Here is a 230,686-nt window from a genome sequence, read left to right as displayed (position 1 = left end):
GGGCGGATCGCGGTGGACGACAAGGTCACGAAAGCCGATCTGACGATCCTGGTTGATCCGCTGGGTAAACCGCTGCCGTTCAGCGAAGTGTCCGGCCAAAAGCCGCAGGGCAAAGATGCGGCGAAAGCGGCAGACTATGTTTTCGGCCTGAAAGTGAATGGCCGCTACAACGGCCAGCCGGTGGAGGGCAGCGGTAAAATTGGCGGTATGCTGGCGCTGCGTAGCGAAAGCGACAGCGCATTCCCGGTACAGGCCGATGTGCGTTCGGGTACGTCGCGTGTGGCCTTCGCTGGCACCGTTAACGATCCGATGAAAATGGGTGGCGTCGATCTCCGGCTCAAATTTTCCGGGGATTCTCTCGGCAATCTTTACGCGTTGACCGGCGTGCTGCTGCCGGATACGCCCCCGTTTGAAACGGACGGCCACCTGCTGGCAAAAATCGACACGGAGAAAGGCTCCGTCTTCCGCTATCAGGATTTTAATGGGCGCATTGGCGACAGCGATATTCACGGTTCCCTGACCTACAGCCAGGGTAAACCACGGCCTAAACTCGAGGGAGACTTAGTCTCTAAACAGCTGCGGCTGGCCGATTTAGGGCCGCTGATTGGTGTTGACTCAGGGAAGGGCGCAGAGAAGACGAAAAAAGCTAAACAGCAACGCGGTGACACGACGGTACAGCCCGCCGACAAAGTGCTGCCTTACGATCGCTTTGAGACGGATAAATGGAACGTGATGGACGCCGATGTGCGCTTTAAAGGACAGCGCATTGAGCACAGCGGCACGCTGCCGCTGAGCGACCTGACCACCCACGTAATTCTGAAGAACGCTGATCTTCGCCTGCAGCCGCTGAAATTCGGCATGGCGGGCGGCTCCATCAATGCCAACATCCACCTTGAGGGCGATAAAAAGCCGATGCAGGGGAAAGCGGATATCCAGGCGCGCCGTCTGCAGCTGAAGCAGCTTATGCCGAAGGTTGAGTCGATGCAGAAAACGCTCGGCGAACTGAACGGTGACGCTAATCTGAGCGGGCGGGGTAACTCGGTTGCTGCGCTGCTGGGTACCAGTAACGGTAGTTTGAAGCTATTGATGAATGACGGGCTTATCAGCCGTAACCTGATGGAAATCGTCGGCCTCAACGTGGGCAACTACATTGTCGGCAAGATTTTTGGCGATGATGAGGTGCGGATCAACTGTGCCGCCGCGAACTTGGATTTGCGCAACGGGATCGCGACGCCGAGAATTTTTGCCTTTGATACTGAAAACGCGCTGATTAACGTTACCGGCAGCACCAACTTCGCCAGCGAGCGCCTGGATTTGACCATCGATCCGGAGAGCAAAGGTATTCGTATTATTACGCTGCGTTCCCCGCTCTATGTGCGCGGTACGTTCAAGAGTCCGGATGCGGGCGTGAAGCCGGGACCATTGATTATCCGTGGCGCAGTGGCCGCAGCGCTTGCAACGCTGGTCACCCCGGCGGCGGCTCTGGCTGCGTTGATATCGCCTTCTGAAGGGAGCGAAAATCAGTGCCGGACGATTTTGGGGCAGATGAAGAAGTGAGGCTTCCCTTCACCCCGGCCCTCTCCCCGAAGGGGAGAGGGGGAAAGAAAAGACCCGCGGTCAGCTGAGAAGCTAAAACTGACTTTTAGCCGGGTTTCTCCTCTCGTCCCCTCTCCCTTTTAGGGAGAGGGTTAGGGTGAGGGTAAAAATTACAGCGACTGGTGGCGGGTCTCTTTACTCAGCAGCAGCGCAATCAGCGTCAGTGCAGACATCGCCGCCAGATAAACGCCGACATAGAACAGGCCGTAATTAGCCTGCAGCCAGGTGGCGATATAGGGTGCGACAGACGCGCCAAGAATGGATGCGACGTTGTAAGAGAATGATGCGCCGGTATAGCGTACTTCCGTCGGGAACATCTCCGGCAGCAGCGCGCCCATTGGGCCAAAGGTCAGCCCCATCAGGCTCAGGCCAATCAGCAGGTAGGCCATCACCAGCGCCTGGTTGCCGGAGCCCAGCAGCGGTGGGAAGACGAACAGCGCAAACAGGATCATCAGGCTGGTTATTACAATCATGCTCTTACGGCGGCCAAAAGCATCCGCCAGATAACCTGCAATCGGCACCATCACGCCAAAGCCAATCACCGCCATCATTAGCATCCACAGCACTTCATTGCGCGAGAAGCCGAGGCCCGCCGGTACTGGCGCGGTGCTGAAGGTCATGGAATAGACCGTCATGATATAGAACAGCGTATAGGTCGCCAGCATGATGAAGGTGCCGAGAATTGTCGCCTTCAGGTGTTTGGTCAGCAGCGTGCCCAGCGGGACTTTGACCTGCTTCCCGGCTTTGGCAATCTTCGCGAAAACAGGCGTTTCATGCAGCGAAACGCGGACATAAAGCCCGATAATGACCAGCACCGCAGAGAGAATGAACGGTACACGCCAGCCCCAGGACATGAATTGCTCGTCGGTCAGCAGCCACGAAAGCAGCAGGAAAGTACCGTTGGCAAAGAAGAAGCCGATCGGCGCGCCGAGCTGCGGGAACGAGCCGTACAGCGCGCGTTTGCGCGGTGGCGCGTTCTCAGTGGCCAGCAACGCCGCACCTCCCCATTCGCCGCCCAGGCCAAGACCCTGGCCAAAACGGGCCAGCGCCAGCAGCAGCGGGGCGAAGATACCGATACTGGCATAGCCCGGCAGCAGGCCGATGACGACGGTGGAAATCCCCATTGTGAGCAGGGAAGCCACCAGCGTCACTTTGCGGCCAACGCGGTCGCCGAAGTGGCCGAATAGCGCCGAACCAATCGGGCGAGCCACAAAGGCGATGGCGAAAGTGGCGAGAGACTGTAGCGTGGCAGCCGTCGGATCACCCTGCGGGAAGAAGATGTGCGGGAAGACAATCACCGCTGCGGTGGCATAGATATAAAAGTCGAAGAATTCGATGGCCGTACCGACCAGCGAAGCAACAACGACTTTTCCGCGTGAGTTTACGGGCGTAGCGTCAGCCCCGGTATCGAGAGTTGTGGCAACGGATGCTTGCATAGATTTTTCTTATTTATGGCGAACGAAAGTCCATTTACGCATAGCAAAAGAAGCATTTCAACGCGCCGCGCCGGGCGAAATGGCTCAAAAAACGCGCATTAAGTGGATAATTTTTAAGCCTGACCGTAATCTTCTATGAAATGCTTCACAAAATTTTCAAAATAGAGAATAAAACTGGTTTTAGGTTAAATAAAAGTTACCAGTTAGATTTATCTGCTGAGTCAGTGGGGTGATCCCAGCGAGCGCAAAAACTCGCTATCTCCCCGGACTGAAATTCCGGCAGGTGGGTCATTAACTTCTCCAGCGGCCAGTCCCACCAGGCAATGCGCCGCAGGCTTTCAACGACCTCCTGCGGGAAGCGGTTGCGGATGGGTTTCGCCGGCACGCCGCCTACGATGGTATACGGCGGCACATCTTTGCTGACCACCGCGCCCGCGGCAAGTACAGCGCCGTCCCCAACGGTGACGCCGGGCAGGACGATAACGCCGTGGCCAATCCACACGTCGTGACCAATCACCACCCTGTCCTCCCGGCGATGCGCAAAGAATGAGGTATCCCGGCCAACATCGGTGGCGTAGTACTCAGGGCAGTAGGTAAAGCGGTGCTGTGAGGGGCGATCCATCGGGTGATTGGGGGCGCCCAGCCGGACATGGTTGGCAATGGCGGTGAACTTGCCGATCTCGCTGTCGGCCACGCAGCAGTGTTCCCCGAGGTAGGAGAAGTCGCCCAGGGTGCTGTATTCCAGCACGCTGTTGGCGAGTATTTCACACTGTTCACCGACGTGTGTTTCGCGCAGGCGAACGCTGGGGTCAATAACCGTTTTCTGGAGTTTGGGAGCGGAGGCTGTTGTCATAGCATGGTCTCTGGTCGGAGGTTTAGACAAGTGGGCCTGCTAACCTGAAGGTCGGCAGGCCACCTATCCTGACCGGAAATCATGACAGGATTATTTATGCGTTTTCCCGGGCATCCTCGGGTCGTCTTTGTATTCTGCGGTGGCAATCCAGGCCGCGCAGAACAGCGTCAGGCGGGCAAAGAAATAGAAGAAGGCCATCAGCCCCAGCACCGAACCAAAAGCAGCCCCGGAAGGCGAGCTGACCAGCTTCGGTAGGCTGTAGGTCATGATGATTTTAATCACCTCAAAGCCGATAGCCGCAATCAGCGTGCCGCGAATGAGCGCCTTGCGGCGCGGGCGGTGGCGCGGCAGACGCCAGAAGATCCAGAAGAACAACAGGTAGTTGGCAAAAATCGAAATGGCCAGGCCCACCATGTGCCAGGCCGGTTTGAGCCACTCGATGTCGCCAAGGTGCAGCAACCCTATCAGTAGCGCCTGGGCTGAACCGGAAATAGAGGTGATCGACAGCGTCACGATCAGCGCAACCAGCAGGCCAATCAATGAAATAAAGTCTCGCAGGTATTTTACCCAGAATTTTTCCTGATCCTGCGGGCTGCGTTCCCACTTATCCCGTGACTGGGCACGCACCGCTTCACGCAGGTTGCCCATCCAGTTAATACCGGAGTAGAGGGCAATCAGCAGCCCCACCAGGCCAACGGTGGTGCGCTGCTGAACCGCGGTATTGATGGTGTTTTTAAGCGTGGCGGCAAGCGTCGGGTCGCTGACGTTCTCAAGGATTTTGGCAAAAATGTCTTCGAGCAGCGTTGGATGGGAGGCAAGCACATAGCCACCTGCCGCGAAGGCCACCATCATGATGGGGATCAGCGACAAAAACGAGAAGTAGGTAATGGCGGCGCCAAACTGGTTCCCCAGCCGGTCATTAAAACGTTCGGCGGCGCGGAGCAGGTGGGCAATTATCGGCTGCCTGACCGTTTTGTTGACAGCGGAAATGGTGCTGTTCACTGCGGCATTGCTGGTTTTAAGCTTCACCAGCGGTTCGTTCTCCGCGGGTTGGCTCTGAGCTTGTTCCTGCTGAGTCTCAAGAGCGACAACAGGCTCGTACTCGAGCTCGTTGGTAGGGCGTTTTTCACGGTTATCCGGCGTTGTCATCGGGTCAATTTTCCTTTTGCTGTGGCAGGATCTTAAGGAAATTATAGCCATAACGCTAATCGACATAGGCTTTGAGTACGCCGCTTAGCCATTCCATAAACAAATGTACCCGCCGGGAGAGGTTGCGACGATGCGGATAAAGCAGCGAAATCGGCATCGGTTCGGCGCGGTACTGAGGAAGAATTTCGACAAGGCTGCCTTCCTTTAGCTGGGCTTTCACGCCCACGCGGGGGACCTGGATAATACCCAGTCCGGCGGCGCAGGCGGCCTGGTAGGTTTCCGTGCTGTTGACGGTGATCAGGCCGCCGGTTTTCACCCACTGCGTTGTTTTATCCAGCCAGACTTCAAAGCCCTGCGGGCGAGTACCGAGGTTTTGGGCGTAATGCACCAGCGCGTGCGAAGCCAGATCGTCCAGGCTTTCAGGATAGCCAAAGCGGCTCAGGTAGTCCGGACTGGCGCAGTTGATCATGGTGAATTTCCCCAGCGGCCTGGCCACCAGGCCCGAGTCTTTGAGGTGGCCCACGCGCACCACGCAGTCAAATCCTTCCCGGACAACATCCACCATTCTGTCGCTGCTGCTAAGCTCTAGCTCTATGCCCGGGTACTGTTGCAGGAACCCAGGCAGTTTCGGAATGATCAAGCCGCGAGCCAGCGTAACGGGCATATCGACCCTGATTCGCCCACTGACGCTGGCGGGATCGGTCTGGAACAGACCGTCGAGTTCATCGAGGTTAGTTAACAGATCGCGGCAGCGCTCGTAATAGACCATGCCGTCCTGGGTGAGCTGCACCCGGCGAGTGGTGCGGTGCAGCAGGCGCGTACCGAGCGAGGTTTCCAGCGCCTGAACCTGGCGCGAAACGCTGCCCTTTGGCAGCCCCAGCGTGTCTGCGGCGCGGGTAAAACTCTCCAGCTCCGCAACGCGCACGAAAAGCTGCATTGCGTGTATTTTATCCATCTTATCACCACATTGTTGCTTTCAATGAAACAGTGAGGCGCATCTGGCCGTATTTATTGATTTTGTATCAGCTAATAAGCTGTATCTCAATTACCTGACAGCCAAATAAGGGGTTTATCATGAGTCAACGCATTGCTTTAGTCACCGGCGGCAGCCGCGGATTAGGGAAAAACGCAGCGCTGAAGCTGGCCGCACGCGGAATCGGTATCCTGCTGACCTATAATAGCCAGCGTCAGGAAGCCGAAGATGTGGTACGCGAAATTGAGCAAAAAGGCGTGAAAGCTGCAGCAATTCAGCTTAACGTCGGCGATTCATCAACCTTTGCCGGATTTGTTGAACAGGTGAAAGAAACGCTGCGCAATGTCTGGCAGAGAGATAGGTTTGATTATTTACTGAACAACGCAGGGATCGGTCTTGAAGCGTCGTTTGCCGAGACCACCGAAGCGCAGTTCGATGAGATTATGAATATTCATCTGAAAGGGCCATTTTTCCTGACTCAGCGCCTGCTGCCGCTGATTAAAGACGGCGGCCGCATTCTGAATGTCTCCACCGGCCTGACCCGCTTCTCACTGCCGGGTAAAGCCGCCTACGCCACGATGAAAGGGGCGATGGAAGTGTTGACCAAATATCAGGCCAAAGAGCTTGGCTCGCGTGGGATTGCGGTGAATATCATTGCGCCAGGCGCTATCGCCACCGATTTTAGCGGTGGGATTGTGCGCGACAACGAGCATGTTTCTAAGGCCATTGCGGCACAAACCGCGCTGGGGCGTGTAGGCCAGCCGGATGATATTGGCGATGCGATTGCGGCTATTCTCAGCGATGAGACCGGCTGGATGAACGCACAGCGGATTGAAGTGTCCGGCGGGATGTTCCTTTAGTTTTTTGGCCGCTCACCGGCAGCTGACTCTCACCCTCTCCCTAAAAGGGAGAGGGGCGACCCCTACGCCGTAATTTCCCAGCCCCGCGCTTTCCACAAGCCCGGCAACTCTGCCAAATCGGTAAACGTCGTCACCTTTGGGTGATCGATTGGTTTGTTATGCGGATCGGCACAGAAATAAAATACCTCCATCCCGGCCGCAATCCCCGACTGCGCTCCCGCCATAGAATCGTCCACCAGAATGCAGCGCTCTACGTCCATGTTCATCTGTTCCGCCGCGTGGAACATCAGGGCCGGATCCGGCTTCCAGCGTTGAATGTCGTACCCGCTGTACAGGGCACCCGGGAAGTAGTCGAGCATCCCGGTTTTTCCGAGAGAGTGCTGCATTTTGCTCACCGGGCCGTTAGACACCACGCACATCGGCTTGTTGATTTGCGCCAGTAGCGTGTTTGCCCCGGCGATTTCCTGAAGTTCGCTGTCAAACAGGCGGGCAACTTCGGCGCGGTAAATAACTTCCAGTTCGAGCTTAGGCAGGCTGGTGCCGTACTCAGCGTTGATTGTGTCGATAATTTCGTAGAGTTTGACGCCTTTGAAGGTTTTGAAAACATCATCCAGCGCAAGTTGAATGCCGTATTGCGCAAACATATGTACGTAGGCTTTGGAGCAGATGACCTCGCTGTCGACCAGCGTTCCATCGCAGTCAAAAAACACCGCTTCTATCCGGGACATGCCATTTCCTTTCTCTCAGGTTTAACGTTTACTCTATGCTTTTTGCGCAACGCAATCGATCCCGTTGCGGTAATTTCAGCGAAAAAAGTAGATGATTTGCGTTATCCCCCGCCAATTTTGGTATAGGATAGCGGCGTATTTTTTCCTCTTTTAGTTCGGAAACCGATAATGAGCCAACCACAGTCCACTCCGGAAACAACCCCGGGGCTGCTCGAACGCGCGTTCAAATTACGCGAACACGGTACTAACGCCCGCACCGAGGTGATCGCCGGGTTCACCACCTTCCTGACGATGGTGTACATCGTTTTTGTTAACCCACAAATCCTCGGCGCTGCCGGGATGGATACCCAGGCGGTATTCGTCACGACCTGCCTGATTGCCGCCTTTGGCAGCATTCTTATGGGGATTTTCGCCAATCTGCCGGTGGCGCTGGCGCCGGCGATGGGTCTGAACGCCTTCTTCGCCTTCGTGGTTGTTGGCGCGATGGGCTTGTCCTGGCAAGTCGGCATGGGCGCTATTTTCTGGGGCGCAGTGGGCCTGCTGCTGCTGACCATTTTCCGCGTTCGCTACTGGATGATAGCGAATATCCCGCTTGGTCTGCGCGTCGGCATCACCAGCGGTATCGGCCTGTTTATCGGCATGATGGGGCTGAAAAATGCCGGGATCATCGTAGCCAATAAAGAGACGCTGGTTAGCATCGGGAACCTGACCTCCCACAGCGTACTGCTGGGGGCGCTGGGCTTCTTTATCATTGCGATTCTCGCTTCTCGTAATATTCACGCGGCGGTGCTGGTTTCTATCGTGGTGACCACGCTGCTGGGCTGGCTGCTGGGCGACGTGCAGTATCACGGTATCGTCTCTGCGCCACCGAGCGTGAGCAGCGTTGTCGGGCAGGTGGATTTAGCCGGTTCGCTAAATCTGGGTCTCGCAGGCGTGATTTTCTCCTTCATGCTGGTGAACCTGTTTGACTCCTCCGGCACCCTGATTGGCGTGACGGATAAAGCCGGGTTAACCGACGAAAAGGGCAAATTCCCGCGCATGAAGCAGGCGCTGTTCGTGGACAGTATCTCTTCCGTGACCGGCTCGTTCTTCGGTACTTCTTCGGTTACCGCCTACATCGAAAGCTCTTCCGGTGTTTCCGTCGGGGGCCGCACCGGCCTGACGGCTATCGTGGTTGGTCTGCTGTTCCTGCTGGTTATATTCCTGTCGCCGCTGGCGGGCATGGTGCCGGCATACGCGGCCGCAGGGGCGCTGATTTACGTTGGCGTGCTGATGACCTCAAGCCTGGCTCGCGTGAAGTGGGATGACCTCACCGAAGCGGTACCGGCGTTTATCACCGCCGTGATGATGCCGTTCAGCTTCTCCATTACCGAAGGCATCGCGCTGGGCTTTATTTCCTACTGCATCATGAAGCTTGGGACTGGCCGCTGGCGCGAACTGAGCCCGTGCGTCCTCATCGTGGCGCTGCTGTTTGTGCTCAAAATTGTGTTTGTTGACTAAAGCCAGACGCTAAAAACAACAACGCCAGTCGAATGACTGGCGGTATATCGATGACAAACAGCCGAAAACGTGATTTTCGGCTGTTTGGGGCAAACCAGAGAACACAATTCATTGTGTTTGTTAGACCCGGGTTCAGTCTTTTAAAGACAATGAATTCTGCAAGTAAGCCTCGCGCCAGTCGAATGACTGGCGTTTTTTTTGGCCTGGACTCAGGCTTTGACGCGCTTGATGTAATCGCCAAAGGCGGTGAGCTGCCCGGTCAGATGGTCGAGCGTGCTTTGATCGACCACTTCGCCGCTCTGCGGGTCAACTTTGTTCTGAATCACGCCGCCCATAAACTCAGGCTTGTTCATCACCATCGCATCCAGGAATACGAGGATCTGGCGCAGGTGATACTGGCAGCGTGCACCGCCGATAGCGCCCATGGAGCTGGTTTGAATCAGCACTGGCTTGCCGGCGAGCGGCTGTTCAGGCAGACGAGAAAGCCAGTCGATGGCATTTTTCAGGCCACCCGGCACGGAATAGTTATATTCAGGCGTCACAATCACCACGCCATCAGCCTGGCGGATTTGCTCGGCAATGGCTTCCACGCTCTGGGGGAAACCTTCTTCCTGCTGGATGTCTGCATCGTACAGCGGGATATCGCCGATGGATGGCAGGGCGTCTATCTGCATGCCTGCCGGAGCGATGTTCGGCAGCGTACGGGCGACCATCGCGTTAAATGAACCCTTACGCAGGCTCCCCAGTAAAGTCACTATCTTCAACGAATCAGACATTGGTACTCCTTTAAGTGTCAGGACGTTCGGGAAAATGTGTTATGCGGCGTGGCTATCTCTGATGATATACCCGTCAGGCGGATGATGCGCGCCTGAGCGCTTCGGCTTCGGGCTTCGGCATCCGGCAGAGCGTTCCAGCCCTGCTGGCCATCGAATTCCCACAGCTTCAGGCGCTCTACGCCTGGCGCAACGGTACAGCCCCAGATAAGGATGTCTTCCGCATCGCTGATAGCTTCAATATGCGGCTCGTTTATGACGCGTAGGCGACCTGAGCCCGGCAATAATTGTAGCGTGCTCAGGCTGGTCTGGGGGTTGTCGGTCAGTTTCAGGATGCTACGGCGCAGGGTGTGCAACTGGGTGCGGGCTTCATTAGGATCGTTTTGGTTGTTGATCCAGGTGATTTCGCTGCTGCTGGACTGAGACGGCGGCACAACCGGGGAGGGTGCCTGGAAACTGCGGCGGAGCTCCATGTCCAGCCCGCAGCGGCCTTCAGTCGCCAGCAGCACGCCCACCATGTTACCGGCATAGGCGATACTAAAATCAGGCAGCGCCGCGTCGGCAAAGCGTGGGCGTCCTGCGGTAGAAGTAATGATTTGCGGCAGGCGTTGGGTGCCGTAAAGCATAAACATCATCTCTGCGACCAGCGTACGCGACGCGAGATAGCGCGTGCGGCGATGTTCTGGCATCAGGCTGGCAGCGTTAAGGACTTCGTCGCTCAGCCGGGGTGAGGTGAGGTTGGGAGGGTTCAGAGCCCATCTTGCAAAATGCGTTGCCATTTGTCGCTCCGTGATAATGGTCAATAGATACGGTTGTTATTCCAGCTTGCCGTGCCTGCGTGGTATTGAAGATAATAAAAGCGATCAACAGGTTACATAGTAATCTCTGTTTGAATGGTCTGTCATTGATACCACTCCCACAAATAACCTATTTTTTGTTCGATATATTATATATGCGAAAAAAATATCTATCCCGAAATGTTTTTCTTAAAGAGAGGGTAAAGTTCCAGAAATTTTAATATCTCATTGAAAATAATATTTTATTTCAGGAATTGATGATTTCCTGCTTGTCGTTGCCAGCCTAGGGCAGTGGCGAGTGCTACAGAAAGGAAAAGAGATAGTCTGGCGGTCTTTTTAGCGCATAAAGTTGGGACTGAAAAGAAACACCAAGGCGGTTGCCTTGGTGTTTTCGGTTTTGTGAATCAGATGTGCAAGTGGGACTAGCGGCATTCTGGTACCGGTGTCGGCAGCGGGCGCCCAGCGAAACAGGCATCTACGTTATCGACCACCAATTGGGTCATTGCCCGGCGTGTGGACCAGGTGGCGCTGCCCATGTGTGGGGTCAGTACGACATTGTCTCTTTCCAGTAGACCACCTGACACATGAGGCTCATTTTCGTAAACGTCCAGTGCCGCCCCGCCTAGCGTTCCTGCCTCCAGCGCCTGAATCAGCGCCTGCTCGTCTACCACAGACCCGCGGGAGATATTGATTAGAATGCCTTCGGCACCCAACGCATCCATTACCCCGCGATCGACCAGATGACGGTTACCTGCTCCGCCCGGTGTACAAACCACCAGATAGTCGCTATCCGCCGCCAGCTTTGCCAGGCTGTCATGCCAGGTGAAAGGCACGCCCTCCTGACGCTGACGGTCGGTATAAGCTATGTGCATATCGAATGCCGCAGCGCGTTTGGCGATAGCGTGACCGATGCGCCCCAGGCCGAATATCCCCAGGCGTGAACCTGAAACGCGGCGGGTCCAGGGATACAGATTATTTTGCCAGCCACCCCTTTCAATAAAGCGCTGCGCACCCGGGATCTGGCGCGAAGCGGAAATCATTAACCCCATCGCCAAATCGGCTACGTCGTCGGTCAGTACGTCGGGGGTATGCGTAACCTTCACGCCCAGCTCTCTGGCCGCCAATGCGTCCACGCCGTCATAGCCTACGCCAAACACCGCCAGCAGTGTCAGATTTGGCAGCGACCGGAAGAACTCCCGGGTGACTGTTGCCTCGCCGCTACTGAGCGCAACACGAAATTCCGGTGCCAGGGCGGTAAATTCCTCAGGCGTAAGACTGTCATAACGATAGATGTCGTAGCGCTGATTTAGCTGCTCAAGCAGCATCTCCGGTACGTCAAATTGCTGCAATATTTTTTGTTTCATCGGCTATATCTCGGTGGATGTGGGTTTATGCGGTGTAGTGCGCGGCGGACGTGAAACGATGATGCCAATGATGCCGCCAACGATCAGCGCGACGGCGATCAGTAGCAGCCCGGAGTGATAGCTGTTGGTAGCGTCTTTGATTTTCCCCAAAATCGGTGGCAGGCCCAGGCCGGCGAAGTTGGCGATGGAATTGATAAAGGCGATGGAGGCGGCGGCGGCGACGCCAGCCAGTTTCTCGGTGGTGACCGCCCAAAACACCGGCAGTAGGGCGAAATTGAAGCCCACGCTGAGTATCAGTAGCACGTAGGCCACGAGCATGTTGCTACAGAATATCGCCGCTGCCAGTAGCAGCCCTGAGATAATCAGCGGCAGCCCCAGGTGCAGAGGCCGCTCGCGGGTGATATCTGAATGGCGGCCGTTAAAGTACATAAACAGGCAGGCGAAGATGAAAGGCACGGCGGCGAGGACACTAATCACGAAGTTGCTCTGATCCACCACCATACTTTTCAGGATTAACGGCAGGAAAAGGGTAATACCGATGGAGCCGAAGGCCTGCAGGAACCATACCAGGCTAAGGAGCAGCACGATTTTATTTCGCAGGGCGGATACCCAGCTGTGCTGGTGGCCGACGATGGCGCTGGCGTTATCCCGCGTAACCTGGTTGACCAGCCAGGTTTTTTGCTCGGGTGTCAGCCATTTGGCGTGATTCGGGGTGTCGGGCAACTTCCAGAGCACCATACAGCCCATAATAATCGCCGGTATCCCCTCGATGGCAAACAGCCAGCGCCAGCCGACAATGCCGCCCAGCCCGTCCATGTTCAGCAGCAGCCCGGAGATAGGCAGGCCAATAACCGAGGCCGCCACCGAGCCCATATAGAAGAAGGACATGGCGCGGGCGCGGTTACTCTTTGGGAACCAGCAGGCGATGTAGTAGATGATACCGGGGGTAAAGCCCGCCTCCGCCATACCCAGCAGGAAGCGCATCACATACAGCTGGTTGGCGCTTTGGATAAACGCCATCCCGGTGCTGGCAATGCCCCATGTCACCATGATGCGGGCTATCCACAGCCGTGCTCCGACTTTGGTCATCAGAATATTACTGGGGAGCTCAAAAATGATGTAGGAGACATAGAATATGCCGACGCCCAGCCCGTACATGCTGGCCGTTAACCCTAAATCAGCGTTCATTTGCAAGGCGGCGATAGAGATGTTGGTCTTATCCAGATTCGCAATGAAGTAACAAAGCACAACGAACGGAATAATTTTTGCGTTAATTTTAGTGAGCGTAGAGCTATGTAATTGATCGTTCATAAGCAATCCTTTCAAAAATTGCCGCAGGGATGTCCGGACGGCAAAAAAATGAAAGGACAGTTTAATATTTGCTCAATTCTTGTATTACAAGATTGGTCACATAAATAGTGTTTGTATTACAAGATGGGCATAAAAAGAACAAAACGGCATCGGAAGATGCCGTCTGTGAGATGTTGGTATCGTGGGCGTGTGCGCTTATTTCCCGATACAGAAGCTCGAGAAGATACGCCCTAACAGATCGTCAGAGCTGAATTCACCGGTGATTTCACTTAAGTTCTGCTGGGCCAGACGCAGCTCTTCCGCCAGCAATTCTCCGGCCCAGGCACCCAGCAACTGGGCTTTGCCCTGCTGCAAATGGGTTGCGGCCTGCTCTAGCGCCTGCAGGTGGCGGCGACGGGCGAGGAAGCCACCTTCCATGTTTGTTTCGAAGCCCATACTCTCTTTCAGATGGGCGCGCAGCACTTCGACACCTTCGCCGGTACGGGCGGAGAGCCTGACAAGTGAGTGACCACTTACTTCTGAAAGGCCCAGCGTTTCGCCAGTAACGTCCGCTTTATTACGCACCACGGTAATCGGTAAACGTTCCGGCAGACGAGCGATGAAATCTGGCCAGATAGCCGCCGGATCAACGGCGTCGGTGGTGGTGCCGTCCACCATGAACAACACGCGATCCGCCTGCTCAATCTCTTTCCAGGCACGCTCAATCCCGATTCGTTCCACTTCATCGCTGGCTTCGCGCAGGCCCGCGGTATCGATGATATGCAGCGGCATTCCGTCGATATGAATATGTTCGCGCAGCACATCACGCGTGGTGCCCGCAATATCAGTGACGATGGCGGCTTCACGCCCGGCCAGCGCGTTTAGCAGGCTGGATTTACCGGCGTTAGGGCGCCCGGCAATAACCACCTTCATCCCTTCACGCAGCAGGCTGCCCTGACGAGCTTCGGCGCGCACCGCATCGAGGTCGCCAATGACCCGGTGCAGCTGGGCTTCGATTTTACCGTCAGAGAGGAAGTCGATCTCTTCGTCCGGGAAGTCGATAGCCGCTTCCACGTAAATGCGCAGGTGAGTCAGCGCTTCTACCAGATGGTTAATTCGTGCGGAGAAAGCGCCCTGAAGCGAGTTGAGCGCCGAGCGAGCGGCCTGCTCGGAACTGGCGTCGATCAGGTCGGCAATTGCTTCTGCCTGCGCCAGGTCGAGCTTATCGTTCAGGAATGCACGCTCGGAAAACTCGCCGGGGTTGGCGATGCGCAGGCCTGGCAGCGTCAGAATGCGTTTTAACAGCAGGTCGAGGATAACCGGGCCGCCGTGTCCCTGCAGCTCAAGTACGTCTTCACCGGTGAAGGAGTTCGGGCCAGGGAACCATAGCGCAATGCCCTGATCCAGCGCGCTGCCGTCGGCATCGCGGAACGGGAGGTAGTCCGCGTAGCGCGGCTTGGGCAGTTTGCCAAGGACCGCTTCTGCGACCTCGCGCGCCTGACGGCCGGAAATACGCAGGATACCTACGCCACCGCGCCCCGGCGGCGTCGCCTGGGCAATGATAGTGTCATGATTGCTCATCGTTTATCTCTGACCTTGAATCAAAAAGAAAAAGGCGGTCAGTGACCGCCTTTCATGTACATAACGCTAAATATTATCAGGTCTTTTTCTTGTCGCGGCTATGCAGGCCACGCTTTTCCAGACCGCGATAAATCAGCTGTTGCTGAAGGATGGTCACCAGGTTGCTGACGATATAGTACAGCACCAGACCTGACGGGAACCACAGGAAGAACACGGTGAAGATGACCGGCATAAAGGTCATGATCTTCTGCTGCATCGGGTCGGTTACGGTGGTCGGCGACATCTTCTGGATGAAGAACATCGTGGCGCCCATCAGAATCGGCAGGATGTAGTACGGGTCCTGTGCAGACAGGTCATGGATCCACAGTGCAAACGGCGCGTGGCGCAGTTCAACGGAGCCCATCAGCATGTAGTACAGCGCCAGGAAGATTGGCATCTGGATGATCAGCGGGAAGCAGCCGCCCAGCGGGTTAACCTTCTCAGCTTTGTACAGCGCCATCATTTCCTGGCTCATACGCTGCTTGTCGTCACCGATACGCTCACGCATGGCCGCCAGTTTTGGCTGCAGCATACGCATTTTGGCCATCGAGGTGTACTGCGCTTTGGTCAGCGGGTACATGATGCCACGAACGATAAAGGTGATAACGATAATGGAGAAGCCCCAGTTACCGATGAAGCTGTGGATAAATTTCAGCAGCTTAAACAGTGGCTGAGAGATGAACCACAGCCAGCCGTAATCCACGGTCAGGTCAAGGTGTGGCGCAACGGCAGCCATTTTGTCCTGAATTTCCGGACCTACCCACAGGGTGCTGCCCATCTGAGCCGTCTGGCCAGGCTGAACGATCTGCGAGGCAGACTTATAGCCAATTGCCGCAACGTCGTTGTTCAGCTTGGTGGTGTAGAAGTTGTTTGCGCCCTGAGTATGCGGCACCCATGCGGTAGCAAAGTACTGCTGCAGCATCGCCACCCAACCGCTGTTGGCATTGACGTTCAGGTTTTCACCGTCGGCAATGTTGTCGAACTTAACTTTTTCGTATTTCGCGTCCGGGGTGGAGTAGGCCGCACCACGGAAGGTGTGCAGCGCAAAGTTGCTGCTGCCGGTATCGCGATGAGAAGGTAGGTTGATGGACTGCTTCAGCTGACCAAAGGTCGCCAGCTCCAGCGGTTTCTCGCCCACGTTCTTCACGTTGTAGTCCACGCCCACAGAGAATTCACCGCGTTTCAGGGTGAAGGTCTTGGTGAAGGTGTTGCCTGCCGCGTCGGTAAACGTCATCGGCACAACCAGTTCGTTCTGGCCATCCGCCAGCGCAAAGGTGTCAGCAGTGACGTTATACAGTGGACGGTCGCCGTTCGCCGGGTTATCCGGGCCATCACGACCGGTCAGGCCGCTCTGCGCCTGGTAGATAAATTCAGGCGTGGTTTCCAGCAGCTGGAAAGGCTCTGCGGATTTCAACTCTTTCGGGTAGGTTGGCAACAGCGCTTGTTCCACATCACCACCGCGGGTGTTGATGGTCAGTTCAAGAACGTCAGTTTTAACCGTAATGAGTTTTCCCTGGCCACTGGCCGGCACACCCTGGTTAGCGGCGTTACCCTGGCTGTTCGTGGTCTGCGTGGTCTGCTGCACCTGAGGTTGAGGAGCGTGGTCCTGCTCCCAGGCTTGCCAGATCATGAAAGACACGAACAACAAAGCGATGAGAAAAAGATTGCGTTGCGAATCCATCGTTAGTGTTCTCTGGTATCAAAAGGTCCGGGCGGAACGGGATCGTCTCCACCAGGGTTCAAAGGGTGGCATTTTAGTACGCGTTTCATCGTTAACCAACTGCCTTTTAACACTCCAAACCTGCGCAATGCCTCAATTCCGTAGTGAGAACAGGTTGGGGTGAAACGGCAATGTGGCCCGAGAAGCGGACTAATCAGGCGTTGATAGACCCTGATTAGGGCTATCAGGACCCGCGAGCCTGGCGACAATGGCGGCGCCATAACTTTTCCAATGCTTCCGATAAAGCCTGGTTATCCAGATCGGCAACCCCTTTTTTCGCTACTACCACGAAATCCATTGGTGGCAGTTCGTGCTGACGCAGACGGAAGCTTTCACGCGTCAGACGTTTAATCCGATTGCGTTCATGGGCGCGTTTTACGTTTTTCTTAGCGACTGTGAGACCGATGCGGGGATGCCCCAGCGAATTAAGGCGGCCGAGAATAGTGATTTGCGGCGTGCCAGCCCGTTGTGGCTGCTGGAAGACGAATGTGAAATGATTGGGAGTTAACAAACGTAACTCCCTGGGAAAAGCTAGCTTAACCACTCAGGGGTTAGCTTTTATTACTTAGAAACGGTCAGACGAGCGCGGCCTTTAGCACGACGACGTGCCAGAACCTGACGACCATTTTTAGTAGCCATACGAGCACGGAAGCCGTGAGAACGGTTGCGCTTCAGTACAGACGGTTGAAAAGTGCGTTTCATGGCGATTTCTACCTAAACTATTAAATTTCACTGGATTTGCGTAACGCCCTACAGGGTCTGCGAACGACTTACGCTTCAGTGTGGCTGATTAAAGAGGCCGGATTGTAATAATTGTACACTCCGGAGTCAATTCAATTCCCTTACTGCTGCGCCCTTTTTGACCCCGCAAAGAGGCCCGGATCTCCGCTGAGTGACAGCGGCATTACGCGACGGGTGGAGAATTATACGGGCTTACCGTGAAAGCGCAAGGATCCGCGAGGATCTTCATCAGATCTCTTTAGCGATATTTGTACGCTAGTCATTAAATTTTCCAATATGAGACGGTTGTACGCTGCACCTGTGCCAGGATCGATTACACTTAACCCGCTCAAAACTTCCCTGTGGATAATTCGTGAAGAATCTGTGAGAAACAGAAGATCTCTGCCGCACTTTAGGCTATGATCCGCGGTCCCGGTCGTGATCCAGCCTTCACCGGGGAAACCGCAAATAGCGGTTCGCGCGCCTCCCACAGCCTGAGAGCGCGTGTCAACAATCATGAATGTATAACTTTCAGTCTTCGTCTTTTTATCGACTTTGTTCGAGTGGAGTCCGCCGTGTCACTTTCGCTTTGGCAGCAGTGTCTTGCCCGATTGCAGGATGAGTTACCAGCCACAGAATTCAGTATGTGGATACGCCCCCTACAGGCGGAACTGAGCGATAACACGCTGGCTTTGTACGCGCCTAACCGTTTTGTGCTCGATTGGGTGAGAGACAAGTACCTTAATAATATCAATGGCCTGCTCAACGACTTCTGCGGCACCGACGCGCCTTTGCTGCGCTTCGAAGTCGGCAGTAAGCCCGTGACGCAGCCCGTTGCTGAACTGGCAACCACTGCGGCACCTGCTCAGGTTGCGCGCGCTGCGGCGCCGATGCGCCCAAGCTGGGACAACATGCCTGCGCCTGCTGAGCCGTCCTACCGTTCCAACGTAAACCTGAAACACACCTTTGATAACTTCGTTGAAGGTAAATCGAACCAGCTGGCCCGCGCGGCGGCACGCCAGGTGGCTGATAACCCGGGCGGCGCGTATAACCCACTCTTCCTTTATGGCGGCACGGGTTTAGGTAAAACGCACCTTTTACATGCGGTGGGTAACGGCATCATGGCGCGCAAGCCAAATGCCAAAGTGGTGTACATGCACTCTGAGCGCTTTGTGCAGGACATGGTTAAAGCGCTGCAGAACAACGCCATCGAAGAGTTCAAACGCTACTACCGCTCGGTGGATGCGCTGCTTATCGATGACATCCAGTTTTTTGCCAATAAAGAGCGCTCGCAGGAAGAGTTTTTCCACACCTTTAATGCCCTGCTGGAAGGGAATCAACAGATCATTCTGACGTCGGATCGCTATCCAAAAGAGATCAATGGCGTGGAGGATCGTTTGAAATCCCGGTTTGGCTGGGGGCTGACGGTGGCGATCGAACCACCGGAGCTTGAAACCCGTGTGGCGATCCTGATGAAAAAGGCCGACGAGAATGATATCCGTCTGCCGGGCGAGGTGGCCTTCTTTATTGCCAAGCGACTGCGCTCTAACGTCCGCGAGCTGGAAGGGGCGCTGAACCGTGTGATTGCCAATGCCAACTTTACTGGCCGGGCGATTACCATCGACTTCGTGCGTGAAGCGCTGCGCGATCTGCTTGCGCTTCAGGAGAAGCTGGTCACCATCGATAATATTCAGAAAACGGTGGCCGAGTATTATAAAATTAAGGTCGCTGACTTGCTGTCAAAGCGTCGCTCCCGGTCCGTTGCCCGCCCGCGCCAGATGGCGATGGCGCTGGCAAAAGAGCTGACCAACCATAGCTTGCCGGAAATTGGCGATGCTTTTGGTGGACGCGACCACACCACGGTTTTACATGCCTGCCGCAAGATTGAGCAGTTGCGTGAAGAAAGCCACGATATCAAAGAAGATTTCTCCAATTTAATCAGAACATTATCTTCGTGACGCTATGAAATTTACCGTTGAACGTGAACATTTATTAAAACCGCTGCAGCAGGTAAGTGGCCCCCTCGGAGGCCGCCCGACTCTGCCTATCCTGGGTAACCTGCTGCTGCAGGTGGCTGAAGGTGCACTCTCTTTAACCGGTACCGATCTGGAAATGGAGATGGTGGCGCGCGTGGCGCTGGTACAGCCTCATGAACCTGGGGCTACGACCGTACCGGCACGTAAATTCTTCGATATCTGTCGTGGTCTGCCGGAAGGGGCTGAAATTGCGGTACAGCTGGAGGGCGACCGCATGCTGGTGCGCTCCGGGCGTAGCCGCTTCTCGCTTTCCACTCTGCCGGCGGCGGACTTCCCTAACCTGGACGACTGGCAGAGCGAGGTAGAATTTACCCTGCCGCAGGCGACCATGAAGCGCCTGATCGAAGCCACGCAGTTCTCTATGGCGCATCAGGACGTTCGTTATTACCTGAACGGCATGCTGTTCGAAACCGAAGGCGAAGATCTGCGTACCGTTGCAACGGACGGCCACCGCCTGGCGGTCTGTTCAATGCCGGTTGGCCAGCCTTTGCCAAATCATTCGGTTATCGTGCCGCGTAAGGGCGTGATTGAGCTGATGCGTATGCTCGACGGCGGTGAAACTCCGCTGCGCGTGCAAATCGGCAGCAACAACATTCGCGCTCACGTCGGTGACTTCATCTTTACCTCCAAGCTGGTGGATGGCCGCTTCCCGGACTACCGTCGCGTGCTGCCGAAAAACCCGGATAAACACCTGGATGCGGGCTGTGACCTGCTGAAGCAGGCGTTTGCCCGCGCGGCTATCTTGTCGAACGAGAAATTCCGCGGCGTGCGCCTGTTCGTCAGCGAAAATCAGCTGAAAATCACGGCAAACAACCCGGAGCAGGAAGAGGCAGAAGAGATTCTGGACGTTTCCTACGACGGTACCGAGATGGAAATCGGCTTCAACGTCAGCTACGTGCTGGACGTGCTGAACGCCCTGAAGTGCGAGAACGTCCGCATTCTGCTGACCGACTCCGTTTCTAGCGTGCAGATTGAAGACGCGGCGAGTCAGGCGGCGGCCTATGTTGTTATGCCGATGCGTTTATAGCGCTTGAAAAGGGGCTGGTTTACTTGCCATTTCGTCTCCCGGCAGTGCTCGAAATGCTCACGTACTTCGTGTACGCTCCGCTTTCTGTGCGCTGGCGATAAACGAACTGGCTGCGACACCTACGCCCCTGAAAAGATGCTCTGATATATGTCACTGACGCGCCTACTGATTAAAGACTTTCGCAACATCGAAAACGCGGATCTCGCTCTTTCTCCTGGCTTTAATTTTCTGGTTGGTGCTAACGGTAGCGGCAAAACCAGCGTGCTTGAGGCGATTTATACCCTCGGGCACGGTCGCGCTTTTCGCAGCCTGAAAATTGAACGCGTGATCCGTCATGAGCAGGACGCTTTTGTCTTGCACGGGCGGCTTCAGGACGGTGAAAGGGAAACCGCTATCGGCCTGACCAAAGACCGTACCGGCGACAGCAAAGTGCGTATTGACGGCAGCGACGGCCACAAAATCGCCGAACTGGCGATGATGATGCCGATGCAGCTGATTACCCCGGAGGGGTTTACTTTGCTGGGCGGCGGCCCCAAATACCGTAGAGCTTTCCTTGATTGGGGCTGCTTTCACAATGAACCCGGCTTTTTTGTGGCCTGGAGTAACCTCAAACGCCTGCTGAAGCAACGTAACGCCGCGTTGCGCCAGGTGACACGCTACGCGCAGCTGCGCCCGTGGGATCAGGAGCTGATTCCGCTGGCAGAGCAAATCAGCCGCTGGCGCGCCGATTACAGCGCCGCCATTGCGGAAGATATGGCGGATACCTGCGCACAGTTTTTACCGGAATTTGCCCTTAGCTTCTCCTTCCAGCGCGGCTGGGAGAAAGAGAGCGACTATAGCGAAGTGCTGGAGCGCAATTTCGAACGCGACCGGATGCTGACCTATACTGCGCACGGCCCGCATAAAGCGGATTTTCGTATCCGTGCCGACGGGGCGCCGGTCGAAGACACGCTCTCGCGCGGGCAGCTTAAATTACTGATGTGCGCCTTACGACTGGCGCAGGGTGAGTTTCTCACCCGGCAGAACGGGCGGCGTTGCCTGTATCTGATTGATGATTTTGCCTCTGAACTGGATGATGCCAGGCGCGGCCTGTTGGCCAGCCGGTTAAAGGCCACGGAGTCACAAGTTTTTGTTAGCGCGATCAGCGCCGAACATGTGATGGATATGGCGGACAAAAATTCAAAGATGTTCGCCGTGGATCAGGGTAAAATAGCGGATTAACCCAAGATTAAATGAGCGAGAAACGTTGATGTCGAATTCTTATGACTCCTCCAGTATCAAAGTCCTTAAGGGGCTGGATGCGGTACGTAAGCGCCCGGGCATGTATATCGGCGATACGGATGACGGCACCGGTCTGCACCACATGGTATTTGAGGTCGTGGATAACGCTATCGACGAAGCGCTCGCGGGCCACTGTAAAGACATCGTGGTCACTATCCACGCGGATAACTCCGTCTCGGTAACCGATGATGGCCGCGGCATCCCGACCGGTATTCACCCGGAAGAGGGGGTCTCTGCGGCGCAGGTTATCATGACCGTACTGCACGCCGGCGGGAAGTTCGATGATAACTCCTACAAGGTGTCCGGCGGCCTGCACGGCGTAGGCGTCTCGGTGGTTAACGCCCTGTCTCAGAAGCTGGAGCTGGTGATTCGCCGCGAAGGTAAAGTGCACCAGCAAACCTACATCCACGGTGAGCCGCAGGCCCCGCTGGCTGTGACCGGTGATGCCGATGTCACCGGGACTCAGGTTCGCTTCTGGCCGAGCCATGAAACCTTTACCAACGTCACCGAATTCGAATACGAAATCCTGGCTAAGCGCCTGCGCGAGCTGTCGTTCCTGAACTCCGGCGTGTCTATCCGCCTGGTCGACAAGCGCGACGGCAAACAGGACCACTTCCACTACGAAGGTGGTATCAAGGCGTTTGTTGAATACCTCAACAAGAACAAAACCCCGATTCACCCGAACGTGTTCTATTTCAGCACTGAAAAAGACGGCATCGGCGTGGAAGTGGCGCTGCAGTGGAACGACGGTTTCCAGGAAAACATCTACTGCTTCACCAACAACATTCCTCAGCGCGATGGCGGTACTCACCTTGCGGGCTTCCGTGCGGCGATGACCCGTACCCTGAACGCCTACATGGACAAAGAAGGCTACAGCAAAAAAGCCAAAGTCAGCGCCACCGGTGACGATGCGCGTGAAGGCCTGATTGCCGTAGTGTCCGTGAAAGTGCCGGATCCGAAGTTCTCTTCTCAGACCAAAGACAAACTGGTTTCTTCGGAAGTGAAATCCGCGGTTGAGCAGCAGATGAACGAACTGCTGGCCGAATACCTGCTGGAAAACCCGTCTGACGCGAAAATCGTCGTGGGCAAAATTATTGATGCGGCGCGTGCGCGTGAAGCTGCACGTCGTGCGCGTGAAATGACCCGCCGTAAAGGTGCGTTGGATCTGGCTGGCCTGCCGGGCAAGCTGGCGGACTGCCAGGAACGCGACCCGGCGCTGTCTGAACTGTACCTTGTGGAAGGGGACTCTGCGGGCGGCTCTGCAAAACAGGGGCGTAACCGTAAGAACCAGGCGATCCTGCCGTTGAAGGGGAAAATCCTCAACGTTGAGAAGGCGCGCTTCGACAAGATGCTTTCCTCTCAGGAAGTGGCAACGCTTATTACCGCGCTGGGCTGCGGCATTGGCCGTGACGAATACAACCCGGACAAGCTGCGCTACCACAGCATCATCATCATGACCGATGCGGACGTCGACGGCTCCCACATTCGTACGCTGCTGTTGACCTTCTTCTACCGTCAGATGCCGGAAATCGTTGAACGTGGCCACGTCTACATTGCACAGCCCCCGCTGTACAAAGTGAAGAAAGGCAAACAGGAACAGTACATCAAAGACGATGAAGCGATGGATCAGTACCAGATCTCTATCGCTCTTGAAGGTGCGACCCTGCACGCCAATGCCAGTGCGCCTGCTCTGGCCGGTGAGCCGCTTGAGAAGCTGGTGGCGGAATACAACGCCGCGCAGAAAATGATTGGCCGCATGGAGCGCCGTTACCCGCGCAACCTGCTGAACAACCTGGTGTATCACCCAACGCTGCAGGCGTCCGACCTGGCCGATGAAGCGAAAGTGACGCAGTGGATTTCTGCGCTGACCGCGACGCTGAACGAAAAAGAGCAGCACGGCAGCACCTGGAAATACGATATTCACCACAACAGCGAGCTGAACGTGTTTGAGCCGATTGTACGCGTGCGTACTCACGGCGTGGACACCGACTACGTGCTGGAAAAAGAGTTTGTTGAAGGGGGCGAATATGGCCGTCTTTGCACACTGGGTGAGAAGCTGCGTGGCCTGATTGAGGAAGATGCGTTTATCGAACGCGGCGAGCGCCGTCAGCCGGTAACCAGCTTCGAACAGGCGCTGGAGTGGCTGCAGAAAGAGTCCCGTCGTGGCCTGGCTATCCAGCGTTATAAAGGTCTGGGCGAGATGAACCCGGAGCAGCTGTGGGAAACCACCATGGATCCGGACAGCCGCCGCATGCTGCGCGTTACCGTTAAAGACGCGATTGCTGCCGACCAGCTGTTTACCACCCTGATGGGCGACGCGGTTGAACCACGTCGTGCATTTATCGAAGAGAACGCCCTGAAAGCGGCGAACATCGATATCTAAGGCAAGCCCAGCCAGACTGAAGAGCCGTGCTTTTAGCACGGCTTTTTCCTTCTTTGTGGTTAGCACTCGAAAATCAATAAATTGATTTTCCTGGTTTATTTTTTGATGCTCTCTGGTATCGCATCAATATGTTTGTATCACCATCGTGATGGAGCCGTGCTTTTAGCACGGCTTTTTTTATGGGCGCTATACTTTGCGTTGTCGAATTTCTACATCACAGAGGGAAACCCCATGGGACTTTTTGATCAGGTTGCGGGCTCGCTGCTGAACGGCGACGCCGGTAAATATCAGGCCATTCTAAGTTGGGTTGAGCAGCAGGGCGGGATTCAGGCGCTGTTGGACAAGCTGCGTCAGGGCGGCTTAAGCGAAATTGTTTCCTCGTGGCTCAGCAGCAATAGTACAAACCAGTCCCTGAGCGGCGACCAGATAACCCAGGCATTGGGTTCGCCGTCCGTTGCGGCGCTGGGGGAAAAGCTGGGCGTGGACACCGGCTCGGCTTCCGCTTTACTGGCGGAATATCTGCCGAAGGTGATAGACGCGCTGTCGCCAAACGGCGAAGTGACGCCGGAAGCCCATAATGACCTGCTAAGCGCGGGTGTTAACTTGCTGAAAGGTAAGCTTTTCAGCTAATTTTCTGTACTGGCCCCGGCAATGGTGCCGGGGCGTTCCTCCTCGCTGAAAAGAGGAGTTTGCCCGTCGACTCTAATCCCCCTTTTCCCCGCCGTTTGCTGCTGTTTTTTGAGCGGAATCGCGTTAGCATGGGATAAATCCATTACCTCTGAAGATCCCATGGCCATAAAACTGATTGCAATTGATATGGATGGCACGCTGCTGCTGCCAGACCACACCATTTCCCAGGCGGTAAAGCAGGCCGTTGCGGCGGCACGCGAGCGCGGCGTGAACGTCGTTATCTGTACCGGCCGTCCGTTTGCTGGCGTTGAAAGCTACCTGCGTGAGTTGCATATGGATAAGCCCGGCGACTACTGCATCACCTATAACGGGGCGCTGGTGCAGAAGGCGAGCGACGGCAGCACGGTTGCCCAGACGGCACTGAGCTATGACGACTATCGCTACCTGGAAAACCTGTCCCGGGAAGTGGGCTCGCACTTCCACGCGCTCGATCGCCACACCCTGTACACAGCCAACCGCGATATCAGCTATTACACGGTGCATGAATCCTTTATCGCCAGCATTCCGCTGATGTTCTGCGAAGCGGAAAACATGGATAAAAACGGCGAGTTCCTGAAGGTCATGATGATTGACGAGCCAGCTATTCTCGACAAGGCCATCGCCAAAATTCCTGCTGAAGTTTTTGAGCGCTACACGCTGCTGAAAAGCTCGCCTTATTTCCTGGAAATTCTCGACAAGCGCGTTAACAAAGGCACCGGCGTGAAGTCGCTGGCGGAAAAGCTGGGCATTAAGCCTGAAGAAGTGATGACCATTGGCGATCAGGAAAACGACATTGCGATGCTGGAATATGCGGGCATGGGTGTGGCAATGGACAACGCTATCGACAAAGTGAAAGAAGTCAGCAACTTTGTCACCAAATCCAACCTGGAGGACGGCGTCGCCTACGCTATCGAGAAGTTTGTGCTGAACTAACCTCTTGCACTCTCTCCTGCTGCCCTGGCTCTGCCGGGGCTTTTTTTTATCCTTTTGCTCATCAGTTGCCTAATATGTGATCCATATTGTAGTACAACATGAATATATTGTACTACATTGGGCGCAATGAAACGGCAGCTGGTCTCACATTTGTACTTCAAAAATGCGGTGAAATTCAGCGGGAGCGGTAAAGTAGCGGGTAAGACTTTGTGAACAAGGAACCCGTCATGACCCTCAATAAAACCGACCGCATCATCGTCACGCTGGGCCAGCAAATCGTGAGTGGTAAATACGCGCCGGGGGCGGCATTACCGGCAGAAGCCGATCTGTGCGAAGAGTTTGAAACTTCGCGCAACATCATCCGGGAAGTGTTTCGCTCGCTCATGGCGAAGCGGCTCATTGAAATGAAACGCTATCGCGGCGCGTTCGTTCAGCCCCGTAACCAGTGGAACTATCTCGATACAGAGGTACTGCAGTGGGTGCTGGCGAACGATTACGACCCGCGGCTCATCGCCGCGATGAGTGAAGTGCGAAATCTGGTTGAACCCGCCATTGCCCGCTGGGCTGCGGAGCGCGCTACGTCGAATGACCTGGCCCGAATAGAAGGCGCTCTGAACGATATGGTGGCGAATAACCAGAACCGCGATGCGTTTAACGAGGCGGATATCCGTTATCACGAAGCGGTGCTGGAGTCCGTGCATAACCCGGTGCTGCAGCAGCTGAGCATTGCTATCAGTTCCCTGCAGCGGGCCGTTTTTGAGCGAACCTGGATGGGCGATGAGGCCAATATGCCGAGAACCCTTCAGGAACATAAAGCGCTGTATGACGCGATCCGTCATCAGGACAGCGCGGCAGCGGAGCAGGCGGCGCTCACCATGATCGCCAGCTCCACTAAACGACTAAAGGACATTACATGACATCTCGCTACATCGCCATTGACTGGGGATCGACCAACCTTCGCGCCTGGCTCTACCAGGATGAAGTGTGCATCGACAGCCGCAAAAGTACTTCAGGCGTTACGCGCCTGGGCGGCAGGTCTCCGGCGGCGGTGTTTAGTGAGATTGTTGCCGGCTGGCGAGAAACGCCAACGCCGGTGCTGATGGCCGGGATGGTCGGCAGTAACGCCGGCTGGAAAATTGCCCCGTACCTGCCTTGCCCCGCTCGTTTTTCCACTTTCAGCGAGCAGATGACCGCCGTGGCTGAGCAGGTGTGGATCATCCCTGGCCTGTGCGTTCAGCGCGAAGACAACCAAAACGTGATGCGCGGCGAAGAGACCCAGCTGCTGGGTGCCCGCTCGCTGCAGCCTGCTCCGCTTTATATTATGCCCGGGACCCACTGCAAATGGGTGCGGACGGATGAAGAGTCGGTGCTTGATTTCCGCACCGTATTGACCGGTGAACTGCATCACCTGCTGCTTCAACACTCTCTGATTGGTACCGGTCTGCCGGAACAACAGGCCTGCCCTGAGGCGTTTAACGCCGGGCTCGATCGCGGGATCAATGCCGGCGACCTGCTGCCGCAATTATTTGAGGTGCGTGCCGCTCACGTACTGGGCCAGCTACCGCGAGAGCAGGTCAGCGATTTCCTTTCCGGGCTGTTGATTGGCAGTGAAGTGGCGACGATGACGCGCCGCTTTGCCTGTCCGGTCGGGCAGCCTGTCACCATTGTTGCCAACCCGGCGCTTAGTGCTCGCTATCAAGCGGCTTTATCCCAGCTTGGCTTTAGCAGCCAGGCGGTCGATGGCGACAATGCTTTCCAGGCAGGAATAAGGAGTATTGCAAATGCAGTGGCAAACTAAGCTTCCGCTGATCGCGATTTTACGCGGCATCACCCCGCAGGAGGTTCAGGCGCATGTGAGCGCGCTGCTGGACGCCGGGTTTGATGCGGTGGAAATTCCCCTCAACTCACCGCAGTGGCAGCAAAGCATTGCCTCAATGGTGGTGGCCTTTGGCGATAAAGCGCTGATCGGGGCGGGTACGGTGCTCAAGACGGAGCAGGTGGATGAGCTGGCGGCGATGGGCAGCAAACTGATGGTCACGCCAAACACACAGCCGGACGTGATCCGTCGCGCCGTCGCAAGCGGCATGACGGTTTGTGCGGGCTGTGCGACGGCCTCTGAAGCCTTTTCCGCTCTGGATGCGGGCGCCCAGACGCTGAAAATTTTCCCTTCTTCTGCCTTCGGGCCGGACTACATCAAGGCGCTGAAAGCCGTGCTTCCACCGGAGGTGCCGGTGTTTGCCGTCGGCGGCGTCACGCCGGAAAACCTGCACATCTGGCTGCAGGCTGGCTGCGCCGGCGCCGGGTTGGGCAGCGATTTGTACCGTGCCGGGCAGCCGGTGAGCCGCACCAGCGAAAGGGCAAAAGCATTTGTTAAAGCGTATCAAGAGGCCGTGCAATGAAAATTACTAAACTGACGACGTACCGTTTACCGCCCCGCTGGATGTTCCTGAAAATTGAGACAGACGAAGGCGTAGTCGGCTGGGGCGAGCCGGTCATCGAAGGCCGCGCCCGCAGCGTTGAGGCGGCGGTTCATGAACTAGGCGAGTACCTGATTGGACAGGATCCGGCCCGCATTAACGACCTGTGGCAGGTGATGTATCGCGGTGGCTTCTACCGCGGCGGCCCGATTCTGATGAGTGCGATTGCCGGGATCGATCAGGCACTGTGGGATATTAAAGGTAAGGTGCTCAACGCGCCGGTGTGGCAGCTGATGGGTGGCCTGGTGCGGGATAAAATTAAAGCCTACAGCTGGGTTGGCGGCGATCGTCCGGCGGAGGTGATCGACGGGATTAAATCCTTACGCAATATTGGTTTCGATACTTTTAAATTAAACGGCTGCGAAGAAATGGGCATTATTGATAATTCCCGTGCCGTTGATGCAGCCGTCAATACGGTCGCGCAAATTCGTGAAGCCTTCGGGAATGAAATTGAATTTGGTCTTGATTTCCACGGACGGGTTAGCGCCCCAATGGCGAAAGTATTAATTAAAGAGCTGGAGCCATATCGTCCCCTGTTTATTGAAGAGCCGGTTCTGGCAGAGCAGGCGGAATATTATCCGCGGCTGGCGGCACAAACGCATATTCCTATTGCGGCGGGTGAGCGCATGTTTTCTCGTTTTGAATTTAAGCGCGTACTGGAAGGGGGCGGGATTGCCATTCTGCAGCCGGATCTCTCGCATGCCGGCGGTATCACTGAATGCTACAAAATTGCCGGTATGGCAGAGGCTTACGATGTGTCTCTGGCACCTCATTGCCCGCTGGGGCCGATTGCGCTGTCAGCCTGTTTGCACATCGACTTTGTTTCCCGTAATGCGGTATTCCAGGAGCAAAGCATGGGCATTCACTATAACAAAGGTGCAGAGCTGCTCGACTTCGTGAAAAACAAAGAAGACTTCAAAATGGATGGCGGTTATTTCCTGCCGCTGATGAAGCCCGGCCTTGGGGTTGAAATTGACGAAGAGCAGGTGATTGCCCGCAGTAAAAACGTTACCGACTGGCGAAATCCTTTATGGCGTCACGCCGACGGTTCCGTGGCTGAATGGTAAAAAATAACGCCAGAAGTCAGCAGTAAAAAATAAAACATTATAAACACCCTCTGTATAACAGGGCATGGTGAGTAGCTTCGCCATGCCAAATTTTGGAGATGAAATATCATGGATATTTCTGCAACTGTGGTGAAACCTACGCGCCGCCGTTATTTAACGCTGGTGATGATCTTTATTACGGTGGTGATTTGCTACGTTGACCGCGCCAACCTGGCGGTTGCGTCGGCTCATATTCAGGAAGAGTTTGGTATTACCAAAACGGAGATGGGCTACATCTTCTCGGCTTTTGCCTGGCTTTATACGCTGTGCCAGATCCCGGGCGGCTGGTTCCTGGATCGCGTGGGATCTCGCCTGACCTATTTTATTGCCATTATGGGCTGGTCCGTCGCCACGCTGTTCCAGGGGTTTGCGACCGGCCTGATGTCGCTGATTGGCCTGCGTGCTATCACCGGTATTTTTGAAGCGCCTGCTTTCCCGACTAACAACCGCATGGTGACGAGCTGGTTCCCTGAGCACGAACGTGCTTCTGCGGTGGGCTTTTACACCTCCGGGCAGTTTGTTGGTCTGGCGTTTCTGACGCCGCTGCTTATCTGGATCCAAGAAATTTCAAGCTGGCACTGGGTGTTTATCGTGACCGGCGGAATCGGCATCATCTGGTCGATTATCTGGTTTAAGGTTTATCAGCCGCCGCGTAAGAGCAAGGGCATTAACTCCGCCGAGCTGGACTATATTCGCGAGGGGGGTGGCCTGGTTGATGGCGATGCGCCGGTCGAAAAGAAAGCGCGCAAGCCGTTAAGCCTGGCCGACTGGAAACTGGTGTTCCACCGTAAGCTGGTGGGCGTTTATCTGGGGCAGTTCGCGGTAGCGTCGACGCTGTGGTTCTTCCTGACCTGGTTCCCGAACTATCTGACCCAGGAAAAAGGCATTACCGCGCTGAAGGCCGGTTTTATGACGACGGTGCCGTTCCTGGCGGCCTTCTTCGGGGTGTTGCTGTCCGGCTGGGTTGCCGACCGCCTGGTGCGCAAAGGCTATTCGCTGGGAATTGCACGTAAAACGCCAATCATCTGCGGTTTGCTGCTCTCCACCTGCATTATGGGCGCCAACTACACTGAAGATCCGGTGTGGATTATGACCCTGATGGCGATTGCCTTCTTCGGCAACGGCTTCGCCTCCATCACCTGGTCCCTGGTGTCCTCCCTTGCACCAATGCGACTGATTGGCCTGACGGGGGGCGTATTTAACTTTGTCGGTGGCCTCGGCGGTATTACCGTACCGCTGGTGATCGGCTATCTTGCCCAAAGCCACGGTTTTGCTCCGGCGCTGGTGTATATCGCGGCGGTCGCTCTGCTTGGCGCGCTTTCCTACATCCTGCTGGTGGGGAAAGTGGAAAGGGTTGGCTGAGAATGAGAAAGGGAGCGCGAGGTGCGCTCCCGGCTGTTATTTCACTGCGGGTAACTGATTCGTCACGCAGTGAATTCCCCCGCCACCGGCGGCAATCGCGTCGATGTTAAGCTGCACGACCTCCCGCTCAGGGTATAGCGTCGACAGCAGGCGAAACGCCGCTTCATCCGTTTCTTCATCGCCAAACTCCGGGGCGATAATCGCGCCGTTTATCACGAAGTAGTTGATGTACCCGGCGGCAAAATCCGGGTTATCTTCGCTAAAACGGCTCTCGCGTGGTTCCTGCGGCGGCGTGACGCTGTGCACCTGCAGCGGTCGGCCATCGGCATCGGTTGCCTGTCTGAGAATATCCAGGTGTCTCTGCGTCACCTTGTGATCCCAGGAGTCCGGGTCGGGATCGAGATTGGCGATGACCACGCCTGGCTTAACAAAGCGGGCATAAAAATCGACGTGGGCGTCGGTGATGTCTTTCCCTTTAATACCCGGCAGCCAGATGATTTTTCTCAGGCCAAGCTGCGTTTTCAGCTCTTGTTCAACCCGATCGCGGCTCCAGCCGGGATTGCGGTTGTCGTTGACCCAGCTGCTTTCGGTCATGATGCCGGTACCGTTTCCATCCACCTCAATACCGCCGCCTTCGCCCGTCAGCGCGCTGCGGATGAACGGCGCTGCATCGTATTTTTCGGCCATAAACGCCGCCAGCTTCGTGTCTTTGCTGTGCCGCTGCTTATTGCCCCAGCCGTTGAAGTTAAAGCCCACTGCGCCGAGCTTTCCTTCTGGCGAAGTGACAAAGCACGCGCCGGTGTCCCGCATCCAGATGTCGTCCAGCTCGGTCGTCACGTAAGTCACGTTGTGGCTGCCACATTTTTCCTCCGCCAGCGTGCGTTCCTGTTCACGGCAAAAGACCGTCAGCGGCTGGTAACCGGCGATAGCGCGGGCGATGCGCCCCAAAGCGGCCTGTACGTCGGGGGTAAAATCTTTCCATATCGCGCGCTGTGCGCCAAACGCGATAAATGCGCGCTGCTGCTGTTCCCCTTCGTCCGGCATACGCCAGCCGGCGTTCGCCGCCGCGAGAGCGGATAACGGCAGCCCCAGAGAGCCTGCCATACCCATCCCGGCCAGTACCGAGGCACATTTAATAAATTCACGACGCGTTGACATACCGGACTCCCGTGTAGGTATTTAGACTTAAGAAATTCTGCTCAGTGCTACAGGTGAATATTTCATCACTGGCTGAATTCGGCTTCCAACGATATATTTAGCGGACATCTGATTAGCCTGGCTTATTGAAATGCTAAAACACTGGCCACCGTTAAATGCCCTGCGAGGGTTTGAGGCCGCCGCGCGCCTGGGAAGCTTTCATCAGGCCGCCGCAGAACTCCACCTGACCCAGTCGGCTATCAGTCAGCAGATCCGCAGCCTGGAGGCTTACCTCGAACAGCCGCTGTTTTTTCGCAGCGGGAGAAGCGTCAGCCTGACTGACGCCGGCCAGGATCTTTACAGCACCGCACAGGTCATGCTGCAACAGCTGGCCGTCGGTATTCGTCGGCTCGATCAGTACCGCAAGCCGAACCAGCTTATCGTGAACACCACGCCGGCTTTCGCCAGGCACTGGCTGTTGCCCAATCTGGCGGACTTTACACGCCAGTACCCGGAGACCGATCTTTGGCTGTTCACCAGTTTTGACCCGCCGGACATGGCCAGCGAAACCATCGATGTGGCTATTCGGGATGATGTCAGCCAGCAGGCGGAGTGCATTTTTGAGGTGTTGTACAAGGATAGACTTTATCCGGCCTGCCACCCCAGTTTGCAGGCTATGCCGGTAGAGCAGCGAACAACGCTTCACGGCGAGCGCGAGATGAGCTGGGAGCACTGGAGCGTGGCTGGCGGTGTGGATGTCGGCCAGCAAAGCCAGGGGATGAATTTCTCCGATCCTGGGTTGTTGCTTGACGCCGCTGCCGACGGGCTGGGTATTGCGCTTGTCAGCCAACTGCTGGCAGACAGAAAAAGGACAAATGAGCAGCTTATCCCGCTGGTGGAGCAAACCGTGCGCGGCGCGGACTGGGCGTGGCTCATCCACCGGGAAAGTGAAAATGACCCGTTAACCCGCCAGTTTTGTGCGTGGCTGCGGGGCAAAGTGGAAAGGCCGGACTAATTCTTTTACCCTGAGGCGTACTCAGCGCTTCAGGGCAAAACCGTGATCAAACAACTCACCTTCGCACCGCGTAATCATCAGCTTACTAACATCAACACCTGGACGCCGGACGGCCAGTGGCTGGCCTTTGACGTGCGGCCATCGGGTGCCTCCTTCACTGGCGCCACCATTGAGCGAGTTAATACCCGGAATGGCGACGTCGAGGTGGTCTATCGCGCTCCCGAAGGCGCTCACGTTGGCGTGGTGACCGTCAACCCACAGCAGCCGGAGCGCTACGTCTTTATTCACGGCCCGGAGAACCCGGACGCCGACTGGCACTATGACTTTCACCACCGTCGCGGCGTGGTCGTGGAGCAGGGGGAGGCCAGCAACCTTGATGCGATGGACATTACCTCGCCCTATACCCCAGGCGCGCTGCGCGGCGGCAGCCATGTTCATGTCTGGAGCCCGGACGGCAGCCGCCTGAGCTTTACCTACAACGACCATGTCATGCGCGAGCTTGATGCGTATCTCGATCTGCGCAACGTCGGCGTTGCGCTGCCTTTTGGCCCCGTCACGCCGCCAAAACAGCATCCGCGAGAATACGACGGCAGCCATTATTGCGTGCTGGTGAGCCGCACAACGCCTGAGCCACAGCCCGGCAGCGATGAGATTAACCGCGCCTACGAAGAAGGCTGGGTAGGCGAGCACGGTTACCGGAAGCCAGACGGAAGCGTTCAGCGCTGGGCGCTGGCGTTTATCGGCGATACCCGGTCGGCAAGCGGCGAAAAAGTGCCAGAGCTGTTTATCGTGGACCTGCCTGACGAAGCGCAGGCTTATCAGCTGGCCGGCAGCGAACCGCTGTGCGGCACCGACACCACGCTGCCAGCGCCGCCACGAGGCGTGCTACAACGTCGGTTAACCTTTACCCATCAGCGCCGTTATCCGGGCCTGGTAAATCAGCCCCGGCACTGGATACGCAGTAGCCCGGACGGGAGCCAGCTTGCCTTCCTGATGCGGGACGACAGCGGCGTGGTGCAGCTTTGGATGCTTTCCCCGAACGGCGGCGAGCCCCGGCAGGTAACCTGGGGTGAGCATGGCATTCAGTCGGCCTTTAACTGGCATCCTGCCGGAAACGTGCTGGGATTTGTGCAGCAGGGGCGCGTGGTGCTGTGTGACGCGCAAAGTGGGGTAATTACGCCATTAAGTGCCGCGGAGGGCGAAGATCCTTCCGGCGAGGCTATCGTCTTCTCCCCGGACGGCAAGCAGATTGCCTGGATGCAGGACATCGACGGCTTCCGCCAGCTGTGGAGTGCGGAAACCGGGCTTTAAGGTGCTTAGTGAGGAAGTTCTGCCGGTGGGATAACGGAGTTAGTCGCCAGATTCTGTTTCTCGCTGGCTTCCACGCGCGATCTCACAGAGTTATCTTTACGGAATATATCCCACGGCAGGAGCACGGTATCGAGCACCGCAGTGAAGGGCAGATCCAGCGCAACCAGAGGCTTGATTGCCCAACTGGTGTCGTCGTCGCCAAGCGTTGCCGCACTGGCTCGGGTACCCGGGTACACGCCCTCTTTGCCGCCGCTGTGTGACATCATACTGGAGCAGCCGGTCAGCAATAACAGCCCGCTGCTAATCACCAGAGTTGGAAACCAGTTTCTCATTATCATTTTGCTGTCATCTTCAATGGCTGGCGGAGTACCAGCACCTGCGGAGTTATAGCATCCGCCCATGGTATAAAAATGCCCGTCATTCCGCTCTGTGGCGGCTATCGCATATTTTTAACCTTTTATGCTGTTTTCCAGTCTATGTAAGGAAACCTCAGGACGCAAAAAATTTGCAGCAAAGTGCCTTGAAAAATTTTAAGCGAGCCACATTTTAGTAGGGTAACCAAAACGAGTACGCCGATTGGGTGCTCAGGTTCATGGCCTGTCCGACTGGAAGGCTTTTACAACTTACTCGCTGATTTCAGGAGCTTTTTATTATGCGTAACTTCGATCTTTCTCCGTTGTACCGTTCCGCCATCGGTTTCGACCGTCTGTTTAATCTGTTAGAAAGCAACCAGAGCCAAAGCAACGGCGGCTACCCTCCGTACAACGTTGAATTAGTGGATGAAAACCACTATCGCATCGCCATTGCCGTCGCGGGCTTCGCAGAAAGCGAACTGGATATCACCGCTCAGGACAACCTGCTTATTGTCAAAGGCGCGCACGCCGACGAGCAGCAAGAGCGCACATACCTCTACCAGGGCATTGCCGAGCGCAACTTCGAGCGCAAATTCCAGCTGGCGGAAAACATCCACGTCCGCGGAGCAAACCTGGTCAACGGCCTGCTGTACATCAATCTGGAGCGTGAAATTCCAGAGTCGATGAAGCCTCGCCGCATCGAAATCAACTAATTCATGGGGTCGCGCCGTGCGCGACCTGTCATCAAGCTGGCTTGCCGTCAGGGAGCCAATGCCCGTTCGCATGCGGGCAGGTTATTTCTTGCTTCAAAGAAGGAGAAAACACTATGCGTAACTACGATTTATCCCCACTGCTGCGTCAATGGATCGGCTTCGATAAACTGGCTAGCGCGCTGCAGTCCAGCGGTGAAAGCCAGGGCTTCCCGCCGTACAACATCGAAAAAAGTGACGATAACCATTATCGCATCACGCTGGCGCTGGCCGGTTTCCGCCAGGAAGATCTCGATATCGAGCTGGAAGGCACCCGCCTGAGCGTGAAAGGCACCCCGGTTAAACCGGAAAAAGAGATCAACTGGCTGCATCAGGGGCTGGTGACTCAGCCGTTCAGCCTGAGCTTTACCCTGGCCGAGCATATGCAGGTCTCCGGGGCAACGTTCACTAACGGTTTGCTGCACATTGACCTGGTGCGTGAAATCCCGGAAGAGGTTGCTCCGCAGCGGATCGCCATTAGCGAACGCCCCGCGCTGAATAGCTAATTAAGTTTCTCTTTTGAGTATTAAGGCCCCGGAAAATGGGGCCTTTTTTGTGCTCCACGCCCCATTATCCTCCCCGTAGCTCTGCCAGAATCCTTAGTAACAATAATGTTATTCACAGGGATGATATATGAGTGGAATAGCGTTAACCGTCAGCATGCTGGCGCTGGTCGCCGTCGTGGGATTGTGGATCGGCAATATCAAGATCCGCGGGGTGGGATTCGGTATCGGGGGCGTGCTGTTTGGCGGCATCATTGTCGGCCACTTTGTGAATCAGGCCGGGATTGGCCTGAACGGCGACATGCTGCACTTTATCCAGGAATTTGGGTTGATCCTGTTTGTTTACACGATAGGCATCCAGGTCGGCCCCGGTTTCTTCTCTTCGCTCCGGGTTTCCGGCCTGCGGCTTAATCTGTTCGCCATTCTCATCGTTGGGCTGGGCGCGCTGGTCACTACCGCTGTCTACATGCTGTTTGATGTTCCGCTGCCGGTGGTGCTGGGGATCTTCTCCGGCGCCGTTACCAATACGCCGGCACTGGGGGCAGGGCAGCAGATCCTCACCGATCTCGGCACGCCCGGACAATTGGTTGACCAAATGGGGATGAGCTACGCGATGGCTTACCCGTTTGGGATTTGCGGCATTCTGCTGACCATGTGGCTGCTGCGCATAGTGTTTCGGGTCAGCCTCGACAAAGAAGCGCAGCAGTTTGAAGCCAGCAGCGGGCAAAATCACGCTCAGCTGCACACCATCAATATTTGCGTTGCCAACCCAAATCTGAACGGCCTGGCGATTCAGGACATCCCTATCCTTAACGGGGACGAGATTATCTGCTCCCGGCTCAAACGCGGGGAGCTGCTGATGGTGCCTTCCCCGGGCACTCTCGTCCAGACCGGCGATCTGCTGCACCTGGTCGGGGCGGAAAAGGATCTGCACAAAGCGCGGTTGGTGATCGGTAACGAAGTGGATACCTCGCTTTCAACGCGAGGCACGGATCTGCGGGTTGAACGCGTGGTGGTGACCAACGAGAAGGTTTTAGGCAAGAAGATCCGCGATCTGCATCTGAAGCAGAAATACGACGTGGTGATTTCGCGCCTTAACCGCGCCGGGGTCGAGCTGGTGGCCAGCAGCAGCGCCAGCCTGCAGTTCGGCGATATCCTCAACCTGGTCGGACGCCCGCAGTCGATAGATGCGGTAGCGGCTGAAGTGGGCAACGCGCAGCACAAGCTGCAGCAGGTGCAAATGCTGCCGGTGTTTATCGGCATCGGGCTTGGCGTATTGCTGGGCTCCATTCCGCTGTTTATCCCCGGCTTCCCGGCGGCGCTGCGTCTTGGGCTGGCTGGCGGGCCGCTGATTATGGCGCTGATCCTCGGGCGCATCGGCAGCATCGGGAAGCTTTACTGGTTTATGCCGCCGAGCGCGAACCTGGCACTGCGCGAGCTGGGCATCGTCCTGTTTCTGGCGGTAGTCGGGCTCAAGTCAGGTGGTGACTTCATCGACACGCTGCTGGTGGGCGACGGGGTGAGCTGGATTGGCTACGGTATTCTGATCACGGCCGTGCCGCTGATTACCGTCGGCCTGCTTGCTCGCCTGCTGGCGAAGATGAACTACCTGACGCTGTGCGGCATGCTGGCGGGCTCGATGACTGACCCCCCCGCGCTGGCCTTCGCCAACGGGCTGCATGCGACCAGCGGAGCCGCAGCGCTTTCTTACGCCACGGTTTACCCGCTGGTGATGTTCCTGCGCATCATCACTCCTCAGCTGCTGGCGCTGCTGTTCTGGGGGCTATAGCTCACTGCCGCCCGGCTGCCCGGGCGGCACTCTCGAATGATCCCGACGCAGGTGATAATCCACCTGATATTCGCTGGCATTTCTGAACATTACCGAATAGTTAAGAAACTCGCCTTTATCGCTGTAAGAGAGCGACGTGATGCGCAGAATAGGCGTCGCCTCTGCGATGTTCAGCAACTTCGCCGTTTTGCTATCGGCGAGCACCGGGGTCAGTGTTTCATAGTTGCCGCTGATGACTATCTGGCATTCATCTTCGATATAGCTGAATTTTGACCCCTCAAGGTGGGCAAGGGACAGATTACGAAAGAGTTTGACCGGCATATAGCTGTCTTCCACCATCAGCGGCTTGCCGCCCACGGCACGCACGCGTCGCGAGTAATAAATTTTTTCGTCGATCTTAATGCGCAGCAGGCTGGCAATCGCCGGGGGCGCGGGCATTACGTTAAACTCCAGTACCTCACTCAGCACCTCTTTCCCCTGGCTGCGCATCACCTCCACAAAACCGGTGAGGTTAGTGGTTTCGTGGTGAACATCTTTCTTGGTGACCCAGGTGCCGCTGCCCTGACGGCGATTAACCAGCCCCCAGCCCACAAGCAAATCCACCGCTTTACGGATGGTCATTCTTGAGACGCCAAACTCTTCAGCAAGCTTCTTTTCCCCAGGCAATGGGCTGCCGATGGTGTAGTCCGCAGAGTTAAGCCGTAGCCGAAGCCGGTCGGCAATGGATTTGTAGATCATATGTGGACATCTCCAGGCTTTATCCCGCCGTTATATGTCGATTAATTGTCTAGTTTTTACTTTAAAAGTAGACAACTTTGGCCAAATAAAAACCATGAATGCGATCACGAATCGCCGCGCCTGAAGCGGCGAGCCACCACCCGCCCTCATATCCTCAGCTTCAGGCCAGACTAAAAAAATAAGGCTGCCTCTTCCCCTACGAAGTTGTTACATGAGGATTTAAAAATGCTCAGTCAAATACAACGTTTTGGTGGTGCAATGTTTACCCCGGTTTTGTTGTTCCCCTTTGCCGGGATCGTGGTCGGGCTTGCCATTATGCTTCGCAACCCGCTGTTTGTCGGTGAAGCGCTCACCGCACCTGACACCCTGTTTGCTCAAATTGTTCATATCATCGAGGAAGGTGGCTGGACGGTGTTCCGTAATATGCCGCTGATTTTTGCCGTTGGTTTGCCCATTGGCCTGGCGAAACAGGCTCAGGGGCGTGCATGCCTGGCGGTGCTGGTGAGTTTTTTAACCTGGAACTACTTCATCAACGCGATGGGGATGACGTGGGGGCACTACTTCGGCGTCGATTTTAGCCTCGAACCTACGGCAGGCAGCGGCCTGACTATGATGGCCGGGATTAAAACGCTCGACACCAGCATCATCGGCGCGATTGTTATCTCCGGCATTGTGACCGCGATTCACAACCGCTATTTCGATAAGCCGCTGCCAGTGTTCCTCGGCATTTTCCAGGGCAGCTCTTTTGTGGTGATTGTGGCCTTCCTGGTGATGATCCCCTGTGCCTGGCTGACGCTGCTCGGCTGGCCAAAAGTTCAGCTCGGCATCGAGTCGCTGCAGGCATTTTTACGCAGCGCCGGGGCGCTTGGCGTCTGGGTATACACCTTCCTCGAGCGCATCCTGATCCCAACCGGGCTGCACCACTTTGTCTATGGCCCGTTCATTTTTGGCCCGGCGGCGGTTGAAGGCGGCATTCAGGTGTACTGGGCGCAGCATCTGCAAGAGTTCAGCCAGAGCACCGCGTCGCTCAAATCCCTGTTCCCTGAAGGCGGTTTCGCCCTGCACGGCAACTCGAAAGTGTTCGGCTCGGTGGGCATCGCGCTGGCGCTTTACTACACCGCCTCGCCGCAAAACCGAGTGAAGGTGGCCGGGCTGCTGATCCCCGCGACGCTGACCGCCATGTTAGTTGGCATCACCGAACCGCTGGAATTCACCTTCCTGTTTATCTCTCCGCTGCTGTTTGCCGTTCACGCCTTCCTGGCCGCCTCAATGGCAACGGTGATGTACATGGCAGGCGTGGTGGGCAACATGGGCGGCGGCCTGCTTGACCAGTTCCTGCCGCAAAACTGGATCCCCATGTTCCATAACCACGCCGCAATGGTCTTTACCCAGATAGGTATCGGCATCGCCTTTACCGGCGTCTACTTCGTGGTCTTCCGCGCTCTGATTCTGCGCTTCAACCTGAAAACGCCGGGCCGGGAAGACAGCGAGATCAAACTCTATAGCAAGGCCGACTATCAGGCGGCACGGCAGCAAACCAGCGCGGCGGTTAGCCAGGATGCAAAACACGGCCAGGCCCATGGCTTCCTCCAGGCGCTCGGCGGTGCGGCGAACATCGCCAGCCTGAACAACTGTGCGACTCGTCTGCGTATCACGCTTGCCGACATGGCTTTGACCGAAGCCGATGACGTGTTTAAAGCCCTTGGCGCTCACGGCGTGGTGCGCAGCGGCAACGGCATTCAGGTGATTGTCGGGCTGCATGTGCCACAAATTCGCGACCAGATTGAAACCCTTATCAAAGAGCAAACTTCAAACGAACACCCATCCATGACGGAGGCAGTATCATGAAAAAATTCTCGGTAGTTGTAGCAGGTGGCGGCAGTACTTTTACTCCAGGCATTGTGCTGATGCTGCTGGCGAATCAGAACCGTTTCCCGCTGCGGGCGCTGAAGTTCTACGATAACGACGGGTCGCGTCAGGAAACTATCGCCGAAGCCTGCAAAATCATCCTGAAAGAGCAGGCGCCGGATATCGACTTCAGCTACACCACCGATCCGAAGGAAGCGTTTACCGACGTGGATTTTGTGATGGCGCACATCCGCGTGGGCAAATATCCGATGCGCGAAAAAGACGAGAAAATTCCGCTGCGCCACGGCGTGCTGGGGCAGGAAACATGCGGCCCGGGTGGGATAGCCTACGGCATGCGCTCAATCGGCGGCGTGCTGGAGCTGGTGGATTACATGGAAAAATACTCGCCAAACGCCTGGATGCTCAACTACTCCAACCCGGCGGCTATTGTAGCGGAGGCGACCCGTCGCCTGCGCCCGAACTCAAAAATCCTCAATATCTGCGATATGCCTATCGGCATTGAAAGCCGTATGGCGCAGATTGTGGGCCTGAAGGATCGCAAAGAGATGAAGGTGCGTTACTACGGCCTGAACCACTTTGGCTGGTGGACCCATGTTGAAGATAAAGATGGTAATGATTTGATGCCAAAAATCCGCGAACATGTCGCCAAATATGGCTATGTTCCACCCAAGGACGAGCATGGCACTGAAGCAAGCTGGAATGATACTTTTGCCAAAGCAAAAGACGTCTGGGCGCTCGACCCCGATACGCTGCCGAACACCTACCTGAAATACTACCTCTATCCTGACTATGTGGTGCAGCACTCCAACCCACAGCGCACCCGGGCGAATGAGGTGATGGATCACCGCGAGAAGCATGTGTTTGGCTCCTGTAACGCGATTATTAGCGCCGGAAAATCCTCCGCGGGCGAGCTGGAAATTGACGAACACGCCTCTTACATCGTTGATCTGGCGACGGCGATTGCCTTTAACACCCAGGAGCGGATGCTGCTGATTGTGCCGAACAACGGGGCTATTAATAACTTTGACCCGGAAGCGATGGTTGAAATCCCTTGTCTGGTGGGCAAAGACGGACCGGAGCCGCTGGTGGTGGGCAACATCCCTCAGTTCCAGAAAGGGCTGATGAGCCAGCAGGTCGCCGTTGAAAAACTGGTGGTGGATGCCTGGGAGCATCGTTCTTATCAGAAACTGTGGCAGGCGATCACCCTGTCGAAGACCGTGCCGAGCGCCTCCGTCGCCAAAGCGATTCTGGACGACCTGGTTGAGGCGAACAAAGACTACTGGCCTGAATTGAAATAAGAATTCTTCACGTATTAGGAAGCGCGGCGGAGACGTCGCGCTTTTTTTATCGAGCCTCTTCCCAGAGTGTCTTCTCCGAACTGGACATTTTTTATACTGCCCGATACAGTGGGGGAGTGTTATTAAGGTTATTTGGGTTAGAAAGGTTATTTTAGGGGGCGGAATGTTACCCAGACAAGCCGGGCGTATTGAGAAGAAAAAAGACCGGGTGCTGTTTGACAGCGAGCGCGTGAAGCTCACGCTCGCAAAAGGCGTTCGCGAGCAAAACAACAGGCGCGAAGCAGGGCTAACTCTGCAATTAGCGCTCCGGGGGGGCGTCTCCGGGCTTGAGGAACTGCACGCCCAGCTTTCCCATCTCCTGCAGGCGACCGAAGAGCTACAAACCCAGCAGCAGGCGCTGGAGCTTAATAATGGCTACGAAAAGCTGGTGGAACTTTACGGTGAGAAGCTGATCGGCGATGGCACGCTGGCGGCCCATGAACCAGCCGCAAGTTACAATGCGGATCCGGCAAGACTACACGCGACACAAAGCGGTTTGCTTCCGCCGGCTCAGCAGCGTGAGGTGGTGAACCAGGCTCGTCTGGCGCAGGCGCGGGACAGGTTAACGGACGAAGGCTGGCTGACCACGCATGATATCGCTTTGCTGGGCGGTTACTCGGCAAAGAATGTCTCTGCCCAGCCCACGCGCTGGAAGGCGGCCGGGAAAATCTTCTCGGTGATCAAACGTGGGGTGGGGAACGTTTACCCGCGCTATGGCCTCGATGAAAACTATCGCCCTCTGCCGGTAATGAAAGCCATTCTGGACACCTTCGCCCGGCACAAAACCGCCTGGGGCCTGGCCGAGTGGTTCGCAACGTCTAACGGCCTGCTGGCGGGCAAAACGCCAGCCGAAATGGTGTCTACTTATCCGGCTAATGTGCTTCAGGCTGCTGAATACGAGGTCAGGAGGCTGCAGGATGGCGCAGAGTGATGAGGCCAATACGAGCTCCGTTTTTGGTGAACCTGCTGCGCTTACCCCCGCTCTCCCTGAGCCTGGCGATGCTATTTCGATTTTTAAAGAGACCTTGCCAGCGGGCAAGGTGCTTTACCGCTGCCATGCCATGAGTTGGCCGGGAAACAGCTTTAATCCCGGGCGTGAATTGAGCAGCAACGATTACGGTGCAAGGTTCAGCCCTTTTAAAGATATGCGGGGGCGGTTGGTGCCGAGCCTGTATGCGGCGGACAGTGTGGCTGGCGCGCTGGCTGAAACGCTTTTTCACGATCTGATTGGCGGTGAGCGGCGAGGGTTTCTATCCATCAGGCCCTGGATTAAATGGGGCATGAGCCAGCTGGTGCTCAGGCGAGAGCTGACGTTAGTCACGCTGAAAACGGCAGACCTTTACCGGATGGGGTTATCAAAGCAGCTTTTTCTTCTCAGCGATCGGCCGATCTACCCGCAAACCCAGCGCTGGGCCCGCGCGATCCACCATCAGAACCCTGCTATTGACGGTATGGTGTGGAAATCCCGGCAGCACGATGACAGCAGCGCTTTTCTTTTCTATGGTGACAGAGTATTGCCCACGGATTTGGTGCTTCATCGTGAAGCCCGCGGGATATTTTCTGCGCCAGACGTCGTCAACGAGATAATGCAGATGGCGGACAGACTCGGCGTTGTGCTCAGCGACGAGTGATTCCTGCGGGGCGCGCTTCACACTCGGCATCACCATTCATTTTTTATTGCAATCCTCACTCCCCGCAAACGGTAAAAGCATGCTAAATATTAGTTTTCCTTCGCTAAGTAACGTGCCGCCGATGTTAAAGCCGACTCTTATTCTGGTTGCCCTCTCTTTCTGTGCCAGTTCGTTTGCTGCGCCGCAGGACGTTTTGCCGCCCACCTGGACCAGCCAGCTTGGGGTGGGGATGAACGTTGACTGGGCGTTAACAGAGCGAGGGATCCGCGAGTTTGACCCTCTGACGGTGCGTGACTTTCAGCAGCGCGGCTTTGGCCATGTCCGCATTCGCGTTGCAGGGCCGATAACTCATCAGAAACTGGTGCATTTACGGCGTATCGTTGATGCCTGCGAGCAGTACCATATCGTGCCGGTGATCAGCTACCGGGCAGCGGAGCTGAAAGCAAAGCCGACCGCTGAAAATGCGGAGGATATCGTAGAGTGGTGGACGACCGTTGCGCGTTTTTTTGCCAAAAATGATAATTCGCTGGTGTTCGACATCATCGGGCAGCCGGAAGAGAAACTCAGCGCCAACCCTCAGTTGCTTAACCAGATTTACGATAAAACCGTGAAGGCGATTCATAAAATCAGCCCTCAGCGCCATATCTTTGTTGCGCCACGCAATCACGCCTCTCCGGAAGCGCTGGCGACGCTTAAAATTCCTGAATCTCGCCACGGACTGGTAATGGCAGACTGGCACCTGATGCCGGGCGGCCCCAAAAACTGGAACGGTAAAACCTGGAACGGAAAAAACCAGTGGACGACGGGGACGGATGCGGAAAAAGCGGCTATTCATGCCCGCATCGAAACGGCCGTGCACTGGCAGCAAAAAACCGGCCACCTTTCATGGGTAGGTAACTGGTCTACTGGCAGTAAACTGCCGGTCGATCAGCAGGTTGCGATGGCGACATTTGTCGCCTGTGAGTTGCAAAAAGCGCAGATTCCGTATGCAGTCAACGGGGATGAAAAATTCTACGATGGGGAAGAGGGCGCCTGGCGGCCCGATATGGCGCCGCTGCTGGACGCTATTCTGAAGCCTCAGTGCCAGTAATTATCACTCAGCGTGAATTATCTGTTGCTGCATTTCGGGTAATTATGTATTTTTATGCACATTAACTGCATAAAAACATCATATATCCAGGGGCTTCTATGTTAACTAAAGCGATGAAATCAGTAGTGGCTGGCGGGTGTTTGCTCGCGGCATTGTTCAGTTCTGCCCAGGCGCTGGCACAAACCTACGTCGTGGGTTCCGGTGGCACCTACCGTCCGTTTGAATACGAAAACAGCCAGAAACAGCTGGAAGGTTTCGATATCGACATCATCAAAGCCATCGCCAAAGCTGAAGGGTTTGATATCAAGCTGGTTAACACGCCGTGGGAGGGTATCTTCGCCACGCTGAATTCCGGCGATCGCGACATCATCATTTCTGGCATCACCATTACCGACAAGCGTAAAGCGATGGTCGATTTCTCTACGCCGTATTTCCCGGCCGAGCAGTCCATCGTGGTGCCGACCGACTCTAAAGTCGATTCCGTTACCTCCCTGAAAGGCAAGAAAGTCGGCGTGGTTAACTCCAGCACCGGCGACATCGTGGTGTCCGACGTGTTGGGTAAAAACAGCACCGACATCAAGCGCTTTGACAACACCCCGCTGATGCTGCAGGAACTGACCGAAGATGGCATCGACGCCGCCGTGGGCGACGTGGGCGTGGTGAAGTACTACATCAAATCCCACCCGGAAAAACCGCTGAAGCTGGTGCCGGACAGCAAGTTTGAGCGCCAGTACTTCGGCATCGCGGTCGCCAAAGGCAACACCGAGCTGAAAGGCAAAATCGACGCCGGCCTGAAGAAAATCATCGCCGACGGCACCTACGCTAAAATTTACGCCACCTGGTTCGACAACAACGTTCCAACCCTCCCGGCAGAGTAATTATCAATCGGGGCCGCTCCGGCCCCAAAAAGGACAGGTATGACCGGATTTCGCTGGGAGATAATCTCAGAATACGCGCCGTTGTTTATGCAGGGCGCGCTGATGACCATCAAGTGCACCATTATCTGTGTGATTTTAGGCACAACCTGGGGGCTGCTGCTGGGGCTTGGCCGTATGGCTCACGCCGATGACGGCCCGTGGAGGCATGTGCTGCGTTATGCAGTACAGTGGCCGGTGCGCGTGTACGTCAGCGCATTTCGCGGCACGCCTCTGTTTGTGCAGATCATGGTGGTTCACTTTGCGCTGGTGCCGCTGTTTATTAACCCGCGCGACGGGATCATGATCACCAGCGGGATGATGTCTGTGGACTTTGCCCGCGATCTTCGCTCCGAATACGGGGCGTTTCTCTCCTGCGTGGTGGCTATCACCCTTAACGCCGGGGCCTATGTGTCCGAGATTTTCCGCGCCGGCATTCAGTCCATCGACAAAGGGCAGATGGAAGCGTCGCGCGCGCTGGGCATGGGCTGGGGCAAAACGATGCGCAAGGTTATCCTGCCGCAGGCGTTCCGCCGCATTCTGCCGCCGCTGGGCAACAACGCTATTGCCATTGTGAAAGACTCGTCGCTGGCGTCCGCCATCGGCCTCGCCGACCTGGCCTACGCGGCACGTACCGTTTCCGGCGCTTACGCGACCTACTGGGAACCGTACCTGACCATTTCCGTGGTGTACTGGGTGCTGACGTTCCTGCTTTCGCTGCTGGTGCAACATATGGAAAAGAGGTTTGGCAAAAGTGATTCACGTTAAGGATTTACAGAAACAGTTTGGCAAAACCCACGTACTGCGCGGCATCTCCTGTGATATCGCGCCTCAGGAAGTGGTTTGCGTGATCGGCCCTTCCGGCTCCGGTAAAAGTACGTTTCTGCGCTGCCTGAACGCGCTGGAAAAACCGGACGGCGGCGAAGTGATTGTGAATGGTTTCGCAGTTCATGACCCTAAAACCAACCTCAACACGCTGCGCGAAGGCGTGGGCATGGTGTTCCAGCGCTTTAACCTGTTCCCGCACATGACGGTGTTGGAAAACCTGATCATGGCACCCATGTCGCTGAAAGGGCTGTCAAAAGCGGAAGCGGTAAACCGGGCTGAAAAGCTGCTGCAAAAGGTGGGGCTGCTGGACAAAATCGACGCCTGGCCTTCGAGCCTTTCCGGCGGCCAACAGCAGCGCGTGGCGATTGCCCGTGCGCTGGCGATGGAGCCGTCGATAATCCTGTTCGACGAGCCAACCTCGGCGCTGGATCCTGAGCTTGTCGGTGAAGTGCTGGCGGTGATGAAACAGCTGGCGCAGGAAGGGATGACGATGATTATCGTGACCCACGAAATGGGCTTTGCCCGAGAAGTGGCGGACAGGGTTATCTTTATTGACCAGGGCGTGATTCAGGAACAAGGCGTGCCCGCGCAGATCTTTAGCGCGCCGCAAAACCCGCGAACTCAGGCTTTTCTCAGCAAGGTTCTGTAAAAAAAGGCGCGAAAGCGCCTTTTTTATTCATGCGAACTGGCGGATATTGCGGTCAATAAGCTGCAGCAGCTTCTGGTTATCCACGGTTTGCAGCAGCTTAACCGGTTTGCCCCGCGGAGCGTCAACGTTCACCGCCAGCCGCAAATGTTCCGGGCCATAGCGGAGGGTTCTGCCGCGGCTCAGCCCGCTCAGCGACACATCCACATAATCCTCCGTCCAGCTCACCAGTGCCGGCTCAAGCAGCCAGGCGACGGTCAGTACGTCGTGGATCCAGCAGCCTGGTAACTGGCGGGTCTGCATGGAAAAATCCATCCACGGGCGAATGGTGTCCACGAGAAAACGACTCAGGCGATTATCGCTGGTGGCCAGTGCATCCAGATCGCGGTGGGTCATCATGGTTTGGGTGGTGACGTCCATCGGCACCAGAACAATGTTGGCACCGCTGGTTAGCACGGCGTGGGCGGCCTCCGGGTCGACGCCAAAATTGGTGTCTTTCAGGTAACCGTCAACGTGAAAGACGCCGCCCATAATCACAATCTCTTCTACTGCGCTCGCCATCTGCGGGTAAAGCTGCAAAGCCAGCGCCACGTTGGTCAACGGGCCGATGGCGATCAGCGTGATTTTGCCAGGATTCGCACAGATAAGTTCGCCCATCTTATGCACCGCCAGCGGGGCCACTTCGGCCAGCATTTGCGGGGCAGTAACGTCCTTCCACAGGTGCCGGAGGCCCACTTTATCGACTTTATGATCCAGGTGCTCACGCCACGGTGCCGCAGGCTCAATCAGCGCTCGTGAAGCTCCCCGGGCGACCTCAACGGACATGCCCAGGCGCGCGACTAAATCAGACGCGACGGCGTAGCCCACCTCGCTTGGCGTATTGCCGGACACGGTAGTAATCAGTTCCAGAGAAATCTCCGGGGCCGCCAGCGCCAGGGCAAGGGCCAGGCCATCATCTACGTTAGCCCCCGCAACGCCGTTACCCGGATCGCAATCGATAATTAAACGCTTCATGTTACCTGTGACTTCCTGCTTGTGGTGAGGGAGCGGCAGCCGCAGGACTCGCCTATCTCCAGCTCAAAATCGAATTCATATTTATGCGGCTGCCCGTCCCACTTTTTCAGCATCTCGATGGCTTTCTTCGCCATCTGCGTAACGGGCTGGCGAACCGTCGTTAAAGAGGGAACGTTGAAGGCCGATTCCAGGGTGCCGTTAAAGCACACCAGGGCCAGGTCTTTTGGCGCGGAAAGCCCGTGTTCAGACAGCGCTCTCAGGCAGCCAAAGGCCTGCTGTTCATTGGTAGCAAACAGCGCCCGAGGTAATTCGCTGGCCAGCATTCGCTGTGTTGCATCGTACCCGCCCTGGCGGGTGTAATCCGTTGAAAAAATCCATTCAGGGCGCACGGCGAGGCCCGCTTCTTCCAGCGCCAGCCGCCAGCCGCTGATACGATCCTGAGTGTTCAGCATCTCCTGCGGCCCGCAAATAATGGCGATGTCACGATAGCCGTGCTCAATCAGATGACGGGTTGCGCGCCGGGCGGCGTGCTGCTCGTTAACCTGAATCGAGCAAACGTTCAGCTCAGGCTCAACTCTGTCCAGCATCACGCACGGCGTGCCGCTGGCCTGGATAAGATCGATGTAAGGATGCCTGTCGACGCTGGTATAAATCAGCCCGTCAACCTGGCGATGCAGCAGGTTATTGATAAGCTCCAGCTCACGGGCGCGGTCATCACCGGAATCGCCCAGCAACAGCACCCGGCCATCGGCAAACGCCTCCTGCTGAAGTGCATGCGCCATGGACGAGATAAACGGGTTGGCAATATTGGGAACGACTAAACCGTAGGTGCGCGTGGTGCCGCTGGCTAAAGCCCTGGCAATGCCGTTCGGGCGGTAGCCGGTTTTCTTGATGGCGGCGAGCACGCGCTCACGCGTAGCCTGCGCCACCGGGCGCGGGCCGTTGTTAATCACATAGCTGACGACCGCCACGGAAGTCCCTGCTTCTTTGGCGACTTCAGCGCGGGTAACGCGGTGTACTTGAGGCTTAGTCACTGAATACCTGCTTTATTTGGCTGGCGGGCGATAAACGGAGCCACAGCATAAAGCTTTGCTCCGTAAAAATCGCCGTCAACTCTGTGACAAATCAAATAGCGTCTTCCGGCAGATTGAGGTCGCGCCCTCGGGTCTCCGGGGCAAAGAAAGTGGTTACCAGCCCAATGCCCGCCATCACCGCGAAGTAGAGTGCGATTGGCCACCAGTGCCCGGTCCAGGAGAGCAGCGCGGCGGCAATCAGCGGCGCAGTTCCGCCGGAAAGCATTGACCCGAGCTCTTTTGCAAACGCCATCTTGGTATAGCGGTTCGTCACGCCGAAAAGCTCCACGCCCCAGGCGGCCTGGACGCCAAAAATCCCCAGCGAAGCCAGCCCCATCCCGACAACGATGGTTGGAATGACGATGGCGGGTTCACGCGAGTCCAGCAGCATAAAGGCCGGGAAAGCGTAGATAATCAGTAACAGGCAGAACCAGCGGTAAACGATACGGCGGCCAAAGCGGTCGGAGAGCCAGCCGGCGAAAGGAATAATGGCGAAGCCCAGCACCGAGGCGATAAGCACCGCCAGCGTCGGGACGGATTTATCCACCGCCAGCACCTTGGCAACGTAGCCGATAATAAAACCCTGGGCGAGATAAGAAGGGCCGTTTTCACCAATGCGTAGCCCGACCATGGTCCAGAAAGCGCGAGTGCGGCGCCAGAAGCCGCGCGGGTCTGCCTGCTGCTCGGCCAGCCCTTTTTCCCGTACCTGTTTACGCTGGGCTTCCAGTAGCGCTTTTTGACGCTCAAACACCGGGGTTTCGCGCAGATGCTGGCGAATAATCAAGGCGACAGCGGCAATCAACATGCTGCACAGGAACGGAATACGCCAGCCCCAGGCAAGCAGCGTCTCTTTATCCATCTGCAGCACCAGCAGCCAGGTCAGAGAAGCCAGCAGCGTGCCGCTGTTGGAGCCCAGCCCGATAATGGATGACACCAGACCGCGGCGTTTCACCGGCGCATATTCACCCAGCATCACGGTGCCGCCGGACAGCTCCGCGCCCGCGCCCAGCCCCTGGGCAAAACGCAGGATAACCAGACAGGTCGGCGCCCAGACGCCAATTTGTGCGTAGCTCGGGATCAGGCCAATGAGCGTGGTGGAGCAGCCCATTAACGCAATGGTAATGACCATCACCATTTTTCGACCGTAGCGGTCGCCCAGCCAGCCAAACAGCAGGGCACCTATTGGTCGGGCAACGAACCCAACGGAGTAAGCGGCAAAGCTGGAGAGCAGCGCCATGACAGGCGTGGCATCCGGGAAGAACACATCGCCAAAGATTATCCCGGCCGCCAGGCCATATAGCGCGAAGTCCGCGTATTCCATCGTGGTGCCAAGCCAGCAGGAGAAAGTGGCGCGAATAAAATCACGTTTGCCTTCCGGCGTGGCCAGGCGTTCTTCTGCCGCGTGTGGCGTATCAGCCGGAGGAGGGGAAAAAGTGCTTGTCGTCATTAGAATTCTCACAGAGAGCGAACGTTATCTGTCGGCGAAGATGCCATTTTTAATCATTTCTCGCAGTGTATCTACGCGCGTAGATTGATCAAATAATTAAACCGGAAGTGAGAGTAAGGTAACTAAATGACAAAAATATGACGGAAGGAATGCCCCTCACCCTAACCCTCTCCCCGGAAGGGAGAGGGGACAAAACGGTGGCCAGGGCAAGGCGTGAGTTTTCTCCCTCGCCCCTTTGGGGAGAGGACCGGGGTGAGGGGAAATATCAGCGAGCCTTCGCTAAATACTGCGCCATCTCGGCCTCAGGCACCATACCGCCCCCGGTGGCCCAGACCAAATGCGTCGCGTTATTAAGCTGCTGGGCGCTAAAGCCCTGCATCTCGTGGTAAGAGGCCGTGGCACAAACCCGCTGCGGCCCGGCCATGCCTGCCAGGGCCGAAGGCTCCAGGCGAATATTTTCTTCTTCTGCCAGCCCGCCAAGCATGTTGTACAACGTTTGATCGTCCACTGTATAGAAGCCGTCCAGCAGCCTTTGCATTGCTCTGCCGACAAAGCCGGAAGCCCGTCCTACGGCCAGGCCGTCGGCGGCGGTCAGGTTATCTATTCCGATATCCTGCACGGAAAGCGCATCATGCAGGCCGGTGTAAACGCCTAACAGCATGCAGGGGGAGTGAGTGGGCTCGGCAAAAATACAGTGAACGTGATCGCCGAAGGCCAGCTTCAGCCCAAATGCTACGCCACCGGGGCCGCCGCCGACGCCGCAGGGCAGATAGACGAACAAAGGATGCTGCTCATCAACGGCAATCGCCTGCCGTGAGAATTGGTCTTTCAGTCGTTGCCCGGCGACGGCGTAACCCAGGAACAGCGTGCGGGAGTTTTCATCATCGATAAAGAAACAGTTGGCGTCCGCCTCGGCGGCTTTTCGCCCCTGCTCAACGGCGACGCCGTAATCTTCGGCGTATTCAACCACCTCAACGCCATGGCTGCGCAGTTTGGCTTTTTTCCATTCGCGGGCGTCGGCGGACATATGCACCGTGACGCGGAAGCCAATCCGGGCGCTGATGATGCCAATCGACAGACCCAGGTTGCCGGTAGAGCCCACGGCGATGCTGTAGCGGCTGAAAAACTCGCGTAATTCAGGGGACAGCAGCCGGCTGTAGTCATCTTCAAGGCTAAGTAACCCGGCCTCGATGGCCAGTTTTTCCGCGTGAGTCAGGACTTCATAAATGCCCCCGCGAGCCTTAATCGAGCCGGAAATAGGCAGATGGCTGTCTTTTTTCAGCCACAGATTGCCGCAGAGTTTCTTCCCATTTTCTTTTTCCAGCCGCTTTTGCATCGCCGGAATGGCGGCCAGCTCTGACTCGATAATACCGCCGGTTGCTGCGGTTTCCGGGAAGGCTTTCGCCAGATAAGGCGCAAAGCGAGCCAGCCGGGCGTGCGCTTCTTTCACGTCCTGCCCGGTCAGGCCAACATGCGGTAAGCCTTCGGCAAGAGTGGTCGTTCCTGGGTTAAACCAGGTCGTTTCGTTCAGGGCGGTAAGCTCGCTGAGCAGCGGGAATTTTTCGGTTAACGTGTGTAATTCTGTCGATTTCATAACGAGCCTCCTGGCGCTCAGATGATAAAGGAAAGCAGGAATGTGCCAGCCAGTGCAACTAAAGAAGCGATGAATGTCGCCGTGGTGTAGTACTTAAAGGTTTCATGGAGCGTGGCGCCGCAGTATTGCTTCACCAGCCAGAACAGCGAGTCGGTCACAATGGTGCAGCCGATAGCGCCGGAGCCAATGGCGAGCGTAACAATCTCGGGGCTGACGTTGGGATAGAGCGGCAGCAGCGGGGCAACGATAGCCGTGGCGCCCATCATCGCCACGGTGGCGGAGCCGACGGCGGCGTGAAGAATAAGCGCAACCAGCCAGGCGAGCAGGATCGGGTGCAGATGCAGGCTGGAAAGGCTCAGCGCGAGGCTGTCGGCCATGCCGCTGGCCTTGAGGATGGCGTTAAACGCGCCGCCGGCCCCGATAATCATCAGGATATTCGCAATGGAGCCAAAGCCATTTTCGGTGTGGCTCAGCAGCGTAGCGATACTCATGTGCTGGCGCAGGCCCAGCAGATAATAGGCCACGAAAACGGCGATAAACATGGCGGTAATCGGGTTGCCGATGAACTCCAGCGCGGTATATGTCGTGCTGCCCGGCGTCATGTTTAGTTCCGCGAGCGTTTTCGCCAGCATCAGGAAAATAGGCAGCAGCACGGTAAACAGCGTGGCGCTCAAAGACGGCAGAGAAGCCGCGTCTCGCGTTTGCAGATCCGAAAATTCAGCGGGAACGGATTTAAACGGCAGGCGATTGCCCAGGCACTTCAGGAAGAGCGGGCCACCTACCAGAGACGCCAGCAGGCCAACTGCTAAGCCATACACAATCACGGTGCCTACGTCAGCGCCGAGTTTGTTGGTCACGAACAGCGCCGCCGGGTGGGGGGGCACCACGCAGTGAACCGCCATCAGCGCGGTACACAGCGGGATCGCCAGTTTCAGCAAAGAAATGTGGGTCTTTTTGGCGATGGAAAAGGCCAGCGGGATCAGTAGCACCACGCCAACCTCAACGAACAGCGTAATGCCGCAAATCAGCCCGACCAGCACCATAATCACGTCGGCGGAGAGCCAGCGGCAGCGCTGCAGCGCCAGGCCAATACGCTCAGCGGCACCGGAGACTTCCATCATTTTTCCCAAAATGGTGCCCAGCCCGATGACCGCGGCTAAAAAGCCCAGCGTGCCGCCGATGCCGCTTTCCACCGCGTTGACCATCTCTAGCGGGCCCATGCCCATCATTACGCCGACGAAAAAGCTCGCCAGCAGCAGCGCGAGGAAAGGATGAAGCTTCAGTTTTACGATGGTCAGCACGATTAAAATTATGCTGGCAAGCAGCGTACCCACCACCCAGATTTGCGATCCCATTAGTTATCCTCCAGTGCATCATTGCGGGCTATTGGATAAAAATGCGCCTGGGCTGACAAACGATAAAACTGGCCTTTCACATGAACTAAATTGAACCAACAGGGTGATTTGCGTCGGAATAAGGCGATGAATTGTGTTTCAGGTTCGGTTTTCTTCAACTAAATGCTGCTGGTTAGTCGTGGATTTTTTAAACTTGGCTGCTGGAATTGAGAAGGAGGTCACGATGGAAACGTCACGCGAAGGGCGCAATCGGTTATTAAACGGCTGGCAGCTGTCGAAGCTGTACACCTTTGAGGTGGCGGCGCGCCATCAATCTTTTGCGCTGGCGGCGGATGAACTGTCGCTGAGCCCTAGCGCCGTTAGCCACCGAATAAACCAGCTGGAAGAGGAGCTGGGGATCCAGCTTTTTGTTCGCTCGCACCGTAAAGTGGAGCTGACGCATGAAGGCAAGCGGGTGTTCTGGGCGCTGAAATCGTCTCTGGATACGTTGAATCAGGAGATTCTGGATATCAAAAACCAGGAACTCTCCGGCACGCTGACCCTGTACTCAAGGCCGTCGATTGCCCAGTGCTGGCTGGTGCCTGCGCTGGAGGATTTTACCCAGCGCTACCCCTCTATTTCGTTAACCATTCTGACCGGGAACGACAACCTGAATTTACAGCGCGCAGGCATCGATCTGGCGCTCTATTTTGACGATGCACCGTCCTCGCAGCTGAGCCACCATTTCCTGATGGATGAGGCGATTTTGCCGGTTTGCAGCCCGGAGTATGCCCGCCGCTTTGAGCTTCATTCCCGGCCTTCTCAGCTCCGCCACTGCACTTTGCTGCACGACCGGCAGGCGTGGAGCAATGATTCCGGCACCGACGAGTGGTACAGCTGGGCGCAGCAGTTTGGCATTGAGCTACCCACCTCGACGGGCATAGGCTTCGATCGCTCTGACCTGGCGGTGATTGCCGCGATGAACCACGTTGGCGTGGCGATGGGGCGAAAAAGGCTGGTGCAGAAGCGGCTGGAGCGGGGCGAACTCATCGCCCCTTTTGGGGATAAAACGTTGAAATGCCATCAGCATTACTACATTTCGACCCTTGCTGGCCGACAATGGCCGAAGATTGACGCTTTTATCAACTGGCTTAAAGCCCTGGCCGAAGAGGCAAAATAACTTACACCGCCTCGCCGTGATGCTGGAAACGCTGCGCCAGCGGCAGCCAGCAGCACAGGATCAGCACGCCCATCGCCGTCATCAGCATCCCGATGCTGTATTGCCCGGTTTGCGGCATCAGGGCGGAGAACCAGGCCATCACGCCGGAGCCGATGTTTTGCAGGCCGCCAACCAGCGCGCCCGCGGTACCGGCGAGGAACGGGAACGGCTCCATCGCGCCGCTGGTCGCCAGCGGGAACAACATGCCTGCGCCGAAGAAGAACAGTGCCGCAGGTACCAATAAAGTCCAGATATTCATGATGCCGAACCAGCCGGGGATCCACATCAAAATACCGGCGAACAGGCAGCTTAATACCGCCTGCCACATCAGACTGGAGAAACGCACGTTCTGGCGGCCCGCATACCAGGAGCCAAAAAACGCCGCCGGAATTGGCAGAATAAACAGGATGCTCACCACTACGCCGTTCAGGCCGAGTACGCCGCCCATCAGCACGCCGGAGCAGGCTTCAAACACCGCCACGCCCGCCAGGCCACCGACCAGCATCAGTAGATAGCAGTTAAAGGAGATATTGGCGAGCAGCATTTTGTAGCTGCGCATCAGGCGCGGCGGCGCGGCATCTGCCGGGCGGGTTTCCGGCAGCCAACGCCACATGGAAAACGCCACAATGGCGCACAGCAGCAGCAGGAAGCCGTAGCAGGCGCGCCAGCCCCAGACGCTGTCCAGCATCCCGCCAATAACCGGTGCCAGCAGCGGGCTAACCAGAATCCCCATGTTCAGCAGGCTGTTGGCCTGGCGTAAATCGCCGCCTTCGTAAAGGTCGCGCGGCATGGTTCTTGCCATCACTCCGGCCACCCCGGTGCCCATGCCCTGCAGGGCGCTCGCCAGCACCAGAATATGCAAATTAGTGGTAAACAGCGCGCCGAGCGTGGCCAGCATGAAAATCACCATGCCGGCGAGGATCACCGGGCGGCGGCCAATGCGGTCGGAAAGCGGGCCATAAAACAGCTGCGACACGCCGTAGGTAAACAAATAGGCCGCCATCACGCGCTGAATTGCGCCGCTGCGCACGCCCATTTCATGAGCCATATCGGGAATAGAAGGAATATAAATCGTCTGTGTCATCTGCCCGACAGCAACCAGCAGAATCAACATCATCAGCAGGTGGATATTGGCTAACTTTCTCATGGCGTCCGATCGTTTACCTGAAAAAAGAGAGAGGCTTCGCAGCGTATTTTGCTGTGTATGTTTTGAAAACGAGAGGAATCTATCACAACCTTGGCAATAATCCAGATGATGAGGCTGTTTTAACAACAGATTTACGTGTTCGTTTGTAAAGCGAAAGCGGCAATTTTTATTGCCACCAAATGCCCTTTTTTGCCCCGCAACGGTGCAATTCTCGTTAACCCTTGGGGAATTACATTTGTTTACAGGTTAAATACAAATACGTATATTTCTCATCCGCATTTAATGATGCGCGTCTTTATAAAAATCAAAGAAGTGCCGGCCACGGAAAACGCCGCTGCACTGCAAAAAATGAGGGTTTAACATGGCATTTGTTAACTTCTCCAGGGAACGGTTCACGTTACGGGCAGGCGGCCCATCACTGCTGGCGGCGGCCATTGCGCTGGCGCTGCTTCCTTCTTCGCAGGCAGAAGACACCATCACGGTGAATAGCCAGGCGGATAATCCGCTGGCAGGGCAAGAACAGGATTACAGCGTCAAAACCACCACCACCGGCACCAAACTGCTGTTGGTTCCACGCGATATTCCGCAATCCGTCAGCGTCATCAGCCAGCAGCGTATACAGGATCAGAATCTGCAAACCATTGGTGAGGTGCTGGATAACACCACCGGTATCAGCACCAAACTGGTGGACAGCAGCCGTGCCACTTATTTTGCGCGCGGCTTCTTTATCAGCAACTACGCCTACGACGACATGCCCACTCAGGTTAGCGACGTCTGGGACTTCGGCGATACTGGTTCGGATACCGCCGTGTTTGAAAATATTGAAGTGGTGCGCGGCGCGGCGGGGCTGATGAGCGGCAGCGGAAACCCTTCGGCGTACATCAATATGGTGCGCAAGCACGCCGACAGTCGCGAATTTAAAGGCAACGTGTCCGCCAGCTACGGCAGCTGGGACAAGCAACGCTATGTGGCGGATCTCTCCGCGCCGCTCAGCGAGTCCGGGAATGTGCGGGGCCGCGTGGTTACCGGCTACCAGGACAACGACACCTGGCTGGACAAAAGCCATTCCCGCAAGAAATTCATCTACGGCGTGGTGGATGCTGATGTGACAGACTCCACTACGCTCTCCGTTGGCTACGACTATCAGGAAAGTAACGACGACAGCCCGACCTGGGGCGGCCTGCCCACCTGGTATGCCGACGGCAGCCGGACGCACTTCAGCCGCAGCGCCACCACCTCACCGGACTGGGCTTATTCCAACAAAGACGCCACCAAAGTGTTTGCCAACCTGGTCCAGCGCTTTGATAACGGCTGGGAAGCGCGCATTAATACTCTGCACGCTGAAACCAATTTCGATTCGAAGCTGATGTACGTCACCGGCTTCCCGGATAAAGTGACCGGCGCGGGTACCAGCGCGTACGGTGGCTGGAACCGGGGCGAGCGTAAACAGGATTCGGTTGATGCGTTTGTACGCGGTGGCTTTGACCTGTTTGGTCGCCAGCACGAGTTGATGTTCGGGGGCAGCTACAGCCGCCAGCGCAATCACTATGACAATGCCATGCCGAACACCGGATTGCCTTACGGCGGTATCGCGATGGACAGCTTCTACAGCAACGTCGCGGACCCGAGCTGGTCTGCCTTCTCGCTTTACAGCAAAGACGTGGTACGCCAGCAGGCCGCCTACACCGCAGCGCGTTTCTCGCTGGCCGACCCGCTGCACCTGATTGTGGGGGCCCGCTATACCGAATGGGATGCAGACTACAGCCCGTCAACCGCCCCGCAAACCAGCCTGAACAGCAAAAAGCATGACGTGACGCCGTATGCGGGCCTGGTTTACGACATCAATGACACCTGGTCGGCCTACACCAGCTACACTTCCATCTTCCAGCCGACCGACAAGCGCGACGTTAACGGCGATTATCTCGACCCCACCACCGGGAAGAGCTATGAAGCGGGCGTGAAAGCAGACTGGTTTAATACGCGCCTGACCACCTCCCTGGCGGTATTCCGCATCGAACAGGATAAAGTTGCCCAGTCCCTTGGCACGCCGGTTAACGGCAATCCGGGCGAAACGGCGTATAAATCCGTGGACGGCACCGTGAGCCGCGGCGTGGAGTTCGAGCTGAACGGCGCGCTGACCGATAACTGGCAGCTCACCTTCGGGGCTTCTCGCTACGTGGCGGATGACAATACCGGTGAGGCGGTGAACTCTGACCAGCCGCGTACCACCCTGAAGCTGTTTACCCGCTACCAGCTGCCGATGTTGCCGGAAGTGACCGTGGGCGGCGGCGTGAACTGGCAGGGTAAAACCTGGCAGGATGCCTACGGCCCGAACGGCAACACCCGCATCAAACAGGGCAGCTTCGCGCGGGTGGACCTCTTCACCCGCTACCAGGTGACGAAAAACTTCGCCGTACAGGGCAACATCAACAACCTGTTCGACAAAGAATATGAATCCTGGCTCTCCGACTATGTGGTTTATGGCGCCCCGCGCAGCTTCTCGCTGACGGCAAACTATAGCTTCTAAGCCAGTATGCTGAATAAAACGACTTTACATTCTTGAGGGCGGACAAAGAGGGGAAACGTAGTTTTCCCCTCTTTCTGACGATGCGGCTTTTCTTGTGTAGGTTAAATAGTCTGAAGAGCGTCTGGCAGCGACTGGTAGTAGGCCGACTTCAGTAACGCCTGCGCGAGGTCCCTTTTGTTTTGAGAATCGAAATAGCCGTAATTAATTTTGCTCGCCAGCGGCAGGCCGGTATTTCGCATCATGAAGTAATCCATATTGCCAGACCCCAGTTTTGGCGCACGGTAGTTATCCAGCAGTCCTTGCCCCTGTAAATCGAAATTCTCCGTTACCTGAAATGCTTTTTGATAAATAGCCTGAAGCAGGATACCGAGATGGAAATTATTCGGGTGACTTACGGTCGTGAAGCAATCAACGTTATTGCTCAACTGCTCGAAATAAACCTCCGAATAGTCGAAGAAAAGTTTTCCTGTCTGGTAGAGGGTGCGGTATTTCTGTGCATCCTCCCTGAGCATCTCCAGCTGCTTGTCCCTGGAGGATATGGTGTCATGGTAATGATAAACAGCATGTTTCTGCGGAATACCCGACAAATAAAGATGTAAAAAGCGGTAGTCGACGTACACCATGAGATCCGGCAACGGCCGATCGAAATAGCCCAGTTGCGGCGTTGAAACGCGGGACTCGAGCGTAGGGACAAGGCTAAGGTCAAAATACTTGCTCAGCGTGGCGGTAGAAAATGCGCCCCACTTTTCTGTGTGGTATTGCATAAAAATTAAATCACAGCTTTCCAGCTCATGATAAAAATTAATAACGTTTTCTTTTTCCTGAAGTTTATAAATTGGTGTGTTAAAAATGTAGTCGATTCTGTCACGGTGCAGACTTTCAATACTTTTAATCAGATCGCCCAGAATCTCTAGCTGACAGTTACCAATTAAAGCGAGTCTCATTGTTATTCCTTATCAGGGAGCTTTGAGGCTTATCATGCATGAGGGCAGGCTGGTTCAATCAGACAAAAAGCCACCTACAATTGCAGAATAAGCGTTATGAATTCGCTGCTCTTTCCCGCGCCAGCGCCAGGAAAGCGGCCAGCCCGGCAGAGGGGTGCCGCCTGCCGGAATAGTAAAGGCAAAGCCCCGGGAAGGGCTGCGTCCACGCTTCCAGCAGGCGAACCAGCTTGCCGGAGTGGATTTCGTCGGCGACGTTTTGCTCCATAAAAAAGCCAATCCCGATACCTTCCAACACCGCCTCCCGCGCCAGGGAGGCTTCGTCCAGCGTCAGCGGGCCGCGCACATCAATGGGTGCGACTTCGCCGCATTTTTCCAGATGCCAGCGGTAGAGAGAGCCGTCCGGCAGTCGGACGCGAATACAGGGGTGATTCAGCAGGTCGCCCGGCGTTAGCGGCGTGCCGTGCTCCGCCAGATAAGCTGGAGACGCGACAACGGCGAAGCGCTGTGGCTGCCCAAGCGAGAGAGCAATCATATCGGCAGGCACCAGCCCGGCCACGCGCACGCCAAGATCGAAACCTTCGGCAACGATATCAACCAGCTTTCCTTCAGTAACTATATCGATCTGCATCTCCGGATAGCGGCGTAAAAACTCAAAAACCAGCGAAGAAAGCACCTGACGAGCGGCAAACGGCGGGGCATTGATACGCAGCACACCGGACGGGGTATCGCGGTGCGCCCGCACGCTCTCAAGGGCGTCGTTCAGCCCCTGAAGAGACGGCCCAACTCTCTCGATAAAGAGTCTCCCGGCCTCCGTCAGCGATACGCTGCGGGTGGTGCGGTTGAACAGGCGCACGCCAAGCTCGGCCTCAAATTTTGCCAGCGTATGGCTGAGCGCCGTGGTTGAAACGCCCAGATCGATAGCCGCCGCGCGGAAAGATCCCCGGCGGGCGATGGTCTGCACGGCTTCGATATCGCCGAGGGCTATACGCGCCATTGTCCCGATTCCTTCATCATTTCATCCCAATTTGTCCCAATTGTTTAAATTATACCGCGTTCTTAGAGTAGTGATACGGCAGGTAAATCGACTTTCTGGAGAACGTAACATGACTGACTTTTTGACGCTGAAAGGCAAGAGAGCGCTGGTCACGTCCGGCACGAAGGGCGCCGGTGCGGCGACCGTAGCGCTGTTCCGCGAGCTGGGCGCGCAGGTGATGACCGTGGCTCGCCATGCCCCTGAAAATGCTAGAGACGACGAGTTCGTGGCGGCAGATCTCGCCACGCGTGAGGGCTGCGAACAGCTGGTAAAAGCCGTGCAGGCGCGGTTTGGCGGCGTGGATATCATTGTGCATATGCTCGGCGGCTCATCGTCCCCGGCCGGAGGCTATGCGGCACTTGACGAAGAGCAGTGGCAGCGCGAACTGGCGCTTAACCTTTTCCCGGCGGTGCGGCTGGACAGGGCGCTGTTACCGGGCATGACGGCGCAGGGTTCAGGCGTGATTGTCCATGTCTCTTCCATTCAGCGAATTTTACCGTTGCCGGAGGCAACCACGGCCTATGCTGCGGCCAAGGCGGCGCTTTCCGCCTACAGTAAAAGCTTGTCGAAAGAGGTTTCTCCGCAGGGTGTGCGGGTGCTGCGCGTGGCGCCGGGCTGGATTGAAACCGAGGCCTCTGTCCGCCTGGCTGAGCGGCTGGCGCTGCAGGCGGGCACGGATTATGAAGGTGGCAAGCAAATCATTATGGATTCACTGGGCGGGATCCCGCTTGGCCGCCCGGCGAAGCCTGCTGAAGTGGCTAATCTGATAGCCTTCCTGGCCTCAGAGCGTGCCGCCGCGATTACCGGCACGGAATACATTATTGACGGCGGGACGGTGCCAACCGTTTAGAAGTGCACCGGCTGGCCGAAGCCGTCACCGCTGTCGGTGCTGTTATCCCTGCGCCCTCTGGCTTCCAGCTGGTCGGCGCGGATGCGGTCGCGGATGTCCTGGCGCTGTTCCGGCGTCAGGTAGCGGCTGTTGTAGTAGGGATCGGGCCACGGGGAGCGCATAAAGCTGTCGTCCAGCCGCTGCCTGTCCTGGCGGTCCATCCCTGAATTGTCCGATGAGGAACAGGCCGCGAGCAGCAGCGAAGCCAGCAGAACAAGTGCATATTTAGAGGCCATTTTTCTTCCTGAAGCGGCAAGCAATGAAAGTGAGGCAGTATCGCGCATCAACCTGGTGATGGGCGTTATCTGTCGCCAATATTGCGCAGCTTATCACGAAATAGTCAGCCGCTCAGAATGCCGACAGCGCCCGCGAACAAGCCATGCCGTGTTGGTACAGCTCTTCCGCGTAAAAATCAGGCACCGGGCTGTCTTTAATCGCCTGAGCTACGGCGGCGACGTCATAATTTACCGTCTGCACAGCCAGTTTTAGCTTCCCGTGATGGTAATGCCCCATCAGCCAGGTGGCCTGCGGCTCGCCGGGTTTTATTCTCCCCACCGCGCCGGTGTTGGCGATGGTCAGCCTGCGGCCATCGCTGCGCACCAGCTCTCGAATGTCCGCATAATGGGTATGCCCCGAGACCATCACGTCGAACTGATGTGCGGTTTGCCACTTCATTAGCTGACTGCATGAAAACTGGCGATGCACGTATTCGGACAGCGAGTCCGGGCTGGCGTGAACCAACAGAATTCTGAGCGGCCCGGCGTGAAACGCTCTCGACCGTGGCAGGGCGCTGAGCCAGCGGCGGTTCTCCTCCGTCAGCGTGCGTTTGCTCAAGGCGATGGCCTGTTCACGGGCTTGTTGCTCTGCAGCGGAGTGTTTTGCCAGCGGCGTAACCGGCTCGTCCATTGCCACCCGGCGGTCGTGGTTGCCCATCACCACCGGAATGCTGCGGCTGCGAATCAGGTTTATCACTTCATTCGGCCACGGCGCGAAATCAACCACATCGCCCAGGCACCAGATTTGGTTGATGTGGTGGCGGTCAATATCCTGTAAAACGGCCTCAAGTGCCGGTAAGTTGGCGTGAACATCGCTGAAAAGTGCAAAGCGGAAATCAACATCTTTAGCGTTCATTGGGCTGACTCCCGGTGGGTTCACGTAGCGTGAAAATGACGACCAGCGCAACGAAGAAAGCGAACAGCGCGGCGCAAGCCAGCATCAGCGAGAAGCCGCTGGCATAGCTGTGGCGGATCAGCGTGCTTAGCGTCAGAGCCTGTTGATCCGGCCACAGCGCAAGGGCGCGTGGCACATCGCCGGCCACGACCTGGCTGATAAAATCGTCCCTTACCGGGAGATGACTGGCCTGCATCGCTAAGATCAGCGTATGGCGCGTGTGCCCGGCCAGAATCGCCCCCAGCAGCGCAAAACCTTGCAGAATGCCGGAGAAGCGCGCCGTGGTGCTGATGCCCGAAGCCATGCCCGCTCTTTCGTGAGGCACGGTGCCCATAATCGCTTTCTGCGTTTCACCGTTAAGAATGCCGCCGCCGCTGCCCAGCACGGCCATACCGGCGATGACCAGCCATGGCCACTGCGCCAGTACGCCGCTGGCGATAATCAGGTTACCGACGCCAACCAACGCCAATCCAGCGGCTAAGATCCAGCGGGCGGCCATGCGGTGTGCCATCCAGCGGGCCACCATCGGGAATAGCAGCATGGCGAGCGCGAACGGCAGCATGCCGACCCCGGACGCCAGCGCGGTTTTTCCCTCCACGTTTTGCAGCATCAGCGGCAGCAGGGAGGTCATCACCTGCGCGGTGGCCGCATAGGTGAACATGGCCAGCACTGCGCCAATAAACGGCAGCGAACGGAAGAGGCGGAGATCCAGCATCGGCTGGGCTTTGTAACGTTCGACCAGCGCAAAAAACAGAAAGAACCAGGCGGCGGCGATAAAGCGGCCCATCACTTCGACGCTATCCCAGCCGCGCTCCGGGGCAAGGATCAGCGCCCAGGTCAGGGAGAACATGGCGGCGATAAACAGCGAAATGCCGTGTACGTCCGGCTTACCGGCGGCCGGATTGCGGGACTCGTCAATGGTGCGCAGGACCACCATCGCCAGCAGCAGGCAAATGGGGATGTTGATGTAGAACGCCCAGCGCCAGCCGAGATACGCGCTGATGATGCCCCCCGCCAGCGGGGCGAGCACCATGGTGATGCCCATCATGCCGCCCCAGATGGCCCAGGCGCGGCCTCTGGCCTGCGGTTCCCGGAAGGTGTGGCCGATGATAGCCAGCGCCGGAGCCAGCAAAAACGCCGAGCCGACGCCCTGCAGCGCCCGGGCAACGTTCAGCATCAGAATGGTACTTGCCGCCCCGCAGGCCAGAGAGGCGAGGGCAAACAGGGCGATGCCGAATAAAAAGATCCGCCGCCTGCCGAAGCGGTCCGCCAGAGAACCAGCGGGCAGCAGCAGGGAAGAGAAGCAAAGCACGTACGCGCCAATCACCCACTCCATATCGGCGAAGTTGGCGTCCAGCCCGCGGGCGATGGTCGGCAACACCACGCCAACAATGTTCGTGTCGATGACCGTCATCGCGCAGCCCATGGAGGCAACCAGCAGCACGGTGGTGTCGTTTTTGGCCACGGGCGCGGCCAGCACAGTAGACATAAAAGCTCCGAAAACGCGGGAAGAACACGCCTTAAGCTTCGCGATCCGGGGCGCGGTATTCAATTTCCATGTTCGGCATTATTATTAGTTAATAGCTAATAATCAGGAGTAAGAATGGAGCTTCGCCACCTGCGTTATTTCCTTGAAGTCGCCCGAACGCTCCATTTTGGCGCGGCGGCGGAAACGCTGAATATCTCCACGCCGACGCTTTCGGTACAAATCGGTCAGCTGGAGCGAGAGTTTGGCACGCCGCTATTTTTACGCACCAAAAGGCGGGTACAGCTTACCCAGGCCGGGGAGATTTTCCGCGAAGAAGCGGAGGTCACGCTGCGCCAGGCTGAACTCACGCGCGAGCGGGTACTGAGCGCCGCCCGCGGAGAGCAGGGCTATATTCGCGTCGGCTACGTGGCGTCTGCACTTTGGTCGGGCACGCTTAGCGCGGTGATGGGGGCGTTTCGGGCGCAATACCCGGATGTCTCGCTTGGGGCGCGTGAGGTGCTGATGGACGGCATGGCGGCGGCGCTGGTGGAGGGCAAAATCGACGTTGGTTTTGTCCGTGCGCCGGTGGCGCTGCCGTCTGAGGTTGGACACCTGCTGGTACAGAACGACTGTTTTTGCCTGGCGCTGCCTGCCTCCCACCGCCTGGCTGCCAGCCCGGAAGCTATCGACCCTGCCGCGCTAGGCGGGGAAACTTTTATTTTACCCGAGCAAACTTCCGGCTCGCACGAAGTCGCCCGCCGCGGCGGATTTGTACTCAACGATGCCATCCGCTCCAGCACGCTGACCGAAGTGCTGGCGCATATCGCCCTGGGCAACGGTATCGCGGTTATCCCGGAGATTATGGCGAAAACCATCGGCGTGCCGGACGTGGTCTACCGCCCGATTGCCGGGGCGGAAATTTCTTCGGCTATCTGGATGCTGTACCGCAAGCGGGAACGCACGCCGCTGATTAAACGCCTTATCCGCTTCGCAAAAGAGCACGTTTCGGGTAGTTCAGGAAACGTTTGAACACACTCTTTAACCCCCGGGATTAATTTGGCGGTTACGCTTGATCCAGAGCAGTCCTTAACCTGACCTGATTCTGGAGAAAGCATGATCAAGCCCCGTTTGTTTATCCCGGCCTTAAGCCTCCTGCTGCTGAGCGTTGGCGCGGCGGCGGCGGACAATGTCATCACCCCGGTGCGCGGCACCATTGACGCGGTCAATGATTCCTCGCTGCAAATCACCACCCGGCAGGGCGAAAAGCTCTCCGTTGGCCTGACGGATAAAACCCGAATCAACGGCGTGAGCGAGGCGAAGATGAGCGACATCAAGCCCGACAGTTTTATCGGCACCGCCGCCGTGCCACAGGCGGACGGCACGCTCAAGGCGCTGGAAGTTCACGTTTTTGCGCCGAGCCTGCGCGGCTCCGGGGAAGGGTTCAATCCGTTTGAGTCCGCCAACGGCCAGGTGAACACCATGACCAACGGCACCGTCGGCACCCTGGTGAACAGCCACGGGCGCACCATGACGGTGAAATTCCACGGCCAGCAGAAAACCGTGCAGGTGCCGGACGACGTGCCGGTGGTGCTGATCAGCCCCGCCGACAAATCCGTGCTGAAGCCGGGCGCAAAAGTGGTGCTGTTCGCCACCAAGGACGATAAAGGCCAGGCCGTCGCGCGCGGGATTTCCGCCGGGGTTAACGGGCTGACGCCGCCGATGTAGCCGTTAGATTTTGCGTGGGCCGGTTTTTTCGTTGATGTGAGATGCGTTTGAGTTTTGAGCAATACAGGTTTAGGCGCAGGTGCCGAAATCCTACATGCTGATTCTCTGAAGATACTTTGCTTCCTGAGTGAGGCAAAAGATAGATGCGAGAGCAATCAATCAGGTGGAAGCTGACGTTTCATTGCATCGAACCATTGATAGTCTTCAAAAGAGAGAATAACGGCCACAGCAGACCCCGCCTGACTAATCTGAGCGGGGGCTTTTTGCACCTGCTCTAATATTTCTTCAAAGTTGGTTCTGGCTTCTTCGGCTGTAAATGTCTGCATGATTTGAACCGTATTTTCCCCTCTCCCTTTTAGGGAGAGGGCAGGGTGAGGGTCTAGTGAAGATTATTTCCGGCCTGGCTATCGATCATTGCCAGACCTGAATCTGTGCGTACAAAGCGGGGCGATTTTAAATCCTCTGCCAGCGCATTAATCATCTCGAATAACAGGCCGGTAATTGTTTTCTGTTGCTCTGCGGATTCTTGCTGATTCAGCAGCACGAGCGTCAGGGCGCTGCAATATTCCCGCATCAGGTCTGACTCTGGTGTAAGCGGGCAGGCATGAACCTCAATATCGCTATTTTCAGCGGTGAGAGATTCAATCAGATGTTCCGGCAGCGGTTTATCCAGCACGACTTTCAACACTTCCAGCCCGGCATACAGGCGGCCACACAGCGCCATACGCTCGACGATATCTTTATTCTCAATCAGGACTTCAGCGTATCGCTCGCAAATATCCAGCACCTGAAAGAGATCGTTCGAGGTACCGAGCGGGGTTTTTAAGAGCGCCGAGATCTCAGATTGGGTAACTGGTTGAAAGCCCAGGCTTTGGGGATTAGCGGTTGTGGTACTATCGTGGTTAGCCATGGCGTTGTTCCTTAACAGTGAACGTTGTGGTTAGACGCTCCGGTATGTGTTGCTGCACTGCCGGGGCGTTGCTCTGATAAAAGGCCTCATGATATTGTGGCCTCCTATAAGAACAAAAACTATACAATAGGTGGCCTCATGTCAATCATATCGCGTGAAAAAAAACCAAAAGGTGGAGGTAAGTCACCTCAGTTTAAGATGCGTATTGACCCGGCATTAAAGGAACAGCTAGATGCAGTTGCTGCTGAAGAAGGGACAAGCCTCGCTAACTGGTTAAAGAACCTGGCTAGAGAGGCCTTGAAGGCAAGAGGGATTGAGCCGAAGGGTTAATGTATAAACTATATGGTAATATTATGAGCTCCAGTTTTATCCCTTGGCTTTGTAATATCCCCATCAAAATTAATTTCACACAAATGTATCCCTGAGCGATCAAGCACTTCAAATCTACCATGAGTTACATCTGTTGAGAGATATATATCTTTTTGATCGCAATAGAAAATATCTCTTATTGCTCCACCATTACGATTTTTTTGTGATGTCGATGCATCAAAATTATAGTTATTTAGCTCAGCAATAAACTTGGCCATTCTCCGAATAACTTCAATTTTTATCTGTGGGTTCGTAATACTACTCTTATAAAGTTCATAAATACACTCTGGAATTATTTTTTTCAATGAAACAGCGTAAGCTAAATATCCATTTTCTACCTCCTGTTTGCGGATTATGTATGTTATTATTTTTTCCCACTTATCTACGGTTTTGGTAAAGTCAATAAGCCTATGGGTGGGGATGTTATAGTGTTTAGATATATTTTGATTATTTAGTAGAGTTATTTCATCATCCTCCCAATGATCAGCACTATGGAGGGATAAAATTATTTCAAATTTGGGTTGATATGCTCGATAAGTTTCATATGCAGGAAATGGCTGATTGCTAATTGATTCAACATATCCAGCAGGAACTTCACCTAAATAAAGAGTACTCTCTGTTAGAATTGTGGTTAGCAATGATTTTAATTCTATATCATTTACCCTTCCTATCAAATCTTTAAAGGATGAGCCACCACTCATATTTAGATCAGGGCCATTTGATGGTAAACAAAGTAAGAATTTATCCTCTGAATTGTTTAAAAAAATTAAAGATTTACGTAATGAGTCAAAACAGCTGTTCTCGTCTTGAATAGGAGACATGGATAATGGGTTGAAATATATCATAATAATTTAAATAATGAGTTTTGCCATTCATCAAAGAAGCCAACGGGAGCATTTTTTATTTTTCCGTTATCATATAGATCTACTTTGTAAAATTCCGTTACCAATGACTGTGTTGATTTCTCTCCCTGCATTTTCTTGTCAAAATAATAACCATTTATTTCATCATTTTTAATTATTCTATCTTTTAAAGCTAGTCGAATACCATTGAAAAAATGATCGCTATGTGTTTCTATTATTAACTGTACTCCAGATGTAGCAGCTAAAGCACTCAAATATCCAAGGCGAGTTTGTCCTGTGGGATGAATATGTGCTTCGGGGTTTTCAATTAGTAATATATCTCCATTTTTAGACGATAGTAATAATGCTAAAAGGGGAAGGCAATAGCTAATTCCAAAGCCAAAGTTTTTGGGTGTGACATTTCCTATTAGAGATGCACTGTAGTAACTTGCAGACATACTTGCAGTTCTTAGTTTTTGGTTTGCCTCAAAATCAAGGTTTATTCCTGGTGATATTTCTTTCATCCATTCATTGATGTTAGTTATTAAGGAACTTTTTCTTCCTCCTGACTCGTTGGCCTTTGGATGAATTAACTCTTTGCGTACCTTAAAATCCTTATTTTCCTCAATAAAAGATACCGTCTGTTCACTTTTAATTCCGATGCCAAAATTACTTTTACTAATATCATAAACAAACTCTGCCCCCATCCTTTCTGCCGATAGATATTTTATTCTTCTTTTCAATGAGGGTATTATTTTGTGATTATCTGTAGTCGAAGTTGTAATCGAGCCTTTTGTTAAAAATTGATCTGGATTGTTTATAATAATACTAGCTGATTCATTTTTTATAGAGTTATATGTAATTCTTATTTCATTATCTTCATAGAATTGATTTAAGATATCTCCTATCGTACCTAATTCAGCATAATCGCCATTCAGGTTGAGTTTGTTATCTTTTTTTGTAAATTGTTTTAGCAACAATATAGTTTGCAATAAAGATGATTTTCCAGAGCTATTTACGCCTGTGATAATGTTAATATTGGTAAGTGGTACTGTGATTTCTCTTATAGATTTAAAATTTTTAATATGAATATTTCTTAACATGTTATACTTCCTCGATAAAAATTTTCTCAGCTTGCTCTAGTCTATATATAACATTGTCTTGCCTGCTTGTTGCATTACTTATTGATTTTATAAATCGTTCATCCTGAAAACAGTTGTTATATTTCTTTATTGCTTTTTTAGGCGATTTTCTTATCTTTCTTTTTTCTCTATCGTTTAACTTTGATGATGCATATATTAAACAATCAAATAATCCTTTGTTGAAAACACTTCGTCCATTTGTTTTATTTTTAAAACAATCAATTCCTAATACATCTATACAAAAATGGAAGTTTTCATAAAAAGAGTCATATATACCACATAGCTCATTTTTAGTTAACTTGCTTAATGCTTTGATTGCATTATCTAAAAAAAGTTTAAGGTTGCTTTTGGATGGATATCTACTGTGCCCGAAACAAGTGAAGGATATGGCTCTTAACACCGTTTCTTGTGCATCCATACGACCATCGTTAATGTTTACATTGTTTTCTATCAATATTTCACTGACGGCTTTTTTTAGAAGTTCAATTATTTCACCTTGATAAAGCGCATGACGAACCTCTTGATCTTTTAACATTAAATTTGTTGTGTTTATTCGTTCGAATATTCTGTATTTTATTTCTATTGGGGTGTTGGGATAAACAAGATGTAGCTGCAGTTGGCTTGCTTTGAAATTTCTGATTAAATGACGTGGTATATCCTCATAATACTTCCCATTTAATTCAGTGAAAAAATCTAAGTCTATTAGCTTAAGTTTTTTACTCTGTGAATCACCAAAACAGAACTTTCTTAAAGCAGATAATCGTTGTAGCCCATCAATTACTTCCCAATGTATTTTATCTGAATTATCATTAAGGTAAACTATGTTGAAATAAAATGGAGGAATAGGAAGTTTTAGCATCAACGATTCGATAAATTTGCTCATCTTTTCATCGCTCCAAAGGTCTGATGATCTTTGAAAGTCAGTGTTAAGATTGATTTCATCATATTTTAACATTTCTAATATTTGGTCACAGCTATAATTTTCTTGCTTAACATTAATATCAGCCGGATTGAATGTTAAAAGAGACTCATCTTCAGCCAAATCATAAAGTTTTAAATAGTCCATATGTTATTCCTGAAAGATATTTTTGCTACATCTTAGCAGTAACATAGCCTCTGAACAAATCTGATAGAATTAGGTTTTTTAGAAAAATTTTACTAATAGATATTTAATGATCAGTTGTGATTTGGCGGAAAGTCACAGGAGTCGAACCTGCCCGGCGCCGCTGGCGGCACCAACTGGAGTTGAAGTCCAGCCGCCTCACCGGAGACGACGACCTTCCGCGCCTGCATTGCTACATGGAGGCGGGGCGCAGTATACCGGGTTTCCTGCTGCTACCCAATGGGTCAGTAAGAATATATCCTGCGCCTAAAGTGAAATTCTTTACTAAATCAGTCTAACGGCTCTTAAGCTGCTTTTCCCGGCAGGGTTTACCGGGCTCATTCTGCTCACCTTACATCCTAAATCCGCCCGCAAAAATCTAAACGGGCCCCTGGGTTCAGCCAAAAAAGAACCACGCCGTTTTTATCAATCCGTTTTCTACTTCGAAAACAGCCATGCTTTCAATGGGTTCATCGCTCAGGCCGTGGATCTTCTCGTGGTCGAACACTTTGTTACCCAGTGCGGTGCGGGAGATGATTTCTGCGCGCAGGGCTGGGTTATTGAAGCGGTGCTCTTTATAGAAGGCATAAAGGGCATCGCGTCCTTCCAAAGAAGGCGTAGTGGCTGGCGGGCGGTAAGCGGTGAAGTCTTCGCTAAAGCAGGCGGCGAAAGCCTCGAGGTCGTGGGCGTTGTACGCCTCGAACTGGCGGATGACGGGTTCAGTGACTGACATAAAGAATATCCTGATAAGAGAAAGTGTTGGGCTGCCAAAGTGTGGTTGTTGTGTGCCGGGACAGAGTCTCTTGCCGGATGGAAAATGTCTAATGAAAGGATAGGGCAGATTGTGCGGTGGCCCGGTCTGCGGCTGAAACACTAATCACTGTTGCAAAGTTGCTTCGCTGTATCTCGTAAATATTCCTTCTTACTCAATGCGTTAATTCCTTTTTTATTATCAAAGTGTATTCTTTGTGAGCACCAATTGATCTTATTATGCTCAATCATGATATACAAGGATGATATATGGCTACCGTTATTGGAGAAGGTATGGGACGCATTCTTCTGGATCTCTCGGATGAGGCGATCAGACAGCTTGATGGCCTAAAGCAAAAGCGCAATTTGCCCAGAGCCGAGCTTCTCAGAGAGGCTGTTGATCAATATCTGGCGCGGCAGCAGTCCGATATCAATGATGCATTTGGGCTTTGGGGAGAGAGTACCCCCGATGGGCTGGAGTATGAGAGAAAGCTGCGTGAGGAGTGGTAATGGAAAAGCAATCTTCTGTCTTTGATACCAATGTATTAATTGATTTTCTGAGTGGCCGACCTGAGGCTCAAGAAATGATGGAGAAGTACAACGTCGGACGTTCAATAAGCGTTGTTACGTGGATGGAGGTGTTGGTTGGGGTGAGGGATAGTCGGCAGGAAGCCCAGACTCGACAGTTTCTCTCTCATTTTGATGTATTGCCTGTCACTCAATCTGTTTCGGAAAGAGCGGTTGAACTCAGAAGGCAATATAAGATGAAACTTCCTGACGCGATCATTCTGGCCTCTACTCATGTTGCTCAAAAAACACTGCTTACTCGTAATACTAAGGACTTTAAAGATATTCCAGGCGTGATTGTGCCTTACTCACTCTCATAGCGTACTTCTGCCAGCCCCCAGTCTCCCTTCGCAATACACATTAACACCCGGTTGCATTTCATCCAGCTACAATCCGGCGTCTAAAACAATAAAGGGTTGGCAAAAGTGAAAAAACTGTTCGGGATGATGTTGGTGGGCGTTGTTGCGCTGTCGGCGGTGGCCTGCTCCAGCAGCTACGTGATGTCGACTAAGACGGGCGAAATGATCGTGACCAAAGGCAAGCCGGAGCTGGATAAGCAGACGGGGCTGACGCGCTATTACGACGCCCAGGGCGTGGAGCATCAGATCCAAAACGATCAGGTGGTGCAGATGATTAAGCGCGGCTGATCGAGATAGAAAAGCGCCGATCGACTGGCGCTTTAACTTTTAGCCGCGGCCGCTATTCTTCCAGCGCAATCAGGTGGATCCCGGCGTTGCGCCAGGCTTCGGCGTTGTCTGGCAGACGGTCAATCACCAGCGTATCAATGCGTGCCGCAGGGGTAAATTGCGCGAGCGAGGTGTTATCCAGCTTGCTGTGGTCACAGACGACAATCACCTGACTGGCATGCTCTATCATGCCGCGCTTTGTCTCGGCCAGCATCACGTCGGCCACGCAGGCACCCTGTTTTAGCGACAGCGAATTCACCCCCATAAACGCTTTATCCACGTTCAGGGTATCCAGCAGCGAGCGGCCGTTAATCGCCACCACGCAGTGATAGCCTTTCTTCACGATACCGCCCAGCAGGATGGTCTGGATAGACGGGCTGGCTTCGAGTTCGCGGGCAATCTGGTAGTCGTTAGTCACCACGGTCACGTTCTTGCGGTCGCGGATGTGGCGGGCGATGTGCAGCGTGGTGGTACCGGTATCCAGCACGATGATGTCGCCATCTTCTACCAGCTGCGCCGCGCGCTGGCCGATGCGCTCTTTTGCGCTTAGGTTCACCACTTCACGGTCGTCCGATGCCTGCTCAAAGCTGGCGCGGGTGCGCAACATGGCGCCGCCGTGGGTGCGGGTCAACATGCCCGTTTCTTCCAGCTGGCGGAGGTCGGCCCTGATCGTTGCCCCGGAGACGTTGAAAACCTCGCACATCTCGGACACCGCAACTTTCCGTTTTTCCCTGAGGATACTCAGTAATTTTTCCTGACGCTCTTCTGCAAACATTCGACCTCTCTTGTTCCCGCTCTCTGCGGAGCATCACGCCTTATTTTCCCCTGGCCTAAAGCCGCGGCGACCCGCTATCGGTCGCTGGCCCTTCGCTGAGCCCATCCAGCCGGTCATACAGCGGCGCAGCCTGTTGGTAAAGTGTATCAAACACCTCAAAGCACGCCGCATAGTAGTCTCGAAGCCGTGAGTCAGGGAGAATTTCCTTTAAAAAATGAACGGCCTGACGCACGCCGGCGGAAAAATCGGTATACAGACCCACGCCGGTGCCCGCGATAATACCGCATCCTGTTATGCCATTCTCCTGGTTACGTGTACTTAAAATAGGCAGGTTATAGGCCGAGGCTTTAATTTTTAGCCACAGTTCGCTGCGCGCGCCGCCGCCGGAGGCAATCATCCGTTCCGGGTGCTGACCGCACTGGCGCAGCTGGTTGAGATTACGCGTAGAGGCAAAGGCGACCCCTTCCAGCACCGCACGGAAGAGGTGGCCGCGGTGGTGCTTGCGCTGCAGGCCAAAGAATTGCGCCCTTGAGTTGGTGTGGTCGGCCAGGCGTTCTCCCGTCAGGTAAGGCAGGAACAACAGGCCTTCGGCACCGGGCTTAACCGTTGCCGCCTCGGCCAGCAGATCGGCGTGTGAAAGCTGGTTCTGCGCGATCGCCTGTCTGGCCCACCGCACGGCATCCCCGCCCGCATCCAGAATGGTAAAACCGCCCCAGGCCGGATTGGCCAGGTGCAGATTATTGATGCGGGTGTGAAGCAGCGGCTGTCTGGCAACGACCGTTAACAATGTTGAGGTGCCGGTGGAATCCGAGGCTGTTCCCGGCTGGTAAACACCGGAGCCCAGCAGCGTGGCGGCCATGTCCGAGGTACCGGCAACGACAGGTATGCCAGCAGGTAAGCCGGTAAGCGCCGCCGCCTGAGGGCTAACCTCGCCAATCACGTCGCTGGACAGGTAAAGCGGTGGCAGCTGGTCAGCCTTCAGCCCGAAGCGTTCCAGCGCTTGCGAGGACCAACTGAGGGTGGCGCTGTCCATCAGGTAATAACAGGAGGCTTCGCTGTAGTCGGTGGCATAAACGCCGGTTAGCATGAAGTTTATGTAATCTTTCGGCATCAGCACCATGGCCACCCGCGCCCAGCTTTCCGGGCAGTTTTCCCGCCACCAGGCCAGTTTGAAAGCGGGCCAGGCCGCGGTGGGCGGGTTGTTTAGCCGGGTGAGCCATTTCTCTTCCCCTTCACGGGCGATAAAAGCGTCCACCTGCGGCTGGCTGCGCTTGTCGTTCCAGAGCAGGGCTTTATCCGCGACCAGTTCGCCGTCGGCATCCAGTAATACCGTGCCGTGCATCTGGCCGCAGACGCCGATAGCGGCGATACGTGAACGCTGATCCGCGAAGCGATGCAACACCTCGTGGAGGCATTCACATGCTGAACGCCACCACAGCGACGGGGCCTGTTCCGACCAGCCAGCCTGCGGGGTGGTCTGGTCATATTCACGCTGAGCAAAGCCAATCAGCTCGCCGGTCTGAGCTAGCAGGGCGGCCCTGGCGCTGCCTGTGCCGACGTCAATCGTCAGTATTCTGTCTTTCATATTGGGCTCCGTGAACGGGAGAAGGCGGGCTTCCCGCCCGCGATTTTTTAGTTATCGTTTAATTCCGGGAACAGGCCTGGATCCTGTTCAAGCTGGGCCAGGACTTTGCTGACCGCGCTCTGGCTCATGCCGAAGCGGCGTACGCCCAGGCGATAAAGCGCGCGGACGGTGTCCAGGTCGCGTATGCCGCCTGCGCCTTTTATCTCAATGCGGCCTTTGAGCTGGTCCGCAATGATGCTGACTTTTTCAGGCGTAGCGCCGGTGGGGGCCCAGCCAGTGGAGGTTTTCACCCACTTCATGCCGACTTCCACCGCGATGTCACACACTTTGCGGATTTGCTCTTCGTTCAGGTAATGGGTCTCAAGGATCACTTTCGCCGGGATCGGGGCGGCGGCTTCCACCACGCGGCGCAGATCTTCGCGAACATAATCGAAGTCCCCGGACAGCACTTTGCCGATGTTCACCACCATGTCGACTTCCCTCGCGCCGTCGGTAATTAGCTGGCGAACTTCCTGCACTTTGATGTCGGTTGCGTGGCCGCCACCGGGGAAGCCAACGGGGCCGCCAATCATCACTTCACCGCGTCCTTGTTCGGGCAGCAGGGTGCTAAGAAAACGCGTCCAGCACGGCAAAACATGTACCGAAATAATGTTGTAGCGGCTGGCCAGCTCCGCACAGGCGCGAACGTCTGCTTCTGTGTTGGTTGCCTGCACGGCGCTCAGGTCGATCAGGCGGGCAAAACGGCGGGTTGTCTCATTCATCTCTCAATCCTGTTTTTGCTTTCAATTGGTTTCATATCTCACGATTTATTGCGCTTAATAGATTAAAAAGGCTATTAAGTGAAAATAATGTGATCAATTGAACATTATTTTATTTTCATTTGTTTTTAATTATCAGCGGGCGAAAAACGCGGGATAAGGCCGCCTCGGGCGTAAACGGTCACAAGCGGGCAAGAAAGGTCAATGGCATTTATTTCCGTTTGTTTTTGTTTTTGACCGAATGGGCGATTGAGCGAAGGGAGAGTCGGGTCGGCTGGCTTAAAAATGCGAGCCCGGGCACATTTTTATCGAGGCAATATGCCGCTATTAGTCGACAGACCCTGGCTCGCAATCGGCGATGCCGGAAACCAGTAATCTGATTTTGCACTTCAGGAGGCACCTATGTTACCGCTGGAACGTCACCGTTTAATCCTGCAACTGCTCGGGCAGCAAGGCGTGATGCGGGTGAATGACATCGCTGCCGCATCCGGCGTTTCCCGTGAAACGGTGCGCCGTGACCTCAGCGAACTGCAGCGCAGAGGGATGCTCAGCCGCAGTCATGGCGGCGCGCTGGTAGCCGAGAATGCCCTGCCGATAAGCATTCTGGCCCCGCAGGGCGTGCCGGTTCAGGATGCGCAGGGCAGCTTCCGTCAGCGAACGCTGCTGAACAGCGAAGCCAAGATGCGCATTGCCCGTAAGGCGCTGCGTCTGCTGCAGCCGGGAGACACCATTTTGCTCGACGGCAGCAGCAGTAGCTGGTTCCTTGCGCGTCAGCTGCCGGAGATGGCGCTAACCGTCATTACCCCGTCAGTGAGCATTGTGCAGACGTTAATGAGCCGCCGCTCTCTGCGCGTGGTGGGGTTGGGCGGGGAGTTGTCGGCGAGCGAAGAGGCTTTTTTTGGCGAAACAACGGCCAGAATGTTGCTCGAGCATCCCATCGAGACGCTGTTTTTCTCGTGCCAGGGGCTGGAGCGCGATAGCGGACTGTATGCCGGCAGCGAGGCGCACGCAGCGCTGCTCAAGCAGATGATTATTCAGGCTCGCAAGGTGGTCGCGTTGATGGACGGCAGCAAGCTCGGACGTTTAGGCGTGGCCCGCGTCGGAGGGCTGGGGGATCTGGACTGGCTGATTACCGAGCCCTTCAACGATCCGCTGCTGGAAAAGGAGATGACCTGGCATAACGTCGGGGTGCAGATCGCCTGAGTGCCCGTCATGTCGTGACGGATAAAAACCGCACTGTCATTCACACCGCCCGTTCGGTGGGGCCTGACTTTGCCTGAAATCCGACTATTTTCCAGGAGAAGCGCTATGAAGTATTACATTTCCCCGTCACTGATGTGCATGGACATTATGAAAACGGCCGAGCAGCTGCAGGTTCTGAACCAAAAGGCTGACATGCTGCATGTGGACGTGATGGACGGGCACTATGTTAAAAACCTGGCGCTTTCCGCCGCCTTCGTCGCCCAAATTCGCCCCTACACGACGTTGCCTGTCGACGTCCATTTGATGGTAGAAAACCCGGCCGATTTTATTGGGCCGCTGATCGAAGCCGGGGCGGACTCGTTCTCCGTGCATGCCGAAGTCATCAGCCGTGAAGCGTTTCGAATCATTCATACCCTCCGCGATGCCGGGAAAAAGGTGGGGGTCGTGCTCAACCCGGCCACGCCCGTTGAGGCGCTGAATCATTACCTCCACTTGCTCGACAAAGTCACCGTGATGACCGTCGATCCTGGCTACGCAGGGCAGCCGTTTATCCCCGAGATGGTGGAGAAAATTGCTCAGCTGCACCGCCTGAAACAACAGCGCCAGCTTGATTTTCTTATTGAGGTGGACGGCTCCTGTAATCGCAATACCTACCGCCAACTGCTGACCGCCGGGGCTCAGGTACTGATCCTGGGCAGCAGCGGCCTGTTCCGCCCGGGTGTGGCGCTGGAGCAGGCCTGGCAGAACATGACCCGCGATATTGAAGCTGCACTCAGCCCGGCACACGCCTGAGGAGAAACGTCATGACAGGAAAAGTTTGTGTATTTGGCTCGTTCAATTTCGACATGGTCGCAAGGGTGGATCGTTTTCCTGTGCCTGGAGAATCGCTGGTTGCTACCGGCAGCATGACCAGCGCCGGCGGGAAGGGAGCAAACCAGGCCACGGCGGCGCTGAAGGCGGGGGCTAACGTGCATTACATCGGCAAAATTGGGGAGGACACTTTCGGCCAGTTCGCCCGCCGTCACCTGAAAACCGTCGGCTTTAACGCCATCACGCTGCTGACCACCGATGACGTGCCCACCGGCAACGCCCTGATCTATGTCGCCGGCAACGAAGCGGAAAACATGATTGCCGTCGATCCCGGTGCGAATATGACCGTAACCGACGAAGAAATTGCCCAGTGTATTCCGGCGATTAGCTGCGCCGATGTGGTACTGGTGCAGTTGGAGAATAACCTTTCAGCGATTCAGCAGGTGATTAGCGCAGGCCGCGAGCATGGCGCATTTGTGGTGCTGAACCCCGCGCCTTATCAGCCCGTTGACGACGCGCTGCTGGCGAGTGTGGATCTGCTCACGCCAAACGCCACCGAAGCCTGGCTGTTAACGGGCTGCCGGGTGACCGATGCCGACAGCGCGAAGCTTGCCGCCGATGCGCTTCATGCCAAAGGTGTGGCAAGAGTCATTATCACTCTGGGTGCCGTCGGCGCCCTGCTAAGCGAGGGGGGACAACAAAGCGTGATCCCTTGCTTCCCATCTCACCCCCGCGATACCACCGGCGCCGGGGATGCCTTCAACGGCGCGCTTTGCGCACGTCTGGCCTGCGGAGAGTCTCTCCCTCAGGCCGCCAGATTCGCGGCAGCCTATGCCGCGGTCAGCGTTGAGAAACAGGGCGCTTCTGCTTTACCAGAGTATCAGGAAGCGCTGGAACGTCTTGCCCTGGCTACCCCGCACCATGAGGTAGCGTAAAAACCTTACCGATAAAATAACCGATTACGGGGACTTCACATGAGTACTCTGATTAACGATAAAGTGAGCGACAACGTTCACACTGAAAAGCTGGACACCAGCGCCTATCTCGCCCATACGCCCTGGCTGCAGTTTTTGCTGGTTTGCTGCCTGTTTGCGCTGTGGGGGATGGCCGGAAACCTGAACGATATCCTGATTGCCCAGTTTAAAAAGGGGTTCGATCTGTCGGATACCCAAACTGCGCTGGTGCAATCTATCTTCTTCCTTGGCTACTTCTTCGTGGCGCTCCCGGCCGCCGCGCTGATAAAACGCTACTCCTACAAAGCCGCGATTATTACCGGGCTTTGCCTTTACGCGCTGGGCTGCTTCCTGTTTATCCCTGCCGCAGAGGTGATGACCTACGGTGCGTTCCTTGCCTGTCTGGGCGTCATCGCCTGCGGGCTCTCTTTCCTGGAAACGTCGGCCAACACTTACTCAAGCCTGCTCGGGCCGATTAAAACGTCCACCCAGCGCATTAACTTCTCGCAGATTTTTAACTCGCTGGGGGTCATTTCCGGGGTGTTAATCGGCCAGATCATGGTGTTTGGCAAAGATGATCCGAGCCATGAAGAACTACTGCAGATGCCTGCTGCTGCGGCAGATGCGGCTCGTCACCAGATGGTGGGTCAGGTCGTCGGGCCATACCTGATTATCGGTTCTGTGCTGGTGGTGCTGGCGCTGATCTTTGTCTTCGTGAAGTTCCCTTCCTGCAAAGGTGACGCGCCAAAGCAGCAGGTTTCTTCCGAGGGAATGGGCAGCGCGCTGCGTCGTTTATTCGCGATCCCTCGTTTCCGCCTCGGCGTGCTGTCACAGTTCCTTTATGTGGGGGCGCAGGTTGGGGTGTGGAGCTTCACCATTCGTTTCGTGCAGCTGGTTCAGCACGGCACCAGCGAACACTCGGCAACCTACTGGTTACTGGCCTCGCTGGTGATTTACGCGGTGGGTAAAGGCGTTGCGACCTGGCTAATGAACCGTTTGAATCCTGCGCTGCTGCTCGGCGTGTTTGCCTCTGTCGCCACGCTGTTGCTGCTGATTGCCGTGGCCAGCCACAGCATGCTGGCCGTTTATGCGCTGATTCTGGTGAGCTTCTGCATGGCGCCGTGCTGGCCAACTAACTTTGGCCTGGTGATCAAAGGCATGGGGAAAGACACCCAGACCGCGGGCTCAATTGTGGTGATGTCGATTATCGGTGGGGCGGTGATCCCGCTGGTGATGGGCGTCATCTCTGACATTAACCACGGCAACATGCAGATTGCCTTCCTGGTGCCGCTGCTGTGCTTTGTGTATGTGGGTTTCTACGGCTTCTGGTGCGTAAGGAAGGGGGTTTAACATGCGCGAACTGGTGAAACATTTGGCCCATATCGGCTATCAGGTAAGCAATCTTGAGCGTTCGCTGGCCTTTTATCTCCCGCTGGGTTTTGAGGTGAAAAGTCGCTACAGCAAAACCGCGTCGATTGGCGAAATTGAAGTGGCCTTTATCGAACTGGGCGGCGTGTTGCTTGAGCTGTACCAACTGCCTCAGGCCGAGGGCTTCGATGTGCCACGCTGCGGTATCGACCATATTGCGCTTGAGGTGAGTGACCTTCAGGCCGTTGCTGCGCGTCTGGAAACGCTGGGCTATAAGCTGGATGAAGGGCCGGTAACGGAATCGTCGCCAATGAATAAGGTGAGTTTTTTACTGATTCGCGGGCCAGATGGCGAAAGGCTGGAGTTTGATCAGACTGCTGCCTGATGCGGAAGGGAATAGGCGTGTTTTAAAAGAAAACGGCATTCAAATTTGAATGCCGTTTGTCGTTTTATTCCCCTTCGCCAGGGAATAAGAACGGGTTGATGCTGCTGCGGGCGAAGCCTTCCTGCTCCATGCGGGCGTCAAGCACCAGCGAGGCCAGGTCGTCGGCGACGGCTTCTACTTTCGGGTCCTTCTCCTGGTAAAGAATTTTCAGGTAGGTGCCGCAGTCGCCGCAGCTTTCGGCTTTAATTGCCGCCTGTTCGCTGTCCAGCGACCAGTAGTTTAAGTCGCGGGTCTGCTCGCAGTTGCTGCACTTCACGCGCACCACATGCCACTCGGTTTCACACAGATTGCAGTGCAGATAACGCAGGCCGTTGGTGGTGCCGATGTGCACCATGCTGGAAACCGGAATCGAGCCGCAAACCGGGCAGAACTGGCGCTGTTCGCCGTATTCGGCTTTGGCCTTGCCTGGGATAAGCGTCGCCATTTGCGCCCAGTAGAGCGACAGCGCGGCCCAGATAAACGGCGCTTTGTCGCTGCTGACTAAGGCGAAGTCGGCGTTAAACAGCGCGGTGGCCATCTCTTCCAGCTCCTGCGAAGAAGCCTTTTCAAGATTTTCAATCACGGCTAACGCCGGGCCGTCCATTTCAGGCTTCAGCTCGGCAATCAGCGACTGCAGCAGGCGCTGCCAGTGCGGGTCGCGCGGCAGGACGTGAATGTCCAGCGGCGGCTTGCCGGTTTTGGCGGCCTCGGCAATCAGGGCGGTTAAATCCATCTCCAGCGGGTGGTCGTACAGCACCACTTCCTGAGCGTGGGCAATCAGTGCGGCAAAGCGCAGGTAGTCGCCCAGCGGGTTGCTGGCAGCCAGCTCGCGCAGGCGTTCAGCGCGGCGGTTGTAGAGATTTTTGAGCCTGGGGAATAATAACGGCGGAATTACTTCCGCCGTGCGTTTCTCGCTCTTCTCCAGCTGATCTTGCGGGATTATGCGAATACTCATTCAGATGACTTTTCCTGTTTCTGGCGGACTTCGCGGTACCATTTCGGGTGATGTTTCTTCGCCCACGTCGTGGTAACCCAGCCCTCCACCATCGCGGTGATGGTGCCTTTTACCCAAAGGGCGGCGTAAATATGCACCATGATAACCACAATTAACGCTACCGCGGCAAATGAATGCAGCATTAACGCAAATCGAATAACCGGAATAGAGAAGGCTGGCGCAAAGTAAGGACGCCAGATAATCACGCCGCTCACCAGCAGCAGCACCAGGAAAATAATCGCCGCCCAGAACACGCATTTCTGGCCGAAGTTATAGCGCCCGGTGTCTCCCACTTCCTCGTTGACGACGATCTTACGAATATTCTTCGCCCAAAAGATATCATCCCGATTGATTAGGTTGTGGTGCCAGTAACGGAAAAACATGATTATGAAGGAGGCGAACATCACCACCCCAACGAAGGGGTGGAGGATGCGCGCCAGCTGCGGCGTGCCGAGAATGCCCATCAGCCAGTTGAAGGACGGGAAGAAAAAGCCCAGTCCGCTCACCGCCGCCAGCACGAAGCAGAAGGCGGTGATCCAGTGGTTGATGCGTTCCGGCGCGCTGTAGCGCTGAATGGTCTGTTGCTTTTTCATTTACGCACCTCGTCGTCGTCATGGTGCAGATTATCGTCCTCTTCATCGGCACGGTTCGGGCCGACCCCAACGTAGTGGAAGACGCTGGCGGCGAAGGTGGCCGCAAAGCCGATCGCGGCCAGCGGTTTCCAGACGCCTTTCCAGAACTTCACGGTTGGGCTGATGGACGGGTTCTCCGGCAGGCCGTGATACAGCGTCGGCTTGTCCGCATGGTGCAGCACGTACATGACGTGCGTCCCGCCAACGCCTGCCGGATCGTACAAACCTGCGTTGTCGTAGCCGCGGGTTTTCAGTTCCGCCACGCGCTCACCGGCGAGGGTTTTCATATCCTCTTTCGAGCCGAAATGAATCGCCCCGGTCGGGCAAGTTTTCACGCATGCTGGCTCCTGGCCCACGGTGACGCGGTCTACGCACAGGGTGCATTTGTAGACGCGGTTGTCCTCGGGGTTCAGGCGCGGCACGTCAAACGGGCAGCCCGCGATGCAGTAGCCGCAGCCGATGCACTGCTCTGACTGGAAGTCGACGATGCCGTTGGCATACTGAATAATAGCCCCTTCCGACGGACACGCCTTCAGGCAGCCCGGATCCGCGCAGTGCATGCAGCCGTCTTTGCGGATCAGCCATTCCAGTTTGTCGTTCTGCTCCACTTCCGAGAAGCGCATCACCGTCCAGGATTTGGCGGTCAGGTCCGCCGGGTTGTCGTACATCCCGACGTTGTGCCCCACTTCATCACGGATGTCGTTCCACTCCGAGCACGCCACCTGGCAGGCCTTACAGCCGATGCAGGTGGTGACGTCGATAAGCTTGGCGACCTCTTGCTGGTGATCCCGCGCCTGTGGCGCGGGCGTGAAGCCGTTAGTGGCGGAACGACGGATAATGTCCTGAGATTGATAAGCCATAATTCGTCTCCGTTACACCTTTTCCACGTTGACCAGGAACGCCTTAAACTCCGGCGTTTGCGTGTTGGCATCCCCGACAAACGGCGTCAGGGTGTTGGCGATAAAGCCTTTCTTCGCCACGCCTTCGTAACCCCAGTGAATCGGGATCCCGATGGTGTCCACCTTCTGACCGTGAACGTCCAGCGTGCGGATACGCTTGGTCACCACCGCTTTGGCCTTGATGTAGCCGCGGTTGGAGGAGACCTTCACCGTGTCGCCGTGGGCGATGCCGAGCTTGTTAGCCAGCTTCTCGCCAATCTCGACAAACTGCTCCGGCTGCGCGATAGCGTTCAACAGCGCGTGCTTGGTCCAGTAGTGGAAATGCTCCGTCAGACGATAGGTGGTGCCGACATACGGGAACTTGTCATGCTTGCCCATGGCTTCCAGATCGTCTTTAAACACGCGGGCTGCCGGGTTGGAGACCACGTTCGGGTGCAGCGGGTTGGTGCCCAGCGGCGTTTCAAACGGCTCGTAGTGTTCCGGGAACGGCCCTTCTGCCATCTTGTCGAGGGCAAACAGGCGACCCAGCCCTTCCGGCTGCATGATAAACGGCCCGACGCCGCTGTCCGGCGCGGCGGTGCTGTAGTCCGGCACGTCGATGCCGCCCCATTTCGCGCCATCCCAGGAGATCAGGCGGCGTTTTTCATCCCACGGTTTACCCGATGGGTCGGCGGAGGCACGGTTATACAGAATTCGGCGGTTAAGCGGCCACGCCCATGCCCAGCCGAGCGTGTTGCCCAGGCCTGACGGGTCGGCGTTGTCGCGGCGTGCCATCTGGTTGCCGTCCGGCGTCCAACTGCCGGCAAAGATCCAGCAGCCGCTGGAGGTTGTACCGTCGTCGCGCAGCTGCGCAAAGGAGCTGAGCTGCTGCCCTTTTTTCACCAGCACCGCGCCGGTGGCCGGGTCAATCAGGTCTGCCAGCGCTTTACCGTTGCTTTCCATGGCCACTTCTTCCGGCGCCGGGTTGTCCGGCGTCAGGTACTTCCAGGTCATGTTCAGCACCTGCTCAGGCACTTTGCCGCCGTCGCGCTCGTACATATTGCGCAGGCGGGTGAAGATGCCGGAGAGGATTTCGCCGTCGTTCAGCGCTTCCCCTGGCGCATCCGCCCCCTTCCAGTGCCACTGCAGCCAGCGCCCGGAGTTCACGATGGAGCCGTTCTCTTCCGCAAAGCAGGTGGACGGCAGACGGAACACCTCGGTCTGGATTTGCGACGGATCAACGTCGTTCATTTCGCCGTGGTTTTGCCAGAAGTTGGACGTTTCGGTGTTCAGCGGGTCGATAGTGACCAGGAACTTCAGCTTCGAAAGCGAGGCCACAACCTTGTTCTTGTTAGGGAACGAGGCCACCGGGTTAAAGCCCTGGCACAGATAGCCGTTGACCTTGCCCTGGCTCATCATCTCGAAGTACTGCAGCACGTCGTAGCTCTTATCCCACTTCGGCAGCCAGTCGTAGCCCCAGCTGTTCTCCTTCGTCGCTTTGTCGCCAAAGAAGGCTTTCATCATCGAGACGAAGAATTTCGGGTAGTTGCCCCAGTAGTTCACCTGGCCTTTCAGCAGCGGTTTAGGCGTGTTGGCCGCCAGATAGCTGTCGATATCCACCTGTTTTTCGCTTGGCAGGTTCATGTAACCCGGCAGGCTGGTGGAGAGCAGGCCGAGGTCGGTCAGACCCTGAATGTTGGAGTGGCCGCGCAGGGCGTTGACGCCGCCGCCTGCCATCCCCATGTTGCCGAGCAGCAGCTGGATCATCGCCATGGTGCGGATGTTCTGCGCGCCGATGGAGTGCTGAGTCCAGCCCAGGGCGTACAGGAACGACGCGGTTTTGTCCGCCACGCTGGTTTCGGCGATGTACTCGCACACTTTCAGGAAGTCTTCTTTCGGCGTACCGCAGATGCTGGTGACCACGTCCGGCGTGTAGCGGGAAATATGCTCTTTCAGCAGATTCCACACGCAGCGCGGGTGTTGAAGCGTCAGGTCGCGTTTGGCGAAGCCTTCTTCATCCAGCTCGTAGTTCCAGGTGGTTTTATCGTATTTGCGGTTTGCCGCGTCATAGCCGGTGAACAGGCCGTCGTCGAAGCCGAAGTCCTCACGCACAATCAGGTTGGCGTTGGTGTAAGACTCGACGTACTCGCGGTTGAATTTGTTGTTGTTAATCAGGTACAGCAGGACGCCCGACAGGAAAGCAATGTCGGTCCCGGAACGGATAGGCGTGTAGAAATCCGCCACCGAAGCGGTTCGCGTAAATCGAGGATCGATCACAATCAGCTTCGCGCCGTTGTGAATTTTGGCTTCCATCGCCCAGCGGAATCCCACCGGATGCGCTTCTGCCGCATTCCCACCCATCACCACGATGAGGTTGGCGTTTTTGATATCAACCCAGTGGTTGGTCATCGCACCGCGACCAAATGTTGGAGCAAGACTTGCTACCGTTGGTCCGTGTCAGACACGCGCCTGGTTATCCACGGCAAGCATGCCGAGGGCGCGGGAAAATTTCTGGGTTAAATAGCCGGTTTCGTTGCTGGACGCGGAGGCGCAAAGCATCCCCGTGGAGAGCCAGCGGTTGACCGTGGTGCCCTGTTCGTTCTTTTCGATGAAGTTGGCGTCACGGTCTTCTTTCATCAGCTTCGCGATGCGGTCAAAGGCATCGTCCCAGCTGATTTGCTGCCATTTATCGGAGCCTGGCGCGCGGTAAGAAGGCGTTTTCAGGCGGCTTTCGGAATGGATGAAGTCCACCAGACCGGCCCCTTTCGGGCACAGCGCGCCGCGGTTTACCGGGTGGTCCGGGTCACCTTCGATATGGAAAATTGAGGCTTTTGCGTTTTTTGCGCCGTCGCCGAGGCTATACATCAATAGCCCACAGCCGACGGAGCAGTATGTGCAGGTGTTACGGGTTTCACGGGTGCGTAGCAGCTTGTACTGCCGGGTTTCCGCGAGCGCAGCGCCGGGGGCAAAACCCAGTGCTGCTGCCGTGGTGCCTGCCATACCGCCAGCGCAGATCTTAAAGAACTGCCTTCTGCTGACCTGCATGGATCGCTCCTTACATTTCGACATTTCACATTGCTTAGGATTTATTTTGCGGGGTCAACCGCAAAGGTTCACAATTAGAACCAGTATAGATTTTGATGGCTTACTTCCCTTCATCCGGAAGGGGTATTAAGTAGAATACCACAATGGTACTGAGGGTGTTCTCGAATGGTTAAAACAAAGTGAACAAACTTCACCACTCTGAAAAAAATATAATGGAACAGGTTACCGGCGCACGCACGATCGAGCTTTGGCACCGGGGCAATCTCACCGCGGCTGAAACCGACTGGCTGGCGGAAGAAGTCCCTGTCGCGCTGGTTTACAACGGCATTTCACATGTTGTGATGATGGCTTCGCCCAAAGACCTTGAAGCGTTTGCGCTCGGGTTTTCCCTGTCCGAAGGCATCATTGAAAGTCCGGCGGATATTTACGGGATGGATGTGTTGCCAACTTGTAACGGCATTGAAGTGCAGGTCGAGCTGTCCAGCCGCCGCTTTGCGGGCCTGAAAGAGCGCCGGCGAGCGCTGGCCGGGCGAACGGGCTGCGGCGTTTGCGGCGTCGAGCAGTTAAACGATATTGGCCGCCCGGTGCCGCCGCTGCCGTTTACCCAGACGTTTGTCCTGGAAAACCTGGACGGGGCGTTGAGAAGAATGCGTGACTACCAGCCCGTCGGCGAGCTAACTGGCTGTACTCATGCGGCGTTATGGCTAGATCCAGAGGGCCAGATCCTCGACGGAAGGGAAGATATCGGCCGCCATGTGGCGCTGGATAAAATGCTCGGTGTTCGCAGCCGTAATCCGTGGCACAACGGGGCCGCGCTGGTGTCGAGCCGTGCAAGCTATGAAATGGTACAGAAGGCCGCGATGTGCGGCATTGAAATCCTGTTCGCGGTGTCTGCGGCGACCTCATTAGCGGTGGAGGTTGCACAGCGTACTCATCTGACGCTGGTGGGTTTTAACCGGCCAGGACGTGCCACGGTTTATACGCACCCGGAGCGGCTGCGCTAGATTTTCCCCTCACCCCGGCCCTCTCCCCAAGGGGAGAGGGGGAAACAAGTATTGGATAGTTTGTGTCCCCTCTCCCTGCCAGGGAGAGGGTTAGGGTGAGGGTCAATCCTCAGAACAGGCCCAGCGGCTTATCGGAATAGCTCACCAGCAGGCACTTGGTCTGCTGATAATGCTCCAGCATCATCTTATGGGTCTCTCGCCCGATCCCGGACTGCTTATAGCCGCCGAATGCCGCGTGTGCCGGGTAGGCGTGGTAACAGTTAGTCCACACGCGCCCGGCCTGAATGCCGCGCCCCATTTTGTACGCCAGGCTGCCGTTGCGGCTCCATACGCCCGCGCCGAGGCCATATTCGGTATCGTTCGCCAGCTCCAGCGCCTCTTCCACGGTTTTAAAGGTGGTGACGGCGAGCACCGGGCCGAAGATTTCCTCCTGGAACACACGCATGTTGTTTTTACCGAACAGGATGGTTGGTTCGAGGTAGTAGCCTGCCTGCAGATCGCCCGCCAGCGCTTTTCTGCGCCCGCCGGTAAGGACGTCCGCGCCTTCTTTCTTGCCGATGTCGATGTAGTTGAGGATGGTTTCCATCTGCCCCTGAGACACCTGGGCGCCCATCTGGGTACGGCTGTCCAGCGGGTTGCCGCTGCGGATGGCTTCTACCCGGCGAATGGCCCGCTCGATAAAGCGCTCGTAGATGGATTCCTGCACCAGCGCGCGGCTTGGGCAGGTACAGACCTCGCCCTGGTTGAAAGCGAACAGCGCAAAGCCTTCCAGCGCTTTGTCGAAGAAGGCGTCTTCCTCTTCCATCACGTCGGCAAAGAAGATGTTCGGAGATTTACCGCCCAGCTCCAGCGTGACCGGGATAATGTTCTGGGTGGCGTACTGCATGATCTGCTGACCGACTTCGGTGGAGCCGGTAAACGCCACTTTAGCGATGCGTTTTGACGTCGCCAGGTATTCGCCAATCTCGCCGCCCGCGCCGTTCACTACGTTCACCACGCCCGGCGGCAGCAGATCGCCAACCAGTTCCATCAGCAGCAGCACGGAAAGCGGGGTCAGCCGTGCGGGTTTAAGTACGATGCAGTTGCCCGCCGCCAACGCTGGCGCCATCTTCCAGCTCGCCATCAGCAGCGGGAAGTTCCACGGGATAATCTGCGCGACCACGCCAAGTGGTTCGTGGAAGTGATAGGCCACGGTGTCTTTGTCCACCTCACTGATGCCGCCTTCCTGGGCACGAATGCAGGAGGCGAAGTAGCGGAAGTGGTCGATAGCCAGCGGCACGTCGGCGGCGCTGGTTTCACGGATCGGTTTGCCGTTGTCCCAGGTTTCTGCCGTGGCCAGCAGCTCAATATTTTGCTCCATGCGGTCGGCAATTTTCAGCAGGATGGTGGCGCGCTCCTGAACGGACATCTGCCCCCAGCCCTTTTTGGCTGCGTGGGCGGCATCCAGCGCGAGGTCTATGTCGGCCTTGCCGGAGCTGGCGATTTCGCACAGCGGCTGGCCGGTTACCGGGGTGAGGTTTTCATAGTACTGGCCGCCGACCGGGGCAATCCACTGGCCGCCGATGTAGTTGTCGTAACGGGGTTTAAGTTTGAGCGGGAAACCATACTCGCCGGGGATAATACGGGTATCGGGAGGATTGTTTGTCATAGCCGTCTCCTTGTGATGGTTCACTCACAAGGGTAGTCCGGGCTGCCTGTTTCTTCGCCATTTCCCGTCTGCTTTACGACACGCCTCACGGATTCCCTTCCGGGAAGAGGCACAGCCTCTTCTCGCGGGAAGGAATATTACGCCTTGGCGAACAGCGCTTTATCGCGCAGCAAATGGTCGTTGCCGCGCCGGCGGGTGAAGCCAATTTTGTCGAAATACTCCAGGATCTGAATTGCCAGCTTACGGCCCACGCCCAATCTGTCGCGGAAGTCGGCTGCGTTGGCGGCGCCTTGAGTTTGATCCAGGTCGCGGATCAGATCGGCAAAGGCCTGCAGGCGATCGTTGCGGTAGTAACGATCTTTCAGAATCGCGGTGACCAGCCCCTGCTGAGCGGCGGATCTTAGCAGCTGGCGCATGGCCTGCTCTTCTTCGCCGGTTGCTTTGGCCAGGTCGCGAACCCACCAAGGCTCGTCGCCAAACAGGGCATCGACTTTGTCCCATACGGCCCGTTGTGCAGCGGAAAATCCTGGCTCATGTCCCGGCAGATGCAGCCAGCCATGGCGGCTCATTAGCAGGCCTTCACCGCGCATTTTTTCGATGAGCGATAGCACTAGGCCCTCGTCCTCTGCGGGTAATGCCATGCGGCGCAGGCGCTCTCGCCCCGGCCCCGGCTGATCGTCATGCTGCTGGTGATAGCGTGCCAGCGCGTCGAGCAGTTTTTGCTGCCAGCGGGTGGCCACCTCCGGGCTTAGCAACGCATTGCCCGCCTGCAAATAGCCCGGCTTTGCAAGCAGGTTCTGAAGCCCTTGCGCCGTTAATTGACGCGCCCAGCTAAATTCGTTGAGCAAGACGGCCCCGCGCGCCAGGTGCGCTTCCAGCACCTGTTGGTCATCGGCGGCTTCAGTCAGTTCACCCAGCCAGCTCAGGAACGCGGGCTGGCGTTTGCCGCGGCGCGGCGCGTGAAGCAGCACCGCGCGAGCCCCGGCGAGCGTGGTGCGGGCGCTGATATCGCGTAGCACCAGGCGGTCGTTATCTGCCAGCCACAGCGGCGCATCCAGCACCAGCTCGGCCAGATGGCCTTCAAGCAGGGAAACTCGCCCGGTCACATGGCGTGCAGAATGGTGAATATGCAGCGGCTGCCACTGTTGCAGCGGCTGGAGCGCTTGCAGCTCGACGATGACGCGCTCAACCGGCTGCAGCGGTTTTTCACTCAGCAGCCAGTCGCCCCGGCTGATGTCGGTTTTTTCCGCGTCCCCGCTGATGTTCAGCGCAATACGCTGCCCGGCCATCGCGCCGGAAACCGGCTGGTTTTGGGCGTGAAGGCCGCGTACGCGCATCGGTTTTTCTGCGCCTGTCAGCCAGAGTGAATCGCCGATGTTAACTTCGCCGCTCAGCGCCGTGCCGGTCACCACCAGCCCTGCGCCCTTAACCGTAAAGGCGCGGTCGATAGCGAGGCGAAAGCGATGCGAAGTGGCATGAGGGCGTTCGCCCAACCCTTTGAGATGCCGTTGTAGCGCCTCAACGCCGTCCCCGCTGGGGGCGGCGGTAGTAAAAATGGCGGCCTGGATATCACCCAGCAGCGCGGCGACTTCTGCCCGAACTTCTGCAAGGCGGCTGTCGCTTACGCGGTCGGCTTTGGTCAGCGCGACGGTAATTTGTGGGTTGCCCGTCAGCTGTAAAATCGCCAGATGCTCACGGGTTTGCGCCATCACGCCGTCGTCGCAGGCGATGACCAGCAGGGCATGATCGATGCCGCCGACGCCCGCCAGCATGTTGGCCAGAAACTTTTCGTGCCCGGGCACGTCAATAAAGCCAATCACCCGGCCATCCGGCTGCGGCCAGTAGGCGTAGCCGAGGTCGATGGTCATGCCGCGTTTCTTTTCTTCCGGCAGCCGATCCGCATTCACGCCGGTCAGCGCCTGTAGCAGGGTGGTTTTGCCGTGGTCGACGTGCCCGGCGGTGGCGATAATCACTGGGCAATCCCCTCCAGCAGCAGCGCTTCGTTTTCCAGACAGCGTAAATCCAGCCACAGGCGGCCCTCGGCCACGCGGCCAATCACCGGCCTTTCCAGCTCACGCAGGGTTTGCGTCAGCGAGGCGAGCGTTGCGCCTCGTCCGTCTTTCGGCGTAAAGGTCAGGGCGGCGCCTGGCAGGCGGTCAACGGGCAAAGAGCCGCTGCCAATTTGCGACAGGCACGCCTCAACGCGCACGTCGAATTGCTCACCAAAGCGTTGCTCAAATGCGGGCCGCAGGCGGCTGGCCTGCAGATGGATATCTTCGGCGCTGCGGGTCAGCAGGCGCAGGGTTGGCAGGCGCTCAACCAACGTTTCCGGGTGCTGGTACAGCCGCAGTGTGGCTTCCAGCGCCGCCAGCGTCATTTTGTCGGCCCGCAGCGCGCGCTTCAGCGGGTGGCTTTGAATGCGCTCTATCAGCGCCTTTTTGCCGACGATGATCCCGGCCTGCGGGCCACCCAGCAGCTTGTCGCCGGAGAAGCTGACCAGGCTCACGCCGTCGGCAATCAGTTGCTGTGGCATCGGCTCCGGCGGCAGTCCCCACTGGCTTAAATCCACCAGCGAGCCGCTGCCGAGGTCGGTGAGTACCGGCAGGCCGAGTTCGTTGCCCAGCGCGACCAGCTCGGCCTCGCTGACCGCTTTGGTGAAGCCTGCTATGTGGTAGTTGCTGGTGTGCACCTTCATCAACAGCGAGGTGCTGTCACCTGCGGCTGCACGATAGTCTTTCAGGTGAGTGCGGTTGGTGGTGCCGACTTCAACCAGCGTGCAGCCTGCCTGCCGCATAACGTCGGGAATGCGAAACGCGCCGCCAATTTCCACCAGTTCGCCGCGCGAAACTACCACTTCACCACCGTTTGCGCAGGCTGCCAGCATCAACAGAACCGCCGCCGCATTGTTATTGACGATGCAGGCGTCTTCCGCCCCGGTCAGCTCGCAAAGCAGGTCGGCAATGGCGCGATCCCGGTGGCCGCGCCCGGCGTCGTCCAGGGAATATTCCAGCGTGACGGCGGAGCGCATGGCTTCGCTGACTGCATCAATGGCTTCTTCAGCCTGCAGTGCCCGGCCAAGATTGGTGTGCAATACGGTGCCGGTCAGGTTGAAAACGGGCTGGAGCGCGCTGCGCTGGCTGGCCTCGAGCACGTTACGCGTTTTCTTCGCCCAGTCCTCGCTCCAGTCCGGCAGCTTGCTCGCCGCGCGGATGTGCTCGCGCGCTTCGTTTTGCAGCGTTCTCAGCGTGGTGACCACGCGTGTATGGCCGAACTCCGCAAGGAGGGCGGTAAAGGCGGCATCGCGCAGCAGGCGGTCGGTCGCCGGAAGATGGCTAAAAAGTGTTTGAGCTGTCGTCATGGCAGGGGCTGAATTAAGAAATTTGTGAGCGATATTACAGGGGACAACGTCCCCTGTCCTGGCCGCAGATCATGCCGCGGGCGGTTCGGTACGGGCAAAACTCTCGCGCTGAAACAACTGTTCCACCAGCTTGACCAGGTGAGGGCGGTTCACGCACCAGCCCGGCGAAACGCGACGGAAGTTGAGGTAGCCCACGGCGCAGGCTGCAGAAATACTGGCCAGGTTGAGTGGCTCTGCGGTCAGCATGCCGTCGGCGGCGTACTGTTCCAGCGAGTCGAGAGCGCGGCCAATTTTCTCGCGCTGGCGCACCAGGACTTCTTCAGACTGCTGTTCCGCCGGGCGTAGTTTCTCACGTACCGAGGTCAACGCTGCGTCCAGAATGCCGTCGGAAAGCGCCTCAAGCTGGCGTACCTGCAGCGCCGCTTTCGGGTCGAGCGGAATCAACTCTGGCGCGATGTTCAGCAGCTCCAGGTATTGGGCGATAATCGGCGAATCAAACCAGCGTTCGCCCTCATCGGTGATAAGCGTCGGCACTTTGCCGAGCGGGTTGTACTGCGGGGCCGGGCTGTCGCCAACCCACGGGTTGACGTTAACAAATTCAAAGCTAAGGCCTTTTTCCAGCAGGATGACCGAGATCTTTCGCACATAGGGGCTGGTGTAATTACCAATCAGTTTCATGACATTATCCGTTTTTGCCAACTTGAGGTAAGTATGAAACAGATACCCAACATTGGTGAAAAAGTCTACGGCCTGGGTGTTTTTATATAATCGACAAAGGCGCGTAGCGCGCTGGGCATGTACTGCCGGCCTGGGTAATAGAACTGGAACGGCGGAAGATCCGGCAGCCAGTCTTCAAGCATCGAAATCAGCCTGCCGCTCGCCAGGTGTTCTTCTACCTGCTGCTGGTAGAGGTAGCCGATGCCCGCGCCGCACAGCACCGCTTCCAGCTCGGAGTCGAGATCGTCCACGACGATGTTGCCGCACGGCGTCACCTCCAGCTTGCCTTCCTGCCCGTAAAACTCCCAGTAGTAAGGGCGGCCGCTTGGATAGCGGAAAATAACGCTACAGTGATTGACCAGCTCACCGGGATGAGCCGGCGCCGGGGCGTTCGCAAGATATTCCGGCGTGGCGACGACGCAAATCTTTGCCTTCGGGCCAATTGGCACGGCAATCATGTCTTTTTCTACGGTGGTTATCAGGCGGATCCCGGCATCGTATTCCTGCTTCACGATATCCACCAGCCTGTCATCGGTAGTGACCTCCACTTTGATGTCGGGATAGCGGCGAACAAACCCGGCCACCAGCGGCATTAAAACCGTGCGCGAGGCCAGCCGCGAGCTATTGATTTTGAGGGTGCCCATCGGCGTGTCGCGAAACGAGTTTACCTCGTCGAGGATGGTATGAATTTCGTCACAGGCAGGACGCAGGCGCTCGTAGAGGTTATAGCCAGCCTCAGTGAGAGAAACGCTGCGGGTGGTGCGGTTGAACAGCCGGATTTTCAGGCGCTGCTCGAGCTGTTTGATGCCGTGGCTGATTGCCGAAGGAGAAAGCCCCAGCTCATCGCCGGCAGCGCGAAAACTTTTGTGCCGTGCCACGGCGATAAAGGTCGCGAAGTCGGAAAAATTCAGCGCCATTAGTGAAAATCCTTCATTAACTCATCTCAAATACTACGTTTTACAGAATTATCCAGCGGTCGTAAAGTGAACGCACATTCCCACTTGCTGAGATAACTCCATGAAATCAGAGAATATGTATATTGTTTGGGCGCACCCACGCAGTGCATCGTTAACCGCGCAGGTGGTGCAGGAAATTCAGGGCGAGGCGGCGGAGCGGGGCATTAACGTCTCGTCCCTCGATCTTTACCGCAGCGGTTTTAACCCGGTGCTTGAGGTGGACGACGAACCGGACTGGAGCAATCCGCAGAAGCAGTATTCCCCGGAGGTTCATCGCCTGTTTGGCGAACTGGAAGATAAAGACACCGTGGTCGTGGTGTTCCCGGTGTGGTGGTACAGCTTCCCGGCCATGCTAAAAGGCTACCTGGACCGCGTGTGGAACTACGGCCTGGGCTACGGGCCGGGCGGCGCGCTGGGGAATAAGAAAATCCGCTGGGTGGCGCTGGTCGGCGGCTCGCAGGAAGGCTTCGTGAAGTACGGCTGGGAAAAGAACATGACCGATTTTATCAGCGGGTCGATGGGCTACCTGGGCGTTGAGGACGCAAAAATCGATTTTCTCTATAACACCATCGGGGTGGAAGAGGGGATTGGCGACAGCGACGCGCATTACCAGCAGCTGTTTGCTCAGGCGCGTGGCATTGTCGCGGATTTAAATAAATAAGCTTTCATTCCAGCGCGGCATTTTCGCCGCGCTTTCTGCCAGCCGCTTCGCTGTAATTTACTTTCATCCCTTTCTTGCCCCTCGTTTGTTGTCAACGCCCAGATTTTAACTGGATCACATTAGGATTAATCTCCCTCAAAATACTTTGTGAGTTAGATCACAAATAAATAACAAAGGCGTCATAACTAAATGTGATGTTAGTCACATTAAAAGGTCAATCAGGGTTAAAAATTCCACGGTGTACTTTTTTTACACTGCAATTATGTGATCACCATCACTCAATGTGGCTGGGTGATCCCTGAATATTAGTGATATAAATCACATAATTGGGCGGTTGCTGGACAGCTTCACGATTCAGTGCCAGATTCGCGTCACTTTACTGCATAAGGCCGGCGACCCTGCCGCTACGTTAACAATAAACCTCGGGCTGCTTTTCAGCGCGGAACACCAACAAGGGGTATGTGTATGTCATCCGATATCAAGATCAAAGTGCAAAGCTTTGGTCGTTTCCTCAGCAATATGGTTATGCCAAATATCGGGGCGTTTATCGCCTGGGGTATTATCACGGCCTTATTTATTCCTACCGGATGGTTGCCAAACGAAACGCTGGCGAAGCTGGTAGGCCCGATGATCACTTACCTGCTGCCGCTGCTGATCGGCTTTACCGGTGGCCGCCTGATTGGCGGTGACCGCGGCGGCGTGGTGGGTGCTATTACTACCATGGGCGTTATCGTCGGGGCTGACATGCCGATGTTCCTCGGCGCAATGATTGCGGGGCCTCTGGGCGGCTGGGCAATCAAGCACTTCGACAAATGGGTCGACGGCAAAATCAAATCCGGCTTTGAAATGCTGGTGAACAACTTCTCTGCCGGTATCATCGGGATGATCCTGGCGATTCTGGCGTTCCTCGGCATCGGCCCTGCGGTTGAAGTCCTGTCCAAAGTTCTGGCGGCAGGCGTTAACTTCATGGTTGTGCACGAGATGCTGCCGCTGGCGTCTATCTTTGTAGAACCAGCCAAAATCCTGTTCCTGAACAACGCCATCAACCACGGTATCTTCTCTCCGCTGGGGATTCAGCAGTCCCACGAGCTGGGCAAATCCATCTTCTTCCTGATTGAAGCGAACCCGGGTCCGGGTATGGGTGTTCTGCTGGCGTACATGTTCTTTGGGCGCGGTAACGCTAAGCAGTCCGCTGGCGGCGCGGCTATCATCCACTTCCTGGGCGGTATCCACGAGATTTACTTCCCGTATGTGCTGATGAACCCACGTCTGATCCTCGCCGTTATCCTCGGCGGTATGACCGGCGTGTTCACCCTGACCGTGCTGAACGGCGGCCTGGTGTCTCCTGCTTCCCCGGGTTCCATCCTGGCGGTACTGGCGATGACCCCGAAAGGCGCTTACTTCGCTAACATCGCGGCTATCTGTGCGGCAATGATTGTTTCCTTCGTGGTTTCCGCCATCCTGCTGAAAACCAGCAAAGTGAAAGAAGAAGACGACATCGAAGCTGCGGCTCGCCGTATGCAGGAAATGAAAGCTGAATCCAAAGGTGGCGCAGCGCCGCTGGCGGTTGGGGCGGGCCTGTCTAACGACCTGAGCCACGTGCGTAAAATCATCGTAGCCTGCGACGCAGGGATGGGTTCCAGCGCCATGGGTGCCGGCGTTCTGCGTAAGAAAGTGAACGATGCTGGCCTGAAAAATATCTCCGTGACCAACTGTGCTATCAACAGTCTGCCGGAAGATGTTGACCTGGTGATTACCCACCGCGACCTGACCGAGCGTGCGATGCGCCAGGTGCCGCAGGCGCAGCATATTTCCCTGACCAACTTCCTCGACAGCAGCCTGTACGCCAACCTGGTTGAGCGCCTGCTCGCTTCTCAGAACCTGAGCGAGAAAGAAGAAAAAGTGATGCACAGCCTGGAAGACAGTTTTGTTTCCAGCGAGGACGCAGTGTTCAAACTAGGCGCGGGTAACGTGTTCTTGGGCCTGAAAGCCAGCAACAAAGAAGAAGCCATTCGCTTTGCAGGTGAGCAGTTGGTGAACGGCGGCTACGTGCAGCCGGAATACGTGGACGCGATGTTTGAACGCGAAAAACTGACTCCAACCTACCTGGGCGAAGGCATCGCTGTACCTCACGGCACCGTGGAAGCAAAAGACCGCGTGCTGAAAACCGGCGTTGTGTTCTGCCAGTACCCGGAAGGCGTTCACTTCGGTGAAGAGCCGGAAGACGTGGCTCGCCTGGTGATTGGTATTGCTGCCCGCAATAACGAACACATCCAGGTGATCACCAGCCTGACTAACGCGCTGGATGATGAGTCGGTGATTGAGCGCCTGGCGCACACCACCAGCGTCCAGGAAGTGCTGGATTTGCTGGCCGGTAAGAAATAAGGGCTTGCCCTCACCCCGACCCTCTCTTTGGAGGGGCAAGGGGGGAAAGAGAGGTAGTTCTGGATGTTCCCTCTCCCCATTGGGGAGAGGGCTAGGGTGAGGGGATTCGCATACAGTATCCTTACCCCAGCCCTAACGGGTGAAATAATCAGGAAGGTTAACGCAATGAAAGCATTACATTTTGGTGCAGGTAATATCGGTCGTGGCTTTATCGGTAAACTGTTGGCGGACGCCGGTCTGCAGCTGACTTTTGCCGACGTAAACCAGGTGGTTCTGGATGCCCTGAACGCGCGTCATAGCTACCAGGTTCACGTAGTAGGCGAGCAGCAGCAGATTGATACCGTCTCCAACGTGAATGCCGTCAGCAGCATCGGCGACGACGTTGTGGCCCTTATCGCTCAGGTTGACCTGGTAACCACCGCCGTCGGCCCTGTTGTGCTGGAGCGCATCGCGCCAACGCTCGCCAAAGGCCTGGAACTGCGCCGTGCGAACGGCAACGAAACTCCGCTGAACATCATCGCTTGTGAAAACATGGTGCGCGGCACCAGCCAACTTAAAGAGCACGTGAAGAAAGCCCTGTCTGCTGAAGCCTGGGCTTGGGTGGAGCAGCACGTTGGCTTTGTGGACTCTGCGGTTGACCGCATCGTTCCGCCGTCTGAGTCCGCCACCAACGATCCGCTGGAAGTGACCGTTGAGACCTTTAGCGAGTGGATTGTCGATAAAACTCAGTTTAAAGGTGAGCTACCGAACATTCCTGGCATGGAACTTACTGATAATCTTATGGCGTTTGTCGAGCGCAAGCTCTTCACGCTGAATACCGGGCATGCTATAACCGCGTACCTCGGTCAGCTGGCCGGGCACCAGACTATCCGCGATGCCATTCTTGATGAGAAAGTGCGCGCCGTAGTGAAAGGGGCGATGGAAGAGAGCGGCGCGGTGCTGATTAAGCGCTACGGCTTTGAAGCAGACAAGCATGCCGCATACATCAAGAAAATCCTTGGCCGTTTCGAAAACCCGTATCTGAAGGATGACGTGGAACGCGTTGGCCGCCAGCCGCTGCGTAAACTGAGCGCGGGTGACCGCCTGGTTAAGCCGCTGCTGGGGACGATTGAGTACGGTTTACCTCACGTCAACCTGATTAAAGGGATTGCGGCGGCAATGCACTACCACAGCGAGCAGGATCCGCAGGCGCAAGAGCTGAAGCAGCTTCTGGCCTCAAAAGGCCCGCAGGTGGCGCTGGCGGAAGTGTCCGGTCTGGATGCGAACAGCGAAGCCGTGACTGAGGCAGTAAAGGCGTATAACGCCATAGCGTAACCCTATACAGGCGCGGTGGATGCCGCGCCTGAAACATGTTTAGTGATGCAGGCAAAAATGGAAGAAACCCAGGCCTTTGAAAACCGCGTGCTTGAGCGACTGAATGCCGGCAAAACCGTAAGAAGCCTGCTGATTGCTGCCGTCGAGCTGTTAACCGAAGCGGTAAATATCCTGGTGCTGCAGGTGTTCCGCAAGGACGACTACGCGGTGAAATATGCGGTTGAGCCGCTGCTGGACGGCGACGGCCCGCTGGGCGATCTCTCGGTACGCCTGAAGCTTATCTACGGTTTGGGCGTGCTGAACCGCGCCGAGTACGAGGACTGCGAGCTTCTTATGGCGCTCCGTGAAGAGCTGAACCACGACGGCAACGAATACAGCTTCACCGATGACGAAATGCTTGGCCCATTCGGCGAGCTGCACTGCGTCGCGGCGCTACCGCCGACGCCGACCTTCGTTGACGGCAGCGATCCCGAGCTGCTGGCGATGCAGCGTCAGCGCTATATGCAAATCGTTCGCTCTACGATGGTACTTTCCCTGACCGAGCTGATCTCCCGGATCAGCTTAAAAAAAGCCTTCCAGAAATAGCCGCTTTTCGCCCTGTCCCTCAGGATCGTGTATCCTTGCCAGCAAGCCATCTTTATTCACGGTAAGTCAAAATGAAAGAAATCGAAAAAGCAGAAATTAAACGCCTCAGCGACCGTCTGGACGCTATCCGCCACGAAATGCCAGGCTTGCACCTGATCAACGAAGCGGAAAAATATGCCGAGCTGGAAAAAGAGCGGCAAAAGCTGGAAATTGAAATCGCTCGCCTGCAGGCGGTACGTAACCAGAAGCTGAGCAAAGAAGCGCAGAAGCTGATGGCACTGCCGTACAAGCGTGCGATTACCAAAAAAGAGCAGGCTGATATGGGCAAGCTCAAGAAAACCGTCCGTGGCCTGGTGATTGTTCACCCGATGACCGCCCTGGGGCGCGAAATGGAACTGACCGAGATGACCGGCTTCTCCCGCACTGAATTCTGACCGCGCTCTCTTTTCGGTGAAATAAACCGATAAAACCCGCCTCATCAGCCTGTTAAATCTCCATCCGGCTCTATAGTTAAGTGCCGGGTGTGGATTTCTCCTGCCCCAAATCTTCCACTGGATAACTTGCCCGTATCGCTACGAGGCCGCAGGGAACGCCAATCCTTTGTTTATCTTTCTTGCAGTGAGAGTAAACATGAAAAACAAGGCTTTGACTCTGGTTCCCGTCTGTCTGGCCGGTTTTGCCGGCGTTATTCCTTTTTCTGCCTCTGCCGGCTGTTCGTCGCAAACGCCGAACACCGGGGACACCGTGACCTGTAGCGGCTCGGCCGTTCCCCCCGTGGTGGCCACCGCGGGCAGCAGCAACGTCACGATTAACCTCGACTCAACCACGACAGGAAACTACTCGCTGACCACCCAGGCGACGCCATTCTCCGTGGATAGCAACAGTGCGATTAACAACGGCGGAGCGCTGACGCTCTCTGACAACGGCACGGGCGTGGCGAACCGCGGGGCGCTGCTGCTGGGCGTGAACAACGGCAATACGCTGACTAACGGCGCGACGGGCACGCTGACCACTACCGGCGCCTACAACGACGGTATGGCTGCCAACGGCAATAACAACACGCTGATCAATAACGGTACCATTACTACCAGCGGCAACAATTCTTATGGCATGACCGCAGCCTGGGGGCAGAGTAACCCTGGCGCTGCGGGGAATACCATCACGAATACCGGGACGATTTCTACGTCGGGGAATAACGCCAGGGCCATTTCGCTGCTGGGCGGCAGCGGCACGGTGAACAACAGCGGGACGCTAACCACTTCCGGGCGGGATGCACCGACGGTATTTTTGCAGGGCAACAACGCCACGCTAAATAACAGCGGGCTGATTCAGGCCAAAGGCACGGCGTCCTCCAGCGGCAGCGTGGACGGGGTGGTGGCGAACACGCTCGGCAGCAGCTTTAACACCACGATCAATAACCTGGCCGGCGGGCAAATCATCAGCAACAACGGCATCGGTATTCGCTCCACCAACGGCAATATCACCATTACCAATGCCGGTCTGATTCAGGGCGGCAGCGGCACGGCAATTCTGAGCGGCAACGGCAGCATTTCGCTGATCCTCCAGACCGGTTCTCAGATTGTTGGCCTGGCCGATGGCGGGCAGGGAAACAACAGCGTGACGTTACAGGGCTCGGGCACGGCTTCTAACGCCTTTACCAACTTCCAGACGTTGACCATGACGGGCAGCGACTGGACATGGGCGGGTAGCGGCGCGTTCACCACGGCGTTGGTGCAAAGCGGCACGCTGGATCTCACCGGCACGCTCGGCACCAGTACCGCTTCAGTGACGGCCTCGGTAAGCAATGGCGCGACGCTGCAGGCAAACTCAGGCAACCTGCCACTTTCGGTCACTAATGACGGGCTGGTGCGTTTCCTGCAAAACAACCAGGGCGAGTATCTGGGCACAATAAGCGGCAGCGGGGCGGTAGAAAAAGCAGGGGCAGGGACGTTGCTTTTTAACAGCATGGGCCGCTACACCGGGGGAACCGCCGTCAATGGCGGGGCGCTCATCGTCGGCGATAGCTCACACGCTTCGGCTTCCCTTGCCAGCGGCGCTACCGTCGCCGCCGGAGCGACGCTGGGCGGCTACGGCACGGTCAACGGCGACGTGACTAACCGCGGAACGCTGGGGGCGGCCAATACTCTGTCGTCACTTTCTGCTGGGCCGCAGGGCAATTTCCAGATTAACGGTAACCTGACCAATGCCGGACTTGTGCAACTGGGGGGCAGCGGCGTAGGGAACAGCCTGACCGTAGCCGGGAACTATAGCGGTCAAAACGGCGTGATTGCGCTGAATACGGTCCTGGCGAGTGATGAGGCCGCGTCTGACAAGCTGATTGTGAGCGGAGGCAGCGCTGCCGGCAGCAGCACCCTGAAAGTCACCAACGTCGGCGGTACCGGGGCGCAAACTGTGGCAGACGGTATTCAGGTGGTGCAGACCACCAACGGTGCGACCAGTGCGGCGAATGCTTTTAAGCTGTCAGGGGGCACCGTTAGCGCCGGAGCATATGCCTACTATCTCGCCAAAGGCGGCGTGTCAGGCGGTAGCGAAGAGAACTGGTATCTGCGTAACGCCATCGTGCCGGATGCGACAACGTCAGTTACCCCGGCGGAAGAAACGCCGCAGTCCATCGTGGATGCTTCTCACGGCAATCAGATGTTGCCCGTCTACCGGCCAGAAGTCGCGCTGTATGCCGAAGCGCCCTCGGTTGCCCGCCAGCTCAATTTGCAGCAAATCGACACCTTTCACGACCGCCAGGGGGAGCAAAGTCTGCTGCGCGGAGATAACAAAGCTCCTGCTTTCTGGGCCCGAAGCTGGGGAAGCCATGCGGATATTCACCAAAGCGGGGATGTTAACCCTGCCTTTAACGGCACGCTGTGGGGGCTGCAGCTGGGACAGGATTTGTATACCGCGACTGAGGATAGCGGAGCAACGCATCACCTCGGGGTGCTGTTCGGCTTCTCCAGAGCGACCGGGGATGTCGACGGCTTTGCACTGGCGAAGCAGGGCATGCGCGTCGGCAAATTACAGTTGAATAACTATAACTACGGCGCTTACTGGACAAGGGTAGCGGCTTCCGGCTGGTATACGGACGCGGTGTTAATGGGCAGCGCGCTGCGGCTGAATACGGATTCGGTGAACGGCGTGAATGCCTCTTCCAGCGGCAATGCGGTTACAGGTTCCGTTGAAACGGGGCTGCCTGTTTCCCTCGGGGAGGGGGTAACGCTTGAGCCTCAGGCGCAGCTGGTCTGGCAGAGAACCTCGCTGGATTCGCTGCATGACGGCGTCTCCGACGTTCGCTGGAACAACGGCAATACGTGGCAAGGGCGGGTGGGGGCTCGTTTGCAGTGGGCGTTTGAGGCGAGCGGCGTGAACTGGAAGCCCTATCTGCGCGCCAACGTGCTGCGTTCGTTCGGGCAGGATGATGACACGTCTTTCGATGGCAGCACGACAATCGCCAGCAATGTCGGGCAAACGGCCGGGCAAATCGGCGCGGGGCTGGTGGCGCAGGTGAGCCAGAACGGCAGCCTGTACGCGACGACCGGCTACCTGGCCAATCTCGGCGGCGAGCGCCAGCGGGTAGTAACCGGCAATGTCGGCGTGCGCTGGAACTGGTAATCGCCCTGCGGCTCCGGGCTTTGCCGGAGTCGCTTTTATTATGGTTACTTGGTGTTCAGTTTTTTTGAAGGAGATAAGCGAATTGTTCCGCTAACAAACAAAGCTGTGCAGCGCTATTCTTATCTCATCGAAGGCAGTCAGCCTTCCAATTAAACAAAGTGCAAAGGTAACCATCATGAAAAGCATCAAATATTTTGCCGTAGTTATGACTCTCGCCGCTTCCTTCTCCGGTTTTGCAGCGGAAACTCAGTCAGTTGCCAGCCAGACAATGGGCACCGTATCGGTCAGCGGCGCGTCTAACCTGGACAGCCTGCAGCACCAGTTGCAGCAAAAAGCCGAGCAGGCCGGGGCGAAATCCATCCGCATCATCTCTGCCGGTGGCGATAACAAAATGTACGGCGTGGCTGAAATCTACAACTAAGCACTGAATCACGCAGTATGGGCCGCCTCGAGCGGCCCGTGTTTTATCTGAACTCTCGCGCCAACAGGCCAAAAATCCAGTCATCCTGCCAGCGTTCATTCAGCCAGTAGTTTTCCCGCAGCGTGCCTTCCTGCTGAAACCCCACTTTCTCCAGCACTTTCTTTGACGGAATATTTCCGGCGGTGACCGTGGCCACAAGCTTGCGGATACCGGCCTCAGCAAAAGCAAAGTCACAAACCTCCAGCAGCGATTCGTAGCCGTAGCCCTGGCCGTGAAACGACGGATCGAGTAAAAAGCCCACTTCCGCTATGTCGTCCTCGCGCAGGATAAAACCGGTGACGCCGATCGGCACGCCGGTTTTCAGATGCCGCATCACCATACAGAGCCAGTGCCTGCTGCCCGGCTGCCATTCGGGGAGGCGGGCGTCAAAGGTGCGACGAATCTCTTCTTCCGAACGATTTTCGTCGACGTAGCGCATCACCTCCGGCTGCTGCTGCAGGTAGCGAAAGAGCGGCCAGTCGGCTTCGGTGATTTGCTCGAGTGCCAGGCGTGGGGTCAAAAGCGTCTGCATGGCGTTAATCCACAATAAACAGGACGGCACCTGATTCCGTTGAGGAGCGGTGAGGCTCCGCACCATCGGCCACCTGATAGCTCATACCCGGGGTCAACGTAAACTGGCGGCCATCTTCCAGCTCCGTTTGCAGCTCGCCCTTCAGGCACAGCAAAACGTGCCCTTTTTGGCACCAGTGATCGGCCAGATAGCCTGCGGTGTATTCCACCATGCGCACGCGGATCGGCCCAAACTGCTGGGTGCGCCAAAATGCTTTGCCGGTAATCCCTGGGTGTTCGGTGGGGGTCAGGGTTGCCCAGTCGGTCGTGTTAAAAGGTAGGTCGGTGATGTTCATGCGTCTCCTGATTATCGTTGTTGTTGTCTTGCCCCTCTTTTGATAGCAGTAAATAAAAAACGGTGCCAGCGTGTGGCACCGTACAGGGGCTATTCCCTGCGGGATAAATCATCCCTCGTCAGTCCCATATCCCTTAGTTGTTCCGGACTAAGCTCTCGCAGCGCCCGTAAAGTCTGGCGGCGTTGCCGGCTGCGGCGAAAATACTGGTAGAGCATGACCAAGCCATAAAACGGTCTGCGGGGGTGGTTCTCTTCAAAGCCCATGATGTGATTCCTCGCTGTTTTCCTGAGTTCATCATGGGGCCAGCAAGTAAAAGCAGACAGATTCAAAAATTACTTTTCTTTAACATACAGAAGGGCTAAAACATGAGCTGAATGGCATTTATTGCGCCATTCTGTATCGGTTTTTCCTTCTGTATGGTTTCCGGTGAGGATACAGCATGACGCGTTACCAACATCTCGCCACGCTGCTGGCGGAGCGTATTGAGCAAGGGCTATACCAAAGCGGGGAGCGTTTGCCCTCGGTTCGTAGCCTGAGCAGCGAGCACGGCGTCAGCATCAGCACGGTGCAGCAGGCGTATCACGTCCTGGAAGACCAGCAACTGATCTCCCCCCAGCCGCGCTCCGGCTACTTCGTGTCGCCGCGCAAAGCCGTTCCGCCTGTGCCTCGTTTAACGCGGCCCGTACAGCGCCCGGTGGAAGTGACGCAGTGGGATGCGGTGCTGGAATTGGTGAACTCCCGGCAGGACTGCGAAGTGATCGCATTTGGCAGCGGATCGCCGGATCTCACTCAATCGACCATGAAACCGCTGTGGCGGGAAATGGGGCGGCTCACGCAGTATCAGGAACCGGAGCTGCTGGGTTACGACGGTATGTTTGGTGTGAAAGCGCTGCGCGAGCAAATTGCCCGGCTGATGCTGGACAGCAACTGTGTGGTGAATGCTGATGAGATAGTCGTGACCAACGGCTGCCATGAAGCGCTGTCGATTGCTATTCGCGCGGTGTGTGAGCCGGGGGACATTGTGGCGGTTGAGTCGCCGTCATTCCACGGCACCATGCAGATGTTGCGTGGATACGGCGTAAAAGTGGTTGAAATTCCAACGGATTCCGTCACCGGTATTAGCCTGGAGGCGCTGGAGCTGGCGCTGGAGCAGTGGCCCATCAAAGCCGTGATACTAGTGCCTAACTGCAATAATCCACTTGGATTTATCATGCCGGACGCGCGTAAAAAAGCGGTGATGAACCTTGCCCAGCGTTTTGATATCGCCATCATCGAGGATGATGTTTACGGCGAGCTGGCTTATGAATATCCCCGCCCGATGACCATTAAATCTCTGGATGTGGATGGCCGCGTCCTGCTGTGCAGTTCGTTCTCAAAAACGCTGGCGCCGGGGCTGCGTGTGGGCTGGATTGTGCCGGGGCGCTACCTCGACCGTACGCTGCACACCAAGTATATCGGCACCGGCAGCAGCGCGACCTTTACCCAACAGGCGGTGGCGGCTTTTATCCGTAACGGGCATTACCACCGCCATCTCCGGCGTATGCGGCAGCACTACCAGCGTAATCTGGACGTGTTTACCTGTCGCGTGCGGCAATATTTCCCCTGTGGGATCTGCGTCAGCCGGCCTCAGGGGGGCTTTCTGATGTGGATTGAACTCCCGGAAGAAGTCGATGCGGTGAGGCTGGGCAGCGCCTTGAAAGAGGCAAAAATCCATATTGCGATCGGCTCGCTGTTTTCGGCTTCTGGAAAATACCGCCATTGCCTGCGGTTGAACTATTCTTTGCCGTTCAACGCCGTTACCGAGGCGGCACTCAAAAGGTTGGGCGAAATCGTGGAGTGCGCGATTTGAAAATGCCCGGCTAAATCGCTCTTTTTATCGCCATTGATTCCCGTCTGGCTGTTTTACACTCGGTTGCAATGGCGAAGTATGGCCTTGGCATTAATAACCATAAAAAATAGCCGCCTGGGGCGGAAAAATGCAGTTTTTTCTGCGTTCGGCAGCGTGAGGCCGGACATCGACAAAGGACTATCATGAGCAGCGCAACATTGCAGATGCGGGAGCACTTTGAGACGTGTCTGGGGATTATTCGGCAGGCTTCGCTACAGATTCTGCCGTTACTGAATATTCGAGCCGCCGAAGGCAAAGATCCGCAATGGTTTTTCCAGCAACTGGAACAGGCCCGCATGGCGCTTGGCAGCTGGGGGGCGGTGGCAAAGCGGCTGAATCTTAACGATGCCGAAATCTCCCAATTCACGCTGCTGCTGCGCCATCTGCAGCAGCTGGTGCCTCAGTATGAAAGCGGGCAGGAGGTTAGCCAGAACCAGCTCCTCGCCGCCCTGCGGTTTACCAGCTACCTTGAACATGTGCGTTTCAAGCAGCCATTGCTTGGCTATTCCACCGAACTTTCCTCCGACGTTGACGGGCTACAAAAAGGCGCCCAGCAGCAGATGCGTGCCATTGAACTGATGCTGAAAGGGTTGGTCAATCAGGCCTGGGGAAGTCAGGCGGAGCTGGTCAATCAGCTAAAAAGCCAGTTTGGGGCTGACAAAGTTCGCCGCTGGCTGAAGCGCGGTGAACGGGGCGACGTGCTAAGCGGGATGAAATTTAGCGAGCTGGCGCTGATGGTGGTGGATAAAAAAGAGTTTGCGCACCACTACGCAAAAATTTACCAAAACTCGTCGCAGCTGGGGTTTCTTATCGACCAGCGTAAAACCCTGCAAATCTTCCTCGATGGCGTCAGGCAGATCCGCAATGACCTGATGCACAAGCAGCCGCTGACGACCGTGCAGGTTGCTCTGCTCGGCAACTATTTTGCCGAAGTAAGCGCTTCGGTGCAGAAAGCGTTTAGCGAAGGGCGCACCACCGTTAATCCATCGGCGCTGCTGGAAACGGATGATGCGACGCTGCAACACTACCTCGACCTGGCCCGGAAAAATCATGCGGCGCAGGGCGGCGACCCGGAAGAAATCAGAGAGTCTATTGAGCGCTATGACCCGCGCTCAGCCAAAAAACAGCAGGATACCACCGGGATTATCTCCACCGCGCTTTGGGCTTCGGTTGGCATTATGGTGGTTGCAGTCGCTGTGGTGGGGCTCTATTTGCTGAGCGACCTCTCTTCCAGACCAGAACTGGCGGCCCCGCAGCCGGTTGTCAGCGCGCCCGTGCAGCAAAAAGAGCGGCCGGAACCCAACAGCCCGCGGGATATGCTCGCCAATATGGGTATCACCTGGGATGAAAATAACCTGCGGGCGGCGATAAACCGTAACGACACCCGTATTGTGCGCCTGTTCATGCAGGGCGGTATGCACTGGAAAGTCTATTTTGCTGAGCAGGCGCTGGCGGCGGATGACCGCGATGTGCTGACTATTTTGCTGCAATACCGCCCGCAAATGGATGAGGCCCGGCCTTGCCGCAGGCTGATTGGCTCCACCGAGTTAGGCATGAAAAAGGGGCAAAAGCTGACTTCGCTGAGAAAGCAATTCCTCGCCAGCTTCTGCAGCTCCGATGCCGCCGTGCAGCGGCAGAAAGAGGAAGTTGAGCGCGCCCAGATGCGCCTGGCGGCGCAGAAACAGCGCTATGAAGATGCCACCGCGCAGGGGCTTGAGACAGAGCCGGTCGATGAGCAGACCGTCAAAATTCAGCAGGCGATATACAACGCGATGCGCTAACCGTGTCGGCGGCCTGCGGGCCGCTCAGCGCCTTAAAGCAGCCCCTTATCACGGAACGTCGCGGCGGTGGCTTCGTTAAGGTCGTAGCTCGCCAGATCCTGCGGGCTCACCCACGCATACTGCTCAAACTCTTCGTTAATGGTTATCTCGCGGTTTTCGCTGATGCAGTCGAACATCAGGTAAATCATATACACTTGCTCTTTGCTGCCGTCGGCGTAGGTTTTCACCCGCACATCATCGCGGAAGGTCCAGGGCTCGATATGCGAGATAATCAGCGCTTCGCCCAGCTCTTCGCGAATCTCGCGCCGTAGCCCTTCTGCCATGGTTTCGCCCGGCTCAATACCGCCCCCGGACAGCGCCCACTGGCCGGGAAAAACGCCTCGATCCTGTGGCATTTTACACAGTAAATATTGGCCCTGATTCTGGATAATCGGGCAGGCAATCACTCTTTGTCGCATGGTCATCTCCCTGAAAATAAGCCGTTGAGTTATAGCACAAATAAGAAAAAGGGTCTGCGCGCTGGCAGACCCCCTGGTGAATAAGAACGATTTAGTACCGGATTGTCAGAAGCGATACTGAATGCCGACGCCGTAGGTGTAGCTGTCGTTACTCAGGCCTGCGGCACCGCTGCCCTGAGACCAGGTTTCCCCGGTGTTATTATCGCGGGTTTTGGTTGAGGCTTTTGCTTCGGCAAAACGTGTCCACGTTAATTCCGTGTACAGCCGGGTATTTGGCGTCACGTAATAACCGGCCGAGACGGTTGCGGCGTAATAATTGGAATTATTACTTTTTTCGCTAAAACTCAGCTGACGCATATAGTGCTCGTCATTATCCTGGGCATTTACCCACGGGCTGAATTTAAATTGCCCTGCAATATCAAAGTCCTGATAGCGATAGCTTCCGGTTAGCCCAATGTACGGCACGCTGAATTTCTGGCTATAACCAATTCCCGGTTTCCCGGCAGGAAATTCGCCCACAAGTGCGCCGTTGAAATAATTGTATGAGCCGCCTCTGGCCGTCCAGCTATAGCGTGTTTCCTGGTAGCCGGTCACCACGCCAACGTTATAAGCGGGCTCCTTCAGCAGCCAGCCGGTGAGGTTAAGGTCGAACTGGTTGGCGTAATTCAGGCTGGTATCAGGGTGAGTGGATCTGTCGCTCCAGTGGCTCTGGCCTGGCGTTTGCCAGTCATAATCGGACATATGCGAGCCGCGAGAGGCGAAGGTTGTCCAGCCATTAGCATTGAGGGTGATGTAGCGCTGTGCGTCCCAGCTAATACCGCCTTTAATAATAGGTGTATTTTTGATTTTCCATTTCAGTTCACTTAATTTACTGCCATCGCCTTGATTATAAACGAGCTCTTTAGATTCTCCGTTTAAAATGCTGGTGGAAATATTTGTGGTGACTGCATCGGGTGAAAAATTAAAGCTGGTTGAAGCTAGCAGCGCCGGGCTAAACAGCAATGCGGCGGCTACAGGCAGGTATTTTTGCTTGTGCATGATGTATCGTTCTGTTTTCTATAACATTGGTTTGGTGTTGCAAAAAATAAACCTGTACGGACAGGTTAAAGGCCGTAAAGGATTATTGTTGCGCGATAAATTATGTTGTTGAAAATTATTATTGGTTTGTCTTGCCAGGCAAAACGGAACGTATTTTATGGATTGTTCCTTGACAGGGGAAAGATTATTTTCTACTGGTGAATATTTGAACTGTGAATCGTTTGATTTTAAAGAAAATTAAAATTGTAGCTTTTTGTTACAAGGATATATCATAACTATTCATATGTATTTACTACAAAAATTTCTGTTATAAACACGCCCGGCTGACCGAACGTGTTTCACTTTGTGGCAACGCTGTAAGAAGTCTTTCAAATACGCTAGTGCCCTAATTTAACTCTCTTTTTTTACCGGGCTGGCGGCAACCGGGACCGGGAGAATTATTTCAGCCGCAATCTTCCAGGCATTATTTACCTTCAGCCAGTTAATCATCATCAAGAAGGGTTTTGGCGTGCCGCTTTGCCCCGCATAAGAGACGGTAATATTCATCGGCAGGTAAGACTGCGCGACGTCCTGAGTAAGCCCAACTACTTTTAACTTATTGAAGTCAGGCGTTAAAACCACCGGGCCTGAAGCCGCTATGTCATGAATTTTGCGATCTATCGCTTCATTTCCCCAATACCCGGCCCAATTTCCGTCAGCCGGCACGGCGCTTTTCGCCACAATGAGCGCGGAAGGCGACTGCCAGAACATGGCGTGGATAGCGTTAACGTCGTGACGGTTTGCCAGCGTAATCAGCTCGCTAAAGTTCTGCTTGATTTGCGTGAGTTCCGACGGAGTTAGCGGGTCGCCGGCTGGAGAAGCCTGCACGTAACCTGCGGCAGACAGCAAACTGCCAAGCAGGACTAACTGAGACAATTTCATGATTTCACCTGTTGAGTAGGGGGCTCGGCCCGGATTGACAGCGGGAGTGATGCGGGTTAAAAATAAAATATGACCAGTCGTCTTGAATTGTCAATACAGCGAAAAAGGTAAAAATGAAAACTGCTGAAGGGGCTCGCCGGGGGCCTAAACCGAACGCCGGAACCCGCACTAATCTGCTGCAGGCGGGACTGGATGTTTTGCATGCTGAGGGGTACGCGGCTTCAAGTATTCAGCTCATCGTCGAGGCGGCCGATGTTCCTAAAGGCTCGTTTTACAATCATTTTTCCAGCAAAGAAGTCTTTGCCACAGAGCTTATCGATCTCTATTTTCAGCGGGCTGAGCAGCGTCTGGACAAGGCATTTTCGCGCCACGAGCTTGCGCCGCTTGTCAGGCTCGCCGCCTATTTCGACGAGCTGATGGCCGTTTTTCGCCAGCAGCAGTTTGCCCGGGGCTGCTTGCTGGGGAATCTGAGCGGCGAAGTCGCTGACCATAGCGAGATTATCAGACTGAAATTACAGGATAAACTTAACCGCTGGAGCGAGGTTATTGAGGACTGCCTGAAGGAAGCGCAACAGTTGAATCAGCTGGATTCTGCTTTGCCCGCAGAGGCCCTGAGCCGCTTTATCCTGAATGCATGGGAAGGCGCCTTGCTGCGTATGCGGGTTGAAAAAGACGCGACGGCATTGCAGGAGTTTCGCTTGTTCGTTTTTGAGCATCTTTTGGCGGGGCGCTGAGCATCGGGGGCGACATCTACAAAAGTGAAGTCTGGTAGGCTGGCTGCCGATATGTTCACGTACTAACAATCAATCAGGAACCGTTATGGAGCCGTTACTGACCACTCCGCGCCTGACGCTACGCAGGTTTACTCGTGCGGATTTGCCCGTTTTTATTGAATACCGTAACCAGCCGGAAGTCGCTCGCTACCAGAGCTGGGATGGCTATAGCGAGGCCGATGCCGAGGCGTTTTATGCCCAGCAAGAGCCGCTGGACTTTAACACCGATGAAAGCTGGTTCCAGATTGCGGTGGTGCGCAGCGAAGATCGGCGTTTATTGGGTGACGTTGCCGTTCACTTTTTTGATGAAGGCCAGCAGGCAGAGCTGGGCATGACCTTTGACGAACGCCATCAGCGGCAGGGGTTTGCTTTTGAATCTCTGCGTGGGGCGATTGAGCTGCTGTTCACCACATTCAACAAACATCGCCTGGTCGCGACGGTTGATGCGAGGAACGAGGCTGCGGCTGGCCTGCTGGAGAAGCTGGGGTTTCGTCGCGAAGCACATTTCCGCCAGAATATTTTTTTCAAAGGCGAATGGGGGGATGAATATGTCTACGCGCTCCTGCGCAGTGAATGGAAATAAGAATAATGGCCTGCTTAAACAGGCCGTTATTTTTTCTGTTATTAAACAAAAATACCGCGGGCGAAAATATTAGTTTGTGAGCGCAATACTCACTGAACGTTATTTTATGATTTTGTGCGTTTTAATTTATCGCTAAATGCGATGTTGAGGTTTTGTTTAACCTTTAATTTACATTCTTACTATACTCGCTCCAATCCCTTTCAGGTATGTATTCGCTGTCTTCCGGCGGCGTCATTCTGTTCGTCTTTCTAAAAATAAAATGTTCCGGAATTTCATCTGTTAAAGGCATTGTCCGGAGCCGTGGCAAGGACATCGATATGTCAGATTTAAACATCACTCTTGATACCGCGACCCTGACGCACCCGCTTTCCCAGTGGGGGAGCGCAGCCGCAGAATCCGTTGTTGGCGAGCTGGAGCAGGGCAAAGTTGTTTTTCTGCCACAGCTGGCGTTCACGCTGAGCGAACAGGAAACCGCACTGCTCAACCCGGCGGTAGTGGATCCGAAACGTAAAAACATCAGCTATCAGCCCCTGAAGGATAAACTAACCGGTGTGGCCGTTGCTGAGCAGGAGCCAGAGGTACGTGCGCTATTGAAACGCCATTACGAATCCTGCCTGCAGCTGATTGCCACTCTTCTGCCGGAATACCAGCAGGTGCTGCATACGCCGACCAACAGTCTGCGCCTGCATCCCGTTAAGCAGTGGACGCAAAACACATCGTGGCGTAAGGACGACAGCCGCCTGCACGTAGATGCGTTCCCGTCCCGGCCTAACTATGGTGAGCGTATTCTACGTATTTTCACCAACATCAATCCGGCCGGTGAAAGCCGTAGCTGGCGCGTAGGGGAAGCTTTCCCTACGCTGGCCGAGCGCTTCCTGCCGCGCCTGAAAAGCTATTCCCCGGCGAGCAGCTGGCTGCAGAACGCCGTCGGCATCACCAAAACTCGCCGCAGCCACTACGACCATCTGATGCTGCAAATGCACGACGCCATGAAAGCCGATGCGGGCTACCAGAAGCAGGGGCCGCAGGTGGCCATCGACTTTCCACCGGGCAGCAGCTGGATTTGTTTCTCCGATCAGACGCCGCATGCCGCAATGGGCGGGCAGTTTATGCTGGAGCAGACGTTCCTGTTGCCGGTGAATTCGATGCAAAACCCGCAGCATTCCCCGCTGAAAGTGCTGGAAGGGCTGCTGCGTAAGCCGCTGATTTAGTCATAATGAGTGAGTGAAAAAAGCCGCTGATGCGGCTTTTTTATTGGTGATCCGTAGAGGCAAAACTGCGCTATTTATTTTCTGAAGTAAGTCATAATTTTTTGCAGAAATGACGGGGGAGCTTCTTTGTTTGCCCATGATGGATTAAGTAAATCATCGGGCGACAGATATATGCGATCGTCATCATCCAGTACTTTCGCGTTAAACGAGGCTGCGATATCAAGCATTTTGCAATACAACCCCTGAGCAGGCGATTTGGTTGAAATATTTCCTGCATGCCAGTCCAGCCAGTTAATTTCATCCCCTAGCCAGATGACATGATATTGTCCATTCACGGGAGAAAAGCTGAGTTCAGGATCGTTATTTACATACTGAATCCATTCTTCTGCGAGAATAGGGGCGCTCTCCCCATCCCATGCCTGTTCCGCCCTGGTGATATGCATTTCCCAGCCCATAATATTCCCCCCGCTTTGTTGATTATTTTTGATATCGGTTTATGCCGAGATCAATATCACGGCTGAGTGTTTTACCATAGCTATAAAAAAGGCCAGAGTTACCTCTGGCCTTTTGTGTCTACCCCGAGAGGGATTAACGCATGGTGACAAACTCTTCCGCTGCGGTTGGGTGAATCGCCACGGTGTTGTCGAAGTCTTTCTTGGTCGCGCCCATTTTCAGCGCCACGGCGAAGCCCTGCAGGATTTCATCCATGCCGAAGCCGATGCCGTGAATCCCGACGATTTTCTCTTCTGGGCCAGCGCAGACCAGCTTCATGCGGCACGGCTGACGGTGAGAGGTCACTGCGGTGTACATGGCGGTGAAGGAGGATTTGTAGACCTTCACGTTGTCGTCGCCGTACTGCTCGCGGGCCTGTGGTTCGGTCAGGCCAACGGTGCCGATTGGCGGGTGACTGAACACCACGGTCGGCACGTTGCTGTAGTCCAGATGCTCGTCCGGCTTGTTGTTAAACAGGCGTTCGGACAGGCGACGGCCGGCGGCAACCGCAACCGGGGTCAGCTCAACCGCACCGGTGTTATCGCCCACGGCATAAATTCCTGGCACGTTGGTGTTCTGGAACTTATCAACCTTGATGTAGCCTTTTGCATCCAGCTCAACGCCGGTCACCTGCAGGTTGAAGTTGTCGTTAGCCGGTTCGCGACCAATCGCCCAAATCAGGGTATCGACGGTTTCTGCCCGGCCATCTTCCAGCTCAAGCGTCAGGCTGCCGTCTGCGTTTTTCACGACTGCTTTTGGAATCGCGTTGGTGTGCAGGGTCGGGCCTTCTGCTGCAATCACTTCCAGCAGCGTTTCGACAATCAGCGGGTCGAAGGTGCGCAGCGGCGCGTGTTTACGCACGAACAGGTGGGTTTCTGAGCCCAGCGCGTTAATGACGCCCGCGATTTCCACCGCGATGTAGCCCGCGCCAACAACCGCCACGCGTTTTGGCAGGCCCGGCAGCTCAAAGAAGCCGTCGGAGTCGATGCCGTACTCGGCGCCAGGGATGTTTGGGTGACTTGGGCGGCCGCCGGTGGCGATCAGAATATGGTCTGCGGTGATGGTTTCGCCGTTTACTTCCACGGTATGGGCGTCAACGAACTTCGCAAAGCCGCGGATCACGTCAACTTTATTCTTGCCCAATACATTGTCGTAAGAGGTATGAATGCGGTCGATATAGGCGGTACGGCTGGCAATCAGTTTGTCCCAGTCGAAGTGATTCAGCGTGGTGTCAAAGCCGTAGTCCGGGCCGTAGTTGTGAATCGCTTCGGCTATCTGCGCCGCATGCCACATCACTTTTTTAGGCACACAGCCGACGTTAACGCAGGTACCGCCCAGATCTTTCGCCTCAATCAGTGCGCATTTCTGCCCATACATTGCCGCACGGTTAATCGAGGCGATACCGCCGCTGCCGCCGCCAATGGCGAGGTAGTCATAATGTTTGGTCATGATGTTTCCCATTTGAGTCGAAATTTAGGCGCGATTGTAGCGCGCCGGGATAAAGGTTCTACCGATTGTTGCGATAGCCACGCCATACTTCAAGCTACAGCGGCGTTGGCTGCAGCTCGAATTATCCTGCGGCGAGCTTTCTTATTCAGGCACAATCCAGCTCAACGTGGTGGAGCCGGTACCCGTTGGCACCAGCTTTTTGTGCAGCCATGGCAGGACGTTTGCCATCTGCTGTTCCAGCTTCCACGGCGGGTTAATCACGATCATGCCGGAAGCCGTCATGCCGCGCTGATCGCTGTCCGGGCGAACCGCCAGCTCGATTTGCAGGATGCGGCGAATGCCGGTCTCTTCCAGGTCGCGGATCATGCGTTTGATTTGCTGACGCAGCACCACCGGGTACCACAGCGCGTAGGTGCCCGTCGCAAAACGCTTATAGCCCTCAGCGATGCCTTTCACCACGTCCTGATAGTCGGTTTTGATCTCATACGGTGGGTCGATGAGGATCAGCCCACGGCGGGAAACCGGCGGCAGCTTCGCTTTCAGTTGCTGGTAGCCGTCGGCGCGCTCAACGCGGGCGCGGTTGTCTTTCTGGAACTCCGAGCGCAGCAGCGGGAAGTCGGACGGATGCAGCTCGGTCAACTGCAGGCTGTCCTGCTCACGCAACAGGTGGCGGGCAATCAGCGGGGAGCCCGGGTAATAACGCAGGTTGCCGCTGCGGTTCAGATGCTGTACCGCGCCAATATAGGCTTCCAGCTCAGCTGGCAAATCGTCCTGCTGCCAGATGCGCGCGATACCTTCCAGATACTCGCCGGTGCGCTCCGCATGTTCGCTGCTCAGCTGGTAACGACCGGCGCCTGCGTGAGTGTCGAGATAGAGAAACGGCTTCTCCTTCTCTTTTAGCGATTCAATAATCAGGCTTTGAACGGTGTGTTTTAGTACGTCGGCATGGTTACCGGCGTGAAAGCTGTGGCGATAGCTGAGCATGAGGGATGGTGTTCCACGAATAAGAAAACAAATTTCCCACAGTTTACCGCAGATTGCGGCGGATTACCGCCCGGGCGCGGCGCTGTTTCAGTCGGGGAGAAAGCGTTTCAAAACATAACGGTGTCATAAAAACGTCAAATTACCAGGATAGCGTCGCTGCCAGGCAAGGTAATCGTTTGAATAAAAGGAAAAATAATGAAACTTCGTATTTCTATGCTGGCCGCCGCGTTAGCCGTCACTCTGCCCGCCCTGGCGAAGGATGTGTCTCTCCCTCAGGCCGCGGCGATAGCCAATAGCGTGACCCCGGCAAACAGCAGCCAGGCGTTTGATGATCTTGAAACGCAGTCCCTGGCGGCGCTGCGCACTGCCCTGAAAGGCGATGCGGATAAACTGACCCGCGACCAGTTGGATAAAGCGAAGCAAGGCAAAAAGCTGGCGGATACCGCCTGGCTGAAGGCGAGCGGCTATGACTTCCAGACTAAAGCCAACCAGAAGGCGGGCATTGAGCTGCTTTCCGCGTTCAGCCGACTGCCGGAATCTGTGATTAAGCAGAACCTTGAAACGGTCACCAACATCAACCTGAATGCCGTGCAGACTTCGCGTCATCAGGCGCTGGCGGATGCCGAGGGCATCAACCACCTTTACTTCCTGAGTGACGCCATGGGGCCACGCCTGGGGAAAGCTTTCCTGGCCGCTTACGATAAAGGCGAGCTGAGCAAAGCCGCGGCGCTGATTAAAGCCTCCGAAGTCAGCACCAGCGCCGCGAAGAAGCATTTCAATAACCCGCGTCCGTTCCTGATCCAGGGCAACACCATTCACCTCGTGCCGGACGATGTGGTGATTAAAGATAACAAACCCTATACCGCGGACGGTGGCTCCTTCCCAAGCGGCCATACCAACACCGGCTACACCGACGCGCTGCTGATGGCTGAGATGGTGCCTGAGCGCTTTGAAGCCCTGGTTGAGCGCGGCGCGCGCTACGGTTACTCGCGCATTGTGCTGGGCGTGCATTACCCGCTGGACGTGATGGGCTCCCGCATGGTGGCGCAGCGTAATGTCGCTAACTACCTGAACGACCCGAAATACCGCACATTGTTTAACGAAGCTCGCGATCAGCTGCGTACCGCGCTGGAAAAAGAGTGCGGGACCACTTTGGCTGAATGTGCGAAATCTTCCGCAAAAGACGATCCGTACCGCGCCCCGGCGATGAAAGAACTGTACCGCTTCACCATGACCTACGACCTGCCGCAGCAGAAGGGCGAGAAGCAAGCCCTGAAAGTGCCGCAAGGGGCGGAAGTCCTGCTGGAAGCGGCGCTGCCTAAGCTGTCCACCGCCCAGCGCCGCGACTTGATGGTGAAAACCGCGCTGCCTGCGGGTTATCCTCTGTCCGGTACGACGGCAGACCAGCAGTTCTGGCAGCGCCTGAACCTGCCTGCAGCCTACGCCATGGCGCAGAAATCCCACTGATTTCCCTTTCGGGGCAGCGCCTGCTGCCCCTTTTCCTGGCAAGCCCAGCGCAACGCCCGGGATTGAAATTCGCTACACTTAACCCCATGCTAGACTCCATGCACAAAGCGCCGCTTGAGCGCTTCTCTCTCCCTTTTAATCAGGAACGCGCTTATGACCAATCCTTTACTGACCTCTTTTGAGCTGCCGCCGTTTTCCGCCATCAAACCTGAACATGTTGTTCCGGCCGTGACTCAAGCGCTGGACGACTGCCGTGCGGCGGTGGAAAGCGTGGTTGCGCAGGGCGCGCCTTACAGCTGGCAGAACCTGGTTCAGCCGCTGGCGGAAGTGGACGATCGCCTGGGTCGCCTGTTTTCCCCGGTCAGCCACCTGAACTCGGTACAAAACAGCCCTGAGCTGCGCGAAGCCTATGAGCAAACGCTGCCGCTGCTGTCCGAATACAGCACCTGGGTTGGCCAGCACGAAGGGTTGTATAACGCTTACCGCGACCTGCGTGACGGTGCGAACTACGCCAGCCTGAGCATCGCCGAGAAGAAAGCGGTGGATAACGCCCTGCGTGACTTCGAGCTGTCCGGGATTGGTCTGCCAAAAGACAAACAGCAGCGCTACGGTGAGATCTCCGCTCGCCTGTCCGAGCTGGGGTCTACCTACAGCAACAACGTGCTCGATGCCACCATGGGCTGGAGCAAGCTGATTACCGATGAAGCCGAGCTTGCCGGGATGCCGGAAAGCGCCTTAGCCGCAGCGCGCGCTCAGGCGGAAGCCAAAGAGCAGGCCGGCTGGCTGCTGACGCTGGATATTCCAAGCTATCTGCCGGTGCTGACCTACTGTGACAACCGCGCCCTGCGCGAAGAAATGTACCGCGCGTATTCAACGCGTGCTTCTGACCAGGGGCCGAACGCCGGGAAGTGGGATAACACCCCGGTGATGGAAGAGATTCTGGCGCTGCGCCACGAGCTGGCTCAGCTGCTGGGCTTTGGCAACTATGCGGAAAAATCCCTCGCTACCAAAATGGCGGAAAACCCACAGCAGGTGCTGGAGTTCCTGTCCGACCTGGCCAAACGTGCTCGCCCGCAGGGTGAAGCCGAGCTGGCCCAGCTGCGCGCCTATGCAAAAGAGCATTACGGCGTGGAAGAGCTGGAGCCGTGGGACATCACCTGGTACAGCGAAAAACAGAAACAGCATCTCTACAGCATCAGCGACGAGCAACTGCGCCCGTACTTCCCGGAAGAGCGGGCGGTGAACGGCCTGTTTGAAGTCGTGAAACGCATCTACGGCATTACCGCCAAAGAGCGGAAAGATATCGACGTCTGGCACCCGGACGTGCGCTTCTTCGAGCTGTATGACGATCAGGGTGAGCTGCGCGGCAGCTTCTACCTCGATCTATACGCTCGCGAGCATAAACGCGGCGGGGCGTGGATGGATGACTGCGTGGGCAAAATGCGCCGTGCCGACGGTTCGCTGCAAAAGCCGGTGGCCTATCTGACCTGTAACTTCAACCGTCCGGTGAACGGCAAACCAGCGCTGTTTACCCATGACGAAGTGATCACCCTGTTCCATGAGTTCGGCCACGGTCTGCACCATATGCTGACCAAAATCGAAACCGCGGGCGTGTCCGGCATCAACGGCGTGCCCTGGGATGCGGTCGAGCTACCGAGCCAGTTTATGGAAAACTGGTGCTGGGAGCCGGAAGCGCTGGCGTTTATCTCCGGCCACTATGAAACCGGTGAATCTCTGCCCGTTGAGCTGCTGGAAAAAATGCTGGCGGCGAAAAACTACCAGGCGGCGTTGTTTATCCTTCGCCAGCTGGAGTTCGGCCTGTTCGACTTCCGCCTGCACGCGGAATTCAACCCTGAGCAGGGGGCGAAAGTGCTGCAAACGCTGGCTGACATTAAGAAGCAGGTTGCCGTGGTGCCAGGGCCGAGCTGGGGCCGGTTCCCACACGCTTTCAGCCACATTTTTGCCGGCGGCTATGCGGCGGGCTACTACAGTTACCTGTGGGCCGACGTGCTGGCGGCAGATGCGTTCTCTCGCTTCGAAGAAGAGGGCATTTTCAACCGTGAAACTGGCCAGTCTTTCCTCGACAATATCCTGACCCGTGGTGGTTCGGAAGAGCCGATGGAGCTGTTCAAACGCTTCCGCGGGCGCGAGCCGCAGCTGGACGCGATGCTGGATCATTACGGTATTCAGGGCTAAGCCACGACGTGAAAATCTGTTTACTGACTGAAGCAGGCGCCGACTCCGGCGCCTTATCTGTTTTGAGCAGCCGCTGGCAGCTTGAACATGATGCAGAGGCGCTGATGGCGCTGGTATTAACCCCTGAAAGGCTGGAGCTGCGCAAACGCGACGAGCCCAAATTGGGCGGCATCTTCGTGGATTTTGTCTCCGGCGCGATGGCGCACCGCCGTAAGTTTGGCGGCGGACGTGGTGAAGCGGTGGCGAAAGCTGTGGGCGTTAAAGGCAGCTATCTCCCGGACGTTGTCGACGCGACGGCCGGGCTGGGGCGGGACGCCTTCGTGCTGGCCTCCGTAGGCTGCCGCGTGCGGATGCTGGAGCGCAATCCGGTGGTTGCCGCGTTACTTGATGACGGCCTGCGCCGTGGCTACGAAGATCCGGAAATCGGCGGCTGGCTGCAGGAGCGATTACAGCTCATTCATGCCTCAAGCCTGACGGCGCTCAGCGATATTACGCCGAGGCCGGATGTGGTGTATCTCGATCCGATGTTCCCCCATAAGCAGAAGAGCGCGCTGGTGAAGAAAGAGATGCGTGTCTTCCAGTCTTTGGTGGGGCCGGATGAAGATGCGGACGGATTATTGGCTCCGGCCAGAGCGCTGGCTAAGAAAAGGGTGGTAGTGAAGCGCCCGGATTATGCTCCCCCGCTGGCCGAAGTCGCCACGCAGAATGCGGTGGTGACCAAGGGGCATCGGTTTGATATTTACGCCGGGACGCCGGAATAGCCGCTACTCCGACTGCGCTCCCCGGGAAGACGTTGCCTCTTCGTCAAAAATATCCACGATTATGCTGGGCGGGCTAATATTCCGTTCACTTCCAGCCCAGAGTCATATGTTATCCCCGAACAGGTGAACGGCTCGGGGGAGTCACCGTCACTCCCCCGAGACCCCGGACTCCCGGCGAAATAAATCGACCGCTGAAGCGGCAGACCTCCGTTTTATCTCCCAGTCCTGGGTCGGCTGAGATGCGTTCCCGACGCTCTCAGCCTCCGGCCGTTCCCAACGTCCGGACCCTGGCCAGTCGGAGAGAAAACGGAGGCGATTTAAGCCGGAGCCGTGCCTGGCTTTAAATCCACAGCCACGCTGAACGCCACAGGCGCTGCAAGTCTCACCGCCACGTTCACCGTACTGGAAACTTATATGGAAAACAGATTTACGGGTGAGCAGAACGGTTAAGGGCTAAAGAGTTCTCCCGGAAGGCTTTGAAACTAAAATGTGATTAAGAGACACCAGAGAGAAAGGGCCAATATCAATCGCTATCCAGTCCCCTCTCCCCTATGGGGAGAGGGTTAGGGTGAGGGGAAAATCTTACTCGTCTTCTTCATCACGCAGCGGAACAATCAGCATATCCACATGCACGGTATTGATCAGCTGGCGTGCAGAGGACATCAGCTTGCTCCAGAAATCCTGGTGATGCCCACAAACCACTAAATCCATATCGTATTTTTTAATCGCGTCTACCAGCACCTGGCCCAGGTCGCCGCTGCCGCTCAGCGTTTCGGTGATAGGATAACCCGCGCCGGTGGACAGCTCGGTGAGCGCGTGGTGAGTTTCTTCGGAAATGCGTTTCTGCATATCGCCCAGATTGACGTCAATCAGCCCGGTATACAGATCGGAGTAATTCACATCGACATGAATCAGGGAAACTTTCGCGTTGTAAGGTCGAGCCATGGAGACGGCTTTTTCTACCAGGACTTTACTCTCAGGGGAGAGGTCAACTGCGATCAGAATGTGTTTGTAAGCCATAATGTTACTCCTTCCATAAGTTATCGATGACTCTCGCCGTCATCTTTTAAACCGCAGCGGCATGAGCTACGGTCACCCGATCTAAAGACTTAAATTGTAGATGGTATTTCTATCTTATAACGAGCTATTCAGCCCGACAATGCGCTATCCCTCAAACTCATTCAAGCGAAAAATGAATCAGACCACTTTGATAAAGATTAACGTGGTGGTAAAAAAATTAAGGGATCTCCTACACTATTAAATGAGCCGGGCGGGAAGAATGCTGTGACCTGTATCGGTTATTCGTTGCAGGATTGTCTGACAGGGTTTTCGGGGAGAGCGGTTGTCCCGAAGCAAAGGCTTCGAGGGCTTCGCCGGGAGGGGTACATGATCAGCACCGTCGCGCTGTTCTGGGCGCTTTGTGTAGTTTGTGTCGTGAATATGGCGCGCTATTACTCTTCATTGCGCGCGTTACTGGTGGTGCTGCGCGGGTGCGATCCACTGCTGTATCAATACGTTGATGGCGGCGGTTTTTTCACCTCACATGGTCAACCCAGCAAGCAGGTCAGGCTGGTGCGTTACATCTACGGCCAGCGCTATGTCGATCATCACGATGAGGAGTTTATTCGCCGCTGTGAGCGCCTGCGTCGGCAGTTTATTCTGACGAGTTCGCTGTGTGGTCTGGTGGTGATTAGCCTGATTGGATTAATTATCTGGCACTAGTTTGTAGGGCTGCATTATGGACAAGTATAAAAAAAGCGGGCCAGTTTCCTGACCCGCTTTTTCTTTGGCTGCCGCTTACACGAAGCGCAGCGCAATCCAGTACAGCCCGCCGGAGAGCAGAATCGAAGCCGGTAGGGTGAATATCCATGCCATCAGGATATTGGTTACCGTCTTACGCTGCAGGCCACCGCCGTCCACGATCATTGTCCCTGCCACGGAGGAAGAGAGTACGTGGGTGGTGGAAACCGGCATCCCGGTGTAGCTTGCCAGACCGATAGAAACAGCGGCGGTCATCTGCGCGGACATCCCTTGCGCATAAGTCATGCCTTTCTTACCGATTTTCTCACCGATGGTGGTCGCCACGCGGCGCCAGCCGATCATTGTCCCGATACCCAGGGCCAGTGCAACGGCCAGAATAATCCAGACAGGCGCGTACTCGATGGTGCTAAGCATATCGCCTTTCAGTTTCTTCAGCAGGCGCTGGTCATCCGCGTTCACTTCCGGCAGCTTCGCCACTTTATCGGTAGTGTCGGAAATGCACAGCATGATGCGACGCAGCTGGCTACGCTGCTCGATGCTGAGCTTGTCGTAGCTTTCGATGTCGGTCAGCATCAGCTTCGCGCGGTCCAGAGCGGTGATCGCGTTAGCCGGGTGGCAGTGGAACTGAGCCGGTTCAGTCGCGCCCGCTTCCGGAGAAGGGATTAACTGTTCGGATCCGGTCGCTTTCTGCAGCAGGTCGGGATGCTGCTGGAAGTAAGTTTCGACGTTGTTCACTGCGTCACGGGTACGGGTGATTTCGTAGCCGGAGGCATTCATGTTCACCACGAAGCCTGCCGGTGCGACGCCAATCAGTACCAGCATAATCAGACCGATGCCTTTCTGACCGTCGTTAGCACCGTGAGAGAAGCTCACGCCGATAGCGGACAGAATCAGCGCGATACGCGTCCAGAAAGGCGGCTTTTTCTTGCCGTCTTGCTTTTCACGTTCCGCAGGCGTCAGGTGAATACGCTGCTTTTTCTTGGTGTTGCTCCAGTAACGGCGCAGCAGGAAAATCAACCCACCGGCAATCACCAGCCCGACAATCGGGGACAGAATTAAGGAAGCGAAGATCCCCATCACTTTCGGGATATTCAGCGCGTCGACAACCGAGGTGCCGGTCAGCAGCGCGTTGGTCAAACCGATACCGATGATGGCACCGATAAGCGTATGGGAGCTGGAGGCCGGCAGACCAAAATACCAGGTGCCGAGGTTCCAGATAATAGCGGCCAGTAACATAGAGAACACCATGGCGAGACCATGAGAAGACCCTACGTTTAACAGCAGATCTGTAGGCAGCATATGCACAATGGCATAGGCTACGCTCAGCCCACCGAGCAGAACGCCGAAGAAGTTAAATAACGCAGCCATTGCCACCGCAAGTTGCGATCGCATAGCGCGGGTATAAATTACCGTTGCTACTGCGTTAGCCGTATCGTGGAAACCATTAATGGCTTCGTAGAACAGCACAAATGCCAGAGCAAGCAAAAGTAAAAGCCCGGTGTGAAGATCCAGGCCGGCAAACAAATGTAGCATAGACGTTACGCCATTTTGAGGACATGAACGCGGCGCATTATGTAAGACAACCTCCACCGCGGCAAAGTGAAATCTGGACTTTTTTTGATTTTAGTCGCCATCTGGCGCTCAGGTGGAATGATTTACATTTTGTTTATCAATCACCTGCATTTGTTATTCACCTTAAAGCTGGTGCGACCAGCCTCAGGTCTTTACAATCCGTTGCCTTAAGCATAGTCGGGAGTCGGTCGTGGAAAAGTTTGATGCCATTATTATAGGTGCGGGTGCAGCGGGAATGTTTTGTGCGGCGGTAGCCGGGCAGGCGGGCAGCCGCGTATTGCTGATTGATAATGGGAAAAAACCGGGCCGTAAAATCCTGATGTCCGGCGGTGGGCGCTGCAACTTTACCAACCTTTATGTCGAACCCGCCGCGTATCTGAGCCAGAACCCACATTTCTGCAAATCTGCGCTGGCACGCTACACCCAGTGGGACTTTATCGACATGGTGGGCAAGCACGGCATCGCCTGGCACGAGAAAACCCTGGGCCAGCTGTTCTGCGACGACTCCGCCCAGCAAATTGTCGATATGCTGGTGGCGGAATGCGAAAAGGGCCGCGTGACGATGCGCCTGCGCAGCGAAGTGTTGAGCATTGCGCGTGACGAGCAAGGTTATACCCTGCAGCTAAACGGCGGCAGCGTGCAGGGGGCGAAACTGGTTATCGCCAGCGGCGGCCTGTCGATGCCGGGGCTGGGTGCAACACCGTTTGGCTATAAAGTCGCCGAACAGTTTGGCCTGAAGGTGCTGCCGACCCGCGCAGGCCTGGTGCCGTTTACGCTGCATAAACCTTTGCTCGAACAGCTCCAGGTGCTGTCCGGCGTGTCGGTGCCGTCCGTCATCACCGCAGAAAACGGCGTTAGTTTCCGGGAAAGCCTGCTGTTTACCCATCGTGGCCTTTCCGGCCCTGCCGTTCTGCAGCTCTCCAGCTACTGGCAGCCGGGCGAATTCGTCAGCGTCAACCTGCTGCCCGACACCGATCTGGACGGCTTTATCCACGAGCAGCGTAACGCGCACCCGAATCAGAGCCTGAAAAACACGCTGGCCATGGTGCTGCCCAAACGTCTGGTCGAATGCCTGCAACAGCTGCAGCAGATCCCGGACGTCACGCTGAAGCAGCTTAACAGCCGTCAGCAAAGTGAGCTGGTTGAAACCCTGCAATCCTGGCGGGTTCAGCCTAACGGCACCGAAGGTTATCGTACGGCGGAAGTGACCCTCGGCGGCGTGGACACCAACGAGCTTTCCTCCCGCAGTATGGAAACCAAAAAAGCCCCGGGCCTCTATTTTATCGGCGAAGTGATGGACGTCAGCGGCTGGCTGGGCGGCTATAACTTCCAGTGGGCCTGGAGTTCAGCCTGGGCGTGCGCGCAGGCGCTGGTTGAAGCCTGACGTACCGCCTTGCGGCTGCGATGATAGATTGTGATATGTTATGCACTATTGCAGCTATTTGAGGGCCGGACGTGACTGATTATGATGCATTGCCTGAACAGCGACAGGCGATGATCCACCAAATCCTGACCGAAACGGGCCGGGTGATTGGGGCCGATGTGGCGCGGAAACTCGGCGTGTCCGAGCACACCATCCGCCGGGATCTGCAGGAACTGGCGCGTCGCGGCCTGTGTAAAAAAGTTTATGGCGGCGCTATCAGTCAGTTCCAGCAGTCCGCCAGCTTTGAAACCCGCGTGGCGCAGGATGTGGTTGAGAAATCGCAGGTGGCGCGGAAGTGCGCCGGGATGATCACCGCCAATACCTGCGTGTTTCTGGACGCCGGTTCGACCTATCTAGCGATGGTGGAATTTATTCCCGAAGAGCTGGATCTCACCATTGTTACCAATTCCCCGCAGATTGCTGCCGCGCTGAGCGGGCGTACGCGCGGCGAGCTGATTCTGTTGGGCGGCAAAGTGAACCCGCTGACCGGCAGCACCCTGGGTTCCGACACGGTAAATCAGCTACGCGGCATGGTTTTCGACCAGACCTTTATCGGCGTGTGCGGGCTGGATCCGCAGGCTGGCCTCAGCGCGGTTTATTACGAAGATGCCTGCTTCAAGCGAGAAGTGCTGAGTCAGAGCAACGAGGTGATCGCCGCCGTGACGGCCAATAAGATGTCCCAGGTGGCTCGCTACAAAGTGGCTCCCTGCGAAGACATTGATATTGCTGTGGTGAGTGCTGAAACCAAAATTGCCGATTTCAGTGGGGTTAACCTGCAGATTGAAATCGCGGGCTAGCGAAACGGGCGGCGCAGATGCCGCCCTGCGTCAGCCTTAGCTTTGCAGCGCCAGCAGGCTTTTTATCGTGTGTTGTACCGCGCTTTCATCATTGCTGCCGGTAATAAATCGGGCTGCGGCCTTCGTCTCCTCGAACGCATTACGCATCGCGAAGCTGTATTCCGCCTGAGCCAGCAGCTCCAGGTCGTTATACCCGTCACCAAACGCGAGCGTTTCCGCCGGGCTGACGTTCAGTAACTGCTGGAGCCTTTGCACCGTTGTCCCTTTGTGAACGCCATAATCGGCAATGTCGATCCACGCCGCTTCGGACACCACGATATACACCTCCTGCTCAAAAGGCTTGAGCGCCGGGCGAGTTTGCGGGCAGTTTCCGGCTTCGTCATAGACGCTTATCTTCACGAAATCACCATCGAGTTCGGCAAAAGAGTCCACCTGCGCCAGGCTGGCGTAGGACTGTCGCATTTTGTCTTTCAGCCGCTGCGGCACGTCCCGGCGAATGAACGCGCTTTCGCTGCCGCAGGCAATAATGATGTGGCTGTCGCTGGCGGCTTCCAGGGTACTGATAATCCTTAATCCCAGCGCATTATTGATAAGCGATTCGTAGACATATTCGCCGTTTCTTTTAATACGCGTCGCGCTGTCGCCGATGATCCATACATCCTCCCGGTAATCGGCGAACAGCTCTTCTACCCGCTGGCACTGCTTGCCGGTACAGGCGGCGAAGTGGACGCCTTGCGCCGCCATTAGGCGATGCGTTTGGGCAAATAATTCACGGTCATAGTCGCCATGGGCGTTGAGAAAAGTGCCGTCGAGGTCAGTAATAATTAGCTTTATCATTCTGTTATCCCATCGGTAAGTGTTCTGTAGGCGTTTATATTTTTAGTTTTGAAACGAAGGGCAGGTTGCGGTACTTGTTTTGCCACGGCATGCCGTAGCCAATGAGTAGATCGTCGTTGTCCATGATGTAGGCATAACATTGCTCGACGGGGATCTCTACGCGGCCTGGCTTCACAAATAAAGTGGCGATGGAGAGAGATTTCGGGGCGTAGTTTTCGATTAAATACTCAACCAGGCGCTTCATGGTGCCGCCGGACTCGATGGCGTCATCCACCAGGATAACGTCTTTTCCCCTGATGCCAATATTGTCGTGGTAAACGATGGTTGAGCTGTTATTTCTGTCGCCAGGCGTGTGCGGGCAGGAAATATAGTCCATTGAGATATCGAAAGTTAGCTGCCTCACCAGGTCGGCGGTAAACAGGATCCCACCGGGTACGACCGTGATCACCACCGCTTCGTGATATCGACTATTAAGCTGCCTGGCGACTTTGGTGACGCCATCGGCAATCGTCGATTCATTCATCACGATGTGTCCTACATGATTGTTTCTCACTGCTGCATCCTCGCTAAAGTGTCATTGCTCGTTGTTGCTCGATTAAAATAAGATCTAATGCTCGATTGTGCAATATTAGCGTTAAGACGGATGGTTTTTTGTGATCCGAAGCGATCAAGCAAGAATGTTATGCTCAATGCTGCATTACCGAGCATTGAGCCAGGGAATTTACTGTCGGAGATCGAAACGGATCGGCAGGGTGAGGGTAATTTGCGGCTGGCCTGGAGCGATATCGTCCGTGGGGGCGGGCAGCGGTGCCGCGCGAGCTGGCAGGGCAAGCGCTTCCCGATCCAGCGTCGGCGTGCCGCTACTTTTTTCCAGCGTCACGCTGAGGACCTGGCCCTCTCTGTTCAGCGTCAGGCTCAGGTAAACCACGCCCCTGGCCTGCTGGCGCAAAGCCTGAGCCGGGTAACGTTTGAAGCGGTCGAGCCGCTGGCGCAGCAGGCCGACCCAGTTCACCTCGCCAGGGCTGGGAGCACTCACCGCGCTGCTTCCTGCCCTGCCGGCGCTTTGCTGCGGATGGCTGGCGGGGGCGTGGGTTTCAGGCGCATGTGGTGCAGGGGCCGGGGGCACTTCCGCGTCGTGTGGCTTAACCGGCTGAGGCCTGGTGATGGCCTTATGGTGCACTTTTTTGGCCACAACGATCTCCGGGTTCGGTGCCTCCACGCTTTTCACCTCTTCTTTCGACTCGGCCTTTTCCTGAGACGCTGCCGACTTGATCTGTTTGATCTTATCGGGCTGCTTTTCCGGCGTGGCGACAGACGCCGGATCGTCTGCCGGGAGGATCATCAGCGCAATGGGCGGCGGCGCGGTGGCCGGTTGTTGCTGGGTTGGCCGGTGAGTTAGCCACAGGAAAACGCCCGCGTGCAGCAAAAGCGCCAACAGTAGCCCGACGCTGCGACGTGAGGGAGGCAGGCCGTCGGACCACGCAGGAAAGGGCTGGCTTATCGGCAGGGAAGAGGGCATAACAAATACTCCGCAGCCGGGCTAAGGGCTGTTGTTGCAGTGGGGATAAGAAAGAGGACACGCGAGGCGCCTGAACGGGCAGCTTCCCGTGAATAACGAGACAACTGGCATGGATTACTCTGTCACGAAGCATTATTCACTGCGAGAAAGGCTGACCCAATAACGCGACAGCGTATTTATTCTGACGGGCAGGACGCGGGGTAACGCAGTCAGAATACTGTCGGTATCCGCCAGCGGGAAAACGCCGGACAGCCGCAGGGCCGCAATATCTTCGTCGCAGCGCAGGACGCCGGGGCGGTAGCGGTTAACCTCCCGCAGGAAATCGCCCAGCGGCATATTGTCGGCCAGGAGTTTGCCGTGCACCCAGCCAGGTTCTTTTTCACCGGTATGCAGGCCGCCGGACCCTTCACCGCTCAGCCATGCGCCCTGGCCCGCCGCAAGCTGAAGCCCGGCGAGGCCTGAGCCGTGGGGATAAAGCCTTACAACTCCCTGGTAAACCGCCACGCGGGTGAGTCCCGGCTCCAGCTTTACCCGGAACCGGGTGCCCAGCGCGAGCACTTTGCCCTGAGGCGTAGTCACGCTAAAAGGCCGGGGCCATGCCGCCAGCTTTTCCTTCTGTCCGGTAGTAATCAGCAGGTCACCGCTGAGCAGCTCAATCTGGCGCCGTTGTCCGGTAAAACGTACATTTAGCGCGGTTTGGGTGTCGAGCAGTAGCCGGCTACCTTCGCTTAGCTCAACCTGACGCTGCTCGCCCGTCCCGGAGCGGTAATCGGCAGTCAACGCTTCCCAGCCGTGCTGGCGTCGCCCCCATTCCAGCGAGCCCCCGACCAGCAGCAGAGCGCCTAATCCTTTTAACGCGCGACGCCTGCCGCTGTTTTGTAGCGCAGAGAGACTTTGCCGCGCCAGTTTGCCGTCAACCTGCCGGAAACTGGCGCATACCGCTTCGACGTGCTGCCAGGCACGCTGGTTTTCAGCACTTGCTGCCAGCCATTTTTGCCAGTCGATTTTATCCTGCTCACTAACGTCGTCCGACATCATCAGCGTCAGCCATGAGGCGGCGGCGTAGGCACTCTCCCGGTTGATCGTCTGCCCGTTTTGGTCGATGAAGGGATGGGAGGTCATTAGCTTAGGGCGAAGAAACAGTGCAGGTTGGCGCGCTGGAGGTACTGCTTGACGGAGCTGCTGGAGACGCGCAGGCGCTCTGCGATATCGCAATAGCGCATCCCCTGCAGATGAGCCAGCAAAAAAGCTTCCCTCACCTGCGGCGGCAGGCCGTCCAGCGCCGCATCTATCTGTTCCAGCACTTCCAGAATCAGCAGCCTGGTTTCAGGGGAAGGGTGTTCCATCTCCGGCTGGGCGGCCAGCGCATCCAGCCAGGCTTCTTCGATTTTCTTGCGGCGATAATGGTTGGCAATCAGCCTTCTGGCAACCGTGGCAAGAAAAGGACGCGGCTGGCGAATGGAGGCCAGATCGGGACTGACCAGAATATTGATGAAGGTGTCCTGAGTCAGGTCTTGTGCCTGTTCCGGGCAGCCGACTTTATTGCGAAGCCAGTGGTAAAGCCAGCGCTGATGATCGCAGTAAAGCTGATGTGCAACCTGTTGGGAACGGGACATGATGTGACTCACCATTGATTGGTATCAGGGCGTGATAATTATTGAAATGATAATCATTATTATTTTCATTTCTCTATTTTTATGTCAAGAGATTGCGAAGTATTAATCTATTTTTGCCCGGGAAGCGGACGCTGAAAAAGCAGCGCCAGGGGCGGCGCTTAGGTTGCTGACAAAGAGGGAAAAAGCGTGGTTTTTCCCTCTTTGTGGTTATCAGTAGAAAATCAATACATTGATTTTACTGTTTATTTTTCTGGCGACACATTGCGGAATTTTTATCCGCATTAAGTTTGTCATCAGTTTCAGCGCCATGGCTGGCGCTGCGGGTGAGGCATTAGAATTTCTGCGAAATACTTAGCTTGATGTTGCGGCCGATACCGGAGACGGATTCGCCCAGGTACGGGTAGTAGTCGGTGTTAAACAGGTTATCGACGGCAATACGGGCCTCCATGCCTTTCACCTGCTCCGGCTGCCAGGAAGCAAACAGCCCCTGCAGCGCGTAGCCACTGGTTTTTGGCAGCGCCCAGATGCCTGCTAACGGGTCACCATCCTTCGGCGAGCGATCCTGCTTACGCACCATGTCCATGGTCCAGCCAAACGTCATGTTCCACTCCGGGGCTTTGACGCCCAGCGTCGTGTGGGCGGTGACTGGCGGAATTTCTGCGAGCCAGGTTTGGTTGCCCCACGGGTCGCGTGGTGAAGCGTCACGCTGTCCACGGATAGTGGAGAACGAGAAGCTGCCAAAGATACGGCGGCTGTCGTAAAACGACTCAATTTCCAGCCCCTGGATGGTGTAGCCCGGCAGGTTACGGTAGTTCGACAGCGGCGATCCGCATTTGGCATTGCTGTTCACTGACTGCGCCTCGCACAGCACGCCCCGACGGTAGAATATTTCGTCTTTGCCGCGGTTGCGGAATAGCGTGGTGCGAATTTGTACGCTGTCGTCGTCCGCCAGCAAATTATTGAAGTTCAGGATCATGCCGCCGCGAACGCTGTTGATGGTTTCCACTTTCAGATCGCGGCTGGAGCCGGACACGTTAGACAGCGCGTACTGCACGGTGTACTGCTCATCAATGGTCGGCGCCCGCCATGTGCGGGTGACATCGGCAAACAGCGACACATTCGGCGTGGCCTTCCAGACCAGACCAAGCGCAGGCGTAAAGCCGTGGTAACTTTTGCTGCTGTAGTCGTGGCCGACTTTAGGATCGCTGCTGTTGTACATCCGGGCGATGTTCGGCTCCCCGGTGTTGGTGACGCTGTCGTAGCGCACGCCCGGCGTCACGGTGACGCTGCCGAGCGTCATGCTGTCCTGCAGATACAGGCCGCGCGTTTGCTGCTCCCCGGCGGGCATGTAGTATGGCTGGAAGTAGCCGTAGTTGTAGGCGGCGTTCTTCTTATAGCCCGGGTAATACATCAGCGCATTACGTTGATTCTTATGCCAGCTTGCGCCGATTTCCAGCAGGTGATCTACCGGCCCGGTGCTGAAGCGGCTCTTGTTACTCACCTCCACCAGGTTGTCTTTGTAATCCACCCAGCTCTCATTACCGAGCGAGCCCAGGAAGCTGGAGGCTCCGGCGGAGTCGGGGCGGGTATCATGCTGTTTGGTTTTGGAGTAAGCGTAGCTCAGCGTCAGATCCAGCCACGGCTGGTCTGCGGGCGCCAGGTTCCACTTCACGGCGTAGTTTTCATCGGTCTGGTTGCGGTACACCAGTTTCCTGCGCCAGGCTTCGTCTAACCCGTATTTATCGACTTCAGCCTGGCTGGGAGAGGCAATGTCGTCACGTTTGGCGGCGAAGGGCTGCCAGCCGGTTGAGTCCGAGCGCATGGCAGAAAGCGTCAGCGTCTGCGCGTCGGTCAGGTAGAGGTTGGTTTTTGCCAGCCAGGTGCCCTGGCGGTTGGCGGAATAGTCGAAACGGGTGCCGTCCGGACGGGTAATATTGCCGCCGTCGCGTTTGCTGGCGTAGAGCATGCCGTCGGCAAAGCCCTCCGGCGTTCTGCCGTACAGCGCGCCGCTGTAGATATTTTGGTTGTCGTTGGTGTGGAAGCCGTACTTCAGCATGCCGCCAAAGTTTTCACCGGGCTGCAAGAGGTCGGCCGCATCTTTGGTGACGATTTTAATGCTGCCGCCGAAACCACCGTTGCCGTTGGCAAGGTTAAACGGGCCCTTATCGACGTCGATCTGCTTGATAAGCTCCGGTTCGATAAACACCGACCCCTGGCGGTATTTCTCAAATCCTTTAGGCGCCCCGTCCAGGGTCACTTTAATATCTTCCATACCGCCCATACCCCAGATATTCAGGCTCTGCCCGCCCGGACGCGGTGAGCCGGCGGAAGAGACACCCGGCAGTTTATCCAGCAGGGCGGCGACGTTATCGGCCTGAATACGTTCGATATTTTCTTTTTTAAGCGTTGAGCGCCCGGCAACAACGCTGTCATCCAGGCCGCTGAGCACGGAAAGCTCCGGCACAATAATCGGTGCGGCTTCACCGGCGGCTGCCGGCAGGGAGACAAGCCGATAGCTGTTGCCGTCGCGAACGGCTTGCAGGCCGCTGCCCGCCAGCAGGCGATCAAACGCGCTTTGTACGGAATAAGTCCCCTTGAGGCCAGAGGTCGTTTTGTTTGACGTTTGGTCCGGGGTGAAGACCAGCATCACGTTGGCGTCATTCGCCAGCGTTTGCAGGGCGCCGCTCAGAGGCCCGGCAGGCACGGAAAACGCCTGACTGGTGGCTGAGGAGGTTTCTGCCGCCGAGGAAAACGTTGGCAAACCGGTTGCCAGCGCCAGCAGGCCGGATAAAGCAATGCCGGACGCAAGCGGGGCGCGAGGGAGCTGTGCAGGTTGGCTCGCGTCGGAAATGGCCGTAGCCTTTCCGTTATTTTTTATCATCATGATGTATCCCTGAAGGTGAGTCACAAGAAGTACTGCTTCAGAGAGGTCACGCGAGACTGAAAATCAGGCAGAAAAATTTTTAATTAAAAACGGCCGGCGGGTTATCCATCGTCAGCACCAGGCGAAATCGCGCCTTGCCCGACTTCATTTTTTGCCATGCTTCGTTGGCCTGCTCCAGCGGGAATATTTCCGTCATCGGTTGCACGTTGTTCCGCAGGCTAAAACGCAGGGCGCTTTCCGTTTCGTAAGGCGTGCCGGTCAGCGAGCCTTCGACGGACAACTCACGGCCAACCAGCATCCCCGGTGAAAGCATCAGCGGTTGCTGACCAACCCCGAGCACCATCAGTTTGCCTTTTGGTTGCAGGGCGGGCAGCAGAGAGGACGCGATAGCACTGTCCGTCGCCGTGGTGAGGATCGTTTTTACGCCGCCGATTTTTTTCAGCGCTTCAGCAGGCTTGGCTATGGTGCTATCGAGATAATCACTGGCGCCCAACGCCAGCGTAGCTTGCGCTTTATCGCTTCCGCGCCCGATGGCGATTACCCGAAACCCCATTCTGGCTGCGTATTGCACGGCAAGGTGCCCTAAGCCGCCAATGCCGAGAATGGCGATGCTGTCACCGGGCTGAGCGCCTGACTTACGCACGGCGTTAAAGGTGGCTATTCCGGCGCAGAGCAGCGGTGCGGCGGTAACTGCGCTTAGCTCATCCGGGATAGCCACAAGGCCGGTCGCCTTCGCCAGCATCATTTCGGCATAGCCGCCGTCTTGTGAACTGCCGACGATCGGCTGATGGCTGCAAAGCGTGAACTCGCCGCGACGGCAGGCGTCGCATGCGTTACAGTGCCCGCCCAGCCTGCCGACCCCAACCCGCTGGCCGATGCGCAGGCCGGACGGCACGCCGCCGCCGAGTTTAAGCAAGGTGCCGACAACTTCATGCCCGGGTATGCGCGGGTAAACCACATTCTTTTCCCCGCCGTCGATAACGCCGCCGTCAGCGCCACAGATGCCGCAGGCTTCGATTTTTATCAGCACTTCGCCGGTACCCGGCTGAGGCACAGGGCGTTCGACAAGTGTCAGACTGCCGTTGCCGCTGGCCTGCATCGCTTTGTAGGTCATTGAGTTTCTCCGGTGAAAAAAACGGCACCCTCAGGAAGGGTGCCGTTTAGGCTCAGGCTTTTGGCAAGGCGTCGAATGCATCCAGGGCGTGAGCGGTGTAGGTTAGCGCCGCCCCGGTGTTCAGCGAAATGGCGACCGCCAGCGCTTCGGCAATCTCTTCCCGGGTTGCGCCGTGTTTCGCTGCGGCTTTAACGTGCACTGACAGGCAGCCGTCACAGCGGGTGGTGATCGCCACCGCCAGCGCAATCAGCTCATGGGTTTTGGCATCCAGGTGGCCCATCGCGGAAGCGCCTGCATCCATCTTCATCAACCCCTTCATAAACTCCGGTTGCAGCTTCGCGTAATCGCCAACCACACCCAACAATTCTTCACGATGTTCATTCCAGTTCAGCAACATATAAACCTCTTCAGTTAATCTCAGGCCACGCTATAAATGCGGATTTCCGGGGCGGCGTTCAGGAAGGGTGTCAGCGCCTCAACCACGTCCCGGGTAAACAGGTCAGAACTCAGATAGGCTTCGGCCTGGGCGGCGGTGTTAAAGCCGTGCAGTACCTGGACGTCCTGCTCGCGGACCAGCAATTCTTTAGTGGTCGCGCCGTCGATGGTGGCCAGGAAAGTCGCTTTGTACTGCTGGTAAACACCCGCCGCGGCGGCGCGATTTTGTGTGCTGATATCAAGGGTGATTTGCAAATAAGCCATGATGGACTGCCTCTTGTTGTGTGGCTCATGCCGTTGCACGAGCGGAGATAAGGGAGAGGCGGGCGGCAAAGCGAAGAAGAAAAAGGCTGCCGATTGCCTCTCCGTGTTGGCGCATTATGTGAATCGAAACGAGGGTTAACAAATGACTTAATCTTGACTGGCGAGATAGATTTTCTTCTTTGTCAGGCAGGAATTATGGTGGTCTGGTGATTCTGGTTCATTGTGGATCTGTCTGCCGGGCGGCATTCGCGCAGAATGGAAAGCCAATCTGAATGCCTGGAGCCGCTATGCATACCAAAAGCACGCTGTCGCTAAGCCAGCCGACAACCCACCCACAAACCCGAGGCTGGATCAGCGGCTTTCTGGGGATGTTAATTTTCAGCGGTTCGCTGCCGGCAACGCGTGTTGCCGTGCTGGAGCTTGATCCCATTTTTCTGACGGCGATACGAGCCACGCTGGCTGCGCTGATGGCGGCCGGAACGCTGCTGATTTTACGGCAGCCCCGTCCGCAGCGGCAGGACTGGCTGGCACTTTGCCTGGTGGCAGTCGGCGTAGTGCTGGGTTTCCCGCTGCTGACGGCGTTGGCGTTGCAGCACACCACTTCCGCGCATTCGCTGGTTTATATCGGCCTGTTGCCGCTGGCGACCGCCTGTTTTGGCGTGTTGCGTGGAGGAGAAAGGCCAAAAGCGATTTTCTGGCTGTTTTCTCTGGCGGGTGCTGCGCTGGTGGCGGGCTTTGCTTTGAGCCATGGGACGGCGAGTACCTGGCAGGGCGATGCCTTGATGCTGGGGGCCATTGCGCTGTGCGGGCTGGGCTACGCTGAAGGCGCGGTGCTGACCCGGCGGTTAGGAGACTGGCAGGTAATTTCGTGGGCTTTGGTTATTTCCCTGCCTCTTAGTGCCGTGGCCGCAGCTTTTACCGTCCCGGTGGCGGGAGCCGCTATCAGCGTTCAGGCATGGATATCGCTGGGTTATGTGTCGCTGTTCAGTATGTGGATAGGGTTTATTTTCTGGTATCGCGGGCTTGCGCTGGGGGGAATTGCCGCCGTCGGACAGCTTCAATTGCTGCAGCCATTCTTTGGCCTGTTGCTTGCCGGACTGGTGCTTCATGAAGAAGTGCATGCGTCGATGATCGCGGTGATGCTGGGCGTGCTGGTTTGCGTTTTCGGCGCGAAGCGTTTTTCTCGCTAAAAGCAAAACCGCCGGTGAAGGCGGTTGTTCAGGGATTAGTCGATATTCAGTTCGGAGAAGCTGCTAATGACTTTGCCGACAATGCCATAGTCGATAGCTTCTTTCGGCGACATCCAGTAGTTACGGTCGGTGTCCTGTTTCACCTTCTCCAGCGGCTGGCCGGTAGCCTCGGCAATCATCTTATTCACGCGCTCGTGCATGCGAATAATTTCTCTGGCTTCTATCTCAATGTCCGTTGCCTGGCCGCGCACGCCGCCCAGCGGCTGGTGGATCATAAAACGCGTATTTGGCAGCGAATAGCGGTGCTTTTTGTCCGCCGCGAGGAAGATGGTGATCCCGGCGCTGGCAACCCAGCCGGTGCCGATGATATGCACTTCCGGCTTGATGAATTTGATCACGTCATGAATGGTATCCGCCGCCTCAACGTGGCCGCCCTGGCTGTTGAGGTACAGTTTGATAGGCTTGTCGTTAATGCTCTGCAGCAGCAAAAGCTGAGAGACCACCTCTTTGGTGATCGCCTGAGTGATTTCACCGGAGATAATAATCGAGCGGGAATCCAGCATTTTTTGCTGCATCAGCCCTGATGCATTGGCGGGGGTAGCGCTTTCTTCAGGTTCATCTTTTTCTAAATAGGTAAGCATAATCAGGCTCCTGCCAGTTTTATGGCGTAATCAGGGTTGCACTAGAGCATAGCACTTCATTCAGGCGCTGCACGGCACGAACGATCTCTTCGTCGCTGTAGCCGCCGAGCCCCAGCAGAATGCCGGACTTCTGCCTCTCTGGCGTAAACATGTGCGACACCGCGCGAACGGCAATCCCGGCCCGCATCGCCTGTTCCACAACCAGATGATCGTCCAGGCCCTGGCGCAGCCAAAGTACCATGTGCATGCCCTGGTCGCAGGGCTGAAGCCAGGCCACGTCCGGGGAAATGTACTGGTCTACCGCCGCCATCAGCACGCGGCGTTTTTCGGCATAAACACTACGCATTTTACGCAGATGACGATCGAGATGACCCTCTGAAATAAAGCTCGCCAGGACGTGCTGGTCGGCACCGGGTGGCTGTCTGTCCATCAAAATGCGCGCCCCGCAGAAGGCGGAAACCAGCTGCTCTGGCACCACGGCGTAGCCGAGGCGCAGCGACGGGAAGAGGATTTTGCTGAAGGTGCCGAGGTAGATAACGTTTTCCGGCCCCAGGCCCTGCAGCGCCGGGAACGGATGGCCCGCGTAGCGCATCTCGCTGTCGTAATCGTCTTCAATAATCCAGGCCTGGTTGGCCTGTGCCCACTCAAGCAAGGCCGCACGGCGGGACATGCTGAGCGGCATGCCTAACGGGTACTGGTGCGAGGGGGTGACAAATGCAGCGCGGGCGTTGGGGGCCAGCCTTTTGCCTAGCTCCACGTCCAGCCCTTCGTCGTCAACGGCCACTCTGACCATTTTTCGGTCGCGGAACATCGTCTCAAACAGCGAGGTCGCGCCTGGGTAACCCGGCTCTTCCATCCAGACGGTATCGCCCGCCTCCAGCAGGATTTGCAGCGTCAGGTACAGACCGTGCTGGTTGCCGGAGGTGATGATGACCTGTGCCGGGGTACAGCGCACCGAGCGCGACTTTCTCACATATTCACAGATGGCTTCGCGCAGCACCAGGACGCCCTGCGGGTCGGCATAGCCCGACGGGGCACCGGCCCCCCGCGCCCGAATGCGGTTGCCGAGCCTGCGCCACACGTCGTCCGGGGCCGTGTCCCCGACCGGAACAGAAACGGCAAACGGCTTCGGCGCCAGCGTTTTGAGCTGTTCGCCGACTCTGGCAAAGGCCTGTGCCTGGGCGGAAAGCGGGATAGCGGCTGCTGAATGAGCCGCTGGCATGGGCTGCGGGCTTTCCGGGGCGTAGGCCACGCGGGTACCGGAACCGTGTTTTGACTCCAGAAATCCTTCCGCTACCAGCTGCTCAAACGCCTCCAGCACGGTGCCGCGTGCCACGCTGAGTGCGCCCGACAACACGCGGGTGGAGGGCAGCAGGTCGCCGCTTTTCAGCTCGCCTTTATGAATGGCCTTTTTCAGCGCTTTGGCTAACTGCAAACTAAGCTGTCCGCTGCGGCGATCAAGCTCGCCAATGGCGGGAATATCTACGGCTCGGGCTTTACGTGACATGAATTGTGGCTCGGTCATATTGCTGTAATCTGGCTCTTAATCATAAACCACTTTGGGCATATGCTGGGCAAAATTACCGCGAATGAAGGTCCGCCAATGTATATTCCTCGCCATTTTCAGGAGCACGATATTGATGTGCTGCAGGGGCTTATTCAGGCCAATCCGCTGGGCCTGCTGATCGCACAGATCGAAGGCGTGATAGAAGCTTTTGATATCCCCTTTGAACTTTGCCCTGAGCAAAGTGAATTCGGCACGCTTTGCGCGCATATTGCTCGCGCGAACCCTTTGTGGCGTGGCCTTCAGCCAGAGCAGGAGGTGCTGGTAGTATTCCGTGGCGCAGAAGGTTATATCTCCCCAGGCTGGTATCCGGGTAAGCAGGAGCACCATAAGGAAGTCCCCACCTGGAACTACCAGACCGTGCAGGCGCGAGGGAGGGTAGCCGTCCGGTACGATGCCGATTTTGTACTGCGGCAAATAACCCGCCTGACGCGACAGCAGGAAGCGCAAATGGATCTCCCGTGGCAGGTGAGCGATGCTCCCCCGGCGTTTATCGACTCCATGCTCAAAGCGATTGTCGGGATAGAAATCCCTCTGACTTCACTTATCGGCAAGACCAAGCTCGGGCAGAACAAGAAGCGTGAGGACCAGGCCGGGGCCGCACAGGGGCTGATGGCAAAAGGTGAAGTGGCTATTGGCGAGGCGATGTTACGCAGCCTCGCCGGGCGTGATAAAACGTAACCGGTATTATCCCGGCAGGCGTTTTTTCGGTCTGCCGGGGCCCATCAGGATCGCCAGTTTGGCGCCGCCCTGGGTGGATTCCATGAGGATCTTACAGACGCTGGTCAGCGGCACCGAGAGCAGCATCCCCACCGGGCCGAGCAGCCAGCCCCAGAAGAGCAGGGAGAGAAATACCACGAAGGTCGACATCCCCAGGCCGCGCCCCATCATACGGGGCTCCAGAATATTCCCCAGCACCATGTGCACCACCAGGAACAGTGCCCCGACCATCAGCATCTCATAGGTGCCGTTAAGCAATAAGGCCTGAATCATCGGCGGAACGGCGGAGATCACCGACCCAATGTTGGGAATATAGTTGAGCAAAAAGCCCAGCACGCCCCACATCAGCGCAAACTGCACGCCCAGCAGTTTTAGCCCCAGCCAGATAACGATGCCGGTCAGTAAACTGATAAAGGTTTTCAGCGCCAGATAGTGGGTGACGCCTTTCAGTGCGCGGTGCATCCCGGCGATGTGAAGCTTCGGGTTTGCCAGTGCAAAACGCAGCTTATAGGGTACATGGCGCACTTCAAACAACATGAAAATCACCGTCATCGCCAGCAGCAGAACGCTGGCCATCGCCCCGGAAAGCCCGGTCATCAGCGTTGTGGCAAAGGTCATCAGCTTGTCGGAGTCCAGCTTTTGCAGCAGGCGTTCCGGCGACAGCGGCAGATGCAAAAACGGCATAGCGTGCTCGATTTCACGCACTTTCTGCGTCAGCAGTTTGTTGAACTGTGGCATCTGCTCCATGAAGTCATTCATCGACGTTGCCAGCACGCCGACCAGTAAAGTGAGCATCACCAGCATGACCAGGACTACGATCGCAATGGCCAGCGGGCGGCTAAGGCCGCGGCGCATAAACCAGGTCACCAGAGGATTGAGAACAATGGCGAAAAATACGGCCAGCAGCAGCTGAACGATGATGTCGGCAGCAGCGTGAATACCGGCGAGAATAATCACCAGGGCTGCGAGCTTGAGCAAAATATGCAGGCCGGTCTTATCAAGTTGTGGGGCTGTCATGAAGACGTCCGATCGGGAAAAGGTGCTTTTAGTGTAGTGCTTCCTGGAAGAGCGACGGCGGCAGTCTGTCTGAAAATGAAGGAAAAAAATGGCCCCGCGAAGAGCGGAGCCAGGAATTTATTGCTCAGGGCTTATTTGATGACGATGGTGTTGATGATGTTTTCCGCGCTGGTTTGCGCTAACTGCTGGTTATCCGCAGGCAGCGTGATCTGCATGGTCAGCAATTTATCGTCTACTTTGCCAATGATGATGGAGGAGTACGCGGTCTGCCCTTTGGCGGAGATCACGCTGTCCAGCTGCTGCAGCGTGTGGCCTTTAATCTCAATGGATTTGTTGGTCACAACCTGAAGCTGCGGATCGCGCGCGCGCTGCTGTTCTTCCAGACGTTTTGCCAGCGCGGCAAGGTCGTCAGTGGTGTTGTCGCCGACAATCACGATCACCGCTTTCTGGCCGGTCGCGTCAGAATAAACGTGCATGTTGTTGGACTGGGTGCCCACTTTGCCGCTCTGATCGCTCATGTCCGTCGGCAGAGCGAAGCTTAGCTTGCCGTCCAGCAGTTCGACAGGCTGGCCGCTGGCGCTGCTGGCTGCCGGCGCACCGGTGGTCGCGGTTTTGCTGTCGTTATTGTCACAGGCGGCAAGCCCCACTACCAGCAGGCTAATACCGACATATTTTACCAGTTTGCGCATCGCGTTATTCCTTTCCGTTAGCAAGCCAAAAGGCTAATCCTTGCATCTTAACACAAGATATTCAGCCCGCGTTTAACCAGGCTGCAGCGCGGAGATTTCAGATTTATCTGCGAGGCGTTTCAACAGCATATTCAGCAGAACGCCGTACATCGGCAGGAAGAAAATCAGGCTGATAAGAACTTTAAAGCAGTAATCGACCACGGCGATTTCTACCCAGTGCTGAGCCATAAAGGCGTCCGGGCTGCGCCAGAAGGCAATAAAGAAGAACGACAGCGTATCGCTCACGTTACCAAATAGCGTGGATACCGTAGGGGCCAGCCACCAGCAGTGATTTTGGCGCAGACGGTTAAATACGTGCACGTCCAGAATCTGGCCGAGCGCGTAAGCCATGAAACTGGCGACCGCGATACGGGCAACGAACAGGTTGAAGTGGGTTAACGCTTCAAAGCCCTGCCAGCTTCCCATATAAAACAGGGCCGAGATGCCGTAGGAAATCACCAGCGCCGGGATCATCACCGCGAAAATAATCCGTCGGGCCAGCGGAGCGCCAAAAATACGCACCGTCAGGTCAGTGGCGAGGAAGATAAACGGGAAGCTGAAGGCGCCCCAGGTGGTATGAAACCCGAAGACGGAGACCGGAAGCTGAACCAGATAGTTGCTGGAGGTGATCACCAGCAAATGAAAAAGCGATAGCCAAAACAGCGCATTAGTGCGCTGGCGAGTGCTGAACTGCATCATGTTGTAGCCTTTTTAGTAGTGGGGTGAGGGAACCCAGTCAAAAATGTAAAGCGCGGGGATGATACTGCTTTGGTTTCTCAATGCAATGGTTAATTTTAACGCAATCGTTCACGCGGCTTGCGCCAGATTTTCCCCGGCGTAAACTAGCGCGGTTTTTGACGACCTGAGAGTGCTATGACCGATTTGTTCGCAACCCCTGACCACACGCTGGATGCCCTTGGCCTGCGCTGCCCGGAGCCGGTGATGATGGTGCGCAAAACCGTGCGCAATATGTCCGTCGGCGAAACGCTGCTGGTGATAGCCGACGACCCGGCCACCACGCGCGATATCCCCGGTTTCTGCCGCTTTATGGAGCACGAGCTGGTCGCCAGCGAAACCGACGCGCTGCCTTACCGCTATTTACTGCGCAAGAGTCATTAATCCCCTCCCCAGGCTAATCCGCTGCTCAGAAAAAGAGAGCGGGTGATATGCCAAATCGCCGGGACAGTTTGCGGATGTGGTCGGTGGTTAGCTGGCGTTCACCGCTGAGAATGCGGGAGACCATCGACTTGCTGCCAATCTCTTGTTGAAAATCGCTCTGTTTTAGATGGTGATGCTCCATCAGGGTTTTCAGTATGGCTATCCCGGCAGGTATGGCCTGCATTTCCTCGCGGAACGCCTGCACGTCCGGCTGCGCGTTTTCCCAGGCCTGGATCTTACTACTGAGAATCTCAACCAGCGGACTTTCTGGATCATTGATGAGCAGATATTCGACCAGCTCCAGTGCAGCCAGATAATCTTTTTCGCAGGTGCTGCCTGCCAGCAGCGGAACCGCTGTTTTTAATGCTTCGGCGGCCTTCAGTGCATCCGCAATCATCGCTTCTTTCCCCGGTGTTTTTCAGTAAATCGCATGTATTCGCTGTGCGTCATGACGTGGCGGATGTAGAACTTCTGGCTGGTAAAAAAGATAAGTGCAATCAGCCTGAGTTCATTTCCGGCTATGTTGATGACGTAATGTTTATCGAGATATTTAAAGTTATCCAGCGTGGGATAAACCCGCTTAAGTGAGTCCGGTGTTGGGAAGAAGCCTTTTTCCAGCACTTTGCCAAGGATTTGCAGTTCCTGCTTATGTCTGGGAAATTTTTGACCGGCTTCCACAAGCGCCTTAAGCGTAATCAGATGCATCACTTCATCCTGAAGTTGACTGATTGGCAATTAATATGCCCATAAGTTGCCAATCAGTCAGCTTATGGGCGGGGATTCATTTTTACGCAGAAGCATCCTTGCCCCTGCTTGTGGAGTCAAAAACCGGAAGTTGCCTCGAAAACTATTTCTTCCGCAGCAGTCGAATGGCGTTCGCCGTGACCAGGGCGGTAGCGCCTGAGTCTGCCAGCACCGCCAGCCAAAGGCCGGTCAGGCCGAGCAGGGTGGTTACCAGGAAAATCCCCTTCAGCCCCAGCGCAATCGTCACGTTCTGGCGAATGTTGTTATGGGTGGCTCTGGCGAGCCGCACCATGCCGGCCAGCTCGATCAGCCGATTGTGGGTCAGGGCGGCATCTGCCGTTTCCAGCGCGACGTCGGTGCCGCTGCCCATGGCAATACCGATGGTCGCCGCTTTCATCGCCGGGGCATCGTTGATGCCGTCGCCGACCATCGCCAGCGGCGCGGTGGCGTTCAGTTTGTTCACCGCCGCCACTTTGTCTGCCGGGAGCAGGCTGGCACGGTAATCAATGCCCAGTTCATTGGCTATTGCCGCCGCCGCGCGCGGGTTGTCTCCCGTCAGCATCACGCCCTGAATGCCCAACTGATGGAGCGCGGTAACCGCTTCGCGGGCATCGCTGCGCAGGGTATCGCGCATGGCGATGGTGCCCAGCAGCAGGCCTGAGCGCAGCACCACGATAACCGTCTGCCCCTCTTCTTCCTGCTTCGCGATACGTCTTTGCCAGGTTTCGGAGAGTACCTGGCCGTCAAGTTTGGACGGTGAGCTGAGCAGCAGTGTTTCTCCCTGAATGCTCGCTTCTACGCCAACCCCGGCGAGTGCGCGGTGATTTTCTGCGACGACAGGAGGCAGGTTACGCTGCTGCGCGGCATTGACGATCGCCTGCGCCAGCGGGTGAGTGGAGCCTTGTTCAACCGCGGCGGCGAGCGCCAGAAGCTGGTCTTCCTCTGTCCCTTCCTCTACCGCAATCGCCGTAACCTGAGGTTTACCCGCCGTCAGGGTGCCGGTTTTATCGAACGCAACCTGCTGGATTTGACCCAGGCGTTCCAGCGCGGCTCCGCCTTTAATCAGGGCGCCACGGCGAGCGGCGGCGGCAAGGCCGGAGGTAATGGCCGCTGGCGTCGAGATCACCAGTGCGCATGGGCAGCCGATGAGCAGCAGCGTCAGGCCTTTATAGATCCACGGTTCCCAGCCCTGGCCGAAGAAGAGCGGTGGGATTACGGCGCTCAGCAGCGCGAGCAGCATGATGATCGGCGTGTAAATCCGGCTAAAACGATCGATAAAGCGTTCGATAGGCGCGCGGCGCTCCTCGGCCTCTTCAATCAGCCGCAAAATGCGGTCAATTGCGCTGTCGCCGGGCTCGGAAATCACCTCCAGCTGAACAAGGCGATCCACGCTGGTGCTGCCCGCCGCAACTTTTTCACCCTGCTGGCGCTCTACCGGCACGGATTCCCCGGTTAAGGCGCTTTCGTCAAAGCTTGCAAAGCCACTGAGCAGACGACCATCGGCGGGCAGGCGGCCCCCGGCGGCGACTTCAATCACATCGCCAGGGCGAAGATCGGCCTGAGCGACGGTTTCGCGCTCGCCGGCCCGGAGGCGAATAGCGACGTCCGGCTTTAGCGCCATCAAGGCACTTACCCCGCGGCGTGCACGGCTTGCGGCATAGGATTCGAGGCGTTCGCCGATGAGGAAAAGCAGTAGGACCATCGCCGCCTCGGCGGTGGCGCCGATGAACAGCGCGCCGATTGCCGCGACGCTCATCAGCGTTTCAATGGCGAACCAGTTACCGCTGCGGATCAGGCGCACGGCCTGGCGGGCTATCGGCCACAGGCCAACCAGCGTGGTGGCGATAAACGCCAGGTTGCCGAGCGGATGGTTGAATTGCTCGAGTCCCCAGCTAATCACCATCAGGGCGATGAGCAGGATCAGCGGCAGGTTTTCCTGCAGGCCGCTGCTTTTTTCTTGTTTCGGTGCGCTGCCGTCGTTTAGCGTGTAGCCCGCGGCCTTAACCGCTTTTTCAACGTCACTGCGAACGTCGCGGGGCGAGCTGACCAGCAGCTTTTCTGTGGCAAACACGACCTGCACCTGCTGGACATCGCTCACCTGTTTCACCGCATTTTCCACTTTGCGTGCGCAGGCCGCGCAGTCCATCCCGGCTACGTGCCAGCTGTAGCGGTTGCCGTTGTCGACGATCTCTGGCTCTGGTTTTTGTGCGGAGCAGGTGTCATCGGCGCAGCAGGAGGGGCCTTCCGCCTGCAGCGGGCTAAGTTTGGCAAATGCAAACTGCGGTGGTTTTTTGCCGTCTTGAGGTGTGTTGAGCATGGCGCCCTCCGGTAATGATAATTTTCTCATTACCGATGTTACTCTCTGGAGTTGACTCCAGAGTCAAGCGTCTTTTTTATCGTCTGGCGTTTCTGGCTGACTGTCGGCAGTTTTCAGGATTGGCCTTTGCTTCCCCGAGGCGCTTCCCCTAGTATTATCCGCAGGTCGGGCTGAGAATGAATCGATGAAAAAACCACTGACAATCAAGGATATTGCGGAGCTGGCGCAGGTGTCTATCGCCACCGTCTCCCGGGTGCTGAACAAAAACAGTTGGGTGGCGGACAAAACGCGTAGCCGGGTCGAAAAAGTGATTCAGGAGCATAACTTCAGCCCGAATTTACTGGCGCGGGGTATGATCTCTAAGAAAACCCAGACGCTGGCAATCGTCGTTTCAGATATCAGTAACCCTTACTTTGTGATGCTGGTGGCGCAAATTGAGCACGAAAGTTTGCGGCTGGGCTACAAGGTCACGCTGTATGACACTCAATCGGCGAACAAAGCCTCCCGCGAAGCACCAGTGGTGCCCGAAGAACATATTTTTAATTCCATTACCGACAGCCAGATAGACGGCGTGATCATTCTTGGCGGCAACATCGACTACAACGATATTTCCGCGACCTATCTGCAGGAGTTGAAAAAGCTGATTGCTACCGTGCCGGTCGTGGTGGTAGGGCGCCAGCTTGCAGGCGTGGAGTATGCCTGCGTTGAGCGGGATCAGGCGGGGTGCGTGCGCTTAGCCACTCGCCATCTGATTGAAAAAGGCTACCGCCGCATTGGGTTTATCGGCGGGTCGAAGAATGTGTATATTACTCGCGATCGCGAAGCAATATTTCGCGCAGAACTGGAATCTGCGAAATTGCCGGTAATCAATAGCTTTATCGTGCTGAATAACTTTTATTTGCAACATGGCTATGAGGCGATTGATACACTTATTTCATCGAATGAAGGCCTGCCGGATGCCATTGTGGCAATTAACGATCATGTTGCCAAAGGCGCGATCCGTGCGCTAAAAGATCATCACTTATCCGTGCCTGAAAATATCGCCATAGTGAGCTGTGAATATTTCCCGGGTAGCGAGTATTTTATTCCCCGTATTACTACCGTTGACCACCAGAATGCTTTGATTGGCAAAGAAGTCATGGTCAGGTTAATGGCTATATTGAATGAAAATGCTGCCGGTATCGCGGGGGAAAAAATACCTCTGATGCTGCTGAACGGCGAATCCTGTTAGTTTTCAACGGCGGATTCCTTTTCCCTGGTATCCGCCCGCCACTTCCCCTCACGTTATTTTTTGATCCCGCTAACAGTTGCGCGATCTGGCGTTGACAAGCCTTGTCAGACTCCTCTAGCCTAAAACCTGAAAACGTTTTCAGGTTTTGATTACAGGAGAGCCGATGAAACCGACAATGATGACTTACATCCACGAAGAGCAGGCGACGTTAAGCGCCATGTTGTCTCGCTATCCGTCCGATCTTCCGGTGCTCGGTGGGCAGAAAGAGTGGCTGGTGCTGGCCACGGGCTCCAGCATTAATGCGATTAAAAGTGCGAAGTACTACGTGGAAAAACTGGCGGACGTCCGTATCGCCGTCGAAGAGCCGTTCCACTTCCAGCACTACGAAAAATTCAGTGAGGCCACCGATTTGGTGATTGGTGTTTCCCAGAGCGGGGAGAGTACGTCCACCCTCAACGCTATCCAGAATATTCGCCAGTCACATCCGGTAAAAACGCTGGGCATGACCAGCAAAACCGGCAGCGAGCTTGCCCGAGCCGTTGACCACGTTATTGATATTGAAATCGGCGAGGAACGCGTGGGCTATGTGACCAAAGGGTACGTTGCCACCATCCTGAAATTCATGCTGCTCGGCGTGTTTGTGGCTCGCCGCAGCGGGAAGATCGACGCCGAACAGGAAGCGGCCGAGTTGACGAAACTGGACGCGGCGGTGAAAGCTATTCCGGGCATTATCGCCGACACCGAAGTCTTCTTCACCAAATGGCAGGCCGAACTGGCCGCTTCCCCGCGGTTTACCTCGATTGGCTACGGGCCGAGCGTCGGCGTTATCAAAGAGATGGAAACCAAGTTTGCCGAGACGATTCGCGTGCCGTCGCAGGGCGTTGAGCTGGAAGCTTTTATGCATGGGCCTTATTTCGAAGTGAACGGCAACCACCGGATGTTCTTTATTGATACGCCGGGCGTGGCTCGCGAGCGCTTATTACTGCTGAAAGCTTATGAGCAAAAATATACCGACTACGTGTACACCATCAAATTAGGCGAGGACAACGATCCGCGTACGCTGGCGGTGAAAGCCAATATTGATGAGTTTATTGCCCCACTGATTTTGGTGATCCCGTTCCAGATATTGGCTCACCATATTGCCGAGGCAAAGGGGAATAATCTGCCGCAGCGTATCTTTACCGATTTTGGCGTGGCCGTAAAAAGTAAAACAAAACCGGGCGATTACGCCTGAAACACCGTCTGCCCTACACAATAATAACGTCCCTACCTTGCTACTGAGGAATGATTATGGCTACCTTCAGTCAACTTGCCCGACAGATAATTCAGCACGTCGGCGAGGCAGAAAATATAGAGCATCTTACCCACTGCGCAACCCGTTTGCGTTTTACTATCAAAGATAAAAGTAAGATTAATAAAGACGAGCTTTATAAGTTGCCGGAGGTAGTCAAACTGGTTGAAAACCCGGGGCAATTCCAGATTGTGATCGGGCCAAAGGTCGAGAAAGTCTTTCAGGCTATCACGGCACAGATGGGTGAGCCTTGTGCAGAGGAAGCATCGGTGCCGCAGGGCTCGATGATTAACCGTCTGCTGGCCACGCTTTCCGCTATCTTCACGCCTTACATAGGCGTGCTGGCGGGTGTGGGGGTGGTGAAAGGTATTGTGGTTCTTCTGCAGACGATGAATCTGGTGGATACCCATTCGTATGTGTTCACCGTGTTCAATGCGCTCTCCAGCGGCGTTTTTGTCATGCTGCCGCTGTTTATCGCGGTGACGGCAGCGGAGCGCTTTAAGGCCAATAAATTTAGCGCCCTGGCGCTGACGGCGGCGATGATTTTCCCGCTGACGGATGCCAGCGTGCCCGGCGCCTTCCACGTTATGGGCCTGGCTCTTAATGTGAAAATCTACGGCGGGGCGGTGATCCCTGCGGTGTTTGCCGTTCTCTTCCTGAGCCACGTTGAACGCTGGCTGAAAAAAGTGATTCCTGAGATTGCGGCGCTGGTGTTTGTGCCTTGCCTGTCGCTGATTATCAGCGGCTTTGTGGTGTTTACCGTGATTGGCCCGGTTGCCGATTATGTCGGGGTTGGCATCGCTAATGGTTATGCGTGGCTGTACAACCTTAGCCCGGTGATTTCCGGTGCGCTGTTGGCGGGGATCGGGCAGCTGTTTGTGGTGTTTGGCGTACACTGGGGCATTATTCCGCTGGCGCTGATTAACATTCAGGTCAACGGGTATGACACCATTATGGCCATGTTTATGTCGGCGGTGATGGGGCAGTTTGGGGCGGTGTTCGGCGCAATCTTTATCGCCCGTAATCTGAAAGACAAGCAGATTGCGATTTCCGCTTCGCTCTCCGCCTTCTTCGGCATTACTGAACCGGCGCTGTATGGCGTGAACCTGAAATACCGCATGCTGTTCGTCTTTGGCTGCATCGGCGCGGCGCTGGGTGGGGCTATTACCGGTCTGCTGGGGGTGAAAACCTACAGTTTCCTGCCGGTGCTGAACGTGTTCGAACTGGGGCTGTTTAGCGGGCCGGAATCGAAGATGATTTATGAGGTGATTGCTATCGCGGTGGCATTTACGGTGCCTGCGGTATTGACCATTATCTACGGCAAAACCCGCAGGCTGGAACCTGCCTCCCTGGCGGAAGACAGGCGTTAACCTCAGATATACAGGGCGCGAACAATCATAAAGTGCCCGGCAAAGTAGCAGGCGGCGGCAATCGCGCTGTCGCCTTTGAAACGTTGACGATAGTGGCTGACCAGCCAGACAATATTGCCCAGCAGCAGCAGGCTGGCGCCGACAAATCCGGAGAAGCTGGGGTCCGTCGGGCGGAAGAAGTAAAGCTCGGCGGCCAGCCAGACCATCACCAGCGTCATACCGATGAACGTCAGGATAGGCACGCGCAGTGCTTCCAGTCGGGTCCAGATAGTCGCCACCAGCAGCGCGCCAATAATCAGCAGAGCCAGCGGCAGAGGCCAGAATATGGCTAAACTCATCTGGCTGGCAAAATAGATGGTGTACAACAGGTGTGAAAGGAAGAAGGCTCCCACGGCGTACAGCAGGCGCTGAGTGGGCAGCAACGTGAGTGCATCACCTACCAGCGTCGCCAAAAGACCCGCCACAATCAAGTAGCCCGTCGCTTCAAACATTGGCGCTTGCCAGGCCAGCAGCAGCAGCAGCAGCAGGGTGAGCGGCTTAAAAAGCCAGCGCTGCCAGGTGGAGCCGCGCCAGGACGCATCAATGTAAATCCAGGCCGATAACGCAACAGCAATAAATGACCAAAGCATGGCATATCCTTATTTTAATTGTTGGCGTAACTCCGTTCAGTCTAGTGGCTAAGCGGCGCAGATGACAACGGCGCGGTGCCAGGGTTATGCTGAAAAGTGTCTGACAATTCGAGAAAAAGCCATGAGTAAGCCCCCTGTTTTTATTATCGCCATCGTTGTGGTCATCGTGGTGGCCGCCTCTTTTCGCTACTTTCAGCAGCGCCGCGAGAATATGGAAAACGATGCGGCGCCGCTCAGCGTGAAAAAAGTGGTGGTGGCGACCAAGCGTGAAAAACCGTCCAATGACAGACGCACGCGCCAGCGGGAAGTGACGCCGCCGGAGGACTCCATCCGCTATGAGATTTGGTTTGCGCCCCAGAGCGGCGGCATGGACATGAAAATGCGAGTAGAAGCGGCGGAATACAATGCGGTAACGGTGGGGGATAAAGGCACCCTGAGCTATAAGGGGACGCGCTTTGTCAGCTTCGTCCCCGAAGGCACTCACTTGCCCTGACGCAGCTTTTTCTGCCAGACCAGCAGCTCAAACACGCCAAACACAAAGATCTTAATCTGCTCAGCGCGACCAAGCGCAGGGCCGTCTTTGGGCTGGGTGGCTTTCAGCAGGCTCAGCTGCAGGCCATGCATAATCACCATGAAGATCAGCGCGACGTTAACAAAAATGTTCAACGGGCGCGGATAAGGGTGAATCAGGTTAAAGATCAGAAAGCCCCAGACGCAAAGCATCAACAGGCGGCCAAAGTTAATCAGAATCGGCATTATGCGGCTCCTTGAGCTTCACGAATAAACAGGCGGTAAGCCACCTGACCGGCGACTTTTTCACGGTGCAGCGCCCAACTGGCGGGCACCGCAGGCAGACCATTTTCCACTTCACTTTCTACGTAGATTAGCGCCTCATCCGCGAGCCAGCCGTTTTTCTCCAGCAGGCTGAGCGTTTCATCCAGCAATCCTTTACGGAACGGCGGATCGACAAACACCACGTTATGCGGCGTACCCGGCTGGGCGAGAACGTTGAGCGTGTTGGCGTTGAGGACTTTGCCATGGCTGGCCTTTAGCGTCGTGAGGTTCTTTTGTAGCTGTTGGGAAACCGCGCGATCCATCTCAATCAGCGTGGCGCTGGCGGCGTAGCGAGAGAGCGCCTCCAGCCCGAGCGCGCCGCTCCCGGCGAAACAGTCGAGGCAATGGGCATCCACCATTGACGGGGCCAGCCAGTTAAAAAGCGTTTCACGCACGCGGTCGGTTGTCGGGCGCAGGCCGGGGCTGTCGGGCACCGGAAGTTTTCGGCCGCGCCATTGGCCGCCGATAATGCGGATCTGGCCGGAACCAGAGGATTGGGGTTTCTTCATTGCTCTCACTGCGATGCTAAATTTTACGGTTATTCTAGCGGCGCTCGCCCGGCCAGGAAACCTTAATCCACTGGCGTGATGCCGCGCCGGGAAAGTGATAGACTAACGCACTATTTTTTATGCCCGTGGCAAGCAGAATCGGGTCTGTGCCATGAATTAACAGCGAGGAGTGTAGTCGCAAATGGCGAAAGAGAAAAAACGTGGCTTTTTTTCCTGGCTGGGATTTGGTCAGAAAGAGCAGCAGCCGGACGTCGAAGCAGAACAAAAAGTAATAGAAGAACAACCGGTTACTGAACAGGCTCCCGCACAGGATGAACCTCAACGGCCTCAGGCTGCTGAGCAGGAACAGCAGAGTTCAGTTAGTGAGCACTCACTGGAGGAGTCCGAAAAGTTTGCTGAGCAGGTCGAGGAAGTTAACGCCCGGCTCGTAAAAGACGCGGAAGAAAAAGCGCCTGTTGCCGAGCCGGAAATTATTCCTGAGCCGGAAGTCACCGTTGAGCCCGAAGTCGGGGCTGAACCTGAACCCGTTGCGGTTATCGGGCATGAAGCTGTCGTTGAGCCAGAGCCTGCTGCGGTTATCGAACCAGAACCGGTTATCGAACCAGAACCGGTTGTCGAACCCGTTGCCGGGACAGAGGTGATTGAACCTGCTGTTGTCGTTGAAGAGCCGGCAGTCACCGAGCAGCCTGTCGCGGCCGTAGAGCACGAAACGCTGCCGTTGCCGGAAGAGGTGGCCGAAAACGTAGAGCAGCCTGACGAATGGCAGGCCGAGCAGGACGAGATCGTCAACGAAGAAGTTGCTGAGGCCGAAGCGCTGTTCGCACACGAAGCCTTCGTTGAAGATGAAGCCGTTGCTGAAGAAGCGCTTGATGAGGAGCCGGCTGAAGAGGCTGTCGAAGAGACTGCCCCGGTTGCCGTGCAGCAAGAGCAGGACAAGCCAACTAAAGAAGGCTTCTTCGCTCGCCTGAAGCGTAGCCTCGTCAAAACCAAACAAAACCTCGGTTCCGGATTTATCAGTCTGTTCCGCGGCAAGAAAATCGATGATGATCTGTTTGAAGAGCTGGAAGAGCAGCTTTTGATTGCCGACGTTGGGGTTGAGACAACCCGGAAAATCATCACCAACCTGACCGAAGGTGCGAGCCGCAAACAGCTTCGTGATGCGGAAGCGTTGTATGGCCTGCTGAAAGAAGAGATGAGCGAAATCCTCGCCAAAGTGGACGAGCCGCTTAGCGTGGAAGGTAAAACGCCGTTTGTTATCCTGATGGTAGGCGTGAACGGTGTGGGTAAAACCACCACTATCGGCAAGCTTGCGCGTCAGTTTGAGCAGCAGGGCAAATCCGTGATGCTGGCGGCGGGCGATACCTTCCGTGCGGCGGCGGTTGAGCAACTGCAGGTTTGGGGCCAGCGCAACAATATTCCTGTTGTGGCCCAGCATACCGGCGCGGACTCCGCCTCGGTTATCTTCGATGCTATTCAGGCGGCGAAGGCACGTAATATCGACGTGTTAATTGCCGATACTGCAGGGCGTTTGCAGAATAAGTCGCACCTGATGGAAGAGTTGAAGAAAATTGTCAGGGTTATGAAAAAGCTGGACGAAGATGCCCCGCATGAGGTTATGCTCACCATCGACGCCAGCACCGGTCAGAATGCCATAAGCCAGGCTAAACTGTTCCACGAAGCGGTGGGGCTGACGGGCATCACCCTGACCAAACTGGATGGTACCGCCAAGGGTGGCGTAATCTTCTCTGTGGCAGACCAGTTCGGCATTCCGATTCGCTACATTGGCGTCGGCGAACAAATTTCTGATTTACGACCGTTTAATGCGGGCGACTTTATAGAGGCACTTTTTGCCCGAGAGGATTAACAATGATTCGCTTTGAACACGTCAGTAAAGCCTATCTCGGTGGGAGACAAGCGTTGCAGGGAGTCACCTTCCATATGCAACCGGGCGAGATGGCCTTTCTGACCGGCCATTCTGGCGCAGGGAAGAGTACTCTGCTCAAGCTTATCTGCGGTATCGAACGGCCCAGCGATGGGAAGATCTTTTTCAGCGGGCATGACATTAGTCGCCTGAAGAGCCGTGAAGTACCGTTCCTGCGTCGTCAGATAGGGATGATCTTCCAGGATCACCACCTGTTGATGGACAGAACCGTGTACGACAACGTGGCCATTCCGCTGATCATCGCGGGTGCCAGCGGCGAAGATATTCGCCGCCGCGTGTCTGCGGCATTAGATAAGGTCGGCCTGCTGGACAAAGCGAAGAACTTTCCTATCCAACTCTCCGGTGGTGAACAGCAGCGCGTGGGCATTGCTCGCGCCGTGGTGAATAAGCCCGCTGTGCTGTTGGCGGATGAACCGACCGGTAACCTTGATGATGCACTATCGGAAGGTATTCTGCGCCTGTTCGAAGAGTTTAACCGCGTGGGCGTGACGGTGCTGATGGCTACCCATGACATGGGGCTTATCTCGCGTCGCAATTACCGTATGTTGACCCTCAGCGACGGCCATTTGCATGGAGGCCTGGCAGGTGAATAAACACAGTGCGCTCAACCATATCAAGCGCTTCAGCAACAAGCTGGATAAAATCAACCAACTGAACAAGTTAGGTGACCTTGGCCGCTCGGTGAAAAAACGTGGTAAAGGGCCGCAGTCCAAAAGTAAGGCTCTGAAAGGCGGCGTGAATGAGCAGTTCCGCTACGCCTGGGAAGGTGCGCTTCAGGATCTGAAGAGCAAGCCGCTGGCGACCTTCCTGACGGTGATGGTGATTGCCATTTCCCTGACGTTGCCTAGCGTCTGCTACATGGTTTACAAGAACGTGAACCAGGCGGCGACCCAATACTATCCGTCGCCTCAAATCACCGTTTACCTCGATAAGGCGCTGGACGATAACGCCGCGCAGCAGGTGGTGGGTGCCATCCAGGCGGAGGAGGGTGTTGATAAAGTTAACTACCTCTCCCGTGAGGAAGCGCTGGGCGAGTTTCGTAACTGGTCGGGCTTTGGCGGCGCGCTGGACATGCTGGAAGAAAACCCGCTTCCCGCGGTGGCCGTTGTGAATCCTAAACTGGATTTCCAGAGCACGGATCACCTGAATACGCTGCGTGACCGCGTGGCGAAGATTCATGGCGTTGATGAAGTGCGCATGGATGACAGCTGGTTTGCCCGCCTCGCGGCGTTGACCGGGCTGGTCGGGCGCGTGGCGGCGATGATCGGTATTTTAATGGTTGCCGCGGTGTTCCTGGTCATCGGCAACTCGGTGCGTCTGAGCATCTTTGCCCGCCGCGACACCATCAACGTGCAGAAGCTTATTGGGGCGACCGACGGCTTTATTCTGCGTCCGTTCCTGTATGGGGGGGCGCTGCTGGGGTTCAGCGGTGCGTTCCTGTCGCTGATCCTGTCTGAGATTCTGGTGATGCGTCTGTCTTCGGCGGTGACGGAAGTGGCGCAGGTGTTCGGGACTAAGTTTGATATCAGTGGCCTGGGTTTTGACGAGTGCCTGCTGCTATTGCTGGTTTCTTCGATGATCGGCTGGCTGGCAGCCTGGCTTGCCACTGTTCAACATTTACGCCGCTTTACGCCGGAGTAAAAAGTTTTTGATATACTCATTCCCTGCTACGATAACGTCGTCAGCAGGGAGTGCGTTTTACACCGCGGTGCCCCCTGCCATGCTGCAATAACCGTCACACTTTGTGTGCAATCTATTCACAGCTTTACATTGAACTTGTGGATAACATCACTGTCTGAGAGTACAGTGAATGGTACGGTCTGGCCCCTGACGTGTTGTCGGTGCGCCCTAGCCACCTGAATGGCAAACCGTACGTAGTCTCTAAGAGAGGGTTTGAATGACCAAAGAAATGCAAAATTTAGCTTTAGCCCCTGTTGGTAACCTGGAGTCGTATATCCGGGCTGCGAACGCCTGGCCGATGTTAACGGCTGAGGAAGAGAAGGAGCTGGCTGAAAAGCTGCATTACCAGGGCGATCTGGAAGCAGCGAAAAAGCTGATCCTGTCTCACCTGCGCTTTGTTGTTCATGTTGCGCGTAACTATTCCGGCTACGGCCTGCCGCAGGCAGACCTTATCCAGGAAGGCAACATCGGCCTGATGAAAGCAGTACGCCGTTTTAACCCGGAAGTGGGTGTTCGTCTGGTCTCCTTTGCGGTGCACTGGATCAAGGCTGAAATTCATGAATACGTGCTGCGTAACTGGCGTATTGTGAAAGTCGCCACCACGAAAGCACAGCGTAAGCTGTTCTTTAACCTGCGTAAAACCAAGCAGCGTTTGGGCTGGTTTAACCAGGACGAGGTCGAAATGGTGGCCAACGAGCTTGGCGTGTCCAGCAAAGACGTGCTTGAGATGGAATCACGCATGGCGGCGCAGGATATGACCTTCGACATGTCGAGTGATGACGACGCCGATGGCCAGCCAATGGCGCCGGTGCTCTTCCTGCAGGATAAGTCCTCCAACTTTGCCGACGGCATTGAGGACGATAACTGGGAATCTCACGCCGCAGACAAACTGAGCGATGCGATGCAGGGCCTGGATGAGCGCAGCCAGCAGATTATTCGCGCGCGCTGGTTAGATGAAGACAACAAGAGCACGCTGCAGGAGCTTGCCGACCGCTATGGCGTTTCCGCCGAGCGCGTTCGTCAGCTTGAAAAGAACGCGATGAAAAAACTGCGCGCCGCTATCGAAGCTTAACGCGCCGATACGTACGCCGCACGAAGAACGCCCCACTTTATGCTGGGGCGCTCAGACGGATAATCAGCCAGGGTATTAGCAGACATACCTGTAGGCACTTGAAAATAAACCAGGAAAATCAATTTATTGATTTTCGGCTGCTTAACACAAAGAGGGAAAACCACGCTTTTCCTTCTTTGTCAGAAACGTTAACGCCCCACTTTATGCTGGGGCGTTTTGCTTTTTAGGCTCCGGCATACACTCCAGCAGTATGGCAAACGCCGCTTCCATTTCGCTTTCCGGCAGACTGGCAAAGCCCATTAATAATCCTTTCTTGCGCTGTTCGGTCAGGTAATAGCGCGACAATGGCCGAACCAGAATATTGCGGGCGTTGGCACGCCGGGCAATCGCCACGTCATCGGCCCCATCCGGCAGGTTCAAAATCAGATGCAGCCCGGCGTTATCGCTGAAATCTGACAGCGCCTGTGGCCCGCAGTGGCGGGAGATAAGCTCAGTCAGGAAAGCACGGCGCCGGCCGTAGAGCAGGCGCATTCGGCGTATATGGGCCGAGTAATGCCCCGCGGTAATAAACTCCGCCAGCGCCTGCTGGATTAGGGAGTGGCCGCCCCGGTACAGCTCTGCATGCGCCGTTTTCAGGTCATTTACCAGCGGGCGAGGCAGCACGACATAGCCGAGCCTTAGCCCCGGATAAAGCGTTTTACTGAATGTCCCGATGTAAACCACCGGTGCTTCGGCGACCAGCCCCTGCAGAGCGGGTATCGGCTGGCCGGAAAAGCGAAATTCACTGTCATAGTCATCTTCAATAATCCAACTGCCATGCTGACGGGCAAGCGACAGCAGACGCTGGCGGCGCTCCAGACTCATCACCGCCCCCAGCGGGTACTGGTGAGACGGCGTCACAAAGATCAATCGCGGGGCTTCGGTGACTTTCTCCGGCGGGCAGAGGCCGTTGGCGTCTACGGTGAGCGGCGTGACCCGCACGTCATTCATCGTCAGTACGTGGCGAATACCCCAGTAAGAAGGCTCTTCGATCCACGCCAGGTCGCCTCTGTCGCACAGCATCCGAGTGACCAGATCGATAGCCTGATGGATCCCTTCGGTGATCAGGATTTGGTCGACCTGGCAGTTTACTCCCCGCGAGACACGCAGATAGTCGACAAGGGCATGTTGTAGCTCAGGCGTGCCGCCGTTGCAGCTATAGCTCAGGCGCTCTGGTTTAGGGCGGCGGCTGATACGCGCCTGGATCTTGCTGAATAGCGGATGAGGGAAGGCGTTTACGTCCGGCACGCCGGGAATAAAAGCCCCCCATTGGCGCGGGCTGGCGCTCACCTGCGAAAGGAGATGCTGGCCGCGGCGGGAAATCGCCACTTCAGGGGCAGGGGCCGCGCCGCCTTCGCCAATGCTGCCCGTGAAGGTGAAGCGATCCGGCAGCGTTTTTTCAACAAAAGTTCCGCTGCCCTGGCGGGATGAAACGTAGCCCTCGGTCATAAGCTGCTCATAAACTGTTAATACAGTGTTACGAGAAATGCTGAGCTCGCTGGCTAGATCGCGGGAAGCCGGCAGCCGGCTGTGGGGCGGCAATGAGCCATCCAGAATTGAGCGCCGTAGCGCGTTATAAAGGCGCTTATGCAGCAGAATGTCGGTCTCTTCCTGCAGCCTGACCAGCATCAGGTCACCCACTAAAGCTCGCAATTGGATCCCTCAGATAATCTGAATTGGTACTCGATTATAGGGCCAATACCTGTGTAAATAAACGACATTGTTTCTGATTTGTTGCGATAAAGTGACTGACCTAACAGGAGAGACCAAGGTGAAAAGTGCAGAGCTGAATCAGCGTCGTTTACAGGCCACGCCGCGCGGCGTGGGCGTGATGTGTAGTTACTTTGCAGAGAAGGCGGAGAACGCCACCCTGTGGGATGTGGAAGGCAATGAAGTGATCGACTTCGCCGCCGGGATCGCGGTGCTGAATACCGGCCATCGTCACCCGAAGGTGATTGCTGCCGTGGAAAAACAGCTGCAGGCCTTTACCCACACGGCCTATCAAATTGTCCCTTATGAAAGCTATGTTTCGCTGGCAGAGCGCATTAACGCGCTGGCGCCGATTGATGGCCCGGCGAAAACCGCATTCTTCACTACCGGTGCAGAAGCGGTTGAGAATGCCGTGAAAATTGCGCGTGCCTATACCAAACGCCCCGGTCTGATCACCTTCGGGGGCGGTTTCCACGGTCGTACCTTTATGACCATGGCGCTGACCGGCAAGGTCGCGCCGTACAAAATTGGTTTTGGCCCGTTCCCCGGCTCTGTCTACCACGCGGTTTACCCGAATGCCGCGCACGGTGTGACGACTGAGGATGCGCTGAAAAGCCTGGACCGCATCTTTAAAGCCGATATCGCCGCGGACCAGGTGGCGGCCATCATACTGGAGCCGATTCAGGGTGAAGGCGGTTTCAACGTGGCACCACCTGAATTTATGCAGGCGCTGCGTAAGCTGTGCGACACCCACGGCATTCTGCTGATTGCCGATGAGGTGCAGACCGGCTTCGCGCGTACCGGCAAACTGTTTGCGATGGACTATTACGACGTTAAAGCCGACCTGATGACGATGGCGAAAAGCCTGGCCGGTGGCTTCCCGCTGTCCGGCGTGGTGGGGCGTGCCGAAGTCATGGATGCACCTGCGCCTGGCGGCCTGGGCGGTACTTATGCGGGCAACCCGTTGGCGGTTGCGGCGGCTCACGCAGTGCTGGATGTGATCAAAGAAGAGCAGCTGTGCAAGCGTGCCACCCAGCTTGGTGAGCACCTGAAAGAAGTCCTGAATCAGGCGCGCCAAAGCTGCCCGGCGATTGTTGATGTGCGTGGGCAAGGCTCGATGGTGGCGGTGGAATTTAACGATCCGCAGACCGGGAAACCTTCGCCAGAATTTACCCGCGAAGTTCAGCTCAAAGCTCAGGAACAAGGGCTGTTGCTGCTGAGCTGCGGCGTCTACGGCAACGTTATCCGCTTCCTTTATCCGCTGACCATTCCTGATGCTCAGTTCACCAAAGCGCTGGCTATTCTGTCCCAGGTGCTTAAGGGCTAATCCCCGTCGTTTGCGGCGGCAGGGAAGCCCGCCATAACACAAGGCGGCCGCAGCGCTTTTTTGCCCAGCGTGAAGTGGTTTATCACCCTGATATCCCCTGTTTTCCGGCGGGCGTTGCCGCCGGAGTAATACGGAAAATATTATGTCTGAAAACTCCACCTTCTCTCCCGCCGTCGCGCGCGGGGAGCGGACAGCTGTCCCCGGTAAATCCCTGAGTTTCGTTGAAGGCGTGTCGATGATCGTCGGCACTAACATTGGCGCGGGCGTGCTCTCTATCGCCTATGCATCAAGTAAGGCGGGCTTCTGGCCGCTGCTGTTCTGGCTGGTGCTGGTGGGCAGCCTGACCACCGTGACGATGCTTTACGTCGCCGAATCTACCTTGCGTACCCGCCAGCATTTGCAGCTCAGCGGGCTATCGCTGCGCTACGTCGGGCGCTTTGGCGCACTGATGATGTTCCTTTCCGTTTGCGTAAATAGCGTAGGAGCACTGACCGCCTATATGACCGGCAGCGGTAAGCTGCTGCACTCTTTGTTTGGTATCTCCCCGGCATTGGGCAGCGTACTGTTTTTCATTCCGGCTGCGGGCGTGCTGTACATGGGCCTGAAAGCGATCGGGCGCGGGGAAAAGTTTATTAGCGTTGGCATGGTGGTGATGATAGCGGTGCTGGTTATTGCGACGTTGCTGAAAGAGACGAGTAGCGTGGGCTATCTGCTGGAAGGCAACTGGCTTTATATGGTGCCGGTGTTCAACGTGGTGGTGTTCTGCTTCTCGGCGCAGTACATCGTGCCGGAAATGGCTCGCGGTTTTGCCGATAAGCCCGAAAAGCTGCCAAAAGCGATCATCGTTGGCATGGTTGTGACCTTTGCGTTGCTTGCCCTGGTGCCAATGTCGGTCATCATGCTTAACGGGCTGGACGATATCTCTGAGGTGGCCACCATTTCCTGGGGGAAAGCGCTGGGAGAGTGGGCATTCTTCTCGGCTAACCTGTTTGCTCTTTGCGCCATGTTGACCTCGTACTGGGGACTGGGTGGCAGTTTTCTGACCAATATCTTTGACCGCTTCCGCCTGGGCAGCGACGAGCCTTCCGTGAAGCGTTTTCTGGTGCTGCTGGTGGTGGCGATTCCCCCGTTTGTGCTGGCCTACAGCGGGCTGGTGTCGTTTGTGAATGCGCTCTATTTTGCCGGCGTGTTCAGCGGCGTGATTTTATCGATTATGCCGATCCTGATGATTAAAGGTGCCCGCCGCAGCGGCGATGTCACGCCTGGCTGGACCTGCCCGGCATTTATGACCCATCCGCTGATCCAGATTTTCATCGTGTTGCTCTACCTCTGCAGTGCCGTTTATGCGGTTGCTTCCGCTCTGGGATATTTGCCGGCGGGTTGGTGATTCCGAGGCTTGCTCCCCCGCGCCAGGAGGCGTTCCGGCGCGGTTATTTTTTTGTCACATTCTCGTTATCTAACCTTCAAATATGTCTTTCCAAATTATCGCAAATGGCGCTATGTTTAGCATAGTGTGCTGCCGTAGCGCCGGCCGTCGCCCTTAAGTTAGCTATCATATGCTTTTCTTATACCTACAAACAGAATAATGCGCTAACAAACAACAACACAACAAATTCAATAACCATAACAATGGGGACTCTCAGGATGAAAATGACGGGTAAAGCCTTACTGGCAGGATGCATTGCACTGGCAATGAGCCACGCGGCGATGGCAAAAGATATTAAGGTCGCGGTAGTAGGGGCCATGTCTGGACCGGTCGCGCAGTACGGCGATCAGGAATTTACCGGTGCCGAGCAGGCGGTGGCCGACATTAACGCCAAAGGCGGGATCAAAGGCGACAAACTGGTTATCACCAAATATGACGATGCCTGTGACCCGAAACAAGCGGTCGCGGTGGCCAACAAAGTGGTGAACGACGGCATCAAGTACGTTATCGGTCACCTGTGCTCTTCTTCCACTCAGCCAGCGTCTGATATCTACGAAGATGAAGGCATTCTGATGATCACCCCGGCGGCTACTGCTCCGGAGCTGACCGCGCGTGGTTATAAGCTGACTCTGCGCACCACCGGGCTGGACTCCGATCAGGGCCCAACCGCCGCGAAATACATTCTGGAACACGTGAAGCCTAAGCGCATTGCGGTTATCCACGATAAGCAGCAGTACGGTGAAGGCCTGGCGCGTTCCGTGCAGGACGGCCTGAAAAAAGGCGGCGCTAATGTGGTGTTCTTCGACGGGATCACCGCCGGTGAAAAAGACTTCTCTACGTTGGTTGCTCGCCTGAAGAAAGAAAACATCGACTTCGTTTACTACGGTGGCTACCACCCGGAAATGGGGCAGATCCTGCGTCAGTCCCGCGCCGCCGGCCTGAAAACCCAGTTCATGGGCCCTGAAGGCGTAGCAAACGTCTCACTGTCTAACATTGCCGGGGATTCTGCGGAAGGCCTGCTGGTAACTAAGCCGAAGAACTACGATCAGGTTCCGGCCAACAAACCGATTGTGGACGCGATTAAAGCGAAGAAACAGGATCCAAGCGGGGCATTCGTCTGGACGACCTATGCCGCCCTGCAGTCACTGGCTGCTGGCCTGAACCAGAGTGCCGATCCGGCTGCAATCTCTAAATACCTGAAAGGGGCGACCGTGGATACCGTGATGGGGCCGCTGTCCTGGGATGAGAAAGGTGACCTGAAAGGCTTTGAGTTCGGCGTGTTCACCTGGCATGCCAACGGCACAGCCACTGACGCCAAATAAACAGCAAACGGCAACCCTGGGTTGCCGTTTTAGTGTTTACTCCCTCTCCTTTTGGGAGAGGGCCGGGGTGAGGGCAGTTTATTTCCCCCAGCCGCCGCTCTGCTCGTGAAATCCGGAAGCCTGCATAAACGCCGTCATCACGGCATGATCCTCCACGCCAACATCCGCCAGCCACCAGTGGGCGATCGCCGGGTTATCCCGCATAACCTCTTCCAGCAAATACTGCCCCACGCCCCTGCGGCGGGTAATTTCGCGGACCCTCAGTGAATCCAGCGCCCCGGCATCCCCGGTGAGCGTTACGCGCACCGCGCCGAGCAGGCGATCGTTAAATTTCGCGGCGTAGATCCTTTCATTGTCGCTAAGCGTCAGTGAACCGCTGGAGTATTCCGGCCAGATCTTGCCGAGGTCAATTTTATCCTGAGCGCTAAACTCAAACAGACGAATGATTGTGAGTTTCATAAGTGACCTAACCAAAAAGCGGGAAAACCCCGAGTGTAACCAATTTATTTGCCCCAGACGCTTTATCTTTTTTATGCCGTTCAGCAGTTGATTACTTTTTAGCGCAAAGGTAAGCCAGCCTTTAAAGCGGTAGATTGAAACATGACCAGGATAAAGCACTAAAATCCAGTGAATTGTTCGGCTCTTTGTACCGCTATTTTATGCTGATTCTGGTGCTTTTTTTTGTTTAACTATGGCGAAATACAGAATATTATCTCTACTTAATCGCCTGAAAAATAGAGAGTTTAATCTGGTAAATTGTAAATTTTACCGCTAACTCCTTAAAGGCACTGATAAAAATGGTCATTGATTATAAAAGGTACTGAGTGCTTTTTAACCAATTTATGGGGATGGAACGAATGAAGATGAACGCGAAGACATTACTTGCCGGGCTGGTGGCGTTGGCTGTGTCTCACGCGGCAACCGCGGGTGATATTAAAGTAGCTGTTGTCGGGGCAATGTCAGGCCCGGTCGCGCAGTGGGGCGATATGGAATTTAACGGCGCTCGCCAGGCTATCAAAGACATCAACGCCAAAGGCGGGATCAAAGGCGACAAGCTGGTTGGCGTTGAATACGACGACGCCTGCGATCCAAAACAGGCCGTGGCGGTTGCCAACAAAATCGTCAACGACGGCGTGAAGTACGTTATTGGCCACCTGTGCTCTTCTTCCACCCAGCCGGCTTCCGACATCTATGAAGATGAAGGCATCCTGATGATCACCCCGGGCGCGACCAACCCTGAGCTGACCCAGCGCGGCTACGGCATGATCATGCGTACCGCTGGCCTCGATTCCTCCCAGGGGCCAACGGCGTCTAAATATATTCTGGAGCACGTTAAGCCGCAGCGCATCGCTATCATCCATGACAAACAGCAGTACGGCGAAGGCCTGGCACGTTCCGTCCAGGACGGGCTGAAAAAAGGCGGCGCTAATATCGTGTTCTTCGATGGGATCACCGCTGGCGACAAAGATTTCTCCACCCTGGTGGCGCGTCTGCAGAAAGAAAATATCGACTTCGTTTACTACGGCGGTTACTACCCGGAAATGGGGCAGATCCTGCGCCAGGCGCGTGCCGTTGGCCTGAAAACCCAGTTTATGGGGCCGGAAGGCGTGGGTAACGCTTCTCTGTCTAACATCGCGGGCCCTGCGGGCGAAGGGATGCTGGTCACCATGCCTAAGCGCTATGACCAGGATCCTGCCAACAAAGCTATCGTTGACGAACTGAAAGCGGCGAAGAAAGACCCGAGCGGCCCGTACGTGTGGATCACCTACGCGGCAGTTCAGTCTCTGGCAACCGCCATGGACCGCACCGGCAGCAAAGATCCTGCTGCGCTGGTGAAAGATTTAAAAGCACACGGTGCGAGCACCGTTATTGGGCCGCTGAACTGGGATGAGAAAGGCGATTTGAAAGGATTTGAATTCGGTGTCTTCCAGTGGCACGCCGATGGGTCGTCCTCCGTGGCGAAGTAAGGCGAAGGCTGCACAGTCATCCCACCCCCAGCCTATGCTGGGGGTTTTTAAAAGGTTAAGTTATGTCCGAGCAGTTTCTCTACTTCCTGCAGCAGATGTTTAACGGCGTCACGCTGGGCAGTACCTACGCGCTGATCGCCATCGGTTACACGATGGTGTACGGCATTATTGGCATGATCAACTTCGCCCACGGCGAAGTGTATATGATAGGCAGCTACGTCTCTTTCATGATCATCGCCGCACTGATGATGCTCGGTATCGATGTGGGCTGGATGCTGGTGGGCGCAGGTTTTATCGGGGCCATTATCATCGCCAGCGCCTACGGCTGGAGTATTGAGCGCGTCGCCTACAAACCGGTGCGTAATTCTAAGCGCCTGATCGCGCTGATTTCCGCCATCGGGATGTCCATCTTCCTGCAAAACTACGTCAGCCTGACGGAAGGTTCACGCGATATCGCGCTGCCAAGCCTGTTTAACGGCCAGTGGATTGTGGGGGCGAGTGATAACTTCACCGCCACCATTACCACCATGCAGCTGGTTATCTGGGTTGTGACTTTCCTGGCTATGCTGGCGCTGACGCTGTTCATCCGCTATTCCCGCATGGGCCGTGCCTGCCGCGCCTGTGCTGAAGACCTGAAAATGGCCAGCCTGCTTGGCATTAACACCGATCGCGTCATCTCTCTGACCTTTGTGATTGGTGCCGCGATGGCGGCGGTAGCCGGCGTGTTGCTGGGCCAGTTCTACGGCGTCATCAACCCGTACATCGGCTTTATGGCGGGGATGAAAGCCTTTACCGCCGCGGTACTTGGCGGCATAGGCAGTATTCCGGGCGCAATGATTGGCGGCCTGATCCTCGGCGTGGCCGAAGCGCTGACTTCCGCTTATTTGAGCACGGAATATAAAGACGTCGTCTCCTTCGCGCTGCTGATTGTGGTGCTGCTGGTGATGCCTACCGGGATCCTGGGTCGTCCGGAGGTTGAGAAAGTATGAAACCGATGCATATTGTCTTTTCGCTGCTCTCCGCGGCCATGTTCTTTGTCTTAGCATCGGTGTTTATGGGTGTTCAGCTGAGTCTGGACGGCACCAAACTGGTGGTAAACAGCGCGCCTTCCGTGCGCTGGGAATGGGTTTTCATCGGCACCGCTGCGGTGCTGGTGTTCCAGTTACTGCGCCCGCTGTTCCAGAAGGGCATGAAGAAAGTGTCCGGGCCGAAGTTTGTGCTGCCGGCGCTGGATGGCTCTACGGTTAAGCAGAAGCTGTTCCTGGTGGCGCTGCTGATTGCGGCCGTTGCGTGGCCATTCCTGGTTTCACGCGGCACCGTAGACATTGCTACGTTAACCATGATTTACATCATCCTCGGACTGGGGCTGAACGTAGTCGTAGGGCTCTCCGGCCTGCTGGTGCTGGGGTACGGCGGCTTTTACGCTATCGGGGCTTATACCTTTGCGTTGCTGAACCATTATTACGGGCTGGGCTTCTGGACCTGTCTGCCGCTGGCGGGTCTGGTGGCTGCCGCGGCGGGCTTCCTGCTCGGCTTCCCGGTGCTGCGCCTGCGCGGTGACTACCTGGCGATTGTGACGCTGGGCTTCGGCGAAATCGTCCGTATTCTGCTGCTGAACAATACCGATATTACCGGCGGTCCGAACGGCATCAGCCAGATCCCAAAACCGACCTTCTTTGGCCTGGAGTTTAGCCGTACCGCCCGCGAAGGCGGCTGGGATACTTTCAGTAACTTCTTCAACGTGGCCTACGACCCGAGCGACAGGGTTGTTTTCCTTTACCTGGTGGCGCTGCTGCTGGTTGTGCTGTCGCTGTTCGTGATTAACCGCCTGCTGCGTATGCCGCTGGGTCGCGCCTGGGAAGCGCTGCGCGAAGATGAGATTGCCTGCCGTTCGCTGGGCCTGAACCCAACCCGCATTAAGCTGACAGCGTTCACCATCAGCGCCGCCTTTGCGGGCTTTGCCGGGACGCTGTTTGCCGCACGCCAGGGCTTTGTCAGCCCGGAATCCTTCACCTTCGCCGAGTCGGCGTTTGTGCTGGCGATTGTGGTCCTGGGTGGGATGGGCTCGCAGTTCGCGGTTATTTTGGCCGCTATTCTGCTGGTTGTTTCCCGCGAGCTGATGCGTGACCTGAACGAGTACAGCATGCTGGTGCTCGGTGGCCTGATGGTGCTGATGATGATTTGGCGTCCACAAGGGTTGCTGCCGATGACGCGTCCGCATCTGAAGCTGAAAAAAGAGCAAGTGAAAGGGGAGCAGGCATGAGTCAGCCATTGTTATCCGTAAGCGGTCTGATGATGCGTTTCGGCGGCCTGCTGGCCGTCAACAATGTCTCGCTTGAGCTGCATCCACAGGAAATTGTTTCGCTTATCGGGCCGAACGGTGCCGGTAAAACCACGGTGTTTAACTGCCTGACCGGCTTCTATAAGCCAACCGGCGGCACCATTTTGCTGCGCGACCAGCATCTGGAAGGCTTACCGGGCCAGCAGATTGCGCGTATGGGCGTGGTGCGCACCTTCCAGCATGTGCGTCTGTTCCGTGAAATGACGGTGATTGAGAACCTGCTGGTGGCGCAACATCAGCAGTTGAAAACCGGTATTTTCTCTGGATTGCTGAAAACCCCTGGCTTCCGTCGTGCCCAGAGCGAAGCGCTGGACAGAGCGGCAACCTGGCTCGAACGTATCGGGCTGCTGGAGCACGCTAACCGCCAGGCAAGCAACCTGGCCTATGGCGATCAGCGTCGCCTTGAAATTGCTCGCTGCATGGTAACCCAGCCGGAGATCCTGATGCTGGACGAGCCAGCCGCTGGCCTTAACCCGAAAGAAACCCATGAGCTGGATGAACTGATTATGGAACTGCGTAATCACCACAACACCACGGTGTTGTTGATTGAGCATGACATGAAGCTGGTCATGGGCATTTCCGATCGTATCTACGTGGTGAATCAGGGAACGCCGTTAGCCAACGGCACGCCGGAGCAAATCCGCAACAACCCCGACGTCATTCGCGCCTATCTGGGTGAGGCTTAAGATGGAAAATGTAATGCTGTCGTTTGACAAGGTGAGCGCCCACTACGGCAAAATCCAGGCGCTGCACGACGTCAGTCTGCATATTAAACAAGGCGAAATTGTTACGCTCATCGGCGCTAACGGCGCGGGGAAAACAACGCTGCTTGGCACGCTTTGCGGCGACCCGCGAGCGACCAGCGGCCGCATCGTGTTTGATGGCAAAGATATTACAGACTGGCATACCGCACGCATCATGCGTGAGGCGGTGGCGATTGTGCCGGAAGGGCGCCGCGTTTTCTCCCGCATGACGGTGGAAGAGAACCTGGCGATGGGCGGCTTTTTTGCCGAGCGCGATCAGTTCCAGTCGCGCATCAAGCGCGTCTACGATCTGTTCCCGCGCCTGCATGAGCGCCGTATCCAGCGGGCGGGCACCATGTCCGGCGGCGAGCAGCAGATGCTGGCGATTGGCCGGGCGCTGATGAGCCAGCCGCGTCTGTTACTGTTAGATGAACCCTCGCTGGGCCTGGCGCCGATCATCATCCAGCAAATCTTCGACACCATTGAACAGCTCCGCAGCGAAGGGATGACCATCTTCCTCGTGGAGCAGAACGCCAACCAGGCGCTGAAACTGGCCGATCGGGGCTACGTGCTGGAAAACGGCCACGTCGTGCTGGAAGACACCGGCGATGCGCTGCTGGCGAATGAAGCGGTGCGGAGTGCCTACTTAGGCGGGTAATAAAAGCAAAACGGCAACTTCGGTTGCCGTTTTTTTTTGTTGGCACCCTCTCCCTGTGGGAGAGGGCCGGGGTGAGGGCAGCAGGCCACTCAGTTTTGTTGGCACCCTCTCCCTGTGGGAGAGGGCCGGGGTGAGGGCAGCAGGTCACACAGTTTTGTTGGCACCCTCTCCCTGTGGGAGAGGGCCGGGGTGAGGGCAGCAGGTCACACAGTTTTGTTGGCACCCTCTCCCTGTGGGAGAGGGCCGGGGTAAGGGCAGCAGGCCACACAGTTTTGTTGGCACCCTCTCCCCAAAGGGGGCAAGGAAAATATATCCCTGGTTAATAAAGAAATATTTCATTCACTTCGCTGTAACCATTCTGTCATCCGTCCGTTATTTTTCTGTCATTCGAGCGTGTCATGTTACCTCGCGAGCATAAAACGCGTGATTTCGCGCATCCGGCACAACAAGAGAGATAACCGAATGACATCGTTACGACACACAGCTTTAGCCCTGACGCTGGGTATGGCATTTGCCTCCCAGGCGATGGCCGTTACCACCATCCCTTTCTGGCATTCAATGGACGGGGAACTGGGTAAAGAAGTGGATTCTCTGGCAAACCGTTTCAATGAAACGCACCCTGATTACAAAATTGTGCCGGTTTATAAAGGCAACTACGATCAAAGCCTGGCGGCGGGTATCGCGGCATACCGTTCCGGTAACGCCCCGGCCATCCTGCAGGTATATGAAGTCGGCACCGCGACCATGATGGCTTCCAAAGCGATCAAGCCGGTCTACGAAGTATTTAAAGATGCCGGTATCAACTTCGACGAATCTCAGTTCGTACCGACCGTGGCCGGTTACTACACCGACTCTAAAACGGGCCACCTGCTGTCTCAGCCTTTCAACAGCTCCACCCCGGTGCTGTATTACAACAAAGACGCTTTCAAGAAAGCCGGTCTGAACCCGGATGAGCCACCAAAAACCTGGCAGGACGTGGCGGCATACAGCGCCAAACTGCGCGCAGCGGGCATGAAGTGCGGCTACGCCAGCGGCTGGCAGGGCTGGATCCAGCTGGAGAACTTCAGCGCCTGGCACGGCCTGCCGTTCGCGACCAAAAACAACGGTTTTGACGGTACGGATGCAGTGCTTGAGTTCAACAAACCTGAGCAGGTGAAACATATCGCGCTGCTGGAAGAGATGAACAAGAAGGGCGACTTCACCTACTTCGGTCGTAAAGACGAGTCCACCGAGAAGTTCTACAACGGTGACTGCGCGATTACTACCGCCTCTTCCGGCTCCCTGGCTGACATCCGCCAGTACGCGAAATTCAACTACGGCGTAGGCATGATGCCTTACGACGCAGACGTGAAAGGCGCGCCACAGAACGCCATCATCGGCGGGGCAAGCCTGTGGGTTATGCAGGGTAAAGACAAGCCAACCTACACCGGCGTGGCTGAGTTCATGCAGTTCCTGGCTAAGCCAGAAATCGCCGCTGAATGGCACCAGAAAACCGGCTACCTGCCGATCACTACCGCGGCTTACGAACTGACTCGTAAAGAAGGCTTCTACGACAAGAACCCGGGTGCGGATACCGCCACTCGCCAGATGCTGAACAAGCCACCATTGCCGTTCACCAAAGGTCTGCGTCTGGGCAACATGCCTCAGATCCGTACCGTGGTTGACGAAGAGCTGGAGTCCGTCTGGACCGGTAAGAAAACGCCACAGCAGGCGCTGGATGCTTCCGTTGAGCGTGGTAACCAGCTGCTGCGCCGCTTCGAGCAATCTACCAAGTCTTAAGTTCTACCCTCGCCCTCTCCCGTAAGGGAGGGGCAGAGTACGGCGCTCTCTGTGAAAGGAGAGCGTTGTGCTGAGGGGCAAAGCATCGCCTGTTCTAACATTAACCGAGTAACCCTATGTCATCATCTCGCCCGGTGTTCCGTTCAAGTTGGCTACCCTATGCGCTGGTTCTGCCACAGCTGATCATCACCGTCATTTTCTTTATCTGGCCGGCGGGCGAAGCCCTCTGGTACTCGCTGCAAAATCTTGACCCGTTTGGTCTGTCCAGCCATTTCGTTGGCCTGGATAACTTCGTGCAGCTCTTCCACGATAGCTACTATCTGGACTCTTTCTACACCACCATGATCTTCAGTGGCCTGGTGGCGGGCTGCGGGCTTCTGGCTTCGCTGTTCTTCGCCGCGCTGGTGGATTATGTGGTGCGCGGCAGCCGTTTTTATCAAACGCTAATGCTGCTGCCCTATGCCGTCGCACCCGCCATTGCCGCGGTGCTGTGGATTTTCCTGTTTAACCCAGGGCGTGGGCTGATTACCCACGTACTGGAAGAGTTCGGCTACAACTGGAACCACGCGCAGAACAGCGGCCAGGCCATGTTCCTGGTGGTATTCGCGTCCGTGTGGAAACAGATTAGCTACAACTTCCTGTTCTTCTTTGCCGCTCTGCAGTCGATTCCGCGTTCGCTGGTGGAAGCCGCAGCCATTGACGGAGCCGGCCCCGTACGCCGCTTCTTCTTTATCTCGCTGCCGCTTATCGCCCCGGTGAGCTTCTTCCTGCTGGTGGTGAACCTGGTATATGCCTTCTTCGACACCTTCCCGGTAATTGATGCGGCAACCGGCGGTGGCCCGGTGCAGGCGACCACCACGCTTATCTACAAGATTTATCGCGAAGGGTTTACCGGGCTGGATCTCTCTTCCTCGGCGGCGCAATCGGTGGTGCTGATGCTGCTGGTGATCGTCCTGACGGTGGTTCAGTTCCGCTTCGTTGAACGTAAGGTGCGCTACCAATGATTGAGAACCGTCGCGGGCTGACTATCTTCAGCCATACCATGCTGATTCTGGGCATCATCGTCATTCTGTTCCCGCTGTACGTGGCGTTTGTTGCCGCGACGCTGGACAACAAAGCCGTATTCGATACGCCGATGACGCTGATCCCCGGCACTCACCTGTGGGAAAACATCCACTACATCTGGACCAACGGCGTGGCGGTCAACAGCGCCCCGTTCGGGCGTATGCTGTTCAACAGCACGGTGATGGCGCTGGTGATCACCATCGGCAAAATCGCCGTGTCGATGCTGTCGGCCTTCGCCATCGTCTGGTTCCGTTTCCCGCTGCGTAACCTGTTCTTCTGGATGATTTTCATCACCCTGATGCTGCCGGTCGAAGTGCGTATTTTCCCGACGGTTGAGGTTATCTCTAACCTGAAAATGCTCGACAGCTACACCGGTCTGACGCTGCCGCTGATGGCGTCGGCCACGGCCACGTTCCTGTTTCGCCAGTTTTTCATGACGCTGCCAGACGAGCTGATGGAAGCGGCACGCATCGACGGCGCCTCGCCGATGCGCTTTTTCTTTGACATCGTGCTGCCGCTGTCCAAAACCAACCTGGCGGCGCTGTTCGTGATCACCTTTATCTATGGCTGGAACCAGTATCTCTGGCCTCTGCTGATTATCACCGATGCTGACCTGGGCACCGCCGTGGCGGGCATCAAGAGCATGATTGCCAGCGGTGATGGCGTAACGCAGTGGAACCAGGTCATGGCAGCGATGCTGCTGACGCTTGTCCCACCGGTTGTTATTGTTTTAGTTATGCAGCGCGCCTTTGTGCGTGGTCTGGTTGATAGTGAGAAGTAGGAACCTTTCATGGCTGGTTTAAAATTACAGGCAGTAACTAAGAGCTGGGACGGTAAAACCCAGGTGATTCAGCCGCTGACCGTGGACGTAGCGGACGGCGAATTCATCGTGATGGTCGGGCCTTCTGGCTGCGGTAAATCTACGCTGCTGCGTATGGTGGCCGGGCTGGAGCAGGTGACCAGCGGGGATATCTGGATTGACAGCCAGCGCGTCACCGACATGGAACCCAAAGAGCGCGGGATCGCGATGGTGTTCCAGAACTATGCGCTCTATCCGCACATGACGGTGGAAGAGAACATGGCCTGGGGCCTGAAAATTCGCGGCATGGGCAAAGAACAGATCCGCCAGAAGGTGCTGGAAGCCGCCCGTATTCTGGAGCTGGATGCGTTGCTGACCCGTCGCCCGCGTGAGCTCTCCGGCGGCCAGCGCCAGCGTGTTGCCATGGGCCGCGCCATTGTGCGCGATCCGGCGGTATTCCTGTTCGACGAACCGCTGTCTAACCTTGATGCCAAGCTGCGTGTACAGATGCGCCTTGAACTGCAACAGCTTCATCGCCGCCTGAAAACGACCAGCCTGTACGTGACGCACGACCAGGTTGAGGCCATGACGCTCGCCCAGCGCGTAATGGTGATGAACAAAGGCGTGGCGGAGCAGATTGGTACGCCTGTAGAGGTTTACGAGCGCCCGGCCAGCCGCTTTGTGGCAAGTTTTATTGGCTCTCCGGCGATGAACCTGCTGGATGGCAACATCAGCATCGACGGTTCACGCTTTGAGCTGGACGGCGGCGATGTGCTGCCGATTGGTAGCCAGCGCCTGCAGTGGGTTGGCCGCCCGATGACGCTAGGTATCCGCCCGGAACATATTGCGCTAAGCTCACAGGCTGCAGGTGGCATCCCGATTGTAGTGGAAACCCTTGAAATGCTGGGGGCTGATAATCTGGTCCATGGCCGCTGGGGCGGACAAAAAGTCGTGATCCGCCTTGGGCATCAGGAACGCCCGCAGCCGGGAACCACGCTTTGGGTTCACCTGCCGGAAGAACATTTGCACTTCTTTGATGGCAAAAACGGACAACGTTTATGAGCAACTGGCCTTACCCAAAAATCGTCGCCCACCGTGGCGGCGGTAAACTTGCCCCGGAAAACACCCTCGCGGCAATCGACGTCGGGGCGCGTTACGGCCATACCATGATTGAGTTTGACGCCAAGCTCTCTCGCGACGGGCAAATCTTTCTGCTCCATGACGACACGCTTGAGCGAACCAGCAATGGCTGGGGAATCGCCGGCGAGCTGACCTGGGACAATCTGCTGAAAGTTGACGCAGGAAGCTGGTTCAGTCGTGAATATGCGGGTGAGCCGCTGCCGCTGCTTTCTCAGGTGGCTGAACGCTGTAAACAGCACGGCATGATGGCCAACATCGAGATCAAGCCAACCACCGGTCTGGAAACCGAAACCGGCAAAGTGGTTGCGCTGGCTGCCCGTGAACTGTGGGCCGGGCAAACGGCACCGCTACTTTCTTCCTTCGAGATTGAGGCCCTGGAAGCCGCACAGCTTGCGGCACCTGAACTGCCTCGAGGTCTGCTGCTGGATGAATGGCGTGATGACTGGCAGGAACTGACCACCCGGTTACAGTGTGTGTCTATTCACCTGAACCATCAGTTGCTGGATGAAGCCCGGGTGAAAGCGCTAAAAGCCGCTGGACTGTATATTCTGGTTTATACCGTGAACGTTCCTCACCGCGCGGCCGTGCTGCTGCAGTGGGGCGTCGATGCAATCTGTACCGACCGCATCGACGAGATAGGCCCTAACTTCTCCGCATAACGCCTTACGGCGTGACTGGCGGCAGCGTTGAACTGTTTGGCTTCAACATGCCGCCGTTATTTCCTTTTAGCATCCCACCATTGGTGTTCGGCAACGGCTGCGGGTTTATACCGGGCTGCGACTGCAGGACGCGCTGCTGATTGTTGTTCAACTGCGTTTGAAGCTGCTGTTGCTGAAGCTGATTTTGCGACTGAATCTGCTGCCTGAGCATCCCTTGCTGCTGGGATTGTTGCGTTTGCATCTGCGTCAGCATCCGCTGCTGGCTCGGGTTCTGATAGCCCGGCTGGTTAGGGTTATTGGTGTTGTTGAGCGGCTGTGCGAGCGCGGTTAGCGGCAGCAAGGCTGCCAGAAGCCATATCTTTTTCATCGTTGTCTCCTCCCGTCAGGGGTGCCTTAAGTTTACTCCGTTTCCTTTATCACGGTGATTATTTCGGATTTGTGAACCAGGATTAAGCGGGGACTTTCCCCGGGTAAATGAGGATATAACGATGATAAAGCAGTGGAAAACGTTGCGCTGGGTCGCCATTCCGGCCCTGACAATCGGGCTGTGTTTGACGGTGATTGCCGCTCCTCCGCCGGTCTCTTACGGAGTGGAAATGGACATTTACCATCCGGTGCGCGCGGAGCACGGTATGGTGGCTTCGGTGGATGCGGCCGCGACTCAGGTTGGTGTCGATATTCTGAAGCAGGGCGGTAACGCGGTGGATGCCGCAGTCGCCGTGGGTTATGCCCTTGCGGTCACGCACCCGCAGGCGGGCAATATCGGCGGCGGCGGTTTTATGATGCTGCGTACCAAAGACGGCAAAACAACCGCGATAGACTTCCGGGAAATGGCGCCGGAAAAAGCCAGCCGGGATATGTTCCTCGATGATAAAGGCAATGCGGACAGCAAAAAGTCGCTGACCTCGCATCTCGCCTCAGGCACGCCGGGCACGGTGGCTGGGTTTAGCCTGGCGCTGGAAAAGTACGGCACCATGCCGCTGAATAAAGTGGTACAGCCAGCTATCAAACTGGCGCGGGACGGCATTATTGTGAACGACGCGTTGGCGGACGACCTGAAGCAGTACGGGGCGGAAGTTATCCCTCATCACGCCAACAGCAAGGCTATCTTCTGGAGGGCGGACGGAGAACCACTGCAGAAAGGCGACAAGCTGGTTCAGGCCAATCTGGCGAAAAGCCTGGAGATGATTGCCGAGCAGGGGCCGGACGCCTTCTACAAAGGGGCGATTGCCGACCAAATTAGCGAAGAGATGGCGAAGAACGGTGGGCTGATAAGCAAAGCCGATTTGGCCAATTACAAAGCGATTGAGCGCCAGCCCGTCAGCGGCGAATACCGGGGCTACGAAGTCTATTCCATGCCGCCGCCGTCTTCCGGTGGGATCCACATCGTGCAAATCCTCAATATTCTTGAAAACTTCGATCTGGCGAAATACGGCTTCGGCAGCGCGGACACCCTGCAAATCATGGCTGAGGCGGAAAAATATGCCTACGCTGACCGCTCGGAATACCTCGGCGATCCGGATTTTGTGAAAGTGCCCTGGCAAGCGCTGACCAGCAAGGCTTATGCAAAATCACTGGCGGAGAAAATTGATATTAACAAGGCCCGCCCGTCGAGCGAAATCAAGCCGGGTAATCTGGCCCCGTACGAAAGTAACCAGACCACGCATTTCTCCGTCGTGGATAAAGACGGTAACGCGGTGGCGGTGACTTATACGCTGAATACCACCTTCGGCACCGGGATAGTGGCGGGCAATACGGGCATCCTGATGAATAACCAGATGGATGACTTCTCCGCCAAACCAGGCGTGCCGAACGTGTACGGGCTGGTGGGCGGGGAGGCCAACGCCGTGGGGCCGCACAAGCGTCCGTTATCTTCTATGTCGCCAACCATCGTGGTGAAGGACGGAAAAACCTGGCTGGTCACCGGGAGCCCTGGCGGGAGCCGAATTATCACCACTGTGCTGCAAATGGTGGTAAACAGCATCGATTTTGGAATGAACGTGGCAGAAGCGACCAATGCGCCACGCTTCCATCATCAGTGGCTGCCGGACGAACTGCGGGTGGAGAAGGGCTTTAGCCCGGATACGCTTCGGTTGCTGAAAGAGAAGGGGCAAAATGTCGCCGTGAAGGCCGCGATGGGCAGCACGCAGAGCATTATGATTGCGCCGGACGGGAAGCTTTATGGCGCGTCCGACCCGCGTTCGGTGGATGATTTAACCGCGGGGTATTGATTTCCCCTCACCCTAACCCTCTCCCCGTGGGGGGAGAGGTGATAAACAATGTTTCCCGTCGTATTTTCCCCCACTCCCACTGGGAGTGGGCTGGGGTGAGGGCAAAAATCACTCCGGTTTAAAGCGTGCCATAAAATACGCATCCACATACTCGCCGTCGCGCAGCGCAAAACGCTTCCCGGTACCTTCCACCTCGAAGCCAAACTTGCGGTACACCGCCAGCGCAGCAGCGTTATCGGTATACACCGTCAGCTCAATACGCTCGACACGCAGCCATTTATCGCACAGATCAATCATTTCTTTAAGCAAAGCCGAAGCGATGCCTTTCCCCTGATGATTGTAATGTACGCCCATGCCGAAAGTGGCGACGTGGCTGCGGCGCGGGGATTGCTCCACCGTGAGCGTTAGCTGCCCCACAATCTCATCGTCGATACATGCCACCAAATGTCGGCTCCCCGGTCTGGGGTCGGTAATTCGGTCATGCCAGGCTTTTAGAGGAGGATGAGGTAGCTGGAGCGTGTCGCGGTAAAGCGCCGGATGAGCGTACATGTTTTGTAAAGCTTCCGCATCGCCGGGTTCGGCGTGACGCACAACAACTGATTTCATCCTTTTCTCCTCAATGAGTTATATAAAACCTTTTGAACATCATTGACTTTGAGCAACAAGTCAATGCTATTTTTTTCAAAAAACGCTTTACAAGTGCGAATGATAATGATTATTATTGCCATGCGTTCAGGGGAGACCCCTACGGAGACATCCTGAAAGCACGACATTGCTCACATTGCTTCCAGTATTACTTTAGCCAGCCGGGTGCTGGCTTTTTTTTTGCCCTTCTTATTTGAAGCTGCAGCTGCGTTGGCTGCACTCAGTTACCCGAATCACTTACCTGAGTAAGCTCATCGGGATGCCTTCCCTTGCCGCCTGGCTGCAACTCCAACTACTTTGGGCAAACCTTTGTCTTTCTTATTTGAAGCTGGAGCTGCGTTGGCTGCACTCAGTTACCCGAATCACTTACCTGAGTAAGCTCATCGGGATGCCTTCCCTTGCCGCCTGGCTGCAACTCCAACTACTTTGGGCAAACCTCTGTCTTTCTTATTTGAAGCTGCAGCTGCGTTGGCTGCACTCAGTTACCCGAATCACTTACCTGAGTAAGCTCATCGGAATGCCTTCCCTTACCGCCTTGCTACAGTTCCAGCTAATTTGGGCAAAACCTGGTGCCCTTCTTATTTGAAGCCGTAGCCGTGTTGGTTACGCCCGACCTTTAAAATTAAAGATGGTTTGAAGTCTACGGCTATAACGTGTCGCGGCTTTGCAGTAAGGTACAGGCAGCTCAAATCAAAAAGGACAATGAAATGACTCTGCACTGTGCCTTCATCGGCTTTGGTAAAAGCACCACCCGCTATCACCTTCCGTTCGTTCTGGTTCGTAAAGACAAACTCAACGTTGCCCACATTTTCCGCCGCAGCGAAAAACCGGAGCTGGAACAGCAGCCACAGTACGCGGGGATCCACTTCACCAGCCAGCTCGATGATGTTCTCAATGACCCGCTGGTCAAACTGGTGGTGATTTGTACCCACGTTGACAGCCATTTTGAGTACGCCAAAAAAGCGCTCGAAGCGGGTAAGAACGTGCTGGTAGAAAAACCGTTTACCCCGACGCTTGCTGAAGCCCGCGAACTGCTGACGCTGGCAAAAGAGAAGGGCCTGGTCGTTACGCCTTACCAAAACCGTCGCTTTGACGCCTGCTTCCTGACGATGAAAAAAGCCATCGAGAGCGGCAAGCTCGGCAAGATTGTGGAAATTGAAAGCCACTTCGATATGTACCGCCCCGATGCACCTGCCAACCCTGGTCAGCCGGCGGACGGCGCCTTCTATGGCCTGGGCGTGCATACCATGGACCAAATCATCTCCCTGTTTGGCCGCCCGGACCACGTTGCCTATGATATTCGCAGCCTGCGTAACAAAGCCAACCCGGACGATACCTTTGAAGCCCAGCTGTTTTACGGCGACCTGAAGGCGATCGTGAAAACCAGCCACCTGGTGAAAATCGACTACCCGAAATTTATCGTGCACGGTACCAAAGGTTCGTTTGTGAAGTACGGCATCGACCAGCAGGAAACCAGCCTCAAGGCGTACATCATGCCCGGTGAGCCAGGCTTTGGGGCCGACAGCAGCGTGGCGACGCTGGAGTACGTTAACGAAGCCGGTGAAACGGTGCGCGAGGAGTGGAAGCCGGAAGTGGGCGACTATGGACGCGTCTATGATGCGCTGTACGACACGCTGATCGGCGGTAAGCCTAATTACGTCAGAGAAATTGAAGTTCTCACCAACCTGGAAATCCTGGAGCGTGGTTTCGAGCAGCCTTCTCCTGCGACAATAAGCCTCGCCTGATAGCATTTTGACTCCTCTAACTCGTTCACTTTTTTTGAACAGAGGAGTCAATTTTCACCCTCTATGATCCTCCGCGAAATGGGTCCACACTTATCCCATCAAACGAATTGCGGAGGACATACCATGATCTACTTAAGAAAAGCACAGGACCGCGGCCATGCGAACCACGGTTGGCTGGACAGCTGGCATACCTTCTCTTTTGCCGACTATTATGACGCCAACTTTATGGGCTTCTCGGCGCTGCGGGTCATTAACGAAGACGTTATCGATGCGGGCCAGGGTTTTGGGACCCATCCGCACAAAGACATGGAAATCCTGACTTATGTTCTGGAAGGCGCGGTTGAGCACCAGGACAGCATGGGCAATAAAGAACGTGTGCCTGCGGGTGAGTTCCAGATTATGAGCGCCGGGACCGGGATCCGTCACTCTGAGTACAACGCCAGCCAGACCGAACCGCTGCGCCTGTACCAGATTTGGATTATTCCAGAAAAAACCGGGATCGCGCCGCGCTACGATCAGCGCCGTTTTGATGCTCCTCAGGGGCGCCAACTGGTGCTTTCTCCGGATGCACGCGACGGTTCACTGAAGGTTTATCAGGATATGGAACTGTCCCGCTGGGCTCTGGCAAAAGATGAGCAGTCGGTGTATCAGATCCCGGCCGACCGCCGCGTCTGGATCCAGGTCGTAAAAGGCGATGTGTCCATTAACGGTACCCAGGCAAAAACCAGCGACGCGATCGCGGTCTGGGATGAACAAGCGATTTCCGTTCACGCCAACGAAGCGAGCGAGATCCTGCTGTTCGATCTGCCTCCGGTATAAACGTTACCCGTCACAACCCGCCCCTGAAAAAGGGGCGGGTTTTCTTTTGTCCGTGCTAAACTCGGCTGTCGAAACTTCACAAGTCGCGCAGGACAATGAAAAAGAAAAGACCGGTACTACAGGATGTTGCAGATCGCGTTGGGGTGACCAAAATGACGGTCAGCCGTTTTTTACGCAACCCGGATCAGGTGTCTGCCGCGCTGCAGGTTAAAATTGCCGCCGCGTTAGATGAACTGGGCTATATCCCGAATCGTGCGCCGGATATCCTTTCTAATTCAACCAGCCGGGCCATTGGTGTCCTGCTGCCTTCCCTGACCAATCAGGTGTTCGCTGAAGTGCTGCGCGGCATTGAAAACGTCATTGATGCCCACGGTTACCAGACCATGCTCGCCCACTACGGCTATAAGCCGGAGCTGGAGCAGGAGCGTCTGGAATCCATGCTGTCCTGGAATATTGACGGCCTGATCCTGACCGAGCGCAACCACACGCCCAGAACGCTGAAAATGATTGAAGTCGCCGGGATCCCGGTGGTGGAGCTGATGGACAGTGTCTCTCCTTGTCTGGATATTGCCGTGGGGTTTGATAACTTCGAGGCGGCTCGGCAAATGACGGCCAGTATTATCGCCCGTGGCCATAAACACGTTGCCTATCTGGGCGCCCGCCTCGACGAACGTACCCTCATCAAGCAAAAAGGCTACGAGCAGGCGATGCTCGACGCCGGACTGACGCCGTACAGCGTGATGATTGAAAACTCCTCGTCTTATTCCACCGGTATTGAGCTGTTGCGCCAGGCAAAACGTGAATATCCACAGCTCGACAGCATCTTCTGCACTAACGATGACTTAGCGATTGGTGCGGCGTTTGAATGCCAGCGTCAGGGGCTGCGTATTCCGGAAGATATGGCGATTGCCGGTTTCCACGGCCACGATATCGGGCAGGTGATGGAGCCGCGGCTGGCGAGCGTGCTGACCCCGCGAGAGCGCATGGGGCGTATCGGCGCGGAGCGTCTGCTGGCTCGTATTCGTGGTGAAATCATTACCCCGAAAATGCTGGATTTAGGCTTTACGCTGTCGCCTGGGGGCTCGATCTAGGCCAAAACTTTTATTTGATGCAGCTCACACTTATACACTTTGCAAGCTAATGGTTATTGCTTAATGGTCAGCCAGGCAGGAAAATGTTATCGGTAACAGTTACCCGTAACAAAACCAGGCGCATTGCTTTGTGTCAGAGTCGGAGCCATCATGAGCACTACTAACCACGACCACCACATTTACGTCCTGATGGGCGTCTCCGGCAGCGGTAAATCCGCCGTTGCCAGTGAAGTTGCCCATCGGCTGAACGCCGCGTTTCTTGACGGCGACTTCCTGCATCCCCGCAGCAACATCCTGAAAATGGCCTCCGGCGAGCCGCTGAACGACGACGACCGTACCCCGTGGCTGAAAGCGTTGAACGACGCCGCGTTTGCGATGCAGCGCACCAACAAGGTTTCGCTGATCGTCTGCTCGGCGCTGAAAAAGCACTATCGCGACCTGCTGCGTGACGGTAACCCGAACCTCTCCTTCATCTACATGAAAGGCGATTTCGAAGTGATCGAAAACCGCCTGAAGGCGCGTAAAGGCCACTTCTTTAAAACCCAGATGCTGGTTACCCAATTCGAAACCCTGCAAGAACCGCAGGCGGATGAAAAAGACGTGTTGATCGTGGATATCGATCAGCCGCTGGACGGCGTTGTCGCCAGCACCCTCGCATTAATCAACAAAGGCAGCGCAGAGTGAGTACATTAACGCTTGTTTTAACCGCGGTCGGCTCCGTGCTGCTCCTGCTGTTTTTAGTAATGAAGGCGCGTATGCACGCCTTCGTGGCTTTGATGGTGGTTTCTATTGGTGCCGGGCTTTTCTCCGGCATGCCGCTCGACAAAATCGCCGACACCATGCAGAAAGGCATGGGCGGTACGCTGGGCTTTCTGGCGATTGTGGTCGCCCTCGGTGCGATGTTCGGTAAAATTTTGCATGAAACCGGCGCGGTGGATCAGATTGCCGTCAAAATGCTGAAGTCCTTCGGCCACAGCCGCGCGCACTACGCGATTGGCCTGGCGGGCCTGATTTGCGCGCTGCCCCTGTTCTTTGAAGTGGCTATCGTGCTGCTGATTAGCGTCGCGTTTTCGATGGCGCGTCATACCGGGACAAACCTGGTGAAACTGGTGATCCCTTTGTTTGCCGGCGTCGCTGCCGCTGCGGCGTTCCTGCTGCCTGGGCCCGCGCCGATGCTGCTGGCCTCCCAGATGCACGCTGACTTTGGCTGGATGATCCTGATTGGCCTGTGCGCCGCGATCCCGGGCATGATTATCGCCGGGCCGCTGTTCGGGAACTTCATCAGCAAGTTTGTTGAGCTGAAAATTCCGGATGACATCTCCGAGCCGCACCTGGGGGAAGGCAAGCTGCCGTCCTTTGGCTTCAGCCTGTCGCTGATTCTGCTGCCGCTGGTGCTGGTTGGCCTGAAAACGATTGCCGCTCGCTTTACCGCGCCAGGCTCTTCGCTGTACGAATGGCTGGAGTTCATTGGCCACCCGTTCACCGCGATTCTGGTGGCTTGCCTGGTGGCTATTTATGGCCTGGCCTATCGTCAGGGCATGGATAAAGAAAAAGTGATGGCGGTATGCGGCCAGGCGCTGCAGCCGGCGGGCATTATCCTGCTGGTTATCGGTGCCGGTGGCGTGTTCAAACAGGTGCTGGTGGACTCCGGCGTGGGCCCGGCATTGGGCGAAGCGCTGACCGGTATGGGCCTGCCTATCGCGATTACCTGCTTCGTGCTGGCGGCGGCGGTACGTATTATTCAGGGCTCCGCAACCGTGGCCTGTCTGACGGCGGTTGGTCTGGTGATGCCGGTTATCGAGCAACTGAATTATAACGGCGCTCAAATGGCAGCCCTGTCGATTTGTATCGCCGGTGGCTCTATCGTGGTGAGTCACGTAAATGACGCCGGCTTCTGGCTGTTCGGCAAGTTTACCGGCGCGTCTGAAGCACAAACGCTGAAGACCTGGACGATGATGGAAACCATCCTCGGCACCACCGGGGCGATTGTCGGGATGATTGCGTTCAGCCTGCTGTCCTAATCTCTCGTCTGAACCTGCTAAAAACACCCGGCAATTGCCGGGTGTTTTGCTTTTACGGGTTAAGCTTCGCTCTTCCCGTGACGCTTTTACTCCCTGGTAAATAAGGGAGCACCGCATGAAAAAATTACTCTTCTTACTGTTATTGCCGCTGTTAACCGGCTGCGCGACGCTGGCTAGCAATAATGACGCCACGGTGTATATCGACAGTACGCCAAAGAGCGCCGCCTTTACGATTTTTGATGGCAAGGGAGAGATTGCCGTGCAGGGCATCACCCCACAGTCCGTGACGCTTAAAAAGACGGACGGCAGCTACTTTGGGAAGAAAAACTACACGTTGATGCTAAAACATGAAGGGTATTACTCCCTGTCGCTACCGCTGGAAACCCGTTTTAGCAACTGGTATCTCTTCGGCAACATTATCTTCTTCGGCGTGCCGGGATGGCTGATTGTCGATCCATTCTTTGGCGGCATGTATACGCTGAAGCAGGAAAATCTTCATCTCTTGCTGCGTGCATGCCAGCCGGGGCCGTATCGGTATATGTGTTCGTGAGGGGGAAATAGGGGGTTAGGAGCAGGACTCGATTCGTCCCCTCTCCCTTTTAGGGAGAGGGTTAGGGTGAGGGGTGGTCTTACCCCCGCATCCACGTTCTGATCCCATCCAGGAACATCTGGGTGGAAATCATAATCAGCACCAGCCCCATCAGACGCTCCAGAGCGTTCACCCCTTTCTCACCCAACAGGCGCAGGAACAGGGAAGACTGCAGCAAAATCGCCACGGTACCGCCCCAGGCCAGCATCAGCGCGGCGACTAAATGCCCCATCTGGTTTGGATACTGGTGCGATAGCAGCATCAGCGTCGCCAGCAGAGAAGGGCCGGCAACCAGCGGAATCGCCAGAGGGACGATAAACGGTTCCTCGCCCGCAGGCAGGCCGGATGAACTGCCTTCCTGGCCCGGGAAAATCATCTTGATGGCGATAAGGAACAGAATGATGCCGCCTGAAATCGACACGGTTTCAGCGCGCAAATTCAGGAAACCGAGAATTTTTTCGCCGGCAAACAGGAAGATAAGCATCAGCAGCAGAGCAATAAGCAGTTCGCGGATCATAATGGCCCGGCGACGCTTTGGCTCCGTGTGTTTTAGGACCGACATAAAGATCGGCAAGTTACCCAGCGGGTCCATAATCAGGATCAGGAGTACCGCGGCGGATATGATTTCAGTCATCTGTTTTCCCCAAAAACTGGCAAGTTGTTTCTATTAATAAGCTTTGTTTCTGACACGGTGGATATCATTGATTAATTTCACTTGCGACTTTGGCTGCATTTTGTAAGGTGGAGTGATGTTCTGGCCCACGGCCAGCGCTTACACACGCAATCATCTCTGCAGGATTAAGTCGCTATGAAAAATGTTGGTTTTATTGGCTGGCGCGGTATGGTCGGCTCTGTACTCATGCAACGCATGGTGGAAGAGCGCGATTTTGACGCCATTCGTCCGGTTTTCTTCTCCACTTCCCAGCTTGGGCAGGCAGCCCCTACGTTTGCCGGCACCACCGGCGGTACACTGCAGGACGCATTTGATCTGGAAGCGCTGAAGGCGCTGGATATCATCGTGACCTGCCAGGGCGGCGATTATACCAACGAAATCTATCCAAAGCTCCGTGAAAGCGGCTGGCAGGGTTACTGGATCGACGCAGCTTCTTCTCTACGCATGAAAGATGACGCGATTATTATCCTCGACCCGGTGAACCAGCACGTTATTCAGGAAGGCCTGAACAACGGCGTGAAAACCTTCGTCGGCGGCAACTGTACCGTCAGCCTGATGCTGATGTCCCTGGGCGGCCTGTTTGCCAATGACCTCGTTGACTGGGTTTCTGTGGCAACTTACCAGGCGGCGTCCGGCGGCGGCGCGCGTCACATGCGCGAACTGCTGAACCAAATGGGCCAGCTGTACGGTGAAGTTTCCTCCGAACTGGCAAATCCGGCTTCCGCCATTCTTGATATCGAACGTAAAGTCACCGAGCTTGGCCGTAGCGGCAAACTGCCGGTGGATAACTTCGGCGTGCCGCTGGCCGGCAGTCTGATCCCGTGGATCGACAAGCAGCTCGACAACGGCCAGAGCCGTGAAGAGTGGAAAGGTCAGGCCGAAACCAACAAAATTCTTGCGACCTCTTCCGTTATCCCGGTTGACGGTTTGTGCGTGCGCGTAGGCGCGCTGCGCTGCCATAGCCAGGCGTTCACCATCAAGCTGAAGAAAGACGTTTCTATTCCGACCGTGGAAGAACTGCTGGCCGCGCACAACCCGTGGGCGAAAGTGGTGCCAAACGACCGCGAAATTACCATGCGTGAGCTGACGCCTGCCGCGGTAACCGGCACGCTGTCTACGCCAGTTGGCCGCCTGCGCAAGCTGAACATGGGGCCGGAGTACCTTTCCGCCTTCACCGTTGGTGACCAGTTGCTGTGGGGCGCCGCTGAACCGCTGCGCAGAATGCTGCGGTCACTTGCATAATTACACTTTTTTACCAGAGGGGCCTTGTGGCCCCTCTTTTTTTGCCCGCAATTTAAGGTACAACGAAAGTCATTAATTAATTTCACGAGGAGTCGAGAAAGCGTTGGCTATGCTTAAGTCATCACGCGCAAGCGTTTTGGTGAGTATTGGGCGAACTGGCTTACAGGAGTTGCGCGCCGTTCGTCAGGGTCAATGATAAGTGTCGTATCCGCACGCAGGCGTAGGGCGGGTCATCGGTGACACATAAAAAAGGAAAATGCCATGTCTGTTCTGCCGGAAAAAGACGTGATTAATGCGCTAATTGCGGGTCATTTTGCCGATCCGTTTTCCCTGCTGGGGATGCACCAAACCGACGCCGGACTTGAAGTCCGGGCGCTGCTGCCTGACGCCACCGAAGTGTGGGTGATAGAGCCTAAGACCGGACGCAAAGTTGCCCAGCTCGACTGCCTCGATTTCCGCGGCTTTTTCTGTGGGCTGATTCCTCGCCGTAAAAACACTTTTCGCTACCAGCTTGCCGTTGTCTGGCATGGTCAGGAAAACCTGATCGACGATCCTTACCGTTTTGGCCCTCTGATTCAGGAGCTGGATAGCTGGCTGCTCTCAGAAGGGACTCATTTGCGCCCTTACGAAACGCTGGGCGCGCATGCCGAGACAATGGACGGCGTGACCGGAACGCGTTTCTCGCTTTGGGCACCTAACGCCCGGCGTGTCTCCGTCGTGGGGCAGTTTAACTATTGGGATGGCCGCCGCCACCCAATGCGGCTGCGGCGAGAAAGCGGTATTTGGGAACTGTTTATTCCAGGGGCGCACAGCGGCCAGCTCTATAAGTTCGAGCTGCTGGATGCCGAAGGGCAGCTGCGTATTAAAGCCGATCCTTACGCTTTTGAAGCGCAAATGCGCCCCGAAACGGCCTCGCTGATTTGTGGCCTGCCGGAGAAAACCACGCTCAGCCCCGAGCGGCAAAAAGCTAACGGCTTTGATCAACCCATCTCAATTTATGAGGTGCACCTCGGCTCGTGGCGCCGCCACACCGACAATAACTTCTGGCTCAGCTACCGAGAACTGGCGGATCAGCTCATTCCGTACGTCAAAGAGATGGGCTTTACCCATCTTGAACTGCTGCCGGTTAACGAACATCCGTTTGACGGCAGCTGGGGCTACCAGCCGCAGGGGCTTTACGCCCCGACGCGCCGTTTTGGCACACGCGACGACTTTCTTTATCTGATAGGCGCGGCCCACGAAGCCGGGCTTAACGTTCTGCTGGACTGGGTGCCGGGCCATTTTCCGACGGACGATGCCGGGCTGGCGAAGTTTGACGGCACTGCGCTGTATGAGCACGGCGATCCGCGCGAGGGCTATCACCAGGACTGGAACACGCTGATTTACAACTATGGTCGCCGGGAAGTCAGCAACTATCTGGTGGGCAACGCGCTCTACTGGATTGAGCGGTTTGGCATTGACGGCCTGCGCGTGGATGCCGTGGCCTCGATGATTTATCGCGACTATAGCCGGGAAAGCGGAAAATGGGTTCCGAATGAGTACGGCGGGCGTGAGAACCTTGAAGCCATTGAGTTTCTGCGTAGCACTAACCGAATCATCGGCGAGCAAACGCCGGGCGCGGTGACCATGGCGGAAGAATCCACCGATTTTGCCGGCGTTTCTCGCCCACCGAGCATGGGCGGGCTAGGGTTCTGGTTTAAGTGGAATCTGGGCTGGATGCACGACACGCTCGATTACATGAAGCTCGACCCGGTATACCGGCAGCACCACCACGACAAAATGACCTTCGGCATGCTGTATAACGGCACCGAAAATTTCGTGCTGCCGCTGTCGCACGATGAAGTCGTGCACGGCAAGAAATCGATTCTCGACCGTATGCCGGGGGACGCCTGGCAGAAGTTCGCCAATCTTCGCGCGTACTACGGCTGGATGTGGGCATTTCCGGGCAAAAAGCTGCTGTTTATGGGCAACGAATTTGCCCAGGGGCGAGAGTGGAACCACGACAGCAGCCTCGACTGGCACCTGCTGCAGGGGGGCGATAACTGGCACCACGGCGTGCAGCGTCTGGTGCGCGACCTGAATCATACTTATCGACGTCACGCGGCATTGCATCAGTTGGATTTCGACGGCTACGGTTTTGAATGGCTGGTGGTGGAAGATAAGGCTAATTCAGTCTTTGTTTTCGTGCGGCGAGATGCCGAAGGCAATGAAGTGATTGTCGCCAGCAATTTTACGCCGGTGCCGCGTTACCATTATCGCTTCGGGGTTAATCAGCCAGGGCGCTGGCGCGAAGAGCTGAATACCGACTCCATGCACTACCATGGCAGCAACGCCGGCAATAGCGGGACGGTGCGCAGTGAAGCGGTGCCGAGCCACGGCCGCGACCATTCTCTGTGCATTACGCTACCGCCGCTGTCCACGCTCTGGTTGATCCGTGAGGGGGACGCATGACGCAGCTTACCCAAGGCAGCCCGGCCCCTTTCGGGGCGTATTTCGACGGTAAAGGCGTTAACTTCACGCTCTATTCTGTCCATGCGGAAAAGGTCGAGCTGTGCCTGTTCGACGAGCACGGCCACGAGCGCCGCTATGACATGCCTTCGCGCTCCGGGGATATCTGGCACGGCTATTTGCCGGATGGCAAGCCGGGGCTGCTTTATGGCTATCGGGTTCATGGGCCCTGGGAGCCGGAACAGGGCCACCGCTTCAACCCCGCGAAGCTGCTGCTCGATCCCTGCGCCCGCGTGGTCGTGGGCGGGGCCGAAGATCATCCGCATTTTCACTGCGGCTACGATGAGCCCAACCTTGAAGACAGTGCCCCGCACATGGCGAAGTGCGTAGTGGTCAGAGAGAAATTTGACTGGGAAGACGACCAGCCGCTCCGAACGCCGTGGGGCAACACGGTTATCTACGAGGCTCACGTTCGCGGGCTGACGCTGCTCCACCCCGGTATCCCGGAAGAGTTGCGTGGCACCTATGCGGCACTGGGGCACCCGGTGATGATCGACTACTTCAGGCGCCTGGGCATTACGGCACTTGAGCTGCTGCCCGTGGCGCATTTTGTTACCGAACCCCGCATTTCGCAGCTTGGGCTGAGTAACTATTGGGGCTACAACCCCCGCGCTTTCTATGCCGTTGAAAGCTACTACGCGATAGACCAGAACCCCCATAACGCGGCCAATGAGCTGCGAGGCGCTATCAAGGCGCTGCATCAGGCCGGCATTGAAGTGATCCTCGACATTGTGCTGAACCACAGCGCAGAGCTGGACAAAGATGGCCCAACCCTGTCGCTGAGCGGAATCGACAACCGTAGCTATTATTGGTTAATGGACAACGGCGATTACCAGAACTGGACCGGCTGCGGGAACACTCTGAATCTCAGCACGCCGGGCGTGGTTGCCCAGATGATCGACTGCCTGCGCTACTGGGTAGACAGTTTTCATGTGGATGGTTTCCGTTTCGATCTGGCTTCGGTGATGGGACGCACGCCGGAATTTCATCAGGATGCCCCGCTGTTTGAGGCGATCAAAAACGATCCTCACCTGTCGCGGGTGAAGCTGATTGCCGAGCCCTGGGACATCGGCCAGGGGGGTTATCAGGTCGGTAATTTTCCACCGCTGTTTGCCGAATGGAACGATCATTTCAGGGACGGGATGCGTCGCTTCTGGCTCCAGCAGGATCTCTCTTTAGGCGGCTTCGCCTGCCGCTTTGCCGGCTCGAGCGACGTTTATCGGCACGGCGAAAGGCTGCCCTCCACCAGCATTAATTTAATCACCGCTCATGATGGTTTTACGCTGCGGGATTGCGTAAGTTTTAATCAGAAGCATAACGAAGCCAACGGCGAAGATAACCGCGACGGCACCAACAGCAACTTTAGTAATAACTATGGGTTTGAAGGGCTTGAAGCCAGCCTGATTACCAAGGAACGGCGTCGTGACAGCGTGCATGCGTTGCTCACCACGCTGCTGCTCTCACAGGGAACGCCGATGCTGCTGGCTGGGGATGAACACGGCCACAGCCAGCACGGCAACAACAATGCCTACTGCCAGGACAATGTTCTGACCTGGCTTGACTGGGAGCAGGGAAACGACGGTTTGACCACCTTTACCGCGGCGCTCCTTCAGCTACGGCAGGTTATCCCGGCGCTGACCGCCAATCGCTGGTGGGAAGAGGGAGATGACAACGTTCGCTGGCTGAACAAAGAGGCGCAGCCCCTGAGCGCCGATGAGTGGCAAAACGGCGTACACCGCCTGCAAATCCAGCTGTCCGACCGCTGGCTTATCGCAATTAACGCGACCGAAGAAGTTGCGGACATCGTTCTACCTGAGGGGGAATGGCGCGCCGTTCCTCCGTTTGCCGGAGAGGACAACCCGGTCGTGATGGTTGTATGGCATGGTCCCGCGCACGGAGTTTGCGTGTTCCACAAGTCATGAAAAAGGAGTTCGTTATGGTCAGGTTTGAGAAAAACGATCCGCTGATGCTGGCCCGCCAGTTGCCCATCAAATCCGTTGCGTTAATTCTGGCCGGTGGCCGCGGGACTCGGCTGAAGGATCTCACGTCGACGCGCGCCAAGCCTGCGGTCCATTTTGGCGGCAAGTTCCGCATTATTGATTTTGCGTTGTCCAACTGCATTAATTCCGGTATTCGCCGCATTGGGGTGATAACTCAGTATCAATCGCACACCCTGGTGCAGCATATCCAGCGCGGCTGGTCTTTTTTTAGCGAAGAGATGAACGAGTTTGTGGATTTGCTCCCCGCCCAGCAGCGTGTGCACGGTGAGAACTGGTATCGCGGGACGGCGGATGCCGTAACCCAGAACCTCGACATTATTCGCCGCTACGACGCCGAATATGTAGTGATCCTGGCCGGGGACCACATCTACAAGCAGGACTATTCGCGCATGCTTATCGATCACGTCGAGAAGGGCGCGCGCTGCACCGTTGCCTGCATGCCGGTGCCGGTGCAGGAAGCGTCGGCGTTTGGCGTTATGGCGGTGGACGCTGACGAAAAAATTATCGATTTCGTGGAGAAGCCGGAAAACCCACCCACGATGCCCAACGACAGCAGTAAGTCTCTTGCCAGCATGGGCATTTACATTTTTGATGCGGATTACCTGTTCAGGCTTCTGGAAGAAGATGACCAGGATGAAAACTCCAGCCACGACTTTGGCAAAGACATTATCCCGAAAATTACCCGCGCGGGAGAAGCCTACGCCCACCCGTTCCCGCTCTCCTGCGTACAGTCCGATCCTAACGCCGAACCTTACTGGCGCGATGTGGGTACGCTGGAGGCCTACTGGAAAGCGAACCTTGACCTGGCCTCGGTGATGCCGGAACTGGATATGTATGACCAGGCCTGGCCGATCCGCACCCATATGGAGCCGCTACCGCCCGCTAAATTCGTCCAGGATCGCTCCGGCAGCCACGGTATGACGCTGAATTCGCTGGTGTCCGGCGGCTGCATTATTTCCGGCTCGGTGGTCGTGCAGTCGGTGCTGTTTCCTCGGGTGCGTATCAACTCGTTCTGCAACATCGATTCTTCCGTCCTGCTGCCAGACGTCATTGTTGGGCGTTCCTGTCGATTACGACGCTGCATTATCGACCGCGCCTGCGTGATCCCTGAGGGGATGGTGGTTGGCGAAAATGCCGAAGAGGACGCCCGCCGTTTTTATCGCTCTGAAGAGGGCATTGTACTGGTCACGCGTGAGATGCTGGCGAAGCTGCAGGGCTGAAGCGCGTAGAAGATTGGCCTGCGCACGGTGATGCCGTGCGCGGTTATTTTATCGTTCGGCGTTGCCTGATGATTAAGACACAGCGCCGCGACTTTCCACATGGGAGCGATAATGCAGGTCTTACATGTCTGTTCCGAGATGTTTCCTTTACTGAAGACAGGCGGTCTGGCGGATGTCCTGGGCGCTTTGCCAGCGGCACAGATTGCCGGGGGCGTCGATACGCGCGTCCTGCTGCCCGCTTTTCCGGATGTGCGCCGAGGAATCGAAGATATCCAGGTGGTTGCCCACCGACAGACGTTCGCGGGTGCCATGCGCCTGCTCTACGGCCACTACAACGGCGTTGGCGTTTACCTGATTGACGCCCCCCATCTTTATGAACGCCCGGGAAGCCCATACCACGACACCAACCAGTTTGCTTATCAGGACAACGTGCTGCGCTTTGCGCTGCTTGGCTGGGTTGGGGCGGAAATGGCCTGTGGCCTGGATCCTTTCTGGCATCCGGATGTGGTGCATGCTCACGACTGGCACGCCGGGCTGGCTCCGGCCTACCTCGAAGTACGCGGACGGCCAGCGAAGTCAGTATTTACCGTACATAACCTCGCCTATCAGGGAATGTTCTATGCCCATCACTTAAGTGAAATCGATTTGCCGTGGTGGGTCTACGACATGAACGGGCTGGAATTCCACGGGCAGATTTCGTACCTGAAGGCCGGCCTTTACTATGCCGACCACATCACCGCCGTCAGCCCAACCTATGCGCGGGAGATTACCGATCCGCACTTTGCCTATGGCATGGAAGGGCTGCTGCGCCAGCGCCAGCGTGAAGGGCGTCTGTCGGGCATTTTAAACGGCGTGGACGATAAGATTTGGAACCCGGAAAGCGATCTGCTGCTGGCCTCACGGTATAACCGCGATTCACTGGAGGAGAAAGCTGAAAACAAACGCCAGCTGCAGGTGGCTATGGGGCTGAAGGTCAACGATAAAGTTCCGCTGTTCGCGGTGGTCAGTCGGTTAACCAACCAAAAAGGGCTGGATCTGGTGCTTGAGGCACTGCCTGGATTGCTGGAGCAGGGCGGCCAGCTGGCGCTGCTGGGCGCCGGGGATTCCGTGCTGCAGGAAGGCTTCCTGGCGGCGGCGGCTGAACATCCCGGCCAGGTCGGCGTCCAGATTGGCTATCACGAGGCATTCTCTCACCGCATCATGGGCGGTGCCGACGTGATTTTAGTCCCGAGCCGCTTTGAGCCCTGCGGCTTAACGCAGCTCTACGGCCTGAAATATGGCACGTTGCCGCTGGTGCGGCGAACCGGTGGCCTTGCCGATACCGTGTCTGATACTTCTCTTGAGAATCTGGCTGACGGTGTGGCAACCGGTTTTGTATTTGAAGACAGTAATGCCTGGTCGCTGCTCCGTGCGATCCGGCGTGCTTTCGTGCTGTGGTCCCGCCCGTCGCTGTGGCGTTTTGTGCAGCGGCAGGCAATGAATATGGATTTTAGCTGGCAGGTAGCGGCGCAGTCATACCGCGACCTTTATCAACGCTTGATGTAATTACCCATACACCAGGAATCACTGATATGAACGCACCCTTTTCCTATGCATCACCCACGCTGAGCGTCGAGGCGCTTAAACACTCGATTGCCTATAAGCTGATGTTTACGGTGGGGAAAGACCCTGCCATCGCCAATAAACACGAGTGGCTTAACGCCACGCTCTTTGCCGTGCGCGACAGGCTGGTGGAGCGCTGGCTGCGTTCCAACCGCGCCCAGCTCTCGCAGGAAGTCCGTCAGGTTTACTACCTGTCGATGGAGTTTCTTATCGGGCGCACGTTGTCGAACGCGCTGCTTTCCCTCGGCATTTATGAAGATGTGAAGAACGCCCTCGAAGAGATGGGGCTGGACCTGGAAGAGTTGATTGATGAGGAGAACGACCCCGGCCTTGGCAACGGTGGTCTGGGGCGCCTCGCCGCCTGTTTCCTCGATTCGCTGGCCACTCTGGGGCTGCCGGGGCGTGGCTACGGCATTCGCTACGACTACGGGATGTTCAAGCAGAATATCGTCGATGGCCGCCAAAAAGAGTCGCCGGATTACTGGCTCGAATACGGTAACCCGTGGGAGTTTAAGCGCCACAATACGCGCTATAAGGTGCGTTTCGGTGGGCGTATACAGCAGGAAGGAAAAAAGGCTCGCTGGGTCGAAACCGAAGAGATCCTCGCGGTAGCCTATGACCAGATTATTCCGGGCTACGACACCGATGCGACTAACACGTTAAGGCTGTGGAACGCTCAGGCGAGCAGCGAGATCAACCTCGGTAAGTTTAACCAGGGCGATTACTTCGCGGCGGTGGAAGATAAAAACCACTCTGAAAACGTGTCCCGCGTGCTTTATCCCGATGACTCCACCTATTCGGGGCGCGAGCTTCGCCTGCGTCAGGAGTATTTCCTGGTCTCGTCCACCATGCAGGACATCCTGAGCCGCCACTATCAGCTGCATAAAACCTACGCCAACCTTGCGGATAAAATTGCGATTCACCTGAATGACACTCACCCGGTACTGTCGATTCCGGAGCTGATGCGGCTGCTGATTGACGAGCATAAGTTTGAATGGGAAGAGGCGTTCGAGGTGACCTGTCAGGTCTTCTCATACACCAACCACACGCTGATGAGCGAGGCGCTGGAAACCTGGCCGGTAGACATGCTCGGCAAGATCCTGCCGCGCCATCTGCAGATAATCTTTGAGATTAACGACTACTTCCTGAAAACCCTGCAGGAGCAGTACCCGAACGATACCGGGCTGCTGGGCAGGGCATCTATTATCGATGAATCCAACGGCAGGCGCGTGCGTATGGCCTGGCTCGCGGTGGTGGTCAGCCACAAGGTGAATGGCGTGTCGGAACTGCACTCCAACCTGATGGTGCAATCCCTGTTTGCCGACTACGCCAGTATCTTCCCGATGCGTTTTAGTAACAAAACGAACGGCGTAACGCCGCGTCGCTGGCTCGCGCTGGCGAACCCTGCGTTGTCTGAAGTACTGGATGAGAATATCGGGCAGACCTGGCGGACCGACTTAAGCCAGCTGAACGACCTGAAGCAGCATATCGACTACCCGACGGTGCATCAGGCGGTGCGCAAGGCCAAGCTCGCCAATAAAAAACGGCTGGCGACGTATATCGGGCAGCAGCTCAACGTGGTGGTGAACCCGGATGCTTTGTTCGACGTGCAGATTAAGCGCATTCACGAATATAAGCGCCAGCTTATGAACGTACTGCATGTGATCGCCCGCTATAACCGCATCAAGGCCGATCCGGAGGCGGAGTGGGTGCCCCGCGTGAATATTTTTGCCGGTAAAGCGGCGTCGGCCTACTACATGGCGAAGCATATTATTCATCTCATCAACGACGTCGCGGAGGTGATCAACAACGATCCGCTGGTCAAAGATAAGCTGAAAGTAGTGTTTATCCCTAACTACAGCGTCAGTCTCGCCCAGCTGATTATCCCGGCAGCCGATCTCTCGGAGCAAATATCGCTGGCGGGAACCGAGGCTTCCGGCACCAGTAACATGAAGTTTGCCCTGAACGGGGCGCTGACTATCGGCACGCTGGATGGCGCCAACGTTGAAATGCTCGATCACGTCGGCAAGGACAACATCTTTATTTTTGGCAATACCGCAGAAGAGGTGGAGGCGCTCCGCAGTAAGGGCTACAACCCTCGGGAGTATTACGAGAAGGATGAAGAGCTACGCCAGGTGCTGACGCAAATCGCGACGGGGGCATTCAGCCCCGGAGAGCCGGGGCGTTATCGGGACTTAGTCGATTCGCTAATTAATTTTGGCGATCACTATCAGGTGCTGGCGGATTACCGCAGTTATGTGGACTGCCAGGACAAGGTGGATGAGGTTTACCGGCAGCCGGAGGAGTGGACCATCCGCACCATGCATAATATCGCTAACATGGGCTATTTCTCGTCCGACAGGACGATTCAGGAGTACGCCGACGAGATTTGGCATATTAAGCCAGTGAGATTGTAGTTTGCCCCTCACCCTAACCCTCTCCCCACGGGGGAGAGGGGATCAGAACGGCAGTATACCTTTCCCCCCTCTCCCTTTTAGGGAGAGGGCCGGGGTGAGGGTAAAACTCAGCACAGCTCCAGCTGCACGTTATTCTCTTTGATCACCTGCATTACACCCGCCGGCGGTACCACGTCGGTGTACACGGTATCCACCAGGCTAATACTGCCCAGATTCACCATCGCATTGCGGCCAAATTTCGAATGGTCTACTACCAACAGCACGCTGCGAGAGTTTTCGATAATCGCGCGTTTGGTGCGAACCTCGTGATAGTCGAACTCAAGCAGCGAGCCATCGCTGTCGATGCCGCTGATACCGAGAATGCCAAAATCGAGGCGGAACTGGGAAATAAAGTCCAGCGTGGCCTCTCCGATAATGCCGCCATCGCGGCTGCGCAGCTTACCGCCGGCCAGGATGATACGGAAATCTTCTTTCGCCATCAGCGTGTTCGCCACGTTGAGATTGTTGGTCACAATGCGCAGATTGCTGTGATTAAGCAGCGCATGTGCCACTGCCTCTGGCGTAGTGCCGATGTCGATAAACAGCGTAGCGCCGTTCGGTATTTGGCTGGCAACCTTCTGCGCAATACGCTCTTTTTCCGCGGTTTGCGTTGCTTTTCGGTCGTGCCACGGGGTGTTAACCGAGCTGGAAGGCAGGGCCGCCCCGCCGTGGTGGCGCAGAATCATGTTCTGATCGGCCAGGTCATTTAAATCCCGGCGGATGGTTTGCGGGCTGACGGCAAACTGTTCCACCAACTCTTCGGTACTGACGTATCCCTGCTGCTTAACCAGCTCAATAATCGCGTCATGACGTTGTGTCTGCTTCACAAGCTACTCCAGCATTGTTATGTTCGTTTTCGCGCATTCAGGGTATCTACCAGCGCCATCGCCAGCCCGACCAGCATGCCGGTCAAGTGTGCTGGAATGACAGATGACTGAGTAAATACCTCAATAACTAACCAAATCACCGCAAACGCCAGGAGCCCGCGCTGCATCTGAATGCCGCTTTCGGGATCGCGCTCTCCGCGCAGCCAGACATAACCCATCAGCGCAAAGACCGTGCCTGACAGGCCGCCAAACAGCGGGCCGGTAAATTTCGCCTGCATAAAACCGCTCAACAGGGTGGAAATAAGCGTCAGCGTCAGCAGTTTGCCGGTGCCGAGGCGTTTTTCCAGCGCGCCGCCTAAATACCACCACCATAGTAGGTTAAAGAGGATATGCAGCAAGGAGAAATGCAGTAATCCGTGCGTGAAATAACGCCAAAACTCAAAGCGCTGCTCGGGCACAAGTGGCCAGCCGAGCACGGAGATCACCGGGCCGAAACCCGCGATATTGAGCAGGACAAACAGCGCGATGCACACGCCGATGACGATAAGCGTCAGCGGGCCGGCGCGCTCTTTGATGGTGGCGAAAAACGGATAGCGTTTATAGCTGAAACCCACGCCGCTGTGGCCGGTACTCCAGCTGGCGGCCTGGTAGCGCGGGTCGTCAGGGTTCGCGACGAACTTTTCCAGCTCGGCGCGAACATATTGCACCTGGCTTTCATCGGCCAGCCAGACATCGCTTTGCGTATGCTGCTGAACGGTAAGAACAACGCCCTGAGTTGCCATGTAGTCGACAAAAGCCTGCGCCACGCGCGGGTTGGCGAAAGAGGTAATCATGATCATGAAAGTTTAACCAACTTCGTCTATTTACCCGTCATACTTCGAGCCGGAGGAGCATCGTCTTCCTGCGACTCAAATTATTCAGGGTAAAGCTTTTATTAAGGCAGCAGTATACCTGCAGGGAGCAATAAGGGCTGAACTTTACGCGTCGTGAGCGACTTCAGCCGGGAAATGGCGGTGCCAGGCGTCAAAACCGCCATCGATGCTGTAAACCTGGTCATAGCCTTGCTGTAGCAAATATTGGGCAGCGCCTTTGCTGCTATTGCCGTGGTAGCACATCACCATCACCGGCGTGTCGAAGTCGGTTTGTTGCATAAAGTTCACCAGCGTGTCGTTGGTGAGGTGGTAAGCCCCCGGCGTGTGTCCCATGGCAAAGCTCTGCGGATCGCGAATATCCACCAATACCGCCTGCTGTTGCTGGAGTTTCTGGTGTGCTTCTTCCACACCAATACATTCAAATTGATCCATGGTTTTACTCGTCGAGAAAGAAAGGAAACAAGGGGCATGTTAAGGCATCGCGCCCCGCTGGCGCTGATATTAACGCCAATATGTTATCCATATCACGTAGAAATGTTTTTATTTCGTTACCAAAGCGGACGAACACTTGCTATCATGAGCGATATCGAACATTTTTGAGCTTTAACGAAAGTGCGTGAGGGCAACATGGAAACCAAAGATCTGATTGTTATTGGCGGTGGAATCAACGGCGCCGGTATTGCGGCGGATGCCGCTGGCCGCGGGTTATCCGTGTTGATGCTGGAGGGGCAGGATCTGGCCTGTGCTACCTCTTCCGCCAGCTCTAAGCTGATTCACGGCGGCCTGCGCTACCTGGAACATTATGAATTTCGCCTGGTGAGTGAGGCGCTGGCTGAACGTGAAGTGCTGTTGAAAATGGCACCGCACATTGCTTTCCCGATGCGTTTTCGTTTGCCGCACCGGCCGCACCTTCGCCCGGCATGGATGATTCGAACTGGCTTGTTTATGTACGATCATCTGGGGAAACGCACCAGTTTGCCGGCCTCTACCGGTTTGCGTTTTGGCGCAGACTCAGTGCTGAAGCCTGAGATCGTGCGCGGTTTCGAATATTCTGACTGCTGGGTGGATGATGCTCGCCTGGTGCTGGCCAACGCCCAAATGGTGACCCGCAAGGGCGGAGAAGTGAAAACCCGCACTCGCGCCACTAAAGCCACGCGTGAAAACGGGCTGTGGATCGTCGAAGCACAGGATATTGATACCGGCGAAACCTTTACCTGGCGCGCGAAAGGCCTGGTGAACGCCACCGGCCCGTGGGTGAAAACCTTCTTTGACGAAGGGCTGCACCTGCCGTCGCCTTACGGTATCCGCCTGATCAAAGGTAGCCACATTGTGGTGCCTCGCGTACATACCCAGAAGCAGGCCTACATTCTGCAAAACGAAGATAAGCGTATTGTGTTCGTGATCCCGTGGATGGATGAGTTCTCCATCATCGGTACCACAGACGTGGAATACCACGGCGACCCGAAAGCGGTGCAGATCGACGACAAAGAAGTCAGCTATCTGCTGAACGTTTACAACGCACATTTCAAAAAGACGCTGACCAAAGACGATATCGTCTGGACCTATTCAGGTGTGCGTCCGCTGTGTGACGACGAGTCTGACTCTCCGCAGGCAGTGACCCGCGATTACACCCTGGATATTCATGACGAAAATGGCCAGGCACCTCTGCTGTCGGTCTTCGGCGGTAAGCTGACGACCTACCGTAAGCTGGCCGAACATGCGCTGGATAAGCTGGAGCGTTACTACCCGAACATCGGCCCGGCATGGACCAAAGAGTGTCGTCTGCCCGGCGGTGATATCGGTGGCGATCGCGATGATTATGCGGCCAAACTGCGCCGTCGTTACGGTTTCCTGACCGAAAGTCTTGCCCGCCACCTGGCGCGTACCTACGGCAGCAACAGCGAGCTGGTGCTGGGGGAGGCCAAAAGCCTGAGCGATCTAGGGGAAGATTTTGGCCATGAGTTCTATGAAGCCGAGCTTCGCTACCTGGTTGAGCATGAGTGGGTCAGATGCGCGGAAGATGCGCTGTGGCGCCGCACCAAGCTGGGCATGTGGCTGGATGAAGAGCAGCAGGCGCGGGTGGCGCAGTGGCTGGTAAAGCAGGCGGCTAAAGCGGGATTGTCGCTGGCTTCTTAAATTACCTTGAACGCATTTGTTGATATAGGTTTGCCGGCTTGATTTATCCTCACCCTCTCCCTTCCTGGGAGAGGGAAGAAACCATATTCCCCATCGGCCGTTCCTCCCTCGCCCCCTGTGGGGAGAGGGTGCCTGGGCAGCTAAACCCCATACCCCATCATCTTCAGTAATTTCTGCGCATGCTGTACCGCGTCCTGACGGTGCGCCACGCCCAGTTTCTGGTAAAGATTGCGGATATGCGTTTTGATGGTGGTGGCGGCGACGTCCAGCTCACCAGCGATCTGCTCATTGCTGTAGCCGGAATAAATCAGCCCCAACACCTGCCATTCTCGCTGCGTCAGCGGGCTGGTGCGGATAAGCTCCGGCACTTCCGGATGATTGAGCAGACGGTTCACAAAGCTTTCGTCAAAGTGCGCAAACTTATGGCGATGATGCTGGTTTATCTCACGCAGGATGCGCTGAGCTCGGTGCTGATCCAGCTCCGGCAGCGTATTGAGCTGGATAAGCTGGCGCAGCTGCTGCGCCATCGCTTCCCCTTCAATCACAAAGTGGCTGATAAACCCGGTGCGGTTTGCCAGCGCCAGGGCTTCCAGCAACACGCGCTGCGCGTCACTTTTTCTCCCCGCCTGCCAGTAAAGCTGGTTGAGCAGCAGCAGGTTGCGGTTAAGGTCGCTCATCAGACGCAGGCTGCGGGCGTTTTCGTTTAGCTCTTCCAGCACCATTTCCGCCGGCTCGTACTCGCCCAGCAGGATTTGTACGCGGGCGATGTTACGCCACTGGCTTTGCAGGAAGTGGTTATTGGCAAATTCAGGCTTCGGCGTCTGGCGTAGCCAGTTGGCCGCCGACTTTTTATCGCCAATCATTTGCCAGTAGATCACCCGCACCTTGTCGGCGTTGGAGACCCAGTCACTGTGCCAGGGACCGTTCCCAAGCAAATTTTCAAGGCGGTTAAGGTGATTACGAGCATTATCCAGGTCACCGCGCGCCAGAGAGCATTGCACCAGCAGCGCCAGACACTGTAACTGTTGCTGCGGCTGGAAGCTGGAAAGCACCTCCATCCCGCTGCGGGCTGCCGCTTCGGCTTCATCCAGCCGGGCCCATGCCCAAAGCAGCTGCGCGCGGATACGCTGTAAAAACTCATGCAGCGGCAGCTGTTCAAGGTGCTGTTCGCGGATAAGCACAAAGGCTTTTTCCTGGGTTTCCCAGGCGGCCTGTAAGAAGCCCTGGGCGAGCAGAATTTCGCTTTGCTGAATCAGGCTCCACAGCGCGTAGTGCCAGACATCGTGGCGGCGGGCCATTTGCTCTGTCTGCTGCATAACGGAAAGCGACTTTGTCAGGTCGCCTTTGCAGTGCAGCACTTCGCCGTGCACCGAAGTGGCTACGATGCGGCTATAAAAATTGGCCAACGGCAGCATTTCCAGCGCCACCATTGCCAGGCGCTCGGCTTCCGCGGGATCGCCTGCGTTGATGGCAACCTGGGCTCTCAGGGCATTAAATTCACCGTGCAGCGTGTCGTCGATAACTAAATTCATTTCCTGCTCGGCGCGCGCGAGCAGAGTGTTCACTTCGCCGTAGCGGTGCTGGCTTTGCATCAGCCAGGCCTGCAGCAGCACAAGTTTAGGGTTTTCCAGCAGGCTTTCCCACGGCAGCGCCTTCAGCGACTCTTCCAGCAGCGTTAGCTCGCTGTGATTAAACAGTGCCCATGCGTGGCCGAGCAGAATGTCGCGCAGCATATTGGCGTCCCCTGCAGCCAGCGCGTGGTGAATGGCCTCGCTTGGGAAGCCTTGCGCCATCCAGCTTTCAGCGGCCGCCCGATGAATATCCGGCAGCTCTGCGGCCAGTTCCCACTGGCAGCGCTGACGAAGGAAGCTGCCAAAAAGTGGGTGGAAGCAGAACCATTCGCCGGAATCATCCATGCGCTGCAGGAACAAGCCCTGGCGTTCGACCTCTTCCAGGCGCATCTGGCCGTTTTCTTCGCCTGTCACCTGGCTTATCAGCGTGTCATTCATTGAGCGCAGAATGGAACTTCGCAGCAGGAAGTTGCGGGTGTCGGCGTCAACGTTATTCAGGACTTCATCCACCAAATAATCTGAAAGATGGCTGGCGTTAATGCCGGACAGGCGGCGCGCAGAATGCTGAGCGGGCGTATTGCTCTGACGTGCGGATAAGGCAATCAACTGTAGCGCAGTGACCCAGCCCGCAACGTCATCGCACAGGCGACTGCTGTCCGCATGCTCAATCGGCGTTGCCAGGCGGTTATCGAAGAATTGCTTGGCTTCCTGATGCGTAAAGGCGAGCTGCTGACTACCGATTTCCAGCAGCTGATCGCGTACGCGAAGGTTGGCAATACCAAGCTGCGGTAAGTTACGCGACAGAATCACCAGCGTCAGGTTTTCCGGCTGGTGGCGAATGAAAAAGCGCATGGCTTCGTGGATCACCGGGTTGGCGATCAGGTGGTAATCATCAATGACCAGATATAGCGGTTTATCCCATCCCGCCAGCTCAATGAAAAGTTGGGAAAAGAGCGAAGACAGGCTGGCATATTGCCGCTTTTGCGCCATGATTTCGCTACTGACACAGTGGCCGCCGGTAGCGTGCTGCACGGCAGCTATCAGGTAACTGGCAAAGCGCTCCTGCTGGTTATCCCCTTCGTCAAGGGAGTACCAGCCCAGCTCTTTTCGCCCGGCCGCCCACTGCGAGACCAGGGTAGTTTTACCATAACCGGCAGGGCTGGCGATCAGCGCTAAGCGATAGTTGGCGGCAGTCGAAAGCTTCACCAACAGGCGGTCGCGAACCACAGTGTTTTCCAGCCGAACAGGACGACTTAATTTGGATGGGATTAACATAGTTGATCACTTCACTGTGTATAAATTTCCCCGACGTATTCCGCGCCGCAAGGCGGTCTTACCGCACTGCAGAAGAAATCATGGAGGGAAATGTTCAAGGATGCGATTTTTTTTACGCTTCGTAATTAATGCTTACGGATAAAGTCGGCCAGAATGTCCTTTATTGCAAGGTTGTTGAACTTTCTGTGCTCGGTAAGTTGCACCCTGTCACAGTTCCATTTTTTCATGAATACGATTGTTCACTCCTTGCTCCGGCGCGACTGAAACCTGTTACATCGTCTCGCAGAGTGGCAGAGATCACATTTTTCGCTCATCCTCGCTACTCCTCCCCGCCTAATCCGCGCCGGGATGAGGAAGTCCTCAAGGCTGCCCGGCACACTAACGGGTAATGATTTTCGAACATTACAGGACCGATTTCCTATGTCACAGCCGATCTTCAGTAAAGAACAGTTCCAGTCCGCTCTGACGCGCCAGTGGCAGCGTTACGGCCTTCATGATGCCAGCGAAATGACCCAGCACCAGTGGTGGCAGGCAGTCAGCGGCGCCCTGGCTGAGCTATTAGCGGCTCGGCCGGCGGTAAAACCCGAGACCAAACAGCGCCACGTAAATTACATCTCAATGGAGTTTCTGATTGGTCGCCTGACGGGGAATAACCTGCTTAACCTGGGCTGGTTCACTGAGGTGAGCGATGTGCTGCGGGGCTATCAGATTAACCTCACCGATTTACTGGAAGAAGAGACAGACCCGGCATTAGGCAACGGCGGGTTGGGTAGACTCGCGGCCTGTTTCCTGGACTCAATGGCCACGGTCGGACAATCGGCTATCGGCTATGGCCTGAACTATCAGTACGGCCTGTTCCGCCAGTCCTTTAAGGACGGCAAGCAGATGGAAGCCCCGGACGACTGGCAGCGCGGGAGCTACCCTTGGTTCCAACACAACAGTGCTCTGGATGTGCAGGTGGGCATTGGTGGAAAAGTGGTGAAGAGTGGCAAGCATTCGCGCTGGGAACCGGCCTTTGTTTTCCATGGCGAAGCATGGGACTTACCGGTGCTGGGCTACCGAAACGGCGTGGCGCAGCCGCTGCGCCTGTGGCAGGCAAAGCACGCCCATCCGTTTGATCTAACGAAATTTAATGATGGCGAATTCCTTAAGGCCGAGCAGCAGGGCATTGACGCTGAAAAGCTTACCAAGGTGCTCTACCCGAATGATAATCACCTGAACGGCAAAAAGCTGCGCCTGATGCAGCAGTATTTCCAGTGCGCCTGTTCGGTGGCTGACATTCTGCGCCGCCATCATTTGGCAGGCCGCAAACTTGCAGAACTGCCGGATTACGAAGTCATTCAACTGAACGATACCCACCCAACCATTGCGATCCCTGAGCTGCTTCGCGTGCTGATTGACGAGCATCAGCTGAGCTGGGACGACGCATGGGCTATCACCAGCCGGACGTTCGCCTACACTAACCATACCCTGATGCCTGAAGCTCTGGAGTGCTGGGACGAGAAACTGGTGAAAGCGCTGCTGCCGCGCCATATGCAAATCATCACTGAGATCAACAAGCGTTTTAAGCTGCTGGTCGATAAAACCTGGCCCGGTGACGACACCGTCTGGGCGAAGCTTGCCGTGGTACATAGCAAACAGGTACGTATGGCAAACCTGTGCGTGGTGGGAGGCTTTGCGGTGAACGGCGTTGCTGCGCTGCACTCTGAGCTGGTAGTTAAAGATCTGTTCCCGGAATACCACCAGCTGTGGCCGAACAAATTCCATAACGTCACGAACGGTATTACGCCGCGCCGCTGGATCAAACAGTGCAACCCGGCGCTTGCCGCGTTGTTCGACAAGACGCTGAAGCAAGAGTGGGCGAACAACCTCGACGTGCTGGAAGGGCTGGAAAAGCACGCCGGGAACGCCAAATTCCGCCAGACCTGGCGCGAGATAAAATACCAGAACAAGGTGAAGCTGGCGGCCTTTGTGAAAGCTCGCACCGGGATTGTGATTAGCCCGGATGCGCTGTTCGATGTGCAAATCAAACGTCTGCACGAATACAAACGTCAGCACCTGAACCTGCTGCATATCCTGGCGCAGTACAAAGAGATCCGCGAGAACCCGAAAGCAGACCGCGTGCCGCGCGTTTACCTGTTTGGCGCGAAAGCAGCACCGGGTTATTACCTGGCCAAAAATATTATCTTTGCGATCAACAAGGTGGCCGAGGCGATCAACAACGATCCGCTGGTAGGCGACAAACTGAAGGTCGTGTTCCTGCCGGATTACTGCGTATCTGCGGCGGAGATAATGATCCCGGCGGCAGATATTTCTGAACAGATTTCGACCGCGGGTAAAGAAGCGTCCGGCACCGGTAACATGAAGCTGGCGCTGAACGGCGCGCTGACGGTGGGAACGCTGGACGGTGCCAACGTCGAAATCGCAGAGAAGGTGGGTGAAGAGAATATCTTTATTTTCGGCCACACCGTTGAGCAGGTTAAGGCCCTGAAAGCCAAAGGCTACGATCCGGTGAAATGGCGCAAAAAAGATAAAGTGCTGGATGCCATTCTCAAAGAGCTGGAACAGGGCAAATACAGCGCAGGAGATAAACACGCCTTTGACCAGATGCTGCACAGCATCGGCAAAGAGGGCGGCGATCCTTATCTGCTGATGGCGGACTTTACCGCCTATGCCGAAGCGCAGAAGCTTGCCGACACGCTTTATCTCGACCAGGAAGCCTGGACGCGCGCGGCGATTTTGAACAGCGCCCGCTGTGGCATGTTCAGCTCCGATCGCTCGATCCGCGATTACCAGCAACGTATTTGGCAGGCAAAACGCTAAGGGAACGGCATGGAGAGTAAACGTCTTGATAGCGCCGCTCTGGCGGCGGGGATCGGCCCGAACTACATCAACGCCCACGGCAAACCGCAGGCTATTCCTGCGGAGACAAAACAGCGTCTGCTCGAGGCCATGAACCGCACCGCCGTGCCAAAGGAGTCGGCTGATCCTGTACCTGCGGTTCTGGTTTTCACCGCCGGGCAGCGGATGCAGTTGACGCTTGATGGTGAGGGTGAATTTAGCTGGGTGCTGACGACTGAAGCAGGCGATACCCACCACGGGCAAGTCTCCGGCGGCAAGAAATTATCGCTGCCGACGAAGTTACCGGAGGGCTATCACTCGCTGGTGGTAAGCCGGCAAAAGCAGAGCTGGACGAGCCGGATTATCATCGCCCCACCGCGTTGCTATGAGCCGGACGCCTTACTGCAGGGTAAAAAACTGTGGGGCGCGTGTGTACAGCTTTACACGCTGCGCTCGGAGGCTAACTGGGGCATTGGCGACTTTGGCGACCTGAAGCGGATGCTGGGGGATGTGGCGAAGCGGGGCGGGGCGTTTATCGGCCTCAACCCGATTCATTCGCTCTATCCGGCTAACCCGGAAAGCGCCAGCCCGTACAGCCCTTCGTCACGCCGCTGGTTGAATGTCATCTATATCGATGTCAACGCGGTGGAAGATTTCCAAAACAGCAAAGCGGCGCAGGCGTGGTGGAAAAAATCTACCGTGCAGAAACAGCTTCAGAACGCGAGAGATGCCGAGTGGGTGGATTATTCCGCCGTTACGGCTCTTAAAGTTGCGGGGCTGCGTTTAGCCTGGCAGCAGTTCTCACTGCGTAAAGTCAGCGATGAACAGGTTGTCGCCTTTGACCGGTTCGTTGCGGAGGGCGGGGAGGGGCTGTTCTACCAGGCCGCCTATGATGCGCTTCATGCCAGCCAGGTTGACGAAGATCCTATGCGCTGGGGCTGGCCGGTATGGCCGGAAGGCTATCGCGACGCCCATAGCCCGGAAGTGAAGCAGTTCTGCGAGCAACACCGCGAGGAGGTTAACTTCTGGCTTTGGCTGCAGTATCTCGCCTGGCGTCAGTTTAAGGCCTGCTGGGATGCCAGCCAGCATGACGGTATGCCGATTGGCCTTTATCGCGACCTGGCGGTGGGGGTGGCGGAGGGCGGATCCGAGACCTGGTGTGACCGTGAGCTTTATTGCCTGAAAGCCTCCGTTGGCGCGCCGCCGGATATTCTCGGCCCATTAGGCCAAAACTGGGGGCTGCCGCCGATGGATCCCCACGTCATGGTCGCTCGCGGCTATCAGCCGTTTATTGAGCTACTGCGTGCGAATATGACCCACTGCGGCGCCCTGCGTATCGACCATGTTATGTCGATGCTGCGGCTGTGGTGGATCCCTTATGGCGAGACGGCGGATAAGGGTGCCTATGTGCAGTACCCGGTGGACGATCTGCTTTCGATTCTGGCTCTGGAAAGCCAGCGTCACCGCTGCATGGTGATTGGTGAGGATCTGGGCACAGTGCCGGTTGAAATTGTCGGCAAGCTTCGCGACAGCGGCGTTTACTCTTACAAAGTGCTGTACTTCGAGCACGACGGTGAGAAGCAATTCAGGGCCCCGGCCACATGGCCAACGCAGTCGATGGCGGTCGCCACAACGCACGACCTGCCCACGCTGCGCGGTTACTGGAACAGCGGCGATTTAACGCTGGGCAAAGCGCTGGGACTTTATCCTGACGAAGAGGTGCTGGCGGGGCTGTATGAAGACCGTGAGAGGGCTAAACAGGGATTGCTGGACGGGCTGCATAAGTATGGCTGCTTGCCGAAGCGGGCGGGGCATAAGGCAGCGTTAATGACGATGACCGACACGCTCAACCGTGGAATGCAGCGTTATATCGCCGACAGCCATAGCGCGCTGCTCGGGCTGCAGCCGGAGGACTGGCTGGATATGGCCGAGCCGGTGAATATTCCGGGCACCAGCGATCAGTATAAAAACTGGCGCCGGAAGCTAACGCACTCGCTGGAAGCGATGTTTGCTGACGAACGCGTGAACAAGCTGCTGAAGGATTTGGATAAGCGGCGTAAGAAGATGTGATGTGACGACCCTCTCCCTAACCCTCTCCCTGGAAGGGAGAGGGAACAGAACGGTGAAATCCGCGAGATATCTTTCCTCCCTCTCCCCTTGGGGAGAGGGCCGGGGTGAGGGGGTTATCTAATTAGTAGTAAGAGTGCTCACCGCGCTGGTGCTCGGTCAGGTCACGCACGCCTTTCAGCTCAGGGAACTCAGCCAGAAGCTGTTTCTCGATCCCTTCTTTCAGCGTCACATCCACCATAGAACAACCGTTACAGCCGCCGCCAAACTGTAGGACGGCGAAGCCTTCGTCGGTAATTTCCATCAGCGTGACGCGACCACCGTGGCCCGCCAGCTGTGGGTTAACGGTTGCCTGCAGCATATACTCAACGCGCTCCATCAGCGGTGCGTCGTCAGAAACCTTGCGCATTTTTGCGTTAGGGGCTTTCAGCGTCAGCTGGGAGCCCAACTGGTCGGTGACGAAGTCGATTTCGGCATCTTCCAGATAAGGTGCGCTCAGCTCATCAACATAAGCCGTTAACTGCTCGAACGGCAGCGCCGTGTCGGTCGCTTCAACCGCATCCGGCGGACAATAAGACACACCACACTCCGCATTCGGGGTGCCAGGATTGATTACGAATACGCGGATTTGCGTCCCTTCTTCCTGATTTGCCAGCAGCTTGGCAAAGTGGGATTGTGCAGCATCGGAAATACGGATCATAACGATTGCTCAATAGTTGACTATTTTAGTCGGTTATAATACGCCCATCGTCGAGGGTCTACAAGGTTCGACACAGGCACCATACCTGGACAGTCGCCGCGCCCTGCCTTTTCAGCAATCGCGCTATCTCCGCAACAGTACTACCCGTCGTCACGACATCATCCACAATCGCCATATGGCGACCCGCGACAGGAATTTCAACCCTAAAGATGCCTTTCAAATTCCTCTTTCGCTCCTTTGCCGTCAGCGTGTGCTGGGCCGGAGAGGAACGTATGCGTTTGATTGCAGGGGATAATACTCCCGACCCAGCCAGCGAGATAGCGGAGTAGCAATTAGTGCGCTTTGGTTATAGCCGCGCCGCCACGCACGGGTGTGGTGCAGCGGCACACTCAAAATAGCATCGGGCAAATGAAGCTTTCCCTCTCGCCTGGTCGCCTGGATACGCAGCAGCAAAAGGCGGGCCAGGGCCGGGGCGAGTGAAGGTGTACCGGTAAATTTCAGGTGATGAATCAGCGTGCTTAGCGGCGGCAGGTAGTCTGTCACATAGGCGATGGCGTCCCACTCAGGCATTCGCTGCAGGCAGCGCCCGCAGGGTAAATGACCGCTCAAAGCCGGTAAACCACACTGCAAACAGCAGGCCAGGGGCCGAAGCAATGAGGCGGTGCAGCATGAGCAAATGCCCCATGCAGGGCAGGCAAGCGGTAACTGGCATAGCCAACAGCGGCCAGGGATTGCTAGCATAGCGTTCTCCTTGCTGATGAAAATGAGAACGGTAACTGATGAGTGAGCTGTGGTGGCAAACAAAAGGTGAAGGAAAGAACGATCTTGTGCTGCTGCACGGATGGGGGCTGAATGCGGAAGTCTGGCACAACATAGAATCAGAACTCGGCTCGCAATTTCGGCTTCATCTGGTCGACCTGCCGGGGTATGGCCGGAGTAAGGGGTTTGGTGCACTGACGCTGGAGCAAATGGCCGACATTGTGCTGGCGAAAGCTCCCGAGCGCGCCCTCTGGCTTGGCTGGAGCCTCGGCGGGCTGGTGGCAAGTCAGATAGCGCTCGCCTGGCCTGAGCGTGTTAAGGCGCTGGTGACGGTGGCTTCCTCACCCTGTTTTACCGCCACAGAAAACTGGCCGGGCATTAAACCGGACGTGCTGGCCGGGTTCCAGCAGCAGCTAAGCGAAGACTTTCAGCGTACCGTAGAGCGCTTTCTGGCGCTGCAAACCATGGGGACGGAAACGGCGCGGCAGGATGCTCGCCTGCTGAAATCCGTTGTGCTGGAGCAACCGATGCCGGACGTTGCCGTGCTTAATGGAGGGCTTGAGATCCTGAGAACCGCCGATCTGCGCACGAGTCTTGCGGCATCTGCAGTACCACATTTACGTCTGTATGGCCGACTGGATGGCCTGGTGCCACGCAAAGTGGTTCCCCTGTTGGACGCCCTGTGGCCGCAGTCCAGCTCGGTTATCTTCGACAAGGCCGCCCACGCGCCGTTTATCTCTCATCCGGCTGAATTCTGCAAGGCTCTGCTGGCGTGGGAGCAACAACTTCGTTAGCGGACGGGCAGTAAAAAGGCGGGATAGCCCGCCTTTCGTCTTAACTTAACGCAGTGCCCACAGCTCTCGGGAACAGCGTTTTCCTTCCGGGCAACTTTTGCAGCTTCCCGTCAGGCAGCTGCTCGGGTCTTCGCTGATGCGTATGGCTTTGCCCATGGCTTCCATGCGGTCAAGCATGGCGTCGACCAGCGGCAGAGGCGTGGCAAGCTGCTGGCTGATCTGCTTCGCTTCGAGGCGGCCCTGGAGCGCCAGGGCGTTACGGATATCAATCAGGCTTGCCATCATCGCTCCTAGTGGCAGTCGCCGGCGCTGCTCTGGCAGCAGGACGACGGCGTTTTTCTGGTGGCCAGCAGCGATACATCCACGCGGCTTCTTGCCCGGCGCAGGCCGCCCAGCAGCAGTACGTTGAACAACACCACCGCCAGAATGCAGACCAGGCTGAACTGAGGATGCTCGCTAAAGGTGACGCTTTGGTAGTAAAGCGTAGAGAGCGAATAGGCGATGTTCAGCCCCCAAAGCACGGAAAATGTCATCCAGCCCCGGCTCGATTCACGGGCGATGGCCCCCATCACCGAGATGCACGGAATATAGAGAAGAACGAAAATCAGATAGCTGTAGGCGGCGGCTTCGCTGCCGAATTTTGTGCTCATCACGCCCATAGGCCCTGAGGACATTTCTCCGTCGCCTTTGCTGGCCTCAATGGGGTTCGCCAGGACACTCAGGCTGAAGGTGTTTTTTAGCCCCTGCCAGGTTTCATCGGCGGCATCGCCCAGCTCACCAAGCAGGTTGAAGCTGGCGGCATCAAACTCTTCGTTATGGATATCTTCGGCGGTATAGAGGGTATTCAGCGTGCCGACGACCACTTCTTTGGCCATCGCGCCGGTAAATAGCCCGACTGTGGCCTGCCAGTTGTCGTCGTGGACGCCAATCGGCTTAAGCAGAGGGGTTAACACGCGGCTGACGGAGGCAAGGGCGGAATCGTTAATACTATCTACCGGCTTGCCGCTAAAGGAGAAGCTGTTCAGGGCGCCGATGAAAATACTGACGATCACGATGACCTTACCGGCGCGAAGCACAAAGCCTTTCAGACGCTGCCAGGTTTGCAGGATCAGGCTCTTAAGGTGAGGGACGTGATAAACCGGCAGCTCCATTACGAACGGCGAGGCTTCGCCGCGCATGATAGTGTGCTTCAGCATCAAACCGGTAAGAATAGCCATCACGATGCCGAGAATATAAAGCGAGAACACCACCAGCGCGCCCTGCTGGCCGAAGAATGCGGCGGCAAACACCGCGAAAATCGCCAGGCGTGCGCCGCAGGACATAAATGGCGCCATCATGATGGTCATCAGCCTTTCTCGCGGGGCATCAAGGGTTCGGGCGCCCATGACCGAAGGCACGTTGCAGCCGAAGCCGACAATCAGCGGTACGAATGATTTACCGGGCAGCCCCAGCGACTGCATCAGGCGATCCATCACAAAGGCCGCGCGAGCCATATAGCCTGAGTCTTCCAGGAACGACAGGAACAGGTACATCATGCCGATTTGCGGCACCAGCGGCAGCACGGTGTTGATCCCGCCGCCGATGCCCTGAGCCAGGAAAATCGTCAGCCATTCCGGGAAGTGCAGCGTATAACCGAGCCACTGGATGCCGTGAATGAATATCGCCACCGAACCGCCATCAAAAATAGGCTGCAGCGCGCCGCCAATGTTAATCGCCAACAGGAACATCAGGTACATCACCAGCATGAAGATCGGCAGGCCGAGATAACGATTGAGGATGATTTTATCCATCGCTACTGTCAGTCGGTTTGGCTCGGCCGTCAGGCTATTGCTGACCGCGTCGCAAATGGAAGCGATGCTTTGATAACGGGCATCTGCAATCAGCAGGGCGGGGTCGTCAACGGCCTCCGCCAGGCGAGTGCGGGCCGCGTCAAGTTTATCTGTGGCATTGCCGGCATAAGCGAGGCTGTAGATATCTCCTTCCAGCATCTGCAGCGCCAGCCAATTACGCTGTGTCACCGGCATTTCCGGCGGCATATCCTCGGCCAGGTTTTTTGCCTCTTGCAGTAAAACCTGCGGGTAGTGCACCAGCTCGTTTTTCTCGGTGGGCTGCTTGCGGTCAATGGCGAGCTTCAGGCTTTCAATACCGCGTCCACGAGTAGACACCAGCGGCACGACAGGGCAGCCAAGGCGGGCGGCCAGCGCGTCGATGTCAATGCGGATGGCCTGCTTCTCAGCGATGTCCAGCATGTTCAGAGCCACTACGCACGGGATGCCCAGCTCAAGCAGCTGTAGCGTCAGATAGAGGTTACGCTCAAGGTTAGAAGCATCCACGACGTTGATTAACAAATCGGCATCGCCGCTCAGGATGTAGTGACAGGCGATTTGCTCATCAAGCGAAGTTTGCGACGAAATGGTGGTGAGTGAGTAGGTGCCGGGTAAATCAACCAGCGTCACCTGGTGCTCAAGAGTGGAAAACTGACCTTCTTTGCGTTCTACGGTGACGCCTGCCCAGTTCCCCACGCGTTGACGAGCACCCGTCAGCTGATTAAATAACGTGGTTTTACCCGAGTTAGGGTTGCCGATTAAACCTATGGTTAAGTTTTTCATTTTATTCGTGAACTTCGTTGAATGTGCAAAAAGCGCGGGCGCACCCCACCGTTACGCAACGGCTTCGATATTTACCAGCGCGAGATCTTTCTTGCGCAGCACCAGGCTTACGCGGCGTGTTTCGATATGAATAGGATCGCCCAGAGGCGCCACGCGGACGACGTTGAATGAGGAACCTGGCAACATGCCGAGAGACAATAATTTTTGGCGGTAAGCCGGACTGATTTCACTGGCGAAGCCGGTAATTTTCCACGCGCTATTCGGTATGAATTGCATAAGACCTACTTAGAGCTGGGCTCTGCATTGACGCTGACTGAATGATCGTTTTATTTACGGACTCTGCGCGTAATAAAACGAATTAAGCGTTCGGAAGAAGAGAAGAAATATTGTTCAATGCAATGATAATGAGAATGGTTACTGTCGGCAATATTTATTTTTCTTAGTGAATTTAACCAAAATACTTATTTTTCCGGCCGCTTTAGCGGAGGTAATATTAGAGATTTAAAGAGTGTGTATTCTTAATTTAATGAAAAATATAGAAATTGTTTTCACTGAGTGAGCAGGGAATGTTATTTCGCTATTGCTGATGTTACAGGGGTGATAATTTCTGGTTTCACGAAGGGGTAAATATTGAAAATTGATTTAGATCAAGAGTAAGCTATTTTTCTTCTTTTATGGGCCGTTTAAGAAATAAAGCCTCTCCCCGAAGGGAGAGGTCAAACAATTAACGCTTTTTGCCCATTGCGGCTGCCAGTGCATCCATCATCGCGCTGTTCCCACCGCCGGCGTTCTCGCGCCCGCGCGGTTTTTGCTGCGCGGCTGGCCTGCCTTTTTGCTCGCGTGGTGCATTGCTGCCATTTCCACGGCGGCTGCCACCTTCGCCAGGCTGCTCGTCAAGACGCATGGTTAAGGCGATGCGTTTCCGCTGCAGGTCAACTTCCAGGACTTTGACCTTCACGATATCGCCGGCTTTCACCACTTTGTGAGGGTCGTCGATGAACTTGTCCGACAGGGACGAGATGTGTACCAGGCCATCCTGATGCACGCCGATATCGACAAATGCGCCAAAGTTAGTGACGTTGGTTACCGCGCCTTCCAGTACCATGCCCGGCGTCAGGTCGTTCATGGTTTCAACACCTTCGGCAAACTGCGCAGTTTTAAACTCAGGACGTGGATCGCGGCCCGGTTTTTCCAGCTCTTTGATAATGTCCGTCACGGTAGGGACGCCGAAACGCTCATCGGTAAACTGGCTGGCTTTCAGATCGCGCAGTTCGCTGCTGTTGCCCATCAGATCCTGCAGCGCTTGCTGAGTGGCGGCCAGAATACGCTCGACCACCGGATAAGCTTCCGGGTGAACGGTAGAGGCATCCAGCGGGTTATCGCCGTGGTTAATACGCAGGAAGCCCGCGCACTGCTCAAAAGCTTTTGGCCCCAGGCGGCTAACTTTCAGCAACTGCTGGCGGTTCTGGAAGCGGCCATTTTCGTCACGCCAGGTGACGATGTTTTGTGCCATCATGCGGGTCAGGCCTGCCACTCGGGTGAGCAGCGGCACTGAAGCCGTGTTCAGATCCACGCCAACGGCGTTCACGCAGTCTTCGACTACCGCATCCAGTTTTTTCGCCAGCTGAGTCTGGCTGACATCGTGCTGATACTGGCCCACGCCGATAGATTTCGGATCGATTTTCACCAGCTCCGCCAGCGGGTCCTGTAGACGGCGGGCAATGGAGACCGCGCCACGGATGGAAACATCCAAATCCGGGAATTCCAGCGCTGCCAGCTCAGATGCAGAGTAAACGGAAGCGCCCGCCTCGCTGACGATAACTTTCTGGGCGGTGACTTTCGGGAACTGTTTTTGCACATCCAGGAAGAAGCGCTCGGTTTCACGGGATGCTGTACCGTTGCCGATGGCGACCAGCTCGACGTTGTGTTTCTCACAAAGGGCAGCGACGGCCACGGCGGCTTTTGCTGCCTGGCCGGTATGCGGGTAAATGGTATCGGTGGCAACCAGCTTGCCGGTGGCGTCCACCACCGCGACTTTTACGCCGGTACGCAGGCCTGGATCGAGGCCCATAGTGGCGCGCAGGCCAGCCGGGGCCGCCATCAGCAGATCGTGAAGGTTGCGGGCGAAAACGTTAATAGCTTCGTCTTCGGCGCGTTCACGCACGGTGCCCATCAGTTCGGTTTCAAGGTGCATTAACACCTTAATGCGCCAGGTCCAGCTCACCACGGCCTTGCGCCAGCTATCGGCAGGGGCATTGTTCAGCCGCAAATCCAGGTGATTCATGATCAACTGTTCGCAGTAGCTCTCACGCGGCGGCTCATCAAACTGCGGATCGGCATTCAGCGACAGCTGTAAAATACCTTCGTTGCGCCCGCGGAACATCGCCAGCGCACGGTGGGAAGGGACGGTGGCAATGGCTTCGTGGTGAGTGAAGTAGTCGCGGAATTTCGCGCCCTCTTCCTCTTTGCCACTCACAACGGCAGAAACCAGATGCGCATTTTTCCACAAATAGTCGCGAACTTTCGCCAGCAGCACGGCATCTTCGGCGAAGCGCTCCATCAGGATATAGCGCGCCCCATCCAGCGCGGCTTTGGTGTCGGCGACGCCTTTGTCGGCATCCACAAAGCGGGCGGCTTCCTGCTCCGGATCGTGGGAGGGCTCGTTCCAGAGCAAATCCGCCAGCGGCTCAAGGCCGGCTTCGATGGCGATTTGCCCGCGGGTACGGCGCTTGGGTTTATACGGCAGGTAAAGGTCTTCGAGTTCGGTTTTGCTCAGCGTGCCGTTGATGGCACCGGCAAGCTCGTCGCTCAGTTTACCCTGCTCTGAAATAGACTTGAGGATGGCCTGACGGCGCTCTTCCAGTTCGCGCAGGTAGCTAAGACGAGTCTCCAGTTGACGCAGTTGCGTGTCATCCAGACCGCCGGTGACTTCCTTACGATAACGTGCAATAAACGGCACGGTATTCCCTTCATCCAGCAGGCGAACGGCAGCTTCTACCTGTTCGTTTCTGGCCTGAAGCTCACCCGCAATAATGCGGCAAAGCGAATCATTCATCATGGCTTTTCATCTGTGTAGTACGGAAAATTCAGCAAACAGTTATACGGATCGGGGCATGAAAATGCCAGCCGCCGACCCCGCGATATTGGGTTTCAGACAGTTCTGTGCGCATTACTCGGGTTTAGGGTACTCAATTTCATTGACGTACCACTGCGCTTCTCCCGCCGGCGTTTGCACCACGGCTAAATCGCCCACTTCTTTTTTAAGCAGCGCTCGTGCCATTGGCGAATCAATAGAAATGTAATCCTTACGGCCAAAGATCTCGTCGTAGCCGACGATGCGAAAACGCAGCAGATCGCCGTCGTCGTTTTCGATTTCGACCCACGCGCCGAAGAAGACTTTGCCTTCCTGCTGCGGCGAGTAATCGACGATTTTCAGCCGCTCAAGAGATTTGGTGATGTAGCGAACCCGGCGGTCAATTTCACGCAGGCGCTTTTTGTTGTACTGATAGTCGGCGTTTTCGCTGCGATCGCCGAGGCTGGCGGCCCAGGTTACTTTCCTGGTCACTTCAGGGCGTTCTTCACGCCACAGATAATCCAGCTCTTTTTTGAGCTTTTCATAGCCTTCACGGGTGATTAACGGCGTTTTCATTTTTCTGCCCTACAGCCTGTAAAATCAGAGTGTGATTTAAACCGATGCTCAATAAGGAATGCAACCGGCGCATTTTGGGAAGCAAGTCACCAAATTTTGATTTAAAACGTTGATAACCGACTGTTTAATATGCTTTGTAACAATTTCGACTAGAATGTATACCAGAATTGACTGGTTGTATTAGCGCAGTTTTTTAAGAATACACACTCAACTGTTCGAGCCTTTGGGAGTACAAACGATGCAAGAGAACTATAAAATTCTGGTGGTCGATGACGACATGCGTCTGCGCGCGCTGTTAGAGCGTTATCTCACCGAGCAGGGCTTCCAGGTTCGCAGCGTCGCTAACGCCGAACAAATGGATCGCCTGCTGACCCGTGAATCCTTCCACCTGATGGTGCTGGATCTCATGCTGCCGGGCGAGGATGGTCTTTCTATTTGCCGTCGTCTGCGTAGCCAGAGTAACCCTATGCCGATCATCATGGTGACCGCGAAGGGCGAAGAGGTTGACCGTATCGTCGGCCTGGAAATTGGCGCGGATGACTATATTCCTAAGCCGTTTAACCCGCGTGAACTGCTGGCCCGTATTCGTGCGGTCCTGCGTCGCCAGGCTAACGAACTGCCGGGTGCGCCTTCCCAGGAAGAAGCGGTTATCGCTTTCGGTAAGTTCAAGCTGAACCTCGGGACTCGCGAAATGTTCCGCGAAGACGAGCCAATGCCGTTAACCAGCGGCGAGTTTGCCGTGCTGAAAGCTCTGGTAAGCCACCCGCGCGAGCCGCTTTCCCGCGATAAACTGATGAACCTGGCCCGTGGCCGCGAATACTCCGCGATGGAGCGTTCCATTGACGTTCAAATCTCCCGCCTGCGCCGCATGGTGGAAGAGGACCCGGCGCATCCGCGTTATATCCAGACCGTTTGGGGTCTTGGCTACGTCTTTGTCCCGGACGGCGCTAAGGCATGAGGCGAGTTCGCTTCTCACCCAGAAGCTCGTTTGCCCGTACGCTGTTGCTGATCGTCACCTTGCTGTTCGTCAGCCTGGTGACGACCTATCTTGTCGTTCTGAACTTCGCGATTTTGCCGAGCCTGCAGCAGTTCAATAAGGTGCTGGCGTACGAAGTCAGAATGCTAATGACCGACAAACTGCAGCTTGAAGACGGCACCCAGCTTGTGGTGCCGCCTGCGTTTCGTCGTGAGATTTACCGCGAGCTGGGCATTTCGCTTTACTCCAACGAGGCGGCAGAAGACGCTGGTCTGCGCTGGGCGCAGCACTACGAGTTTCTGAGCCAACAAATGGCGCAGCAGCTTGGCGGCCCGACCGAAGTGCGCGTTGAGGTGAACAAAAGCTCCCCGGTTGTCTGGCTGAAAACCTGGCTGTCGCCGAATATCTGGGTCCGCGTTCCGCTGACTGAAATTCATCAGGGTGATTTCTCCCCGCTGTTCCGCTATACGCTGGCGATAATGCTGTTGGCGATAGGCGGCGCATGGCTGTTTATTCGAATACAAAACCGACCGCTGGTCGACCTGGAGCACGCCGCGCTGCAGGTCGGTAAAGGTATTATTCCTCCGCCATTGCGCGAATATGGCGCTTCGGAAGTGCGATCGGTGACGCGGGCGTTTAACCATATGGCCGCGGGCGTGAAACAGCTGGCCGACGACCGCACTCTGCTGATGGCGGGGGTCAGTCATGACCTGCGTACGCCGCTGACGCGTATTCGCCTTGCGACCGAAATGATGGGGCAGGAGGATGGCTATCTGGCCGAGTCGATTAACAAAGATATCGAAGAGTGTAATGCGATTATCGAACAGTTTATCGACTACCTGCGCACCGGGCAGGAGATGCCGCTGGAGATGGCGGATCTCAATAGCGTACTCGGTGAGGTTATTGCGGCAGAAAGCGGCTACGAGCGCGAGATTGACACCGATCTGCAGGCCGGTGAAATCCGCCTGAATATCCACCCGCTGTCTATCAAGCGAGCGGTGGCCAATATGGTGGTGAACGCGGCGCGCTACGGTAATGGCTGGATCAAAGTCAGCAGCGGCTGCGAGCTAAACCGCGCCTGGTTCCAGGTGGAAGATGACGGCCCGGGCATTGAGCCTGACCAGCTTCAGCATCTGTTCCAGCCGTTTGTCCGCGGCGACAGCGCCCGAAGTACCAGCGGTACCGGGCTGGGCTTGGCCATCGTGCAGCGCATCATCGACAACCATAACGGGATGTTGGATCTCGGGAAAAGCGAGCGGGGAGGGCTGCGTATCAGGGCTTATCTCCCGCTGCCGATAACCCGGGTGGTGGCTCATCGAGAAAGCTGAGTTATCGTTAGCCCCATAAAAAACGCCCCTTGAAGGGGCGTTTTTTTGTCTGAGCTTTATGGACTACAGCTTCGGACCGGCTTCGACCAGGGCCGCACCAGCAGGGGTGTCGGTGTACTTCTCGAAGTTTTCGACAAACAGCTTCGCCAGTTGCTCTGCTTTTTCCTGCCACTGCTCCGCAGACCCGTAGGTATTGCGTGGGTCCAGAATTTGGGTGTCAACGCCCGCGAGCGAGGTTGGAATGGCGAGGTTAAACATCGGCAGCGTAAAGGTTTCTGCGTCGTCCAGCGAGCCGTCGAGAATGGCATCGATGATCGCGCGGGTGTCTTTAATCGAGATGCGTTTGCCGGTGCCGTTCCAGCCGGTATTCACCAGGTACGCCTGCGCGCCGGATGCCTGCATGCGTTTCACCAGCACTTCAGCATACTGCGTTGGGTGCAGCGACAGGAACGCCGCGCCGAAGCAGGCGGAGAAGGTTGGCGTCGGCTCAGTCACGCCGCGCTCGGTGCCGGCCAGTTTGGCGGTAAAACCAGACAGGAAGTGGTACTGAGTCTGGTTTGCAGTCAGGCGGGAAACCGGCGGCAGCACGCCGAAGGCGTCCGCGGTCAGGAAGATAACTTTGGTGGCGTGGCCCGCTTTCGACACTGGCTTAACAATGTTGTCGATGTGGTAAATCGGGTAGGAAACGCGGGTGTTTTCCGTTTTGGATGCATCGTCGAAGTCGATTGTGCCGTCGGCACGGACAGTGACGTTCTCCAGCAGCGCATCCCGGCGAATAGCGTGGTAGATATCCGGCTCGGCTTCTTCCGACAGGCGAATGGTTTTGGCGTAGCAGCCACCTTCAAAGTTAAACACCCCGTCGTCGTCCCAGCCGTGCTCATCGTCGCCAATCAGGCGTCGTTTCGGGTCGGTGGAGAGCGTCGTTTTACCGGTGCCGGACAGGCCGAAGAACACCGCCACATCCCCTTTCTCACCGACGTTTGCCGAGCAATGCATGGAAGCGATGCCTTTCAGCGGCAGCAGGTAGTTCATGATAGAGAACATACCCTTCTTCATTTCACCGCCGTACCAGGTGCCACCGATAAGCTGCATGCGCTCAGTCAGGTTAAATGCCACGAAGTTTTCGGAGTTCAGGCCCTGTTCTTTCCAGTCTGGATTGGTACATTTAGCCCCATTCATCACCACAAAATCGGGCTCAAACGTCTGCAGCTCTTCGTCCGTAGGGCGAATGAACATGTTTTTTACGAAGTGGGCCTGCCAGGCAACCTCGGTGATAAAACGCACCGACAGGCGGGTATCGGCGTTAGCACCGCAGAATGCGTCGATGATAAACAGGCGCTTGCCTGATAGCTGATGGGTGACGAGCCCTTTAAGCTGGTGCCAGGTCTCTTCGGAAAGCGGTTTGTTATCGTTTTTGCCTTTACCGTTGTCTGCCCACCATAATGTGTCGCGGGTGGTGTCATCGCGGACGATGTATTTATCTTTTGGAGAGCGGCCGGTGAAGATCCCGGTATCTACGGAAACGGCGCCTAAGTTAGTGACCACACCGCGCTCAAAACCCTGCAGGTTAGGGTCGAGCTCTTCGCGATAAAGGGTGTCGTAATCGGGGTTATAGACGACTTCGCTGACGTCATGAATGCCATAAGCCTTGAGATCTTGCGGGGTTATGCCTTTAACTCGCATTTCACTGCTCCTTAGCCAATTTATACTGCCGAATATTGTAGGGTTGTTTAGGGGGTGTTAACCGCGACCACTATCATAAATTTACGCGCCTGCTTAAATTTAACAGGGGAAATGCACAGGGGATGCCGCAGCGGGGGCAGAGTATGGCAGGAATTCTCTGGCTTTCGGGGAAAATATAGCGGATATGTTAATAATTAGGATAATAACGGAGAACTTTGTGAATGAACGCGCTCTCATACGCAACACGATGAAACAAGACCGTCATTTGCAAGTCGCAGCAGGCCGTTACACTAAGTCAAAAATGAGCTAATAAGGGATGACAACCATGTTCATGTCTGAACCGTTACCTAAGGCGACCCGTTGGGGGATTTTGCTGGTGGGGTTTCTTTTAGGCGTGATGCTGTACCTCACCGAAGGAGACCGGGTGGGTAGCATCTGGCTGCGAGGGGATAATCAGGCCCTCTATCTGCGCTCCCTGTCCGTGGTTCTGGCAGCGACCCTGGCGCTTATCACCGTGCGTTTCAACGATCTGCGATTTTGGGGATTGGTGCTGCTCCCCTTGCCGGTTGTGGCGTTGATGAGCGGCTGGGTGAACTGGACGACCCAGGGGCTGGAAAGCTGGAACCGGCACGATATTGTACAGGGGTATCTGTGCTCGCTGGCGGCGATGCTGTTTCTGACTTTGCCCTGGCTGCAGGGGCGGCTGCTTTCAAACCGCGGTTGGGGCGGCTGGCAGGTCTTCTACGGCCAGCTCTGGCGTAACGGTATTACTCTGCTGCTGACCGGGCTGCTGGTGCTCTTTTTCTGGGGCGTGCTGGCGCTTTGGGCTGGGTTATTCAAGCTGGTCGATATCACCTTCTTTGACCGCCTGTTTTTTAGTTCTTCGGCTTTTGCCTGGATTGCTACCTGTACGGCGGCGGCGCTTGCGGTAACGCTTTGCCGTGACCAGATTCGGGCGATTAATGCGGTAAAACATTTCTTCAGCGTCTTTGCGACAGGGCTTTTGCCGCTGCTGTCGCTTATCTCCCTGATGTTTTTGGCGACGCTGCCGGTGGTTGGCCTGGGGTCTATTTCACTGCACTTTTCCTGTAATGCGCTGCTCAACACCCTGACGTTGATGGTGATGATCGCAGCCGCAGTGGCGTATCACCCGGAAAGAGAAACCCGGCCTTATCCCGCTTTGCTGGATGGCGCGATTAAGCTGACGCTGTTGCTGTCTCCGGTCTATGCCTTGCTGGCAAGTTATGCGCTGTGGTTGCGCGTGTCTTCATACGGCTGGACGCCGACAAGGGTGTATGCGGCGCTGATAACCTTTACCGTGCTGGTATGGGCCTTTGGCTATGTCGTCACGCTTGTTCGCCAGCGTCGGGAGCCCGTTCTACAGCCGGGAGGGATTAATCGCGCGGTGCTTTTGCTGGCGCTGGCTTTGTTGGTCGCGGTGAATTCCCCGCTTCTGGACCCTTACCGGATCAGCGTTAATAACCAAATGGCGCGTTACCACAGCGGGGTCCTGAAGCCCGAAAAGCTGAGTATGACCATGCTGCAATACTCCGGGCGGCGGGGCTATGATGCTATCGCCGAACTGCAAAGAGATCCGGCGTTTATCGCCAGCCCCGAACGCAGAAGGCAATTGGCTATGCTGTTGAGCAATGGCAAAGCAGGCGGTGTGGCTGCGGCGAAGCTGACGGTTGAATCTCTGCGTCAGCGTATCGTGCTGGCGGATAAAAACCGCGTGCCGGAAAATGCGTGGTGGCAGGCAATGGTAAAAGATGAAAGCTACCAGGCCCGCGAGTGTCTGGATGACGAGGATAAGTGCCTGTTGATTGGGATGGATCTGAACGGCGATGGCCAGGATGAGTGGCTGCTGTGCCAGCCGGAAATGAACTACTGCAAAGTTTACGGCAAAATAGGCGGGAGCTGGAAGGATATCGGCCAGGCCCGGGATCTGGATAAAAACCAGATGATGTCAGCGCTGAAGCAGGCCGCTTCTGAAGGAAAACTTACGGCAGCACCCAAGGTGTGGCAGGACGTGATGGTGCAAGGGCAGCGGGTTAAAGTCGACTATTACCGCTAAAAAAAACGCCTCCGGTGAGGAGGCGTTTCAGACCGTTTATAAACTTCAGACCGTTTAAGTAATTCCTGAAGGCATCAACAAATAAATATGGAAAATCAATTCATTGATTTTCGGCTGATAACCACAAAGAGGGAAAAACCACGTTTTTTCTCTCTTTGTCAGCAACGAAAACGCCTCCGGTGAGGAGGCGTTTTGCAAATTACGTAAACTTAGTGAACCTGCGGATCGGCCGGGGAGGCATTGTTGCGGATCGCCGCGATGTCCATTGAGTCAAAGACATAGTGGCTGCCACAGTAATCGCAGTTCATGTCGATTTCGCCGTCTTCGGCCAGAATGCTGTCGATTTCCTCGTCCGGCAGCGTGCGCAGCGCGTCAGCACAACGTTCACGCGAGCAGGTGCACTTGAACTCTACGTCCTGCGGATCGTACAGCGTGACTTCTTCTTCGTGGTACAGGCGCCATAGCACATCGTTCGCCGGCAGCGTCAGCAGTTCTTCAGCTTTGATGGTTTCGGTCAGCGTCGCCAGGTGGTTGAAGTCGTCGGTTTCGGCGTTCTGCGCCGGCAGAACCTGCAGCAACATACCGCCCGCCGCCGCTTTACCCTCTACTTCGCCGGTACGAATAAACAGGCGAGTTGGCAGCTGCTCGGAACGCATAAAGTAATCTTCCAGGCAGGCGGCCAGAGTATCCCCTTCCAGACCTACCACGCCCTGATAGCGTTCGCCTTCGCTTGGGGTGATGGTGATTACCAGATAGCCGTTACCCACCAGATCTTTTAATGCAGCATCCGACGGGATTTCACCCTGTACGCGCGCTACGCCGCGCATTTGCTGCTTGTTATTGCCGTTAATCACGGCCAGCGTCATGGGACCATCGCCCTGAAGCTGCACGGTGATATCTCCGTCAAATTTCAGCGTGGCGGTCAGCAGGCTGGTGGCAACCAGCAGCTCACCAAGAATTTTTTTAACCGGCTGCGGGTAATCATGGTTCTCCATGATCTGCTGCCAGCTTTCAGAAACCGTCACCAGCTCGCCGCGCACGGCGTAGTTTTCAAACAGATAGCGGTGTAGTTGGTCGTGTTGAGTCATCGTCATCTCTCTTGCTGGTCGGCGAATTTACGCTTCGCCACCGTGTTTAAATTTCATCAAATCTCGCCGCTCTTTTTTGTCCGGGCGGCGATCGGGATGCGGCATGGTCAGCGCGTTCATTTTGCGTGCCAGCGCCACTTTTTCCCGTTTGGCGATGCTTTCTGCCGTCTCTTCATAAAGCTGAGTGGCTTCCGTGGCAGGCCTGCGTTGTTCGGTGATACCGAGTATGGTCACGGTGCGCTCGTCGTTTCCCTGACGCAGCGTTAGAACGGCATCTAGCTCTACCAGCTTGCTGGGTTTACTGCGCTGGCCGTTGTAGTGCACTTTCCCGCCTTCGATCATTTCCCGCGCCACGGCTCGGGTTTTGTAAAAGCGTGCGGCCCACAGCCATTTATCCAGGCGTACGCCTTCGGCGGTTTTTTCTTTCATGGCGCCTCCTTAAGCGGAAAGCGACGGGATCAGGCTACGGTAATCGCTCAGGCCCGGGTGGCGCTCAAACGTTTTTTCCGCTTCACCTGAATCCGGGTTCAGGACACCAAAGCAGTAGCGAACACCAAACTTCGCGGCTGCATCAAGAATCGCTTCGCTGTCGTCAATAAATACGGTTCTGGCCGCATCGAATCCGGTATGCCCGGCCACCGCCTGCCATAAACGCTGATCTTCTTTCGGATAACCAAATGTGTGGGTAGAAAGTAATAAATCAAGGTGCTGGTTCAAACCCGTGTGCTCAAGCTTCACCGCCAGATTGTGTGGGTGCGCGTTGGTGAGCAGAATCCGGCGCTTGCCGCTGGCTTTGGCCGCTTCAAGAAACGGCACGGTATCTTCACGCAGCGCGGCTTTTGGCCCCTGTTCGGTGGTCATGGCACAGATATCCAGCCCGAGGCGTTCGCTCCAGTAGTCGAGACAGTACCAGTTTAGCGTATGCTGCACGGCGTGGTATTCGCGGGAAATCAATTCATAGGCATCCTGCAAAGGAATACCGCGCTGAAGGCTAAGGGTTTCCGGTACCAGCTTTTTCCAGAAATGGTTATCAAAGGCCAGGTCCAACAGGGTCCCGTCCATATCCAGCAGCAAGGTGTCCACATCCTGCCAGGCAATAGCACCAGACATAGCTTTAGTCTCGATTGAGTAAAAATAGGGTACCAGGGTAGCACAACCCGGTACGCAAAGTTTACCCGTAGCGGCTACTTCAGCGGCGAGGGCGGGGTAAGTGTGGGGTTGAGGCAGCTATCATAATAGCGCTGAATTTCAGCCAGTCGCGTGCTGGCTCGGCGATAACGGGTCACCGCCAGAACGCCATTTATTGCCGCGCAGGCCAGCATCGCTATCAGCATCAGAGAGATTCCGATGTAGCTCCACAGGCTGTGTGTGTCGGAGATCCGATGCAGGGTGACGTGCTGTGTGCCGTTGGCGTCCGTATAGATGCCGGTAATGATCCCTTCGGCGTGGAACGGGGTTTGCAGCAGCATTTCCGCCAGCCGCTGGAATTCGGTCCATTGTTCCTGAGCCGGGAAGTCATACAGCGACATTGGCGGCAGCGGCTGGTCCACGAGATCGCCGCCTTCGTCGTTGATGATGATATAGCCGCCAGGGGCCGGGCTGTTAAGTGCCTGCGCGGCGCGGGCGGTTTCACGGATAAAGAATGGCGCGGTTGAGGTGGTCACCAGGTTATCCAGCGACTCGGCGCTAACCGGCCGCAGCAGGACATTCACCCCGGTCAGTTTTCCTGAGTCCGCGCGCTTGATCAGGGAATCCCAGTCTTTGGTATTGCCCAGGTTTACCAGCGCATTCTTCAGGCGCACGCACTCTTCCTCTGAGGTGCACAGCGCCTGGGTTTTTTTCACAATCCCGGCAAAATCACCCAGCAGGACCATGCCTGATTTCTGAATAGCGTCCGCCAGCTGTGGGTTCACCTTGCTGTCAGCCTCTCCACCCTGGGGATGAATTTGCCCGCTGACGGCTTTGGTTAGGGCGACCGCTTTGTCCATGATTTCGGACTCCGGCAACGGCAGAGGGCGGGCGGTGTTCCAGATAATTTGCGAGCAGTCGAATGGGGTGAACGGGAAGTTTTGGCGCGAGTGATAACCGCCAGGGGTTTGAATATTACACATCCCCGTGCCGTCAACTTTCAGCGTATCGCCCACCTGCAGTTTGTACCTGGCGAGATCCTCAACGCTGGTGGTTTCAATGGACTGAGCACCCTTTAACCATGAGGCGCTAAGCTTGATCGGCATTTCCAGCGGTACCCAAATAGTCATCATCAGCAGGACCAGCAGCGCGCCGGCGGCAATCAGCAGGTTACGCACCCAGTGCTGTAGCGGGAAATTACGCACTTCATCATGGAGTGAAAGGAAACGTCCCTGGCGTACCACATGACGGTCAAGGTAGATATCAATGTCGGTTTTCTGCCCAAGATCCTGCGCCACAAAGGGCTGCCAGTGCGGCGGGTAAATCAGATCGATAATGCCCAGGGAGATGTTATTCATCTGATCCTGATTGGACTCGCCGAAGAGTCCCCAGCGCTTAGGTGTGCCGCGCAGGCAATGGATTTCGCGCAATGCCGTTTTTGCCGGCGGGGCAAACAGCCCCCACAACCCGGCGGCAATCAGCAGCACGGCACCGCCCAGTAACCAGGGCAGGAATACCGACGGCGTAACGAGGCTCAGGAACAACATAATAAAAGCGATGCAAATAAGTGCGGCTTCGCGCACGCCGTCGGGGCGACTCAGGGAATACTCTTCCTGCGTTTCCTGGCGAATGTTTAGCAGCTCGATTTGCTCGCTTTCTTCGCCGCGAATGGATGCCTGAGTGTCGGAATACCCTTCCAGGGCATACTGCTGCGTGTCCAAAGTATCGTTTTGTAGCGTATTGCCATTGAGCGAAATCATCAGCGGGATGCTGCTTGTCCGAATCAGCTCCACGTCGTTGTCATTGGTGATGTATTGCTCCCAGAACGGCGGCAGATGAACTTCAACTGAATCGAGATAATAACGCCATTTGTTGGCATCATCGGCAGAGAGGCCGTAGCGAGTGATTGACCGGGTCAGAGAGAAAACCGTGGCGCTTTGCGCGGTGAGCGTTAATCTCGGCGGTGGGTTGCTCGCGCCGGAGGGGCCAATCAGTTCCTGGGAACGTGAGTAGCGCTCGAGGTAATTTTCGACGGCAACGCGTTCTTCTGGGGTCAGCTTGCGCGTGGTAGCGCCAGGGAAGGCACGATCGTGCGAAACCCGGGCACGCAGCCTTAGGCTTCGCCAAATCAGCCATCCGGCAATCATTGCGCAGGCCAGCATAGCAGCTAACAGAAATAATAAGGTGCTCATGCTTTCCCCATCAAACAATCGTCTTTTTCATCAAACTCGGCAAAAGATCGGCCTTTCAAATGGTTAAGAAGTCAGAAGTCATTATCGGCAGGTAAAGCTGCAAACTTGAGCTATTTTTAAGGCGACCAACCTACAGTAACACAATGTTAGCAAAGCGACTTCGTCTGAAATACAAGTAAATTCCTATTCAATAGTACCTGCCTTGACAGGGGGACGCATTACGTGTTTTGGGCGAATGTACGTTACAAAAATGTAAATAATAGCCAATGCTCGTTGCACGATATGTGCGGCATGCCGCACAATAACTTACCTCTTTCACTGTTGATCCCGGCCACATGAGCAAATCACTAACAAAACCAACGATTTTACATGTAGAAACCGTGGCGCGTTCGCGGTTGTTTAATGTCGAAACGGTGGATCTGGAATTTAGCAATGGCGTTCGCCGCGTCTACGAACGAATGAAACCGTCTTCCCGTGAGGCGGTGATGATCGTGCCTATTGTTGACAACCATCTGATCTTAATCCGTGAATACGCTGTAGGCACAGAATCCTATGAGCTGGGGTTCTCTAAAGGGTTGATCGACCCGGGCGAAACGGTATTTGAGGCGGCGAACCGTGAGCTGAAAGAAGAAGTGGGCTTTGGCGCGAATCAGCTAACGTTTCTGAAACAGCTGACGATGGCACCGTCCTATTTCTCCAGCAAAATGAACATCGTGATTGCGGAAGGTCTGTATCCCGAATCCCTGGAAGGCGATGAGCCGGAAGAGCTGCCGCAGGTGCGTTGGCCACTGGCGAAAATGATGGATTTGCTCAATGAAGATGATTTCAGCGAGGCGCGTAACGTCAGCGCTTTGTTCCTGGTTCGGGAATGGTTAAGACAGCAGGGCAGGCTGTAAATCTGACTGCAAAAGAATAAAAAGGGCCGCTTAGCGGCCCTTTGTTATTTTGGCTCAGGTTAGAACAACTCGTGCTCTTCCCCGTTATCGATAAGCGTCGTGCCTACTTCATGCACGGCCTGCTGCGTAGGCTGCGTGCCTTCGATGAAATACTCTTCACGACTGTTGCCGCCGTTGGCTAACTGGCCGGTACTCCGGTCAATATTGACGGTGACGATACCTGGCGGCGGCGTCATCGGATCTTCTGGCACACCTGCCAGCGCGATTTTCATGAAATCATCCCAGGCTGGCTGGGCGCTCTTCGCCCCCCCTTCATAGCCGGAGATTTGATCTTTAATCGCGCCCGAAGCGGTAGTGCGGCCCAGGTCGCGGCGATGATCGTCGAACCCAATCCAGACTGAAGTCACAACCCCTGGACCGTAGCCGGAGAACCAGGCATCTTTTGAACTGTTGGTCGTCCCGGTTTTGCCGCCGATATCCCGGCGTTTCAAATCGCGGCCCGCGCGCCAGCCGGTTCCCTGCCAGCCTGGCTCGCCATAAATGTTGCTGTTAAGCGCGCTTTTGATCAGGAAGGAGAGCGGCGTGTTGATCACATGCGGGGCATATTCCTCGCCCTGAGCTTTCGCCACCAGAGCGCTGTTGGCTTGCTCCAGCTGTGGCATAGGCACGCTGCTGTTTTGCGGCGTTTGCGAGACGGCAACGTCCTCTACGTCCTGGTTTTCCAGTACCGTAGATTTCGGCGTGTCGCCGTAGATAACCGGAATATCGCAGCTGGCGCAGGCGACTTTAGGCTTCGCCTCAAACACGGTATTCCCAGCATCATCGACAATTTTGGTGATGTAGTAAGGGTCAACCAGGAAGCCGCCGTTTGCCATGACGGAGTAGCCGCGGGCAACCTGCATTGGCGTAAATGAAGCGGAGCCCAGTGCCAGTGATTCGGTGTGAACAATGTTCGCCGCCGGGAAGCCAAAGCGCTGTAAATATTCTGCGGCATAATCTACGCCCATCGCCCGCATCGCGCGGACCATCACCACGTTCTTGGACTCGCCCAGCCCCTGACGCAGACGGATCGGTCCGGCATATTGTGCCGGAGAGTTCTTCGGCCGCCAGTCGGAGCCTGCCCCGGCATCCCAGCGTGAAATAGGCACGTCATTAAGAATGCTCGCCAGCGTCAGGCCTTTATCCATTGCGGCGGTATACAGGAAAGGTTTGATGTTTGAACCTACCTGGCGCAGCGCCTGGGTCGCGCGGTTGAATTTGCTTTGGTTAAAGTCAAAGCCGCCGACCAGCGCCAGCACGGCGCCATCATGCGGATTGAGCGAAACCAGCGCGGAGTTAACGTCAGGCACCTGGCTAAGCCACCAGGCATCATCCACCTTGCGAACCCAAATCTGCTGGCCAGCCTGCACCACATCGGTGACTTTGCGTGGCGTCGCGCCTTGCGCGGTGTCGGAGCGGTACGGGCGTGCCCAACGCATGCCTTCCATACCCAGGGAAACGGAGCTGCCGTCAGCCAGCATCACCGTTGCTTCATCAGGCACGGCGCGAGTCACAACTGCCGGGAACAATGGGCCATAGACCGGGAGGTTTTTCAGCGAATCGGTGATTTTTTTCTTATCCCAGGCGCTTTCACCCACTTTCCAAAGCACGTTAGACGGGCCGCGGTAGCCATGGCGCATATCGTAGGCCATGACGTTGTTGCGAACGGCATCCTGGGCACCTTGCTGAATTTTACGGCTCAGCGTGGTGTAAACCTTGTAGCCATCTTCGTAGGCTTTGTCGCCGTAGCGGGCGACCATGTCCTGGCGCACCAGCTCTGAGAGGTATGGGGCGGAGAAGGCAATTTCAGGGGTGTGGTAGCTGGCGTCAATCGGCTGGTTGCGCGCTTCGTCGTACTGGCTTTGGCTGATGTAACCTTCGCTCAGCATTCGCGACAGCACAACGTTGCGGCGCGCCGTTGAACGATCCATGGAGTACAGCGGGTTAAAGGTTGACGGCGCTTTAGGCAGCCCGGCAATCACCGCAATCTCGCTCAGGGTCAGTTGATCGACCGTTTTGCCGAAGTAAACCTGAGCGGCGGCACCGACGCCATAGGCGCGGTAGCCAAGGTAGATTTTGTTCAGGTAGAGCTCGAGGATCTCATCTTTGTTCAGCATCTGTTCGATGCGAACCGCAAGAAACGCTTCCTTAATTTTACGCATCAGGGTGCGTTCCGGGCTCAGGAAGAAGTTACGTGCCAGCTGCTGCGTGATGGTGCTCGCGCCCTGAGAGGCATGGCCAGAGAACAGCGCCACGCTTGCAGCACGGAAGATGCCCACCGGGTCAACGCCGTGGTGCTCGTAAAAGCGGCTGTCTTCTGTCGCGATAAACGCTTTTACCATCACCGGGGGGATCTGGTTCAGGGTCAGTGGAATACGGCGTTTTTCGCCGTACTGAGCAATTAGCTCGCCGTCAGCGCTGTAAACCTGCATTGGAATCTGCAGTCGCACATCTCTTAATGTCGCCACGTCGGGCAGCTGGGGCTCAATATATTTGTATAAACCGTAAATCGAGCCAGCTCCCAGCAGAACGCAACAGACTGCAAGGATTAATAAATACTTTACGAACTTCACCTTAAATTTCCCATCAGGTTTCAATTGGGCAGTTTCTAAACAACCGCGCGGTAGTATAAAGGCAAGCCAGGAGCTTTGATATACCCGTTAATGTTTCGGGGTCAGGGCTGTTCATCATCCGGATAAGGAGATCGAAACCATGATGTTTCCTGGTTGGCGGATTGGCCTGGATATCCAGGCGGAGGGCGTGCGTGCCGCAGCGGTACAGTGGCACCGGCAAGGGTGGCAGTTGCGCCATTGGTGGTATTTACCTTTCCCGAAACAGACACTTGCGGATGGCATGTTACCCGAACCCGACACGCTGCGCGAGGCGCTTACCGCCTGGCGTAAAGAAATCCCCGTGCGTCACCATCTGCGGGTTGGTTTTCCTGCACAGCGGGCTTTGCAACGCCAGGTCCCCAGACCTCCACGGCGGTTACAGGAATCAGCCCAAGAAAAGTATATCGCGGGTGCAACGGCTCGCCAGCTGCAAATGCCCACGGAGCAACTCTGCTACGACTATCTGGGGGGCGATTCGTCATTTTGCGTGACGGCGGCGAAACAGGCGGATATCGCTGCACTGCAGGCCATTTTTGCCAGCATCAAGCTTTTTCCCCGAACGATAACGCCGGGAGACAAAATTCTAAGTGCCTTGCCACAGGGTTGTTACCCCACACATTGCCGCTGTCTGGTTCATGAAGAGCGGGGCTACTGGCTGTGGGCTTCAGTGCAAAACCCCGGACGCTCCGGCTGGGTGGATAAACGGCAGACAGTGGATTTCCCAACCCTTTGTCAGCAACTGGAGGTTAACGCCTGCGAAGTGGCCTTTAGTCACGCCGAGGTTGAAGGCTCCAGGCCTGCCGGGACAGAAAGACTGAATGCCTGGCAACCCATTGTCCGCCAGCAGCCGCCTCTGCCGCGTCACGGTGGGCTTTACACGCTCGCTTTGGGGCTAGCCTTGGGGCCAGAGCGCGAATGATACCGCTGATTAACCTCCTGCCGTGGCGGCCGCTGAGACGTCGCCATCGGCTAAAACTCTGGGGCTGCACTCTGCTGTCTGGTGTGCTTTTGATGACGGGGCTGATGCTGCTTTGGGCCCAGCTTCTCGCCATGCAAGTACATGGTCAACAGGCTCAGGCCGCCGGGGTTGAGGTGCAGGAATCCGCCCTGAAGGCGCTGTTATCGCACCAGCAATCGGAGTTGAAAGAGAGTCAGCATCGGCTGGCGATATTGCAGGCGGAGGCGATGCGAAGAGGCAACATTTCACGCTGGGAAAATGTGCTGAATGTGCTGGCTCTACGGTTGCCAGAAAATAGCTGGCTGCAGAGCGTTAGCTGGCAGAACGGAAGCGCAATCGTCTCTGGCGTTGCGGGAGATGCACGAGAACTGGAGCAGTTTGAGGCTGCTCTGGCCGATTTACCGGGCGCGTTTCAGGTCCAGCCCGGTGAGCTGCGTGATGAAAAGCACAAAGGCCTGGTCTTTACATTCACCTTGAATCCCCCGGGGAGTGAACATGCTGAATAACCTGGGGCGCCTCATTGAAGGGCATGCCGCATACAGGGTGATGAGCCTGCTGGGTTGCCTGTTTGCCCTCGCACTATTCTGTTTCTGGCTGTGGATTTGGCCTCTGCGGCAACAGTTGCGGGCGCATGAACAGCACAACCAGCAACGCTGGCAGCAAGTGCTGTCCCTGCAGCGGCAAATCGCCGGCTTGCCGAAACCAGAGCCGCTGCCGGATACCGTTCCTCTGGCGTTATTTTCCGCCATGGCTGCGGTAAAACGGTCCGGAGGAAGGTTAGTAAAGTGGCAGCCCGATCCGCGACATTCTGTGTTGGAAATGCTGCTTCCCTGGCCCAGGGTGCCGCCGCTTTTTAGGGAACTGGCCAGCTATGAGAGCCTGAGTTTGTCGGCCTTTATCTTGAGCGAAGCCGGGGGGCAGGTGCGGGCAGTGGTCACTCTGGCGCTTAGCGATGAAAGCCGCTAGCTGGATGTTACTGGCCGCGCTCAGTTCGTCGCTGCAGGCGTTGCCGCGGAATCCGTTTCTTTTGCCCGTCTCACCCTGTGAGGCGCTGCTTAAGCGTCTTGATAGCTGGCAGCTGCGCGGCGTGTTTTACCCGAAGGGAGCTGCGGAAAGCATTGCCTTAATGAAATTCTCTGGAAAACGCTGGCAAAGGGTAAGAGAGGGTTTTTTCCTTGAGCCGGATGTGCAGGTGACCACGCTTCTTGAGCGGCAGATGAGGGTTACGCTCCACGGCGTCTGCGAAGGGCGCTATTACCACTGGAAAATACAGGGAGGAATCAATGGTAAGGCATATCGTGGCAAGCGTACTGGTACTGATGCCTCTGACGGGGTGGGCGAATAATCGTGTCACTTTGACGTTAGATGACACACCGGTTGCGCAGGTTTTGCAGGCGCTGGCCGAGCAGCAAAACTTTAACGTGATCGTTGCGCCTGGGGTGACGGGGAATCTCTCGCTACGTTTGGCTGATGTGTCGTGGGAGCAGGCTTTCCAGCAGGTACTCAGATTGGCAAACCTGACTTCATCCAGGACGGGCAATATTCTTCAAATTCAGCAGAAACAGGATCCGGCGCAGCGACGCGCTCAGCAAGAGGCCGCCCGTAAGCAAAAGGCGCTTGAGCAGCCGCTGGTACAGGCGGTTTATACGCCGCGTTATGCTGAAGTCGCCGACCTTGCCGCGGGGATAAAAGCTAATGAAGAAAAACTGCTTGGGCCCAGGGGCAGCCTTACAGTGGATAAGCGCACAAACCGTCTGGTAGTGCGCGACAGCCAGCAGGCGCAAAAGCGTGTTGCGGCCTGGATTAAAGATATGGATGTTTCGATGGGGCAGGTCGAGCTGTCCGCGCATATTGTCACCATTAACCAGGACAAGCTCCGAGAGCTCGGCGTGAAGTGGAGCGCCCCGTCAGGTGACACGGGCTCCGGGCTGTACCAGACCACCGCAGTCTCAAGTGAGTTAGCGGCGAAAGCGGCAACTACGGCGGTAGGGTTTAATATTGGCCGAATCAACGGCCGTATGCTTGAGCTGGAGCTCAGCGCGCTTGAACAGCAGCAGCAGCTGGAAATCATCGCCAGTCCACGTTTGCTGGTGGCGCACCAACAGTCTGCCAGCATCAAACAGGGCACGGAAATTCCCTACCAGGTATCCAATGGGAAAAATGAAGCGACCTCGGTGGAGTTTAAGGAAGCGGTGCTGGGTATGGAGGTGACGCCAACCATAAGTCACTTCGGAGCGATTCGCCTGAAGCTTCGCATCAGCCAGAATATGCCGGGGCGCAGCATCCAACATGCAGATGGGGAAGCGCTGGCGATAGATAAGCAAGAGATTGAAACCCAGGTTGAGGTGAAGGACGGGGAGACGCTGGCGTTAGGCGGGATCTTCCAGCAGCAGAGTAATGACACCCAGGATATCGTCCCTGTGCTGGGAAATATTCCACTTATCGGCCAATTGTTCCGGCACGACGAGAAAAAACGCCAACGTCGGGAATTAGTCGTGTTTATCACACCCAGGCTGATTGCGTTGCCCTAGGGGGTTTCTGCTCCAGCCTGCGGGTTTTTCTGCCAAACAGCGCCCAGGTGTTTGACGGCAGAGAGGAATTAGCTTACAAGGTGTACCGTTTCGGGAGGCAGGGTATTGAGAGCCTGTGGCCGGTAAAGCTGGCGCACGCTTTTCGTCCCGAGCCAGGCGCCTGGTGATTTATTCGGTTGCCAAACCCCCTTGAGTGTTGAGATAATTTTTAGTCTGATTCTCGAACTCACGCTTATGAGGTTTCAGTTCATGTCCCGCCGCAGCAAGTTGTTACCGGGCGGGTTTATCATCAACGAATTGTCTTAGTAGTACCGAAAAAATGGCAGAGAAACGCAATATCTTTCTGGTTGGGCCTATGGGTGCCGGCAAAAGCACTATTGGGCGTCAGTTAGCTCAGCAACTCAATATGGAATTTTTCGATTCTGATCAAGAGATTGAGAAACGTACCGGAGCTGATGTGGGCTGGGTATTCGACGTTGAAGGCGAAGAAGGCTTCCGCGATCGCGAAGAAAAAATCATTAACGAACTCACTGAAAAACAGGGCATCGTGCTGGCTACCGGTGGCGGCTCTGTGAAGTCTCGTGAAACCCGCAATCGTCTTTCCGCCCGTGGCGTAGTGGTTTACCTTGAAACCACCATTGAGAAACAGCTTGCACGTACTCAGCGCGATAAAAAACGTCCGCTGCTGCAGGTTGAGACTCCACCTCGTGAAGTGCTGGAAGCGCTGGCACATGAACGCAATCCGCTGTATGAAGAGATTGCTGATGTAACGATTCGCACCGATGATCAAAGCGCCAAAGTGGTCGCAAACCAGATCATTCATATGCTGGAAAGCAACTGATTCTGGCTTATCAAGAAACGCCTGCGGGCAAAGCAACAATAAGGTGGGCTCCGCGTAATGGAGAGGCTGACAGTCACTCTCGGGGAACGTAGTTACCCTATTACCATTGCCGCCGGGTTATTCAATGACCCGGCTTCCTTTTGGCCGCTGAAAGCTGGCGACCAGACTATGCTGGTCACCAATGAAACCCTTGCACCGCTCTATCTGGACAAGGTTCGTGGTCTTCTGGAACAGGCAGGCGTTAAAGTTGATACCGTCATTCTTCCGGATGGCGAGCAGTTTAAAAGCCTCGCGGTGCTCGATACCGTCTTTACGGCGCTGTTGGAAAAGCCTCACGGCCGCGACACTACCTTGATTGCTTTAGGCGGTGGCGTTGTGGGCGATTTAACCGGTTTTGCCGCAGCGAGCTATCAGCGTGGGGTTCGTTTTATCCAGGTCCCTACCACACTGCTTTCGCAGGTGGACTCCTCCGTTGGCGGCAAAACGGCCGTTAACCATCCCCTCGGCAAAAACATGATTGGCGCGTTCTATCAGCCCGCTTCGGTGGTCGTAGATCTCGATTGTCTGTCGACTTTGCCTGCGCGGGAGCTGGCTTCGGGCCTGGCAGAAGTCATTAAATACGGCATCATTCTGGACGGCGAGTTCTTTGACTGGCTGGAAAAGAATATCGACGCATTGTTGAAGCTGGACGGTCAGGCAATGGCGTACTGCATTCGTCGTTGTTGTGAGCTGAAAGCCGAAGTTGTTGCCGCAGACGAGCGAGAAAGCGGCTTACGTGCTTTACTGAATCTGGGTCATACGTTTGGCCATGCCATTGAAGCTGAAATGGGCTATGGCAACTGGCTGCATGGCGAAGCCGTGGCTGCCGGGATGGTGATGGCGGCGCGTACCGCTCAGCGCCTGGGTCAATTCAGTGAGGCAGAAGTTCAGCGCGTGATCGCGCTGCTGGTGCGAGCCGGGTTACCGGTTAACGGGCCGCAGGAAATGTCCCCTGACGCGTATATGCCCCACATGATGCGTGACAAAAAAGTATTAGCCGGCGAGCTG

At 56.0% G+C, this 230,686-nt stretch carries 206 protein-coding genes and 2 pseudogenes (2 of these 208 only partly in view); 114 read left to right on the top strand and 94 right to left on the bottom strand.

The genetic code is table 11. From position 1 onward, the window contains the following. Positions 1-1,557, top strand: the 3' portion of a protein-coding gene (locus VW41_23035) for a hypothetical protein (protein ID AJZ91691.1). 510 nt of this gene lie to the left of the window's left edge; 1,557 of the gene's 2,067 nt are visible here — the last part of the coding sequence; the start codon falls outside the window, past its left edge; it ends in the stop codon at positions 1,555-1,557. A 149-nt stretch (positions 1,558-1,706) separates the two neighbouring features. Here the strand turns inward: VW41_23035 and VW41_23030 are convergent, their stop codons facing one another. The 4 genes from VW41_23030 to VW41_23015 all read right to left on the bottom strand — a co-directional run bounded on the left by VW41_23030 (position 1,707) and on the right by VW41_23015 (position 5,989). After that, complete coding sequence (locus tag VW41_23030; GenBank protein ID AJZ91690.1) at positions 1,707-3,032, bottom strand: transporter; 1,326 nt, start codon at positions 3,030-3,032, stop codon at positions 1,707-1,709. A gap of 196 nt (positions 3,033-3,228) precedes the next feature. After that, entirely contained in the window at positions 3,229-3,885 is a 657-nt protein-coding gene (locus VW41_23025; protein ID AJZ91689.1) for an acetyltransferase, read from the bottom strand. Between the two features lie 90 nt (positions 3,886-3,975). Then, a complete protein-coding gene (locus tag VW41_23020; GenBank protein AJZ91688.1) occupies positions 3,976-5,034 on the bottom strand; it encodes a membrane protein in 1,059 nt (352 codons plus the stop codon). Between the two features lie 55 nt (positions 5,035-5,089). Next, positions 5,090-5,989 carry a transcriptional regulator gene (locus tag VW41_23015; GenBank protein ID AJZ91687.1) on the bottom strand — a complete coding sequence of 300 codons (900 nt, stop codon included), beginning with the start codon at positions 5,987-5,989 and terminating at the stop codon, positions 5,090-5,092. A gap of 119 nt (positions 5,990-6,108) precedes the next feature. Between VW41_23015 and VW41_23010 the strand changes: the two genes are divergently transcribed. Further along, positions 6,109-6,867 carry a short-chain dehydrogenase gene (locus tag VW41_23010; GenBank protein ID AJZ91686.1) on the top strand — a complete coding sequence of 253 codons (759 nt, stop codon included), beginning with the start codon at positions 6,109-6,111 and terminating at the stop codon, positions 6,865-6,867. A gap of 62 nt (positions 6,868-6,929) precedes the next feature. On the opposite strand, the gene VW41_23005 is transcribed toward VW41_23010, so the two are convergent. Beyond that, positions 6,930-7,595, bottom strand: a complete 666-nt coding sequence (locus VW41_23005; protein AJZ91685.1) for a 6-phosphogluconate phosphatase — start codon at positions 7,593-7,595, stop codon at positions 6,930-6,932. Positions 7,596-7,763: 168 nt separating this feature from the next. On the opposite strand from VW41_23005, the gene VW41_23000 reads away from it, so the two are divergent. Further along, positions 7,764-9,095: an adenine permease PurP gene (locus VW41_23000; GenBank protein AJZ91684.1), complete on the top strand. Its 1,332-nt coding sequence runs from the start codon at positions 7,764-7,766 to the stop codon at positions 9,093-9,095. Positions 9,096-9,304: 209 nt separating this feature from the next. On the opposite strand, the gene VW41_22995 is transcribed toward VW41_23000, so the two are convergent. From VW41_22995 to VW41_22970, 6 genes are all read right to left on the bottom strand, one after another. Continuing rightward, entirely contained in the window at positions 9,305-9,871 is a 567-nt protein-coding gene (locus VW41_22995) for a hypothetical protein (protein AJZ91683.1), read from the bottom strand. Positions 9,872-9,888: 17 nt separating this feature from the next. Next, positions 9,889-10,647, bottom strand: coding sequence for a hypothetical protein (locus VW41_22990; protein AJZ91682.1), 759 nt, complete (start codon positions 10,645-10,647; stop codon positions 9,889-9,891). Between the two features lie 440 nt (positions 10,648-11,087). After that, positions 11,088-12,029 (bottom strand): hydroxyacid dehydrogenase, encoded by a 942-nt coding sequence (locus VW41_22985; protein ID AJZ91681.1) that lies wholly within the window; start codon positions 12,027-12,029, stop codon positions 11,088-11,090. Between the two features lie 3 nt (positions 12,030-12,032). Then, positions 12,033-13,340: an MFS transporter gene (locus VW41_22980; GenBank protein ID AJZ91680.1), complete on the bottom strand. Its 1,308-nt coding sequence runs from the start codon at positions 13,338-13,340 to the stop codon at positions 12,033-12,035. A gap of 195 nt (positions 13,341-13,535) precedes the next feature. Then, positions 13,536-14,900, bottom strand: coding sequence for a tRNA modification GTPase TrmE (gene trmE / locus VW41_22975; protein ID AJZ91679.1), 1,365 nt, complete (start codon positions 14,898-14,900; stop codon positions 13,536-13,538). A gap of 76 nt (positions 14,901-14,976) precedes the next feature. Continuing rightward, a complete protein-coding gene (locus VW41_22970) occupies positions 14,977-16,620 on the bottom strand; it encodes a membrane protein insertase (protein AJZ91678.1) in 1,644 nt (547 codons plus the stop codon). 349 nt (positions 16,621-16,969) lie between these two features. On the opposite strand from VW41_22970, the gene VW41_22965 reads away from it, so the two are divergent. The 12 genes from VW41_22965 to VW41_22910 all read left to right on the top strand — a co-directional run bounded on the left by VW41_22965 (position 16,970) and on the right by VW41_22910 (position 30,653). Next, the gene (locus VW41_22965) at positions 16,970-17,167 is read left to right on the top strand and encodes an RNase P (GenBank protein AJZ91677.1); all 198 of its coding nucleotides are present in this window, start codon (positions 16,970-16,972) and stop codon (positions 17,165-17,167) included. 787 nt (positions 17,168-17,954) lie between these two features. Then, entirely contained in the window at positions 17,955-19,337 is a 1,383-nt protein-coding gene (gene dnaA / locus VW41_22960; protein ID AJZ92065.1) for a chromosomal replication initiation protein, read from the top strand. A gap of 4 nt (positions 19,338-19,341) precedes the next feature. After that, positions 19,342-20,442, top strand: coding sequence for a DNA polymerase III subunit beta (locus VW41_22955; GenBank protein ID AJZ91676.1), 1,101 nt, complete (start codon positions 19,342-19,344; stop codon positions 20,440-20,442). A 147-nt stretch (positions 20,443-20,589) separates the two neighbouring features. Further along, positions 20,590-21,663 carry a recombination protein F gene (gene recF, locus VW41_22950; GenBank protein ID AJZ91675.1) on the top strand — a complete coding sequence of 358 codons (1,074 nt, stop codon included), beginning with the start codon at positions 20,590-20,592 and terminating at the stop codon, positions 21,661-21,663. A 28-nt stretch (positions 21,664-21,691) separates the two neighbouring features. Then, on the top strand, positions 21,692-24,106 hold the full coding sequence (gyrB, locus tag VW41_22945) for a DNA gyrase subunit B (GenBank protein AJZ91674.1): 2,415 nt from the start codon (positions 21,692-21,694) through the stop codon (positions 24,104-24,106). A 231-nt stretch (positions 24,107-24,337) separates the two neighbouring features. Beyond that, a complete protein-coding gene (locus VW41_22940) occupies positions 24,338-24,736 on the top strand; it encodes a hypothetical protein (GenBank protein ID AJZ91673.1) in 399 nt (132 codons plus the stop codon). Between the two features lie 159 nt (positions 24,737-24,895). Then, positions 24,896-25,708 (top strand): sugar phosphatase, encoded by an 813-nt coding sequence (locus tag VW41_22935; protein AJZ91672.1) that lies wholly within the window; start codon positions 24,896-24,898, stop codon positions 25,706-25,708. A gap of 227 nt (positions 25,709-25,935) precedes the next feature. Beyond that, positions 25,936-26,625 (top strand): galactonate operon transcriptional repressor, encoded by a 690-nt coding sequence (locus VW41_22930; protein ID AJZ91671.1) that lies wholly within the window; start codon positions 25,936-25,938, stop codon positions 26,623-26,625. Next, the gene (locus VW41_22925; protein ID AJZ91670.1) at positions 26,622-27,506 is read left to right on the top strand and encodes a 2-oxo-3-deoxygalactonate kinase; all 885 of its coding nucleotides are present in this window, start codon (positions 26,622-26,624) and stop codon (positions 27,504-27,506) included. Before VW41_22930 ends, VW41_22925 begins: the two co-directional genes overlap by 4 nt. Further along, positions 27,490-28,107: a 2-dehydro-3-deoxy-6-phosphogalactonate aldolase gene (locus VW41_22920; GenBank protein ID AJZ91669.1), complete on the top strand. Its 618-nt coding sequence runs from the start codon at positions 27,490-27,492 to the stop codon at positions 28,105-28,107. Before VW41_22925 ends, VW41_22920 begins: the two co-directional genes overlap by 17 nt. After that, entirely contained in the window at positions 28,104-29,252 is a 1,149-nt protein-coding gene (locus tag VW41_22915; protein ID AJZ91668.1) for a galactonate dehydratase, read from the top strand. Before VW41_22920 ends, VW41_22915 begins: the two co-directional genes overlap by 4 nt. A gap of 108 nt (positions 29,253-29,360) precedes the next feature. Further along, positions 29,361-30,653: a glucarate transporter gene (locus VW41_22910; GenBank protein AJZ91667.1), complete on the top strand. Its 1,293-nt coding sequence runs from the start codon at positions 29,361-29,363 to the stop codon at positions 30,651-30,653. A gap of 36 nt (positions 30,654-30,689) precedes the next feature. Here VW41_22910 and VW41_22905 read toward each other — a convergent pair whose 3' ends face one another. Continuing rightward, entirely contained in the window at positions 30,690-31,811 is a 1,122-nt protein-coding gene (locus tag VW41_22905; GenBank protein ID AJZ91666.1) for an agmatine deiminase, read from the bottom strand. Between the two features lie 130 nt (positions 31,812-31,941). Between VW41_22905 and VW41_22900 the strand changes: the two genes are divergently transcribed. Both VW41_22900 and VW41_22895 read left to right on the top strand, forming a co-directional pair. After that, positions 31,942-32,805, top strand: coding sequence for a LysR family transcriptional regulator (locus tag VW41_22900; protein ID AJZ91665.1), 864 nt, complete (start codon positions 31,942-31,944; stop codon positions 32,803-32,805). A 45-nt stretch (positions 32,806-32,850) separates the two neighbouring features. Beyond that, a complete protein-coding gene (locus tag VW41_22895; protein ID AJZ92064.1) occupies positions 32,851-34,116 on the top strand; it encodes a hypothetical protein in 1,266 nt (421 codons plus the stop codon). A gap of 5 nt (positions 34,117-34,121) precedes the next feature. Here the strand turns inward: VW41_22895 and VW41_22890 are convergent, their stop codons facing one another. Then, a complete protein-coding gene (locus VW41_22890; GenBank protein ID AJZ92063.1) occupies positions 34,122-34,448 on the bottom strand; it encodes a hypothetical protein in 327 nt (108 codons plus the stop codon). Between the two features lie 320 nt (positions 34,449-34,768). Between VW41_22890 and VW41_22885 the strand changes: the two genes are divergently transcribed. The 3 genes from VW41_22885 (at position 34,769) to VW41_22875 (ending at position 37,510) form a co-directional block, all read left to right on the top strand. Next, positions 34,769-35,182, top strand: coding sequence for a heat shock protein IbpA (locus VW41_22885; protein AJZ91664.1), 414 nt, complete (start codon positions 34,769-34,771; stop codon positions 35,180-35,182). Positions 35,183-35,295: 113 nt separating this feature from the next. Beyond that, a complete protein-coding gene (locus tag VW41_22880; protein ID AJZ91663.1) occupies positions 35,296-35,724 on the top strand; it encodes a heat shock chaperone IbpB in 429 nt (142 codons plus the stop codon). Positions 35,725-35,851: 127 nt separating this feature from the next. Next, positions 35,852-37,510, top strand: coding sequence for a transporter (locus tag VW41_22875; protein AJZ91662.1), 1,659 nt, complete (start codon positions 35,852-35,854; stop codon positions 37,508-37,510). Here the strand turns inward: VW41_22875 and VW41_22870 are convergent. Next, the gene (locus tag VW41_22870; protein AJZ91661.1) at positions 37,505-38,248 is read right to left on the bottom strand and encodes a GntR family transcriptional regulator; all 744 of its coding nucleotides are present in this window, start codon (positions 38,246-38,248) and stop codon (positions 37,505-37,507) included. The genes VW41_22875 and VW41_22870 overlap by 6 nt on opposite strands. A gap of 225 nt (positions 38,249-38,473) precedes the next feature. On the opposite strand from VW41_22870, the gene VW41_22865 reads away from it, so the two are divergent. The 8 genes from VW41_22865 (at position 38,474) to VW41_22830 (ending at position 46,566) form a co-directional block, all read left to right on the top strand. Continuing rightward, on the top strand, positions 38,474-40,096 hold the full coding sequence (locus tag VW41_22865) for a PTS system alpha-glucoside-specific transporter subunit IICB (protein ID AJZ91660.1): 1,623 nt from the start codon (positions 38,474-38,476) through the stop codon (positions 40,094-40,096). Beyond that, a complete protein-coding gene (locus VW41_22860; GenBank protein ID AJZ91659.1) occupies positions 40,093-41,415 on the top strand; it encodes a 6-phospho-alpha-glucosidase in 1,323 nt (440 codons plus the stop codon). Before VW41_22865 ends, VW41_22860 begins: the two co-directional genes overlap by 4 nt. A 562-nt stretch (positions 41,416-41,977) precedes the next feature. Further along, positions 41,978-42,385 carry a hypothetical protein gene (locus VW41_22855; GenBank protein ID AJZ92062.1) on the top strand — a complete coding sequence of 136 codons (408 nt, stop codon included), beginning with the start codon at positions 41,978-41,980 and terminating at the stop codon, positions 42,383-42,385. Continuing rightward, complete coding sequence (locus tag VW41_22850) at positions 42,372-43,085, top strand: hypothetical protein (protein ID AJZ91658.1); 714 nt, start codon at positions 42,372-42,374, stop codon at positions 43,083-43,085. Before VW41_22855 ends, VW41_22850 begins: the two co-directional genes overlap by 14 nt. 121 nt (positions 43,086-43,206) lie before the next feature. Continuing rightward, on the top strand, positions 43,207-44,175 hold the full coding sequence (locus VW41_22845; GenBank protein ID AJZ92061.1) for a periplasmic protein: 969 nt from the start codon (positions 43,207-43,209) through the stop codon (positions 44,173-44,175). Positions 44,176-44,273: 98 nt separating this feature from the next. Further along, entirely contained in the window at positions 44,274-45,053 is a 780-nt protein-coding gene (locus tag VW41_22840) for an ABC transporter substrate-binding protein (GenBank protein AJZ91657.1), read from the top strand. 39 nt (positions 45,054-45,092) lie between these two features. After that, the gene (locus VW41_22835) at positions 45,093-45,857 is read left to right on the top strand and encodes an amino acid ABC transporter permease (GenBank protein ID AJZ91656.1); all 765 of its coding nucleotides are present in this window, start codon (positions 45,093-45,095) and stop codon (positions 45,855-45,857) included. Then, complete coding sequence (locus tag VW41_22830; GenBank protein ID AJZ92060.1) at positions 45,844-46,566, top strand: amino acid ABC transporter ATPase; 723 nt, start codon at positions 45,844-45,846, stop codon at positions 46,564-46,566. Before VW41_22835 ends, VW41_22830 begins: the two co-directional genes overlap by 14 nt. Positions 46,567-46,593: 27 nt before the next feature. Here VW41_22830 and VW41_22825 read toward each other — a convergent pair whose 3' ends face one another. From VW41_22825 to VW41_22805, 5 genes are all read right to left on the bottom strand, one after another. Continuing rightward, the gene (locus VW41_22825; protein AJZ91655.1) at positions 46,594-47,577 is read right to left on the bottom strand and encodes a hydrolase; all 984 of its coding nucleotides are present in this window, start codon (positions 47,575-47,577) and stop codon (positions 46,594-46,596) included. Continuing rightward, the gene (locus VW41_22820) at positions 47,574-48,611 is read right to left on the bottom strand and encodes a LacI family transcriptional regulator (protein AJZ91654.1); all 1,038 of its coding nucleotides are present in this window, start codon (positions 48,609-48,611) and stop codon (positions 47,574-47,576) included. Before VW41_22820 ends, VW41_22825 begins: the two co-directional genes overlap by 4 nt. 91 nt (positions 48,612-48,702) lie before the next feature. Continuing rightward, a complete protein-coding gene (locus tag VW41_22815; GenBank protein ID AJZ91653.1) occupies positions 48,703-50,097 on the bottom strand; it encodes an MFS transporter in 1,395 nt (464 codons plus the stop codon). A gap of 265 nt (positions 50,098-50,362) precedes the next feature. Next, positions 50,363-51,691: a D-serine dehydratase gene (locus VW41_22810; GenBank protein ID AJZ91652.1), complete on the bottom strand. Its 1,329-nt coding sequence runs from the start codon at positions 51,689-51,691 to the stop codon at positions 50,363-50,365. 17 nt (positions 51,692-51,708) lie between these two features. Then, positions 51,709-53,046 (bottom strand): DsdX permease, encoded by a 1,338-nt coding sequence (locus VW41_22805; GenBank protein AJZ91651.1) that lies wholly within the window; start codon positions 53,044-53,046, stop codon positions 51,709-51,711. 223 nt (positions 53,047-53,269) lie between these two features. On the opposite strand from VW41_22805, the gene VW41_22800 reads away from it, so the two are divergent. Continuing rightward, positions 53,270-54,205 (top strand): transcriptional regulator, encoded by a 936-nt coding sequence (locus VW41_22800; protein ID AJZ91650.1) that lies wholly within the window; start codon positions 53,270-53,272, stop codon positions 54,203-54,205. A 1-nt stretch (position 54,206) separates the two neighbouring features. On the opposite strand, the gene emrD is transcribed toward VW41_22800, so the two are convergent. Next, entirely contained in the window at positions 54,207-55,391 is a 1,185-nt protein-coding gene (emrD, locus tag VW41_22795) for a multidrug resistance protein D (GenBank protein AJZ91649.1), read from the bottom strand. Positions 55,392-55,752: 361 nt separating this feature from the next. On the opposite strand from emrD, the gene VW41_22790 reads away from it, so the two are divergent. After that, a complete protein-coding gene (locus tag VW41_22790) occupies positions 55,753-57,918 on the top strand; it encodes a ferric-rhodotorulic acid transporter (GenBank protein ID AJZ91648.1) in 2,166 nt (721 codons plus the stop codon). Between the two features lie 101 nt (positions 57,919-58,019). On the opposite strand, the gene VW41_22785 is transcribed toward VW41_22790, so the two are convergent. After that, a complete protein-coding gene (locus VW41_22785) occupies positions 58,020-58,862 on the bottom strand; it encodes a hypothetical protein (protein ID AJZ91647.1) in 843 nt (280 codons plus the stop codon). A 94-nt stretch (positions 58,863-58,956) separates the two neighbouring features. Continuing rightward, positions 58,957-59,856, bottom strand: a complete 900-nt coding sequence (locus VW41_22780; protein AJZ91646.1) for a LysR family transcriptional regulator — start codon at positions 59,854-59,856, stop codon at positions 58,957-58,959. 109 nt (positions 59,857-59,965) lie between these two features. Here VW41_22780 and VW41_22775 point away from each other — a divergent pair, with 109 nt between their 5' ends. Continuing rightward, complete coding sequence (locus tag VW41_22775) at positions 59,966-60,745, top strand: short-chain dehydrogenase (protein ID AJZ91645.1); 780 nt, start codon at positions 59,966-59,968, stop codon at positions 60,743-60,745. On the opposite strand, the gene VW41_22770 is transcribed toward VW41_22775, so the two are convergent. From VW41_22770 to VW41_22760, 3 genes are all read right to left on the bottom strand, one after another. Beyond that, complete coding sequence (locus VW41_22770; protein ID AJZ91644.1) at positions 60,742-61,020, bottom strand: hypothetical protein; 279 nt, start codon at positions 61,018-61,020, stop codon at positions 60,742-60,744. The genes VW41_22775 and VW41_22770 overlap by 4 nt on opposite strands. Before the next feature lie 112 nt (positions 61,021-61,132). Further along, the gene (locus VW41_22765) at positions 61,133-61,915 is read right to left on the bottom strand and encodes a hypothetical protein (protein AJZ91643.1); all 783 of its coding nucleotides are present in this window, start codon (positions 61,913-61,915) and stop codon (positions 61,133-61,135) included. Beyond that, positions 61,905-63,443, bottom strand: coding sequence for a major facilitator transporter (locus VW41_22760; protein AJZ91642.1), 1,539 nt, complete (start codon positions 63,441-63,443; stop codon positions 61,905-61,907). The genes VW41_22765 and VW41_22760 overlap by 11 nt, the downstream gene beginning before the upstream one ends. A 114-nt stretch (positions 63,444-63,557) precedes the next feature. Between VW41_22760 and VW41_22755 the strand changes: the two genes are divergently transcribed. Beyond that, positions 63,558-64,451, top strand: a complete 894-nt coding sequence (locus tag VW41_22755) for a hypothetical protein (GenBank protein ID AJZ91641.1) — start codon at positions 63,558-63,560, stop codon at positions 64,449-64,451. Between the two features lie 84 nt (positions 64,452-64,535). Next, the gene (locus tag VW41_22750) at positions 64,536-65,147 is read left to right on the top strand and encodes a membrane protein (protein ID AJZ91640.1); all 612 of its coding nucleotides are present in this window, start codon (positions 64,536-64,538) and stop codon (positions 65,145-65,147) included. Positions 65,148-65,526: 379 nt separating this feature from the next. Here the strand turns inward: VW41_22750 and VW41_22745 are convergent, their stop codons facing one another. Continuing rightward, the gene (locus tag VW41_22745) at positions 65,527-66,057 is read right to left on the bottom strand and encodes a hypothetical protein (protein AJZ91639.1); all 531 of its coding nucleotides are present in this window, start codon (positions 66,055-66,057) and stop codon (positions 65,527-65,529) included. A 138-nt stretch (positions 66,058-66,195) separates the two neighbouring features. Between VW41_22745 and VW41_22740 the strand changes: the two genes are divergently transcribed. Further along, a complete protein-coding gene (locus VW41_22740) occupies positions 66,196-66,387 on the top strand; it encodes a repressor (GenBank protein AJZ92059.1) in 192 nt (63 codons plus the stop codon). 8 nt (positions 66,388-66,395) lie between these two features. Here the strand turns inward: VW41_22740 and VW41_22735 are convergent, their stop codons facing one another. The 4 genes from VW41_22735 to VW41_22720 all read right to left on the bottom strand — a co-directional run bounded on the left by VW41_22735 (position 66,396) and on the right by VW41_22720 (position 70,245). Next, complete coding sequence (locus VW41_22735) at positions 66,396-67,127, bottom strand: hypothetical protein (GenBank protein AJZ91638.1); 732 nt, start codon at positions 67,125-67,127, stop codon at positions 66,396-66,398. Positions 67,128-67,267: 140 nt separating this feature from the next. Further along, positions 67,268-68,371, bottom strand: a complete 1,104-nt coding sequence (locus tag VW41_22730) for a hypothetical protein (protein AJZ91637.1) — start codon at positions 68,369-68,371, stop codon at positions 67,268-67,270. Between the two features lies 1 nt (position 68,372). Then, a complete protein-coding gene (locus tag VW41_22725) occupies positions 68,373-69,476 on the bottom strand; it encodes a hypothetical protein (GenBank protein ID AJZ91636.1) in 1,104 nt (367 codons plus the stop codon). A gap of 433 nt (positions 69,477-69,909) precedes the next feature. Continuing rightward, positions 69,910-70,245: a steroid delta-isomerase gene (locus tag VW41_22720; GenBank protein ID AJZ91635.1), complete on the bottom strand. Its 336-nt coding sequence runs from the start codon at positions 70,243-70,245 to the stop codon at positions 69,910-69,912. Between the two features lie 287 nt (positions 70,246-70,532). Here VW41_22720 and VW41_22715 point away from each other — a divergent pair, with 287 nt between their 5' ends. The 3 genes from VW41_22715 to VW41_22705 all read left to right on the top strand — a co-directional run bounded on the left by VW41_22715 (position 70,533) and on the right by VW41_22705 (position 71,476). Next, a complete protein-coding gene (locus VW41_22715; GenBank protein AJZ91634.1) occupies positions 70,533-70,772 on the top strand; it encodes a CopG family transcriptional regulator in 240 nt (79 codons plus the stop codon). Further along, positions 70,772-71,149, top strand: a complete 378-nt coding sequence (locus VW41_22710; GenBank protein ID AJZ91633.1) for a twitching motility protein PilT — start codon at positions 70,772-70,774, stop codon at positions 71,147-71,149. The genes VW41_22715 and VW41_22710 overlap by 1 nt, the downstream gene beginning before the upstream one ends. A gap of 123 nt (positions 71,150-71,272) precedes the next feature. Continuing rightward, entirely contained in the window at positions 71,273-71,476 is a 204-nt protein-coding gene (locus VW41_22705) for a hypothetical protein (GenBank protein AJZ92058.1), read from the top strand. Between the two features lie 52 nt (positions 71,477-71,528). Here VW41_22705 and VW41_22700 read toward each other — a convergent pair whose 3' ends face one another. The 3 genes from VW41_22700 to VW41_22690 are packed head-to-tail and all read right to left on the bottom strand — an operon-like array spanning position 71,529 to position 74,636. Next, positions 71,529-72,290, bottom strand: coding sequence for an alkaline phosphatase (locus VW41_22700; GenBank protein AJZ91632.1), 762 nt, complete (start codon positions 72,288-72,290; stop codon positions 71,529-71,531). 55 nt (positions 72,291-72,345) lie between these two features. Continuing rightward, positions 72,346-73,875: a pentose kinase gene (locus VW41_22695; protein AJZ91631.1), complete on the bottom strand. Its 1,530-nt coding sequence runs from the start codon at positions 73,873-73,875 to the stop codon at positions 72,346-72,348. Between the two features lie 47 nt (positions 73,876-73,922). Beyond that, positions 73,923-74,636, bottom strand: coding sequence for a deoxyribose-phosphate aldolase (locus VW41_22690; GenBank protein ID AJZ91630.1), 714 nt, complete (start codon positions 74,634-74,636; stop codon positions 73,923-73,925). 399 nt (positions 74,637-75,035) lie between these two features. Between VW41_22690 and VW41_22685 the strand changes: the two genes are divergently transcribed. From VW41_22685 to VW41_22665, 5 genes are all read left to right on the top strand, one after another. Next, on the top strand, positions 75,036-75,836 hold the full coding sequence (locus tag VW41_22685; GenBank protein AJZ91629.1) for an alkaline phosphatase: 801 nt from the start codon (positions 75,036-75,038) through the stop codon (positions 75,834-75,836). Between the two features lie 105 nt (positions 75,837-75,941). Beyond that, a complete protein-coding gene (locus tag VW41_22680) occupies positions 75,942-76,628 on the top strand; it encodes an allulose-6-phosphate 3-epimerase (GenBank protein ID AJZ91628.1) in 687 nt (228 codons plus the stop codon). An 11-nt stretch (positions 76,629-76,639) separates the two neighbouring features. Beyond that, entirely contained in the window at positions 76,640-77,581 is a 942-nt protein-coding gene (locus VW41_22675) for a carbohydrate kinase (GenBank protein AJZ91627.1), read from the top strand. Between the two features lie 39 nt (positions 77,582-77,620). Then, on the top strand, positions 77,621-78,949 hold the full coding sequence (locus VW41_22670; GenBank protein AJZ91626.1) for a fucose permease: 1,329 nt from the start codon (positions 77,621-77,623) through the stop codon (positions 78,947-78,949). 1 nt (position 78,950) lies between these two features. Then, positions 78,951-79,352, top strand: a complete 402-nt coding sequence (locus tag VW41_22665) for a glyoxalase (protein ID AJZ91625.1) — start codon at positions 78,951-78,953, stop codon at positions 79,350-79,352. A 64-nt stretch (positions 79,353-79,416) separates the two neighbouring features. Here the strand turns inward: VW41_22665 and VW41_22660 are convergent, their stop codons facing one another. From VW41_22660 to VW41_22640, 5 genes are read right to left on the bottom strand one after another with little or no spacing between them, the layout of a single operon-like run. Continuing rightward, positions 79,417-80,346, bottom strand: a complete 930-nt coding sequence (locus tag VW41_22660) for a formate dehydrogenase (GenBank protein AJZ91624.1) — start codon at positions 80,344-80,346, stop codon at positions 79,417-79,419. Then, positions 80,343-80,978: a formate dehydrogenase gene (locus VW41_22655; GenBank protein ID AJZ91623.1), complete on the bottom strand. Its 636-nt coding sequence runs from the start codon at positions 80,976-80,978 to the stop codon at positions 80,343-80,345. The genes VW41_22660 and VW41_22655 overlap by 4 nt, the downstream gene beginning before the upstream one ends. Continuing rightward, the gene (locus tag VW41_22650; protein ID AJZ91622.1) at positions 80,975-81,877 is read right to left on the bottom strand and encodes a formate dehydrogenase; all 903 of its coding nucleotides are present in this window, start codon (positions 81,875-81,877) and stop codon (positions 80,975-80,977) included. Before VW41_22650 ends, VW41_22655 begins: the two co-directional genes overlap by 4 nt. 12 nt (positions 81,878-81,889) lie before the next feature. Next, positions 81,890-84,304, bottom strand: coding sequence for a formate dehydrogenase (locus tag VW41_22645; GenBank protein AJZ91621.1), 2,415 nt, complete (start codon positions 84,302-84,304; stop codon positions 81,890-81,892). Positions 84,305-84,352: 48 nt separating this feature from the next. Beyond that, on the bottom strand, positions 84,353-84,940 hold the full coding sequence (locus VW41_22640) for a sulfate ABC transporter substrate-binding protein (GenBank protein ID AJZ91620.1): 588 nt from the start codon (positions 84,938-84,940) through the stop codon (positions 84,353-84,355). A gap of 212 nt (positions 84,941-85,152) precedes the next feature. On the opposite strand from VW41_22640, the gene VW41_22635 reads away from it, so the two are divergent. Next, positions 85,153-85,944 carry a formate dehydrogenase gene (locus VW41_22635; GenBank protein AJZ91619.1) on the top strand — a complete coding sequence of 264 codons (792 nt, stop codon included), beginning with the start codon at positions 85,153-85,155 and terminating at the stop codon, positions 85,942-85,944. 109 nt (positions 85,945-86,053) lie between these two features. On the opposite strand, the gene VW41_22630 is transcribed toward VW41_22635, so the two are convergent. From VW41_22630 to VW41_22610, 5 genes are all read right to left on the bottom strand, one after another. Next, the gene (locus VW41_22630; protein ID AJZ91618.1) at positions 86,054-87,592 is read right to left on the bottom strand and encodes an aldehyde dehydrogenase; all 1,539 of its coding nucleotides are present in this window, start codon (positions 87,590-87,592) and stop codon (positions 86,054-86,056) included. A 137-nt stretch (positions 87,593-87,729) separates the two neighbouring features. Then, entirely contained in the window at positions 87,730-89,565 is a 1,836-nt protein-coding gene (locus VW41_22625) for a selenocysteinyl-tRNA-specific translation factor (protein ID AJZ91617.1), read from the bottom strand. Next, positions 89,562-90,950 carry a selenocysteine synthase gene (locus VW41_22620; GenBank protein AJZ91616.1) on the bottom strand — a complete coding sequence of 463 codons (1,389 nt, stop codon included), beginning with the start codon at positions 90,948-90,950 and terminating at the stop codon, positions 89,562-89,564. The genes VW41_22625 and VW41_22620 overlap by 4 nt, the downstream gene beginning before the upstream one ends. Positions 90,951-91,019: 69 nt before the next feature. Further along, positions 91,020-91,628, bottom strand: a complete 609-nt coding sequence (locus VW41_22615) for a glutathione S-transferase (protein ID AJZ91615.1) — start codon at positions 91,626-91,628, stop codon at positions 91,020-91,022. A gap of 65 nt (positions 91,629-91,693) precedes the next feature. After that, positions 91,694-92,584, bottom strand: coding sequence for a LysR family transcriptional regulator (locus VW41_22610; protein ID AJZ91614.1), 891 nt, complete (start codon positions 92,582-92,584; stop codon positions 91,694-91,696). Positions 92,585-92,684: 100 nt separating this feature from the next. Here VW41_22610 and VW41_22605 point away from each other — a divergent pair, with 100 nt between their 5' ends. From VW41_22605 to VW41_22575, 7 genes are all read left to right on the top strand, one after another. Next, positions 92,685-93,284, top strand: coding sequence for a hypothetical protein (locus VW41_22605; GenBank protein ID AJZ91613.1), 600 nt, complete (start codon positions 92,685-92,687; stop codon positions 93,282-93,284). 465 nt (positions 93,285-93,749) lie between these two features. Continuing rightward, on the top strand, positions 93,750-95,669 hold the full coding sequence (locus VW41_22600; GenBank protein ID AJZ91612.1) for a PTS system mannitol-specific transporter subunit IICBA: 1,920 nt from the start codon (positions 93,750-93,752) through the stop codon (positions 95,667-95,669). A gap of 165 nt (positions 95,670-95,834) precedes the next feature. Beyond that, entirely contained in the window at positions 95,835-96,983 is a 1,149-nt protein-coding gene (locus VW41_22595; GenBank protein AJZ91611.1) for a mannitol-1-phosphate 5-dehydrogenase, read from the top strand. 45 nt (positions 96,984-97,028) lie between these two features. Beyond that, the gene (gene mtlR / locus VW41_22590; GenBank protein ID AJZ91610.1) at positions 97,029-97,568 is read left to right on the top strand and encodes a mannitol repressor protein; all 540 of its coding nucleotides are present in this window, start codon (positions 97,029-97,031) and stop codon (positions 97,566-97,568) included. Between the two features lie 71 nt (positions 97,569-97,639). Beyond that, entirely contained in the window at positions 97,640-98,002 is a 363-nt protein-coding gene (locus tag VW41_22585) for a hypothetical protein (GenBank protein AJZ91609.1), read from the top strand. A gap of 232 nt (positions 98,003-98,234) precedes the next feature. Next, positions 98,235-101,189: a transporter gene (locus VW41_22580; GenBank protein ID AJZ92057.1), complete on the top strand. Its 2,955-nt coding sequence runs from the start codon at positions 98,235-98,237 to the stop codon at positions 101,187-101,189. 175 nt (positions 101,190-101,364) lie between these two features. Beyond that, positions 101,365-101,610, top strand: coding sequence for a multiple stress resistance protein BhsA (locus tag VW41_22575; protein ID AJZ91608.1), 246 nt, complete (start codon positions 101,365-101,367; stop codon positions 101,608-101,610). Between the two features lie 43 nt (positions 101,611-101,653). Here the strand turns inward: VW41_22575 and VW41_22570 are convergent, their stop codons facing one another. Continuing rightward, the gene (locus VW41_22570) at positions 101,654-102,181 is read right to left on the bottom strand and encodes a GCN5 family acetyltransferase (GenBank protein AJZ91607.1); all 528 of its coding nucleotides are present in this window, start codon (positions 102,179-102,181) and stop codon (positions 101,654-101,656) included. 4 nt (positions 102,182-102,185) lie between these two features. Then, positions 102,186-102,515, bottom strand: coding sequence for a hypothetical protein (locus VW41_22565; protein ID AJZ91606.1), 330 nt, complete (start codon positions 102,513-102,515; stop codon positions 102,186-102,188). Between the two features lie 439 nt (positions 102,516-102,954). On the opposite strand from VW41_22565, the gene VW41_22560 reads away from it, so the two are divergent. Next, positions 102,955-104,364 (top strand): GntR family transcriptional regulator, encoded by a 1,410-nt coding sequence (locus VW41_22560; GenBank protein AJZ91605.1) that lies wholly within the window; start codon positions 102,955-102,957, stop codon positions 104,362-104,364. Between the two features lie 182 nt (positions 104,365-104,546). Continuing rightward, complete coding sequence (locus VW41_22555) at positions 104,547-106,184, top strand: membrane protein (protein ID AJZ91604.1); 1,638 nt, start codon at positions 104,547-104,549, stop codon at positions 106,182-106,184. Between the two features lie 32 nt (positions 106,185-106,216). Here the strand turns inward: VW41_22555 and VW41_22550 are convergent, their stop codons facing one another. From VW41_22550 to VW41_22540, 3 genes are all read right to left on the bottom strand, one after another. Beyond that, on the bottom strand, positions 106,217-106,642 hold the full coding sequence (locus tag VW41_22550; GenBank protein AJZ91603.1) for a nucleoside triphosphatase: 426 nt from the start codon (positions 106,640-106,642) through the stop codon (positions 106,217-106,219). Between the two features lie 105 nt (positions 106,643-106,747). Beyond that, positions 106,748-107,680, bottom strand: coding sequence for a protease (locus tag VW41_22545; GenBank protein ID AJZ91602.1), 933 nt, complete (start codon positions 107,678-107,680; stop codon positions 106,748-106,750). A gap of 390 nt (positions 107,681-108,070) precedes the next feature. After that, positions 108,071-108,601: a hypothetical protein gene (locus VW41_22540; GenBank protein AJZ91601.1), complete on the bottom strand. Its 531-nt coding sequence runs from the start codon at positions 108,599-108,601 to the stop codon at positions 108,071-108,073. A 113-nt stretch (positions 108,602-108,714) separates the two neighbouring features. On the opposite strand from VW41_22540, the gene VW41_22535 reads away from it, so the two are divergent. From VW41_22535 to VW41_22525, 3 genes are all read left to right on the top strand, one after another. Next, positions 108,715-109,335 carry a hypothetical protein gene (locus VW41_22535; protein AJZ91600.1) on the top strand — a complete coding sequence of 207 codons (621 nt, stop codon included), beginning with the start codon at positions 108,715-108,717 and terminating at the stop codon, positions 109,333-109,335. Between the two features lie 85 nt (positions 109,336-109,420). After that, entirely contained in the window at positions 109,421-109,957 is a 537-nt protein-coding gene (locus VW41_22530) for an acetyltransferase (protein AJZ91599.1), read from the top strand. Between the two features lie 317 nt (positions 109,958-110,274). Then, positions 110,275-111,168, top strand: coding sequence for a 3-deoxy-D-manno-oct-2-ulosonic acid (Kdo) hydroxylase family protein (locus tag VW41_22525; GenBank protein AJZ91598.1), 894 nt, complete (start codon positions 110,275-110,277; stop codon positions 111,166-111,168). A 74-nt stretch (positions 111,169-111,242) separates the two neighbouring features. Here the strand turns inward: VW41_22525 and VW41_22520 are convergent, their stop codons facing one another. From VW41_22520 to VW41_22510, 3 genes are all read right to left on the bottom strand, one after another. Then, positions 111,243-111,623 (bottom strand): hypothetical protein, encoded by a 381-nt coding sequence (locus VW41_22520; protein AJZ91597.1) that lies wholly within the window; start codon positions 111,621-111,623, stop codon positions 111,243-111,245. Between the two features lie 133 nt (positions 111,624-111,756). After that, positions 111,757-113,109 carry a glutathione reductase gene (locus VW41_22515; GenBank protein AJZ91596.1) on the bottom strand — a complete coding sequence of 451 codons (1,353 nt, stop codon included), beginning with the start codon at positions 113,107-113,109 and terminating at the stop codon, positions 111,757-111,759. Positions 113,110-113,250: 141 nt separating this feature from the next. Beyond that, entirely contained in the window at positions 113,251-114,093 is an 843-nt protein-coding gene (locus VW41_22510) for a ribosomal RNA large subunit methyltransferase J (GenBank protein AJZ91595.1), read from the bottom strand. Positions 114,094-114,288: 195 nt separating this feature from the next. Here VW41_22510 and VW41_22505 point away from each other — a divergent pair, with 195 nt between their 5' ends. The 3 genes from VW41_22505 to VW41_22495 all read left to right on the top strand — a co-directional run bounded on the left by VW41_22505 (position 114,289) and on the right by VW41_22495 (position 118,517). Then, complete coding sequence (locus VW41_22505) at positions 114,289-115,560, top strand: phosphoesterase PA-phosphatase (protein ID AJZ91594.1); 1,272 nt, start codon at positions 114,289-114,291, stop codon at positions 115,558-115,560. Between the two features lie 153 nt (positions 115,561-115,713). Continuing rightward, positions 115,714-117,756 (top strand): oligopeptidase A, encoded by a 2,043-nt coding sequence (locus tag VW41_22500; protein ID AJZ91593.1) that lies wholly within the window; start codon positions 115,714-115,716, stop codon positions 117,754-117,756. Positions 117,757-117,764: 8 nt separating this feature from the next. Next, positions 117,765-118,517 (top strand): methyltransferase, encoded by a 753-nt coding sequence (locus VW41_22495; protein ID AJZ91592.1) that lies wholly within the window; start codon positions 117,765-117,767, stop codon positions 118,515-118,517. A 582-nt stretch (positions 118,518-119,099) separates the two neighbouring features. On the opposite strand, the gene VW41_22490 is transcribed toward VW41_22495, so the two are convergent. Then, a complete protein-coding gene (locus VW41_22490) occupies positions 119,100-119,537 on the bottom strand; it encodes a universal stress global response regulator UspA (protein AJZ91591.1) in 438 nt (145 codons plus the stop codon). A 366-nt stretch (positions 119,538-119,903) separates the two neighbouring features. Here VW41_22490 and VW41_22485 point away from each other — a divergent pair, with 366 nt between their 5' ends. Next, the gene (locus tag VW41_22485; GenBank protein ID AJZ91590.1) at positions 119,904-120,239 is read left to right on the top strand and encodes a universal stress protein UspB; all 336 of its coding nucleotides are present in this window, start codon (positions 119,904-119,906) and stop codon (positions 120,237-120,239) included. Positions 120,240-120,314: 75 nt separating this feature from the next. Here VW41_22485 and VW41_22480 read toward each other — a convergent pair whose 3' ends face one another. Beyond that, positions 120,315-121,811: a phosphate transporter PitA gene (locus tag VW41_22480; protein AJZ91589.1), complete on the bottom strand. Its 1,497-nt coding sequence runs from the start codon at positions 121,809-121,811 to the stop codon at positions 120,315-120,317. A 229-nt stretch (positions 121,812-122,040) separates the two neighbouring features. Here VW41_22480 and VW41_22475 point away from each other — a divergent pair, with 229 nt between their 5' ends. Both VW41_22475 and VW41_22470 read left to right on the top strand, forming a co-directional pair. After that, entirely contained in the window at positions 122,041-123,234 is a 1,194-nt protein-coding gene (locus tag VW41_22475; protein AJZ91588.1) for a membrane protein, read from the top strand. 71 nt (positions 123,235-123,305) lie between these two features. Continuing rightward, positions 123,306-124,070, top strand: coding sequence for a decarboxylase (locus VW41_22470; GenBank protein AJZ91587.1), 765 nt, complete (start codon positions 123,306-123,308; stop codon positions 124,068-124,070). 36 nt (positions 124,071-124,106) lie between these two features. On the opposite strand, the gene VW41_22465 is transcribed toward VW41_22470, so the two are convergent. The 9 genes from VW41_22465 to VW41_22425 form a co-directional block, all read right to left on the bottom strand. Then, a complete protein-coding gene (locus VW41_22465; GenBank protein ID AJZ91586.1) occupies positions 124,107-124,907 on the bottom strand; it encodes a hydrolase in 801 nt (266 codons plus the stop codon). A gap of 34 nt (positions 124,908-124,941) precedes the next feature. Then, a complete protein-coding gene (locus VW41_22460) occupies positions 124,942-125,430 on the bottom strand; it encodes a hypoxanthine phosphoribosyltransferase (protein AJZ91585.1) in 489 nt (162 codons plus the stop codon). Positions 125,431-125,628: 198 nt separating this feature from the next. After that, positions 125,629-126,426 carry an energy transducer TonB gene (locus VW41_22455; GenBank protein ID AJZ91584.1) on the bottom strand — a complete coding sequence of 266 codons (798 nt, stop codon included), beginning with the start codon at positions 126,424-126,426 and terminating at the stop codon, positions 125,629-125,631. Between the two features lie 132 nt (positions 126,427-126,558). After that, the gene (locus tag VW41_22450) at positions 126,559-127,548 is read right to left on the bottom strand and encodes an iron dicitrate transport regulator FecR (protein AJZ91583.1); all 990 of its coding nucleotides are present in this window, start codon (positions 127,546-127,548) and stop codon (positions 126,559-126,561) included. Beyond that, positions 127,548-128,042 carry an RNA polymerase sigma factor FecI gene (locus tag VW41_22445; GenBank protein AJZ91582.1) on the bottom strand — a complete coding sequence of 165 codons (495 nt, stop codon included), beginning with the start codon at positions 128,040-128,042 and terminating at the stop codon, positions 127,548-127,550. Before VW41_22445 ends, VW41_22450 begins: the two co-directional genes overlap by 1 nt. A gap of 331 nt (positions 128,043-128,373) precedes the next feature. Further along, positions 128,374-130,893 (bottom strand): TonB-dependent receptor, encoded by a 2,520-nt coding sequence (locus VW41_22440; GenBank protein AJZ92056.1) that lies wholly within the window; start codon positions 130,891-130,893, stop codon positions 128,374-128,376. Between the two features lie 112 nt (positions 130,894-131,005). Then, positions 131,006-132,040 (bottom strand): alcohol dehydrogenase, encoded by a 1,035-nt coding sequence (locus tag VW41_22435; protein ID AJZ91581.1) that lies wholly within the window; start codon positions 132,038-132,040, stop codon positions 131,006-131,008. 52 nt (positions 132,041-132,092) lie between these two features. Then, positions 132,093-132,437, bottom strand: a complete 345-nt coding sequence (locus VW41_22430) for an alkylhydroperoxidase (protein AJZ91580.1) — start codon at positions 132,435-132,437, stop codon at positions 132,093-132,095. A 20-nt stretch (positions 132,438-132,457) separates the two neighbouring features. Next, positions 132,458-132,739 (bottom strand): hypothetical protein, encoded by a 282-nt coding sequence (locus VW41_22425; GenBank protein ID AJZ91579.1) that lies wholly within the window; start codon positions 132,737-132,739, stop codon positions 132,458-132,460. Between the two features lie 287 nt (positions 132,740-133,026). On the opposite strand from VW41_22425, the gene VW41_22420 reads away from it, so the two are divergent. After that, positions 133,027-133,929 carry a transporter gene (locus tag VW41_22420; GenBank protein AJZ91578.1) on the top strand — a complete coding sequence of 301 codons (903 nt, stop codon included), beginning with the start codon at positions 133,027-133,029 and terminating at the stop codon, positions 133,927-133,929. Between the two features lie 35 nt (positions 133,930-133,964). On the opposite strand, the gene VW41_22415 is transcribed toward VW41_22420, so the two are convergent. Together VW41_22415 and VW41_22410 are read right to left on the bottom strand one after the other, a co-directional pair. Next, on the bottom strand, positions 133,965-134,570 hold the full coding sequence (locus VW41_22415; protein AJZ91577.1) for a Clp protease: 606 nt from the start codon (positions 134,568-134,570) through the stop codon (positions 133,965-133,967). A 19-nt stretch (positions 134,571-134,589) separates the two neighbouring features. Then, positions 134,590-136,077 carry a DNA-binding protein gene (locus VW41_22410; GenBank protein ID AJZ92055.1) on the bottom strand — a complete coding sequence of 496 codons (1,488 nt, stop codon included), beginning with the start codon at positions 136,075-136,077 and terminating at the stop codon, positions 134,590-134,592. Between the two features lie 96 nt (positions 136,078-136,173). Between VW41_22410 and VW41_22405 the strand changes: the two genes are divergently transcribed. Continuing rightward, positions 136,174-136,815 (top strand): transcriptional regulator, encoded by a 642-nt coding sequence (locus tag VW41_22405; GenBank protein AJZ92054.1) that lies wholly within the window; start codon positions 136,174-136,176, stop codon positions 136,813-136,815. Between the two features lie 6 nt (positions 136,816-136,821). On the opposite strand, the gene VW41_22400 is transcribed toward VW41_22405, so the two are convergent. The 3 genes from VW41_22400 to VW41_22390 all read right to left on the bottom strand — a co-directional run bounded on the left by VW41_22400 (position 136,822) and on the right by VW41_22390 (position 139,298). After that, positions 136,822-137,871: a permease gene (locus VW41_22400; protein ID AJZ91576.1), complete on the bottom strand. Its 1,050-nt coding sequence runs from the start codon at positions 137,869-137,871 to the stop codon at positions 136,822-136,824. Between the two features lie 131 nt (positions 137,872-138,002). After that, complete coding sequence (locus VW41_22395; protein AJZ91575.1) at positions 138,003-138,560, bottom strand: hypothetical protein; 558 nt, start codon at positions 138,558-138,560, stop codon at positions 138,003-138,005. A 72-nt stretch (positions 138,561-138,632) separates the two neighbouring features. Further along, positions 138,633-139,298, bottom strand: coding sequence for a hypothetical protein (locus VW41_22390; protein AJZ91574.1), 666 nt, complete (start codon positions 139,296-139,298; stop codon positions 138,633-138,635). Between the two features lie 174 nt (positions 139,299-139,472). Here VW41_22390 and VW41_22385 point away from each other — a divergent pair, with 174 nt between their 5' ends. Continuing rightward, complete coding sequence (locus VW41_22385; GenBank protein AJZ91573.1) at positions 139,473-139,718, top strand: sulfur transfer protein SirA; 246 nt, start codon at positions 139,473-139,475, stop codon at positions 139,716-139,718. 25 nt (positions 139,719-139,743) lie between these two features. Here VW41_22385 and VW41_22380 read toward each other — a convergent pair whose 3' ends face one another. The 3 genes from VW41_22380 to zntA all read right to left on the bottom strand — a co-directional run bounded on the left by VW41_22380 (position 139,744) and on the right by zntA (position 142,818). Further along, positions 139,744-140,154 carry an XRE family transcriptional regulator gene (locus tag VW41_22380; protein AJZ91572.1) on the bottom strand — a complete coding sequence of 137 codons (411 nt, stop codon included), beginning with the start codon at positions 140,152-140,154 and terminating at the stop codon, positions 139,744-139,746. Continuing rightward, positions 140,151-140,462: a toxin RelE gene (locus tag VW41_22375; GenBank protein ID AJZ91571.1), complete on the bottom strand. Its 312-nt coding sequence runs from the start codon at positions 140,460-140,462 to the stop codon at positions 140,151-140,153. The genes VW41_22380 and VW41_22375 overlap by 4 nt, the downstream gene beginning before the upstream one ends. Positions 140,463-140,604: 142 nt before the next feature. Further along, a complete protein-coding gene (gene zntA / locus VW41_22370; protein ID AJZ91570.1) occupies positions 140,605-142,818 on the bottom strand; it encodes a zinc ABC transporter ATPase in 2,214 nt (737 codons plus the stop codon). Between the two features lie 184 nt (positions 142,819-143,002). Between zntA and VW41_22365 the strand changes: the two genes are divergently transcribed. From VW41_22365 to VW41_22355, 3 genes are all read left to right on the top strand, one after another. Beyond that, the gene (locus VW41_22365) at positions 143,003-144,049 is read left to right on the top strand and encodes a LacI family transcriptional regulator (protein ID AJZ91569.1); all 1,047 of its coding nucleotides are present in this window, start codon (positions 143,003-143,005) and stop codon (positions 144,047-144,049) included. Between the two features lie 163 nt (positions 144,050-144,212). Then, positions 144,213-145,283: a sugar isomerase gene (locus VW41_22360; protein AJZ91568.1), complete on the top strand. Its 1,071-nt coding sequence runs from the start codon at positions 144,213-144,215 to the stop codon at positions 145,281-145,283. A gap of 50 nt (positions 145,284-145,333) precedes the next feature. Then, on the top strand, positions 145,334-146,710 hold the full coding sequence (locus VW41_22355) for a PTS cellobiose transporter subunit IIC (GenBank protein AJZ91567.1): 1,377 nt from the start codon (positions 145,334-145,336) through the stop codon (positions 146,708-146,710). A 2-nt stretch (positions 146,711-146,712) separates the two neighbouring features. On the opposite strand, the gene VW41_22350 is transcribed toward VW41_22355, so the two are convergent. Continuing rightward, positions 146,713-147,339: a membrane protein gene (locus VW41_22350; protein AJZ91566.1), complete on the bottom strand. Its 627-nt coding sequence runs from the start codon at positions 147,337-147,339 to the stop codon at positions 146,713-146,715. A 121-nt stretch (positions 147,340-147,460) separates the two neighbouring features. Here VW41_22350 and VW41_22345 point away from each other — a divergent pair, with 121 nt between their 5' ends. Beyond that, positions 147,461-147,832, top strand: coding sequence for a hypothetical protein (locus tag VW41_22345; protein ID AJZ91565.1), 372 nt, complete (start codon positions 147,461-147,463; stop codon positions 147,830-147,832). Here the strand turns inward: VW41_22345 and VW41_22340 are convergent. Further along, on the bottom strand, positions 147,820-148,095 hold the full coding sequence (locus tag VW41_22340) for a hypothetical protein (GenBank protein AJZ91564.1): 276 nt from the start codon (positions 148,093-148,095) through the stop codon (positions 147,820-147,822). The genes VW41_22345 and VW41_22340 overlap by 13 nt on opposite strands. Continuing rightward, positions 148,095-148,682, bottom strand: coding sequence for a 16S rRNA methyltransferase (gene rsmD, locus VW41_22335; protein AJZ91563.1), 588 nt, complete (start codon positions 148,680-148,682; stop codon positions 148,095-148,097). Before rsmD ends, VW41_22340 begins: the two co-directional genes overlap by 1 nt. Before the next feature lie 181 nt (positions 148,683-148,863). On the opposite strand from rsmD, the gene VW41_22330 reads away from it, so the two are divergent. The 4 genes from VW41_22330 (at position 148,864) to VW41_22315 (ending at position 153,376) form a co-directional block, all read left to right on the top strand. Continuing rightward, on the top strand, positions 148,864-150,546 hold the full coding sequence (locus VW41_22330) for a cell division protein FtsY (GenBank protein AJZ91562.1): 1,683 nt from the start codon (positions 148,864-148,866) through the stop codon (positions 150,544-150,546). 2 nt (positions 150,547-150,548) lie between these two features. Continuing rightward, on the top strand, positions 150,549-151,217 hold the full coding sequence (locus tag VW41_22325; GenBank protein AJZ91561.1) for a cell division protein FtsE: 669 nt from the start codon (positions 150,549-150,551) through the stop codon (positions 151,215-151,217). Continuing rightward, positions 151,210-152,265 (top strand): cell division protein FtsX, encoded by a 1,056-nt coding sequence (ftsX, locus tag VW41_22320; GenBank protein AJZ92053.1) that lies wholly within the window; start codon positions 151,210-151,212, stop codon positions 152,263-152,265. Before VW41_22325 ends, ftsX begins: the two co-directional genes overlap by 8 nt. Positions 152,266-152,521: 256 nt before the next feature. Further along, on the top strand, positions 152,522-153,376 hold the full coding sequence (locus VW41_22315) for an RNA polymerase factor sigma-32 (GenBank protein ID AJZ91560.1): 855 nt from the start codon (positions 152,522-152,524) through the stop codon (positions 153,374-153,376). Positions 153,377-153,577: 201 nt separating this feature from the next. Here VW41_22315 and VW41_22310 read toward each other — a convergent pair whose 3' ends face one another. After that, a complete protein-coding gene (locus VW41_22310; protein AJZ91559.1) occupies positions 153,578-155,068 on the bottom strand; it encodes a decarboxylase in 1,491 nt (496 codons plus the stop codon). A gap of 118 nt (positions 155,069-155,186) precedes the next feature. Here VW41_22310 and VW41_22305 point away from each other — a divergent pair, with 118 nt between their 5' ends. The 3 genes from VW41_22305 (at position 155,187) to VW41_22295 (ending at position 159,200) form a co-directional block, all read left to right on the top strand. Beyond that, entirely contained in the window at positions 155,187-156,452 is a 1,266-nt protein-coding gene (locus VW41_22305) for a 4-aminobutyrate aminotransferase (GenBank protein AJZ91558.1), read from the top strand. A 142-nt stretch (positions 156,453-156,594) separates the two neighbouring features. Beyond that, entirely contained in the window at positions 156,595-157,839 is a 1,245-nt protein-coding gene (locus tag VW41_22300; protein AJZ91557.1) for an amino acid permease, read from the top strand. Positions 157,840-158,102: 263 nt separating this feature from the next. Continuing rightward, positions 158,103-159,200: a leucine ABC transporter substrate-binding protein gene (locus VW41_22295; protein AJZ91556.1), complete on the top strand. Its 1,098-nt coding sequence runs from the start codon at positions 158,103-158,105 to the stop codon at positions 159,198-159,200. A 78-nt stretch (positions 159,201-159,278) separates the two neighbouring features. Here the strand turns inward: VW41_22295 and VW41_22290 are convergent, their stop codons facing one another. Then, the gene (locus VW41_22290; GenBank protein AJZ92052.1) at positions 159,279-159,659 is read right to left on the bottom strand and encodes a hypothetical protein; all 381 of its coding nucleotides are present in this window, start codon (positions 159,657-159,659) and stop codon (positions 159,279-159,281) included. Positions 159,660-160,057: 398 nt separating this feature from the next. Here VW41_22290 and VW41_22285 point away from each other — a divergent pair, with 398 nt between their 5' ends. From VW41_22285 to ugpQ, 10 genes are all read left to right on the top strand, one after another. After that, the gene (locus VW41_22285) at positions 160,058-161,167 is read left to right on the top strand and encodes a leucine ABC transporter substrate-binding protein (GenBank protein AJZ91555.1); all 1,110 of its coding nucleotides are present in this window, start codon (positions 160,058-160,060) and stop codon (positions 161,165-161,167) included. A gap of 62 nt (positions 161,168-161,229) precedes the next feature. Continuing rightward, positions 161,230-162,156 carry a branched-chain amino acid transporter permease subunit LivH gene (locus VW41_22280; protein AJZ91554.1) on the top strand — a complete coding sequence of 309 codons (927 nt, stop codon included), beginning with the start codon at positions 161,230-161,232 and terminating at the stop codon, positions 162,154-162,156. Beyond that, positions 162,153-163,430: a leucine/isoleucine/valine transporter permease subunit gene (gene livM / locus VW41_22275; GenBank protein AJZ91553.1), complete on the top strand. Its 1,278-nt coding sequence runs from the start codon at positions 162,153-162,155 to the stop codon at positions 163,428-163,430. The genes VW41_22280 and livM overlap by 4 nt, the downstream gene beginning before the upstream one ends. Next, positions 163,427-164,194 (top strand): leucine/isoleucine/valine transporter ATP-binding subunit, encoded by a 768-nt coding sequence (livG, locus tag VW41_22270; GenBank protein AJZ91552.1) that lies wholly within the window; start codon positions 163,427-163,429, stop codon positions 164,192-164,194. The genes livM and livG overlap by 4 nt, the downstream gene beginning before the upstream one ends. A gap of 13 nt (positions 164,195-164,207) precedes the next feature. Then, positions 164,208-164,909: a leucine/isoleucine/valine transporter ATP-binding subunit gene (livF, locus tag VW41_22265; protein ID AJZ92051.1), complete on the top strand. Its 702-nt coding sequence runs from the start codon at positions 164,208-164,210 to the stop codon at positions 164,907-164,909. A gap of 462 nt (positions 164,910-165,371) precedes the next feature. Next, complete coding sequence (locus VW41_22260) at positions 165,372-166,688, top strand: glycerol-3-phosphate ABC transporter substrate-binding protein (protein AJZ91551.1); 1,317 nt, start codon at positions 165,372-165,374, stop codon at positions 166,686-166,688. A gap of 116 nt (positions 166,689-166,804) precedes the next feature. Continuing rightward, positions 166,805-167,692 carry a glycerol-3-phosphate transporter permease gene (locus VW41_22255; GenBank protein AJZ91550.1) on the top strand — a complete coding sequence of 296 codons (888 nt, stop codon included), beginning with the start codon at positions 166,805-166,807 and terminating at the stop codon, positions 167,690-167,692. Continuing rightward, the gene (locus VW41_22250; GenBank protein AJZ91549.1) at positions 167,689-168,534 is read left to right on the top strand and encodes a glycerol-3-phosphate transporter membrane protein; all 846 of its coding nucleotides are present in this window, start codon (positions 167,689-167,691) and stop codon (positions 168,532-168,534) included. The genes VW41_22255 and VW41_22250 overlap by 4 nt, the downstream gene beginning before the upstream one ends. A 9-nt stretch (positions 168,535-168,543) precedes the next feature. Further along, a complete protein-coding gene (ugpC, locus tag VW41_22245) occupies positions 168,544-169,614 on the top strand; it encodes a glycerol-3-phosphate transporter ATP-binding subunit (protein AJZ91548.1) in 1,071 nt (356 codons plus the stop codon). After that, a complete protein-coding gene (gene ugpQ / locus VW41_22240) occupies positions 169,611-170,351 on the top strand; it encodes a glycerophosphodiester phosphodiesterase (protein ID AJZ91547.1) in 741 nt (246 codons plus the stop codon). The genes ugpC and ugpQ overlap by 4 nt, the downstream gene beginning before the upstream one ends. 4 nt (positions 170,352-170,355) lie before the next feature. Here ugpQ and VW41_22235 read toward each other — a convergent pair whose 3' ends face one another. Next, positions 170,356-170,718, bottom strand: a complete 363-nt coding sequence (locus tag VW41_22235) for a membrane protein (protein ID AJZ91546.1) — start codon at positions 170,716-170,718, stop codon at positions 170,356-170,358. A gap of 121 nt (positions 170,719-170,839) precedes the next feature. Here VW41_22235 and ggt point away from each other — a divergent pair, with 121 nt between their 5' ends. Continuing rightward, on the top strand, positions 170,840-172,582 hold the full coding sequence (gene ggt, locus VW41_22230) for a gamma-glutamyltranspeptidase (GenBank protein AJZ91545.1): 1,743 nt from the start codon (positions 170,840-170,842) through the stop codon (positions 172,580-172,582). A gap of 108 nt (positions 172,583-172,690) precedes the next feature. Here the strand turns inward: ggt and VW41_22225 are convergent, their stop codons facing one another. Then, positions 172,691-173,188: an acetyltransferase gene (locus tag VW41_22225; protein AJZ91544.1), complete on the bottom strand. Its 498-nt coding sequence runs from the start codon at positions 173,186-173,188 to the stop codon at positions 172,691-172,693. Between the two features lie 232 nt (positions 173,189-173,420). On the opposite strand from VW41_22225, the gene VW41_22220 reads away from it, so the two are divergent. From VW41_22220 to VW41_22190, 7 genes are all read left to right on the top strand, one after another. Next, a complete protein-coding gene (locus tag VW41_22220) occupies positions 173,421-173,813 on the top strand; it encodes a hypothetical protein (protein AJZ91543.1) in 393 nt (130 codons plus the stop codon). A 121-nt stretch (positions 173,814-173,934) separates the two neighbouring features. Continuing rightward, a complete protein-coding gene (locus VW41_22215; protein ID AJZ91542.1) occupies positions 173,935-174,972 on the top strand; it encodes an oxidoreductase in 1,038 nt (345 codons plus the stop codon). Between the two features lie 123 nt (positions 174,973-175,095). Continuing rightward, positions 175,096-175,791 carry a quercetin 2,3-dioxygenase gene (locus tag VW41_22210; protein ID AJZ91541.1) on the top strand — a complete coding sequence of 232 codons (696 nt, stop codon included), beginning with the start codon at positions 175,096-175,098 and terminating at the stop codon, positions 175,789-175,791. Positions 175,792-175,886: 95 nt separating this feature from the next. Then, a complete protein-coding gene (locus VW41_22205; protein AJZ91540.1) occupies positions 175,887-176,882 on the top strand; it encodes a transcriptional regulator in 996 nt (331 codons plus the stop codon). A 150-nt stretch (positions 176,883-177,032) separates the two neighbouring features. Next, complete coding sequence (gntK, locus tag VW41_22200; protein ID AJZ91539.1) at positions 177,033-177,566, top strand: gluconate kinase; 534 nt, start codon at positions 177,033-177,035, stop codon at positions 177,564-177,566. Then, the gene (locus VW41_22195) at positions 177,563-178,903 is read left to right on the top strand and encodes a gluconate transporter (protein AJZ91538.1); all 1,341 of its coding nucleotides are present in this window, start codon (positions 177,563-177,565) and stop codon (positions 178,901-178,903) included. Before gntK ends, VW41_22195 begins: the two co-directional genes overlap by 4 nt. A 115-nt stretch (positions 178,904-179,018) precedes the next feature. Next, positions 179,019-179,453 (top strand): hypothetical protein, encoded by a 435-nt coding sequence (locus tag VW41_22190; GenBank protein AJZ91537.1) that lies wholly within the window; start codon positions 179,019-179,021, stop codon positions 179,451-179,453. 79 nt (positions 179,454-179,532) lie between these two features. On the opposite strand, the gene VW41_22185 is transcribed toward VW41_22190, so the two are convergent. Beyond that, positions 179,533-180,126 (bottom strand): antibiotic transporter, encoded by a 594-nt coding sequence (locus tag VW41_22185; protein AJZ91536.1) that lies wholly within the window; start codon positions 180,124-180,126, stop codon positions 179,533-179,535. Between the two features lie 174 nt (positions 180,127-180,300). Between VW41_22185 and VW41_22180 the strand changes: the two genes are divergently transcribed. The 6 genes from VW41_22180 (at position 180,301) to VW41_22155 (ending at position 191,154) form a co-directional block, all read left to right on the top strand. Beyond that, complete coding sequence (locus tag VW41_22180) at positions 180,301-181,407, top strand: aspartate-semialdehyde dehydrogenase (protein ID AJZ91535.1); 1,107 nt, start codon at positions 180,301-180,303, stop codon at positions 181,405-181,407. 261 nt (positions 181,408-181,668) lie between these two features. Beyond that, positions 181,669-183,858, top strand: coding sequence for a glycogen branching protein (locus tag VW41_22175; GenBank protein AJZ91534.1), 2,190 nt, complete (start codon positions 181,669-181,671; stop codon positions 183,856-183,858). Next, positions 183,855-185,837: a glycogen debranching protein gene (locus VW41_22170; protein AJZ91533.1), complete on the top strand. Its 1,983-nt coding sequence runs from the start codon at positions 183,855-183,857 to the stop codon at positions 185,835-185,837. Before VW41_22175 ends, VW41_22170 begins: the two co-directional genes overlap by 4 nt. Positions 185,838-185,851: 14 nt before the next feature. After that, positions 185,852-187,135 carry a glucose-1-phosphate adenylyltransferase gene (gene glgC, locus VW41_22165; GenBank protein ID AJZ92050.1) on the top strand — a complete coding sequence of 428 codons (1,284 nt, stop codon included), beginning with the start codon at positions 185,852-185,854 and terminating at the stop codon, positions 187,133-187,135. Between the two features lie 111 nt (positions 187,136-187,246). After that, the gene (gene glgA / locus VW41_22160) at positions 187,247-188,680 is read left to right on the top strand and encodes a glycogen synthase (GenBank protein AJZ91532.1); all 1,434 of its coding nucleotides are present in this window, start codon (positions 187,247-187,249) and stop codon (positions 188,678-188,680) included. A 26-nt stretch (positions 188,681-188,706) separates the two neighbouring features. Beyond that, positions 188,707-191,154: a maltodextrin phosphorylase gene (locus tag VW41_22155; protein ID AJZ91531.1), complete on the top strand. Its 2,448-nt coding sequence runs from the start codon at positions 188,707-188,709 to the stop codon at positions 191,152-191,154. A 107-nt stretch (positions 191,155-191,261) separates the two neighbouring features. On the opposite strand, the gene VW41_22150 is transcribed toward VW41_22155, so the two are convergent. From VW41_22150 to glpE, 3 genes are all read right to left on the bottom strand, one after another. Beyond that, on the bottom strand, positions 191,262-192,020 hold the full coding sequence (locus VW41_22150; GenBank protein ID AJZ91530.1) for a transcriptional regulator: 759 nt from the start codon (positions 192,018-192,020) through the stop codon (positions 191,262-191,264). Between the two features lie 17 nt (positions 192,021-192,037). Beyond that, positions 192,038-192,859 carry an intramembrane serine protease GlpG gene (locus tag VW41_22145; protein AJZ91529.1) on the bottom strand — a complete coding sequence of 274 codons (822 nt, stop codon included), beginning with the start codon at positions 192,857-192,859 and terminating at the stop codon, positions 192,038-192,040. A gap of 138 nt (positions 192,860-192,997) precedes the next feature. Beyond that, the gene (gene glpE / locus VW41_22140) at positions 192,998-193,324 is read right to left on the bottom strand and encodes a thiosulfate sulfurtransferase (GenBank protein AJZ91528.1); all 327 of its coding nucleotides are present in this window, start codon (positions 193,322-193,324) and stop codon (positions 192,998-193,000) included. Between the two features lie 195 nt (positions 193,325-193,519). Here glpE and glpD point away from each other — a divergent pair, with 195 nt between their 5' ends. Then, positions 193,520-195,028 (top strand): glycerol-3-phosphate dehydrogenase, encoded by a 1,509-nt coding sequence (gene glpD, locus VW41_22135; GenBank protein ID AJZ91527.1) that lies wholly within the window; start codon positions 193,520-193,522, stop codon positions 195,026-195,028. A 140-nt stretch (positions 195,029-195,168) separates the two neighbouring features. Here the strand turns inward: glpD and VW41_22130 are convergent, their stop codons facing one another. Then, a complete protein-coding gene (locus tag VW41_22130) occupies positions 195,169-197,874 on the bottom strand; it encodes a transcriptional regulator MalT (protein AJZ91526.1) in 2,706 nt (901 codons plus the stop codon). 420 nt (positions 197,875-198,294) lie between these two features. Here VW41_22130 and VW41_22125 point away from each other — a divergent pair, with 420 nt between their 5' ends. Together VW41_22125 and malQ are read left to right on the top strand one after the other, a co-directional pair. Continuing rightward, positions 198,295-200,697 carry a maltose phosphorylase gene (locus VW41_22125; GenBank protein ID AJZ91525.1) on the top strand — a complete coding sequence of 801 codons (2,403 nt, stop codon included), beginning with the start codon at positions 198,295-198,297 and terminating at the stop codon, positions 200,695-200,697. Between the two features lie 9 nt (positions 200,698-200,706). After that, on the top strand, positions 200,707-202,785 hold the full coding sequence (gene malQ / locus VW41_22120; protein ID AJZ91524.1) for a 4-alpha-glucanotransferase: 2,079 nt from the start codon (positions 200,707-200,709) through the stop codon (positions 202,783-202,785). Positions 202,786-202,906: 121 nt separating this feature from the next. Here malQ and VW41_22115 read toward each other — a convergent pair whose 3' ends face one another. Further along, positions 202,907-203,482: a Fe/S biogenesis protein NfuA gene (locus VW41_22115; protein AJZ91523.1), complete on the bottom strand. Its 576-nt coding sequence runs from the start codon at positions 203,480-203,482 to the stop codon at positions 202,907-202,909. Positions 203,483-204,261: 779 nt separating this feature from the next. Between VW41_22115 and VW41_22110 the strand changes: the two genes are divergently transcribed. Then, positions 204,262-205,035: a carboxylesterase gene (locus tag VW41_22110; GenBank protein ID AJZ91522.1), complete on the top strand. Its 774-nt coding sequence runs from the start codon at positions 204,262-204,264 to the stop codon at positions 205,033-205,035. Between the two features lie 45 nt (positions 205,036-205,080). Here the strand turns inward: VW41_22110 and VW41_22105 are convergent, their stop codons facing one another. From VW41_22105 to greB, 5 genes are all read right to left on the bottom strand, one after another. After that, on the bottom strand, positions 205,081-205,317 hold the full coding sequence (locus tag VW41_22105) for a ferrous iron transporter C (GenBank protein AJZ91521.1): 237 nt from the start codon (positions 205,315-205,317) through the stop codon (positions 205,081-205,083). Between the two features lie 8 nt (positions 205,318-205,325). Further along, entirely contained in the window at positions 205,326-207,644 is a 2,319-nt protein-coding gene (gene feoB / locus VW41_22100) for a ferrous iron transporter B (GenBank protein AJZ91520.1), read from the bottom strand. A 51-nt stretch (positions 207,645-207,695) separates the two neighbouring features. Then, positions 207,696-207,920 carry a ferrous iron transporter A gene (gene feoA, locus VW41_22095; GenBank protein ID AJZ91519.1) on the bottom strand — a complete coding sequence of 75 codons (225 nt, stop codon included), beginning with the start codon at positions 207,918-207,920 and terminating at the stop codon, positions 207,696-207,698. 448 nt (positions 207,921-208,368) lie between these two features. Further along, entirely contained in the window at positions 208,369-210,702 is a 2,334-nt protein-coding gene (locus VW41_22090) for a transcription accessory protein (GenBank protein ID AJZ91518.1), read from the bottom strand. Positions 210,703-210,813: 111 nt separating this feature from the next. Beyond that, on the bottom strand, positions 210,814-211,293 hold the full coding sequence (gene greB, locus VW41_22085; GenBank protein AJZ91517.1) for a transcription elongation factor GreB: 480 nt from the start codon (positions 211,291-211,293) through the stop codon (positions 210,814-210,816). Between the two features lie 238 nt (positions 211,294-211,531). Here greB and ompR point away from each other — a divergent pair, with 238 nt between their 5' ends. After that, positions 211,532-212,251, top strand: coding sequence for an osmolarity response regulator (ompR, locus tag VW41_22080; GenBank protein AJZ91516.1), 720 nt, complete (start codon positions 211,532-211,534; stop codon positions 212,249-212,251). Then, positions 212,248-213,597: an osmolarity sensor protein gene (gene envZ, locus VW41_22075; protein ID AJZ91515.1), complete on the top strand. Its 1,350-nt coding sequence runs from the start codon at positions 212,248-212,250 to the stop codon at positions 213,595-213,597. Before ompR ends, envZ begins: the two co-directional genes overlap by 4 nt. A gap of 63 nt (positions 213,598-213,660) precedes the next feature. On the opposite strand, the gene VW41_22070 is transcribed toward envZ, so the two are convergent. Beyond that, positions 213,661-215,280 (bottom strand): phosphoenolpyruvate carboxykinase, encoded by a 1,620-nt coding sequence (locus VW41_22070; protein AJZ91514.1) that lies wholly within the window; start codon positions 215,278-215,280, stop codon positions 213,661-213,663. 331 nt (positions 215,281-215,611) lie between these two features. Between VW41_22070 and VW41_22065 the strand changes: the two genes are divergently transcribed. Then, on the top strand, positions 215,612-217,354 hold the full coding sequence (locus tag VW41_22065; GenBank protein ID AJZ92049.1) for a hypothetical protein: 1,743 nt from the start codon (positions 215,612-215,614) through the stop codon (positions 217,352-217,354). 209 nt (positions 217,355-217,563) lie between these two features. Here VW41_22065 and hslO read toward each other — a convergent pair whose 3' ends face one another. The 4 genes from hslO to VW41_22045 all read right to left on the bottom strand — a co-directional run bounded on the left by hslO (position 217,564) and on the right by VW41_22045 (position 221,762). Then, entirely contained in the window at positions 217,564-218,448 is an 885-nt protein-coding gene (gene hslO / locus VW41_22060; protein ID AJZ91513.1) for an Hsp33-like chaperonin, read from the bottom strand. A 21-nt stretch (positions 218,449-218,469) separates the two neighbouring features. After that, the gene (locus tag VW41_22055; protein ID AJZ91512.1) at positions 218,470-218,871 is read right to left on the bottom strand and encodes a ribosome-associated heat shock protein Hsp15; all 402 of its coding nucleotides are present in this window, start codon (positions 218,869-218,871) and stop codon (positions 218,470-218,472) included. Between the two features lie 9 nt (positions 218,872-218,880). Further along, entirely contained in the window at positions 218,881-219,552 is a 672-nt protein-coding gene (locus tag VW41_22050) for a nucleotidase (GenBank protein AJZ91511.1), read from the bottom strand. A 74-nt stretch (positions 219,553-219,626) separates the two neighbouring features. Beyond that, a complete protein-coding gene (locus VW41_22045) occupies positions 219,627-221,762 on the bottom strand; it encodes an Intracellular growth attenuator protein igaA (protein AJZ91510.1) in 2,136 nt (711 codons plus the stop codon). 335 nt (positions 221,763-222,097) lie between these two features. Here VW41_22045 and nudE point away from each other — a divergent pair, with 335 nt between their 5' ends. Then, complete coding sequence (gene nudE, locus VW41_22040) at positions 222,098-222,658, top strand: adenosine nucleotide hydrolase (GenBank protein AJZ91509.1); 561 nt, start codon at positions 222,098-222,100, stop codon at positions 222,656-222,658. A 59-nt stretch (positions 222,659-222,717) separates the two neighbouring features. Here the strand turns inward: nudE and mrcA are convergent, their stop codons facing one another. Further along, positions 222,718-225,270 (bottom strand): penicillin-binding protein 1A, encoded by a 2,553-nt coding sequence (gene mrcA / locus VW41_22035; GenBank protein ID AJZ91508.1) that lies wholly within the window; start codon positions 225,268-225,270, stop codon positions 222,718-222,720. A 139-nt stretch (positions 225,271-225,409) separates the two neighbouring features. Between mrcA and VW41_22030 the strand changes: the two genes are divergently transcribed. The 7 genes and pseudogenes from VW41_22030 to aroB all read left to right on the top strand — a co-directional run. Further along, complete coding sequence (locus tag VW41_22030) at positions 225,410-226,228, top strand: pilus assembly protein (GenBank protein AJZ91507.1); 819 nt, start codon at positions 225,410-225,412, stop codon at positions 226,226-226,228. Further along, a pseudogene (locus VW41_22025) lies at positions 226,225-226,464 on the top strand (hypothetical protein). The gene VW41_22030 and the pseudogene VW41_22025 overlap by 4 nt, the downstream one beginning before the upstream one ends. Before the next feature lie 496 nt (positions 226,465-226,960). After that, a pseudogene (locus tag VW41_22020) lies at positions 226,961-227,233 on the top strand (hypothetical protein). Continuing rightward, a complete protein-coding gene (locus tag VW41_22015; GenBank protein AJZ91506.1) occupies positions 227,220-227,612 on the top strand; it encodes a hypothetical protein in 393 nt (130 codons plus the stop codon). The pseudogene VW41_22020 and the gene VW41_22015 overlap by 14 nt, the downstream one beginning before the upstream one ends. After that, complete coding sequence (gene hofQ / locus VW41_22010) at positions 227,587-228,798, top strand: porin (protein AJZ91505.1); 1,212 nt, start codon at positions 227,587-227,589, stop codon at positions 228,796-228,798. Before VW41_22015 ends, hofQ begins: the two co-directional genes overlap by 26 nt. Before the next feature lie 319 nt (positions 228,799-229,117). Next, positions 229,118-229,639 carry a shikimate kinase gene (aroK, locus tag VW41_22005; GenBank protein AJZ91504.1) on the top strand — a complete coding sequence of 174 codons (522 nt, stop codon included), beginning with the start codon at positions 229,118-229,120 and terminating at the stop codon, positions 229,637-229,639. A 57-nt stretch (positions 229,640-229,696) separates the two neighbouring features. After that, on the top strand, positions 229,697-230,686 hold the 5' portion of the coding sequence (gene aroB, locus VW41_22000; protein AJZ91503.1) for a 3-dehydroquinate synthase. The gene runs 99 nt beyond the window's last position; 990 of the gene's 1,089 nt are visible here — the first part of the coding sequence; it begins with the start codon at positions 229,697-229,699; the stop codon falls past the right edge of the window.

It is taken from the genome of Klebsiella michiganensis, assembly GCA_000963575.1.
GTDB lineage: Bacteria > Pseudomonadota > Gammaproteobacteria > Enterobacterales > Enterobacteriaceae > Cedecea > Cedecea michiganensis_A.
This window is presented reverse-complemented; position numbering and strand designations above follow the sequence as displayed.

Excerpts from the sequence above, each read along its gene's own strand:
- VW41_22635 (AJZ91619.1), top strand. The coding sequence starts at position 85,153 with ATGGAACAGGTTACCGGCGCACGCACGATCGAGCTTTGGCACCGGGGC.
- VW41_22460 (AJZ91585.1), bottom strand. The coding sequence starts at position 125,430 with ATGAATGAATCGACGATTGCCGATGGCGTCACCAAAGTCGCCAGGCAG.
- VW41_22415 (AJZ91577.1), bottom strand. The coding sequence starts at position 134,570 with ATGCTTACCTATTTAGAAAAAGATGAACCTGAAGAAAGCGCTACCCCC.
- VW41_22545 (AJZ91602.1), bottom strand. The coding sequence starts at position 107,680 with ATGCACAAGCAAAAATACCTGCCTGTAGCCGCCGCATTGCTGTTTAGC.
- VW41_22740 (AJZ92059.1), top strand. The coding sequence starts at position 66,196 with ATGTCAATCATATCGCGTGAAAAAAAACCAAAAGGTGGAGGTAAGTCA.
- VW41_22890 (AJZ92063.1), bottom strand. The coding sequence starts at position 34,448 with ATGAGAAACTGGTTTCCAACTCTGGTGATTAGCAGCGGGCTGTTATTG.
- VW41_22780 (AJZ91646.1), bottom strand. The coding sequence starts at position 59,856 with ATGGCGCGTATAGCCCTCGGCGATATCGAAGCCGTGCAGACCATCGCC.
- VW41_23000 (AJZ91684.1), top strand. The coding sequence starts at position 7,764 with ATGAGCCAACCACAGTCCACTCCGGAAACAACCCCGGGGCTGCTCGAA.
- VW41_22925 (AJZ91670.1), top strand. The coding sequence starts at position 26,622 with ATGACATCTCGCTACATCGCCATTGACTGGGGATCGACCAACCTTCGC.
- VW41_23010 (AJZ91686.1), top strand. The coding sequence starts at position 6,109 with ATGAGTCAACGCATTGCTTTAGTCACCGGCGGCAGCCGCGGATTAGGG.
- envZ (AJZ91515.1), top strand. The coding sequence starts at position 212,248 with ATGAGGCGAGTTCGCTTCTCACCCAGAAGCTCGTTTGCCCGTACGCTG.
- VW41_22980 (AJZ91680.1), bottom strand. The coding sequence starts at position 13,340 with ATGAACGATCAATTACATAGCTCTACGCTCACTAAAATTAACGCAAAA.
- VW41_22570 (AJZ91607.1), bottom strand. The coding sequence starts at position 102,181 with ATGCAGACGCTTTTGACCCCACGCCTGGCACTCGAGCAAATCACCGAA.
- livM (AJZ91553.1), top strand. The coding sequence starts at position 162,153 with ATGAAACCGATGCATATTGTCTTTTCGCTGCTCTCCGCGGCCATGTTC.
- ompR (AJZ91516.1), top strand. The coding sequence starts at position 211,532 with ATGCAAGAGAACTATAAAATTCTGGTGGTCGATGACGACATGCGTCTG.
- VW41_22070 (AJZ91514.1), bottom strand. The coding sequence starts at position 215,280 with ATGCGAGTTAAAGGCATAACCCCGCAAGATCTCAAGGCTTATGGCATT.
- VW41_22540 (AJZ91601.1), bottom strand. The coding sequence starts at position 108,601 with ATGAAATTGTCTCAGTTAGTCCTGCTTGGCAGTTTGCTGTCTGCCGCA.
- VW41_22065 (AJZ92049.1), top strand. The coding sequence starts at position 215,612 with ATGTCTGAACCGTTACCTAAGGCGACCCGTTGGGGGATTTTGCTGGTG.
- VW41_22645 (AJZ91621.1), bottom strand. The coding sequence starts at position 84,304 with ATGACCAACCACTGGGTTGATATCAAAAACGCCAACCTCATCGTGGTG.
- VW41_22225 (AJZ91544.1), bottom strand. The coding sequence starts at position 173,188 with ATGAAATCAGTTGTTGTGCGTCACGCCGAACCCGGCGATGCGGAAGCT.
- rsmD (AJZ91563.1), bottom strand. The coding sequence starts at position 148,682 with ATGAAGAAACCCCAATCCTCTGGTTCCGGCCAGATCCGCATTATCGGC.
- VW41_22875 (AJZ91662.1), top strand. The coding sequence starts at position 35,852 with ATGAGTGGAATAGCGTTAACCGTCAGCATGCTGGCGCTGGTCGCCGTC.
- hslO (AJZ91513.1), bottom strand. The coding sequence starts at position 218,448 with ATGACGATGACTCAACACGACCAACTACACCGCTATCTGTTTGAAAAC.
- VW41_22235 (AJZ91546.1), bottom strand. The coding sequence starts at position 170,718 with ATGAAAAAGATATGGCTTCTGGCAGCCTTGCTGCCGCTAACCGCGCTC.
- VW41_22050 (AJZ91511.1), bottom strand. The coding sequence starts at position 219,552 with ATGTCTGGTGCTATTGCCTGGCAGGATGTGGACACCTTGCTGCTGGAT.
- VW41_22665 (AJZ91625.1), top strand. The coding sequence starts at position 78,951 with ATGCGCGAACTGGTGAAACATTTGGCCCATATCGGCTATCAGGTAAGC.
- VW41_22730 (AJZ91637.1), bottom strand. The coding sequence starts at position 68,371 with ATGTTAAGAAATATTCATATTAAAAATTTTAAATCTATAAGAGAAATC.
- ugpQ (AJZ91547.1), top strand. The coding sequence starts at position 169,611 with ATGAGCAACTGGCCTTACCCAAAAATCGTCGCCCACCGTGGCGGCGGT.
- VW41_22400 (AJZ91576.1), bottom strand. The coding sequence starts at position 137,871 with ATGACAGCCCCACAACTTGATAAGACCGGCCTGCATATTTTGCTCAAG.
- recF (AJZ91675.1), top strand. The coding sequence starts at position 20,590 with ATGTCACTGACGCGCCTACTGATTAAAGACTTTCGCAACATCGAAAAC.
- VW41_22710 (AJZ91633.1), top strand. The coding sequence starts at position 70,772 with ATGGAAAAGCAATCTTCTGTCTTTGATACCAATGTATTAATTGATTTT.
- VW41_22985 (AJZ91681.1), bottom strand. The coding sequence starts at position 12,029 with ATGAAACAAAAAATATTGCAGCAATTTGACGTACCGGAGATGCTGCTT.
- VW41_22920 (AJZ91669.1), top strand. The coding sequence starts at position 27,490 with ATGCAGTGGCAAACTAAGCTTCCGCTGATCGCGATTTTACGCGGCATC.
- VW41_22255 (AJZ91550.1), top strand. The coding sequence starts at position 166,805 with ATGTCATCATCTCGCCCGGTGTTCCGTTCAAGTTGGCTACCCTATGCG.
- ggt (AJZ91545.1), top strand. The coding sequence starts at position 170,840 with ATGATAAAGCAGTGGAAAACGTTGCGCTGGGTCGCCATTCCGGCCCTG.
- VW41_22145 (AJZ91529.1), bottom strand. The coding sequence starts at position 192,859 with ATGATCATGATTACCTCTTTCGCCAACCCGCGCGTGGCGCAGGCTTTT.
- VW41_22205 (AJZ91540.1), top strand. The coding sequence starts at position 175,887 with ATGAAAAAGAAAAGACCGGTACTACAGGATGTTGCAGATCGCGTTGGG.
- VW41_22765 (AJZ91643.1), bottom strand. The coding sequence starts at position 61,915 with ATGAACGCTAAAGATGTTGATTTCCGCTTTGCACTTTTCAGCGATGTT.
- VW41_22595 (AJZ91611.1), top strand. The coding sequence starts at position 95,835 with ATGAAAGCATTACATTTTGGTGCAGGTAATATCGGTCGTGGCTTTATC.
- VW41_22575 (AJZ91608.1), top strand. The coding sequence starts at position 101,365 with ATGAAAAGCATCAAATATTTTGCCGTAGTTATGACTCTCGCCGCTTCC.
- VW41_22760 (AJZ91642.1), bottom strand. The coding sequence starts at position 63,443 with ATGTCTACTGTGCTGGCCGCGCCCGTGGCCAAAAACGACACCACCGTG.
- VW41_22395 (AJZ91575.1), bottom strand. The coding sequence starts at position 138,560 with ATGCGCAAACTGGTAAAATATGTCGGTATTAGCCTGCTGGTAGTGGGG.
- glpD (AJZ91527.1), top strand. The coding sequence starts at position 193,520 with ATGGAAACCAAAGATCTGATTGTTATTGGCGGTGGAATCAACGGCGCC.
- VW41_22355 (AJZ91567.1), top strand. The coding sequence starts at position 145,334 with ATGATTATGGCTACCTTCAGTCAACTTGCCCGACAGATAATTCAGCAC.
- feoB (AJZ91520.1), bottom strand. The coding sequence starts at position 207,644 with ATGAAAAACTTAACCATAGGTTTAATCGGCAACCCTAACTCGGGTAAA.
- VW41_22330 (AJZ91562.1), top strand. The coding sequence starts at position 148,864 with ATGGCGAAAGAGAAAAAACGTGGCTTTTTTTCCTGGCTGGGATTTGGT.
- VW41_22750 (AJZ91640.1), top strand. The coding sequence starts at position 64,536 with ATGATCAAGCCCCGTTTGTTTATCCCGGCCTTAAGCCTCCTGCTGCTG.
- VW41_22620 (AJZ91616.1), bottom strand. The coding sequence starts at position 90,950 with ATGACGACAGCTCAAACACTTTTTAGCCATCTTCCGGCGACCGACCGC.
- VW41_22815 (AJZ91653.1), bottom strand. The coding sequence starts at position 50,097 with ATGACGACAAGCACTTTTTCCCCTCCTCCGGCTGATACGCCACACGCG.
- VW41_22190 (AJZ91537.1), top strand. The coding sequence starts at position 179,019 with ATGAAAAAATTACTCTTCTTACTGTTATTGCCGCTGTTAACCGGCTGC.
- VW41_22585 (AJZ91609.1), top strand. The coding sequence starts at position 97,640 with ATGAAAGAAATCGAAAAAGCAGAAATTAAACGCCTCAGCGACCGTCTG.
- VW41_22445 (AJZ91582.1), bottom strand. The coding sequence starts at position 128,042 with ATGTCCCGTTCCCAACAGGTTGCACATCAGCTTTACTGCGATCATCAG.
- VW41_22660 (AJZ91624.1), bottom strand. The coding sequence starts at position 80,346 with ATGAGTATTCGCATAATCCCGCAAGATCAGCTGGAGAAGAGCGAGAAA.
- VW41_22500 (AJZ91593.1), top strand. The coding sequence starts at position 115,714 with ATGACCAATCCTTTACTGACCTCTTTTGAGCTGCCGCCGTTTTCCGCC.
- VW41_22845 (AJZ92061.1), top strand. The coding sequence starts at position 43,207 with ATGTTAAAGCCGACTCTTATTCTGGTTGCCCTCTCTTTCTGTGCCAGT.
- VW41_22550 (AJZ91603.1), bottom strand. The coding sequence starts at position 106,642 with ATGCGACAAAGAGTGATTGCCTGCCCGATTATCCAGAATCAGGGCCAA.
- VW41_22030 (AJZ91507.1), top strand. The coding sequence starts at position 225,410 with ATGATGTTTCCTGGTTGGCGGATTGGCCTGGATATCCAGGCGGAGGGC.
- VW41_22600 (AJZ91612.1), top strand. The coding sequence starts at position 93,750 with ATGTCATCCGATATCAAGATCAAAGTGCAAAGCTTTGGTCGTTTCCTC.
- VW41_22210 (AJZ91541.1), top strand. The coding sequence starts at position 175,096 with ATGATCTACTTAAGAAAAGCACAGGACCGCGGCCATGCGAACCACGGT.
- VW41_22405 (AJZ92054.1), top strand. The coding sequence starts at position 136,174 with ATGTATATTCCTCGCCATTTTCAGGAGCACGATATTGATGTGCTGCAG.
- greB (AJZ91517.1), bottom strand. The coding sequence starts at position 211,293 with ATGAAAACGCCGTTAATCACCCGTGAAGGCTATGAAAAGCTCAAAAAA.
- VW41_22505 (AJZ91594.1), top strand. The coding sequence starts at position 114,289 with ATGAAACTTCGTATTTCTATGCTGGCCGCCGCGTTAGCCGTCACTCTG.
- VW41_22565 (AJZ91606.1), bottom strand. The coding sequence starts at position 102,515 with ATGAACATCACCGACCTACCTTTTAACACGACCGACTGGGCAACCCTG.
- VW41_22525 (AJZ91598.1), top strand. The coding sequence starts at position 110,275 with ATGTCAGATTTAAACATCACTCTTGATACCGCGACCCTGACGCACCCG.
- VW41_22605 (AJZ91613.1), top strand. The coding sequence starts at position 92,685 with ATGAAATCAGAGAATATGTATATTGTTTGGGCGCACCCACGCAGTGCA.
- VW41_22340 (AJZ91564.1), bottom strand. The coding sequence starts at position 148,095 with ATGCCGATTCTGATTAACTTTGGCCGCCTGTTGATGCTTTGCGTCTGG.
- VW41_22185 (AJZ91536.1), bottom strand. The coding sequence starts at position 180,126 with ATGACTGAAATCATATCCGCCGCGGTACTCCTGATCCTGATTATGGAC.
- VW41_22650 (AJZ91622.1), bottom strand. The coding sequence starts at position 81,877 with ATGGCTTATCAATCTCAGGACATTATCCGTCGTTCCGCCACTAACGGC.
- livG (AJZ91552.1), top strand. The coding sequence starts at position 163,427 with ATGAGTCAGCCATTGTTATCCGTAAGCGGTCTGATGATGCGTTTCGGC.
- VW41_23005 (AJZ91685.1), bottom strand. The coding sequence starts at position 7,595 with ATGTCCCGGATAGAAGCGGTGTTTTTTGACTGCGATGGAACGCTGGTC.
- VW41_22410 (AJZ92055.1), bottom strand. The coding sequence starts at position 136,077 with ATGTCACGTAAAGCCCGAGCCGTAGATATTCCCGCCATTGGCGAGCTT.
- VW41_22720 (AJZ91635.1), bottom strand. The coding sequence starts at position 70,245 with ATGTCAGTCACTGAACCCGTCATCCGCCAGTTCGAGGCGTACAACGCC.
- VW41_22350 (AJZ91566.1), bottom strand. The coding sequence starts at position 147,339 with ATGCTTTGGTCATTTATTGCTGTTGCGTTATCGGCCTGGATTTACATT.
- VW41_22880 (AJZ91663.1), top strand. The coding sequence starts at position 35,296 with ATGCGTAACTACGATTTATCCCCACTGCTGCGTCAATGGATCGGCTTC.
- VW41_22300 (AJZ91557.1), top strand. The coding sequence starts at position 156,595 with ATGTCTGAAAACTCCACCTTCTCTCCCGCCGTCGCGCGCGGGGAGCGG.
- VW41_22125 (AJZ91525.1), top strand. The coding sequence starts at position 198,295 with ATGTCACAGCCGATCTTCAGTAAAGAACAGTTCCAGTCCGCTCTGACG.
- VW41_22045 (AJZ91510.1), bottom strand. The coding sequence starts at position 221,762 with ATGAGCACCTTATTATTTCTGTTAGCTGCTATGCTGGCCTGCGCAATG.
- VW41_22775 (AJZ91645.1), top strand. The coding sequence starts at position 59,966 with ATGACTGACTTTTTGACGCTGAAAGGCAAGAGAGCGCTGGTCACGTCC.
- VW41_22280 (AJZ91554.1), top strand. The coding sequence starts at position 161,230 with ATGTCCGAGCAGTTTCTCTACTTCCTGCAGCAGATGTTTAACGGCGTC.
- VW41_22110 (AJZ91522.1), top strand. The coding sequence starts at position 204,262 with ATGAGTGAGCTGTGGTGGCAAACAAAAGGTGAAGGAAAGAACGATCTT.
- VW41_22360 (AJZ91568.1), top strand. The coding sequence starts at position 144,213 with ATGAAACCGACAATGATGACTTACATCCACGAAGAGCAGGCGACGTTA.
- aroK (AJZ91504.1), top strand. The coding sequence starts at position 229,118 with ATGGCAGAGAAACGCAATATCTTTCTGGTTGGGCCTATGGGTGCCGGC.
- glgC (AJZ92050.1), top strand. The coding sequence starts at position 185,852 with ATGGTCAGGTTTGAGAAAAACGATCCGCTGATGCTGGCCCGCCAGTTG.
- mtlR (AJZ91610.1), top strand. The coding sequence starts at position 97,029 with ATGCAGGCAAAAATGGAAGAAACCCAGGCCTTTGAAAACCGCGTGCTT.
- VW41_22055 (AJZ91512.1), bottom strand. The coding sequence starts at position 218,871 with ATGAAAGAAAAAACCGCCGAAGGCGTACGCCTGGATAAATGGCTGTGG.
- feoA (AJZ91519.1), bottom strand. The coding sequence starts at position 207,920 with ATGCAATTCATACCGAATAGCGCGTGGAAAATTACCGGCTTCGCCAGT.
- VW41_22105 (AJZ91521.1), bottom strand. The coding sequence starts at position 205,317 with ATGGCAAGCCTGATTGATATCCGTAACGCCCTGGCGCTCCAGGGCCGC.
- VW41_22695 (AJZ91631.1), bottom strand. The coding sequence starts at position 73,875 with ATGAAAGACAGAATACTGACGATTGACGTCGGCACAGGCAGCGCCAGG.
- VW41_22900 (AJZ91665.1), top strand. The coding sequence starts at position 31,942 with ATGCTAAAACACTGGCCACCGTTAAATGCCCTGCGAGGGTTTGAGGCC.
- emrD (AJZ91649.1), bottom strand. The coding sequence starts at position 55,391 with ATGAGAAAGTTAGCCAATATCCACCTGCTGATGATGTTGATTCTGCTG.
- malQ (AJZ91524.1), top strand. The coding sequence starts at position 200,707 with ATGGAGAGTAAACGTCTTGATAGCGCCGCTCTGGCGGCGGGGATCGGC.
- VW41_22715 (AJZ91634.1), top strand. The coding sequence starts at position 70,533 with ATGGCTACCGTTATTGGAGAAGGTATGGGACGCATTCTTCTGGATCTC.
- VW41_22480 (AJZ91589.1), bottom strand. The coding sequence starts at position 121,811 with ATGCTACATTTGTTTGCCGGCCTGGATCTTCACACCGGGCTTTTACTT.
- VW41_23025 (AJZ91689.1), bottom strand. The coding sequence starts at position 3,885 with ATGACAACAGCCTCCGCTCCCAAACTCCAGAAAACGGTTATTGACCCC.
- VW41_22725 (AJZ91636.1), bottom strand. The coding sequence starts at position 69,476 with ATGGACTATTTAAAACTTTATGATTTGGCTGAAGATGAGTCTCTTTTA.
- VW41_22555 (AJZ91604.1), top strand. The coding sequence starts at position 104,547 with ATGAGCAGCGCAACATTGCAGATGCGGGAGCACTTTGAGACGTGTCTG.
- VW41_22610 (AJZ91614.1), bottom strand. The coding sequence starts at position 92,584 with ATGGCGCTGAATTTTTCCGACTTCGCGACCTTTATCGCCGTGGCACGG.
- VW41_22680 (AJZ91628.1), top strand. The coding sequence starts at position 75,942 with ATGAAGTATTACATTTCCCCGTCACTGATGTGCATGGACATTATGAAA.
- zntA (AJZ91570.1), bottom strand. The coding sequence starts at position 142,818 with ATGCTCAACACACCTCAAGACGGCAAAAAACCACCGCAGTTTGCATTT.
- VW41_22905 (AJZ91666.1), bottom strand. The coding sequence starts at position 31,811 with ATGTCAACGCGTCGTGAATTTATTAAATGTGCCTCGGTACTGGCCGGG.
- VW41_22530 (AJZ91599.1), top strand. The coding sequence starts at position 109,421 with ATGGAGCCGTTACTGACCACTCCGCGCCTGACGCTACGCAGGTTTACT.
- VW41_22090 (AJZ91518.1), bottom strand. The coding sequence starts at position 210,702 with ATGATGAATGATTCGCTTTGCCGCATTATTGCGGGTGAGCTTCAGGCC.
- trmE (AJZ91679.1), bottom strand. The coding sequence starts at position 14,900 with ATGAGCAATCATGACACTATCATTGCCCAGGCGACGCCGCCGGGGCGC.
- VW41_22885 (AJZ91664.1), top strand. The coding sequence starts at position 34,769 with ATGCGTAACTTCGATCTTTCTCCGTTGTACCGTTCCGCCATCGGTTTC.
- hofQ (AJZ91505.1), top strand. The coding sequence starts at position 227,587 with ATGCCTCTGACGGGGTGGGCGAATAATCGTGTCACTTTGACGTTAGAT.
- VW41_22285 (AJZ91555.1), top strand. The coding sequence starts at position 160,058 with ATGAAGATGAACGCGAAGACATTACTTGCCGGGCTGGTGGCGTTGGCT.
- VW41_22670 (AJZ91626.1), top strand. The coding sequence starts at position 77,621 with ATGAGTACTCTGATTAACGATAAAGTGAGCGACAACGTTCACACTGAA.
- VW41_22295 (AJZ91556.1), top strand. The coding sequence starts at position 158,103 with ATGACGGGTAAAGCCTTACTGGCAGGATGCATTGCACTGGCAATGAGC.
- glpE (AJZ91528.1), bottom strand. The coding sequence starts at position 193,324 with ATGGATCAATTTGAATGTATTGGTGTGGAAGAAGCACACCAGAAACTC.
- VW41_22375 (AJZ91571.1), bottom strand. The coding sequence starts at position 140,462 with ATGCATCTGATTACGCTTAAGGCGCTTGTGGAAGCCGGTCAAAAATTT.
- VW41_22810 (AJZ91652.1), bottom strand. The coding sequence starts at position 51,691 with ATGAAATCGACAGAATTACACACGTTAACCGAAAAATTCCCGCTGCTC.
- VW41_22390 (AJZ91574.1), bottom strand. The coding sequence starts at position 139,298 with ATGATGCAGTTCAGCACTCGCCAGCGCACTAATGCGCTGTTTTGGCTA.
- VW41_22640 (AJZ91620.1), bottom strand. The coding sequence starts at position 84,940 with ATGCAGGTCAGCAGAAGGCAGTTCTTTAAGATCTGCGCTGGCGGTATG.
- livF (AJZ92051.1), top strand. The coding sequence starts at position 164,208 with ATGCTGTCGTTTGACAAGGTGAGCGCCCACTACGGCAAAATCCAGGCG.
- VW41_22465 (AJZ91586.1), bottom strand. The coding sequence starts at position 124,907 with ATGATAAAGCTAATTATTACTGACCTCGACGGCACTTTTCTCAACGCC.
- VW41_23020 (AJZ91688.1), bottom strand. The coding sequence starts at position 5,034 with ATGACAACGCCGGATAACCGTGAAAAACGCCCTACCAACGAGCTCGAG.
- VW41_22115 (AJZ91523.1), bottom strand. The coding sequence starts at position 203,482 with ATGATCCGTATTTCCGATGCTGCACAATCCCACTTTGCCAAGCTGCTG.
- VW41_22455 (AJZ91584.1), bottom strand. The coding sequence starts at position 126,426 with ATGCCCTCTTCCCTGCCGATAAGCCAGCCCTTTCCTGCGTGGTCCGAC.
- VW41_22490 (AJZ91591.1), bottom strand. The coding sequence starts at position 119,537 with ATGGCTTACAAACACATTCTGATCGCAGTTGACCTCTCCCCTGAGAGT.
- VW41_22860 (AJZ91659.1), top strand. The coding sequence starts at position 40,093 with ATGAAAAAATTCTCGGTAGTTGTAGCAGGTGGCGGCAGTACTTTTACT.
- VW41_22630 (AJZ91618.1), bottom strand. The coding sequence starts at position 87,592 with ATGACAAACAATCCTCCCGATACCCGTATTATCCCCGGCGAGTATGGT.
- VW41_22755 (AJZ91641.1), top strand. The coding sequence starts at position 63,558 with ATGGAGCTTCGCCACCTGCGTTATTTCCTTGAAGTCGCCCGAACGCTC.
- VW41_22510 (AJZ91595.1), bottom strand. The coding sequence starts at position 114,093 with ATGCTCAGCTATCGCCACAGCTTTCACGCCGGTAACCATGCCGACGTA.
- VW41_22745 (AJZ91639.1), bottom strand. The coding sequence starts at position 66,057 with ATGGCTAACCACGATAGTACCACAACCGCTAATCCCCAAAGCCTGGGC.
- VW41_22180 (AJZ91535.1), top strand. The coding sequence starts at position 180,301 with ATGAAAAATGTTGGTTTTATTGGCTGGCGCGGTATGGTCGGCTCTGTA.
- VW41_22250 (AJZ91549.1), top strand. The coding sequence starts at position 167,689 with ATGATTGAGAACCGTCGCGGGCTGACTATCTTCAGCCATACCATGCTG.
- VW41_22425 (AJZ91579.1), bottom strand. The coding sequence starts at position 132,739 with ATGGCTTATTTGCAAATCACCCTTGATATCAGCACACAAAATCGCGCC.
- VW41_22805 (AJZ91651.1), bottom strand. The coding sequence starts at position 53,046 with ATGGGATCGCAAATCTGGGTGGTGGGTACGCTGCTTGCCAGCATAATT.
- VW41_22175 (AJZ91534.1), top strand. The coding sequence starts at position 181,669 with ATGTCTGTTCTGCCGGAAAAAGACGTGATTAATGCGCTAATTGCGGGT.
- VW41_22380 (AJZ91572.1), bottom strand. The coding sequence starts at position 140,154 with ATGATTGCGGATGCACTGAAGGCCGCCGAAGCATTAAAAACAGCGGTT.
- VW41_23015 (AJZ91687.1), bottom strand. The coding sequence starts at position 5,989 with ATGGATAAAATACACGCAATGCAGCTTTTCGTGCGCGTTGCGGAGCTG.
- VW41_22655 (AJZ91623.1), bottom strand. The coding sequence starts at position 80,978 with ATGAAAAAGCAACAGACCATTCAGCGCTACAGCGCGCCGGAACGCATC.
- VW41_22690 (AJZ91630.1), bottom strand. The coding sequence starts at position 74,636 with ATGAATGAGACAACCCGCCGTTTTGCCCGCCTGATCGACCTGAGCGCC.
- VW41_22865 (AJZ91660.1), top strand. The coding sequence starts at position 38,474 with ATGCTCAGTCAAATACAACGTTTTGGTGGTGCAATGTTTACCCCGGTT.
- VW41_22935 (AJZ91672.1), top strand. The coding sequence starts at position 24,896 with ATGGCCATAAAACTGATTGCAATTGATATGGATGGCACGCTGCTGCTG.
- VW41_22155 (AJZ91531.1), top strand. The coding sequence starts at position 188,707 with ATGAACGCACCCTTTTCCTATGCATCACCCACGCTGAGCGTCGAGGCG.
- VW41_22290 (AJZ92052.1), bottom strand. The coding sequence starts at position 159,659 with ATGAAACTCACAATCATTCGTCTGTTTGAGTTTAGCGCTCAGGATAAA.
- VW41_22705 (AJZ92058.1), top strand. The coding sequence starts at position 71,273 with ATGATGTTGGTGGGCGTTGTTGCGCTGTCGGCGGTGGCCTGCTCCAGC.
- VW41_22800 (AJZ91650.1), top strand. The coding sequence starts at position 53,270 with ATGGAAACGTCACGCGAAGGGCGCAATCGGTTATTAAACGGCTGGCAG.
- VW41_22345 (AJZ91565.1), top strand. The coding sequence starts at position 147,461 with ATGAGTAAGCCCCCTGTTTTTATTATCGCCATCGTTGTGGTCATCGTG.
- VW41_22130 (AJZ91526.1), bottom strand. The coding sequence starts at position 197,874 with ATGTTAATCCCATCCAAATTAAGTCGTCCTGTTCGGCTGGAAAACACT.
- VW41_22735 (AJZ91638.1), bottom strand. The coding sequence starts at position 67,127 with ATGAGTGGTGGCTCATCCTTTAAAGATTTGATAGGAAGGGTAAATGAT.
- VW41_22850 (AJZ91658.1), top strand. The coding sequence starts at position 42,372 with ATGGCGCAGAGTGATGAGGCCAATACGAGCTCCGTTTTTGGTGAACCT.
- VW41_22485 (AJZ91590.1), top strand. The coding sequence starts at position 119,904 with ATGATCAGCACCGTCGCGCTGTTCTGGGCGCTTTGTGTAGTTTGTGTC.
- gyrB (AJZ91674.1), top strand. The coding sequence starts at position 21,692 with ATGTCGAATTCTTATGACTCCTCCAGTATCAAAGTCCTTAAGGGGCTG.
- VW41_22835 (AJZ91656.1), top strand. The coding sequence starts at position 45,093 with ATGACCGGATTTCGCTGGGAGATAATCTCAGAATACGCGCCGTTGTTT.
- VW41_22260 (AJZ91551.1), top strand. The coding sequence starts at position 165,372 with ATGACATCGTTACGACACACAGCTTTAGCCCTGACGCTGGGTATGGCA.
- VW41_22615 (AJZ91615.1), bottom strand. The coding sequence starts at position 91,628 with ATGAAACTGATTGGTAATTACACCAGCCCCTATGTGCGAAAGATCTCG.
- nudE (AJZ91509.1), top strand. The coding sequence starts at position 222,098 with ATGAGCAAATCACTAACAAAACCAACGATTTTACATGTAGAAACCGTG.
- VW41_22385 (AJZ91573.1), top strand. The coding sequence starts at position 139,473 with ATGACCGATTTGTTCGCAACCCCTGACCACACGCTGGATGCCCTTGGC.
- VW41_22930 (AJZ91671.1), top strand. The coding sequence starts at position 25,936 with ATGACCCTCAATAAAACCGACCGCATCATCGTCACGCTGGGCCAGCAA.
- VW41_22700 (AJZ91632.1), bottom strand. The coding sequence starts at position 72,290 with ATGTTTGCAGAAGAGCGTCAGGAAAAATTACTGAGTATCCTCAGGGAA.
- VW41_22790 (AJZ91648.1), top strand. The coding sequence starts at position 55,753 with ATGGCATTTGTTAACTTCTCCAGGGAACGGTTCACGTTACGGGCAGGC.
- VW41_22015 (AJZ91506.1), top strand. The coding sequence starts at position 227,220 with ATGAAAGCCGCTAGCTGGATGTTACTGGCCGCGCTCAGTTCGTCGCTG.
- VW41_22915 (AJZ91668.1), top strand. The coding sequence starts at position 28,104 with ATGAAAATTACTAAACTGACGACGTACCGTTTACCGCCCCGCTGGATG.
- VW41_22870 (AJZ91661.1), bottom strand. The coding sequence starts at position 38,248 with ATGATCTACAAATCCATTGCCGACCGGCTTCGGCTACGGCTTAACTCT.
- VW41_22325 (AJZ91561.1), top strand. The coding sequence starts at position 150,549 with ATGATTCGCTTTGAACACGTCAGTAAAGCCTATCTCGGTGGGAGACAA.
- VW41_22515 (AJZ91596.1), bottom strand. The coding sequence starts at position 113,109 with ATGACCAAACATTATGACTACCTCGCCATTGGCGGCGGCAGCGGCGGT.
- VW41_22940 (AJZ91673.1), top strand. The coding sequence starts at position 24,338 with ATGGGACTTTTTGATCAGGTTGCGGGCTCGCTGCTGAACGGCGACGCC.
- ugpC (AJZ91548.1), top strand. The coding sequence starts at position 168,544 with ATGGCTGGTTTAAAATTACAGGCAGTAACTAAGAGCTGGGACGGTAAA.
- VW41_22970 (AJZ91678.1), bottom strand. The coding sequence starts at position 16,620 with ATGGATTCGCAACGCAATCTTTTTCTCATCGCTTTGTTGTTCGTGTCT.
- VW41_22685 (AJZ91629.1), top strand. The coding sequence starts at position 75,036 with ATGTTACCGCTGGAACGTCACCGTTTAATCCTGCAACTGCTCGGGCAG.
- VW41_22910 (AJZ91667.1), top strand. The coding sequence starts at position 29,361 with ATGGATATTTCTGCAACTGTGGTGAAACCTACGCGCCGCCGTTATTTA.
- VW41_22675 (AJZ91627.1), top strand. The coding sequence starts at position 76,640 with ATGACAGGAAAAGTTTGTGTATTTGGCTCGTTCAATTTCGACATGGTC.
- VW41_22995 (AJZ91683.1), bottom strand. The coding sequence starts at position 9,871 with ATGTCTGATTCGTTGAAGATAGTGACTTTACTGGGGAGCCTGCGTAAG.
- VW41_22955 (AJZ91676.1), top strand. The coding sequence starts at position 19,342 with ATGAAATTTACCGTTGAACGTGAACATTTATTAAAACCGCTGCAGCAG.
- glgA (AJZ91532.1), top strand. The coding sequence starts at position 187,247 with ATGCAGGTCTTACATGTCTGTTCCGAGATGTTTCCTTTACTGAAGACA.
- VW41_22535 (AJZ91600.1), top strand. The coding sequence starts at position 108,715 with ATGAAAACTGCTGAAGGGGCTCGCCGGGGGCCTAAACCGAACGCCGGA.
- VW41_22520 (AJZ91597.1), bottom strand. The coding sequence starts at position 111,623 with ATGGGCTGGGAAATGCATATCACCAGGGCGGAACAGGCATGGGATGGG.
- VW41_22770 (AJZ91644.1), bottom strand. The coding sequence starts at position 61,020 with ATGGCCTCTAAATATGCACTTGTTCTGCTGGCTTCGCTGCTGCTCGCG.
- VW41_22990 (AJZ91682.1), bottom strand. The coding sequence starts at position 10,647 with ATGGCAACGCATTTTGCAAGATGGGCTCTGAACCCTCCCAACCTCACC.
- VW41_22365 (AJZ91569.1), top strand. The coding sequence starts at position 143,003 with ATGAAAAAACCACTGACAATCAAGGATATTGCGGAGCTGGCGCAGGTG.
- VW41_22430 (AJZ91580.1), bottom strand. The coding sequence starts at position 132,437 with ATGTTGCTGAACTGGAATGAACATCGTGAAGAATTGTTGGGTGTGGTT.
- VW41_22560 (AJZ91605.1), top strand. The coding sequence starts at position 102,955 with ATGACGCGTTACCAACATCTCGCCACGCTGCTGGCGGAGCGTATTGAG.
- VW41_22170 (AJZ91533.1), top strand. The coding sequence starts at position 183,855 with ATGACGCAGCTTACCCAAGGCAGCCCGGCCCCTTTCGGGGCGTATTTC.
- VW41_23030 (AJZ91690.1), bottom strand. The coding sequence starts at position 3,032 with ATGCAAGCATCCGTTGCCACAACTCTCGATACCGGGGCTGACGCTACG.
- VW41_22825 (AJZ91655.1), bottom strand. The coding sequence starts at position 47,577 with ATGAAGCGTTTAATTATCGATTGCGATCCGGGTAACGGCGTTGCGGGG.
- VW41_22315 (AJZ91560.1), top strand. The coding sequence starts at position 152,522 with ATGACCAAAGAAATGCAAAATTTAGCTTTAGCCCCTGTTGGTAACCTG.
- VW41_22840 (AJZ91657.1), top strand. The coding sequence starts at position 44,274 with ATGTTAACTAAAGCGATGAAATCAGTAGTGGCTGGCGGGTGTTTGCTC.
- VW41_22450 (AJZ91583.1), bottom strand. The coding sequence starts at position 127,548 with ATGACCTCCCATCCCTTCATCGACCAAAACGGGCAGACGATCAACCGG.
- VW41_22785 (AJZ91647.1), bottom strand. The coding sequence starts at position 58,862 with ATGAGACTCGCTTTAATTGGTAACTGTCAGCTAGAGATTCTGGGCGAT.
- VW41_22420 (AJZ91578.1), top strand. The coding sequence starts at position 133,027 with ATGCATACCAAAAGCACGCTGTCGCTAAGCCAGCCGACAACCCACCCA.
- VW41_22215 (AJZ91542.1), top strand. The coding sequence starts at position 173,935 with ATGACTCTGCACTGTGCCTTCATCGGCTTTGGTAAAAGCACCACCCGC.
- VW41_22435 (AJZ91581.1), bottom strand. The coding sequence starts at position 132,040 with ATGACCTACAAAGCGATGCAGGCCAGCGGCAACGGCAGTCTGACACTT.
- gntK (AJZ91539.1), top strand. The coding sequence starts at position 177,033 with ATGAGCACTACTAACCACGACCACCACATTTACGTCCTGATGGGCGTC.